The following is a 228,232-nucleotide window of genomic DNA, read 5'->3' as shown; positions in this document are numbered from 1 at the left end:
ATCCTGGATCTGTTCGGCATCGAGCATGATGAAATCGCGCGCCGCTGGAGCGGTCTCGCCGATGAATTCGGCGGCCGGCGCGAGCAGGGAGTGACGCCATGAACCAGCGCGATACAGGATTCGCCGATATCAACGCGCGCGTGGCCGGGAACCGCCTCGACGGGGCCGCCGCCGCGCCGGAGCGCCACGTCGGACGTCCGATGCTGCGCGTCGAGGATCCCGCGATTCTGACGGGCCGCGGCCGTTACGGCGACGACCTCGCCGTGAAGCCCGGCACGCTGCAGGCCGCGATCCTGCGCTCGCCGCATGCGCACGCGGATATCGTTTCGATCGACATCGAAGCCGCGTCGAAGCTGCATGGCGTGCGCGCGATTCTCACGCGCGACGATTTGCGCCCGTGGTCGCGGCCATTCGTCGTCGGCGTGAAATCGCCGATGGAGCAGTGGGCGCTTGCGATGGACCGCGTGCGCTATGTCGGCGAACCGGTGGCGGTCGTGATGGCCGAGTCCCGCGCGCTCGCCGAGGACGCGCTCGATCTCATCAGGGTCGAATACGCGCTGCGCGATCCGGTTACGTCCATCGAGCAGGCGGTGAAAGACGACGCGCCGGTGCTGCACGAGCGCGTCGGCACGAACGTCATCAGCGACCGGCACTTCAGCTATGGCGATCCGCAAGCGGCGTTCGAGCGCGCGCCGCATCGCGTGAAAGTCGTCGCGCATTATCCGCGCAATACGTGCGCGCCGATCGAATGCGGCGTGGTGATCGCCGAGTATCTGTCCGGCGACGAAGGCTACGACGTGACCTCGAACTTCATGGGTCCGTTCTCGCTGCACGCCGTCATGGCGATGGCGCTCAACGTGCCAGCGAACCGTCTGCGCCACAAGGCGCCACGCGATTCGGGCGGCAGTTTCGGCGTCAAGCAGGCGGTGTTTCCGTATGTCGTGCTGATGTGCCTTGCATCGCGCAAGGCCGGCGCGCCGGTGAAATGGGTCGAGGACCGACTCGAACACCTGAGCGCGGCGACCTCCGCGACCGCGCGCCTTTCCACCGTCGAAGCCGCGGTAGAAAGCGATGGCCGCATCGTCGCGCTTTCATACGACCAACTCGAAGATGTCGGCGGCTACGTGCGCGCGCCCGAACCCGCGACCTTCTACCGGATGCACGGCTGCCTGACAGGCGCGTACGCGATCCCGAATCTCGCCGTGCGCAACCGCGTGGTGCTCACCAGCAAGACGCCGACCGGCCTCGTGCGCGGCTTCGGCGGACCGCAGGTGTATTTCGCGCTGGAGCGGCTGATTCAGCGCATCGCCATCGAACTCAAGCTCGATGTGCTCGACGTGTACCACCGCAACTTCGTTCCCGCCGATGCCTTTCCGTATCGTGCGGCGGCCGGCGCGCTGCTCGATTCGGGCAACTATCACGAGGCGCTGCGTCTTTCGAACGCGCAGGGCGGCTACGAGGAACTCGTTGCCCGGCGCGACGCGGCACGCAAGGAAGGGCGCCTCTATGGCATCGGCTTTGCGGCGATCGTCGAGCCGTCCGTATCGAACATGGGCTATATCACGACCGTGATGCCGGCCGACGCGCGCAAAAAGGCCGGTCCGAAGAACGGCGCGATCGCGAGCGCGACCGTGAGCGTGGATCTGCTCGGCGGCGTGGTCGTCACGATTGCCTCGACGCCTGCGGGCCAGGGCCACATGACGGTGTGCGCGCAGGTCGTCGCGGATGTGCTCGGGCTGGACCCGAAGGACATCGTCGTGAACGTGGAATTCGACACGCACAAGGACGCGTGGTCGGTCGCGGCGGGCAACTATTCGAGCCGCTTCGCGGGCGCGGTGGCGGGCACGGTGCATCTGGCCGCGATGCGCGTGCGCGAAAAGCTCTCGCGCATTCTCGCGAAGCAGTTCGGCTGCAGAGCGGACGACGTGCGCTTCGAGCGTGCGCGCATCTTCCCGAAAGACGCCGAAGACCGCGCGCTGCCGTTCGCGCGCGCGGCAAGCAACGCGCCGCACTGGGCGCCCGCGCTTCTGCCCGATGGGGAAGAGCCGGGCTTGCGCGAGACCGTATTCTGGTCGCCGGCGCACATGGACGCGCCGGACGAAGAGGACCGCATCAATACATCTGCGGCGTATGGCTTTGCGTTCGACATGTGTGCCGTCGAAGTGGACCGCGCGACCGGGCGCGTGCGCATCGACCGCTACGTGACCGCGCACGACGCCGGCACGATTCTGAATCCCGCGCTCGCGGACGGCCAGATCCGCGGCGCCTTCGCTCAAGGGCTGGGCGCGGCGCTGATGGAAGAGTTCCGCTACGGCGCGGACGGCAGCTTCCAGTCGGGCACGCTCGCCGACTATCTGATGCCGACGACCTGCGAAGTGCCCGATCCGCTGATCGTGCATCTGGAGACGCCATCGCCGTTTACTCCGCTCGGCGCGAAAGGGCTCGGGGAAGGCAACAACATGAGCACGCCGCCGTGCATTGCAAATGCAGTGGCGGACGCGCTCGGCGTCGAGGACATTCGTTTGCCGCTGACGCCGCAGAAAGTCATGGCGCTGATCGGCATCGACGATCCGGAACCCTCGCGTCCCGAATATCGCGAAGCAGCCGCGACGAAGCCCCCGGCGCCGGGCGGCGGCAAGGCGCTGACGGCGCAAGGCGCGGTCGACCTGCCCGCGACGCCTGAGGCCGTATTCGCCGTGCTGCTCGACCCGAAGGCGCTCGCCAACGTCATTCCCGGCTGTCATGCGCTGGAGGAGACCGCGCCGAATCAGTATCGCGCGGACGTGACGGTGGGCGTCGGCATGATCAAGGCTCGCTTCGAGGCGCGCATCGGCTTGTCCGAGATCGACGCGCCGCGACGGCTGCGTCTCGCGGGCGCCGGCATCTCGCCGCTCGGCAGCGCACGCGGCAACGGTCTTGTCGAACTGACGCCGCAAGGCAGCGGCACGCGCCTCACATACGACTACGAAGCGCAGGTCTCGGGCAAGGTCGCGGCGGTCGGCGGACGCATGCTCGAAGGCGCGGCGAAGGTGGTGCTCAGGCAATTGTTCGAATCGCTCGGCCGCCAGGCGGCGGGCAAGCCGGTCGTGCAGCGCAGGTCGTGGCTTGCGCGGCTCCTCGGCCGCTTCCGGAGGCACGCATGAAGCCCGCACCGTTCGATTATCTGCGCGCGATGACGACGCAGGACGCGCTCGACGCGCTCGCGCAACACGGCGAAGACGCCCGCGTGCTTGCGGGTGGCCAGTCGCTGATGGCGGTGCTCAACATGCGGCTCGCACAGCCGCGCATGCTGGTCGATATCTCGCGCACCGCCGAACTGGACGCCGTGCGCGTCGACGACCGTGCGGGACATCTCGTCGTGAGCGCGGCGGCGACGCAAGGCAGCGTGGAATGGCGCCGCTCGTTACGCGACGAAGTGCCCTTGCTCGCGATGGCCTTCCCGCATATCTCGCATTTCCAGATTCGCAATCGCGGGACGGTGTGCGGTTCCATCGCGCATGCCGATCCGAGCGCGGAACTGCCGCTCGTGCTCAGCGCGCTCGGCGGCGACATCATGCTGCGCTCAAAGAAGAAGCGGCGCACGCTCGCCGCGCAGGACTTCTTTCAGGGAATGCTGATGACGGCGCGTGAGCCGGACGAACTGGTGGAAGCCGTGCGCTTTCCGCTGAAAAAGCCCGGCGAGCGGCACGCGTTCGCCGAGTTCTCGGCGCGGCACGGCGATTTCGCGCTGGTCGCGTGCGCGGCGGTCGTGACCGACGACGCAATCCGCATCGCGGTGGGCGGTGTGGCGGACCGGCCGGTTACGGAGATCTGGCCGCGTCTCGCGGGCGACGACCTGCGCGGCGCATTGAACGACCTGAGCTGGAAACTGAACGCGCAGGACGACGCGCACATCAGCGCGAAGTATCGCCGGAATCTGGTCCGGCAATTGGGATGGCGCGTGATCGAGGAGGCGAAGTGAGCAACACGACGAACAACATCATGCGGCACGGCGAACAGCAGCGCATCACGCTGACGCTCAACGGCCGCGAACGCAGCGGCCATTGCGAGCCGCGCGAATTGCTTTCGGATTTCATCCGGCACGGGCTCGGCGCGACCGGCACGCACGTCGGCTGCGAGCACGGCGTCTGCGGCGCCTGCACGGTGCACGTGGATGGCGTCGCGGCGCGCTCGTGTCTGATGCTCGCGGTGCAGGCGGACGGACGGCGCATCGATACCGTCGAAGGTCTCGCGCCAGAGCAGACGCTCGGCGACCTGCAGCAAGCGTTTGCCCGTCATCACGCCTTGCAGTGCGGCTTCTGCACGGCGGGCATTCTGATGTCGTGCGCGGACTATCTTCAACGCGTGCCGGACCCGAGCGAGGAACAGGTGCGCGAAATGCTCTCGGGTCATATATGCCGCTGTACGGGCTATACGCCGATCGTTGCGGCCGTGCTCGACGTAGCCGCGCGCCGTCAGGCCGAGGCAGGCGCGAAGGAGGCCGAACATGCTTGATCTTGGCCGTACATTCCTGCAAAGCGTCGAGCGCAGTCCGAACGCACTCGCGCTCGTCGACGGCGACCTGCAACTGACGTACTCGGCGTGGCATCGCCTCATCCTGAATGTCGCCGATGGCCTGCGCGCGCTCGGCCTGCAGCGCGGCGACCGGCTGCTCGTCGTCCTGCAGAACCGCTGGGAAATGGCGACGCTGCACTGGGCCGCGCAGTTCGCGGGCATCGTGGTCGTGCCGCTCAACTGGCGCGCGAAGCCGGAGGAAGTCGAATACTGCGTGACCGACGCGGGCGCGAAGGCCATCGTCTACGAGCCCGTTTGCGCCGATGCGGTCGTGCAGAGCCCGGCCGCGCAAGACATTCCGCGCATCGCACTCGACGACGCGCCCGGCGGCACGATGCGCTTCGATGGGCTCATCGTCGAAGGAAGGGACGCCGAACCGGCGCCGCACGCCACCGCCGACGACATCTCGCTCATCCTCTACACCTCCGGCACCACCGGCAAGGCGAAGGGCGTGCCGCGCCGTCACCGGCACGAACGCGCGGGCGCCCTTGCGCACGTTGCGCAGAACCTGTACCGGCGCGGCGAACGCACGCTCGGCGTGATGCCGCTCTATCACACGATGGGCGTGCGCTCGCTGCTTTCCATGGCGCTCGTCGATGGTGTCTTCGTGTGCGTGCGCCGCTGGAATGCGAAGCTCGCGCTCGAATCCATCGCGAAACATGGGCTCACTTGCCTGTATCTGGTGCCGACGCTCTATCACGATCTGCTCGCGGACAGCGCCTTTGCGAGCACGGATACGTCGTCGGTCAGAAAGCTCGGCTTCGCGGGCGCGCCGATGAACGACGGCCTGCTCAAGCGACTTTCGGCCGCCTTCGAGCCGGAGCTGTTCGTCAATCACTACGGCTCGTCCGAGGTCTACACGTTCAGCATCGACCAGGACGCGACGAAGAAGCCGGGCAGCGCGGGGCGCGCGGGCATCAACACGCGGCTGCGCGTGGTCAGGCTCGCTGCCGTCTCGCCCGACGAAACCGCCGCCGCCGGCGAGGAAGGCCAGATCATCGCGGACCTGCTCGGCGACGAAGCATTCGAAGGCTACTGGAACCGCCCGGACGCGAACGCGAAGTCTCTGCGCGACGGCTGGTACTTCACCGGCGACACCGGCTACTTCGACCGCGACGGCGATCTCTACGTGACCGGCCGCGTGGACGACATGATCATCAGCGGCGGCGAGAACATTTCGCCGGTGGACATCGAGTCGGTGCTTTCCCTGCATCCGGCCGTCGATGAAGTCGCGGTCGCCGGCGTGAAGGACGAGCGTTGGGGCCAGCGCGTCGTCGCGTTCATCAAGCGGCGCGAATACATCGACGGGGAGGGCCTCGACGCCTGGTGCCGCCAGTCCGACCTCGTCAACTTCAAGCGCCCGCGCGACTACGTGTTCGTCGATGACATTCCGAAGTCGCCGGTCGGCAAAATCCTGCGCCGCAAGCTCTCGGCGGGCGAATATGCGCCCGACAGCCGGACAGCGGCCGCGCAACCTACAGAACCCACGAAGGAGTAATTCGCCATGACCGAGCTTAACCACCGCGGCCAAACGTTGCTGCAAGACCTCGACGGCTTTTCGGTCGCGATCGACGCCGAACGCGAGCGCGCCGACATCGTCCTGCACCGGCCGCCATTCAACGTCATTTCGATGCACGCCCGCGACCAGTTGCGCGCCGTCTTCGAAGCACTCGACGACGACGCGCGCGTGCGCGTGATCGTCGTGCGTGCGAACGGCGAGCACTTTTCGAGCGGCGGCGACATCAAGGGCTTTCTGGAAGCATCGCCGGAACACGTGTCGAAGCTCGCATGGAACATCGCGGCGCCCGCGCGCTGCTCGAAGCCGGTGATCGCGGCCAATCGCGGCTTTTGTTTCGGCGTGGGCTTCGAGTTGTCGCTGGCGTGCGATTTCCGCATCGTCACCGACACGACGTTCTACGCGCTGCCCGAACAGAAGCTCGGCCAGATTCCCGGATCGGGCGGCTCGGCGCGTCTGCAGGCGATGGTCGGCATCGGCAGGACCAAGGACATCGTGATGCGCTCGCGCCGCATTCCCGGCAAGCAGGCGTATGAGTGGGGCATTGCGGTGGACTGCGTGGCTGACGCCGAACTTGAAGCGGCCACGGACGCGCTCGTCAACGAGCTGCGTGCGTTCTCGCCGCTCGCCCAGCGCACCGCGAAGAAGCTCCTGAACGACACGGAGGACACGCCGCTTTCCATCGCGATCGAGCTGGAAGGGCATTGCTACAGCCGCCTGCGCTCGTCGGACGATTTCCGTGAGGGCGTCGAAGCGTTCCACGGCAAGCGCAAGCCCGTGTTCCGCGGCTTCTGACCACGCAAGGGAAGACGACATGGAACGCTTCGATTACGTGATCGTGGGCGGCGGTTCGGCGGGGTGCGTGCTGGCGCACCGGCTGTCGGCGCTGCCGTCGCTGCGCGTCGCGCTGATCGAGGCGGGCGCGGACACGCCGCCGGGCGCGGTGCCCGAGGCCATCCTCGACAGCTACCCCATGCCGGTGTTCTGCGGCGACACTTATATCTGGCCGGAGCTGAAAGCGAGGGCCACGCGGGACGCCGCGCCGCGCGTGTACGAGCAGGGCCGCGTGATGGGCGGCGGGTCGAGCGTCAACGTGCAGTCGGCCAATCGCGGATTGCCGCGCGACTACGACGAATGGGCCGCGTCGGGCGCCCGCGGCTGGGCCTGGCGCGATGTGCTGCCGTACTTTCGCAAGCTCGAGCGCGACCTCGACTTTCCCGGCGGCGAACTGCACGGCGGCGATGGCCCGGTGCCGATCCGCCGCATCATGCCCGAGGACTGGCCGGCGTTCTGCCATGCGTTCGCGAAGGGGTTGCGCGCGCAGGGCGTCGCGGAACTCGAGGATCAGAACGGCGAGTTCGGTGACGGTTTCTTTCCCGGCGCGTTCTCGAACGAGGACGACAAGCGCGTGTCCACGGCCATCGCCTATCTGGATGAGGCCGCGCGCAAGCGTCCCAATCTCACTATCTATTCCCGGCTGCGGGTCGAGCGGATTGTGATGGACGGCGCCGCGGCGCGCGGCGTGATCGCGGTGGCCGAAAACGGCGAGCGCGTGCGTTTCGATGCGGGCGAGGTCGTCATGAGCGCAGGCGCGCTGCAGTCGCCCGCGCTTCTGATGCGCGCCGGTATCGGCGATGCGCGCGAACTTGGGGCGCTCGGCATCGCGTGCGCGGTCGATCTGCCGGGCGTCGGACGCAATCTGCAGGATCATCCGTCGCTCACGTTTTGTCATTTTCTCGAGCCGCGCTTTCGCATGCCGCTCACGCGCCGCCGCGCGAGCATGATGGCCGCGCGCCTGAGTTCAGGGGTCGCGGGCTGCGACGAGTCGGACCTGTATCTGTCGAGCGCAACGCGCGCCGCATGGCATGCACTCGGCAACCGGCTCGGGCTGTTTTTTCTGTGGTGCAACCGGCCCTATTCGCGGGGCCGCGTGCAGCTCGTTTCCGCCGATGCCGCCGCCGCGCCGCGCGTCGATCTCAATCTGCTCGACGACGCGCGCGACCTTGAGCGGCTCGCAGCGGGCGTGCGAATGCTGGCGCGTGTCGTCGAAGCGTCGGGCTTGAGCCGAGATGGCCGCGACTTCTTTCCGGCGGCGTTTTCGCCGCGCGTCAAGGCATTGAGCCGGGTGGGCGAGGGCAACGCGCTCCTGACGTCCGCACTCGGCATGCTGCTCGATATACCCGCGCCCGCGCGCCGCTTCCTGATTGAACGCTTTTTCACGCGCGGTCTGAAGATGGACGCGCTGCTCGCCGACGACCGTGCGCTCGCGGACTTCATCCGGGCGAACGTGTTCGGCGTGTGGCACGCGAGCGGGACGTGCCGCATGGGCGGCGCGCACGACCGCGATGCCGTTACCGACACCGAAGGGCGCGTGCATGGCACACGAGGGCTGCGCGTGGTCGACGCCTCGCTGATGCCGAGGCTGCCATCGGCCAATACGAACATACCGACCATCATGATCGCCGAGAAGATCGCCGACGCGATGATCGCGGCGCGGCGCGCAGGCGTCGATTCGAAGGCGTCGGACCTGCCGCCGCTCGCTGCCGCCCACTGACGATTTCTTAAACCTCGACAAGAGCACGCAAAAACAACGTGCCTTCGACACGGGCGATCGGAAGACCGCCCGGTCACAATCAAGGAGATGCAAATGTCCGTAGCTGCACAAGAAGGAGCCGCCGCGCTTCCGGTGAATCAGCGGCAGATCATGGGCGCAGTGCTCGCCTCTTGCATGGGCTGGGCGCTCGACCTGTTCGACCTGTTCGTGTTGTTGTATGTAGCGCCGGTAGTCGGGCGTCTGTTCTTTCCGTCCGAGCACGCGATGCTGTCGCTGGCGGCGGTGTACGCGTCGTTCGCCGTGACGCTGCTGATGCGTCCGCTCGGCTCGGCGCTCTTCGGCTCCTACGCGGACCGCCACGGCCGCAAGGGCGCGATGATCTTCGCGGTGGTCGGCGTCGGTATTTCGACGGCGGCGTTCGGCCTGCTGCCGACGGTCGCGCAGGCTGGCCTCGTCGCGCCGATCCTCTTCCTGCTGCTGCGTCTCGTGCAGGGCGTGTTCGTCGGCGGCGTGGTCGCGTCGACGCATACGATCGGCACCGAATCCGTCGCGCCGAAGTATCGTGGAGCGGTCTCGGGGCTCATCGGCGGCGGCGGCGCGGGTATTGGCGCGTTGCTCGCGTCGCTCACGTACCTCGCCATGTCGTCGCTCTTTCCCGGCGATCTCTTCGATGTATGGGGCTGGCGCTGCATGTTCTTCACCGGCATCGTGAGTTCCGTGCTCGGTCTGTTCGTGTTCAACAGCCTGGAAGAATCGCCGCTCTGGAAGAAGCTCGCCGCGGAGAAGGCCGCCAAGGCCGCCGCGCAGCTCGACACCGCGCCGCGCGAAGTGGTGCGCTCGCCCATTCGCACGCTTTTTTCACGCGACTATCGCGGCGTGCTGTTCGTGAACCTGCTGCTCACCATCGGCGGCGGCAGCGGCTACTACCTCACGTCGGGCTATCTCCCGACATTCCTCAAGGTCGTGAGCCATGCGCCGAACGGCGCGGCCGCCGCGATCCTGATGATCTGCAGCGTGGCGGTGGTCGTTGCATCGGTCGCGGCCGGGCATCTGAGCACGTTCATCGGGCGCAAGAGCGCGTTCGTGTGGATCGGCCTGATCCGGCTCATCGCGCTGCCGGGCCTGTTCCTGCTGCTGCCTACCGCGCAGAGCATCACGATGATCGGCGTCTATGCGGTCCTGCTGTCCGCGCTCGGCAGCGCCGGTTACGCGCCGATCCTGATCTTCCTGAACGAGCGATTCCCGACTGCGATCCGCGCGACCGGCACCGGCCTTTCGTGGAATATCGGCTTTGCCATCGGCGGGATGATGCCGACCTTCGTTTCGCTGGTCGCCAAGGACTCGAGCCAGTTGCCGTCGACGCTCGCCATCTTCGTCGGCGCGATCAGCGTGATCTTCCTCGTCGGCGCGTTCGTCGTGCCCGAGACGCTCGGCAAGCTGGAGAACAGCGCGGCGCGCAACCCGTCCTGAAGCGCGGTCACCCATCGGGCGCGCGAGAAACGCGCCCGTATCTTTCGACAGAGAAAACAGGAGACGCTCATCATGAAATATGACGAGGACATTCGCACGCGGTCCCACAAGTTCCGCGACGAATATGTCGAGGCGACACCGTGGTGGTATCGCGGAGAGATGCATCTGGGCTTCACGCTCGTGTTCACGGCGGCGGTGATTCTGTATTGCGCCGCGCAGCTTCACGCACCGACGTTCGCGGAATGGCTCGCGGTCGTGCCGCTCTTTTTGTTCGGCAACTGGGCGGAATGGGCCGCGCACCGGTACGTGCTGCATCGGCCAACCCGGTACTTCAGCATGATCTACAAGCGTCACTGCGCCGTGCATCATCGCTTCTTCACGCATGTGACGCTCGAGTACAAGGGACACAAGCATTGGCGCGCGCTGCTGTTTCCGCCGTTTGCGCCGGTCGCTTTCGTGCTTGCCGCAACGCCGCTCGCCTTGCTGATCGGCTTCGTGTTCTCACGCAATGCGGGGCTATATCGCGTTGCTGACCATGGCCGCTTACTATCTGATGTACGAAGGGCTGCACACGCTTTCGCATGTCACGGACAGTCCGTTGCTCGACCGTGTGCCGTTCGTCAACACCGTGCGTCGCCTGCACGTGACGCATCATGATCCCGAGCAGATGGCGACTCAGAACTTCAATCTCACGTTACCGATCTGCGATACGCTTTTCGGCACACGCAGCGATGCGCCGCGCGCCTCGCGCGAGCGGACGACCGCGCGACGCGGCTGATCCGCGCACGCATCGTCATGGCGTGGGCGCTGGTGCGCCCGGCGCTACGCGCCGGATTTCCTCGGTGATGATGGCGATCAACGCCTGTGCCGCCGGTCCAATGGGCCGCTTCGGATGCGTGACCTGGATGATGTGACGCACGATTGGCGGCGAGCCGATCGTGCGCGCGCGCAGCAGCCCTTCGTCCACCTTTGCCTGCACGACGACGCGCGGCAGGATCGTCGCAACATGGCTTTGCTCGACGAATTGCACGATCGTGCTCAGCAGGTCGATCTCGAACTTCGGCTTGACGACGACATCGGCCGCCATCAGCGCGGCGTCGAGCGCGCCGCGCAGCCCGTTTCGCCGCGTGGGCAGCACCAGTTCGATATCGGATTGCGTGACGAGATCGATGCTATCGGGCAGTTCCGGCCCGTGCGCCGCGCTCGTTACGAGCACCATTTCTTCCACGAGCAACGGCTCGACGTCGAGCGAAAGCCGCCCGCGTGGCTTGTTGATGATCGCCGCATCGAGCCTGCCGGACTCGACGGCGTCGATGAGTTGCGCGCTGAAACCGTCTGCCACCGACACTTCGACTTGCGGAAAGAGCGTGTCGAACCGCGCGAGCGATTCGGGGAGCACGCTTTGCGCTTCTGACGACACCATGCCCAGCGACACGCGGCCCGTCACGATGACATCGCGCCGGCGCAGGTTTTCGCGCGCATGGTCGATATCGCGCATGATCGGCGTATATAGCCGGTACATGAGGCGCGCGGCTTCGGTCGGCGCCATGCCGTGCGGCCCGCGCTGGAAGAGCGTCTGCCGCAGTTCGGTCTCGAGCTTCGCAATCTGCATGCTGAGAGCGGGCTGCGCGATGTGGAGCCGCCTGGCCGCCCGCGTGACCGTGCCTTCCTCGAACAGCGCGATGAAATACTGGATCTGCTTGAGTTCCATGTGACAGCCGTGCAGCGAAACGGACATGGTACCGCCACGCGGCCATCCACCGCTGTCCGCGCAATCGGGCAATCGCTCAGGCGATCAGTGCCCGCTGTAGCGAGGCTGCTTCCACGATTGGTTTCGCTGGTCGGGCTGTGCGATGGCCGTCGCTGCGCGAACATCGGAAGATCGACTACGAGGTCATGCAGAGAGCGAAGGACCGAGCAGGCCTCGCACATCGATCCTGTCTGGAACGCGGCTATGCTCCGTTTCCGTCGGTTCCGCGAACGCCGCCGTATCCGGCTCGGCGGCACTGGCAAACAAGACGTCCGCCAGTTCGGCATGCAAACGAATGGATCATCCGATCGTGATGAGCTCATGATCGTCGTCCTGCGCCGCGAACCCCGCATGTCAGAAGCGCACGCGCACGCCGCCGAACGCCGCCACTTGCCGGTTCGTCGACGACGGTGTGCCCGCGTCCGCGATTGCGGCGATCTTCTGATAGCCGTTGCCGACGCGCGTCGAGGCATCGCCCGCCGCGAGCTGGTAGACGCCCGAGAGATAGAGATCGGTGCGCTTCGACAATACATAATCGACGCCGAGCGTGAACTGATGCCAGCGTGGCTTGAGTGTCGCGCCGCCGGTGCCGGGCAGGCTGTTGGCGCGGCCATCGGTGAAGCTGTACACGCCGATCAGCGTCGTCGCCGGCGTGATGTTGTAGCGGCCGTTCAAATCGTAATTGTTGAACTTGCGCGAAGAGCCGTCGTTGTAGTCGAGTTGCGTGTGGCTCCATGCGAAGCCGACCGTCACGACCGATCCGAACGCGTAGTTTCCGCCGGCCACCGCCACTTGCTGCCGCGCGACGCCGCCGTTCAAGCCATAGAAGAATGCGCCGCTGTAGTCGTCGCCGGACGTGGTCGATGCACCGCCGATCGCGCCGCTCGTGTTCGACGCGACATTCGGATGATCGAGCAGCAGATAGCCCGCGCCCACTTGCAGCGGCCCGGCGACATAGCTCGCCGATGCGCCCCACGCGCGGTTGTTGCCGAAGCCCGCGCCCGCGCCGTTGCTGGCCTGATTGCTGAAACCGTAGAGCGCATCGACCGTCACGCCTGCGAACGTATCGCTCCTGAACTTCACGGCATTGTTGATGCGAAAGGTCTGGTTCAGATTGTCGTTATCGCCGACGTGCGTGGCGGGCGACCAGAAGCCCGGCCCCGCGAAGAGCGCGACGAGGTCGGTATTCGGATCGTACTGACGACCGAGCGTCAGGGTGCCGATGCCCGTCTTCGCCACGCCCACATAGGCTTGCCGTCCGAATTCGCGGCCACCCTGAGCGAGCGTTCCGTCGTTGACGCGATAGCCGCCTTCGAGCGTGAACAGCGCCTTGTAGCCGCCGCCTAGATCTTCGACGCCTTTGATCCCCCAGCGGCTGCCGTTGAGCTTGCCGCTCGTCGCCTGCACGTTGGACGCGCCGCGCTGGTTGTTCGTATAGGCGAAGCCGGCGTCGACGAGCCCGTACAAGGTGACGGAACTCTGTGCCTGAACGACGCCGGGAAGGGCGACCAGTAAGCCAGCGGCGCCGGCGAGTGCGACTCGTTTCATTCGCTTCCTTAGGTATTAACCATGAGTTCGAGGAAGCCGGATATTACGGTCGTGCTTACCGAAGTCCAACGAAGGATTTCTCGTTTGTAATGGTCAGAATGCCTAATTTACTTTTCGGTTCAGGAAATAGGCCATCGCAAGAGGTTGCGCATGTCGCGCATAGCGGGAGGCATTCGCACGCTAGCGTAAGAAGGGTAAGCGGAAGACGCGTAACGAACGCGCCGCGCCGCGGGAGCGCGGGTCATATCGATATGAGGCTTCGTTGGTTAGCGCACTGGCCGGCGCTACATAACATGAGCGGCTCCGCGTGATACCACGCATTCACACCGACAGGAGTACCATGAGCGCCGACGAAAGACTCAAACGTCTGATCGACCCCAACCGCACTTCGAGCAACCCGAAGGCGAACTATCGCAATGCCACGCGCTGGGGCGACCTCGTTTTCGTGTCGGGCAAGTCAGCGGGCGCCGCCATCGACGGTAAGCCGTCCAGAGGCAGGCTGGGTGACACGCTCACGCTCGAAGACGGCGTTTCGTTCGCGCGTGAGGCGGCGTTGGAACTGCTGCTGGTGCTGCGCGACGAACTCGGCTCGCTCGAACGCGTGAAGCAGGTGCTCGACGTGCAGGGGTTCGTGAACGCCGACGCCGCTTTCGAAGACCACGCGAAGGTGCTCGACGGCGCATCGGACTTGCTCGTCGAGGTTCTCGGCGATGCCGGCGTGCACGCGCGCTCGGTGTTCGGCGCCGTGTCGTTGCGCGGCGGGCAGCCGGTGATCCTGCGCGCCGTTGTGGGTGTGAGCGACTGATTGCGCCGGAGATTGGCGCAACGCATGCACGCAGGGCGAGGGCGGTTGACCGCCGTCGAGGACGCTGCCCGCGCGCCCCGCCGCGCTACTCGATTCGGGTGTTGCGGCGGGTTCAGCGAGACACCGCGGCGTTTCCCTGAAACCGCTGGAATGCGTCGAACAGCCGGGCGCGTAGCCGCGCTAGCTCGGGATCGCGGCGATCGCGAGGACGCTGCAGTTCGACTGTCAGTTCACCTTCGATGCGTCCGGGATCGGCGGCGAGCATCAGCACGCGATCGCCGAGGTAAAGCGCCTCGTCCAGATCGTGCGTGACGACGACGGCGCTGGCGCCGTGACGCGCCACGATGTCGAGCAGCAGCCCTTGCAGATGCATGCGCGTGATGGCGTCGACGGCGCTGAACGGCTCGTCGAGCAGCAGCACGTCCGGCTCGCCGAACAGGCCGCGCGCGATCGCCGCGCGCTGCGCCATGCCCCCGGACAGCGCCGAGGGCAGCATATCGGCCGCGGCGCTCAGCTGCACTTCGTTCAGCAAACGCGCCACACGCGGATCGCGCCCGCCGCGCCGGCCCGCCGCGAAACCGACATTCTCTGCAACGGTAAGCCACGGTAACAGGCGCGGCTCCTGGAAGATTACGCCGACGCGCGGCGACGGTCCGTCGAGCGGCGTGCCGCCCAGCGTCACCGAGCCGCGATAAGCGCGGTCGATCCCTGCGACGATGCGCAGGAGCGTGCTCTTGCCGCACCCGCTCGGGCCGACGAGGCAGACGATCTCGCCACGCCTCACGGTCAGCGAAACGTCGGCGAGCACGGTGCGTCGCGCATAGCTCTTGCGCACGACGCGGGCTTCGAGCAGCACAGGCGGCGCGAGGTTCATCGCCTCTTCCCGTGCGCAGCGCCATCGAAGGCGTCACGCCAGGCGAGCAGGCGCGTCTCGATGCGCCGCATCGCGCCGTCGGTCAGCTTCCCGAGTAGCGCGAGCAGCAAAATGGCGCCGAACACGAGATCGGGGCGTCCTGTCTCGCGACCGTCGCTTAGCATGTATCCGAGCCCGCGCGTGGCGGCGATCAGTTCGGCCGCGACCATGAACATCCACGCGAGACTGAGGCCGGTGAGCAGTCCGGTGACGATCTGTGGCAGCGCGGCGGGCAGGAGGATGCGCCGGAAAAGCGCAAACGGACCCAGCCGGTACACCGCGCCGAGTTCGACGAGCTTGCGATCCACGCCGCGAATGCCCGCGACCACCGCGAGATGCACCGGAAAGAATGCGCCGATGGCGATCAGCGTGATCTTCGGTGCTTCGTCGATGCCGAGCCATAGAAGCAGCAGCGGCACCCACGCGAGCGACGGAATCGAACGCAACGCCTGGAAAGTCGGTTCGAGCAGCGCCTCGATGCGGTGCGACAACCCCATCGCCGCGCCGACGACGAGCGCCAGTCCTGCGCCCGCGCCGAATCCCGCTAATACGCGCAAGGTGCTCGCGCCGATGTGTCTTGCAACGCGCGCCGCGCCCATCTGCGCGAGCGTACGCAGGATTTCGCTGGGCGCGGGAATCAGGTGATCGGGCAGCCATCGTGCGCGTACCGCAAGCTCGACCGCCGCAAGCGCCGCGAAGGGCAGCGCGATGCCGGCGATGCGCCAGCGCCGCAATGCATCGCGCGGTGCGTGCGATGGCGCATCGAGCACGGACGCGAGCGCATCGCGGCGTGTGGTGGTATCGGTCATCGACGTAAGCATGTCAGCGCGATGCGGCCGCGACCGGCCGCGCGAACGCCGGATCGATCAGTGCATCGACTACCTTCGCCGGGTCGACGCCGCCCTTCACGAGTTGTTCCTCGCTCAGGATTGGCGCGGCCGCCTTCAGCGCCGCACGTTGCGTGTCGCCGGGAAGCGGATCGCTGAAATCGTTGCGCGTCAGTTGCAGTTTCGCGACGGGCAACGAGACCCTGGACTCATCCGCGAGAATCTTCGCCGTATCGTCCGGATGCGCGATGATCCACACGCGCGCGCGTTCGTAGACTTTCAGCACCCGGCCGACAGCCTGCGGATACTGATCGGCGAACGCCTCGCGAACATTCAGGAAGCCGTATGTGTTGAAGCCGACGTTGCGATAGAGCAGACGCGCGCCATCGTCGACCTGAGCGGCGGCCATGTGAGGGTCGAGGCCGGCCCATGCATCGACCTGTCCCTTCGCCAGCGCGGCGCGGCCGTCCGGATGCTGAAGGTTGACGATCTCGACATCGTCGCGCGACAGTCCTGCGGTCTTCAACGCACGCAGGGTGAAGAGGAACGGATCGGTGCCGCGCGTGGCCGCGATCTTCTTGCCTTTCAGGTCGGCGACCGAGTGGATCGGCGAGTCCCGGCCCACGACGAGCGCGGTCCACTCCGGACGCGAGAAGACATAGACCGCGCGAATCGGATTGCCATTGGCGCGCCCGAGCACCGCCGCAAGCCCGGCGGTCGAACCGAAATCGACCGCACCGCTGTTCAGATATTCGAGCGCGCGATTGGAGCCGAGGCTCAGCACCCAGCGGATAGCTGCACCATCCGGTTTGAATTCTTCCTCCAGCCAGCCGAAGTGCTTGATGACGAGACTTTCGGGCGAGTAATACGCATAGTCCACGCGGATTTCGGCGGGCGTGGCGGCCGTCGCCGCGCGGACATGCGCCGACATGACGCTCGCCAGCGAGACGCATAGAAGAACCGCGTAGCGCAGCGCGCGCGAGCAGAACGGCTTCATCGGAAAAACTCCGGAAAAAAGAAGAGGGATGCCGCGTGACGTGGGCCCAACCGTTGAATGTAGTTCGGCGCATGCCCGTAAAGAACTAAGAAATCCTCGTTTGAAAAGTGCGTGAAGTGCTAAAGCGTGAAAGGCGCATTGTCATGCGCGCCGCAGATTTGGTTAGCAGATCCAGTTCGTTCCAATCCGCCTGCGAGATGGCTACGCTGTGGCGCTCTCCATCACGCATAGCACCGACCATGACCCAACGCGATCTGCTGATCCTGCTGGAACCGGGCTTCACCGATCCGGCGCGCCCGGGCGAAGTATTCATCTGCCCGGACGGCGCGCCAATCGAAGGCCTGCTCGCAAGCGATCCGGCGCGTAGCGCGCGGCTCGATATCCGCCGCGTACCGTTCGAGCGTCCGCGCCGGGCAGCGGTCGAGGCACTGAGCGAGGCGCATCAGAGTCTCCCCGTGCTGGTGCTGGGCGACGCGTATCCAGCACCGTCCGATGCGCAAAGCCTGGGCGAGAAACGCTTCGTCACCGATCCGCGCCGCATTCTCGCGTTGCTCGCGCAGCGGCACGGTTTCCCCAAAGTGCATGACTGATCCGGCAAACGGACTATCCGCTCATGGCCCGACCCATACATCTGAATCTCTTCGTTCACGGACGCGGTCATCATGAAGCAGGCTGGCGTCATCCCCGCGCGACGCGCGAGGCGCTGACCGATATCGGCTATTTCCGCGATCTCGCAGTCAGGGCCGAGCAGAGCCTGTTCGATTCCGTGTTTCTCGCCGACGCGCTCGCCCTTGGCGATGGCGCGCAATTCGTCGCGTCCGGCGCCCTGGAACCGATCACCACGCTCGCGGCGCTCTCGCAGGCGACTTCGCGCATCGGCCTGATCGCGACGGCATCGACCACCTACACGGAGCCGTTCAATCTCGCGCGCCAGTTCGCGTCGCTCGATCACATTTCGCGCGGGCGCATCGGCTGGAACATCGTGACCTCGTGGGTGGGCGGCGCCGGTCCGAACTTCGGCTACGAGCAGCAGATCGAGCATGCCGAACGCTACGCACGCGCGCACGAGTTCCTCGAAGTCGTCAAACAACTGTGGGATAGCTGGGCCGATGACGCCATCGTCGACGACGTGCCGAGCGGCCGCTTCCTCGACCCGGCGCGCGTACGCAAGATCGGCTATCGCGGACAGTTTCATCGCGTGGCGGGGCCGCTGAATCTGCCGCGCCCGCCGCAGGGGCATCCGGTGCTGGTGCAGGCGGGATCGTCGGCGACGGGCAAGGCGTTCGCCGCGCGCCACGCCGAAGCGGTCTTCACCGCGCATCTGACGAAGCAATCCGCGATCGACTTCTACGCCGAACTCAAGGCGGGCGCGAGGGCCGCGGGCCGCTCGGACCAGGACATCGTCATTCTGCCGGGCATCAGCGCGGCGATCGGTTCGACGGAAGCCGAAGCCAGCGCCCTGCTCGACGAACTCGACGCGATCACCGATATCAGCGTGGGGCTCGGCCGCCTTTCGAGCCGCTTCGGCGGCCACGATTTCTCCACCTTGCCGCTCGATCAACCGCTGTCCGTGGATGACTTTCCCGACCCATCCACGGTGCAGGCCGCGCAAAGCCGCGCGGCAGTCATCACGCAACTGGTGGCGCGCGAGCGTCCGACCTTGCGCAGCCTGTTGAGGACGCTTGCGGCGGCTCGCGGGCATTTCACGCTCTCCGGTACGCCGGAGCGGATCGCGGACGTGATCGCCGACTGGACCGAAAGCCGTGCCGCCGATGGCTTCAACGTCATGCCGCCCGTGCTGCCCGCGCAATTCGAGCACTTCACCGAACACGTCGTGCCGATCCTGCAAAGGCGCGGCCTGTTCCGCCGCGAGTACCAAGCCGACACGCTGCGCGGTCACTACGGTCTCGCGCGTCCCGCCAATCCCTACTTCCCGTCCTGATGCCGATCCGATCCCTGAAGCACCTCATCGCCGCCGGGTGCCTCGCCGCCGCGTGCGCGGCGCACGCCGACGAGGGCTATCCCGCGCGGATCAACATCGGTATCCAGAAGGGCGACGGCCTCGTTGCGCTGCGCGCATCGGGCAAGCTGGAGCAGGCGTTCGCGTCGCATCACGTGAAGGTTTCGTGGCATGAGTTCGTGTATGGCGCGCCGCTCGTCGAAGCCATCAATGCGGGCGACGTGGACGTAGGCACGGTCGGCTCGACGCCGCCGATCATGGCGCAGGCGGGCGCGGCGCCATCGGTCGTGTATGTGGCTTATGCGCCGAGACTCGTCAAGAGCTATGCGATTGTCGTGCCGAAGGATTCGCCCGTGAAGGACCTGCGTGATCTCAAGGGCAGGAAAATCGCCTTCGCCAAGGGTTCGCAAGGGCACCTGTTCGTGCTGAAGGCGATGCAGGACGCGCACATGGACCCGTCCTCGGCGCAGTTCACCTATCTGTCCTACGGCGATGCGCGCTCGGCGTTCGAACGCGGCTTCATCGACGCTTGGGCTGTGCCCGATCCGCGTTACGCCGACACGGAACTCACCACCGGCGCGCGGACCATTCTCACCATCGGCGATCTGTCGGTGCCGCAATACGGCTTCTATATCGCGACGCGCGACTTCGCGCTGAAGTATCCCGCCGCGCTTCGTCTGCTGTTCGATCAGCTTGCACGTCAGACGAGCGACAGCCTCGCGCATCCGCAAGAGACCGCGCGCTTTTTGTCCGCCAATACCGGCGTGCCGCTCGATGTCTGGAGCCGGGCCATCTCGCGTCTCGAGTGGGGCGCGAGCTACCCGATTCCCGACGACGTCGTCCGCGCGCAACAGGACTCGGCGAATCTGGCTTTCGACACGAAGGTCATCCCGCGCCGCATCGATGTGCGTCAGGCGGTGGTGCAGATCAGGTGAGGATGGACTCGCGCGCTGCACGAGCCTCATCGGTTTAGCGCCGCCGTTCATATGCTTTGTCGAAATCGTTCTTGGCGTCGTGGGTGTCTCTCGCATCAGAATCGAAAGTTACCTTTTTCTCCGGAGCTTTCCATGAGCGGCGATGCCCCGCGCCAGTTGCATCTGAACATCAACGCGCTTCACTCGGGATTCGTGCCGTCGGCATGGCGTCTGCCGGGCGCGGACCCGAACGTGTTCCTCGATGTAAATCACTACGTGCGACTGGCGAGAGTAGCCGAACGCGCGTGTCTCGATGCAATCTTTCTCGCCGATAGCGCCGCGATCTCCGATCAACTCGACATGCGCCCCATCACGGCGCTCGAACCGACGATGCTCCTCACGAGCGTTGCCGCTGCAACGACGCATCTGGGACTGATCGCCACGGCATCGACGAGTTATAACGAGCCGTACAACATCGCACGCCGCTTCGCGACGCTCGATCTGATCAGCGGCGGACGCGCGGGCTGGAACATCGTCACGACGGCCGACCTGCCGTCCGCGCGCAACTTCGGCCACGACACGGTGCCCGACCATTCAACACGCTATGCACGCGCCGACGAGTTCGCGGCGCTCGTCAAGACGCTCTGGAATAGCTGGGACGACGACGCCTTTCTCGCCGACAAATCGAGCGGCCGTTTCGTCGATCTCGACAAGGTGCATCCGGCCGATCATCGCGGGCGATTCTTCAACGTGCGCGGCGCGCTGAATCTCCCGCGCTCCGCACAAGGTCATCCAGTCCTGGTGCAGGCGGGCGCATCGGGCGACGGACGCGAGCTTGCCGCGCGGCATGCAGAAGCGGTGTTCTCGGCATCGCAATCGTTCGACGAAGCGCGTGCTTACCGCGAAGATCTCAACGCGCGGGCGGCGCGTTACGGGCGCGGTCCGAACGCCGTGAAAGTGCTCGCGGGGCTGACCACGATCATCGGTTCGACAGAGAGCGACGCGCTGCGGCGCCGCGACGAACTCGTCGACCTGATTCCGGTGCAGTACAGCCTCAACCGCATCGCCGGCACGCTCGGCGTTCCCGTCGATTCGCTTTCGCTCGACAAGCGCTTGCCCGACGACTTGCCGCTGCCCAACGGCGGCAACGGCAATCACACGTTCTTCAACGCGACGCTCGCGCAGGCTCGCACGCACGGCTATACGGTGCGCGAACTCATTCGTGCGCTGGCGGGCGGCGGCGGACATCGCGTGATCGTCGGCACGCCGGAGCAGATTGCGGACGACATCGAGCACTGGTTCAGGAACGGCGCCGCCGACGGCTTCAATCTGATGCCCGACGTACTCCCCGATGGTCTCGAAGCCTTCACTGAAGGTGTCGTTCCGATACTTCAGCAGCGGGGCATCTTCCGTCGCGCATACGAAGGCAAGACCCTGAGAAGCCATCTGGGGTTGTCGGTGCCCGAGGGCGCGGCGCTCGACACGCATTAGCCTGGCGGCACCGTCGACGCTCCGGCGACGCGGACCGGACACTGCTCGGCCGGGCGCATGGAGTGCGCCCGTGATTCCGTCAGAATGCCGGAATGATCGCGCCTTGATAGCGCGACAGGATGAACTGCCGGACTTCGGGGGACTGATATGCGGCCACGATCTGCCGCACCCAGGGCTTAGCCGCGTCCTGCTCGCGCACGGCGATCAGACACGCGTACACGCCGGAGCCGTCCTCGCGCAAGATGGTGTCCTTCGCCGGATTGAGCCCCGCCTTTATCGCATAGTCCGCATTGACGGTCGTGGCGTCGAAATCGTCGAGCGTTCGCGGAAGCTGCGCCGCATCGACTTCCTTGAAGCGGAAGTGCTTCGGGTTGTCGGTGATGTCGAGCGGCGTCGCGTTCACGCCCGTCACAGGATCGATTCCCTGACGCAGCCGGATGCTGCCGTTCTTCTGCAGGAGCAGAAGAATCCGGCTCTCGTTGGCGGGATCGTTCGGGATGCCGATGGTCGCGCCGTCCGGCAGATCGGCGAACTTGCGGTAACGCTTCGAATAGAGTCCGATCGGTCCGATCCACGTGCGGCCGATGCCGACCAGCTTGTAGCCGCGCGCGCGAATCTGCGAGGCGAGAAACGGCCGGTGCTGGTAGCTGTTTGCGTCGAGATCGCCTGCGTCGAGGGCCGCGTCCGGCTGGATATAGTCATTGAACGACACGATTCTGATGTGCAGACCGTAGTCGCGCTCCGCGACCTTTTTCACCGCCTCGAAGATTTCCTCGTGAGGTCCGCTCGTCACGCCGATTTTGAGCGCGGGCGCTTCGGCATGCGCAGCGGCGCTCACGACTATAGCGAGGAATGCGCATAGCAGCACGCGCGGGAGGTGGAGGGAGAATCGTTGCACGATGGCAGGGTCCTTGTTTTGAAGTTGGCGATCCGGGTCGTTTCATGGAGCCGGTGCTGTTCATGTAACCAATCGGTTGGCGTGACCTAATCCTGGCCTGCCCTCGGTTTGGCTTCGGCGCCGATCACGGCAGGATGTAAAGGTCCGCGAAATTGCCTCTCAAGCCTTCGCCTGTCGATGCATAGTCCTTCACTTTGGTCGACGCGATCGTGACGTTCGGATTGGCTCCGAATTCGATCGACGGAATATCGTCATGCACGATCCGCTGGAACTGCCGGAATAGCTGACGGCGCTCGTTTTCGTCGGTTTCGACCGAGGCCGCTTCGAGCAGCCGGTCCACTTCCGGATTCGAATAGTGCGCGGCGTTGGAGAAGGGCAGGCCGATCTTGAAGTTCTTCGACCAGAAGACCCGCTGGACGCCCACGGTCGGATCGAATACGTTGGCAAGCGCCTCGAGCGTGATGTCGAACGCGCGATCGGTATACGCCTTGACCACATATGTACCGAAGTCGTAGCTCTGCACCTGCGCGTCGATGCCGATGCGCGCGAGCGACTGGCGCACAAATTCGGCGGCGCGCGGGTCCTGGAACGGGTTGTAGAGGAGCCGCAGCGCGAAGCGCTTGCCATCGGGGCCGCGCTTCAGGCCCAGACTGTCGAGCGTCGCGTTGGCCTGAGCGGAATCGTAGGGAAAGTAGTGAATGTCCGGGTCGTGATAGCGCGAGTTCGCCACGCCGATTGCGGCGGCGGAGACCGTGCCATAGCCGTACCAGACCACGCGGTTGAGGGCGTTGACGTCGACGGCCTGTGAGATGGCCCGGCGCACGGCCTTGTCCTTCAGCACGGGCGTGTCGAGATTGAAGATCAACTGCTGGTGATTGCTGGCATAAGGCCAGTTGGTCGTGTCGACTTGAAAACCGGGCAGCGTGGAGAAGCGTTTGACGTCGGCGAGCGGAATCGCCTGATCCCCGAGATTCGCCGCGCCCGTTTCCAGCGCGGCTGCGCGCGCGGCCGCATCGGGAAGAAAGCGCACGATGATCCGGTCGACGTAGGGCTTTGGCTTGTCCCAGTAGTCCGGATTGCGCTCCAGCAGAATGTGGTCGCCCCGCACGAACTCCTTGAAGACGAATGGGCCGGTGCCGATCGGCGCGCTGTTGTGCGGATTCGATACGATGTCCGTGCCCTGATAGACGTGCTTCGGGACGATCGGCGACTCCGAGCCCGACAAGGCGGTCAACAGGAAAGGCGCCGGCTTCGACAACTCGATGACGACGGTGTAGGGGTCGGGCGTCCTGACATCGGTCACGTTCGCGAAGGTGCTCCGGCCGCGCGGATGCGCCTGCTTGAGCGTCAGAATGGAATAGGCGACGTCGTCGGACGTGAAGCTCGTGCCGTCATGCCACTTTACGCCGCGACGCAGGGTGAAGCGGTATTGGAGCCCATCCTTGCTGACCGACCACGCGGTCGCGAGAAGCGGCTTCGGATTGAGCTTCTGATCGTAGGTGAGCAAGCCTTCCACGACTTTCGGGCCGATCTCCGCGTTGCCCCCTGCAGTGGTGGTGAGGGGAACGATCGACGAGGGTTCGGGTGTCACGAGCCACGTCAATGTGCCGCCCCTGACCGGCGCGGTGCTGGCTTCGGTTGCGACAGCCGGGTGCAGGCCGATGAAACCCGCTATCAGGAGACCGCCGAAGAATCGCTTGCCAACGCTTGTCATCATGTTCAGTACGCCGATTTTTTTGTAAGTCTCCCGGATGTTATCGGGCGCGGTGTCGATGGGAAAACGAAAAATACAGCTTAGCTTGTGCGGCTCACGAATCGGCTCACGAATCGGCTCACGAATCGGTTCACGAATCGGCGCGCGTTTCGGCGCGCGGCAGAATACCCAGCGCGGCACGCCCGGCGTTGGCGCGAATCAGACCGTTGACCGGCGCATGAATGCGCCCGCACTGCACGTCCCGATAATGCCGTTCGAGCGGATTGCGCCGCGCGAGGCCGTGATTGCCCGCCAGGTCGAGCGCGATGTCCACGCTTTGAATCGCGTTGTCGATGACCGCGTGCTTCACGATCGCCGCGAGCGCATCGGGCGCTTCATTCGTATCGACGGCGCGGGCGTGGGAGTCGAGCAGCCAGTCGCTCGTCGCGAGCAGCGTCTCGATTCTGCCGATGCCCTCCTGCACCGCCGAGACCGTCGCGAGCGGCGCGCCGCCGAGGGCGCTCGGCTTACGCTCCTTGACGAACGACACGATCCAGTCCCGCGCCGCACGGGCGACACCGTCGTAGACGGAGCCGACGAGACTCAGATACCACGCGATGCTGTGCGGGTCGCGCTGCAAGCCGAGGTGCGCGGGCTGCAGCGCGACGGCGTCGTCGCGTGCGAGGGCTACGTCGTCGAACAGCACGTCGTGGCTCGCGCTCGCGCGCATGCCGATCGGGTCCCACGTTTCGACGATGCGCACGCCCGGTGCGTCGCGCGGCACGAGAAAATGCCCGAGGCGCGGCTCGTTTTCGTCGGTGCGCGCGAGCACGTTGATCCATGAGAGCAGCGGCGCGCCGGTCACGTAGACCTTATGGCCCGAGATGCGCCAGCCGTCGCGCGTGCGCTGCGCGATCGTATCGGGCAATCCGCCGAACGATGGCGAGCCGAGCGCCGGTTCCACCTGCGCCGCGTTGAGCAGCGCGCGGCCTTCGACGGAAGCCCGCCGCAAGCGTCGCGCGAGCGCGGGCGGCCAGTCGTCCGAACCCGTGCGTTCGGCGCGCGTGATGATCGCGTGCTGGCAATAGTGCATCGACAGAATCAGCGCGACGGACGGATCGCCGCGCGCGATTTCGCTCACGATCGCGCGCGACACGGCCAGTCCGGCGCCGTGTCCGCCTTGGCTGGCCGGTATGTTGGCGCGCAACAGGCCTGCCCGTTCGAGCGCTTCGAACTGCGCGACGGGCGCCGCGCCAGTGCGGTCGTGCTCGGCCGCTTGCGCGGCGAAGGCCCGCCCGAGTTCGGCTGCGGCATCGATCAGTGTCCGGGCTGCGTTCATCGCGTCACCGCATCGTCGTGCGTGCCATGCCGCGGGACGCGTCCAAAGAAGGGATGGCCCGGATCGTTGAACCCCGGCGTCGACGGATGACCGGTCGCGACGAGCGCATCGACGAAAGCCTCGTCCCGCGCATCGAGCCTGAAGTCGAGCGCGGGCAGATAGTCCTGCCACTGCGCTTCGGTACGCGGCCCGGCGATGGTCGATGTCACGTAACGGCTGTTGAGCACCCACGCGAGCGCGAACTGGCCGGCCGTGACGCCGCGCGACGCGGCATGCTCGTGCACGCGGCGCGCGAGTTCGATCGACTCGGGACGCCATTCGGTCTGTTGCAGGCGGCGGTCGTTGCGTCCCGCGCGGGTGTCGGCGGCGGGCGTCGCGCCCGGCTGGTACTTGCCTGTCAGCACGCCGCGCGCGAGCGGGCTGTACGAAATCACGCCGAGACCGTAGCGGTGCGCGGCCGTGAGCTGCTCGGCCTCGACCTGACGATTGGCGATGTTGTAGAGCGGCTGGCTCGCGACGGGACGCGGCACGCCGAGTGCATCGGCGATATGCGCGAACTCCGCGATGCGCCACGCGCGATGATTCGACAGTCCGTAATAGCGAATCTTGCCGGCCGCGATCAGATCGCCGAGCGCGCGCACGGTCTCCTCGACGGGCGTCGCGTGATCCTCGCGATGCAGATAGACGAGATCGATGTAATCGGTGTCCAGACGCGCGAGGCTCGCGTCGACCGCGCGCAGCACGTGCTTGCGCGATGCGCCCGCGGCGTTCACGTCCGCATCCGCGTGGCCCGATGCGTCGCGCAGCGGATTGCCGAGTTTGGTCGCGAGCACCCAGCGATCGCGCTGTCTCGCGATATGGCGCCCGACGACGCGCTCGGATTCGCCGCCGTTGTAGACGTCTGCAGTGTCGATCGAGTTGACGCCATGTTCCGCCGCCTGATCGATGATGCGCGCTGACGTCGCATCGTCGGTGGCGCCGCCGAACATCATCGTACCGAGCGTGAGCGTCGAGAGTTTCAGGCCGCTTTGGCCGAGCTGGCGATATTCCATGTCGTTCGTGTCGTTGAGGGTTGAGGTGTCAGCGTTGCAGCCAGACATCGGCGAAACTCGCGGCCGTACCGTCGGGCGATGTCGTGTGATTGCGCACGTCGCGTGAATAGACGGTCACGTATTGAGGCGAGACAAGGTTGAGGTCGGGCAGGTCTTTCACGAGAATGCGCTGGATCTGCGCGAAATACTGCTTGCGATTCGTTTCGTCGGATTCCTGCGCGGCGTCGGCGAACAGCCGGTCGATCATCGGATTGCTGTAGTGCGAGCCGTTCGTGAATGGCACGCCGGGCCGGAAGTTGTCGGTGGTGTAGAGACGGGCCACGCCGACCACCGGATCGAACAGGTTGCTCATGCCGTTGATGCTGAAATCGAAATCGCGATCCGTATAGATGCGCTTGAGATAAGCGGGCAGGTCCTGCGTGCGGATCGTCACGGTGATGCCCACACGGTTCAGCGCTGACTTCACGTACTCGGCCGTGCGCGACGGCAGATCGCCGATGGGTAGCGGATCGACCGTCAGCGCGAAGCGCGTGCCGTCCGCGCGGCGCGGATACCCGGCTTCGTCGAGCAGCGCGTTGGCGCGCGCGAGATCGAACGGATAGGGCGTCGGCGCGGGGTCGTAGTAGGGATTGCCCGGCATCAGCGGACTCGCGCTCGCGGTCGCATAACCGTAGTAGACGACCTTGCGGATCACCTCGCGATCGATCGCGGAGGCGATCGCCTGACGCACCTTCAGGTTTTTCAGCACCGGCTGGTCGAGATTGAATTCCATGCGCGCAACGCCCGCCTGGAACTCGTAGCCGCGCGTCTCGATGCCGAGCTTCGGGTCGGCTTTCAGACGCGCGAGATCGGCGAGCGGCACGGGCGTGTCCGCACCGAGATCGACGGAGCCGTTTTCCAGTGCGACGGCGCGCGCGGCCGGGTCGGCAATCACCTTCACGATGAGCTTGTCCAGATAGGGCTTGCCTTTGTCCCAGTAATCGTCGTTGCGCACATATTCGATATAGCTGCCGCGTACCCATTTGACGAACCGGAACGGCCCGGTGCCGACGGGCGCGTTGTTCGCGGGGTTGCTCAGCACGTCGCGGCCTTCGTACAGATGCTTCGGCAGGATCGGCGTTTCGGAGGCCGAAAACGCGCGGATCAGATACGGCGCCGGCTTCGCCAACGTGATGACGACGGTGCTCGCATCGGGTGTGTCGATGGCGCTCACGTTCGCGAACGTCGTCTTCGCGCGCGGATGCACGGTGCGTAAAGTCTGGAGCGACCACGCAACATCCGCCGATGTGAACGGCTTGCCGTCCTGCCACTTCACGCCCTGGCGAAGATGGAACACGTAGCGCTCGCCGTTGTCCGCGACTTCCCACGAGGTGGCGAGCGAGGGCCGGGGCTTGAACTGATAGTCGTAGTCGAGCAGTCCTTCAACGACTTTCGGGCTGACCTTCAGCACGTTGACCGCCGTCGTCGCGAGATCGACGAGCGCGGTGGGTTCGGGCGTCACGACGAAATTGAGCGTGCCGCCGCGCGTCTGTGCGAGTGCGCCGTGTGTCATGCAGGCGAGGCTCGTCGCGACGACAAGGAGCGCGCGACGTATCGGGAGTCGATTCATGGGCAATCGGTGGAGTGGGAAATCCATCAGGCAAACTGCTTCTGCCTCTTGCGCCCGCCGGCGTGCGATGACGGCTTCGAGCGGCGCGGCATCGACCCAGCCGTCGAAGTCGAAATCGGCGGGCAGGAAGGCGTGATGCAGCAGGAAGTCCTTGAAATGGGCGAGGGCGTCGAGCGCGTCCGGGTCGAGTGCCAGTTCGAGTTGACGATGCAGACCGCAAGCGTACGCGCGCGATATCCAGTGCTCGGCGCAGCGCACCTCGCGCGCGACGTACGCGGCGATCTCAGCGGGATGCCCGCGCGCCCAGGCCGCTGCGTCGAGAGTTCGCTCCAGCACGCGCTCGACGAGATCGGGACGTTCTCGCAGCAGTTGCGCGTCGACGGTCAGCGGACGTGGCGTGCCATTGTTCGCATGCGCCCGGCGATCGCGATGCGCGGATATGTCGATCAGCACGCGCGCGCCGAGAACGTTCGCGATGTCGAGACCCGTCGCGCCCTTTACGAACACGACGTCCGCCTCCGCCCGCAGCAGCGCCTCTGCCTCGCGCGCGAACTCGTGCGCACGCTGCGCGTCGAGCCATGCGCCGACGGGAAGATGGTCGGCGGGTTTCGCGTCCGCGAGCCCGCGCGGCGCGTGAGGCAGATCGACGAGCTGCACGTCGTCGAGTGTCGTATCGGCCGCATGCAGCAGCGACGAGAAGCCGCGCAAAGCCGTCGCGCGATGGAAATCCACCGCCTGCGCACGCGTATTCAGCGGCAGGCCGAAGCGACGGCCCGCGAGGCTTGCGCGCGTCGGCTGCAAGCGCGTGTCGAGCGTGATGAGCGCCTGAAACTCATCGACCCATGTGAGGCCGATGAGCCGTGTGTCGCTGCCTTGCGCGCGCGCCCACAGCGCCGGAATGTTGCCGCCCTGGCGGAACGACCACGGCTGCGCATGCGTGAAATGCGAGCGGCGCACGAGCGGATCGTCGGCGTCCTGCAGCGCTTTCACGTCGATGCCCTCGGCGGCGAACTCGGCCTGTAGCGTGCCTCGTTGAGCGGCGATGCCGAACGGCGTGGGCGCGGGGCAACGGGTGTACCAGATTCGGCTCATGGGAATGTGCAGGCGTGAAGTCAATGCCGCAGGCCCGCGTCGCGCAGCAGCGGCAGGACACGGTCGCCGAAGAAGTCCAGGTCGGGTTTGAAATCGAAGAAGCTCAACTGCACGCCGTCGATGCCGGCGCGATGCAGGCGCACGATGGTGTCGGCGACTTCCTCCGGCGATCCGGTGATCGAGACGTTGCCGCCCACCGCGCGCGCCGCAGCTTGCGTGCGCTGATCGATGCCGCCGCGCCACGCGTGCGCGTCGCTGTCGAAGCGCTGGAAGCTGCCTTCGTCGGCATGGGCGACGATCGCATCGCGATATGCGCGTGCTTCGGCCGCCGTCTCGCGGCACACGATGAGCGGGTTGAGCAGTGTGCGGACGGTGCGGCCATATTTCGCGGCGGCGGCTTTCACGCAGCGGCATGAGCGGGCAGCGCCTCCAGCGCGCGATCGATGTCCGGCCCCGCCGGGCTCGTGATGAACACGACGTCCGAATAGCGCGCGGCGAATTCGATGCCTGCGTCCGAGCCAGTCGCATTGATGAGCAGAGGCCTTCCATAGCGAGGCTTGGGCGTCACGAACGCGCCATTGAGCTTCCAGCTCGACAGCTCCGGCTCGAAAGTGAAGTTATCGCGCTGCGCCCAAAGCTGCTGCACGGCATCGACGAACTCTGCGGCCATCTCATAGCGACGATCGTGCTCGATGCGGTTCCAGCCGAACATCTCGTGCTCCACCGCGCGATGTCCCGTCACGATGTTGATTCCCCAGCGCCCGCGCGAGATGTGATCGAGCGTCGCCGTGAACTTCGCGAAGTGCAGCGGGTGCCACGGGCCGTACAGCACGTGGCTGGTCGCCGCGAGAATGATGCGCTCGGTGCGTGCGGTGAGCGCGGCGAGCGTCATGAAGGAATCGAGCGCCTCGCCGTTGAAGACGCCGCCGTAGCCGCCTTTCGGAAGCCATTGAGACAGCGCGAACACGAGATCGAAGCCGAGCGATTCGGCCTTCAGCACGAGATCGGCGTTGTAGTCGAAGGACCAGTCGGTCGTGCGCGGCAGCGTGGATGCGCTCCAGCCGCCTGCCTGGATCGGCAGGAAGAGTCCCAGCATGAGCGGCTGCGCGAAGACGCGCGACACCGGACTGTCGGGGAACTGCGCGGGCGAAGCGACCTCGACGAATGCGCTCGCACGCGACTGCGAGGCCTGTACTTCAGCGTAAGCGGGGTGCGTGGTTTCGCTCATGTTGCGTGTCCATATGGTTGGCCTCTCGCCGTCATGCATCAGGGCACGAAAGTTAAGCACGCGCTCATGCCAGCCGACAACGAATCATTTATGGTTTGTTTTCGACGTGCCGCATTGCCGCCGACGTCATATGCTTTTCGAGCCGCCGTGCTTTCCATATGCATAACCGTTCGTTCACGCGCGTGCGATGCCGTTCTATCGTGATCGCCGCGGCGCGTCACATTCGGCCGCCGAACAACGAACGGAAAGGAACGGCATCACATGGCAGGCTTCAAACGACGCGATTTTCTGGTTTCATCAGGTGCGGCCCTCGCGTCCGCCGGCCTGTCCTCACTCCCCTTCGCGCAGGAAGCGGCACCCAGGCGTGGCGGCACGCTCAACATGCTGATCAATCCCGAGCCGCCCGTGCTCGTATCGATCTTCCAGACGACGGGCCCCGCGCTCGTCGCAAGCTCGAAGGTGCTCGAAGGCCTGCTCGCCTATGACTTCGATCTGAAGCCGAAGGCGCAGCTCGCTACCGCGTGGACCGTGAGCCCCGACGGTCTCAAGTACACGTTCACGCTGCGCCAGAATGTGAAGTGGCACGACGGCGAACCGTTCACATCGGCGGATGTGGCGTTTTCCATCGACTTGCTGAAGTCCATTCATCCTCGCGGGCGCAGCACTTTCGCCAACGTGACGCGCGTATCGACGCCCGATGCGCGCACCGCGATCATCGAACTGTCGAAGCGTGCGCCGTATCTGCTGAAGGCGCTGTCGGCGGGCGAATCGCCGATCGTGCCGAAGCATCTCTATGCGAACGGCGATCCGCTCACGAACCCGCACAACAATGCGCCCATCGGCACCGGGCCGTTCCGCTTCAAGTCGTGGACGCGCGGGGCGAGCATCGTCTATGAGCGCAATCCGGACTACTGGGACGCGGGCAAGCCGTATATCGATTCGCTCGTGTTCAAGGTGATTCCCGATGCCGCCGCACGCTCCGCCGCGTTCGAAACCGGCGCGCTCGATTTAGGCGGCGAGAATCCCGTACCGCTCTCGGATCTCCCGCGTCTCACGCAATTGCCGCAACTCGCCGTGGAAACGCGCGGTTATCGCTTTCTGGAGCCGCTGGCGGAGATCGACTTCAATCTCGATCATCCCATCTTGAAGGACGTGCGCGTGCGTCAGGCGATTGCCCACGCGATCAATCCGCAGATCGTGCAGAAGACGATCGCCTATGGTTACGCCGACCTATCCCCGACGCCGATCACGCCCGCCTCGCCGTATCACGACGCGAAGCTCGCGCCTTACGCATTCGATATCGCCAACGCGGAAAAGCTGCTCGACGCCGCGGGTTATCCGCGCAGGAACGGCGGCCCGCGCTTTCAGTTGACGCACGATTTTCTGCCTTACGGCGACATGTACCGCCGTCAGGCCGATTACGTGAAGTCGGCGCTCGCACGCGTGGGTATCGAGGTGACGGTGCGTTCGCAGGATCTGCCTTCGTTTCTCAAGCGCGTGTATGCGGACCGGCAATTCGACTTCACGAGCATCGGCGTGAATACGCTGTTCGATCCGAGCGTGGGCGTGCAGCGTCTCTACTGGTCGAAGAACATCCGGCCCGGCGTGCCGTTCTCGAACGCGCCGCACTACAGCAATGCGGAAGTCGATACGCTGCTCGAATCGGCATCGATCGAAACGGACGAGAAGAAGCGCGTGGCGCTCTATCAGCAGTTTCAGCAGATCGTGTATCGCGACCTGCCGATACTGAATCTCGTCGCGCCGCGCATGGTCACGCTCGCGAACCGGCGCGTGCGCAATCACACGGTGTCGGCGCAGGGGCTGGAAGGCAATCTCGCCGATGTGTGGCTGAGCGCCTGAGGATCGGCACCGATGAACCGACGCACGCGCTTCGCCGCCATCGCGCGACGCACCGCATGGCAAGCCCTGCCGACGATGCTCGCCATCGTCGTCCTGAACTTCTTCCTGCTCAAGCTGATGCCCGGCGACGCCGCCGATGTGCTCGCGGGCGAAGCGGGCTCCGCGACCGCCGAAACGCTGCAGGCATTGCGCGCGAAGTTCGGCCTCGATCAGCCGGTGCTGCATCAGCTCGGCGCGTATCTGTCGCATCTCGCGCACGGCAGTCTCGGCTATTCGCCGCGATACGACGCGCCCGTCATGCAGCTTATTCTCTCGCGTCTGCCGAACACTTTGCTGCTGATGGGCACCGCACTCGCCCTTGCGATCGTCGCGGGCATCGTGCTCGGCGCGGTCATGGCGCATTGGGCGGGCAAGTGGCCGGATCGCGTGTTGTCCGTGCTCGCGCTTCTGCTGTATTCGACGCCCGGCTTCTGGATCGGCCTGCTCGCCATCGTGCTGTTTTCGGTGCATCTCGGCTGGCTGCCGAGCGGCGGCGATATCACCGTCGGCGCGTCCCTGCACGGCTTCGCGTATGTTGCGGATGTCGCGAAGCATGTGCTGCTGCCGGCCGTGACGCTCGCGACTTTCTTCGTCGCCATCTATGCGCGTCTGACGCGCGCCGCGATGCTCGAAGTGAAGCGCCAGGATTTCGTGCGTACCGCGCATGCGAAGGGACTGCATCCGCTGCGCGTCACGGTGCGTCATGTGCTGCGCAACGCGCTGATGCCGCTCACGACGATGGTCGGCATTCACTTCGGCACGCTGCTCGGCGGCGCGGCGGTAACTGAGACGGTGTTTAGCTGGCCGGGCCTCGGGCGTCTCGCGCTCGACGCCGTCATGGCGCGCGATTTCAGCGTGCTGCTCGGCGTGCTGCTGCTTTCGTCGCTGCTCGTGATCGTCGCCAACGTGGCGGTCGATCTGCTGCAGGCGTGGCTCGATCCACGCATCGTCTGACTCATCGAACCCGAGAACGCATGGCTTCCGATTCCACCGAACTCGCTTCATCCGGCCACGGCTCGGCCTGGCGGCGTCAGCTCGCCGGCGCGCTGTTCGGCGCGCGGCGCGCTCAACCAGCGCCCGACGCCTACGCTCACGCATCGCGCGGCGTGTGGCGCGCGCTGCTGCGCAATCCGTCCGCGCTCGCGGGCATCGTCCTGCTGACCGCGTTCATCGCGCTTGCGCTGAGTGCGCCGCATTTCTTTCCCGGCGATCCGCTCGATATGGTCGCCGCGCCGTTCGAATGGCCCGGCAGCGATCCGCTATACCGGCTCGGCACCGATTCGCTCGGCCGCGATGTCGCGGCAGGCATAGCGCACGGCACGCGCGTATCGCTGCTGATCGGCGCATCCGCGGCGGGCATCGGGCTCGTCATCGGCACGCTCGTCGGCGCGATCGGCGGCTTCTTCGGCGGCGTCATCGACGATCTTCTGGTCCGTGTCACCGAGCTCTTTCAGACCGTGCCGTCGTTTCTGCTCGTGATCGTGATCGTCGCGATCGGGCGGCCGAGCGTGACGGTGATCGCGCTGGCCATCGGCATCGCTTCGTGGCCGACGGTCGCGCGTATCGTGCGCGCCGAGTTCCGCACGCTGCGTTCGTCCGATTTCGTGCTCGCCGCGTGCAGTCAGGGCTTTTCCGATGCGCGCATCATCTTCGGCGAGATTTTGCCGAACGCGCTGCCGCCGGTGATCGTGACCGCGTCGGTGATGGTCGCAAGCGCGATCCTGATCGAGTCTTCGCTGTCGTTTCTCGGCATGGGCGACCCGAACGTCGTCACCTGGGGCGGCATGATCGGCGCGGGGCGCGATGCGCTGCGTACGGCGTGGTATCTGACCGCCGTGCCGGGCGCGGCGATCGTGCTCGCGGTGCTCGCGCTGAACCTGCTCGGCGATGGCCTCAACGACGCACTCAACCCGCGCATGCGCGAACGTTCCTGAACCCGAGACCTGTCCCGTGGCGAATCTTCTCGAAGTGCGCGATCTGCGCGTGAATTTTGGCGCGCTTCGCGCGGTGCGCGGCATCGATCTCGACATCGCCGAAGGCGAGACGCTCGCGCTCGTCGGCGAGTCCGGCTGCGGCAAATCAGCGACGGCGCTCTCGCTCATGCGGCTCGTGCCGGGGCCGGGCCGTGTGACAGGCAGCGTCCGTTTCGACGGGCGGGACGTGCTCGCGCTGAGCGCGCGCGAAATGCGCGATCTGCGTGGCAGCGAGATTTCGATGATCTTTCAGGAGCCGATGACATCGCTCAATCCGGTGCTCACGGTCGGCGCGCAGATCGTCGAGACCTTGCGGCGGCATGAAGCGTTGTCGAAGGAAGCGGCGATGAAGCGCGCCGTCGAACTGCTCGATCTCGTGCATATTCCTGAGCCGCACCGGCGCGTCTTCCACTATCCGCACGAGTTGTCCGGCGGCCAGCGCCAGCGCGTGATGATCGCGATGGCCGTTGCATGCCGCCCGCGTCTGCTGATCGCCGATGAACCAACCACCGCGCTCGATGTCACCATTCAGGCGCGCATTCTCGAATTGCTCGCGGAGTTACGGCGCGATCTTTCGATGTCGCTGCTGCTCATCACGCACGATCTCGGCGTCGTCGCGGAGCACGCGGATCGCGTCGCCGTAATGCTTGCGGGCGAGAAGGTCGAGGAAGCGCCGGTGCGCGAACTCTTCGAGCGGCCGCAACATGCGTACACGCGCGGGCTGCTGGGCGCATCGCTGAACGTGGCGACGGAGTTGCATTACCGCGACTGGAAGCTGCCGGAGATTCGTCATGTGCAAGGCGCCGATGGCAAGCCCGCGTTCAACGTGACGCCGCTTGCGCCTGTCAGCGCGCCGGAAACGCCATTCGACGACGACGCGCCGCTGCTCTCGGTGCAGCATCTGACGGTCGAGTATGCGCATCGGCATGGCAAGGGCGCGCTGCGCGCCGTCGACGACGTGTCGTTCGATATCGCGCGTGGCGAAACCGTGGGCCTCGTCGGCGAATCCGGCTGCGGCAAGTCGACGCTTTCGAAAGCGATCCTGCGTCTCGTGCCTGCGTCGAGTGGCGCGATTCGCCTGCGCGGCGTCGATCTCGCGCCGCTGAGCGAACGCGCGTTGCGTCCGCTTCGCGCGCAGGTGCAGATGGTGTTCCAGGACCCGTATGCGTCGCTGAATCCGCGCCGCAGCGTCGGCGATATTCTCGATACGGTGATGACCGTGAACGGCATCGCCGATCCGCGCGAACGGCGCAGACGCGCAAGCGCCATGCTCGATCGCGTCGGCCTGCCGAGCGTCGCTCTGAATCGCTATCCGCACGAGTTTTCGGGCGGCCAGCGGCAGCGCATCGGCATTGCGCGCGCGCTCGTGCTGGAACCTGCGCTCCTGATCTGCGACGAACCCGTGTCCGCGCTCGATGTGTCCATCCAGGCGCAGATACTCAATCTGCTCGTCGAGTTGAAGCGCGACCTCGGGCTCGCCTATCTCTTCATCTCGCACGATCTTTCGGTCGTGCGCTATATCGCCGACCGCGTCCATGTGATGCATGGGGGGCGCATCGTCGAGAGCGGAGATCATCGCGAGATATGGCGCGCGCCGAAGCATGCGTACACGCGCACGCTGCTCGATGCGATCCCCGGCAAACGATTCGACGCGCAGGCCGCGTAGAGCTTGCATCAAGACCATAGGAACTTCACGTCACATGTCGGATAGAAACCAGAAACTCGAAGCGGCGCTCGCCGCGTTGCCTGAACTGGCGAAAGCCATCGGCGAAGATGCGGCCGCTCGCGAGGCGCGCCGCGAACTGCCGTTCGAGGCCTTTGCGCTGTTTCGCCAGTCGGGACTCGGCACGTTGCGCTTTCCGCTCGAATGGGGCGGACTCGGCGGCTCGCTGGAAGACGTCTTCGAGGTGATCGCCACGCTCGCCGCGCACGAAAGCAACGTCGCGCACGCGTTGCGCATTCATTTCGACCAGACCGAGGCGCTGCTGCTTTCGCCGTCCACGCCGTTCAACGCATTGCAGATCAGGCGTGTAGCCGAAGGCGCGATCTTCGGCGGCGCATCGACGGAAGCGGGCACGTCGCGTCCTGGTGAAATCACGACGCAACTTCGGCGCGAAGGCGATCACTTCCGTCTGAGCGGCCGCAAGTACTACGCGACGGGTACCGCCTTCTCGGACTACGCGCGACTCAACGTGCAGGACGAACACGGCGAAGCCGCGATAGCGGTCGTGCCGGTTCGGCGCGAAGGGCTGCGCGTGCTCGACGACTGGGACGGCATGGGACAGCGCATGACCGCGAGCGGCAGTCTCGAGTTCGACGATCTCATCGTGTACGCCGACGAAGTCGCGCCGCGCGTGCAGACGACGCTCGCGGGCCGTCACGGCGGCGCGCTGCGTCAGTTGCATCTGGTGGCGGTGGCGGCGGGCATCGTACGCAACGTCGTCGCAGATGCCGGGCGCTATGTGCTGAAACATGGGCGGCCCGTGCTGCATAGCGCGGCGCCATCGGCGCGCGAGGATGCGTTCATTCAGCAGGTCGTCGGCGAACTGAGCGCCAACAGTCACGCAATCGATGTGCTCGTGCGCGACAACGCGCGCGTGCTCGAACGTTCGTCGCAGGCGATCCGCAACGGCGATGCCAACGCCGGCGCGCTCGTGCTCGAAGGCGCGCTCGCGACGGCGCGCACGCAGATCGTTGTCAGCAAGCTTGCATTGAGTGCCGCGGAGCGCATGTTCGAGGCGGGCGGCGCATCGGCGACGGCGCGCGCGCATAACTTCGATCGTCACTGGCGCAATCTGCGTACGATCTTCAGCCACAATCCGCTGCTGCACAAGGCGCGGGTGATCGGCGATTACACGCTCAACGGCGTGACGACGCATCTGACGGAAGGGCGCGTGTTTTGACGATCTGCGCGGATCGCGTCATGCAAGGCTGCATTCGATAGTCAGCTCGTCATGCGCTGCGCGATTCGCCGATTGGCGCGCATGACGAGTCTCGGCGCCGTATCGAGCGCAAGCCGCTTCTCGAAAGCGGCCGAACGAGTGCAATGAACGCTGTGTCAGCGCTGTGCGAGAACGACATCGCGCCCGACGTCATGCCACGCATCGGCCCGCTGCGCGCCGAACGCCAGCGCGAAGTCGGATGCCTGCTGGCCTACGGTGCGAAGCTGATCCACGACCTTCGGGTCCGAGCAGGTCTGTGCCGTTTCGAAGCGCGTTTCCAGCGTATTGACGGCAGCGCCGAAGGGCGTCGGCCAGCCGCGCAACGCATGCACGATGGAACGCAGCGATGTCAGCACCGTGCCCGCCGCCTGCCATCCATACGCGGTGACGATGCTGCCCACGGCGCGGCCGTCGAGGTAAGGACGTTCGTCGTCGCGCAGTTCCTCGAGCGTGTCGAGCGCGTTCTTGACCAGCCCGGAGATGCCGCCGTGATAGCCGGGCGTCGCGATGACGAGGGCATCGGCGGCGCGCACGGCTTCGATCAGCTCGCGTTGTGCGGCGGTGAGTTCACGCGTTTCGGGCGCGTAGTGGGGCAGGCTGTACAGGAACGCGCCGCCGAAGAGACGCGTGCGAGCGCCGGATTCTTCCGCGCCTCTGAGCGCAAAGCCGAGCGCGCGCTCGGTGGACGATGCGGGGCGCGTAGTGCCGCCGATGCCGACGACGAGCGGCCGGCGAACAGGTTCGATACGGGACAAGATGACAACTCCGGACGGGGCGGGTGCCGCGCGGTGTTTATTCAGCGGGCGGCTAAGAATGACCATCATAGCCAGCCGATCCCGGAATCGGAACGCATGAATCGAGCTAAGGTTATGCGATGTTGCCGCGCTGCCGGGGGCGTTGGCCCGACTCGAGCAATGGGCCGACATCGCGCGGATCGGGCCCGTGCAAAAACGCAGATGCACCGGGGCGAGCGGGTGCGCGCCGCGCCATGCCGGACAGGCATCGTCTTACGAATAGAACGACGGCTTCGGAATTCGTCCGTTGAGTGCCCAGTCTCCCAGCTCGCGCACCTTGTAGTCGAGCGGATCGTGCAGTGTGTGCACGCGCACGTTGCGCCAGAAGCGGTCGAGCCGCAACGCCGCCGTGGTCGAGCGCGCGCCCGTCACTTCGAACATGCGATGCGCGACGTCCAGCCCCGCGCGCGCCGCCGCCACCTTCGCCGAGGCGACTGCCACGGCCACTTCGCCGCGTTCGCTTTCGGTGAGTGCAAGGCCGCGCTCCCACGCGCGATCGAAGGCCTGCATCGAACGTTCGACGAGCAGACGGGCACCTTCGAGCGCGACGAAGAAGTCGCCGAAGTGCACGATCACGTATGGGTCCTCCGCAGGACGTTCGGCCTGCGAGGCAATCCACGGCCGCGTCTGCGAGAGCGTCGCGTCGCGCGCCGCCTGCAATGCGCCTTCGCCGATGCCGAGATAGATATGGCACAGGATCGACTGCGCGAGCAGCGGCCGCAGCGTCGCGAACGGGCTGGAAAGCGGTCCGGGATTGAGCAGCAATTCGTCCGCCGCGATGGGCACGCGCTCGAAGATCACCGTGCCGCTGTCGGTCTGGCGCTGCCCCATGTTGTCCCAGTCGTCGAGCACGGCGATGCCCGCGCGATTCGTCGGCGTGACGCCGATCAAGAGACGCCCGTCGCCATCGAATGCGGACGCGAGCAGCTGGTCCGAATCGCGGGCGCCGGAACAGAAGCTCTTGCGGCCATCGAAGAGATAGCCGCCGGCGTCTTCGGCGTTGCTTGGCAGGGCGCGCGTGCTCTTGTCGAGCGGGTTGAGCGCGTTGCCCCAGAACCAGCCTTGCGCGACGGTCTCACTCGACCAGTGATCGATCTGTGCGTCGCTACCGAACAGGCGGATCGTTGCGAGTTGCAGATGATGGAACGCGAACAGATGCGCGAGCGAGCTGTCCACCTGAGCCATGCGTCTGACGACATCGAGCGTCGTTGACCATGGGGCGCCATCACCGCCGTACTCCACCGGCAAGGACAGCCGCAGCAGGCCGCTCTCGCGCAACAGGCGGCGCTCGTGAAAGGCGGTGCCGCCGGCCTTGTCGCGCGCGGCGGCGGTTTTCGCCCATTCGCGCAGGACCGCTTCCAAAGGCTCGGACCACGGGGCGTCTTGAGTGCGGGTCATTGCAGTGTCTCCTGTCGATAAAGGGTGCGCCGCGATCGACGGCGTGCTTTTGCGTCGATTCGGAAGACCATAGATAAATACATTGGTTTGGCCCGGACGTGCCGATTTGTAAGCTTGTCGCGCACCATGACGATAACCGCTTCGCGGCTCCAGGGCGCGAAGCAAGAGGAGAATCCAATGAACAAGTTTCATGCATTGCGGGCCGGCGTGCTGGCCCTCGTGTCGAGCGCGATGATCGCATCGCTCGCGCAGGCCGCCGACCCGAACAAGCCCGAGATCCGCTTCGGCGCGACGGCCGGTCCCTACTCGGATCAGATTCGCTACGGTATCAAGCCCCAGTTGGAGAAGGAAGGCTACAAGGTGACGATCGTCGAGTTCAGCGACTACGTGCAACCGAATCTCGCACTCGCCGACGGCGCGCTCGACGCCAACGCCTTCCAGCACGAGGTGTATCTCAAGAAGTTCTCGGCGGATCACAAGCTCGCGCTCTCGGAACTCGTGAAAGTGCCGACCGCGCCCATCGGACTCTATAGCCACAAGCACAAGCGTCTCGACGAACTCAAGGACGGCGCGACGGTGTCGCTGCCCAACGACGTCACCAACCAGGCGCGCGCGATCATCCTGTTGCAGCAACTCGGCTGGGTGACGCTCAAGCCGGGCGTCGATCCGGTGAAATCGTCGGAGCGGGACATCGCGTCGAATCCCCACAGGATAAAGCTCGTGCCGCTCGAAGCCGCGCAACTGCCCCGTTCGCTCGACGACGTCGACTATGCCTTCGTGAACGGCAACTTCGCGCTCGCGGCGGGCCTCAAGCTCAATGACGCGCTTCTGCTCGAGAAGATTCCGCCGTATTACCTGAACCTCGTCGCGGTGCGCACGGCCGATCTGAACAAGCCGTATGTGACCGACATCGCGAACGCGTACCGGTCGGCGGAGTTCGCGCGCGTGATCGAGCAGCGCTTCGCGGGATTCTCCAAGCCGGCGCAGTAAAAAGGGCGCGTCGCGACGGTCGCGGCGCTCATTGCCCCTGTCCGGAAAAATCGCGAAACCCGGCGGCCGTATGACGCGTGCCGAGCCGCGCGCCGCCGCCGAATAGCTTTTCGCGCAGCGTGCCTTCCGCATATGCGGTCTTGTAGATGCCGCGCGACTGCAATTCGGGAATGACGAGATCGATGAAGTCCTCGTAACTTTCCGGCGTCACGGTGCGCGTGAGATTGAAGCCGTCGATGCCGGCTTCGTCGACCCAGGATTGCAGCGCGTCGGCCACCTGAACCGGGTCGCCGACGATCGTCGTGTAGCGGCCGCCCAGTTGCATCTGTTCGAGCAGATGCCGCACCGTGACGCCGCGCTTGCCGTCGGTCACGCGCTGCACCGACGATTCGATGCCGCGTCCCTTGTGGCCGCCTGGCGGCGCGAGTTCGTCATCGGGCGCGTAGGTCGAATAGTCGATGCCGCTGCCCGCCGCGAAGTGTGCGAGACCCGCCTCGGGACTCGCGTAACGCGCGTACTCGGCGAACTTCTCTTCGGCTTCGCGCTGCGTGCGGCCCACCACGACGGTGATGCCCATGATGATCTTCAGGTCGCGCGCATCGCGTCCGGCTTCGACGGCCTGCGCGCGCAGCGCGTTCACGAGCTTGCGCGTGCCTTCCTTGCTCTGGCTCGACACGAACACGCATTCGGCATGGCGCACCGCGAACGCCTGGCCGCGCCCCGACGATCCCGCCTGGAACAACACCGGCGTGCGTTGCGGCGACGGCTCGCACAGGTGATATCCCTCGACGTCGTAATAGCGGCCGCGATGCCGCACCTTGCGCACTTTCGCTGGATCGGCGAACACGCGCGCCTCGCGGTCGCGCGGCACCGCGTCGTCCTGCCAGCTTCCTTCCCACAGCTTGTAGAGCACGTCGAGATACTCGTCGGCGCGATCGTAGCGCTCGTCGTGCGCGATCATCTCCGTTGCGCCCATCGCGCGGGCGGCGCTGTCGAGATAACCGGTCACGATGTTCCAGCCGATGCGCCCCTCGGTCAGATGATCGAGCGTCGAGAAGCGCCGCGCGAGCAGATAGGGCGCTTCATACGTGAGATTCACGGTGATCCCGAAACCGAGGTTCTGGGTCGCGGCGGCCATCGCGGAGACGAGCAGCATCGGGTCGTTGACGGGCAACTGCACCGACTCCTTTAGCGTGACATCGACCGATTGCCCGTAAACGTCATACACGCCGACAATATCCGCGATGAACAGCCCGTCGAACAGGCCGCGCTCCAGCAGCCTTGCGAGATCGGTCCAGTAGGAAAGTTTGCGATAGTCCGTCGAGCGGTCGCGCGGATGGGTCCAGAGGCCATGATTGATATGGCCGACGCAGTTCATGTTGAACGCGTTGAGAATGATGTGCTTCTTGCTCATGAAGGGGCGTGGGGCGAACGAAGGAAAAGTCAGGCCACGCCGATGCGCCATTGTCCCGGCGGCAGCGTGCCGTTCACGGCGAAATCGCCGACGATCCGGTCCACGTAAATGCGCGGATTGTGCGACGCGATGGTGCGCGCGTTGCGCCAGTAGCGGTCGAGTCCGGCGGTGCGCAGCGTCGCGGACGCGCCGAGCGCGTCGAATACGCTCGCGCTGGCGTCGAGAACGAGTTGCGACGCGACCGTCTGCGCCTGCCAGATCTCGATCTCCGTTTCCGCGATGACGGCGAGGGCATCCGGACTGTCGAAGGATGCCACCGCGCGTTCGAGCGCGCGCGCTGCCTGCGCGACGATCGCGCCGGCGGTCCAGGCGTGTGCGCGGGCGCGGCCGACCACTTGCAGCAATTGCGGATCGTCGGCGGCGCGCGTGCTCACCGCGTGGCTGTAACTGCGCTTGCGCGCGGCGATGGCGGCTGCCGCATCGCTCGCGACGGCGCGGCCGATGCCCGCGAGCGTCGCCAGATGCACGAGCTGATAGAACGCTTCGGAGTACGGAAACGGCGCGCGGCCCGCGACGATCTCGCGTTTGTCGACCGTCACGTTGTCGAAGCGGCTGGTGCCGCTCGCGGTGAGGCGCTGGCCCATGCCGTCCCAGTCGTCGATCACGTCGACGCCCGCCGCGCGACGGTCGACCGTGACGGATACCGCGTCGCCGTTTGCATCGGTTGCGCCGACGTGGATCCAGTCGGCGAAAAGCGAGCCGGTCGTATAGAACTTCGTGCCGTTCAGGTGCCATCCGTTCGCGTCGCGCGTGAGACGCGTCGCGAACTGGCTGCGCGGCGCTTCGCCCGTCTCGGACCACGCCGCGCCGACGATGGCGCCCTTCGCGAGCCGGCCGAGCCAACGCTCGCGCCGTTCGACAGGGCTGTCGAGCGCGTGCTCGATAAAACCGAAGTGCGCGCGCAGCGCCTGCGTGATGTTGGAATCGGCTTCCGATAACTCAATCAACAATTCGAACAATTCGACGAGACGTACGCCCGGACCGCCATGATCGGCCGGCACGCGCAAGGACGTGAAACCGGCGTCGCGCAGCCAGGCGATTTCGTCTGCGGGAAGACGGCGTTCGAGTTCGCGCGTGACGCTCTGTGCGCGGATGCGCGCGAAGACGGGCCGAAAGCGCGCGGCGAGCGCGGCGTAATGCGCGGTCGGACCGAGGCCCCACGCAGCGCCGACGGCGACGCCGGAAGGCAAGGGCGCGTTGCGATCGAAAGGCATGGCGCTCCGATGTGATTCGTGAAACCGTCGATTATCTGCAACGGGCGCGCCAGAGCTAAACGATGAATCGTCAGAAGCTAAGCGCGCTCGTCGCTAATCGACGCCGCGCAGCCGCGGGCTTGATCGATCGCTATATTCAAAGACAAAAAAGTCATTTCCGCCGCGCGGTGGACGATTTCATACTGAACCGCTACACCAGACACAAAGGGGAAATACGATGAGCGAGAGATCGATTGCCCGCGAAAGCGCCGGCGGACACGCGGTGACGGCGAGCGAGGCGCGCCGGCCGTTCGGCACGGAGGACTGGTGGGCGGTCGCAATCGGCTTGCTGGCGATCGTGGTCGCGTATGCGCTCTTCGCGTCGGGCGGCAGCATCAAGTGGCTCGCCGTCGCGCCTGCGAAGTGGTCGGACATCGGGCAGCTCGCGGGCGATCTCGGCAAGCATGCGGGCGGCTACGTTGCGCTCTTCATCGCGTTCGCGGCGGTGTTCTCGGTGGCCATCGCCGCGCTGGGCCTGCCGATCGGACAATTTCTCGCGGGCTTTCTCGTTGTCTTCATCGTGTCGACGGCCATCTTCGCGGCGGGGGCGTGGGCTAAGGCGAGCAGCTATAACCTCGAGCCGCCGCTCATCGCGCTCGCGCTCGGGCTGATCGTCTCGAACGTGTTCCGCTTGCCCGCCTGGCTCGCGCCCGCGTTGCGCGTCGAGTTCTATATCAAGGTCGGGATCGTGCTGCTCGGCGCGACGCTGCCGCTGACGCTGATCGTGTGGGCGGGACCGGTCGCCATCGGGCAGGCGACCATCGTCTCGCTCGTGACGTTCTTCGTGATCTACGGCGTCGCGCGCGCGCTCGACATCGACAAGCGTTTCGCGGCGGTGCTGGGCGTGGGCGGCGCGGTGTGCGGCGTATCGGCGGCCATCGCGATTGCCGGCGCGGTGCGCGCGCGTCGCGAGCAGGCGTCGGTGGCAATCACGCTCGTGGTCATCTGGGCGATCGTGATGGTCTTCGCGCTGCCGGCCATCGCGCGCGCGCTCGGGCTGCCGACGGGTATCGCGGGCGCGTGGATCGGCACGTCCGAATTCGCCGATGCCGCCGGGATCGCCGCCGCACAAGCCTATGGCGATTTCGCGCGCCATGCGCCCGGCGTCGTGGCCGGCGCGCCCGATGCGTCGCTGCAAGCGTTCGTGCTGATGAAGGTCGTCGGCCGCGACATCTGGATCGGCATCTGGGCCTTCGTGCTCGCGATCGTCGCGACGACGCGCTGGGAGCGCGATACGGCCGACGGCGTGCAGGCGAATCCGCGCGCGCGAGAGATCTGGACGCGCTTTCCGAAGTTCGTCATCGGCTTCGTCGTCGCGTCGGCGATCGTCACGTGGATCGCATCGCATTACACGCTCGCCGACTATCGCAGCGTGGTGACACCCGCGTTCGTCGCGCCGATCGTCGCGCTGCGCACGTGGGCGTTCACCTTCTGCTTCCTGAGCATCGGCCTCACGACGCGCTTCTCGACGCTCGCGGGAACCGGCGCAAGACCGCTGGCGGCGTTCACGGCGGGCGTCGCGGTGAACGTCGTGATCGGCTATCTCCTGTCGGTGCATCTGTTCGCGCCGTACTGGTCGGCGCTCGGGCAATGAACGCCCCGGCATGCGAACACTGCCGGCACTGGGCCGACGACCGGGCGCTGCTGGAGAAGCGCATACCCGGCCTCGCGTCGTTCGGTTCGGCGTATGGCGCGAGCGTCGGGGAGAGCCGCCTGTGCCTGCATCACGACCGCCTGACGATGCCGCGCGATCGCTGCACCGCGTTCGCCGCGTGCAATGCATTGCAGAAAAGCTTCGTTGTGGAACCGTTCCCGCGAGCCTAGATTCGATGTGTCGAATTGAGCGAGCGGGGCGTGCAATCATGAGCGATGTCGTCATCGAGCAGCCGGTCGAAGTCGAGGCCGGGCTGAACTATCTCGTGCCCACGGGCGTGAAGCCCGCGTCCTACGCTTACGATCCGCCGCCCGGCGTGCCGCGCAGGACCGGCGAATATCGCACGCATGCGGTGAGGATCTCGAATGCGCGGCTGCGGCCGCCGCCGGGCGGACTGTCGCTCGACCAGAACGGTTTCGAGTTGCATCGCGAAGCGAGCGCGCTCGGCGATTTCTCCGACGATGCCGCGATTCGTTCGATCTACTATCCGCAATCCGAGCGCCTGCTGAAGCAATGGACAGGTGCGAAGCGCGTCGTCATCTTCGATCACACGCTGCGGGACGGTGCGGCCGCGCGCGCGAACGGCGTGAAGGAGCCGGTGCATCTGATCCATAACGATCAGACCTTCGTTTCCGGGCCGCGCCGCGTGCGCGACCATCTTCCCGCCGATGAAGCCGACCGGCTGCTGCAAGGGCGCTTCGCGATCGTCAATCTGTGGCGGCCTGTGGGTGAAGTGGTGGAATCGTCACCGCTCGCATTGTGCGATTCGCGCAGCATCGACGAACGCGATGCCATCGCGCAGGACTTCATCTATCCGACGATGACGGGCGAAACCTATGCGTTCGTGTTCAACCCGCGGCATCGCTGGTACTACTTTCCGCTGATGTCGCCCGACGAGGCGCTGCTCATCAAGATCTACGACTCGGCGGGCGACGGCGTCGCGCGCTTTACCGCGCACACGGCCTTCGACGATCCGGCATCGCCGCCCGATGCGAGGCCGCGCCGCAGCATCGAGTTGCGCAGCCTGCTGTTCTTTTGAGCGGATCGTGCGAGGGGCGTATCGACAGCGTCAACGTGGGCGTTCTTCGATTGATCCGAACGCTCGTGCATGACGGCCGCGCGACGCCATGCGTCGCGATAGATCACCCCCCTCGCACCCGCCGCGCCGCGAACAAACACAACATCTCATACATCAAGGTCGCGGCAACGAGCGCCGTGTTACCGCCAGGATCATAAGGCGGCGATACTTCCACCACATCGCCGCCGACCCAGTTCAATCCATCGAGTCCCCGCAACAACGCAAGCGTTTCGCGCGTCGTCAACCCGCCGATTTCCGGCGTCCCCGTGCCAGGCGTAAATACCGGATCGAGCCCATCGACATCGAGCGAAAGATAGACGGGCGCATCGCCGACCACGCGCCGCGCTTCTTCGACGATCGCCGCCGGCCCGCGCGCTTCGAACTCTTCGATGAACACCACGCGCATGCCGTGATCCAGCGAATAACGCCAGCCTTCGTCGGTATTCTGCGCGCCGCGTATGCCGATCTGAATCGTGCGCGTGGGGTCGAGCAGACCCGCTTCGACCGTGCGTCTGAACGGTGCGCCGTGCGTGAACTTGGAGCCCTTGAACGCGTCCCACGTGTCGGTGTGCGCGTCGATATGCACGAGCGCGAGCGGCTGCTTCGGCGCGATCGCCTGAAAGACCGGATAGGTGATCGAGTGATCGCCGCCCGCGATCAGCGCCATCTTTCCGGCGCGGAATACCGGCTCGAAAAAGCGGCGGATATCGCCGTGTGCGGCTTCGAGATCGTAGAGATGCTCGAAGGGCACATCGCCGATATCGGCGACGCGGCACGCTTCGAACGGGTTGAAACGCGTGACGTGATGGATGGCGCGCATCATCGTCGACATGTTGCGGATCTCGCGCGGCCCGAAGCGTGCGCCAGGACGCGCGGTGACGCCGCCATCGAAGGGCACGCCCGCCAGCGCGATATCGAGCGCCGCGAGGTCGCGCTCGAACGGCACGCGCATGAAAGTGGGAATGCCGACGAAGCGCGGCAACTGCATCTGCGAAAGATCGGTGCTGGCCATGATGAGTTCCCGCTAGTCAGAACGTGGGCGGCGTGTTGACCCAGAGAATGCGCGTGACCGCATCGCCCGGATTGCGATAGCTGTGCGGCTCGGTGCTCGGGAAATAGAATGAATCGCCCGCCTTGAGCGAATAGCTCTGATCGCCCAGCGTGAGTTCGAGTTCGCCTTCGAGCACGTAACCCAGCTCTTCGCCGATGTGATGAATCTGCTCGTCGCTGCGCGCAAGCGGCTCGAGGACGTGAATATCGCCCTGAAGCAACTGGCCCGGACTCGGCACGACGAGCCGTTCGAGCGTGATGGAACCTTCGGCGCGCCTGCTCTTTGCCGAAGGCGTCGCGGCGCGCGCGGCGGGAAAGCGCACCGACGGCCGCTCGCTCGCGCGTTGCACGGGCGAAGACGTCACGGCCGGCGCGGACAGCAGCGCGGCGATGTTGGTATCGAGCGCGATGGCGAGCTTGTGCAGCATCGCGAGCGATGGCGTCGCGTGGCCGCCCTCGACCTTCGACAGAAGACTCTCCGAGCAGCCCGCCGCTTCGGCGAGCGCCTTGAGCGTCATGTGCCGCACCATGCGCGCGTGACGCAGACGCGTGCCGAGGCCATCGGCGGCGGACGGCGGCGCCACTTCGGCTTTACGTGAAGTACGCGCTGCAGGTGAAGAAGGTCGTTTGCTGGCCACGAATGAACACCATCGAAAGGATGAAAGGCGCGCTTATGCGAGCACCGTGAACTCGACTTCGAGCGGGTTCAGCGCGTTGATCGGAATGATATCTTGCGGACACGCCGACATCACCACGACGCAATCCATCGCGGCCTTGATATCCACGTAATCGCCGGATTTCGACACGGGCGGCAGCCAGTCGATCGAATAATCCGGCTTGACGGGAATGTTCATCCACAGATTGAACGGCTGCGGCACTTCCTTCGGGCGCAGGCCGATAGCCTTCAGCGCAAGCCGCAGATTGTCCGCGCAGTTGTCGTGATAGTGCTCGACGCCGAGATTGCGATAGCGGTACAGATCGCACGCGGCGATGAGCGTATCGTGCACGCCCGGCGACGTATCCGCGACGAGGTCGGCAATCGGGCGGCGCTGGTTGGTTACGAGAGGATCGCCCGCCTGCGGAATGATCTTGTCGATGAACGCGCGCGTATGTTCGAACGACAGGAACTCGTTCAGATGCTGGGCGTTGAAGATCCACGTATCGCACACTTGCGTGCCGTGCGGATTGGCGATGCGGATGGTCTGCCCGGCCTTCACGCGCACCGCGCGGCCGCAGCGCGCGGGCACCGTGTACGTCTTGCCGATTTCAGGCGTGCCGTCCGGCGAGATGGGTTCGTTCAGCGTGGCGTTGACGCCGGTTTCCTGGCCGTTGTCTTCAGTGCTTGCGAGAGTCGTGGCGGGTGCGTTCATGGTGGCTCCTTCAGTCGTTGCAGAGTGTGGTGAGGCAATGGGCGAGCGCGCGTGCGCCGAGCACGAGATGTCCGGCGTCCGTCGCTTCGGCGGGGTTGTGGCTGATGCCGTCGATGCTGGGCACGAAAATCATGCCGCTCGGACAATGTTTCGCGAGATACATGGCGTCGTGGAAGGCGCCCGAGGTCAGATGCAGCGCGCGGGCATCGAGCGCGCGGCAGGCTTCGTCGATGCGCGACAGCACGCGCGGATCGAACGCGACGGGCGCATGGGCGAACAGCGCTTCGATGCGCGCGCCATGACGTCGCGCGATGGCCTGCGCGTGTTCATCGAACGCGCCGAGCACGTGCGCGTCCGGGTGGCGGAAGTCGACGGTGAAGCACACCGCCGACGGAATCGTGTTGATCGAATTCGGCGCGATGTTCCAGCGGCCGAACGTGACGCGCGTATCGCCGCGGCCGAGTTCATGGGCGATGGCATCGAGTTCCCGATGCAGCGCGATGGCGAGCGTCATCGCGTCGCGGCGCAGCGGCATCGGCGTGGTGCCCGCGTGGGCGGCAGTGCCTTGCACATGGAACGCGTACCAGCGCACGCCCTGAATGCCGCCGACGACAGCGAGCGGCACATCGGCGTTTTCGAGCTGCGGACCTTGTTCGATATGCAGTTCGACGAAGGCATGCGCGGCGTCCTGCTGCGCGCGCGGCGGCAGTTCAGGGAACGCGCTTACGTGCCGTTTCAGCGCCGCGCTCAGGGTGATGCCTTCAGCGTCCCGCACGTCCACGTAACGCGCCATCCGCGACGGCTCCACGAATGCGCTCGATCCCATCGCGCCCGGCGAGAAGCGCGTGCCTTCCTCGTTCGTCCAGATCGCGACTTCCAGCGGGCGGCGCGTGCGCACGTTCGCATCGTTCAACGCGGCGAGCACTTCGAAGCCCGCGAGCACGCCGTAACATCCGTCGAGCTTGCCGCCGGTCGGTTGCGTATCGATGTGGCTGCCGGTCATCACCGGCGCGAGTGCCGCGTCGCCTTCGCGGCGGAAGAACAGATTCGCGCATGCATCGACATGCACGCTGCAGCCGAGCGCGCGTGCGCGGTCGATCAGAAAGCGCCGTGCTTCGATATCGCGTTCGCCGAGCGCGGGGCGGTCCACGCCGCCGTCATCGCGCGCGCCGAACGCAGCGAGGGCTTCGATCGATTCGAGCAGGCGGGCCGCGTTCACGGCATCCGCGACGTGTCTTGCGCTCACGATGTCACTCCTTCGCTCACGAAATTGAGGCTGCGTTCGAGCCACGGTTTGAGGAATTGCTGCAAGCGCGGCGTGCGCGTATTGCCGAACAATTGCGCGGGCGGTCCGGCTTCGACGATTTTCCCGGCTTCCATGAACACGACCTTGTCGGAGATCTTCGCGGCGAAGCTCATCTCATGCGTGACCATCACCATCGTCATGCCTTCCTGCGCGAGCGAACGGATCACGTTGAGCACTTCCTCGACGAGTTCGGGATCGAGCGCGGACGTGGGTTCGTCGAGCAGAATCACTTCCGGTTCGATGGCCAGCGCCCGCGCGATGCCCACGCGCTGCTGCTGTCCGCCGCTCAGCCGCGCCGGATACGCGTCTGCCTTGTGTTCGAGACCGACGCGCGTGAGCGCGGCCAGCGCCTTCGCGCGCGCGTCGCGTTTGTTCATCTTCTTGGCGAGCACGAGCGGCGTCGCGACGTTGTCCAGCGCATTCATGTGCGGCCAGAGATTGAATTGCTGAAAGACCATCGAGATAGGGCGGCGCACCTCGGCGATGCTGGCTTCGCTGTCGCGGTCCTTCGCCGTGCGTCCCGCCGATCGATAGCCGAGCAACTGGCCCTTGATCCACACTTCGCCTTCATCGTAGGCTTCGAGAAAATTCATGCAGCGCAGCGCGGTGGTCTTGCCCGAACCGGACGGCCCGATCAGCGTGACGATCTCGCCGCGCATCACATCCAGGTCGATGCCCTTGAGCACGCGGTTCTCGCCGTACGACTTGCCGACGGCGATCAGCTTGAGTATCGGAAGGTCGCTCATGATGTCTTCTTCAGAAACGGAATGCGTGAAGTGGCGGCCTGCGCGATCATCGACACGGCTTGCGTGAGCAGCCAGTAACACGCGATCAGAAGCGCATACGGGCCGACATACGTGTAGCTCGACGCGACGATATCGCTGGCCGTCATCGTCAGTTCGGGCACGGTGATGATCGACGCGACCGCGCTCTCCTTGATGACGAGAATGGTTTGATTCGCGATGAGCGGCGCGGCGAACGCAAGCGCCTGCGGCAACTCGATTGAGCGGAACGCGTCACGCCGGCTCACGCCGAAAGCGGCGGCGGCTTCGAGCTGACCGCGCGGAACGCTCGCCCATGCGGCGCGAAAAAGCTCCGCGAAATACGCGCTCGAATAGAACGCGAGCGAAAGGATCGTGGCCTGCACGGCCGACAACGTCACGCCTAAAACCGGCAGCCCGAAGTAGACGATCACGAGCTGGGACAAGTAAGGCGTGCCGCGCACCAGCCACACGAACGCGCCATAGACGAGCGCGAACGGACGGCCGAACGCGAGACGCATCGCGTTGATCGCGAAGCCCGCGACGATGCCGATGAACGCCGCCAGCACGCTCACTTCGAGCGTGATGCCCATCGCTTCGATGAAGCGCGGAACAAGTGCGATGAAGTTATTCATGCCGATGCCTCACGGACGCCGTGCCACACGCAGCGCGTACACATGACCCGCGCCCGCGAGCAGCGACGTGATCGCCAGATAGAACACCGCCGCCAGCGCGTAGACTTCGAGCGGCCGGTATGTCGATGACGAAAGCTGCTGTCCCACGCGCATCAGATCCGTCACGGATATCACCGACACCACCGCCGACGCCTTGACGATATCGATCATTTCGGAGACGAGCGCGGGCAGCGTCGCGCGCACGACCTGCGGCACTTCGATATGCCACAAGGTCTGGGCCCGCGTGAGATTGAAGGTCGATGCCGCCTCGATCTGCCCCGGCGCGATGGAGCGAAACCCCGCGCCCAGAATCTGCGACTGATACGCGCCCGTGTTGAGCGACAGCCCGATCACGGCGGCCGCGAGCCCCGGCAATTCCAGCCCGAGCGCGGACGGCACGTAGTAGAACACCAGCAGTTGCGCAAGCACGGGCGTGCCGCGCAGCACACTGACATACACGCGCGCCGTGCCGCGCATCAGCCGGCTGTCGCTGACCGACATCGTGTAGACGAACACGCCGACGAAGAAGCCGCAGCACACGGCGACGGCCGAGAGCAGGAATGTCGTCAGTGCGCCGTCGAGCAACTGCGGCGAGTAGCCGATGCAGCGCGTGAGCAGATCCGGACCGTTCATCGCGATGTCAGATGGACGGTGCCGGAAGCGTGGCCGGAACGTCCATCGTCGAGCCGAACCATTTCTCCTGCAGCTTCTTCATGGTGCCGTCGCTGTTTGCTTTGGCGATGCCATCGCTAAAGAGCTTGAGCAGCGCGGCGCTGTCGGCGTCCTTGCGCGCGACCCAGGCGAAGTAGCTCTTCGGACCGATAGTCTGCGGCAGCACCGCGAACACGCCCGGACGCGATTTCAGCAACGGCCCGAGATTGGCGACGGACTGCGCGACGGCATCGAGCCGGCCAACGGCGAGGTCGGCATAGGCTTCGTCGAACGCGACGTATTGCTTGATCTGCTTGATGCCGGGACCGCCGGCTTCCTTCAGCTTCTTGTCGAGCGCCATCAGCGCCTGCAATTGCGCGGAGCCGGTCTGCGAACCGACCACCTTGCCGTTCAGATCGTTTGGCCCTTTGATGGAGGTATCGGCGGAGCGGGTGAGCACGCCGGTGGTCGCGTCGGCGACGGGAACGGTGAACGCGAAATGATCGGCGCGGTCCTTGTTGACGGTCACGGCCGTCACGACGATGTCGAAGCGCTTTGCATCGAGACCGGGCAGCAGGCCCTGAAACGGCAGGTCGAGTTGCTTGACCTTCACATCGGGCAGGGACTTGAGGACGTAGGCCATCAGATCGGCGTCATAGCCGACGATCTTGCCGTTATCGACGTATTCGAAGGGCGCGTAACGCGCTTCCGTGGCGATCGTGATTTCCTTGTTCGACTTGACGCGGCCGAGCAGATCGTCCGCGTGCGCGAGAGACGGCGCAGCGGCGTTAAGCGCGAGCGCGCCCGTCAGGATGGTCAGCAAATGGCGAAGACGTTGGTTCATGATGCTCCCCTTGCGTGTGAGCTATTGTGAAAACAACCGGAATAAAATTCAAGTGACTTGAATAAAATTCAATATGCATGATGTGTGCCAGCGCGAGGCGCCTTGACGGGCGGACCTGCGAGTTTTCGCATGCACTGAAAGAGGGGCGAAGGGATCGGGCAAATGCACCGCCGCGCACGGTGATGCACCAGATCGGAGAGGAAGATGACAACGCGAAGGGCGATGGCGCGCGCGTTCGATGCCTGCGTCCGTTCAACGCGGACGCATCGAATCGAAGCGCGGAATGGACGTTTCCAGGCCATTCGCTCGGCTAAACTGGGCGCTTCATCGATCACCGACGCACCGAGCCGACATGGACCGAATCGACGCGATGAAAGTCTTCATCGCCACGCTCGACGAAGGCAGCCTGGCGGGCGCGGGGCGGCGCCTCGGCCGCTCCCCCGCCGCCGTCAGCCGGGCGATCGCCTTTCTCGAGGAACATACGGGGACGGCGCTGCTGCATCGCACGACGCGCACCATCAAGCTGTCCGAAGCCGGCGAACGCTATGCCGTTGCGTGCCGCCGCATCCTTACCGATCTCGAAGAAGCCGATCTGCTGATCGCGCACGAACGCGCCGCTCCGCGCGGGCTGCTGACGATCACCGCGCCGGTCGCGGCGGGCGAAGATCTGCTGCGTCCGCTGCTGGACGATTTCATCGCGCGCTTTCCCGCGGTTTCCGTGCGCCTGCAACTGCTCGACCGGCCCGTCAGCCTGATCGATGAAGGCATCGATGTCGCGTTGCGCATCGCACATCTTTCGGACTCGACGCTCGTCGCGATTCCCGTCGGCGAAGTGCGACGCGTCGTGGCCGCGTCGCCGGGCTATCTCGCGAAGCATCCGCGCATCGGCAAACCGGCCGATCTCGCGCAGCATCAAATCATTTCAATGACGCACTTCGGCCTCGATTCATGGAGCTTCCCGACCTCGAACGGCTCGACGATTCCCCAGGTCGTGCAGTTCGCGCCGCGTTTCATCGTAAACACGGTGCGCGCGGCAGTTGCGTCCGCCGTCGATGGACATGGCCTCACGCGGCTCTTTTCCTATCACGTCGCGAGAGAAGTGAAGGAGCGGACGCTGCAGATCGTGCTGCCGGACAGCGAGCATGCGCCTTCGCCGGTGCATCTGCTGACGCCGCACGGACGTCTTTCGGTGCCGAAGGTGCGCGCGTTCGTCGACTTCGCCACGCCGCGCCTGCGACGCCGCTTCAGGCAACTGCAAATCGATTCGATCGAATAGCGGAAGATTGTCTTCCGATCCGCGTCGATTCTGTCCAGGTTCGATCGAATATAGACTGGCCTTCATCGGGGGCGCGCATGTTGCGTCCTGCGCGATGATGGAGGGCCTATTCATGAAGCAACTGGCATACGAGCGGTTCCAGGTCTCGCGGCCTGCGCTCGCCGCCGTTCCGTTCGCTGCGTCGAGGTCGACATGAGCGAGATCGTGCAATCCCCGATGCACCTCGGCTATGCGGAACGCAACGGCCAGTACTGGCGGCGCAATCTCGCCGTCTGCGTGTTCGGTTCGTTCACGACGCTCGTGAGTCTGAGCATGCTGCTGCCGTTTCTGCCGCTCTACGTGCGGCAGCTCGGCGTGAATTCGCAGGCGTCGGTGATCGAATGGTCGGGCGTCGCGTTCAGCGCGACGTTTCTCGGCACCGCCGTCACCGCGCCGCTCTGGGGACGTCTCGCCGATCGCTACGGCCGCAAGCCGATGCTCGTGCGCGCGGCGCTCGGCATGGCCATCGTGATGTCGCTGATAGGCGTCGCGCAGTCGGTGCATCAACTGGTGGCCTTGCGTCTGCTCGCGGGGCTGATCGGTGGCTACGCGTCGGCTTCGACGGTGATGATCGGCACGCAGGCGCCGCGCGAGCGGGCAGGGTGGGCGCTCGGGATATTGTCGACGGGCGCGCTCGCGGGCAATCTCGCCGGGCCGCTCATCGGCGGGATGCTGCCGGGACTGATCGGCATTCGCGGAACGTTTTTCGCGGGCGCGGGCATGATCGCGGTGGCCGCGCTGTTCACCATCGTCCTCGTGAAGGAAGACTTCCATCCCGCCGATGCGAAAAAGCGCGCGACGCATACGGCATCGACCCACGCACATCGTGCGAACGGTCTCGTCGTGGCGGCGCTCCTTGCGACCGCGATGATGGTGCTGCTCGCGAACATGTCGATCGAGCCGATCATCACCGTCTATATCGGCGGGCTCGGCGTGACGGGCGATCGCGTGGCGCGCATCGCGGGCGTCGTCATGGCGTGCTCCGCGCTCGGCAGCGTGCTCACGGCGGCGCGGCTCGGCGCGCTGGCGGACCGCATCGGAAGCTGGAACGTGATCATCGGATGTCTCGTGCTGACCGGTATCGCGATGATTCCGCAAGCGTTCGTGCATCAGTGGTGGCAACTCGCCGCGCTGCGGGTCCTCATGGGGATGACGCTCGCGGGCTTGCTGCCGTCGATCTCGAAGCTCGCGCGCAGTGCCGTCGATGAAAGCCGCAGCGGGCAGATGCTCGGCTATCTGCAATCCGCGCAATTCAGCGGGCAGGTCGCCGGGCCGCTGATCGGCGGGCAGATCGGCGTGTGGCTCGGGCTGCACTCGGTGTTCTTCGTCACCGGAAGCCTGCTGCTCGCCTGCGCGGCTCTGGTGTACTGGGCGCGCACGCGCTGAACCCGCAACCTACGGCAGCGGGCATGTCGGCCCGCTGCCGCGCCGTTCAGCGGATCACGCGAACAAAGCGCGTCGCTGACGAAGCCGACACCACTTACTTCTCGATCTGCTGATTCCAGCGCTGATCCCACTGCGCGCGATTCGCGTTGATGGAATCCCAGTCCACGACGGTTACCTTCTTCACGAGCGCGTTGAGGTCGCCGAGATTCTTCTCCATGTCGGGCGTCATCTTCGCCTGCGTGTTGGTGGGAATCTGCTTGCCGGCCTCCGCCGCCTTGGTCTGCGCGGGCGCGGACAACAGATATTGCGCGAGCTTCTGCGCGAGCGCCGGGTCCGCATTGTTCTTCACGACGCACACATCCACGAGCAGCAGCACCGCGCCTTCCTTCGGCGCCACGTAAGCCACCGGCAGGCCCTTGTCCTTGAGATCGCCGATGGCGGTCGGCGTGAGCGGGAAAAGGCCGGCTTCGCCCGTCGTGATCATCTCCGAGAGCTTCGCCGAGTTCGGAATATATTCGACGACATTCGGGCCGACCGTCGTCGCCCATTTGCTGAAGCCCGGCTCGACGTTCTTCTCGCTGCCGCCCCATAGGCGATTGAGCGCGAGAAAACCATGCAGGCCGAAAGTGCTGCTCGACGCCGACTGGAACACGACCTTGCCCTTGTACTTCGGATCGGCGAAATCGAGCCACGAGGTCGGCGGCGCCCAGCCCTTGTCCTTGAAGAGCTTCGTGTTGTAGCCGATGCCGGTCATGCCGAGCTGCACGCCCGCGCCCATGTCGTCCTTCAGGCGCGCGAACGGATACAGCTCCTTGAGCACCGGCGCGTCGTCGAGCTTCTGGCACACACCCATGCTGACGGCGCGGGCCATCACGCCGTCATCGAGAAACGCGACGTGAATCTGCGGGCTGTTGCGGTTCGCGAGCAGCTTCGCCAGCACGTCGGACGAAGTGCCCGGCACCACGACCACCTTTACGTTGTTGGCCTTCTCGAAGTCGGGCAGCACCTGGCTCGTGTAGGCCTTTTCCATCGGCCCGCCATTCATGCCGATGTAGAGGGTCTTGCTCTGCGACCAGGCGGAAGTCGACGCGCCGAGCGCAACGAGCGCGGCGAGCGAAACGAGTGTGCGGGGCAGCTTCATCGAAATTTTCCTTGTTATGACTGGGGAATGGCGGAAAGAGGCATCGAACTGAACCGTCCGATCGAGAAGGCGCCGATCGGCGTGCTGGTTTCGCCCTGCGTGACGAGCTCGGCGAGCACTTCGCCGACGCCGGGCGCAAGCAGGAAGCCGCCGCCCGAGAATCCGAATGCATGAAGCAGGCGCGGCGTGGTGAGGCTCGGTCCGATGACCGGATTGTTGTCGGGTGTCTCGCCCTCGACGCCGCTCCATGTGCGAATCAGAAGCGCATCGCGCAATGCGGGCAGGAGCGCACAGGCGTCGCGCATCACGGCACGCGTGGTCGCCGTCGATGGCTGCGCGTATTCGCCGTCGCCATGACCGCGCCCGCCGCCGATCACGCAGTTGCCGCGCTCGACCTGCCGCGCATAGATGCCGCCGCCCACCACGCCGAGACTGTGACCGATGAAAATTGGCAGCGGCTCGGTCACCCACATGTTCGGATAGATGGGCTTCATTGGCGCGCTCTCGCCGAAGCTGCCCGCGATGCGATTCGCCCACGCGCCCGCGCTGTTGACGAGCCAGTCGGCGCTGATGCGTTCGTTGCCCGCGCGCATCTGAAAGCGCGTGCCGTCGAAGACGATGTCGGCAAGCTCGGTCTGCTCTCGCACGTCCGCGCCGGCGCGGCGGGCCGCATGTGCGAAGCCGGGCGCTACGAGGCGCGGATTCGCGTGACCATCGGACGGACAAAGCGAACCGCCGATCGCCGCCGCGCCAAGCCACGGATAGCGCGCGCGAAACGCCGCGCCGCGCATTACCTGCGATTCGACGCCGTGTTCGCGCGCCATCGCCGACCATCGATCGAGCACGTCGAGATCGGCTTCGCGCCGCGCGAGCCTTAGATGACCCGACACCACGAGTTCGCCGTCGATGCCGATGAGTTCCGGCAGCCGCGCATAGACGCGGCGCGCGCGCACCGCGAGCGGCAGTTGCTCTTCGGTGCGCCCCTGCGTGCGCACGCCGCCGTAGTTCACGCCGCTCGCCTGGGCGCCGCAAAAGCGCCGTTCGACGAGCGCGACGCGCATCCCCTGCTTCGCGAGCGCGAGCGCCGTCGAGGAACCGACGAGCCCGCCGCCCGCGATGACGACATCGAAATGACGCGTGTCATTCATCGTGCGCTTCCTCCGGCTGCACGCTGACGCCGTCGTCGTAGAGCATCGGCGTGATCGGAATCGGTTTGATGGGCGCCTGACTGCGCAGACGGCCGACGTCGGCGAGCGGCTTGCCGGTTTCGGCAGCAAGCAGCGCGGTGGCAGACTCGCCGCACATGCGCCCCTGACAGCGCCCCATGCCGATGCGCGTGAGCGCCTTCAGGCGATTGATTTCCGTCGCGAGGCCGCCGCGGATGCACGCGCGCAGCGCGCCCGCGGTTATTTCCTCGCAACGGCAGATCACGAGATCGTCGGGCCAGTGCTGCGCGGCGTTCGACGGCGGCGCGAATGCCTGCTCGATGCCCGCGCGAAAAGCGGCGATGCGCGATAGTTTGCGTTCGAGCGCCGCCGCATCGGGCGGGGCGCTTTCGTGGGCCACGATGCCGATATCCTCCAGCAGCGCGAGCGCGGCGCGGCGTCCTGCGAGTTCGGCGGCGTCCGCGCCCGCGATGCCCGCGCCGTCGCCGGCGAGATAGACGTGGCGCACGGAACTGCGGCCCGCCGTATCGCGTTCGGGAATCCAGCAGCGATTGAGCGCATCGAAGCGAAAGCGGCAACCGGCGAGATCAGCGAGTTGCGTTTCGGGACGCAGGCCGAAGCCCATGCCGACGGCATCGCAATCGAGCGTGCGCGATTCGCCGCGACGCGTGCGCCAGCGGATGCCGTGGACGGCTGCGTCGCCATCGATGCCATCGAGCGTCACGCCGCGCTCGATGCGCACGCCGCGCGCGTGCAACCAGCCGACGTAGAACATGCCCTTGGCGAAGGTCGCGGGCTGATTCAGCATGCGCGGGGCGGCGGCGACCTGTCGCGAAAGCGGGTTCGTGTCGAGCACGGCTGCGACCTTCGCGCCCGCCTTCGCGTACTGATACGCGACGAGATAGAGCAGCGGCCCGGTGCCTGCCAGCACGACGCGCGAGCCGATCGCGCAGCCCTGCGCCTTCAACGCGACCTGTGCGGCGCCGAGCGTGAAGACGCCCGCGAGCGTCCAGCCGGGAACCGGCACGATGCGATCCGTCGCGCCGCTCGCGATGATCAGATGCGTGAACGGCACGCTCGCCTCGCGGCCCGCGCGGAGCGTGTCGAGCCGGTTCTGCTCGCAGGACCAGACGAGCGTGTCGGGGCGGTAGTCGATTTTCGGAAGCAGCCGGGCCATCGTGTCGTGCAGGGCTTCGGCTTTGGGGGCCTCGAAGCCGTAGAGCGTCGACTTGCGGCGCACGAAGCCCGCATCTTCCGGCGGCTGTCGATAGATCTGCCCGCCCCAGCGCGCGTTTTCGTCGATGACGACGGGACGAACGCCTGCCGCCACGAGTGTCTGCGCCGCGCGGATTCCGGCAGGCCCCGCGCCGACGATCACAACGCGCGGATTTGCACTCATCGCGTCTCTCCGGCGTTCGTGACCACGGACATGCCCGCTTCGATGCGCGTCGAGCATGCGCGCAAGCGCCGGCCGTTTTCATCGCGCACCCAGCAGTCCTGACACGCGCCGATCAGGCAGAACCCCGCGCGCGGTTTGCCGCTGAACTCGCTTTGCCGCACGTGACGCTGCTGCATGAGGATGGCCGTCAGAAGGGTGTCGCCTGCGAGCGCTTCTGCCGGCGCGCCATCGAGAACGAAGGCAATGCGCGCACGGTCTTTCTCGGCGAGGCGAACGAACTGCGGCGCGTGATGAGGCGTTGCGTGGCTCATGGGATGAATTCAGTGCTGGCCGATCAGAATGCGGTTGAGCCCGTACACGCGGTCCAGAACGAGCATCGCGCCGGCGGTGATGAAAATCACCAGCGCCGAGACGGACGCCATCATCGGATCGATCGACTCGGTCGCGTACATGTACATGCGCACCGGCAACGTGACGGTCTGCGGCGACGTCACGAAGACCGACATCGTCAGCTCGTCGAAGCTGTTGATGAACGCGAGCAGCCAGCCGCCCGTGATGCCGGGGAGAATCATCGGCATGGTGACGCGGCGGAACGTGGTCCACGCGCTCGCGCCGAGCGAGGCCGCGGCGTGCTCGATGCTGCGGTCGAGGCCGCTCACCGAGGCCAGCACGAGCCGCATCACGAACGGCGCGATGACGACCACGTGTGCGAGGATCAGCCATGCGAACGAACCGGTTGCGCCGATCATCGCGAAGAAGCGCAGCATCGCGATGCCGAGCACGAGGCCGGGGATCACGAGCGGCGAGAGCAGCAGCGCGTTGAGAAAGTTGCGCCCCGGAAAGCGCGCGCGGCCGATCGCGAGTCCTGCCGGCAGCGCGATGACGAGCGCGAGCGTCGCCGAGGCGAACGCGAGCTTCACGCTGTTGAAGAACGCCGATATGAAGTCGGGATAGTCGAGAATCGCGCGGAACCAGCGCAGCGAGAGCCCGCGCGTGGGCAGCGTGAGCGTTTCCTCGGGCGTGAACGCGACGAGCACGACGATGACGAGCGGCGCCAGCACGAACAGGATCACGATCGTGTGGAACGCCAATGCGACGGGACCGTTTTTGCGCATGATGATTCGATTCTCTCGTCGGCGGTCAGCCCATGCTGCGCGCGTAGCGCCGCTCGAGCACGCGGTAGTAGGTGAGCATCACCACGAGATTGGCGATGAGCAGCAGCAAGGCGATGGTCGCGCCGAGCGGCCAGTTCATCGAACTGAGGAACTGGTCGTAGACGGTCGTGGCCGCGACCTTGAGACGCCGTCCGCCGAGCAGGCCCGGAATCGCGAAGGCGCTCGCGGAGAGGCCGAACACCATCAGACTGCCCGAGAGAATGCCGGGCACGAGTTGCGGCAGCACGATGCGCCGCAGCGTGACGGCGGGCGAGGCCATCAGCGAGAGCGCGGCGTTTTCCGTCTGCGGATCGATGCGTTGCAGCGCGGTCCACACGGGAATCACCATGAACGGAAGCATCACGTGAACGAGCGCGATGACGATCGCGAACGTCGTGTAAAGCAGCTTGTACGGTCCCATGCCGAACACGCCGAACAACTGGTTCACCAGTCCGTTCACGTTGAGCAGCATGCTCCAGCCGAACGCGCGCACGACGACCGAGACCAGCAGCGGCGCGATGATCACCAGCAGAAAAATCGAGCGCCACGGATCGCCCATGCGCGAGAGGATGTACGCCTCGGGCGTGCCGATCACGACGCACAGCAGCGTCACCAGCGCGGCGATGCCGAAGGTGCGCAGGAATATCGTGTGGTAGTAGGTCGAGCCGAGCACTTCGGCGTAGTTGTGCAGGTCGAACGCGGCGACGGGGCCGAGCGACGGATCGAAGCGATAGAAGGTCAGCGCGAGCGTCATCGCGAGCGGCACGATCACGAGCACCGAGAACAGCAGCAGCGCGGGCGCGCTCATCATCCACAAGGGCAGATAGGCGTGCCACGGCGCGCGGCGTGCGCTTTCGGACCCGGCCGGTGCGGCGGATTCCGCCGATCGCAACGTGCTATCCACGGGCCGTCTCCTGAATGAAGCGGATCGAGTCCGCGTTCCAGTCGATGCCCACCTGCGCGCCTTCTTCCAGCGGCTCGTCGCCGTGATTCTGGCAGCACACGAGCATTTCGCCTGCGCGGCTGTCGAGCCTGTACAACCACTGACTGCCGAGGAAGAAGCGGCTCGCCACGCGGCCCGGCAGGCGTCCGCTGCCCGCTGCGCCGAGCCTGAGCTTCTCCGGACGGATGCATACGGTGATCGCGTCGCCGACGCCAATCGCCCGCTCGCGCTCCGGTAGCTGCAAGGTCGAGCCGGTCTCCGCGAGATCGTGGCCGAGATCGATGCGAATGGCATCGCCGTCGCGCGCGACGATCGTCCCGCGCAGCATGTTCGCCTTGCCGATGAACTGCGACACGAAGCTCGTCTCGGGACGCTCGTACGCGCGGTAAGGCGTATCGACCTGCGTGATGCGGCCCGCTTCCATGACGACGACGCGATCGCTGATCGACAGCGCCTCGGACTGATCGTGCGTGACCATGATCGTCGTGGTGCCGATCTTGCGCTGAATGCCGCGCAGTTCGAACTGCATGTCCTCGCGCAGCTTGGCATCGAGGTTGGACATGGGCTCGTCGAGCAGCAGCACCGGCGGCGCAATGACGATCGCGCGGGCGAGCGCCACGCGCTGACGCTGGCCGCCCGAGAGTTCGCGCGGAAAGCGATGCGCGAACTTGTCGAGCCGCACGAGCGACAGCGCTTCCTGCACCCGCTCGCGCCGCTCGCGTTTGTCGATGCCGCGCATCTCCAGGCCGAAGCTCACGTTCTGCTCGACGCTCATGTGCGGAAAGAGCGCATAGCTCTGAAACACGATACCGAGGCCGCGCTTGTTCGGCCGCAGGTGCGTGATGTCGCGGCCGTCGAGCACGATTCGTCCGCGCGTCGCTTCGATGAAGCCGGCGATCATCTGAAGCGTGGTGGTCTTGCCGCAGCCGGACGGGCCGAGCAGCGAAACGAATTCGCCTTTTTCGACGGTGAGATTGACGTCGGCGACGGCGTGCAGATCGCCGAACGACTTCGATAGATCCGTCAGAGTGAGGAACGACATTGTCTTTCCCTTCGGCGTCACGCGCGCCGCTGCAGGTGTGAGTTCGATGAACCGGCTTTCGATGAGCCAACTTTAGCCAGCCAAATTCCGCCCAGTCAATGCGAAATTCCGGCTTGCGAGAAAGACTTGAATCCGGATTTCATTCGACGGAATATCTTGGTGAAATGAACGCCGAACGTTTCACTCAGCGTGATTTGGGTAATCCCTGACTCCGATAGAGATTGTGCGATGCGGCCGAATCGGGTCGAATGAAAAGCATGAATGCGCGGCATCAATCGCATTCCGCTCAATGGAATGAACGAGGTCCGGGTGAAGGCATCGAACGAAGAAAACGGAACAGACGCGCCCGGCACGGGCACGCTCCAGCGCGCATTTGCGGTCATTCGCGCGCTCGGCGCGGATCAGTCGGAAGGCAGCCGCGTCACCGCGCTTGCGAAGGCCGTCGGTCTCACACAGGCTACCGTGCATCGGATGCTTCAGGCGCTGATGGCCGAAGGCGTGGTGGAGCAGGACGAAACGAGCAAGCGCTATCGGCTGAGCGTGGACTTCTTTTCGCTGGCCGCGCAGGCGGGCCATCCGAGCCGGATGCGCGCGCTGTGCCGGCCTGCGCTGCTGCGTCTGTGCGCAAGTCTCGGCGAAACCATCTTCCTGCTCGTGAAGAGCAGTTTCGATGCGGTGTGTCTCGACATGTGCGAGGGCCCGTATCCGATCCGCTCTTTCACCGGCGATGTCGGCGGGCGCGTCGCGCTGGGCGTGGGACAAGGGAGCCTCGCTATTCTCGCGTTCCAGCCGGAAGCGGAGCGCGAGGAAATCATCCGCTACAACGTGCCGCGGCTGCACAACTATGGCGTGTTCGACGAGGTGTATCTGCGCACGGAGATCGAGCGCGTCCGCGTGCAGGGCTACGCGGGCCGCAACAGCGGCCTGATCGACGGAATGGCGGGCGTGGCCGTGCCGATTCTCGATCGCTCGGGGAATGCGCTCGGCGCATTGAGCGTCGGCACGCTGTCGACGCGCTTAGGTGAGGACCGGCTGCCGATGGTGGTCGAACTGCTGCAGCGCCAGGCGCAGGCGCTCGGTCCGCAAATCAATCCGTTCGATGTGGCCGTGCGCCGTCCGGTTCATGGCCTGACGCGCGCGATGGCGACGAGGCCGCTGTCGGGAGCGGGGGATCAGGCCTGACGACTCGCTTCAACGTGGGCGCATGTCGGGGCCGCTCGATGCCGCTCGAACCATAGCGCCTCGTCGACCGTCGTTTTGAAGCATCGGCCATGACGAAGCCTCGAGGCAGCGAAGCCGCGAAGCCGCATGACCCGCGGGCTTCGCGCCTCTTCGTTGAGCCGCGCTACTTCGCCGTCTCGAGAAGACCGAGCAAGGCCGGTTGCAGCCGCCAGTCCGGGGTGTGCATGAGCGGCCATGCACCCGGCGAGTCTGGCGAGTTGAAGTAGACGATAGCCGTAAGAGCGGGCATATGCGGCAGCACGTCGCGCAAGGTCGTCAACACCGCGCGCTGGCGCTCCGGCGTGCCTTCCACGCCCAGTTCCGCGACCATTACCGGCAAGCCGTATTTCTGGACACGCGCGTACTTCTCGCGAAGAATCGCCGTGGCCGACGGCGCGCCTTCCTTCGCGCCCATCGCGCAAGTCGGGCAGTCGAAGACCGACAGGCCTACTTCGTCGGCATAGTCGCGGCCCGGGAAATACGCTGGCAGCGATGTATCTCCGCGCGGCGACCAGACGAAGCGCAGTGACTTCGAACCCGCGCGGCACCGGTCGACGAAGTGCCGGTACGCGGCGATATAGCCCTCGGGGTTGTTCACGGCCCACGGATAGCGGCCGGTCGCGGTCTCCATCTCCTGAGCCCATCGAACCCTCACGGGCGCTTCGAGCGAACGCAGCGCGCCGCACACGCCGTCGATCTCGGCATCGTAGGCGCCGAGGGTGACGTCGCGCAGCAAAGTATGCGAGTTGCGCGACACCGCCGGCCACGGTTCGACCGTCACCATCAGGCCGCGCTTGCGCTGGCTCGCGTAGCTGCCGGCGTCGCGGATCGCGGCGGGCGCGCCCGGATCGGCCCAGGACACGAAGATATGTTCTACGTCGAGCGTATCGGCGAGGGCGTAAGCGTGATCGGGATCGTAGGCGCCGATCTTCGGCGGCTCCGCGGCTACGGCGAGCGTGATCGCATCGCCGCGCCACATCAGCGCTTCGATCCCCTGGCCGAGCCTCATATAACCGGCTGCGACGAGCACGAGCGCCGCCGTGACGAAGAGGCCGCGCCGCGCGAGCGGGCCCTCGGCGAGCAGCATCCCGAGCGCCGAACGGCGATGTCCGTTCTCACGCGCATGCGCCACGACGATCACGATGGCAATGACGAGATAAACGAGGGCGTTGAGCATCGACATCACGTAAAAGCCGCGGGCGTTGTCGGCATCGTCGACGAGCAGGACGGGCAGCGCGCAGAACAACACGAGCCACAGATAAGGCGCGACCACGCGCATGGGCGCGACCGGATCGGCGGCTGCGCTCTTCGGCGTCACGCGGAACGCGAACTCGCGGCCGCGCACGCAGTCGAGCGCAGCCGACAGCACGCCCAGCAGCGACCACGGCCAGCGCGCGAACAGGAACGCGAGCCCTTCCCACGATACGACGTTCGCGTTGTGCGGGCGCAGACACCCTGTGGTCTTCACCCAGGCCATCAGCAACAGGATACTCGCCGTCACCGGAAGCGCGTGCAGCAGGTAATCCGTATAGGGCACGTCGGCCCAGACGCGATGCGTGAGCAGGGCGAACACCGGCATCGCCACGCTGGCCGCCATCGTCAGCGAGAAGAGCGGATACCAGAGTTGCGCGAAGAGAAACTGCCCCTTCAGGCGCAACGGCAGGCGGCCGAAGTACGTCGACGTATAGCGGAACAAAATCACCGCGAGGCTCTTCGACCACTGGAACTCCTGCGTCACCATGTCCGCGAAGGTGCGGGGGCCGTCGCCGTTCGCGATCGCATCGAGCGCGTGCACGCCGCTCCAGCCGTGGGCGTTCATCATCAGCGTGGTCGAGTGATCCTCCGCGAGTTCGGGACCGAGACCGCCGATGTCCCGCAACGCCCGCGTGCGCACCGCATAGTGCGAGCCGATGCAAAGCGGCGCGAGCCCGCCGTTATGGCCCGCCTGCAGTGCGCCGTGCAACGCCGCCTCCGCATGCAGCCGACCGCGCGCCGCCCAGCTTTCCGACGCGTTGCTGTCGCAGATGCTCGGCGCCGATACGTAGCCGACATGCGGATCGGAGAACGGACGCAGCATCGCTTCGAGATAGCCGGGTTGCGGAACGTGATCCGCGTCGAGCTGCGCGACGAAATCGTAGCCGGCGTAGCCGAAGCGGTCGTAGAAATACGCGAGATTGCCCTCCTTGCAGCGCGTGCGGCGAGGCCACGATGCATTGTGGTAATCGGCCACGTCCTTGCGCGTCGAGAGTTGGACGCCGTGACGCGCGCACCATTCGATCGTCTCTTCGGACGGATCTTCATCGGCGAGCCACGTGTCGTGCGGATAGGACTGCGCGAGCATGGCGAGCAACGTCGTCTGCACGATCTCGAACGGCTCCGACGGCGCTTTCGTCACCACCATCGCCACGCGAAGACCGGCAGGAACTGCCCGCGCGCGATTGGGCACGCGGGCGCGCGAGAACACCAGCACGAAGTAGCCCGGAATGACCGTGGTCCAGAACAGCACCGCGCAGTTCAGCGCATAGCGAAACGTATCGACGTCATGCTGCGGCTCCAGCCACCACGCCCAGAATCCGGCGAGGCTCAGCAGCCAGCACGCCGCAAGCACGGTGAAGGAGACGCGTTGGCTTGCGGACATCAGCGGCACGAGGAAGGGCGCGGCGAGGTTCGGCGTGTCCGCCTCGCTCGCCGGCCCGCCACGCTCCGCCTCCGGTTGCCCGGGACGGGTGACCGGCGTGCTCATACGGCCTCGCTTGCTTCGACAGTGGAGCGAGCTTCGGCACGCGCTTTGTCATGCACGTGCCGGGATGGCACGGCGAGCGGAACACGCGTGCGCGGAGCGCGCCGCTCGTTGCCCGGTGCGCGGCGCTCGCCTACGGTCTTGCGCCCGATGCGCACATACTGGCGAAAGCCGCTTTCGCGCACGGCGTCTTCATCGAACAGATTGCGCAGATCGACCATCACCGGATCGGCCATGTAGTCGGACAGCTCGCCGAGATTGCACTCGGTGAAGTCCTTCCAGTCCGTCAGGATCACGAGTGCGTCCGCGCTGCGCGCCGCGCCGATGGGCGTCGCCGCGATGCCGATATTCGGCAGCATGCGCGCTGCTTCAGCAGGACGGGACGGATCGTATGCACGAACCTTCGCGCCCCGTTGCTCCAGCATCTGTATCAACCCGACGCTCGGGCTTTCGCGCATGTCGTCCGTCTGGCCCTTGAAGGTGAGGCCGAACACCGCGAGCCGCCTGCCCGCGACCGAGCCGCCGCACGCCGCCTCGATCTTGTCGAACATGACCGTCTTGCGGTTCGCATTCGCCTCGATCGCCGCTTCGACGATGCGCATGGGCACGATATGCTCCGATGCCGTCGCCTTCAGTGCGCGCGTGTCTTTGGGAAAGCACGATCCGCCCCAGCCGGGACCGGCCTTCAGGAATGCCGCGCCGATACGCCGGTCCAGGCCGATGCCCGCCGCGACGCGATCGACGTCCGCGCCGACCACTTCGCACAAGTCCGCGATCTCGTTGATATAGCTGATCTTCACGGCGAGGAACGCGTTGGCGGCGTATTTGATGACCTCGGCCGTTTCGATTTCGGTGGCGAGCACTTCGTAGCCGTTCTGCGCGAGCGGGGCGTAGATGCGGCGCATGATGGCGGCGGCGGCTTCGCTGTCGGTGCCGAATACGACGCGATCCGGATGCATGAAATCTTCGATTGCCGAGCCTTCGCGCAGGAACTCGGGGTTCGACGCCACCGCGAACGATTGTCCCGGCGCGAGGCAACGCTCGGCCACGCGCTGCACCTCGCGGTTCGTGCCGACGGGCACCGTCGACTTGGTTACGAGCACCGTGAATGCGTCGATGTTCGGCGCGACCTGCTCCGCGACCGCCATCACATAGCGCAAATCCGCGCGATCCGTGCCCGGATGCGAAGGCGTGCCGACCGCGATGAACACCGCTTCGCGTCCCTTCACGCTCGCCGGGAGGTCGAGGCTGAAGCGCAGCGTGCCGCGCTTGACGTTGCGGCTGACGAGTTCGTCGAGGCCCGGTTCGTAGATCGGCATGCGGCCGTTGTTCAACGCGTCGATCTTGGCCGGATCGTTGTCGATGCAGATGACGTCATGACCCAGCTCGGCCAGGCACGCGCCGCTCACCAGTCCGACATAGCCGGTCCCCACGATAGCAATACGTACGCTCATTTCGTTGCTCCCCGATTTTCGATTGATTCTTTCTGGTCTGTGCTGCTTTTATTGCGCCCGCTGTGCGTGTGCCGTTCAGGCGTCGACCGGGCTGGCTGTTTCGATGAACCACTTCGCGGCCGTGCCGACGATCGGACCGATGTCCGTGTACTGCGGCTTCCAGCCGAGCACACGCTGCGCTTTCTCCGCTTGCGCATAGAGCGCGGGCGGGTCGCCCGCACGGCGCTTCGCAAGGGTTGCGTTCACGCGCTTGCCGGTTGCCGCGTGCACGGCGTCGAGCAACTCGAGCACGGATGTTCCGCGGCCCGTCGCGAGGTTGAACGCGCCGCTATCGCCGCCTTGCAGCAGATGCGTCATCGCGCGCAGATGCGCATCCGCGAGGTCGTTGACATGCACGTAGTCGCGCACGGCGGAGCCATCGGGCGTCGGATAGTCGGTGCCCATCACGTTGAAGGCCGAACCCGTACCGAGCGCGGCGGCGATCGCGAGCGGAATCGCGTGCGTTTCCGGATCGTGACGCTCGCCGAGTTCGCCTTCGGGATCGGTGCCCGCCGCGTTGAAGTAACGCAGCGCGATCCAGCGCAGACCGTAGGCGCGCGCGTAGTCGGCGGCCATGCGTTCGGTGACGAGCTTCGTGAAGCCATACGGATTCACCGGGTGCTGCGGCGTGTCCTCGGTGATGGGCAACACGGCGGGAATGCCGTAAGTCGCGCAACTGGACGACAGCACGATGCGCGATACGTCGTGACGGCGCATCGCATCGAGCAGCGACTGCGTACCGTCGACGTTGACGCGGTAATAGCTCGCCGGGTCTTGCATCGACACACCCACGTAGGCGAGCGCGGCAAAATGAATCACGATGTCGGGACGATGCTCTTCGAATGCGGCGTCGAGCGCGGTGGCATCGAGCAGATCGCCGATGCAAAGCGGGCCCCACTTGACTGCGTCGGCATGACCCGTCGAGAGGTTGTCGAAGACGATGGGCGTATGCCCCGCGCGCGCGAGCATCTTGCACGTGTGGCTGCCGATGTAGCCGGCGCCGCCGGTAACGAGCGCTTTCATGATCAGCATTCCTCCGCGAGCGGCGTGAGCCAGAGTTCGGCGCTGAAGTAGGAAACCGTCGACGACAGTCCTTCGCGCAGCGGAATCTGCGGCTTCCAGCCGAGCAGCGATTGCGCGATGCCGATATCGGGGCGGCGCTGCTTCGGATCGTCGATCGGCAGCGGCTTGTTCGTGATGCTCGACGACGTGCCGGTCATGCCGATCACCAGGTCCGCGAGTTCGCGCATCGTGAATTCGCCGGGATTGCCGAGATTGATCGGACCTTCGGGCGCTTCGGGCGCGCGCATGATGCGGAAGAATCCTTCGACGAGATCGTCGACGAAGCAGAACGAGCGCGTTTGCGAACCGTCGCCGTAGATTTCCAGTGGATCGCCGCGCAGCGCCTGCACGATGAAGTTGGACACGACGCGTCCGTCCTGAGGGTCCATGCGCGGACCGTAGGTGTTGAAGATGCGCGCGACGCGCACATCGGTGCCGTACGTGCGGCGATAGTCGAAGCACAGCGTTTCCGCGGCGCGCTTGCCTTCGTCGTAGCAAGCACGCGGACCGATCGAATTCACCTTGCCGCGATACGACTCCGTCTGCGGATGCACTTCGGGGTCGCCGTACACTTCGCTCGTCGATGCCTGAAAGACGCGTGCGCCGGTGTCGTAGGCAAGATCGAGGCAGTTCTTCATGCCCATGACGTTGGTGAGCATGGTGTGCACCGGATCGATCTGATACGTCGGCGGCGATGCCGGGCAGGCGAGATTCCAGATCTCCGAAGCATCGATCTGCGGAAGCGACACGGAGATGTCGGCTTCGATCAGCGTGAAATAAGGCGAGGCCCTCAGATGCGCGACATTGGCGCGCCGGCCCGTCATGAAGTTGTCGACGCAGACGACGTGTTTGCCTTCCCGCACGAGGCGGTCGCATACGTGACTGCCCAGGAAACCCGCGCCACCTGTCACCATCACAAGTGGCCGATCGTTCGCCTTACTAAATGATTTCGTAGTCATAGTGGTCTTTTTTTAAATTTGATTTCTTGTCCGGGTTTTCGGTCCATCGAGTTGATGGCCATCGACCGCTTGCCCGTCCTGTTCATTCACCCCGCAGACGAATACTCGATCTCCAAATGTCTGGACACTGTTGTGCCCCGCACAATTTTCCACTGGTTGAGTAGCGCTAACGTTCAGCGGAATTAATTACGCGGCTAACGTTTGCGTTTCAGGGGAGCGCGAAGCCATGGTGATGGCGCGCGGCACGATGCCCGGAGGAAGGGGGATCGGTCGAACGCCGAACAATCATCGGCGAACCGGCGCATGCGCGTTGCTGCGCGGCGTGGTTCATCGTTTTCATCGCCGAGAAAAGCAACATCGCGTCGAGGGATACGCAAACGCCGCTGATCCAACCGAAGGAGCGCATGCAACGCGATCGACGCGAGATTGCCTTGCAGAGGGCTGCGGATGCGCGACGGCACAATCGGAAGACGCGCCCTCGCGGCTGGCATTCAGCGCCGCTAGTTGCCCTCGATCTGGCTCGCGCTCAGATCGGTCGGCAGGCAGTGCGGATGCTCGAAGCCCATCGGCGATGCGCCCGTCGAATACAGAATGTTGTCGGTATTGTTCGGGCCCAGCCCTTTCGGCACCGCGCCGAGTCCGGCGAGCTTGCGCATCCGGTAGGCGATCGCGTGATCGGCGCACGCGGAGTCACCGCTCACGCCCAGGCCGCCGATCACTCTCCCGCCCGCATACAGCGCGACGCCACCGCCGAAGGTAATCACGCCGCCGAGCACGCGGCCGATGCCCGTGCCTTGCTCGAGAAAGCGCGGGTCGAATGGATTCGAGTTGTTCAGGCCATAGAGCGAGCCGCCTGGTTGCGTCGATGCGTAAAGGTTGGCAGTCGAAAGAGCGAGAGCATCGTTGCTGAAGCCGTTCGCCGTGAAGGCCTTTGCGATGGCGATCGCGCGGCTTCCCGGCCAGGCATCGCCGGTCTTGATCACGGAGCAGAGATGACCCTGCCTGTCCACGATGGCGGCCCACATGCGGTTCGGCGTAAAGATGCCGCCATTGCCGCTCTGCACGACGGTAGCCAACTGCTTCTCCACGAGCGAAATCGTTCCCTGCGGCAGCATGCAGCGCCCGGCCGGACCGTCGTCGTTGTCGTTGGCATGTGCAGGCGCCGACAGCGCAGCGGCCAGAAGTGCCGGAAGGGCGGGAAGCAATGAACGGCAATCGATGATGCGCATGGCGAATCTCCCAACGAAAGAAGGCCGGACGCGAGCCGCCTACGGAGGGCGGACGATCGTACGGAACCGAGAACTCGCAGGCTCAATAAACTTAGGAAACCGAATCTACGACGACGAAGGCACGTTTGTCGGGACGCCCGTTCAATCGTTTGTGGAGGGAGATAGAACGGTCATCTCAATCGCTTACGGTCGAGAAATCGAATACTGCTTCACTGTTCTCGCCAGCATTACGTCTGCTTGTTGTGTGCAGCCGTGTAGCGATGGGAAGTGTAGGCAATCTTTTCGAAAAAGGGTAAGCCTGAAAATGCGTGCGCGTATGCATCGAAAGAGAGCTCATGCTAAGCCCCGCACGCATGAATCAAGAACTGCTGCACCGCCGTCGACGGCGCGCTCAGCGTAGCGCCCTTGCGCCAGATCATGCCCGCTTCCATGTGAGGAATGGTGTCGTCGACAGGCCGCGCTTCGATGCGCTTGCCTTCCAGCGACCAGGGCCGAAACACCATATCCGATAGCACCGTCACGCCGAAACCATGCGCGACGAGCCCGCGCAACGCCTCCATCGAACTCGTGCGAAACGCGATGTTCGGTTCGAGGCGTTTCTTGTGCCAATAGCGCATCGTCGATTGCTCGCCTTCATCGACAGTAATCAGAATGTAGGGATGCGCGGCGATATCTTTCAGCGAGACCACCTGCTGCTGCGCGAGCGGATGCATTGGCGCGACCCACAACTGCCTGCGCGAGCGCATCAGCACCTGACTGTCGAACTTGTTCGCGCGCTGCAAATTCGATAGCAGCACGACGCCGATATCGACATCGCCATTCGCGACCGCTTCTTCGATCTGCGGCCGCTCCATGTCGCGCAAATCGAAATCGATGAACGGATACGTCGCACGAAAGCGTGCCAGCAGTTCCGGCAAAAAATACCCGAGCACCGTATAAGACGCCGCGATGCGCGCGACGCCACGCATGTCGTGCGCGCGAAACGGCGGCATATGCATTGCGTCGCGCGCCGCGTCGAGCACGCGGCGCGCGTGGTTATGAAAGTCCTGGCCATCGGGCGTGAGCGCGACGCCTTGCGGCAGGCGCTCGAAGAGCTTCGTGCCGAGCGCGCTTTCGAGCGCGAGAACCGCGTTCGTGATCGCCGACTGCGATACGTGCTCGTTCGCCGCCGCCATCGAGAACTGGCCGGTCTGCGCGGCGGCCACGAAGTAACGCAACTGTCTGAGCGTGAGATCGAAAGCCATCTGATTTTCAGATACCAGAGTTGTCTATTCGTGATTTTACGATCGCAAATCGGCTTTCTATACTCGGCGAAAAAACAAATTCCCTATTCTGGAGACGTGCCCACATGAATGCACCCGATCGCGCCGCGCTCGCCGCCATCACACTCGACGATAAATACACGCTTGAGACAGGCCGCGTCTATATCAGCGGCACACAGGCACTCGTGCGGCTGCCGATGTTGCAGAAGGCGCGCGATCGCAAGGCCGGGCTGAACACGGCGGGCTTCGTGTCGGGCTATCGCGGATCGCCGCTCGGCGCGCTCGATCAATCGCTATGGAAAGCGAAGGCGCATCTGAAGGACAACGACATCGTCTTCCAGCCGGGCGTGAACGAGGACCTCGCGGCGACGTCGATCTGGGGCACGCAGCAGGTCAATCTATGGCCGGGCGCAACGCGCGATGGCGTGTTCGGCATGTGGTACGGCAAGGGACCGGGCGTCGATCGCACGGGCGATGTCTTCAAGCACGCGAATTCCGCGGGCACCGACAAGCACGGCGGCGTGCTCGTGCTGGCAGGCGACGATCACGCGGCGAAGTCGTCATCGGTCGCGCATCAGTCGGATCATGCGTTCATCGCAGCGGGCATTCCTGTGCTGTATCCGTCGAACGTACAGGAGTATCTCGACTACGGCTTGCACGGCTGGGCGATGAGCCGTTACTCGGGGCTATGGGTCGCGATGAAATGCGTGACCGACGTGGTCGAATCCACCGCATCGATCGATCTCGATCCGGATCGCGTCGAGATCGTCACGCCCACCGATTACGCGATGCCCGAAGGCGGTCTCAACATCCGCTGGCCCGATTCCCCGCTCGCGCAGGAAGCGCGTCTCCTCGATGAGAAATGGTACGCGGCACTCGCCTATGTGCGCGCGAACAAGCTCAATCGCGTGGTGATCGATTCGGACAAGCCGCGCTTTGGCATCATCACGGCGGGCAAGGCATATCTCGACGTGCGTCAGGCGCTCGTCGATCTCGGTCTCGACGATGAAACCTGCGCGCAGATCGGCTTGCGCGTCTTGAAAGTGGGCTGCGTATGGCCGCTCGATGCGCAGGACGCACGCGCGTTCGCGACCGGTCTCGAAGAAATTCTCGTCGTCGAAGAGAAGCGGCAAATCCTCGAATATGCGCTGAAGGAAGAACTCTATAACTGGCGTGAAGACGTGCGTCCGCGTATCTACGGCAAGTTCGACGAACGCGACAACGAAGGCGGCGAATGGTCCGTGCCGCGTGGCGACTGGCTGCTGCCGGCGCATTATGAGCTGTCGCCCGCGCTGATCGCGAAGGCCATCGCGCGCCGTCTTGCCCGCGCCGATCTTCCCGGCGACGTTCGCGCGCGCATGCTCTCGCGCGTCGAGACGATCGAAGCCAAAGAGCGTGAGGCGATCAAGCCGCGTGTCGATGTCGAGCGCAAGCCGTGGTTCTGCTCGGGTTGTCCGCACAACACGTCGACGCGCGTGCCAGAAGGCTCGCGCGCGCTCGCGGGCATTGGCTGTCATTACATGTCGATGTGGATGGACCGCAAAACCGAGACCTTCAGCCAGATGGGCGGCGAAGGCGTCGCGTGGATCGGCCAGATGCATTTTCACGGCGACAAGCACGTGTTCGTCAATCTCGGCGATGGCACGTACTTCCATTCGGGCTTGCTCGCGGTGCGCGCGGCGATCGCAGCGAACGCGAACATCACGTACAAGATTCTTTATAACGATGCAGTCGCGATGACGGGCGGCCAGCCCGTCGACGGCGTATTGACGGTGCCGCAGATCGCGCATCAGGTTCATGCCGAAGGGGCGAAGCGCATCGTCATCGTGACGGACGAGCCGCAGAAGTACGATGCGAACGTGACATTGCCGCAGAGCGTGAACGTGCATCATCGCGACGAGCTCGATCGCATTCAGCGCGAGTTGCGCGATACGCAAGGCACGACCATCCTCATCTACGATCAGACATGCGCGACGGAAAAGCGCCGTCGTCGCAAGCGCGGCACGTATCCCGATCCGGCGCGTCGCGCGTTCATCAACGATGCGGTTTGCGAAGGCTGCGGCGATTGCTCGGTGCAATCCAATTGCCTGTCCGTCGAACCGATGGATACGCCGCTCGGCACGAAGCGCAAGATCAATCAGTCGTCGTGCAACAAGGATTTCTCGTGCGTGAAGGGCTTTTGCCCGAGCTTCGTCACGGCCGAAGGCGCGCAGGTTCGCAAGCCCAAGGCGGCGAGCGGCGCGAAGCCCGATTTCGATAAGTTGCCGTTGCCATCGCTGCCGGCGTTGTCGAAGCCTTACGGCATTCTCGTGACGGGCGTCGGCGGCACGGGCGTCGTGACGATCGGCGGATTGATCGGCATGGCCGCGCATATCGAACAAAAGGGCGTGACCGTGCTCGATATGGCCGGTCTCGCGCAAAAGGGCGGCGCCGTGCTCAGTCATGTGCAGATCGCGCCGCATCCGCAGGCGCTGCATGCGACGCGTATCGCGACGGGCGAAGCGCGGCTCGTCATCGGCTGCGATGCGATCGTGTCCGCATCGAACGATGTGCTCTCGCGTACGCGTCACGGCATCACGCAGGCCGCGATCAACAGTGGCGCGACCCCGACCGCCGAATTCGTGACGAACGCGCAGTGGGCGTTCCCCGCCGCGCAAACGGAACAGGCGCTATCGGAGAGCATCGGCGCGGGTTGCGCGTTCATCGACGCCAATGCGCTCGCCTTGAAGCTGCTCGGCGACACGATCTATTCGAATCCGCTGCTATTGGGTTTCGCGTGGCAGAAGGGCTGGCTGCCGCTCGAACTCGCGAGCCTCGAACGCGCGATCGAACTGAACGGCGTGGCCGTCGAAAAGAACGTGCTCGCGTTCAACTGGGGACGCTTCGTCGCGCACAACGGCACCGGCGATCTGCTCAAATCGACGCAACACGCGGTCGTCGTGAAGATGCCCGAATCGCTCGAGAACGTGATCGCGACGCGCGAAGCCTTGCTCACCGCGTATCAGAGCGAAGCGTATGCGCGCTCGTATCGCAGCGCGGTCGAGCGCATCCGCGAGAAGGAAAAGCCGCTGAACGCGAAGCTGACACTCACGCGCGCGGTCGCGATGAATCTCGCGAAGCTCATGGCTTATAAGGACGAGTATGAAGTCGCGCGTCTCTATGCCGTTCCCGCGTATCTCGACAAGCTGCGCGATCAATTCGAAGGCGAACCGGGCCGCGATTACAAGCTGATGTTCCATCTCGCGCCGCCGCTCATCGCGAAGCGCGACGAGCACGGTCATCTCGTCAAGCAGCGCTTCGGCGCGTGGATGTTGCCCGCGTTTCGCGTGCTCGCGAAGATGAAGCGTTTGCGCGGCACATCGCTCGATATCTTCGGCAAAACGGAAGAGCGCCGCACGGAGCGCAAGTTGATTGCGGATTACCTTGCGCTCGTCGATGAATTCGTCGCGACGCTCGACGAAGCACGCTACGACACCGCGCTCAAGCTCGCGAAGCTGCCCGACGAAATCCGTGGCTTCGGCCATGTGAAGGAGCGCAACATGGCGGCGGCCGCACAAAAGCGCGAGCGTCTGATCGAACGTTATCGCGCGCCGGTTGCGATGGCGGCGACGGCCTGATCGCCGTACACGTCGCGGGCGGATGCGCGCAAGGCATCGACCATGACTTCGGTCGCGGGCGAAAAGAGCCGGTCCGCCCGCGTGACGATGCCGAAGTCGTCCATGCGGCAATCCATCGGCAAGGGCAGCATCGCGACGACGCCATGCCGCGCGTAATACAGCGCGACGTCTTCGGCGAGCACCGCGATCATGTCGCTCTGTTCCAACAGTTGCGTGACGAAGAGAATGGCCGAAGTCTCGACGACGTTCGCCGGCAGCGCGAGGCTCGCGCGCTGAAACATCAGATCGAAGCGATGCCGCAACGCACTGCCCGAAGGCGGCACGAGCCACGCGGCGTCACGCACATCGTTCAGGGCGAGCGTCTTCGCTTTCAATAACGGATGCCCCGCGCGCACGACCGCGCGCACCGGCTCGCCCGCAAGCGGCTCGTAACGCAGGCGCACTTTGTCGTGCTCGGCGGACAGGCGGCCGATCACGATATCGAGCTTTTCCTGCGCGAGCTTTTCGAGCAGCACGTTGCTCGTATCGATCTCGACGGAGATGCGGATATCCGCGTGCATGCGCTTGACCGCGGCCACCGCGGCGGGCAACAGACGCACGCCCGGCGACGTGATCGCGCCGATCGCCACATGCCCGAGGCGTCCCGAGGCGAGCGCGACGAGTTCTTCCTGGGCCTGATCGAGACTGCCGAGGACGGCGCGCGCATGACGAACGATGGCGTCGCCGTATAACGTGGCGCGCACGCCGCGCGGTTCGCGGTCGAAGAGCGTGACGCCGAGCGTCTCTTCAAGTTCGCGCAGAAGTTTCGACGCGGCGGGCTGCGTCATGTTCAGCACCGCCGCCGCGCGATGCACGTTGCCTTCTTCCGCGAGCGCCACGACCAGCATGAGTTGCCGCGTCTTGAGACGATTGCGTACGTACCAGGGATTGGGATTCAGCATGTCAGGGTTTGTACGAATGCTGGATTCGATATCGATACCGTCCAACTTTTCATTAGTCGATTATCGCGCGGCCTTTTAGACTTCGCCAGATACCGATTATGAAAAGGGATGAACGCGATGTCCGCATCGAAGCCCAAGCTGCGCTCCACGCAATGGTTCGGCACCAACGACAAGAACGGCTTCATGTACCGAAGCTGGATGAAGAATCAAGGCATTCCCGATCACGAGTTCGACGGCAGGCCGATCATCGGCATCTGCAATACGTGGTCGGAACTCACGCCGTGCAACGCGCACTTCCGCAAGATCGCGGAGCACGTGAAGCGCGGCGTCTACGAGGCGGGCGGCTTTCCCGTCGAGTTTCCGGTGTTCTCCAACGGCGAATCCAACCTGCGTCCCACCGCGATGCTCACGCGCAATCTCGCCGCGATGGATGTCGAGGAAGCGATACGCGGCAATCCCATCGATGCGGTCGTGCTGCTCACCGGTTGCGACAAGACCACGCCCGCGCTGTTGATGGGCGCGGCAAGCTGCGATGTCCCCGCGATCGTCGTGACGGGCGGGCCAATGTTGAACGGCAAGCTCGATGGCAAGAACATCGGCTCGGGCACGGCGGTGTGGCAACTGCATGAGTCGCTGAAGGCGGGCGAGATCGATCTGCATCAGTTCCTGTCGGCGGAAGCGGGCATGTCGCGCTCGGCGGGCACGTGCAATACGATGGGCACCGCATCGACGATGGCGTGCATGGCCGAAGCGCTCGGCACGTCGCTGCCGCACAATGCCGCGATCCCCGCCGTCGATGCGCGACGTTACGTGCTCGCGCACATGTCGGGCATCCGCATCGTCGAGATGGCGCTCGAAGGTTTGACGCTCTCGAAGATCCTCACGCGCGAAGCCTTCGAGAACGCGATCCGCACGAACGCGGCGATCGGCGGTTCCACCAATGCGGTGATTCACCTGAAGGCGATCGCGGGGCGCATCGGCGTGCCGCTCGAACTTGAGGACTGGACGCGCATCGGCCGCGATACGCCGACCATCGTCGATCTGATGCCCTCGGGCCGCTTCCTCATGGAAGAGTTCTATTACGCGGGCGGCTTGCCTGCGGTTCTGCGGCGTCTTGGCGAAGCGAACCTGATTCCGCATCCCGATGCACTGACGGTCAACGGCAAATCGCTATGGGAGAACGTGAAAAGCGCGCCCATCACCGACGACGAAGTGATCCGCAAGCTCGATAACGCGCTGATCGACGATGGCGGCATCCGCATCCTGCGCGGCAATCTCTCGCCGCGCGGAGCCGTGCTCAAGCCATCGGCGGCGAGTCCCGAACTGCTTAAGCATCGCGGACGCGCGGTCGTGTTCGAGGACCTGGAGCATTACAAGGAACGCATCGTCGACGAGTCGCTCGATGTCGACAAGGATTCGGTGCTCGTGCTGAAGAATTGCGGTCCGAAGGGTTATCCCGGCATGGCCGAAGTGGGCAACATGGGCTTGCCGCCGAAGCTCCTGCGTCAGGGCGTGAAGGACATGGTGCGCATCTCGGACGCGCGCATGAGCGGCACGGCGTATGGCACGGTCGTGTTGCACGTGGCGCCCGAAGCGGCGGCGGGCGGGCCGCTCGCCGCCGTGCGCGATGGCGACTGGATCGAACTCGATTGCGACGCGGGCACGCTGCATCTCGACATCAGCGACGATGAACTCGCGCGCCGCATGAGCGATCGCGAGCCGCCGCGCAAGCATGGCGAAGGCGGTTATCAACGGCTCTATGTCGATCATGTGCTGCAAGCCGACGAAGGTTGCGATCTCGACTTTCTCGTCGGCACGCGAGGCGCGGCGGTGCCGAGACATTCGCATTGAATATTCCCAAAAGAACCTGAGAGCGTTGCACGGTCCGGCGCGGCGTGGCTGAATAGGGCCTCGCCGCGCGTGCGGCCGTCGATGACGTCACCAAGACATATACAGGAGACCGTATGAAATACGACACCGCGATCGCGCTCGAGGGCGCCGCGCCCGCCCCGGGCGACATCGCACGAGAGGAGAGCGGCACGGAGCGGCGCATCGTCGGCATGCTGATCCGCAAGCTGATGCCGTTTCTTGCGTTGATCTATGTAGTCGCGTACATCGACCGCACCGTGGTCGGCTTCGCGAAGCTGCACATGAATGCCGCGGTCGGTCTGAGCGATGCTGCTTACGGACTCGGCGCGGGGCTCTTCTTCATCGGCTACTTCCTGTGCGAAGTGCCGAGCAATCTTGCGCTGGAACGCTTCGGCGCGCGCGTGTGGTTCGCGCGCATTCTCGCGACATGGGGCGTCATCACGATGGCGATGGCCCTCACGCAAGGCCCGATGAGTTTCTACGCGCTGCGCTTCCTGCTGGGCGCAGCCGAAGCGGGCCTCTATCCCGGCATCCTGTACTTTCTGACGAAGTGGTTTCCGCTGCGTCATCGCGCGCGCATCATCGGATTGCTGGTGCTCGCGCAGCCGCTCTCGGGCATCATCACCGGACCGCTCGCGGGATGGGTCTTGTCGACGCATGGCGTGCTCGGCATGTCGAACTGGCAGACGCTGTTCGTCGTGAGCGGCTTGCCCGCCGTATTGCTTGCGTTGCCGACCTTGCGCGTGCTGCCTGAATCGCCCGCGCAGGCACGCTGGCTCGCACCGGCGGATCGTGCGTGGATCGAACGCGAACTGGAGCAAGATCGCGCAGCGTATGCACTCAAATCGCACGGCAATCCGTTGGCGGCGTTGAAGGACAAGCGCGTGCTGCTGCTCGCGTTGCTGTTCCTGCCGTTTCCTCTCGCGATCTACGGCCTGTCGCTGTGGCTGCCGACGATCATCAAGGGCTTCGGCGTCACCGATTCGACGACGGGCCTGCTGTCCGCCGTGCCGTATCTCTTCGCGGTGATCGGCTTGTGCATCGTGCCGCGTCATTCCGACATCAAGCGCGAACGCTACTGGCATATCGCCGCCGTGACGAGCTTCGGCGCGGTGATGCTCGCCGCGAGCGCGTGGGCGGGCAGCGTGCAGTTGCAGTTCGCGTTCATCTGCTTCGCCGCATTCGCGCTATATTCGATCCAGCCGGTCGTGTGGGCGTTGCCGGGGCAATTCCTGACGGGTGCGAGCGCGGCGGTCGGGATTGCGACGATCAACTCCATCGGCAATCTCGGCGGATACTTCGGGCCGACGGGCGTGGGCGTCATCAAGGATCGCACGGGCAGTCTCGCGGCCGGCCTGTACTTTCTTGCGGCGACGCTGATCGTCGCGGTGGTCGTGACCTTCGTGGTGCGCGCCGTGCTCGACAGACCGCGCGCGCAGTGACGCGCCGAACATCAACCAACTCTCTCCGGACGACAACATGGCCAGTCTCGCCAATCCACGTTATCGCGGCATCTTTCCGGTCGTGCCGACGACCTTCACCGAATCGGGCGAACTCGACCTCGACAGCCAGAAGCGCGCCGTCGATTTCATGATCGACGCAGGATCGGACGGTCTCGCGATTCTCGCGAACTTCTCCGAGCAGTTCTCTTTGGCCGACGATGAACGCGATACGCTCACGCGCACGATTCTCGAACATGTCGCGGGCCGCGTGCCGGTGATCGTGACGACGTCGCATTACGGCACACGCGTATGCGTCGAGCGCAGCCGCCGTGCGCAGGAACTCGGCGCCGCGATGATCATGGCGATGCCGCCGTATCACGGCGCGACCTTTCGCGTGCCGGAGGCGTCGATCTACGAGTTTTACGCGCGCCTTTCCGATGCGCTGACCATTCCCATCATGATTCAGGACGCGCCCGCCGCGGGCACGCCGCTGTCCGCCGCGTTTCTCGCGCGCATGGCTCGCGAGATCGAACAGGTGTCGTACTTCAAGATCGAGACGCCGGGCGCCGCGAACAAGTTGCGCGAGCTGATCCGGCTCGGCGGTGAAGCGATCGAAGGTCCGTGGGATGGCGAAGAAGCGATCACGCTGCTCGCCGATCTCAATGCAGGCGCGACAGGATCGATGACGGGCGGCGGATTTCCCGACGGCATCCGGCCGATCATCGAGGCGCATCGCAATGGGCGCGTGGATGAAGCATTCGATCTGTATCAGCGCTGGCTGCCGCTCATCAATCACGAGAACCGGCAGGCGGGACTGCTTGCGGCCAAGGCGTTGATGAAAGAGGGCGGCGTGATCGCGTGCGAAGCGCCGCGCCATCCGCTGCCGGCGATGGGCCGGGAGACGCGTGAAGAGTTGATCGGGATCGCGCGGCGGCTGGATGCGTTGGTGTTGCGGTGGGGAGGATAGGATATCTTTACGCTCGAAGACACTTGAAGCAAATCGAGCCACAAGGAGACATCGCATGACCCGCACCTACACACTCGCCGTCGTCGGCATCGGCAAGATCGCGCGCGATCAGCACTTGCCCGCGATCGCCGCGCAACCCGGCTTCGAACTCGTCGCGTGCGCGAGCCGCAATGCGAGCGTCGAAGGCGTGCGCAACTATCCGGATATCGCTGCGCTGCTCGCGTCCGAGCCGACGATCGATGCGGTGTCGCTCTGTGCGCCGCCGCAAGTGCGCTACGAGCAAGCGCTCGCCGCGCTCGACGCGGGCAAGCACGTCATGCTCGAAAAGCCGCCCGGTGCCAGCGTGAGCGAAGTCGCGGCCTTGCACGATATCGCGCATGCACGCGGCTGCACGCTTTTCGCCTCGTGGCATTCGCGTACGGCGAGCGCGGTCGTTCCGGCGCGCGCGTGGCTCGCGTCGAAGGAGGCGGGCGCGATCCGCGCGGTCGAAGTGCGATGGAAGGAAGACGTGCGGCGCTGGCATCCGGGACAGCAATGGATCTGGGAACCGGGCGGTCTCGGCGTGTTCGATCCGGGCATCAACGCGCTGTCGATCGTCACGCACATCCTGCCGCATGAAGTCGCATTGCGCGGCGCCACGCTCACGGTGCCGAGCGATACCGCCACGCCCATCGCAGCCGAACTCGATTGCATCGCGACCAACGGCGCGCCGGTGCGCGCGGTGTTCGACTGGCGTCATGGCCCGGTCGAGGAATGGGACATCGACATCGAAACCGACGCGGGCCGCCTGTCGATGCGCGAAGGCGGCAAGCGTCTGTCGATCGCGGGCAAAGAGATCGACGTTGGTGCGGAGCGCGAATATCCCGCGCTGTACGAGCGCTTCCACGAACTCATCGAAACGAAGACGAGCGATGTCGACGTGCGCCCGCTGCGTCTCGTCGCCGATGCGTTCCTCAACGGCCGGCGCATCGAAACAGAAGCGTTCGGCCGCTGACTCCTCAGCGCATCACGAAGCGCGATACGCCGCGCTTCGGATCGCGTTGATCGCGGATACATCGCCCTCGGGCGAAGCACTCACGTTCGTATGCCGCGCGACGAGCGGGATGCGTCGCGTGCTGCCCGGCGCGAGATGAAACCAGTCGATGCGCGCGTAATAGTTCGGATCGACGATATGCACCCAGCGCGCAAGCTGCGCCGTTCCGATAACGAGGCTCCAACCTTCGTCGTCCTTTTCGACGGTGACATTCAGGCCGATATCGCGCCGCTCGCCGATCGACGGATCGGGAAAATGAAACGCTTCCGATAGCACTTCGTTCGTATCGGCATCGCGCAACACGACATGCGTTGCATCGTGCGCGCGCGGGCCGAAGCGATACGCATACGCGATATCGAAGAACGCGCCGATCAGTGCATTCGACGACACACGCTGCACGCTGCGCGGCTGCAACACGACATCGCTCGATCCGCCCGCGACCTTCACCGCGCCTTCACGCAGACAAGCCAGTTCGACGCGCGCGCGAATCTCACGCGCGGTGTCGTTGACGAGATGAATGTCGAGACCGTCGAGACCTTCATCGAGGATGAGCGCCTGCACGGGTTGGAGCACGCGCGCGAGTCCATGCAGCGCGCTCTTCGGTGCGCCGAGCACGTCGATGACGCCCCAGCCCGCGCCTGGCCGGACATCCAGCAGATTCCATACGATGCCGCCCGCGCAACTCGATCCTTCGCGACGCCATTCGGAGAACACCGCGCCGATCACGTCCGCGACGACCGCGCGCGACAACTCCAGATAACGCTCGGGGTTCTCATAGCGCAAACGCGGCACGTCCACGCGATAGAGCGTTTGCATGTAGTGCTCGCGCACGTCGTCGAAGTCCCATGCGGAGCCCGGATCGCGCGGCACGCCCGCTTTCCAGCGCGGTTCGTGCGCGCGCGGATTCGGCAACGCGCGCAGTGCGATATCGTCAGGGACGTTCGCGAACGCGAGGCACTCGGAGGCGAAGCGCACTTGCGCGCGACGAACATCGTCGAACGAACGTTGATATGCCGGCACGCCGTAGTAATGCGTGATACCGCCGCGCGTGCCGAAGGGCATCGATGCCGTGTCGCCGGGCGCGGCGCTCGGCGAGTTCACCACATACGCGACGTCAGGACGTTGTGCGGCGATCGCATTCGGCAACAGCTCGGTGAAGAGGCGTTGCTGATAGGCGTCGAAGGGCAGGCCGAGCATCGCGGCTTGCTGGTGCACTTCGCTTCCGCCGCACAGCACCGCAAGCGATGCGAAGCGGCGCGTGCGTGCAAGGAACTGTTCGGCTTCGCGTTGCACGCTCGCGCGAAAGGCTTCGTCGTCGGGATAATCGAAGTTGGCGAACGCGAAGTCTTGCCACACGAGCACGCCATGTTTGTCGGCGAGTTCGTAGAACGTGTTCGATTCGTAAAGCGTGATGCCGCTCACGCGAATGATGTTGAGGCCGGCGTCGCGCACGAGCGTGAAGATGCGGTCGAGCTTTTCGGGCGACGCATCGAGCGCGACAATATCCGCCGTTGTCCAGCACGCGCCGCGCGCGAACACGGGCGCGCCGTTCACGACGAGCTGAAAGCCCTTGCTATCCGCGCCGCGATCGACTTCGATCGTGCGAAAGCCTACTTCACCGAGATCGATATCGCCGAGCTTCACCGCATAGCGCGACGGCTCGCCATGCGTATGCGGATACCACAGGCGCACGTCCGGCACGCGCACGCGGCCCGTGAGCGTGTGCGCGTCCTGCCATTGCATCGCGGCTTGCGCATCGCCGCATGCGATGCGAAGCGGCGCCTGCTCCTGCGCATGAAAGTAGCGAACGGTCACATCGAGCACGCCATCGTTGCCATCGATGCTCGTGCGCAAGTCCACGTCGTCGATACATGCGCGCGTTTCACCGATCATGTCGATCGCGCGCCACGGTCCCGCCGGTTGAATCGACGGACACCATCCGGACATATGCCCGAGCAGCGTCGTGCGAACGTTGCGCAACGTGGCCGGTTGCGCGAGCTTAGGACGCCAGCGTGCGCGTCCGCGTTTTGCAGCAAGCGCGGGCGCGATCGAGCGGAAGCACAGATGCAGCACGTGCTCGCCATTCAGGTCGACATCGAGATCGTGCGCCACGAACATCGAATCCGATTCGAGCAGCTTGCGATCGTCGAGCCATACTTCCGTGATGGTCGCAAGACCGTTGAAACGCAAGCGCCGCTTGCCGTTCCCCGCGAGCTTCACGCGATACCAGTGGTCCGCATGCGCGAACGGTTGCGCGAGCGCCTCGTCGCTCATGCCTTGCGCACGCAATGCGGAGGCGATGGTGCCGGGCACGGGCGCGTCGATCCACTGTGTGAACGTATCGAGCGATGCGGGCGTCGCGCACGCACCCGCAGGCGTGCTCACGCATTGCCAGCCCTCGGAAAGACGCCGCGGCGCGTGCGCGCACAGGTCGTGCATGTAGCTACCTCGTCGATGGGATGCCGGATAGACACCGAAGCCGCGCGATGTGCGCGGCCCCGGCGTTCAGAGAAAGCGCGCGGCGAGCGGCTCGATGACCTTGTCGTACGAAGTCTGCATCGAGTCGAGGCAGTCTTCGCAAAGATCGACACGCGAGCGCATGCGGGCGCGCGCGAGACGGAACTGCATGACCATCGCTTCGCTTGCGATCGCCTGGGCGCTCGACTGAATCTCGCTCGATACTTCCACACCGTGCCGGTTCAGCCAGCCGAGATACTTCGACAGCAACTCGAAGTTCGAGCCGAGCTGACGCATCAGGTTGAAGGTGTAGAGATGGTAGTAAGCGGGATCGCGTTCGAGCAGCGCGCGCATGTGCTCGGGAAACGCCGCGCGCCATTGCGCGACGGGGTTCGCCGCCGGACGGTCTGCGAGACGCAGCTTGAGCAGATCGACCGAGCGTTGCACCATCGCATCGCCTTCGAGCGGAGCACGCGCGCGCTTCACGAACTCGACGTACGGAAAGAGCGCGTGCACATCGCTTGCGAGACCGGGCATCAGACGGAACACGCCATCGTAGTCCTCATCCGACAACGCGAAATAGCCCGCGTTATGGAAGTAGGTGATGCGCTTCGCGTCGGTGTCGATCTTGTCGATGGCGATGGTCGTCTTCGTATGCGTCTGCCGGTACGCGGTCGCGCGCGTATCGGGCAGATAGTACGAGTCCATCTCCACGATGACCATCTGCCCGCGACGCGTCTGCTCGCGAACGTGCGCTTCCACCGTGTCGTAGATCGCAAGCTCTTGTGCCTGAAGGCCGTAGAGCCGCGAGATATCGTCGAGCGAGAACTTCGGGAACGTGAACTGATCGCCCTCGAATGCCTGCGTCACCGTAAAACCGAGCGCCGCATGCGGATCGCAGCCGTAGTGATGCAGCAGTTCGATCCACAAATCGACGTAGCAGTTCGTCTCCAGCCAGACGCGCTCTTCGCGATGCAGCGCGTGCTGACTGAAAGCGGTGTCCGCGGGCAGTGACGTGACGGTCACGGCTTCTGCCGGCGAGCGCGCGTTCATGCTTGGTTTCCCAGGTTCGCGAGACCTTCTTCGACGAGCGGCGCCTTGTCGCCCCAGAGCAACTGACGCACTTTCTCGGGCCACGCGTTGACATCGAGACCGTGATGACGGAAGAGCGCGAGGGTCGTGCGCTCCATGCCGAAGCCGACACATGCGGTATGCGCGACTTGCTCGTCGGCCTGACGGATATGCCACAGCTCGCCGAAGTGATCCTGGTGATAGTTGAACGACAGGCATGCGGTCGGACGGTCGGGCGTGGCGACGGGCACGAGCAGTTCGAACTTCAGTTGCTGCGCGCGCTGGCTGTCCGCGACGATCATGCCGCCACGACCGAAGAACGGGTCGTTGGCGAGATCGATCTCGAACGGCAGTTGCAGCAGGTTCACGAGCAGCGAGCCACGCTCGATCCACTTCTGGCGGAATGCCATCACTTGCTCGGGGCTGCCCACGCGAATGTATTCGCGCATGCGGAACATCTGCATGCGGCCCGGATCGATGGACGGCTCGTGACGGAAGCAGTACGAGAACGCGTCGAAGGTCGCGCCGTCTTCAGGCAGGTTGCCGCGCTTGGCGACGAGCGGATAGATCGGATAGCAGGCGGCCGGCGTGAGCACGAGGCGCGTGGGCTTTTGCTGATCCATCCATTCGTCGGAGCGCTCTTCTTCTTCGCCGATATGCACGACCTTGTCGAGCGCTTCGAGCAGGCGATGATGCCCGCGGTCGTTGCCCTGGAACGAGTGGATCGTGCCCGCGAGATTCGGGAAGCTCTTCAGATACTCGCTGTCTTCGAAATCGCGGCGGCGCATCGCGGGCGGAAAGCGCAGCACTTCAGCGTGCTGATCCGCGCCGAGCATCGTGATCGCCTGATTGAGGCGCTCGACGATATCCTCGAAAACTTCGCTGCGGCCATAGAGACCGTCTTCGCCCGTATCGAGCAGAATGCCTGCCTCGATCAGACGATCGCGCAAGGTCAGGTCCGATTTGTCGTACGGTGCCTGAGTCTCTTGTGTTTGTGCTTGTGCTTCGGCCTGCATCATGGCGGCCTGTTCCGTCGGCATGTTCATCGTCAAATGGTCCCCGTTGCGGCGCGCTGCGCAAGCAGCAGATTCGCCGTGTTCAATTCGATGCGATCGTTGCTGATCATGAGCGGCGCGGAATGCAGATCGCGCAGATGGCGGCCCACGCTGAACGGCGTGTCGTTCTTGTAGCCGGCCATGCCGCAGATCATCAGCGCTTCCTGCACGACATGCAAAGCCGATTGCGAGATCGCCAGCTTGAGCATGTTCAGATCGGCGTTGATGCCGATCGATGCCGCGAGCGGCGCGTCGTCGTCATTGCTCTGGCTCGCCTTGCGCGCGGCGCGTTCGGCCTGCGACGCTTCGACATTCGCGAGCGATTCGCGCAGCCGCGCCTGCATCATCTTGATGAGCGTGAGCACTTGCGAAAGACGTGCGGCCGAAGGCGGCAGCGCCGGCTTGCCGCGTGCCTGATTGCGGAAGAACTGATGCGCGCGGTTGGCCGCATCGCTCGCGATGCCGCACCACACCGCCGACCACAACGTGTGCGATACGGGCAGCATGCTTTCGTCCGCGATCTTCGAGAACGGTGTCGGCAGAATCTGTTCGGCGATGCCGCTCGCAACCAGACGATGTCCTTCGCTGCACGTTCCGCGCATGCCGAGCGTGTTCCACACGCCGCGCTGCTCGAGCGTGAACGTCTCACGCGGCGCGACGATCAGCACTTGATCCGACGGCGGCGCATCCGGATGACGGCGTGCCGTGACGAGAATGGCGTCAGAATACTTGCCGTACGAAATGGTCGGCGCGAGCTTCTCGATGCGAAACGCGTTGTCGACGAGATCGACCGCGCATGCGCTCGTGCGCATGTTGCCGCCGATGTTCTCTTCCGAGGTCGCCGATGCGAGCAGCAACTGCTCGCTCACCATGCGTGCGAGGAAGTCGCGTTGCCACGCCACGTTCGCGCCATGATCGACGATGCACACGACCTGGCTCTGATGCATCGCATAGATCATCGCGGAGGATGCGCAGCCTTGCGCCATCGCCTCGCACAGGCGCGCGACGCCGGTGAGCGAGAGGCCGTCGCCGCCGAATGCCGTCGGGATCATCGCGGAGAAGAGACGCTCCTGCCGCATCGCCTCGACCGCTTCAGCGGGAAAGCGCGCTTCGCGATCGACCGCATCGGCGTGCCTGGCCGCGACCGCGGCAACACGCTTCGCTGCTTCGATCAGCTCGCTCTCGCCGCGTGCGCCCGCGCTTTGCGCAAGCTCGGCGATTTCGAGTTCCTGGGCGGGCGCGTTCATGCTGCCGCCTGCGAACGACGCAGTTCGTCGACGGCCGATGCGAGCGAATCGACGCTCGAAAAGAGCCGGCGCGTGAGCATGTGGTCCGGAATCTCGATGCCGAATTCGTCTTCGATCGCGAGCATCACGTGAACCGTGGCAAGCGAGGAAAGACCGGCGGCGTAGAGATCGTCGCCATCGGCAAGGGTGTCGATGGGCACGTCGAGACGAGCAGACTCAGCGAGGATGCGGCGCAATTCAGTTTTCATTGTGTGTGTTTTCCCTTGTACCCGGCCATTGGTGCAACTAACCCGGATCGCGACGAAGAGTTCTTATCGAATGTCGCAAGCCCCGGTGCGAATCGGCAGTAGCGTTGTTCGTGTCCCGTGAAGACGATTTCACGAGGACCCTCGCACGCACTGTCTTCTTGTCCGTTTTGTTTGATCGTATTAAACGAATTTGCGGCCCTGTGCGTCCGTGCGATGGCGCACGGAGGGCTTCGATGAGAAACCGGCGCTTTGTGCGATATCAAGCACGTCCTTATGCGAAGCGATAATTCACACTGACGAATCGAAACGCATTGCCTCGAACAGGTAACTACTGCGCGTTCTTCATAAAGCGCCTTGCAAAAACGATACGGAAGTTGAAAGCATTCTGAAACTTTAGATAACCGGGGTGTGTTAATTGGTACTTGGATCGCTATTATTGCTGTTTGTCGTGCTGTTCGTTGTTTGGAAGAAGCAGCGCGGCAAGATTGTGCTGCTGACCGTCGCCGTATTCTGGATGCTCGGAAGCTGGTTGCCTAACCCGCTCATACGGCTCGCGAACGATCGTTATGCGTCGATGGAAGACCCGCATTTCGCTTCACGCATGGCGATCATCGTGCTGGGCGGGGGCACTTGGTACGATCGACAACGACGCCTCGTGCCGAAGGGCGATGCGATGACGCGCATCGATCTCGCGGCGTCGCTCTACAAGCGCTGCGTGGAGATGGAGAAGGCATGCTTTGTGGTCATGACCGGCGGCAACCCGCAGCATCATGAGCAAAGCGAAGCCGATGTTTATGGAAAGCTGCTTCTCGATGCGGGCGTGAAGCGTTCGGATCTCATCCTCGAAAACGAGAGTCTCGACACGTACGAGAACGCGCGCAATACGGAGAAGCTCCTACGGTCGCGCGAATACGACACGTCCGTGCTTATCACCTCGTCGCTGCACATGCGCCGCGCGATGCTCGCGTTCGAAGCGTTCGGTCTGCATCCGCAGCCCGCGGTTGCTTATGTCCGTCCGCAATTGACGTGGTGGCGGCCGCATCGGAAAGGATGGTTCGATTCGAACAGCGCGCTGCATGAACTCGTGGGTATCGCGCGGTTCTATGCATGGCGGTGGATTGGGTTGTATTGAGAGTGACGCGTCGAAGCGGGACGTATACTTGCCCGTATATGTCACCTGGAAATCAGTCAATGAATCAACTCATTCGGGCCATTGCGTTCGCTGCGGACAAGCATCGCGATCAACGCCGCAAAGACGCCAACGCCTCGCCCTATATCAATCATCCGATCGCGCTCGCGAACGTGCTCGCCAATGAAGGCGGCATCGATGACGAGCGCGTGCTGATCGCGGCCATCTTGCATGACACGATCGAAGACACGGACACGACCTACGATGAACTCGAGCAATGCTTCGGCGAAGAGATCGCGCGCATCGTCGTCGAAGTGACGGACGACAAGTCCTTGCCAAAGGAAGAAAGAAAGCGCGCGCAGATCGAACATGCGGCGCATATCAGTCACCGTGCCAAGCTCGTGAAGCTCGCGGACAAGATCTGCAATCTGCGCGATATCCTCGTCACGCCGCCTTCCACCTGGAGCGATGAACGAAAGCGCGAGTACTTCGATTGGGCGAAGCGCGTGGTCGATCAATTGCGCGGCGTGCATGCCCCGCTCGAAGCGGCATTCGCAGTGGTGTATTGCGAGGGGATGCCTTCAGGACGCGCTCTGGCATGAGTTCAACGTGTCGTGCAGATAGCGCGCCGTGCGGCTTGCCGCATGTCGTGCAATATGCGGCGGCGTGCCCGCCACAACGATGCGCCCGCCATCTTCACCCGCGCCCGGCCCGATATCGATGACCCAGTCGGAGAGCGACGCAACGCGCATGTCGTGCTCGACGACGACCACCGTGTTGCCCGCATCGACGAGCCCTTGCAGTTGCACCATCAGGCGGTCCACGTCGGCGGGATGAAGACCGGTCGTGGGTTCGTCGAGGATATAGAGCGTGTCGCCGCGATGCGCGCGCTGCAGTTCCGTCGCGAGCTTGATGCGTTGCGCTTCGCCGCCCGAAAGCTCCGTCGCCGGCTGACCGAGCCGCAGATAACCGAGGCCGATGTCGCGCAGAACGGCGAGCGAGCGCATCACGTTCGGCTCATCGGCGAAGAACTCGCATGCTGTCTCGACGGTCATGTCGAGCACTTGCGCGATGTTCTTTCCTTGCCATTCGATCTCGAGCGTCTGCGGGTTATAGCGCGAGCCGTGGCATGTCGCGCATGAGGTATAGACGCTCGGCAGAAACAGGAGCTCGACGCTGACGAAGCCTTCGCCTTCGCATGTCGGACAGCGTCCCTGCGCGACGTTGAACGAAAAGCGTCCTGCGCCGTAGCGGCGTTTGCGCGCGGTGGGCGTATCGGCGAAGCGTTTGCGCACGTGATCGAAAAGCCCCGTGTACGTTGCGAGATTCGAGCGCGGCGTGCGGCCGATCGGCTTCTGATCGACGCGCACGAGACGCCGTATCGTCTCCATGCCTTCGACGATGCGTCCTCCCGCCGACGTATCCGCTTGCGCGAAGAGCGGGTCTTGCTCTTCGTCTTCGGTATCGTCGAGTGCGCGTCCGAGACGCTCCGCGACGAGTTCGGGCAGCGCCTGACTCACGAGACTCGACTTGCCCGAGCCCGAGATGCCGGTGACGGTCGTGAAGGCGCCGAGCGGGAACGCGGCGTCGATGCCATGCAGGTTGTTGCGCGTGATGCCCGCAAGCCGCAGCCAGCCGCGCGGCTCGCGCACGGCGCGTTCGATGGTACGTTCAGGCGCGAACAGATGCATGCGCGTCTGCGATTCATCGACAGAAGCGAGGCCTTCCGGCGGTCCGCTATACAGCACATGCCCGCCGCGTTCGCCGGCGGCCGGACCGACATCGACGAGCCAGTCGGCGCGCCGCATCGTATTCAGATCGTGCTCGATGACGAAGAGCGAATTGCCGGCTGACTTCAGGCGCTGCAACGCGGCGAAGAGCGCTTCGCTGTCGGCGGGATGCAGGCCGGCCGACGGTTCGTCGAGCACATAGACGACGCCGAAGAGTTGCGACGCGAGCTGCGTCGCGAGGCGCAGTCTTTGTAGTTCACCCGACGAGAGCGTCGGCGTTGCGCGATCGAGCGACAGATAGCCAAGACCGAGGTCGATGAGCGTGCCGAGCCGTTCCAGCAAGTCGGCGGCGATGCGCTCGGCCGCGGCGCGTTTCTCGTCGGAGAGATTGGCCGTGCGGCGCACATCGGGCGCTGCAGTGTGCGCGGAACCGCCTGCCGCCACGCGCTTGGCGGTCGCAGCGAGCCGGTCCTTCTTCGCGAGCACGGAACCCGGAGCGTCGTCATGTGCAAGCCATTCGCCGCGCGCAATGGGCGCGAGCAGATCGGCGAGGCGGCTCAATGGCAGACGCGCGAACTCGGCGATGTCGAGTCCCGCGAACGTCACCGACAGCGCTTCTTTCTTGAGACGCTTGCCGTGACACGCAGGGCAATCGCTGCCGACCATATAGCGCGACACGCGTTTCTTCATCAGCGCGCTTTGCGTATGCGCGAAGGTATGCAGCACATATCGGCGCGCGCCGGTGAAAGTGCCCTGATAGCTCGGCTCCGCGCCGCGCTTCAAGGCGGCCTGCGTTTCCCGGGGCGTGAGGCCGGCATACACCGGCACCGTCGGCTGTTCTTCGGTGAAGAGAATCCAGTCGCGATCTTTCTTCGGCAGGTCGCGCCAGGGTGTATCGACGTCATACCCGAGCGTCACGAGGATGTCGCGCAGATTCTGCCCGTGCCACGCGGGCGGCCAGGCAGCGACGGCGCGTTCGCGGATCGTGAGGGAGTCGTCGGGCACCATCGACTTTTCTGTGACTTCGTACACGCGCCCGAGGCCGTGGCATACCGGACACGCGCCTTGTACCGTGTTCGGCGAAAAGTCTTCCGCGTAGAGCATCGGCTGCCGGGGCGGATAGCTGCCGGTGCGCGAGTACAGCATGCGCACGAGGCTCGATAGCGTCGTGACGCTGCCGACCGACGAGCGCGCGTTCGGCGTGCCGCGCTGCTGCTGGAGCGCGACGGCCGGCGGCAGACCTTCGATCGAATCGACCTCCGGCACGCCTACTTGTTCGATGAGACGACGGGCATACGGCGCGACCGATTCGAAATAGCGACGCTGCGCTTCGGCGTAAAGGGTGCCGAAAGCCAGCGACGATTTGCCCGAACCCGATACGCCGGTGAACACGACGAGCGCGTCACGCGGCACGTCGACATCGACATTTTTCAGGTTGTGCTCGCGCGCGCCGCGAACGCGCACGAAACCTGCTCTCGATGCATTCGCGGCATCGTCGCGTTCGGCCGGCTTGCGGTTGTTTTTGCGGACATCCATGTGAGATCTCGGACCAGACGCGGCAACGGGAGAATCGAGCGAGCATGCGGCATGCCAAATACCAGATGGCATCTTGCGTTATGCATTTTGCATGCGAAATGCATTCACACTGAAGATCAACCTGATTGACGAGGAAAAAATGAGGATAGTCGGAATGAAGAACCTGATCGCGCTGGCGGCCGGCGCGACGATAGCCGTTTCGGGCGCAGCGATGGCGCAGGCGGGCGGCGGAAATGGCAATGGCGGTTCGGGCGGCGGCAATGCCCACGGCGCGGCGACGGCCGGGCCGACCGTTGGCGGCGACAATACGTCCGCGCCCGGCAGCACGCGCCAGGGCGGCTTTCACAAGCACAAGAAGAAGGCGAAACCCGCGACGACGACGCCGCAGTAAAGCGGTGGCGGTAGTGGCGTTCGCGCGGATCAGGCAGCGACGCTTTCCATGTCGATATCGTCAGTGCCGAGCCGGGAGAAGATGTCGCACACCGCGCGCATCTCCGCTTCGTCGCGAATGCTGACGATCACGCGTGTAATGCTGCATGCCATATCCGCGTCGCCGCCGTCCGCGCCGAACGAAGGCAGGATGTCGTCGCTCGACACGTCGAACCCGAACGGGTAGTCGTGCGTATCGACGACGCCCAGGTGTTCCCCGTGTCCCGCGTATTCGGCGGCGATCCACTGCGTCTGCGCATTATTGCTTTGCGTCTGCGACGTATGGAAATCCGCGAATCCGCTCAAGCTCGCCACGCGAACGCGGTCTCCCGCGATACCTTGCGCGCGTAAATCTTCAAGTGCTTCGTCCAGCTTACGGGAGCCGTAGAACGCTCCGCTTACTTCACGCATCATTTGCTCGTCTCCTTGCCTGCCAACCTCGATGCCGCGCTTCCAGTATCGCGATGAAATTTGCGAATGTGAATACGGAGGTCCACCGGGGTCGCCTCTGAGCCCTGAACGCCACGGACAGGCGACGCACCTTGCGTGGCGTAGCGCACAGACTCCTAGGGCGTAAACCAGTGAACCGCTGTGCTCGGGCCCGCGATTGCGCGAGATGAAGGCGAATCCAACGGATGCGGCATGGACTCACGAGCCAGACGATCAAGCGAAAAGGCGCGTGCGTCTGGCTGATGCGGCCTTGGCTGGTGCGATTTCACTTCATGCGGTACTTGAACTTTACGCCGCAACAGACGGTTAATCAACGCTTTGCTTTGTCGCTAATCGGATGATTTGGCTGGGGTTTTCCATCAATAGCCAATAACTTCAGGAGATTCTTCACTACAGCGAATATTGCTTCTAGAGACCGTGCGCGCGCCTCCCGCATAGCGGGCTTGAATCGATAGTCATCGTACAAGCTGTCGACCGCCCTATAATTGCTGATCGAGCACATAAAAAATCGACCTTTCAATGTCCCAAGCCCTCGCGTCCGGCGCGCTTCGCCGCTCCCGCAATCTCACCGAAGAAGTCGTCGCCGAGTTGTCCGAGCGCATTCGCAGCGGGGCGCTGCAACCGGGCGACAAGCTGCCGACGGAGTCGGAGATCATGGCGCAGCTCGGCGTGAGCCGGACGGTTGTGCGCGAATCGATCTCGCGTTTGCAGGCGGCGCGCCTCGTGCAGACGCGGCATGGCATCGGCACTTTTGTCCTCGAAGCGGGAGATCAAGACCGGTTCCAGATCGAAGCCGCAGGCGATCTCACCGTGCGCGACGTGATGGCGATTCTCGAACTGCGCATCAGTCTCGAGGCAGAAGCAGCCGGTCTTGCGGCAATGCGCCGTACTGACGAAAACCTCGCGCAGATGCGGCGCGCGCTCGATGAGTTCGAGCGATTGATCGAAGCAGGCGAAGGCAACGCGGTCGCAGCCGATGTGGCATTCCATCTCGAACTCGCTAAGGCCACCGGCAACCGCTACTTCCATAGCATTCTCAGTCAATTGGGTAATACCATCATCCCGCGCACGCGCGTCAATTCAGCGGCGCTTGCCCACAACGATCCGTCGGGGTATCTGGATCGCGTGAATCGAGAGCACGAAGATATCTACGATGCGATCGAGCGTCGTGATCCCGAGGCTGCGCGTGCGGCCATGCGCATGCATCTCTCCAATAGCCGCGAGCGGTTGAGGCGCGCGCATGAAGGGTCGTCGAAGACGCAGGACGCCCAATAGCATCGATCGGTATTGGCGTCGTTATCGACTTTCGAATTTATTAAGCAGGCGGTAAAGGCGTTTCAGCATTCGCTGAAATGTTTTTTATCAGCTGTCGACGAATCGTCCATCGCAATTTACGCCTAGCGGATGAGCGACAAACGTTTGCGGTCGCAATGCTTTTCTTAGGGTGTCCTTAAGCCCCGCGCATCCCACGGTCTAGCGCCAAGTCCTGTCGATTCCGCGCTAAGATCGCCATCAGGCTAACTGACGAAATTGCCATCTACGCGTCAACCGTACGCGCAAGTCAGCCGTTAGCTCGTCAGGTCATCAGGTCGCTTCGTCGCACCATGTCAATCGACCTTTGAACACAATGTCGATTGGTCATGTGGAGCACCTTCCGCAACGCGCATTCAATACGCTTGCAAGCCCTGCGTCTCTGTCGATAAGCCTCGTTCGAGGCTTAAATCAATTCTTTTCTTTTGCTTACGAATAACGAAGTGCAGAAAGGTAATCGAATTATTACCAAATATTTTTGACGGCAAGGCTGTCGAAGTTGTGGAGACCAAGCGGTTGAAGATTCTACATAGCGAATCCTCGAAAGGATGGGGCGGTCAAGAAGTCCGTACGTTGAAAGAGATGGTCGCGCTACGGGAAGACGGGCATACCGTCGAACTGATTTGTCCGAGCGATGCGCGTCTCGGTCAGCGTTGTATCGAGCTCGGCTTCGCCGTCCATCATGCCCGCATGCGAGGGGGCGGTGACATGCAATCGATGCTGCGCATCAAGACGCTTCTACGCCGCCGCGCCTTCGATGTGCTCAACACGCATAGCGGTCACGACAGTCTCGTCGCAGGCACGGCAGGAAGGCTGGCCGGCACGCCGCTCATCGTGCGTACGCGTCATCTCGCGCTGCCGATTTCATCACTTGCTACTTACAACTGGATTCCTCACCGCGTGATTGCGGTGAGTCATTTCGTGCGTCGCTATCTGATTTCCGCGGGCGTCGCGGAGAAGCGCGTGCAGACCATCTACGACGGCATCGTGAAGCCGCAGCCCGTCGCGCATTCGACGTTGCGCGCGGAACTCGGTATCGGCGACGATGCATTCGTCGCATGCATGGTCGCGATCATGCGCGACAAGAAAGGTCATGAAGATCTGATCGCCGCAGTGCGCCCGCTTGTCGATACGCATCCGAAACTGCACGTCGTGATGGCGGGCGATGGTCCCTGGCTCGAACGCATCAAGGGCATCGTCGATAACCTTGGGCTTGCTCATCGCATACATTTGCTCGGCTTTCGCAGCGATGTGCCCAATATCTTTCGCGGCTCCGATATCTTCGTATTGCCGACGCATCAGGAAGCGCTCGGCCAGGCATTCATCGAGGCGATGGCAGCGGGCTTGCCCGTCATCGGTACGCATGTCGATGGCGTGCCCGAACTCATCGAAGACAACGTGAGCGGCTTGCTCGTGCCGCCTCACGATCCGGTTGCGTTGCGTGCCGCGATCGTGCGCATGATGGACGAGCCGGCGCTGCGTGAGCGCCTGAAAAACGAAAGCCTGCGCATTACCGAACGCGGCTTCACGGTCGGCGACATGGCGCACGAAACGGCTAATTTCTATCGACGTGCATTGCACGAGCGGGGCCATCGACGATGAATGCAAAGCCGGCGCGCGCCGTTCCCGTGTTGATGTATCACCACGTCAGCACGTCGCCCGGCATGATCACGGTGTCGCCCGATAACTTCGCGGCGCAAATGGAATACCTTGCGCGCGCGGGTTATCGCACGATCGGCTCGGCGCAACTCGCCGCCTTTTTGAGCGGCGAAGACGTGCCGGAGAAATCCCTCGTGATAACTTTCGACGATGGTTATCTGGATAACTGGGTACACGCGCATCCGGTGTTGAAGCGCCATGACTTTACGGCATTGTGCTTTCTCGTCAGCGATTGGCCAGGCGAGGGCGATGTGCGTCCGAATGCATCGACTGTATCGAATGCATCGAATGCGCTGGCGGGACTGCCGCGCTTGCTCGATCATCACGCGGGCGAGTACGCAATCGAAAACGGTCGCGCCGACGATGTGATCCTGCGCTGGTCGGAAATCGAAGCAATGCGCGATGCCGGGACTTTCGAATTTCATAGCCACACGCATACGCACGTTCGGTGGGATCAGGCCACGGTATCGACGGACGACAAGCGCAAAGGCTTGAAGGACGACTTGAGTCTTGCGCGTGCCGCGTTACGCACGCGACTCGGTGAAGTATCCGATCATCTGTGCTGGCCGCAAGGCTATTACGACGACGACTATCGCCAAGTAGCGATGCACGCGGGATTCAGGCACTTCTATACGTGCCACACGGGGACCAACGTCGGAGCGAATCCGCTCGATCGCCATGCATCCGGCGATGCCGAGCGCACGATCAAGCGCCTCGAAGTGCGCGACCGCCCGGCGTCGTGGCTGGCATCGCGCTTATGGGTCCATACGCGGCCCGCGATCAGCCGCGCATATCTCAAGATCAAACGCTGACTCAACGCTGATGCGATTGCATGAAAGCGGCGATGGCATCGTTCACTGCATGCGTTGCATCGCGATGCGGCGAGTGTCCGCATTGAGTCAGCTTGAGCAGTCGTGCGTGTTCAACGGCCGCCTGAATCTTATCGAGTTGCAGCATGGATGCGTATTCGTCGTCATAACCTTGAATCACGAGCAATGGCCGTTTGATCGACGAAATCTCTTGAGCGATGTCCCATTGCAGGAATGCCGGGTTCAGCCAAGCATCGTTCCATCCGTAAAAGGCCGAATTCACATCGTCGTGATATGCGCGCAGCTTGTCCTTGAACGATGTCGTTTCGTAAGTGGCACGCACCTTTTCAATGGCTTCCACGGTCATCGGTTCCACGAAGACATGCGGCGCGAGGATAGCGAGTCCGGCGAGCGCTTCCGGGAACGCGCTGGCATAGAGCAGTGCGATCGTGCTGCCATCGCTATGACCGATGAGCCACATGCGTTCGCGTTCACGCGTGTCGATCTGGAGGGCGTCGAGCAACGCGGGCAATACCGATTGCGCTTGCCGATGCAGGAACTCAACCGGCCACTTCTCTTCGGGCCGGCGCGGCGTCGAGCGGCCATAACCCGGCCTCGAGTAAACAAGACCGCGACAGTTCAAACGATCGCATAGCATTTGCGGCCAGTCTTTCCATAGTGCGATGGAGCCGAGCCCTTCATGCAGAAAGAGCGCGATAGGCGCGTCGGTACGGTCCCCATTCAACCACTGATATTCGATATGCACTGGATACGCGCCGCTCGTCAGTTCAACAATGTGCGTCGTGTCGGTGCTTGCTGCCGGATCGTTCATCTGTTCGGGAGTTATTCGTGGGACGCTAAAGGTTATCAGAAGCAATGCTGAAGCCGACGCATCGTTTCCGTGCATGGATTCATAAAAGAATCAAAAACCCGCTCGACTGATTTATTTCTCTAGACATAACTGAACTTTTCCTGCGAAAGTCATTCGTAAGAAACGCTGCACTGCAGCGTGGATGCGTCCCTTTTCGAGGAGAGAATGCATGAATCGACCAAAACGAATGCTGCTGGAAAACATTGCCTGGGCACGGGAGACCGCACACGCCGATGCGCAGTTCTTTCCGCGTCTCGCGCAAGGTCAAAGTCCCAAGGTGCTCTGGATCGGTTGCGCGGATAGCCGCGTGCCGGCCGAGACCGTCACCAATGCCAATCCCGGCGATCTCTTCGTTCATCGCAACATCGCGAATCTTTTTTCTCCCGGCGATGACAACACGATGAGCGTGCTGGAATACGCGGTACGCGTGCTCAAAGTCGATCACGTGATCGTATGCGGCCATTACGGATGCGGCGGCGTGCGCGCCTCGCTTCTGCCGCAGTCGAGCGACTTGCCGCACGTGAATCGCCGGATCGCGCCGCTATGCGCGCTGGGCGAGCAACATCGAAAAGAACTCGATGCATTCTCCGAACTCGACGCGCGCGCGAATCGCCTCGCCGAATTGAACGTGCTCGAACAAGTGCGTCTGTTGCGGCAACACGCGATCGTACGCGATCGCGACGAGCTGCCGCTCGTTCACGGCTGGATCTTCGGGCTGCATGACGGCCTCATCAAAGTGCTTGCTTCCGGTTACGCCGAAGACAGCGAAACACACGACGCCGCGCGCGCTTCGGTCACATCGCTTCGGGCCGCCTGAAGCGGTCATTAGCGGTCATTTCCTGTAGATCGCTTGTCGATGCGAGGTCGCTTTCGCGACGGTCGCAGGCCCCAACTCGTTCGAAGAAAAATCATGACATCAAGTAATCGTCTCGCCAGCTTTCCGCGCGACATGTTCGCGGGCACCGTTGTCTTTCTCGTCGCGATGCCGCTCTGTCTAGGCATCGCCAATGCATCGGGCGTCGAGCCTTTTGCGGGGCTCTTGTCGGGCATCATCGGCGGACTCGTCGTCGCGCTTCTGAGCGGCTCGCAATTGAGCGTGAGCGGTCCGGCAGCGGGCCTTATCGTCATCGTCGTCGATGGCATCGCGGGACTCGGGAGCTTCTCCGCGTTCCTGCTCGCCGTGTTGCTATCGGGCGCGATTCAGTTCGGCTTCGGCATGCTGAAGGCAGGGCGCTTCGCGGCGTATGTGCCTTCGTCGGTCATCAAGGGCATGCTCGCCGCGATCGGCCTTTTGCTCGTCATCAAGCAGATTCCGCTTGCGGCGGGATTCGCCAATGAAGGCGCGCCCGCCGCGACCGGCGCCGGAATGCTCGGCACGCCGTTCGGTCCCATATCGATGGCGGCGTGCCTCGTGGCAATCGTTTCGCTCGCGATGTTGATAGCCTGGGAAACACGCGCGATGCGCCGCTTCGCGCTCGTGCGCGCCGTGCCCGCGCCGCTCGCGGTGGTTGCGTTCGGTATCGGTGCGACGCTGTTGCTCGATCTCTTTGCGCCCGGCTTTGCGCCACCCGCGCAACATCGCGTCGCGTTGCCGTCGCTCGAATCCTTCGCTGCGTTCACGAATGCACTCGAATTGCCTAATTTCTCGCAGTTCGTGAATCCCGATGTATGGCGGCTTGCATTTACGCTTGCTATCGTCGCGAGTCTCGAAACACTGTTGAGTCTCGAAGCGGTCGAGCAACTCGATCCGAAGAAGCGCGCCGCGCATCCCGATCGCGAATTGAAGGCGCAAGGTATCGGCAACATGATGGCCGGTGCGATCGGCGCGCTGCCGATCACGTCGGTGATCGTGCGCAGTTCGGCAAACGTTCACGCGGGCGCGCAAAGCCGATGGTCGTCGTTCGTGCATGGCGCGTTGCTGCTGGTGAGCGTGTTCGCATTGACGAGCGTCATCAACCTGATTCCGCTCGCATGCCTGGCCGCGATCCTCATCTTTACGGGTCTCAAGCTCGCCAAGCCTTCGTTGTTCGCGGCCGTCGCGAAGCAGGGCATCGAACGCTTTGCGCCATTCATCGTGACGATTGCGGGCGTCTTGTTGACGGATCTTTTGATGGGCATTCTGCTTGGCATCGCGTGCAGTCTGCTGCTTGCGATCCGTGCGAATCTCCGACGTCCCATCACGGTCGCGCAGCACGACGATCACTATCTCGTGTCGTTCCGCAAGGACGTTTCATTTCTCGGCAAGGTCACGTTGAAGCATCACTTGCGTGCGATACCCGATGGCGCCACCGTGATCTTCGATGCATCGCGCGCGGACTACATCGACCCCGATGTGCGCGAAGAGATCGAGAAGTTCGTAGCCGCTGCGCCTGCACGCGGCATGCATGTCGAATGCAGGAAACTGCCGCGTCCTGCATCGCAAACGGGCATGCCGACCGTGCGTGGCAAATGGCTTGGCCTGAACCGGCAGGAGATGTCGTCCGAATAGCGAGATCAACCGAACGTCGGTAGCATCCATTGCGCATGGACATCGTGTGCAAGTTACGTTGCGATCGATGCCGCCGGAGATCGGCAGTTATACAAGGGCGAAAGGCGTGAGTGCGCGGTCGATCGTCGAATCGCTAACACTCCGGACGATCGCCTTTTTCCATCGGCCCCTGGATCATCGTCGCAGCGACTCGCGATGCAATTCGTGTCCGAGCTGATCGACCGTCAGGCGTATTGCATCGATCAACGCGCGCGCCGCCGGCGATGGCGTGCCGCCCGCGCGCAGCGTAAGCCCGATATCGCGCCGCGTGGCTTGAAGCGCAATATCCATCACGACGAGCTGACCCGATTCGCGCTCGTAGTGCAATTGTTGCGCGGATACGGCGGCGAGCATATCGGTATGCGTCAGCACGCCGCGAATGACGGCGAGGTCGGCTGTCTCGACGGTCGGCATCGGCGGTTTCAACTTCAGGCGCTTGAATTGCGCTTCGAACATGCCGCGCGCGGGCGCCTGGCTGCGCGGAAGAATCCATTGCGCGGCGGATAGATCCTTCAGCGTCAATCCGTCCTGACTCGCAAGCGGATGCCCGCGACGCGCAATCACGACGATGTCTTCCGACATGAGTCTTTCATTGACGAGCCCGCTCGACGCATCGTTATGACGCAGCGCGCCGAGCACGAAGTCGATATCGCCCGCGCGCAATCCCGCGACGAGCGTCTCATACGAACTTTCATCGGTGACGATGCGCACGCCCGGATATTGCGCGGCCACGCGCGCGATTGCACCGGGCAAGATCAATGTTCTTCCGAGCGGCAGCGCGCCGACCGTCACATAACCTTGAATCGTGCCGCGCAACGCCGCGAGATCGTCGGGAATATGGCGCAGTTCGTTGAGCGCGCGGCGCACGTGCAGCACGAAAGTTTCGCCTTCGCTCGTCAACAGAAGCCCGCGTGGACTGCGATAGAACAACTGCATGCCCGCACCCGTCTCCATGATGCGCACTGCGCTGCTGACCGCGGGCTGACTGAGCCCCAGCGTCTGCGCGGCGCTCGGCATATGACGATGTCGCGCGAGCGCCGAGAACAATTGCAATCGCCGCGTGTTGAGCAGAAAGGCGGGAAGCGTGCCGCCTGTCGCGGTTCGACGGCGCGATTGCCGCGTCGCGCACCATTGCGCGAGTTCTTCGAGTTCGGCAAAGATGCGCTCGCAACGCAGCAGCACCGCGCGTCCGGCGGGCGTGGGCAACATACCCGATGGACGACGTTCCAGCAGCGTTTCGCCGACCGCCGCTTCGAGTTCCTGCAGTGAACGCGTGACTGCCGATTGCGCGCGAAACAGCGCGGCGGCGGCGCGCGTGGCGCTGCCAGTTTGCGCGACGAGTCTGAACGCACGCAAATACGCGAGGTTGAGCAGTTCGCGGTTATCCATATGCAAAGTTATCTTGATGCCATCCGTATGATTTATCGCATCGTAACGTTAAGCGAAGCGCATGCTCACGTTCCGCTAATTGTTCGCGCCGATCATGACCTCATGAACAAACGCGACGACGCCACACACGATGTCGTCCGGCTAATGATCGGAGGGTTGCGCCATGTATCAACATATCCTTGTCGCCGTGGGTCCGAGCTTCAGCGAGGCCGCGTTATCGACGGCCATCATGCGCGCGCGCGAAAGCAATGCGCGATTGACCGTGCTGCATGTGATCGAATCGTCGCCTTGGTGGGCGGGCTGGCAGATGGAAAGCCTGTGCGACATGCCCGCGCTCGTCGAACAACTCGCGCTCGTGATTCGCCGCAGCAGCGAGAAGATGCTGCGGCGCTCGGGCATGAACGCCGATTGGCAGACGCGCACGCTCCCACGAGATGGCCATAGCATCGGGCGCGTGATTGCCGATGAAGCCGATCGACTCGATGCCGATCTCGTCGTGCTCGGCACGAAGAAACGCGGCCTATTCTGCTTCGGCGTGAATCACGTGCGTAATGTCGTGTGCCGTCGTACGAATCGCGAAGTGTTGATCGCCACGGCACGCGTGGAAGAGACAACGCGTGTGATTCGGCTGCAGACGCATCGCGTCGTATAACAAGCGAAGTTATCGACGCGGTGTCACGCCTCGTGTCTGCGTTGCGCGCAGGAAATCGAAATCGACGCCCTTGTCCGCTTGCGTCACCGTGTCGTAAAAGAGCTTGCGATAACCTCGATCCGCGCTCGGTGCGATAACCGGCGATGCCTTTGCGCGCGCGGCGAGTTCTTCATCGCTGACAAGCAGACTTATCTCGCGATTCGACACGCTCAGGCGAATCCGGTCGCCGGTGCGAACATATGCAAGCGGTCCGCCGACCGCTGATTCAGGCGTCACATGCAACACGATGGTCCCGAATGCCGTGCCGCTCATGCGCCCGTCCGAGATACGCACGGTATCCTTCACGCCCTGGACCGCGAGCTTGCGGGGAATCGGGATGTAACCGGCTTCCGGCATGCCCGGTGCACCTTTAGGGCCGATGTTCTTCAGCACGAGGATATCGTCGGGCGTGACATCGAGATCGTCCGCATCGATGCGCGCCGCGAGATCGGCGCCATTTTCGAACACGACCGCGCGTCCCTCATGTTCCATGAGCTTCGCATTCGCCGCGGATTGCTTGATGATTGCGCCGCCCGGCGCGAGATTGCCCTCGAGCACTGCGATGCCGCCTTGCGGATAGATCGGTGCGTCGAAAGGGCGTACGACGTCCTGCTCGAACGCCGGTCCCGCGGCCTCGATCTCTTCGCCGAGCGTGCGGCCCGTCACGGTCAACGCATTCAGGTTCAGAAGCGGCTTCAGCTCGCGCAGAAGCGTGGTCATGCCGCCTGCCTTGTGAAAGTCCTCCATGTAATGCGATCCCGATGGCTTCAGGTCGACGAGAACCGGCGTCTCGCGTCCCATGCGATCGAGCGCCTTCAGATCGACGTCATAACCCATGCGTCCCGCGATCGCCGTGAGATGCACGACGCCGTTCGTCGATCCGCCGATAGCGAGCAGCACGCGCATTGCGTTCTCGAATGCTTCAGCCGTGAGTATCTTGTCGATGGTGAGGTTATCGCGCGCGATTCTCACGGCTTGCGTGCCCGTGAGTTCGGCGATACGCATGCGATCCGACGTCACCGCGGGCGGCGACGCACCGCCGGGCACCGTCATGCCGAGCGCTTCGGCGATGCACGCCATCGTGCTTGCCGTGCCCATCACCGAACATGTGCCGACGCTCGCGACGAGTTGATTGTTCACGGCGGCGATCTCCGCTTCGTCGATTTCTTCCGCGCGAAAACGGCCCCAGTAACGCCGGCAATCGGTGCACGCTCCAACGCGCTCGCCACGATGCGCGCCCGTGAGCATCGATCCAGTAATGAGCTGGATCGCCGGAATGCCCGTAGATGCAGCGCCCATCAATTGCGCGGGCACGGTCTTGTCGCATCCGCCAATAAGCACGACCGCGTCCATCGGCTGCGCGCGAATCATCTCCTCGGTATCGATCGACATCAGATTGCGCAGATACATGCTCGTCGGTTGCGAGAACGATTCGGCGATCGATATCGTCGGAAAGTCCATCGGCAAGCCGCCTGCAAGCATCACGCCGCGCTTCACGGCTTCGATCAGTTGCGGCGCATTGCCGTGACACGGGTTATAAGCGCTGCCCGTATTCACGATGCCGATGACCGGGCGATCGAGCGCGCTATCGGTATAACCCGCGCCCTTGATGAACGCTTTGCGCAGAAAGAGCGAAAAGCCGTTGTCTCCGTAACTCGTCAGCGATTTGCGCAGGCCGCCGGGTTGCGCGGATTCGTCGTCGGGCTTCTTATCGAATGTATCGGTCATGATTCGACTGCCTTTTGTAAGCGTTGAAAAGTCGTCGTGACTCGATTATCGCGGGTTTGCGGCGTGGAGCGATCTCGATGCTATGAAGCCGGATCAGCCATCGATCGTTTCATGCACGGCCTGCTCGCCGCGTTTCCAGTAAGCCGACGCACGAATGCGCTTCTTGTCGATGCCGCGTTCCTCGCATAACAGCTTGCGCACCGCGCGCATGAGCGTGGCTTCGCCTGCTGCCCATACATAGCCTTCGCCCTCCGGCACATAGGTTTCGCGCAACGCGAGCAGCAACGCGCCGCCCGGATGTTCGCTCTCGTTGCGATAACGCCATTGTGCGTACAGATCCGCGCGCGTATCGAATTCGATGCGTGCCGACGAATCGCCCACTTCGATGAGCGTCGCAACGCGTGTGCCCTCGGGCAGCTCTTCCAGACGACGCGCGATGGCCGGGAGCGCGGTTTCATCGCCGATCATCAGATGCCAGTCGAACTGCGCCGGAATCACGAACGATCCACGCGGCCCGCCGATGCCGAGATGTTGACCGGGCGCGGCTTGCGCGGCCCATGCGGTCGCGGGACCGGCTTCGTGCAGCGCGAATTCGATATCGAGCTCGCGTGCCTCGCGGTCGAAACGGCGCGGCGTGAAATCGCGCGCAACGGGACGCGGCTTCGAAGCATCGAACTCGGGACCGTTGGGGCCGGCTTGAGGCAGCGCAGGCATCGTCTCGCCCGGCGCCGGGAAAAACAGCTTCACGTGATCGTCGAACGAGGCGCTCACGAAGTCTTCTAGCGAGTCGCCCGTGAAGGTCACGCGTACGTAGTGCGCATTGAGCTTCGTCACGCGCGTGACTTGCAGCAGACGAAACTTGAGCGGGTGGCGCACGCGCGTCACTTCGAGATCGGGCCGGTCTTGCAGGATGGAATCGGTCATCGTGTGCGGCTCCTTCTTACGCCTGTTTCGGCGCGGGGTTCTGTTCGATTTCGGCCGTCGCGCGCGCAAGGATCCCGGCGATACGGCGTTGCTCTTCTTGCGATGCGTCGGTGCGCAAGAGCAATGCTTTCTTCAGCGCACGGCGCGCGGCGATCAGCTCGGGCGCCCAGCCGTTGTCGGCAGCGGTGTCGTCCGCATCCTCGCCCATGTAGGCGCGGCGCACGAGATCCATTTTGCGGGCGAAATGCGTGAGCTTCGCAAGCATGATGTCGACGCGCTCCTGATTCGATGCAAGGTAGTCGCGCCCTGCATCGGACAGCGCATAGCGCTTGCGATTGCCTTCCAGTTCGACCGTCGTATAGCCGAGTTCTTCCAAATAGGTGAGCGCCGGATAAACCATGCCGGGGCTCGGCGCATAGAAGCCATTCGAGCGGTCTTCCAGCGCCTTGATGAGTTCGTAGCCGTGACGAGGCGCTTCGGCGAGCATCGCGAGCAGCAGCAGTTGCAGATCGTCGGAGGAGAACTTGCGGCCGCGCGGCATGCCGTCTTCGCCGCCGAATCCACCCATGCCACCCATGCCGCCCATTCCACCCGGACCGCCGCCGAAGCGGCCGCCGCCATGCCGATGCCGGCCGATCATGCCCCAGCGCTCGAAGGCGAAACGTTCCACCCATTCGGGCGTGTCAGAAGGAAAACCAGAACCGAAGGCGCGGAGGCTGGCTTCGCGCGCACGTTGAAAGCAACGGGATTTCATGTGAGCCACTCCAGATATGTCGTAAAACATATCTAAAGATATATATCGTAAGAGTGTCTGTCAAGTCGATTTTCGTCGACGCCTGGCACGCGACGACGCGCATTTTGTACGCCGCATACAATTGCGCGAATCGTCTTTTGCATACATAAACCATGAGCCACTTTCGTCCCGTCAAGCTGGAACACGCCAGCCGTCTCATCAATCATGGCCCGACCGTTCTCGTCACGAGCGCGCACGGCGGACGCCGCAACGTGATGGCCGCCGCCTGGTCGATGCCCGTCGAGTTCACGCCGCCGCGCATCGCCGTCGTGATCGACAAGAGCACGTACACACGCGAACTCGCCGCCGCGAGTGGCACGTTTGGCGTCATCGTGCCGGGTGCGGCGATGATCGATCTCACTTACGCGGTCGGCTCGACGAGCGGGCGCGACATCGACAAGTTCGCCACCTTCGGCATCGACACGGTCACCGGACCTGTGCTCGGGCTGCCGCTCATCGAGACGAACTGCGCGGCGTGGCTCGAATGCAGACTCATCGACGAGAAGCACACCGAAGACGCGTACGACACGTGTTTCGCCGAAGTCGTCGCGGCCGCCGCCGATGCGCGCGTGTTCGTCGATGGCCACTGGAGCATCGACGAAACGAATCAGCCGCTGCACACCATTCACCATCTGGGCGCGGGCAAGTTCGTGCGCGCATCGTCGATGGAGCAGGCCAGGCCGCTGCCGCGCTGATGCGTCTGGTGCCTCACCTCTAGCCCGTCATGAAGGGCTAAAGATTCCCCGTTTTCCCGTCGATAAAGAGCCGACGACCGCGAAAGACCGAAAGGCTATTCGCGGCGGCGCTTTTGCGCGCGCGATCCGTCATGCGAATTCGGACGCGGGCGATGGATGGGCAAGAACTGGTTGCATAAGGTTTCGGGCAGTGCGAGACCGTTGTGACGACCGTTCGCACCATCAGGGGAAAGGGGTGCGGTATGAAACAGCGTTTTTCGGTTGTGCGGTTTCTGGTCTATCTCGTCGGCTTCACGAGTCTTCTGTTGTTGCGGCTCGCCGTTTCGCCGGACGGGCAGGCTGGCACCGCGGCTTTCGTCGCGTGCGTGGCGTCGATCGCGGCGGGATACATGGTGTATTACGCGTCGTCGGAAGGATATCTGCGCAATCTCATGAGCGGCGTCGTGGTGTATCTCGCGCTCGTGGCGGTCGTCGCTGCGTGTCCGCCGTTCGTGCTCGTGCTGGCGCTCTGGTCGATCGCGGGCCTTGTCAAGCGGCGGCACGCGCTGCTCGTTCACGCGATGTCGAGCATCGTGCTCTTCGTTCTCGTTTTTCCGATGCCGCTCGCGCAGCGTATCGGCATGCCGGAACTCGCGGGCGCGCCGGCGGGCATCGCGTATCTCGGCTTCGCGCTCGGGTGGTCCGCATGGGCTTCGCGCAGTCCGTTGAAGCTCGGCCTCTTCAAGTTCGCGACGATGCTGCTCGCGGTGCCGCTGATCGCGTCGTTCGTCGCGCTCGTCGGTGGCGGGATGTTGAGCCGCCCGGAGCATCGCGTGCGCAATACGATGACGCGGTCGCGCCGGTCGTTTCCAGCGCCGGTGCCGGTGCCGAAGATGACGCCGCAGCTCGCGAATCCAGGAACCGTCACAGCCGGGACGGCGGCGAATGCGCTGGCCGCGTTGCCCGACTAGCGAAGTCTTCCGCGCGCAAAGGAAAGACATCGAATTATGGTATTAAGCACGTTGCATCCATAATTCAAAGTCGTTCCAGGCATTTCTGCATCGCGGCAGCCGTGTGAGAGTGATCTTTGCGGATCGAACCACGATCCACGGCTGCGCGAGAAAACGGAGACTGCATGACCTTCCCCAGCCGCGACCCGATCGACCACGAACCCCCGCACGAACCTCTCACGTCCTACTACGCCGACGAATCGAAACGGCGCCTCTGGCTGCGCGGCATCTTCGACCGAACCGCCTCCGACTATGACGCGATCGAACGCGCGATGGCGTTCGGCTCCGGCCCGTGGTATCGCAATCGCGCGCTACGTTCGGCGGGATTGTCGCGCGGCATGCGGGTACTCGATGTCGGCATGGGAACGGGGCTCGTCACGAAAGAAGCCGTCGCGATCACGGGCGATCCCGCGCTCGTCACGGGCGTCGATCCGAGTCCGGGCATGGTCGGCGAGGCGCGTCTGCCGGCCGGCGTCGAGACGCGCATCGGCACCGCCGAAAATCTGCCGTGCGACAGCAACGCCTACGATTTCCTGAGCATGGGCTTCGCGCTGCGCCACGTGAGCGATCTCGCGAAGGCCTTCGACGAATACTTCCGTGTGCTCGCGCCCGGCGGGCGTCTTTGCGTGCTGGAGATCACGCGGCCCGCGCACGGCGTCGGCGTCGCCGCGTTGAAGTTCTATATGCGCGGCGTCGTGCCGATGATCGCGCGCATCGTCGGGAAGAAAGGGGAAAGCGTCGAACTGATGCGCTATTACTGGGACACGATCGAGGCCTGCGTGCCGCCCGATGCCGTTATCGCCGCGATCCGGCGCGCGGGTTTCGCGGACGTGCGCCGCGATGTCGAACTCGGCATCTTTTCCGCTTATTGCGCGACGAAACCGGCGATCTAACCGGCTTTCCGAGCCGCGTCGAGAATCACGGCGGCGCGTCCGCTCAAAAGCAACTGGCCGGCGCAGTGAACAGCGAAGCGATACAGCACCGTGCTCGCATCGCCGCCGATGCGCTCGGCTTCGATATCGAGCGGACCGTCGAGCGTATCGAGCCGTTCGACATGCAGCGCCACGCCGCGCAAGCTCGTCAGCATGCCCACACGCGGTTTCGCTTCGTTCGCGCCGACTAGCGCGCCATGCGTCGCCATCGCCTGCGCCGCGTATTCGATGCCGCATACCGACGCGAGCCGGCCCTTCGAGCGCAACGGATTATCGGGGCGAAGATGGCTCGTCGCCGTGCAGCGGATGCGGTGCGCGTCCCACGCGAGAACCGCGTCGAGCAGACACATCCCGCCGTCGTGCGGAATGCGCGCGGCGATCCAGTCGCGATCGAGCATCATGACGGAGCGATATCGACGGCAAGCTGCGTGCCGTCGAGATAATCGAGCACGACATTCGATGCCACGCCGCGCGCCAACGCATCGAGCAAAGGCAGGGCGCGCGCGGCGGGATTCGACAGACGCAGCGCTTCGAGCGCGGCATCGGCGAAAGTGAATGCGTTCGCGTCCGAGAGACGCGCTTCGATACGCGCGAGCGTCCGCTCGTTCTCTTGCGGCGCGAGAACCAGCGCGACGCCGAATGCGTCGGTGATCGGGCGCACGCGGCGCAACGGCTCGGGATAATCCGTGTCGTAGGCGACGAGCAAGGTCGCGGTTCCATCGACGCTCACTTGCGCGAGACTCTCCAGCAGCCCCGCCGCGAAGCTGCCGTCATAGGCGCAGAGCACGTTCGATGCCGCCATCGCGCGCGTCGCGATGCTCCAGTAGCCCGCGGGCGCGTTATGGACGGAGTTGTGAAAGCGCGTCGGCGAGAGTTGCGGATCGTCGCTCGCGAGGGTTTCGCAGATCGCGTGGAAATTGCCGCCATCGCCGCCCGATGCCGCGAACACGGCGGCGAGCGTCGCGGCATCGCGCGCGCTCTGCGCGACCGCTTCGTGCGCCGCCGCGAGCGCCGCACGCACGACCGGTCCGGTGCGCCGCCGCTCGGCGGAAGGCAAGCTTGCGGGCGCGGGCAACACGGTCCTTGCCACGTCGAGCGCGCTGCGTTGCGCGAGCACGTCGGCGGCATGAGACCAGTTAGTCAGTCCCGGCCCCACTACGCCGACGCCTTCAATATACGCACGCAATGAAGTCATGCCGATACCGCTCCCTTGCGCCCGAACACGAGACTGCAGTTCGTTCCGCCGAAGCCGAACGAGTTGGACAACACCGCGCGAAGCGGCGCGGCGCGCGTCGTCAAAACGTAGTCGAGACCGAGCGCGGGGTCCGGCTCGCTCGTGTTGACGCCCGCCGGAATGACCCGATGCCGCAACGCGAGCGCCGCGATCACCGCTTCGAGCGCGCCCGCCGCGCCGAGCGTATGACCGGTCGCGCCCTTCGTGGAGCTGCACGGCACGCGGTCGAACAGGCTCGTCAGCGCGCGGCTTTCGGCGGCGTCGTTGCTGGGCGTGGCGGTGCCGTGGAGATTCACATAGCCGATGTCGGCGGCGGCGAGACCGGCGCTCGCGAGCGCCTGTTCCATCGCGATGCGCGCGCCGAGTCCTTCGGGATGCGGCGACGACATGTGATACGCATCGCTCGATTCGCCGATACCGAGCAGAAGGATCGCGTCGTCTTCAGTGTGAGCGGCGTGAGCGGACGGCTCGCGTTCGAGCAGCGCGAACGCCGCCGCCTCGCCGATGGAAATGCCGTCGCGCTTCACGTCGAACGGCTTGCACGGACCCGGCGCCAGCAGTTCGAGCGAATTGAAGCCGTAGAGCGTCGTGAGACAGAGCGTATCGACGCCGCCGACCACGGCTGCATCGATCAAGCCGGTTTCCAGCATGCGCCGCGCCGAGCCGAACACTTTCGCGCCCGACGAACACGCCGACGACACCGACACCGCCGGCCCGCGCAAGCCGAAATACGCGCGCACGAACGCGGCGAGCGAATAGGGATTGTGCGTGCTGGCGTAATCGAAATCGGCGGGCAGCGCGCCGGTCTGCGCATCGCGGCGCTGGTAGGCGAGTTCGGTTTCGAGAATGCCCGCCGTGCTCGTGCCCATGAACACGCCGACGCGCCCCGCGCCGCAACGTGCGATCGCGTCGCGCACGCGTGCCTCGAAGCCGTCCTCAAGCAGCGCGAGTTGCGCGAGACGATTGTTGCGGCAGTCGAATTCGGCGAGGTCCGCGCGCACCGGCGCATCTTCGACGCCCGCGACGCGGCCCGTGAACGTGTCGAGCGCGGCGCCCTCGAAGTCGCATCGCGCAAGGCCGCTGCGCGCTTCGGTGAGCGCGGCGAGCGTCGCGTCGAGGCCGCGCCCCGCGCAACTCGTCGCGGTGAAATGCGTAAGCAGAAGAGGATTCACTACGGGCTCGTTTCCCTAAGTCCGACGTCGTTCGAATTCGATGAATTGTAACAAACCGAGCCTTTCGGACCGCGCAGACCCAAGCGGACCCAAGCGGACCTAAGCGGACCTAAGCGGACCTAAGCGGACCTAAGCGGACCTCAGCGGGCGGGCCGCGCGATCAGCAGGCGATTGGCGTGGTGCGTGCCGTTGCCCATCGGCCGGATGGTTACGTCGAAACGCAGCTCGCCGAGCAGCTTGAGCCATTGCGCCTCGCTGCGGACCGTGAGGCCGCTCGTGCGTCCCGACCGGGCGATCTGCATGCCGAAATCGACGGCGCGATCGAGGTGCGCGCGCCAGCCGGCGGCGGCGTCGCTGACGCGCAGCAGGAGCATGCCGTCGACGGCGAGGTTCGCCCTCACGCGATGAAGGATCGCGGCCTGCGCGTGGGCATCGACGTAATGGAGCACGTCGCACACGAAGCGCACGCGCGCCTCGTGTGCCCGCAATGCGATGCGCGCGCGGTCCACATCGCGCCGCGTCAGTTCGATGCCGTGAATCGACGACGGCTCGGCTGGCGCGGGCCAGTGCGCGGGCCACGCGCCTCCCTCATGCCGATGCCACGCGTGCGCGCCGAACAGCCACGCGGCGAGCAGACCCTGGCCGCTGCCGAGATCGAGGATGCGCGCGCCGTCGGGAATCAGGCCGTGCGCGAGGACGTGAGCGAAAAACGGATCGTGCCGCAGCTTCGCCGATGCGAAATGCCACGCGAAGCGGCCCGCCGCGCGATACGGACGGCTGACGGTTTCGATGAGCGCGTTCGGCACCATGCGGGCGAAGGTCGATTGAGGGTCCGCGCAGTCTAGCCGACAATCGCCTCGCGCAACGTGACCGTCGCAAGTCCGCGATCCGACGCCGCGCGCAACACCGTGTCGAGCGCGGCGAGTATCACAGGCGCGCCGTGCGCGTCTGTCGCGGCGTGGCCGTCGTGGACGAGCAGAATGTCGCGTGATGCAAGGCCATCGAGCAAGCGGCGCGCGACGAGCGATGCATCGCCCGTGCGCGTATCGAAACCGCGCCGCGTCCAGCTCGCGAGATGCAGGCCCAGCCCGCACAACACGGGCTCGAGAAACGGATTGCGCAATCCCGCCGGAGCGCGGAAGAAGAGCGGCTTTGCGCCCGCGATCTCGCCAAGCGTCGTCTGCGCCGCGTTGATTTCGCTCCGCAACGCGCGCGGTCCCATCAACGAAAAATAATGCCGATGCCGCTCGCTGTGATTCTCGACGGCATGCCCGCGCGCGACGATCGCCTCGACGACTTCCGGATGCGCGCGCGCCCGTTCGCCGATGCAGAAGAACGTCGCCCGCGCGCGATGCGTATCGAGCAGATCGAGCACGCGCGGCGTGACATCGGGATCGGGACCGTCGTCGATGGTGATGGCGATGCTTGCGTTTGCCGATTCGGGCAGCCTCGTCCAGTTGTGGCCGAGCAATGCGCTTCGCGGCCAGAGTCCCGCCGCCGTCAGCGCGAGATGCGACGCGATCACGCCGCCTGCCGCCCACGGCCACGTCGCGGGCGCGGCCAGCCACGACGCGAGCGCGCCGGCGTGCACGGCCGCCGCGCCGCCGATCAGCGGCGTCGGCGTCCAGCGGCGCGGCCTGCCGGGCGCGTTCATCGCGACAAGTCCGAACGCGGCGCGAGGATCGCCGAGAACAGCAGCGCCAGGATCGCGCCGGGGCCGACTGTCAGGCCAAAGGTTTTCAGCATCGGCACATTGGACAGCGCGAGCAGGCCGAAGCCGAGCACCGTCGCGAGATTCGCGATCACGAGCGACACGAGCGTCTGTGGCGAAACCGCATTGTCATCGGCGTGCGCCCGATAGTTGAAGAAAAGGGCGTAGTTCGACCCGACCGCGACGATCAGCAACATGCCGATCAGATGCAGGATCGTGAGCGACATGCCCGCGAGCGCCAGCCCCGCGATCACGACGATCACCGCCGCGACGAGCGGCGCGAGCGTGCGCGCCGCGCGCAACGGCGAGCGCAGCGCGAGCACGAGGAGCACGACGATCGCGGCGAATCCGCCGAGCGACAGGCGAATGTCCTCGTGCACGTAGTTCTGATAGAGGTGATCGGCTTCGGCTTTCATATCGACGAAAAGCGCGTCCGGCACGCGCGATGCGGTGACCGCCGCGCGAATCTTCTGCGCCTGCACGTCCGAGCCTTGCGGCGCGCGCAGCGGCAGCATCGCGGTCCAGCGGCCGTCGCGTTCGGTGAGAAGCGAATCGACGCCGAGCGCCATCGACGTGCCTTGCAGATCGGCGCGTCGCAGAAGCGGCTGCGCGCGGGCCGCTTCGGTATCCGCGATGAAAGGCTCGAAAACCTCGGGCTTCACACGGATCGTCTGATCGTGCAGGGCGAGCGCGAGCCGCGCGCGCAGGACATCGGCGGCGGGCAGGCTCGCAATGCGCGCACGCTGCGCGGCATCGCTCGGCAAATACTGCGCGGGGCTTTCGAAACCGGCAATCACATGCGCGTCGGCAAGCGGCTGCAACTGCCGCGCGAGCGCTTCGGCGCGTTCGAGCGCGGCCTGCTCGCTCGCCGCCGACACCACGACGAGATAGCGCACGTCCGGCGCGCCGACATCCGCGCGCAGGCGTTCGTCGAGATCCTGGCTCGCTTTCGGCACTGGACTGAGCGCGGCCAATTCCTGGCTCCACAAGCCGTGGCGCTGCATCAAAAGCGCCGCCGCCGCCGCGAGAAGCAGCACGGCGAGCGCCACGCGCAGACGCGAGGCGCGCGCGGCGAGTCGCGCGAGCAGATTGCCGAGCCGCGAGACGTCGCGGATCGCGAAGCCTTGCGGCAACAGATGCGGCAGCACGAAACGCGTGACGATGCCCGCCGTCGACAGACCGACGATCGAATACAGCCCGAGTTGCACGAGGCCCGGAAAGCCGGAGAAGAGCATCGACGCGAACCCGCAGATCGACGTCAGCACGCCGAGGCGGATCGTCGGCCAGAAGCTCGCGACCCAGTCTTTCAGCGATTCGCGTCTTCCGTCGAAACGCACGCCCGCCGATTGCACGAAGAGATAGATCGAATAGTCGACGGCTTCGCCGATCAACGTCGTGCCGAAGCCGAGCGTGAGGCCGTGCACGGTGCCGAACGCGAGGCTCACGGCGGCCACCCCCGCCGCGACGCCCGACATGACGGGCATCAGGCCGAGCAGCAGCGTCGGCACCGAGCGATACACCGCGAGCAGCAGCACGACGATCAGCACGATGCTCGCCGCCGACAGCCAGCGCACGTCGCGCATGATGGTGTCGCGCGTTTCGACGGCGATCACGCCCGGCCCCGTCAGTAAAAGGCGATACGGCGTCGCGCCCGGCGCGGCCTGTGCGAACGCGGCGCGGATCGCGGCGATCGCGGCTGCTTGCGCGTCGGTGTCTGAACCGGCGCTTGCGGTCTGCGCGAGCAACACGGCGCGCGTTCCGTCGCGCGATGCCCACACGCCGTCCTGCATCGCCGGTTGCGCGCCGCTGTCGAGCCGGCTGACGAGCGCGGTGACCTCGCCGGTCGGATCGTGCGGCAGCAGGTCTTTCGTTATCATGCCGGCGGACGAGGCGAGCAGATCGAGGCTGTCGGCGAGCGCGTCTTTCAGGCCGGCTTCGGTGAAGCGTTCCGGTGTCACGGCCGAACTCAACTGATAACGGTGTTCGAATACGAAGCGTTCGTCGCGCGCCTGTCCGTTCGCCTCGCCATTGTTGATCGCGGAAAAGCGCTTGTCGCCGCGCAGCGTCGCCGCGATCCTGCGCGATACGTCCGCGCGCCCGTTCGCATCGCCGCCTTCGACGCCGGCAAGAATCAGCCGCGATACGAGTCCATCGCGCAATTGCTCGACGAGCACGCGCTGCTGCTCGCTCGGCGCGCGCGGCAGGAAAGCGGAAAGGTCGGCGGAAAAATGCGCGCGCGCGATGATTGCCGCGCACGCCGCGAGAAAGCACAGCCAGACGATGACCGCCGGCTGCCGCAAGGACCGCGATACCGCGCGCATGATGCGTTCAGTGCGCCGACGCGTCTTGCAGGCGCATCAGCGAGCGGTCGCCGTCGGCCTGCCGGATCTCGACGCGCGAAAGCGCCGCGCCCGTGCCCGCGAGCGTGATCGAGCTGACCTTCTGCTTCATGCGCGAATCGGAGGGCACGAGCGTCATCGTCCAGTCGTCGCCTTTGCCGTCGATGGAAACCCGATATGCGTTTTCCAGCGCGAAGCGATTGCCCGCGAGCGTCGCGCGAATGCTTTCGATGAACGCGCCGAGTTCCGGATAGTTGCGCAACGGAATCGTGACCTTGCGGCCATTGCGCTCGACGGTGAGCATGTCGCCATCGACGACGAGATTTTCCGGCTTCGGACTCGTCGTGTGCTTTTCCAGATGATCGGGCGCGGCGAACACGAGCTCGCCCGACGATTCGAGCGGCTCCTGCGCGATCTTGAGATAACGCGTCTCGGTGAAATGCGCGCGGCCGGATTTCTTCGCGCCGAGCGTGTTCATGAGGCGATCGAGCGTCCAGGGCGCGTCAGCGGCGACGCTGATCGTCGATGCCGACAGCAAGGCAGCCGTCAGAACGGCAACGAAAACTCGCATGAGATCAGGAATCCCTCGTTGCTTCCCGCAGGCGTGCCGCGTTCGCTCGCGCGGGTTCCTGCGCCGCGTTCGCCTGCCAGAAGTCGAAATAGTTGAACCAGTTGTACGGCGCCGCGCGGCAGTATTTTTCGAGCAACGCGACATAACGCGTGAGCGCGGCATCGACGGCGGCGGCGCGTTCGCCGCGCTCGATCTTCGAAAAATCGGCGAGCGTTTCGAAGTGAATGTCGTAGCGGTTGCCGCCGAGATACAGCCCCGTCATGAAGACCACCGGGCGTCGCAGCACCGCGGCCATGTGCAGCGGCCCGAGCGGAAACGCGGCGGGCGCGCCGAGAAAGTCGCGTTGGCCGAGCGCGTCGCCGGCCTGGCGCAGCGTGCGATCCGCGAGAATGCCGACGAGACTGCCCGCATCGAGCCGCTCGCGCACTTTCAGCATCGCATCGACCTTGCCGAGTCCGATCACGTCGTGTTGCGCGGCCGGATTCACGGCGGCGAGAATCGCGTTGATCTTGCGCGCGTTCTCCTCGTACATCGTGATCGCGATGCGGATATGCGGCTGCGCCCGACCGATCGCCCGCACCACTTCGAAGCTGCCGAGATGCGCGCCCATGAGAAAGGCGCCGCGGCCATCGGCGAGCGCGGCTTCGACGTCGTCGGCGCCGTGCGTGCGGATATCGAAAAGATCGAAGCGCTCGTTGAGCAGATAGATGCGGTCGTGAATCGTCGATGCGAACGCAAACACGTGTCGATAACCATCGCGCCAGCCCGCATGCCGCCCGAGCGCGCGATTCAGAAAGCCGCGCGACGCACGTCGCGCGCGCGGCGCGAAAAGGACGAAATACGCGGTGATGATCCGCAGCAGCACGCGCCCGATGCGCCGCCCGAAGCGCAGCGACACCCACGTCATGAAGCGCAGCAGCGCGAGGTTGCTGCGTTCCTGACGCTCGGCCCAGTCGTCGCGGTTGCGCGGCTTGTTCACGATGCGTGCGCGTCCTTGACCGATCGCGCCACGAGCGCGCCGCTCGCCACCGTGCGCGCGCCCGCGTGGATCGTGAAGCGGATTGCGCCGCTCGCCGCCATTTCGTACGCGATGTCGAGCAATTCGCCGGGTTGCGCCGGGCTCAGGAATTTCGCGGATTCGATCCTGCCCGCGTCGAAATTCTTCCCGAGCGCGGCCCCGATCGCATCGAGCGCGTGATCGAGCAGCACGACGCCCGGCACGATCGGATGACCGGGGAAATGGCCGGCGAGCGCGGGATGTTCCGGCGGCACGGTGAACGATAGCGTCGCGCGCCGGTTGCGTTCCTGTTCGATCAGTTGCCTGAGCACGTTGCGCGGCAGCTTGCCGGTCGCGTTGCGCGGCAGCGTATCGACGAACAGCAGCGGACGCGGCATGAACGCGGCGTCGATACGCTCGCGCAACGCGCGCTGCAGATCCGCCGCCGCGATTTCCGGCGCGACGACGAGCGCCATCAGACGGCGCACCGGTTCGCCGTCGGCTGGTGTGTCGTCCGGCATGTAGAACACGCCATCGACCACGCCCGGCACCGCGTTCAACTGATGGTTCAGATACGCGAGCGACGTGCGCTTGCCCGCGATATTGATGAGATCGGCCTTGCGCCCGTGCAGCAGGAAATGCGTGTCGTCGATGCGTTCCAGCGCGTCGCCCATCGGCACCGGCGTTTCGACGTGGCCGCCGGATGCCCACATCGTGGGTTCATCGGCATCGTCGGATTCATCGTCTCGCGGCGTCAGCGTGATGTCTGGAAACAGCTCCCACGCGGCGGTGCGCGCGGTGCGGCGCGTCGCGATCTGGCCGGTTTCGGTGCTGCCGTAGATTTCCATGAGCGGGGCGTCGAGGCGCGCTTCGGCGTCGAGCGCAAGCTTCTCCGAGAGCGGCGCGGTCGCCGACAGCACGAGCGATGCGCGCGGCAGCGCTTCGTCGTTGGCGAAGAGCGCGCGCAGATGGACCGGCGAGCTGACGAGCACGCGCGGCTCGGGCACGGCGCCGAGTTCCGCGCGGATATCGACGGGATAGAACGGCTGGCGGTTGCTGAACGCGAGACCGCCGATGAGCGCGAGCAGCACCGTCGACTCGAAGCCGTACATGTGTTGCGGCGGCACGGTGCCGACGAGCGTCGCGCGGGCGCCGGCGAGCAGGCCTAAGCGGTCCGCGGCGGCGCGCACGTTCTTCACGAGAAAGCCCCACGTCTTGCGATGCGGCACCGGCACGCCCGTCGAACCCGACGTGAACACGTAAGCGACCACGCGCGCGCCGTCGATATGCGGCACCGGCGCTTGATCCGACACGCGAGCGTGCGCGAGATCGGGATAGCGAAAGCAGGGCAGATCGATCGCGCAATCCTCGCTGTCGTGCAGACAGAACGCATCGGGCGCGAACGAGGCGAGGGCGCGCACCATTTCGGGCGTGTGCGTGGAGGGCAACAGGCTCGTCTTGCCTGCGACGAGCGTCGCGCACAGGCTCACCGTGAAGCGGTAGCGGTCCGTGCACACGTTGAACACGTGGCCGCCTTCAGGAAGCGCGGCGGCGAGCGCGTGCACGTCGGCGAGAAACGCGCGCACGCTGACGGGCGCGCCGTCGCGCCAGGCGATCGTCTCGTCCGGCGACGCGTGAAAGACCAGCGGAAAAGTCTGCATGGACGATGAGGTCGACGGCATCACTGCGCTCCGCTGCGACGCATCTGCATCGAATGCGTGTAGGCGCGCACGGCATCCATGATGCTCGACGGCTCCATGTCCGGCAGCGCGACGCGCCGGCACGCGTATTCGCCGACGAACATCAGCCCGACGAGCGGCAGCGCGAGGTAATTGGCAAACGTCGACCACGTGACGATCGATGCGAACGCGAACAGCATCGTCGACACGAACGCGGTCGCGACGAAAAAGCACGTCCACGCGAGCGTCACGCCGCGCGTGTAGCGCACGACGCGCGCTTCGAGCTTGCCGTGGACCATCGTGGCGAACTGCGTGCAGAGCGGCTCGCGGCCCGATGCGAGCGTGCGGCCGAACATCCATGCGAGCACCATATTGAAGCTCGCGTGTTCGAGCCACAGTCCCCAGCCGAAATGTGCGGTGAGCGGCGCGCGCGCGAGCCACAGCGCGATACATCCAAGCGCCCAGAGCGGCAGCAGCCACACGCGCGCGTTCGAGCGCACGGCGGCGTTCAGCGCGATGAGCAGAAGCGGCGCGAGCACGAGCGCGAGGCCGAGCCCATGCGCGCCCGGCGTCGACGCCGCATGATGCGCGCCGACCTGATAAGCGACGAGCGCGGCCACGACGCCCGCTGCGCGCATGAAGCGTGTGGCGTTCATCGGTGCACTCCGGCGGCGCGCAATGCACGCGAAAGGATTACGAAAGACGCTGGTCGAAAGAAAAAGGTACGCAACATGGGACGCGGCTGCGGCGCTCTTTTTTGAACGCTCGGTTGATAAAAAAATTCGGCAGTCGCCCGCCTGACGATCATTTTCCCGCGAGGCCGCGCGGGCGGTCTGTAACCGATTGTTCCATGATCTTACATTCGTCAGACGGGCGGATTTTACCCTACGCACGCAGGGGTCCCGCCCTGCGGCGAAATCCCTGATTTTTCTCAGAATTACCTCGATGCGACACCTGCCGCCGCCGGTTACCTTTCCTACTAGGCGTCCCCAAGGGCATCGTCTAGAATTTCGCCACTGCAATTATCTCGATAACAGGCAGCCGACGACGCGCGGACAACGCGGGGCGCGCGTCTTCCGAGCCGCCTTTGGCGCGTTTTGCGCTGGTCTGTGCACACGATGAATGAACTGGAAAGAGAGCTCGCCGAGCTGATCGTCGCCGAACTGAATCTCGAGGACGTCGATCCCAAGGCCGTCTCGGCCGATACGCGGTTGTATGAGGAAGGCTTCGGGCTCGATTCCATCGACATCCTGGAGATCGCGCTCCTGATCTCGAAGAAGTACGGTTTCGAGTTGCGCTCGGACAATCCGGACAATCAGAAGATTTTCGCGAATCTCGGCGCGCTCGCGGCGCACGTCGCCGCGCATCGCACCAAATAACGCCATGCGCGCCCTCGTGACAGGCGGCAGCGGCGCGATCGGGCAAGCCGTCAGCCGTTCGCTGGCGGCGGCCGGACACGAAGTCTGGATCCACGCGCACGGCGGCATCGAGCGTGCTGAAAGCTGCGTGCAAGCCATTCGCGCGGCGGGCGGCGCGGCCCATGCCGTCGCTTTCGACGTGACCGATCCCGATGCGACCGGCGCCGCGCTCGCGCGCATCCTCGAAGACGGCCCGGTGCAGATTCTCGTGAACAACGCGGGCATCCACGACGACGCGCCGATGGCCGGCATGACGCGCGCGCAATGGAAACGCGTGCTCGACGTGACGCTCGACGGCTTCTTCAACGTCACGCAGCCGCTTCTCATGCCGATGATCCGCACGCGCTGGGGACGCATCGTCAACATGTCATCGCTGTCGGGTCTGATGGGCAATCGCGGGCAGGTGAACTACGCGGCCGCGAAGGCGGGGCTGATCGGCGCGACGCGCGCGCTCGCGCAGGAACTCGCGTCGCGCGGCATCACGGTGAACGCGGTGGCGCCGGGCGTCATCGATTCGCCGATGCTCGGCAGCGCGTTTCCGCCCGAGCGCATCAAGCAGCTCGTGCCGGCGCAGCGCGCGGGCACGGCGGAGGAAATAGCGGGCATGGTCGCGTATCTGGTGTCGGATGCGGCGGCGTATGTCACCGGACAGGTCTTGTCGATCAACGGCGGGATCGCCTGAACAGAGCGGGTTCGAGGGACGCAGATGAGTGAAACGACGCAAACCTGGGACGTCGTCGTGATCGGCGGCGGACCGGCCGGATCGACGGCAGCGACGCTTCTGGCAAAACGCGGTTATCGCGTGCGCGTGCTGGAGAAGGCGCGGCATCCACGCTTTCATATCGGCGAATCGCTGTTGCCGGCCAACTTGCGGCTTTTCGACAAGCTCGGCGTCGCCGATGAAGTGCGCGCCATCGGCATGGTCAAGCTCGCGGCCGAGTTCGTGTCGCCGCAGCACGGCAATCGCACGCAGCGTTTCATGTTCGCCGATGCGTGGGACAAATCCATGCCGAGCGCGTATCAGGTGCGGCGCTCGGAACTCGACGACATCCTTCTGCGCAACGCCGCGAAACAGGGCGCGCATGTGAGCGAAGGTTGCCGCGCGCGCGATGTCGCATTCGCCGCGGACGGCTCGTTCGCGACGATCGACGCCGAGCACGACGATGGCCGCATCGAAAACGTGCGGACGCGTTTCGTCGTCGATGCCTCCGGGCGCGACACGCTGCTCGCGAACCGCTTCAAAACCAAGCGCCGCAACGAGCGGCACAACTCGTCGGCGTTATATGGCCATTTCAGCGGCGCGCGGCGCAACGAGGGCGAGAACGAAGGCAACATCACCGTGTTCTGGTTCGAGCACGGCTGGTTCTGGTTCATTCCGCTCGCGGACGGCGCGACGAGCGTCGGCGCGGTCGTGTGGCCGGCGTATCTGAAACGGCGTCCGAAGGGCACGACGGTCGAAGCGTTTTTCCGCGAGACCATCGCGCTGTGCGGGCCGCTCGCCGAACGCCTGAAGGATGCCGAACTGATCAGCGAAGTCCACGCGACCGGCAACTATTCGTACACCGGCGACATGACGCACGGCCGCAACTTCCTGCTGCTCGGCGACGCCTTCGCATTCATCGATCCGGTGTTTTCGTCCGGCGTGATGCTCGCGATGCAGAGCGCGTTCGCGGGCGCGGAAGCGATCGACGCGGCGCTCACGAATCCCGCGAATGCGCCCGCCGCGCTCGCGAAGTTCGATCGCGACGTGCGGCACGGCCCGCGCGAATTCTCGTGGTTCATCTACCGCATGACATCGCCGACGATGCGCAATCTCTTCATGGGACCGAAAAACCCGCTGCGCATGAAGGAAGCGCTGCTGTCGCTGCTCGCGGGCGATATCTTCGGCAATACGCCGATCTGGCATTCGCTGCGCGCGTTCAAAGGCGTGTATTACGTTGCGGCCGCGCTCGACTGGCGCAACTCGCTGCGCGCGTATCGGCAGCGCCGCCGCAATCTGAGCGATGCGCAACGCGCGGAGCCATCCGTCAATTGATCGCGATTCCGGCCTTGCGCGTCTCGCGCCTCGCGCCCGCGCTGCTCGCCGCCGCGAGCGTATGCGCGCGCGCCGACGAAGCGCCGCCGCCGAGCAAGCCGCTGTGGGAAGCGGGCATCGGCGTGGGCGTGGCAGCGTTTGCGCACTATCCCGGCTCGAATCAGACGCGCGCGTGGGTCTTTCCGTTTCCGTACGTGATCTACCGCGGCAAGTTCTTCCGCGCCGATCGCGACGGCGTGCGCGGCCAGTTGCTCGATACCGACCGCGTCAACTTCAACATCAGCCTGCTCGGTTCGCTGCCGGTTTCGAGCCGCGACGACAACGCGCGCGCCGGCATGCCCGATCTCAAGCCGACGATCGAAATCGGCCCGTCGATGGAAGTGCATCTGTGGCGCACGCCGTCGCGCGACATGCTGCTCGATCTGCGCATGCCGTTGCGTATGGGCATCACGCTGGAATCGTCGCCGAAGACGGTGGGCTGGCAGTTCGAGCCGAACCTGAACCTCGATATCGTCGATGTCGCGGGCGTCTCCGGATTGCGCGCGGGCATGTTCGCCGGGCCGATGTTCGCCGACGGTAAGTACAGCGACCACTACTACACGGTCGCGCCGCAATACGCGACGCCCGGCCGCGCGGCGTTCCAGGCGCACGGCGGCTACGCGGGCGCGCAGGCGCTCATGTCGATGTCGCGGCGCTTCAGCCGCTACTGGGTCGGCGCCTTCGTGCGCTATGCGAACCTGGCCGGCGCAAGTTTCGCCGACAGCCCGCTCGTGCGGCAAAAGAGCGTGCTGTCGGGCGGCATCGCGGTGGCGTGGGTGTTCGGGCAGTCGTCGAAGATGGTGGCGAGCGATGAGTGACGCGCATCGCAAAATCGGCGGCCCGCACGCGAAGCTCTCGCTTGCGGGCGTGCTCGAATCCGCGTGGCAAGGCGTGGCGTTCTACTTCGCGCTCGCCGTGCTCGCGCTCGTGTGCCTCGCGTGGTTTCCGTTCGCGTCGATCTTGCGGCGCGTACTGAGCCCCGACGCGGGACGGCGCATCGGGCGCGCCGTCGTGCAGCGCGTGTGGCACGGCTACTTCGCGCTGTTGCGCGCGCTCGGCGCGTGCCGCTTCGATCTATCAGAACTCGACACGCTCGCCGGCCAGCCGCCGATGATCCTCGCGCCGAATCATCCGTGCCTGCTCGATGCATTGCTGATCGCCTCGCGCGTGCCCGACACTTGTTGCGTCATGAAGGGCGACGTCGCCGGCAACGTGTTTCTCGGGCCGGGCGCGCTGCTCGCGGGTTATATCGTCAACGACACGTCCGTCGGGCTGATTCGCGCGGCGGTCGGCGAACTGCATCGCGGCAGTCCGCTGCTGCTTTTTCCGGAAGGCACGCGCACCGGCAATTCGTCGGTGAATCCGTTGAAGGGCGGCATCGCGCTGATCGCGGCGCGCGCGCAGGTGCCGGTGCAGACTTTGATAATCGAAACGGATTCCGCTTTTCTCGGCAAGGGATGGCAGATTTTCCGGAAGCCCGCGCTGCCCATTACCTATCGCGTGACGCTCGGCCGCCGCTTCGCGCCGCCGGGACGCGATCACGCCGCGCTGCAGGCGTTCATCGCCGAATTGCAGCGCTTCTACGCGGGCGAGCTCGACGCGCATCGCACGCGCGACTGAAAGCATCTCCATAAAGCATCGGCGTCGGCAGACGTTAGAATTCGTCGGAACTCATTCCGCTTTTTTTGCAATGCCCTCGACTCGCGCATCGTCCACGCATCTCGTCCTGATCCCGAGCTACAACCCCGGCGAAAAAGTCGACGAAACCGTGCGCGGCGCGCGCGAGCAGTGGAATCCGGTGTGGGTCGTCGTCGACGGCAGCACGGACGGCAGCGCCGAACGCCTCAAAAAAATGGCGCAGGCCGATGCCGGGCTGCGCGTAATCGTGCTGCCGGAGAATCGCGGCAAGGGCGCGGCGATTCTTGCCGGTCTCGACGAAGCCGCGAAGCTCGGCTTCACGCACGCGTTGACAATGGACTCGGACGGTCAGCATCCCGCCGCGCTGATCCGCGCGTTCATGGAAGCGTCGATGAACACGCCCGGCGCGATGATCCTCGGCCGCCCGAAGTTCGATGCGAGCGCGCCGCAGTTGCGCGTGCAGGGACGGCGCGTCTCCAACGGCTGGGCGAATCTCGAAACGCTGTGGATGGGCATCGGCGATTCGCTGTACGGCTTTCGCGTCTATCCGATCGCGCCGCTCGCCGCGCTCATGCGCAAACAGACCTGGATGCGCCGCTTCGACTTCGATCCCGAAGCGGTGGTGCGTCTGTGCTGGCGCGGCGTGCGCCCGATCAATCTCGACGCGCCCGTCCGGTATTTCACGCCGGATGAGGGCGGCGTCTCGCATTTCCGCTATGTCCGCGACAACGCGCTGCTGACGTGGATGCACACGCGGCTCTTTCTGGGCTTCCTCGTGCGTTTGCCGTTGCTCGCGTATCGGCGTCTGACGCAACGATGATCAGCGCGCGTCGCTGACCGTCTTGTTCATCGCGACGCCCGCGATCAGCGTGTTCGACAGCACGATGTCGTGCACGTTGTACGCGTAGATCGGGCCGGGCGTCGCCGCCGTGGCCGGGCCTGCCGCGACCGGCGTGCCGAAGTCGCAATCCGTGATCGTGACGCCGGTGATCGCCGGAATCGCGGGCGTCGGCGCGGGGCCGTTGTAGTCGAACGCGACCGGGCCTTGCGCGACGATCGCCTGAAAGCACGAGCCCGTCACGCCGTTGAGCGACACGTTGCTTGCCTTCAGGTTCGAGATGTTCACGTTCTGCACCAGCGCGGGCCGCGTGCGGATCGCGTCCTTCGACGGCTGATAGTCGCAGTCGAACGTGACGATGCCGCCCTGCGCCGCCGACGGATTCGCCGCGGTCGCCGTCGCCACGCCGAGCGGTACCGTCGCGTTGATCGGGCTGCCCGCGAGCAGGCTGCTGCCGTAACCCGAAGGCGTGAGGCTCACGCCGTTGGGCAGCGTCACGTTGTCGACGTAGAAGTCCTTCACGAAGCCGCCGCGATTCATGTTCGTCTTGATGCGGATCGCGATGTTCAGCGAGTTCGTCGCCCAGAACTTGTTGAGCATCTGCAGATTGCGCGCGTAGATCTTCTGCACGCCGCCGCCCATTTCGCTGCCGAGCGTGATGCCGCCGTGGCCGCTGTTCATCGTGCAATTCTGGATGACGTGGTTTTGCGCCGGCCCGTATTGCGTGTCGAGATCCTTGCCCGACTTGATCGCGATGCAGTCGTCGCCCGTGTTGAACGTGACGTTCTCGCAGAGGACCGTGTCGCACGCGTCGGGGTCGAAGCCGTCGTTGTTCGGGCCGATGCTGTCCACCGTCACGCCGCGCATCGCCACGTTCTGGCAATCGGTCGGATGATGCTGCCAGAACGGCGTATTGTTCGTCCGATAGCTTTCCATCAGCACGTTCGTACAGCCGATGAATTCGACCATGCAAGGCCGCAGATAGTGGCCGATGCCGAAGATGCGCTTCTCGATCGCGACGCCCGCTTCCGATAGCGCCGGCAGATAGTTCTGGTCCTGCTGCCAGGGCGTGGCGGGGTCGGTGAGTCGGGCGTAGAGCGCATCGGGAATGCCGGGCACGGCGGTCTTCAGATCGACGTTGTTCGCATTGATCGATGCCTGCGACGGCGTCGACGAATTCACGCAGCCATAAACGCCGTTGTTGCCTTTCCACGTCCACCAGCACGTCGCGGTGTTGCCGCTGCCGGCGAACGGCGTCATTGCCTGGCCGTTGAGCACGGACGTGTCGCCTTCGCCCGTCACCGCGATGTTCTTCTGGTTGCGCGCATAGACGGGCGGGCCGTAGTTGAGGCAATCGTTTGCCTGCCAGCGGCTGTAGAAGAGCTTGCCGTTCGCGCCGCAGTCCACCGGGCCGTCCTTCGCGTAGTCGGCGGGATTCGGGCTGAAATAGATCGTGCAGTTCGCGGAAAGATGAAAGTCGACGTTCGACAGCAGCACGATCGGCCCCGCGCAATACCAGGTGCCCGACGGCACGACGACATGTCCGCCGCCCGCCGCATTGCATGCCGCGATGGCCGCGAGAAACGCGGGGCGCGAGTCGAAGGAGCCGGGCGCGTGGGTCTGATCGGCGCCGGTGCTGAGCGGCGACTTCGCCGGATCGGTGTAGGGATTCGCCGCCGCGACGACCGCGCACGGTTTCGCGCCGTAATCGGTGACGATGAACTGGCGGCTCGGAAACATCGACGTCGATACGCTTTGCAGCGCGTTCACGATCTGCGTTGCCGAGCCGGACGGGCCCCAGATCGGGTCCTGCGCTGCGGGCGGGGGCGTCGAACCAGAACCGGAACCGGAATCGTCGTGGCCGCCGCAGCCCGCGAGCGTGCCGAGCGTGCCCATCGCGCCAAGCAGCGGCGCGCTCGCAGAGATGCCCGCGAGCTTTACGAACGTACGGCGTGCGCGATTGTGAGGGAGTTTCATCGATTGTCTCCTGATCCGGTATGTCCCGGCTGTCTATGGGAATATTCGAACGATGTCGTATGACATCGCAGAATCAGGAAAACGTTATCCTAGCGACACGTTAGGCGTCAACTCGGTGCAAACGTGGGGTTCGGTAATATCGGACGTCGTATGTGATGATGCCCGGAAAGATTGCCTCAATCGGGCTTTTTGAGCACGAGGCGCGCTTCCAGCCCGCCGCCTTCACGTTGATGCAGCGTGAGCGACGCGTCCATCGCGAGCGTCAGTTGACGCGCAATGGCAAGACCGAGGCCGGTACCGCCGGTTTGCCGGTTGCGCGAACCTTCGAGCCGCACGAACGGTTCGAACACCGCTTCGAGCGATTCGTCCGGAATGCCCGGCCCGCGATCGAGCACGGCGATGACCGCGCGGCCATCGGCGCGCGTGGCGACTTCGATTTCAGCGGCGCCCGCATACTTGATCGCGTTATCGGCGAGATTGCCCACGATGCGCTTCAACGCTTGCGGCGGCGCCATCAACGCACCGCCGATGCTGCCCGTGAGCGTCACCGATTGCCCTGCATCGAGATAATCGTCGACGATGCTTTCGATGAGCGCGTCGGCATCGATGCGGCGCGGCGCTTCGTTCGTGCCGTGCAGCGTGCGCGCGTACGTCACGCCTTCCTTCACGAGCGATTCCATCTCCTTCAGATCCTGCTGGAGCTTCGTGCCCGTGGATTCGTCGTCCATCACGTCGACGCGCAGCCGCATCCGCGTGATCGGCGTTTGCAGATCGTGCGTGATCGCCGCGAGAATCTGCATGCGCTGGGCCATGTACATCGACACGCGATCCTGCATCGCGTTGAACGCTTTCGCGGCGCGCGCGACTTCTTCCGGGCCGGATTCCGGCAGACGTTCGGCCTTGAGATCGGGGCCGAGTGTGTCCGCGGCGTTCGCGAGGCGCTTGAGCGGGCCGGTTGCGAGACGCACCGCGAGCCAGCAGCACGCGCCGAGCACGATCAGTTGCAGCACGAGCACGAAGGGCAGCCAGCTCGACAGCGGCATGCCGACCATCGGACCCATGTCGATGGTGAGCGGCGAGCCGTCGGACAGTTTCAGATGTACCTGGAAGCGCTCCCTGTCGCCGGGCACGGCATTGACCGTCATCGGATAACGCTTGCCGATGCCATCGCCGATCGAGCGTGCGAAGCGCTCCGACAACGCGGCATCGGGCGCGGCGCCGGTCTGATCGCCCGGTCCGAGAATGAACTCGTAGCTGCGCCGCGCGAGCCGCGGCACCCACTGCGCGCGTTCGTCGGGCGGGAGATGATCGAGCAGCGCGACCGAGCTCGCGACTTCGCGCTCGACGTAACCCATCATCACGTGGGTCATCGATTCGTCGCGTTCGTGCATCGTCAGCAGGAACGAGAAAGTCTGCGCGAGCGCCAGCCCGACGACGAGTATCAACGCGAGCCGCGCGAACAGCGTGCGCGGCCAGTGCAGCAAGAAAGCGGAAGACGCGGTGCTCATCGGGATGACTCGACGGGTGTGACGTCGGCGGAGAACACATAGCCCTCGCTGCGCAGCGTCTTGATGTAGCGCGGCTCGCGCGCGGTGTCACGCAGACGCTGGCGCAGACGCGAGACGAGCAGGTCGATGGAGCGGTCGAAGGCATCGGCCTGGCGGCCTTGCGTCAGATTCAGCAACTGATCGCGCGTGAGCACGCGCTGCGCGTTGTCGAGGAAAACGCGCAAAAGACGGTATTCTGCGCCGGAAAGCGAAACCATCGTGCCTTCGGCATCGAGCAGATGGCGCGCGGTCGTGTCGAGCCGCCAGTCGCCGAAGCCGAGCATCTGCGACGATTCGGTCACTTCCATTCCAGGCGGCAACATGCGCGTGCGACGCAGCACCGACTTGATCCGCGCGAGCAGTTCGCGCACGGCGAAGGGCTTGGGCAGATAGTCGTCGGCGCCCATTTCGAGGCCGAGAATGCGGTCGGCTTCTTCGTTGCGCGCGGTGAGCATCAGCACCGGCACGTCGCGGAACTTGCCCGCGCGCAATTCGCGGCACAGCACGAGGCCGTCTTCGCCGGGCAGCATCAGATCGAGCACGACGAGATCGGGCGCGCCGGTTTGTTCCAGCACGGCGCGCATCTGCCGGCCGTTCGCCGCGAGCGATACGCGCATGCCGTTCTTCTCGAGATACGACGCGAGCAGTTCGCGAATGCCGCGATCGTCGTCGACGATCAATACGTGATCAGTGGTTTCCATCGATGGATCGTTGTCGTTGACGCTTGAGTTGCACCCGGCTCGGGCTGACCAGCAGACACTGAACCGGATGGGCCATTTCCGTCGCGATCCCGCCGATGAGCAAGGCGAGGACCGTCAGCATGCGTTTCATTCGAAGCTCCCGCTCGACGCGATGCAGGCGTTATAGCGCGCTTTGGCGGAGGTTTTGTATCGCAGTGTATCCCGCCTGTCACGCGATACATAACATTGCGCAACGCGCCTCTTCGCGACACAAGCGGGATACGCGCGCGCAGTCCAATGCGGTCATGCCGATGCAAACGTCGGCTCGCCGGAGCGATGCATCGCCAACACGCCGCTCCGAATTCAACCGGATTCAACCGCATTCAAAAAGGACTTCATCATGCTCGCCGCCATCAGAAACGCCGCCGTGTGCGCAGGCATCGCCGCGTGCGCGGCTGTCGCGCCCATCGCGCCCGCAAGCGCTCATGTCAACGACAACGTCGCGCCGGAATTCACCGGCATCGACAAATGGCTCAACAGCGAGCCGCTCACGCTCGCGCAGTTGCGCGGCAAGGTCGTGCTCGTCGACTTCTGGACTTTCGCGTGCGGCAACTGCGTCAACACGCTGCCGGCCGTGAAGTCGTGGAATCAGAAGTACAAGGACAAGGGGCTCGTGGTCGTCGGCGTGCACACGCCCGAGTTTCCGTTCGAGCAGGACACGAACAACGTGAAGCGCGCGATCGAACGTTTCGGCATCACGTATCCGGTCGCGCAGGACAACCGTTACGCGACGTGGGCCGCGTACGGCAATCAGTACTGGCCGGCGTTCTATCTGATCGACAAGCACGGTCGCGTGGCCTATACGCACTTCGGCGAAGGCGATTACGCGCAGACGGAAGCGGCTATCGGCAAGCTGCTCGCCGAGCATTGAGGCGCGCTCTGTATCGCAATGTATCTGACACGCACGCGATACAAAACATTGCACAAGGCCCGCATCGCCGACACAACCCAGATACGTGCGGGCTTTCAAATACACACAACGACGGCTCACGAGTGAATGCAAGACGAACACCGCGAAGCCCGAGTGCCGTAATCGATTCAACTTACTTTTTATCCGCCAAGGAGAAACACCATGAAATCCACGATCGTTGCTTTCGCTCTTGTCGCCGGCGCCATGACGGGCATGACCGGTGTGGCCCACGCCGCAGTGCAGAACGTGCCGATGAACGTGCCAATGAACGTGCAGACCGAACAGGCCGCCGCCAATCACGCGTATGCGGGCAAGACGCGAGCAGAAGTAAAGCGCGAACTGGTCCAGGCACAACGCGACGGCGAGATCGCCGCATTGCGCAGCCTCTATCAAGGTAGCTAATCCTTAACCGACATCACGCAAACGAGGCTCCATCATGATCAAGCAATTCGTCACCGCCGCAGTCATCGCCGTCAGCGCAGCCGCCGCCGGTTCCGCGTTCGCTAGCAGCGGCTACGGCCCCGCGCCGCACTATGACCCGCTCGCGGGCGCGCCCGCATCGCAGCGCGGCGTGAGCACGCAGACCATCGCCACGGAAAGCGCGGCCATGCCGATGCAGGGCTACGGCGGCACGAGCGACACCGTCTCGCACGCCGGCGCGCGCAGCGTGGCGACGAGCGACGTCGCAAGACTGTTCGCGCATCACTAACCCGACCGACTTTCGAACACATACCCGATAGGCATTCATCATGACCCAGATCGACACCGTCCTGTACACCGGCAAAACGCACGTCACCGGAGGCCGCGAAGGCCACGCGAAGAGCACCGATGGCCGTCTCGACGTCAAACTCTCGCCACCCGGATCGACGGGCGCGGGCACCAATCCCGAGCAGATGCTCGCGGCCGGCTGGTCCGCGTGTTTCATCGGCGCGATGGGCAAGGCCGCCGCGAAGCTGAAGACGCGTCTGCCCGCCGATACCGCCGTCGATGCGGAAGTGGACCTCGGCACGAGCGGCGAAGCGTATCTGCTGCGCGCGCGGCTGAACGTGAGCCTGCCGGGCATCGAGCGGGCGCTGGCCGAAGAGATCGCACAACTGGCGCATCAAACCTGCCCGTACTCGAAGGCGCTGAAGAGCAATATCGACGTAACGGTCTCGGTCGTATGACGCGTTTCACCGGCGCGCGGCGCAGAGACGTCGCGCGCGGTTCAAGTTCTGGATTAAGTTTCACTTAAGACTTGGCACTTACGGTAGCGGACTCCATCGCCGTCGCAAGTCCCATGTCGCCACGCTCTTCAAAGACGCGCTTCTGAACGCGTCATGCTCAAGCTCCATCTCCTCTTCATCGTTTTCTTCTTCGCGAGTCTCGTGCCGCTCGTCGCGCACGCTAAGCGCGTCGCCCACAAAGCCGCTTCGAAGCCGGCGATACAGGCGCGCGCCGCGATTGCCGTCGATCTGACGAGCGGACGCACGCTCTACGCCAAAAACGCCGATGCGCGCCTGCCGGTGGCATCGCTCACCAAGCTCCTCACGGCGATGGTCGTGCTCGACTCGAAGCGCTCGCTGCTCAAGCCCGCGCGCATCACCGACGCCGATGTCGACCGGCTCAAGTATTCGCGCTCGCGTCTGCCGGTCGGCTCGCTGCTGCTGCGCAGGACGATGCTGCATATCGCGCTGATGTCGTCGGAGAATCGCGCCGCGTTCGCGCTGAGCCGCGACTATCCCGGTGGACGCGCGGGCTTCGTGCGCGCGATGAACCGCACCGCGAAGCGCTTGCACATGAACCGCAGCCATTTCGTCGATCCGACCGGCCTCTCGCCGCACAACGTATCGAGCGCGCGCGATCTCACGAAACTCGCGCGCGCGGCGTATCGCTATCCGGTGATCCGCGATTACGCGACTTCGCATCACAAGCTCGTGCTCGGCGGCGACGGCCCGCTGATGTATCGCAACACGGACCCGCTCGTGTACGACGCGGCATGGCGCGTCGGCCTGCAGAAGACGGGCTTCACGAACGAGGCAGGGCATTGCCTGATCGTCGTCGCGCAAGTGCATGGAAAGCCGACGCTCTTCGTGATTCTCGGCGCGCTCGCCGCGCACGGGCATGTTCAGGACGCGGCGAATCTGCGTAGCTGGCTGATCGGGCACAGCAAGCGCTAGAGGTAGTACTGACGCAGCGGATCGTCACGCGGCCGCGAGCGAATCGCCGGCGACGGGGCGGTCGTCGATCGGAAAATGCAGCAGCGCCGCGACGAGACCCGCGACGGCCGTCGCGCCCCAGATCAGCGAATACGAACCGGTGGTGTCGAACACATAGCCGCCGAGCCACGCGCCGAGGAACGAGCCGAGCTGGTGACTGAGAAACACCACGCCGAAGAGCGTGCCGAGATGCCGCGTGCCGAACACTTTCGCGATGAGCCCGTTGGTGAGCGGCACCGTGCCGAGCCACGTCAGCCCCATGACGGCGGCGAAGACGACGACGGAAACGCTCGTTGTCGGCAGCAGCACGAAGAGGGCGATGGCGCCGCCGCGAATCAGATAGAGCCATGCGAGCACGCGATGCTGTCGCCAGCGTCCGCCGAGCCAGCCGCATCCCCAACTGCCGATCATGTTGAAGAGGCCGATCAGCGCGAGCGCCGTCGCGCCGAGCCCGACGGGCATGTGGCACAGCATCAGATAGCCCGGCAGATGCGTCGCGATGAACGCGAGCTGGAAACCGCACGTGAAGAAGCCGAGCGTCAGCAGCCGATACCCGCGATGCCGCGACGCATAGGCAAGCGTTTCGCGCAGCGGCATTGCGGGAGCCTGCGCGTTGGTTTCGCGCAAGGCCGTGGCGCGGCTGCGTCGGCTTGCGCGATCGAGCACTATGCCGAGCGGCGCGGCGAGCAGCAGCACGAAGGCGAGAGCGTAAAGCGATGCCGGCACGCCCGCGTGCACGCGCATTTCCTGCGCGAACGGCACCATCAGCACTTGTCCGAGCGAACCGCCCGCGCTGGCGAGACCCATCGCGACACTGCGCGTTTGCGGCGACGCGACCCGCCCGACCGTCGCGAGCACGACACCGAAGCTCGTGCAACTGATGCCGATGCCGACGAACACGCCGAGCCCGAGCACGAGCATCCAGCCGGAAGTCGCGGCGGCGGCGAGCGCGAGTCCGGCGGCGAACGTGGCCGCGCCTGTCGCGACGACGGGCGCCGCACCGTAGCGGTCGGCCGCCGCGCCCGCGAACGGCTGCGCGAAGCCCCACACGAGATTGTGCAGCGCGATCGCGAAGGCGATGAGCGTGACGGGCATCCCGCGATCGAACGAAAACGGCCCGATGAAAAGCCCGAAGGTCTGGCGCACGCCCATCGCGGCGCTCAGGATCAGCGCGGCCGCGCCGATGAGCGCCCAGGCCGCCGCGCGGTTCGTGCTGGATTGACTGAGCGATGACGTCGACATGGTGGCTGCTCCTCCTTGCGGCCATCCTCGCAGGCGAACGCCCGTGCTGACAAACGAAAATATTTCGTGGACGCATGAGCGGGGCTCAATCGCCCGTTCCATCGCTATCGACAAATTCGGCTGCTTGTTCGATGAGCCAGTCGCGAAACGCGACGAGATCGGCGCGCGCGCTCGCCCTCGGCGCCTCGCAGAGCCAGTACGCGGTCTGCGTCTCGACGCGCGTCGCCGATGCCTCGACGAGCGTGCCCGCCGCCAGTTCGCGATCGACGAGCGGACGCCTGCCGATGGCGACGCCCAGCCCGGCGGCGGCGGCATCGAAGCCGAGCTGGACGGTATCGAAGCGAAGCCCGCCGCGCAGATCGAGGCCGTCGACGCCCGCGCCGTCCATCCACGCCTGCCAGTCCTGACTCGCGGTATCGATGTGGATGAGCGCGGCGCGCGTGAGATCGGGCAGGCCGTTCGCATCGCACAGCATCGCCCGGTAAGCCGGGCTGCACACCGGCACGAGACGCTCGCCGAAAAGACGCTGCCACGACGCGCCGTCCACTGGGCCACGCGAAAGACGCAGGCCGAAATCGAAGCCGTCGACCGGAAAACCCGCCTGACGGCGCGAGGTATCCACGCTGACGTCGATGTTGGGCCAGCGCGCGCGGAAACCGCCAAGGCGCGGGACGAGCCAGCGCGCGGCGAGGGTCGGCGCGCAGGTGACGGAGATCGTGCGGCGCTTGCGCCTGTCGGGCAGCGCCTGCGTGCCGACGGCGATGAGCGAGAACGCCTCGGCGATGTACGGCAGATACTGCTCGCCGGCAGCGGAAAGCGACAGCCCGCGCGGCTCGCGCACGAAAAGCTCGACGCCGAGCATGTCTTCTAGCGCGCCGATGCCGTGACTCACCGCGCCCGGCGTCACGTTGAGTTCGGCGGCGGCGAGCTTGAAACTGCGGTGGCGCGCGGCGGCTTCGAAGAGGCGCAGGGCGTTGAGCGGCGGAAGGCGCTGGGGCATGTTCGCGGATCGATCGGCGGCGTGAGCGCTTATATTGCCATCGCCCGATGATGCCGCGGATCATCGGATCATCGGATAAGTGGATCAGCGGGCCGGCTCGCGCCACGTCCTCCACCAGTCGAGCATGCGCCGCGCGATGAGCTTGTACGGCGGATTGGCGAACAGCACCGCCGCGCCCAGCGCAATGCAACCGCACACGAGAAACGTGCCGCGATAACCGAGCGCCGCCACGAGCGCGCCGGACAGCACGCCGGAGAGAATAGAGCCGACGCGCGACGCGTTGAAGAAAAGCGCCGTCGCCGATCCGGGGCTTTCCGGCATCAGATCCTGCATGTAGGTCATGCCGAGACACGACGTCACGGAGACGACGAAGGCGTTGAACGCCTGCATCGGGATCAGGAAATGGACGTTGGGCGATGCCGCGACCGCGATGAAATAGATCAGATGCACGACCGCGCACGATGCGAGCCATCGTTGCTTGTCGAGACGCGAACCGCGCGCGCCGAGCGCGAGCATCATCGGGATTTCGAGAAATGCGCCGAGCCCGAGCATGATCGACACGTCGATGCGCGTGCCGTGCATGCCATGTACGACGAAAAGCGGCAGCACGATCATCGTTGCGCTCGCGGCAAGGCCGATGAGCGTCATCGCGACGGTTGCGCGCCAGATTTCCGCGCGCGAGTGCCGCACGCCGGGGTGCGGCGGCACGATTTCCTCGGTGTCGGGCGCGGTCACTTCGAGCAGCGAGGTCGGATCGCCGGCGTAGTGCGCGGGCGCGCTGTGCGGGTCACCCTTGGGCGAATCGTGCATGCGCCAAACGATTGCGCCGCACGCGATGAAACACGCCGCCGCGAAGAGAAAGAGGCCGTAGAAACCGGCCGCGGCCAGCACCAGCGCGCCGACGGAAGGGCCGAAGACCCACGCCATCGAAAGGACGGTTCGCAACGTGGCGAGCGCGAGGGCGCGTTCGGCGTTGTCGTCGATGGGCAGCGCGGTGCGCGCGAACGAGAACACGAGCGACATCGCCGACCCGCCGGCACCGAGAAACGCGACGCCGATCGCGACCAGCGCGGCGTAGTCGCGCACGAGGCAAAGCAGCAAGAATCCCAGCGCCGACGCGATCAGCGCCGCAAGCAGCAATTCGCGATGATGCCCGTGCTTGTCCGACCACTTTCCGGCGAAAGCGCTGGCTACGACGCCGCTCGCGGCGATCAGCGTCATGAAAAGGCCCAGCTTCCGGGGACTCATGTCCGCCTGTTCGACACTGAACAGCGACAGATACGGCGCGGTGAACGACAGTGCGACGCCGAGCATCAGGGTCGTGCCGGCGAGCGGCAGAAAGAACGGGATGCGGACGAGATTGAGCAGACGTTTGTTCATTGCGAGAGTTTGCCATCGGCGGCGCGATGGCGTCTGTCGCAATCGGTGCATCGTTATCGAAATAGGAATTCGGCACGCGTCGTCGGGCGCGCATTTGCACGGAATGCCTTCGGAAAAAGAAGCAGGCACGCGGGCTGCTTTCCGTCGACGTCCGGGCGCACGAGCGTTCCCGCTTATATCAAGCGCAACAAGACGTGAAACATGAATAATGACCGTGAGTTGCCCGTCGATGCCTATCAGATCGTCTTCCAGCTGCTTCCCAGCCCGTGCCTGCTGCTGAATGCCGACGCCGACTTCACGATACTCGATGCCAACGACGCTTATCTGCGTGAAACAGTAAGCGCGCGCGCCGATCTGATCGGCAGACCGGTATTCGATGCTTTTCCCGACAGTCCCGCCGATCATTCCGCCGACCAGACGACGCCCGCGGCCGGCGCGCTGCGCGCCTCGCTGCAACGCGTGATTCGCCTGCGCCGCACCGATGCAATGGCGCTTCAGCGTTACGACGTGCCCGACCGGGCGAACGGTGATGGAACTTTCATCGAGCGCTACTGGAGTCCGATCAACATTCCGTTCGTCAAGGCGGACGGGTCGGTTTCGTTCATCATCCACCGCGTGGAAAACGTCAGCGACTTCGTGCTGGAAGTGCAGAGCAGCACGCCGGGACCGGACGAACGCGCGGACGCGGCGCGATCCCGGCGTGTCGAAAGCGAATCGGAGCTGATCCGGCGCAGCAGGCAGCTTTCCAACACGAATCAGGAATTGCGCCGCCTGAGCGAAGAGGCGTTTGCGCTCGCGGCCCAGCTCAGGGACGAAAGCATTCGCAAGGACGAGTTCCTCGCGATGCTCGGACATGAGCTGCGCAATCCGCTTGCGGGGCTGGCGTCGGCGTTTCAGGTCATCGACATGAAGGCTGCGACCGAGCGCGCGCCGCCGGGAATCGGAGCGCTCATCAATCGTCAGATCGCTACGCTCACGCGGCTCGTCGATGATCTGCTGGATGCGTCACGCGTGGCGCGCGGCGCGATTCGACTTCATCGCGAGGCCATCGATCTGCGGATCGTCATCGAAGCGGCGGCGTATTCGGTGCGCAGGGAATTCGAAGCCAAGGGTCACGCGCTGGCGATCGATCTCGCGCCGGGCGACTATGCCACGCAAGGCGATGCGACGCGTTTGCAGCAGATTGTGGCGAATCTGCTCTCGAACGCCGTCAAGTTCACGCGCCCCGGCGGCACCATCCGCATGCGACTGGCGGCCAACAAGACCGGCGATGCGCGGCGCGCGGTGCTCGTCGTCGAAGATAATGGGCGCGGCATTCCCGCGCGTTTTCTGGAATCGATCTTCGATCTCTTCACGCAGGTCGACACGACGCTCGACCGCTCCGAAGGCGGGCTGGGCATCGGTTTGAATCTCGCGCGCCGCCTCGTCGAGCTGCACGGCGGTACGCTCGTCGCCCGCTCGGACGGCGAGGGAAAAGGCAGCCAGTTCATCGTCGAATTGCCGCTCTGCGAGGCGTCGGTCGAACCGGCACCGAAGCTGGGCGAGCACGTTGCGGGCTTCGTCGACGAGGCCATCGCGGTTCTGCTGGTCGAAGATAACGAGGACGTCAGGCTGGCGACCTCGGCGATGCTCGACGCGCTCGGGTACGCGGTGTCGAGCGCGGCGGACGGCGGGAGCGGACTCGAAGCGATGACGTCCGGAGCGCCTGCGCTTGCGATCGTCGATATCGGACTGCCCGACATCGATGGTTTCGAAGTCGCGCGGCGCGCCCGCGCCACGCTGGGCGAGCGATGCCCGCGCCTCGTCGCCCTCAGCGGATACAGCGGCCCAGACGTGACGGAACGAGCCCTGGACAGCGGTTTCGACGAAGTCTTCGTGAAGCCCATCGACATACGCAGGCTGCAGCAAGTGGTGCAAACGGCTCGGCTGGCTATGGCGTCGCTATAACCGGGCGTTATCCGGTCTTCGTTCGAAGCCGAGAGAGGGCGCGTCAGGAAACTGAGCGCCGCGTCGAGCGCTTCCAGCCGGCGGCCAGATTCGGGCGCGTGCGTCGTATCGCTGGCAGAATCGGATGCAATGAAAGCTGAATGACCTGTCGATTGGAGCGCGAGAATGGATGCACGGCTGCTGGAAATACATGTCCCTGACAGTCAGATCGACGACCTCAAGCAGCGCCTGCGAAACACTCGCTTCCCTGCAAGTCGCGATGCGCAGCAGTGGGACGATGGCGCGAGCCTCGCCTTCGTTCGACGCCTGACGGACTATTGGCACAGCGAGTTCGACTGGCGCGCGCAGGAAGCACGGCTCAATCGTCTGCCGAATTATCAGGCGACCATCGGCGGATACGACATTCACTTCGTGCATCAGAAAGGCAAGGGACCAGCGCCGATGCCGCTCGTGATGACGCATGGCTGGCCGGGCTCGTTCATCGAAATGGAGCGCGTGCTGCCGCTTCTGACGGACCCCGCATCGCATGGCGGCGATCCTGCCGATGCTTTCCATGTCGTCGTGCCTTCGTTGCCTGGCTTCGGTTTCTCTTCGGCGTTGGGCGCTTCGGGGAGTGGAGCACACGGCGTCGCCGGATTATGGCTCGACCTGATGACCGGGCTTGGCTATGACCGTTTCGGGACGCAGGGCGGCGATATCGGCGCGGCGGTTTCGATGTGGCTCGCGCGCCGCTTCCCCGAACGGATGATCGGCGCGCACGTCAACTACGTGCCCGCAGGCTTTCGGCCAGCGATAAACGACAGCACGCACCCGCTGACCGATGAGGAACGCGCCTATCTCGATGCCGTCGCAGCCTCGGTGAGCACCGAAGGCGCGTATGCGGCGATTCAAGGCACCAAACCGCAAACGCTGTCCTACGCGATGACGGATTCTCCCGTCGGCCTGGCTGCGTGGATCGCGGAAAAATTCCGGACCTGGAGCGATTGCAATGGCGATATCGAAAGCGTCTTCACGATGGATCAACTACTCACCGACATCTCGCTCTATTGGTTCGGCCACACGCTCGACGCGTCGTTTCATATCTACAAGGAGAACCGGCAGCGTCCGCTGACATTCGATCCTTCGGAACGCGTGACAACGCCGTTGGGCGTGGCGGTGTTTCCGCGCGAGTTGCCGATGCCTCCGCGTTCCTGGCTGGAACGCGTCTTCGATGTTCAACGCTGGGCCTCGATGCCGCGTGGCGGACACTTCGCGGCGCTCGAGCAACCGGAACTGCTGGTGGAAGAGATTCGCGCGTTCTTCCGGCCGCTGCGCGATGCCGTCGCGTAGGGCGTAGACGGCTGCGCGAAGCGTTATCCGCATCAATCGACGGGCGGCACCGCACCTTCGAGCAATGTCTTGACGAGCCTCGCGCGACGCTTCTCGAGATCCGCGATCTGCCGATCGATGGCTTCGAGCCGTTCACGCTGGACATCGGTGATTTGATCGCAGGAACGTGCGCCTTCGATCAGCAGCATGCAGTCGGGAAAGCCGCGAATATCGTCGATGGTAAAGCCGGTCGCGATCATGCGTTGAATCTGCTTGACCTGCGTGACGGCTTTCTCGGGAAACATGCGATAGCCATTGCTCGCACGTACCGAAGCGAGCAGACCGTGTTCGTCGTAATGCCGGATGGATCGCACGCTCGCGCCGGTGCGTTGCGAGAGTTGACCGATCGTCAGCGGTTCATCAGCGGGAGCGTTTCTCATGTCAAGCAGGCTAGCACGATATCGCTTGACTCTCACACCAGTGTGAACGTTCAAACTAAGGCTCACCGATACCTCTTTCAGGAAAGGCAATGAGCTTGCGAACGTGTTCTCACTTTTTGATTTCGATGCTTTCGGCGACGATGCTCGTCGCAGCCGCGCCCGATGCCATCGCGGCGCCACACAGTTACACGGTGTCATCGACGGATGGCGTGAAAATCGCGGTACAGGAAAGCGGTGATCCCGACGGACCGCCGATCATTCTCGTGCACGGACTGCTCGGCAGCCGCCTGAACTGGGAGGCGCAGGTGCAGAGTCCGGCATTGCGCTCATATCGGATCATTACTTACGATTTGCGCGGCCACGGTCTGTCGGACAAACCCGCTGGTGCCGCCCCTTATCACGACGGCAGCCGTTGGGCCGACGACCTCGCCGCCGTGATCCAGGGCTCGCATGCGCAGAAGCCCGTCGTAGTGGGCTGGTCGCTCGGTGGCGTGGTGATATCGAACTATCTCGCGCGATATGGCGATGGCGCGATTGCGGGCGCGGTGTATGTCGACGGCGTGGTCGAGCTCGCTGCGGGACAGATCGTCGATCATCCCGGCGTGTATCGCGACATGAATTCGCCCGACCTGAAAACGCATCTCGATGGCGAGCGCACGTTCGTCGGCCTGTGTTTCAATCATCGGCCCGACACGGAGACATTCAATCGACTGCTCGCGAATGCGGCGATGGCATCATGGGACATGCAAAAGGAAGTGCCGACAATGACGGTCTTCGCCGCCGATGGGCTCGGCAAGGCGCGCGTACCGCTGCTCTTCATCTACGGCGCTCAGGACGCGCTGGTCGATACGCACGCGACGCTGGCCCGCGCGGCTGCACTGAATCCGCGCGTGGTCAGCAAGGTGTATGCGGATTCGGGACACGCGCCGTTCATCGAGGAAGCCGAGCGTTTCAATCGCGATCTGGCGGAGTTCGTCACGTCGGTATCGCAGCGATGAAGTCATGGTTTGAGAGGATAGGCTGATGGCGCACGAAGTCGAGCATGACTTTTTTCCGGGCCTCGCGAGGCTCGAAGTCGAAGCGGGCGATGTTGCGTTTCGCGGCCGGATCGGCGGAAGCGGATCGCCGGTTCTGCTGTTGCACGGCTATCCGCAAACACACATCGCGTGGCGGTTCATCGCGCCGGCGCTCGCGCGGTCGCACACCGTCGTCGTGCCGGATTTGCCGGGCTACGGCGACAGTCGAACGCACGACGATCAGCCGCGATGGACCAAGCGTCGCGTAGCGAGCGCGCTCGTCGCGTTGATGCATACGCTCGGACACGAGCGTTTCGCGGTCGTCGGGCACGATCGCGGCGCGCGGGCCGGATACCGGCTTGCGCTCGATCATCCGCAGCGCGTGAGCGCATATGCGTCGCTGACCGTGATTCCGACGCTCGATGCCTTCGCTGCCATCGACAAGACATTCGCCCTGAACGCGTGGCACTGGTTCTTCCTGGCGCAGCCGGGCGATCTGCCGGAGCGCATGCTCGCCGCCGATCCCGATGGTTTTCTCGACCGCGCGCTAGAGAAGATGGCGGGCGGTCTCGATCGCATCGATCCTCTGGCGCTCGACGCATATCGAACCGCGTTCAGGGATCCGCGCGTGCGCCACGCGATGTGCGAGGACTATCGCGCTGCGGCATCGGAAGACATCGAACACGATTCGATCGACGCGGGCGCGGGTAAAAGGCTCGCCTGTCCGGTCCTCGTATTGTGGAGCGAGCGTGAGCAGAAGGGGCGCAACACGTTGCCTCTCGATGCATGGTCACGATGGGCAACGAACGTAACGGGCAAGGGATTGCCCGGCGGTCATCTGCTGCCTGAGGATGCGCCCGATGAAGTGCTGGCGTCGCTTGAGCAATTCCTCGCCGGATAGTTTTGCAAGCGATCATCCGTGCAATTCCCGATATAGAAGCGCGCAGGCGCTGGCTAAGATGCCTGGTTGATCATCGCTTATAGCGCACTGCGTACATGAAGGACGAACGCCTCGTCGAGATGAGGATTTTCAAGGCCGTCGCGGAAACCGGCGGCTTTACCGCCGCGGCGCTCATGCTCAATCTGCAGCAGCCGTATGTGAGCCGCGCGGTTTCGGCGCTCGAAAAGCGCCTTGGCGTCGCGCTGCTCAGGCGTTCGACGCGCAGTCTTCAGGTCACGCAGGAAGGCAACGAATATCTCGCGCTGTGCAAGCGCATTCTCGACGACATCGACACCGGCGAAGCGCAGCTCGCGCGCGCGGGTCAGCACATGACGGGCAGCATCCGCGTGACGGTGGCGACTTCATTCGGCATGGATCAGATCGTGCCGCTCGTTCCGGGTTTTCTCGAGCGCTATCCAGGCTTGCGCGTGCGTCTTTCGTTGTCGGATACGCTCGCCGATGTCATCGGTGAAGGATTCGATGTCGCCATCCGCATGGGAAGCCTGCAAGATTCGAATCTGGTGAGCCGCAAGCTGTGTCATCTGCAACGCGTCGTCACCGCGTCGCCTGCGTATATCGCACGGCACGGCGTGCCCTCGGTGCCGGCCGATCTCGTCGACCACAACTGCCTGATGTGGGAGCCGCCGATGGATCATCTGAACCATTGGCCGTTCGTGGTCGGCGGCGAGCGCACGTCGATGCTCATCAACGGCAACTTCCAGACGAGCAGCGGCGTGAGTTCGGTCTATATGTGTCTCGCCGGCGTCGGCATCACGCGCATGGCCGAGCATATGGTGCTTCCATCGATTCGCAGCAACATGCTCGTGCCGCTTCTGACCGACTTCCAGCCGAACGACGAAACCGCGATCTATGCGCTGTATCCGCGCGATTCGTCGCTGCATCCGCGCGTGCGGGCATTCATCGATCACGTCACGGAAAGGCTCAGGCGGCCGCCTTGGGCCGCCTGAGCGATTGCTTTACTTGTCGTCGAGCGTCTTCGGCAGAAGCATCGTCATGAATGCGCCGAACACGAGAAACGCGGAGATCACGTACATGCCGATTTCCGCGTGACCGACCATCACGTTGAGCAGGCCGACGAGATAGGGCGAGATGAAGCCCGCGATATTGCCGACGGAGTTGATGAACGCGAGTGCCGCCGCCACCGATGCGCCGACAAAGAGGCTCGTCGGCAGCGCCCAGAAGAGCGCGACGCAGGAGTAGATGCCCGCCGCCGCGACCGACAGGCATACCGTCGTCACGATCGGTCCCGCCGAAAGCCACATGCTCGTCGCAAGTCCCACTGCTCCGATCAGCATGAAGAGGGCGAAGTGCACGCGCCGTCCGCCGGTTCGATCGGCGCTGCGATTCGACAGATAAAGCGCGATCGCCGCCACGATGTTCGGCACCGCCGAATACAGGCCGATGGAGAACGGATCGAGCACGCCGCTGCGCTTGATGAGCGAAGGCATCCAGAAGCCGAGCGCATAGAGGCCCATGATGAGGCAGAAGAAGATCGCGCAAAACCACCACAGCTTGCGGTTGGCGAGAAACGCGCGCACGCTCGGATGATCGATCTTGCCCGCGTTCTCCGCGCGGATTTCGGCGAGCACGTTCGCGCGCTCGTCCTCGGTGATCCATCGTGAATGCGCGGGATTGTCGTCGAGAAAGGCAAGCACGACGAACGCGAGCACGACAGCCGGAATCGCTTCGATCAGAAAGAGCCATTGCCACGCGGCCAGATACGTGTTGCCGGAGAACGCGTGCAGGATGTAGCCGGAGATCGGCCCGCCGATGACGAACGCGAGCGGCGCGCCCATCACGTAGATGGACATCGCCCGGCCGCGATAGCGCGCAGGAAACCAGAGCGTGAGCAGATACATGATCGCGGGCGCGAAACCGGCTTCGGCCGCGCCGAGCAGAAAGCGCGCGACGTAGAACTGCATCGGCGTCTGCACGAACATCATCGCGGCGGAGATGATGCCCCACGTCAGCATGATGCGGGCGATCCACTTACGCGCGCCGACACGGCGCATGACGAGGTTGCTCGGCACCTCGAAGAAGAAGTATCCCGCGAAGAAGATGCCCGAGCCAAGGCCGTAGATCGCATCGTCGAAATGCAATGCGTCGAGCATCTGCAGCTTCGCGAAGCCTACGTTCACGCGATCGAGATAGGCAACGAGATAACAGACCAGCAACAGCGGCAGCAGTCGCCAGTAGGCGCGGTAGTAAGTGCGGCTCATGTCCGTCTGTCTGACGGCTTCTTCGCCATATAGCGCTTCCATGCGTGTCTCCAATATAGATATTCTTGAGCGCTCTCTTGAACATGCGCGGATCGATTGCGATACCGCGCATGTCACGGCCGGACCCTGAACTCCGGTATATCAGTCCAGGTAATCGGGCTCCTGTTCGTTGATTTCGTAGAGCATGGTCTGGAAGTGCAGCCAGCTGATGAACGAATTGCCCAGATGCCGGTGCGAATACTCCGCAAATTCCGGATCGATCTCGATCGGACGCGATTCGGTCGCGTCCATCAGCAACTGCATCTTGCAGCAATGATCCAGCGCGATAAAGGTCCACACGGCATCGTCGATACTGTGACGGCTGGCCGTCAGCAGCCCGTGGTTCTGATGGATGATCGCCTTGTGATCGTTGAAGGCGTGCGCGATCGGATTGCCCGAATCGTTCGCGACCGGCACCTTGCCCGCGCCATCGCGCACGACGGTATGGCTGCCGTAGAACATGCACGCGTCCTGCGTCACGTAATCGAGCGGCTTGCCCATCGCGGCCCACGCGTCGCCGTTGACCGTATGCGCGTGGCACGAGCCGATGATGTCGGGATTCTCCGCGTGAATCGCCGAATGCAGCACGTAGCCCGCGCGATTCACCGCGTACTTGCCTTCGATCACCGTGCCCGCATGATCGACGAGTATGAGTTGCGATGTCTTCGTGCGCGACCACGGCACGCACATCGGATTGGTCCAGAAGAGTTCCGGATGCTCGGGATCGCGCACCGTCAGATGGCCTCCGAAGCCGAAGCTGAAGCCATGTCGCGCGAAGATGCGGCACGCGGCGGCGAGATGCTCCTTGCGATAGCGGCGTTCCTCGGCGGAGCTCGAGAACGTCGGTTCTTGCGGGAAGATCAGATCGTCCTGTGTCGGGCTGTATATCGAGTCCTTGGCGTCCATCAACATCGTTGCGTCTCCTCGTGAAAGTATGGAGTGTCAGTATAGAAGCTGACTTTCCGAGGATTCAGGGGCTGTCCGGAATAGGATTTATGCAGGCGGACGCCCCCGCGACGACAGCGACGGTGTGGCCGTCGCTTATTCTTCAGGACGATGGCGTCGCCCCGCGTCTACCGATAGACACACGCAAAACTTGCCGCATCGTTCACATCGCCGCCGACGAATTTCGGCCACGCCGGATAACGGCACAGCGGCCGGGTGCGTCCGAGCGTTGCCGTGTTGAGGTCGCTCATCTGCAAGTTCTCGGGCGCAGTACCCGATTCGACCCAGCGATCGAGCGCGGACAGCGAATCGATTGCCGGATGGAACGGCCCCGTTCCATGCCCGACCCCGGGCATCAGATAGAAGCGCACGAAGTCGTCGACCTTGCGGCGTCCGTATCGCCCGACCAGTCCGTTGTAGTAGTCCGTGCTCGAATCCGTGCTGACGATTTCATCGGCGAGGCCATGTGTGATGATGATCTTGCCGCCCCTCGCCGCGAACGCGCCGAGGTCCGTGTTCGTTGCATCGCTCAGCGCCGAAACGGTCTGCACGCGCGATCGGTATGCGCCCGGATCGTACGGATCGAAGGTCAGCGAATCGAATGTCGGCACGCGTGTGACGAAGAACTTGACCCATTGATCGCCCGTCACCCATTGATTCGCGTCGTTTTTGCTGGCGGGATTCGACGGCGTTTTCGACTCACCGAAATCGCGCGTCGTGAACGGTCCCGCAAACACCGAGCCGGCGAGAATGTTGTAGCCCGCATAGCGATGCACGCCGTTGGCGAGCGGATAAGGCAGCAGCAGCGGAGAAGCGATCGTGACGACGGTCGCGAGTTGCGGATCGGAGAGACAACTATCGCCCGCATCCTTGCCGCCCGGACAACGCACCGACGCGAGCACTTTGAGCGCGTGCAGCTTGCAGGCATCGACGTTGGAGATGATGCCGTCGGCCACGCCGTCGAGCGTATCGCATTCCTTCATCACGGCGTTCTGCAGCAGTTCGGTCTTGGCGACGTCGAGCCAGCCCGCGCCGTTGCGCAAATAGAGCGCGCGTCCCAACACGACGTTCGACAGACGCAAGCCCGTGTAATTGAGCGCGGGCCGATTCACGACGATGCCATCGTAATCGCCGGGCCAGCGCTGAATTTCTGTGAGACCGTCGCGGCCGCCCGTCGAGCTGCCGAAGAAGTAACGCTTCGCGGGCATCTGCGCGTAGCGCTTCTCGATGAGCAGCATCGCAACATCGTGCGTCTTCTTCAGGCTCAGGCCGCCGTAGTTGGCGAGCGCCTCGTCGTTGGCCGCGAAGGAGCCATTCGTGATGCTCGAACTCTGATGCCCCGAATCGTCGCCGAACGTAACGTAGCCGGATGCGAGCGGCGTTGGCGTGCCGGTGGGCGCCATGTCGAGCGCGGCGACGCCCGTGATGAGCGTGCCATCGAAACCGCCGCCGCCATAGTGCAGCGACTTGTGGTTCCAGTTGGTCGGCAGGTTCACCTGGAAGTTGATGACGGGCGCTGCCGGATCGACGGGTGCAATGGCGCCGTTCACCTGGCAATACTCGCCGCTCGTTTCGACGAGCGTCGCGGTCGTGATCTTCGCACCGCTCGTCGGCGCGCCGATGGATGACGCCGGAATCGCCATGCCCGCGAGCGCGGCGCATTGTTGCGATGATGTTTGCGTTTGCGTCTGCACGTTTGCGACTGCTGCAGGCGAGCCGCCGGTATCGCCGCCGCATCCGGCGATCGTCATCGAAAGCGCTGCGCATAGCGCACCGAGGGCGAGCGTGCGCCCCGAGGTTCTGTTCATCATCGTCTCCTGTGACGGCACGGATCGAACGCCCGGGCCGGTTGAAAGTGCTGCTCTTATTCGCTCGCGCCGCCCGCATCGCCGGCGACGGATCGCACGAGGCGCGCATCATCGCCGAAGAGCGCGCGTATGCCTGCATCCGATACGAACATCGCTTCGCCGCTATGACCCGCGTCCGGCACTTCGTGATAGCGATGCATCAACCGAGGATGCCGCGCCCGCAGGTACGCGTAATACGCCCGGCCCCGCGCCAGCCGATGCGGACCCTGTGCATTCGCCGCGCACGTGCGATCCAGCGCCGGATGCAGCGGATCGCAATCGCGTTCGCCCAGCAAATACGTCACGTCGCTGCGCGCGTAATGCGCTTCGAGATCGCGCGTGTGCGCGTCGTCGCGTGCGTAGCGCGGCAAGCGGCCAAGGCCGTATTTCCAGTCGTTGACGTCGTCGCATGGAAGGCTCGCCGGATAGGGCCGCGATGCATCGAAATACACATACGACGATGGATTCGCAATCACATGACGCAGCCTCGCCGCACCGCTCGATGCGCGCCCGACGATTGCATAGCGATGCGCCACCTGCGCGCCGCCCGAATGTCCCGCGATCACGATGTCGCGCATCGCCGGATAGCGCGCGTGATCCGCGTAGTGCGCGATCAATGCGTCGAGCACATCGAACGAACTCAGCGCGCACGGACCGGGCGCATCGAGTCCGCCCATCCATGCGGTCCATTCCCAATGCAGCGTGTCGGCATCGAGCGCGTGATGCTCGACATCGGCGGTCGCGAGAAATTGCGGCGCAACGAGCAGCGTCGTTTCGCGCGCCACGGACGATGCATCCAGCGCGCGTTCGACCGTGCGCAGATACGCATCGGCATCGCGCAAACGACCGTGCAACATGATGACGACGCGCTCGACCAACAACATATCCGATGCGCCGCCGAAGAACACCGGCACGCTGCCGTTGCCTCGCGGCGTCGAGATGCGAAAGCGCGCAGCGCCGACCGCGCGCACCGGCGCTTCGTTGCGCGCTCGCGCTTCGTTCACGGGCATCGTCATGAATGCGCGCCGTCCTTCGGCCACAGATTCGGCTCGCGGCACAACCGCCGTCCCGATGCGCTCAGTCCCACGAGCAGCAGCGACACGATGCCCGCGAACATCAGATACCAAGCAGGCACCATGCGCGATCCAGACACGCCGATCAACGTCGAAACCGTCAGCGGCGCGAGGCCGCCGAACAGGGTCACGGCGATGTTGTACGAGAGCGCGACGCCCATCGAACGCGTCGCGGTCGGGAACAGTTGCGTCAACATGCCGGGGTGCGCGCCCGACATCAGACTCAACACGACGGTGGCGATCATCTGCGCGGCGAACACGCGCTCGGGCGTCGGCGCGGCGAGCACCCAGGAGAACAACGGCCACGCCGCGCAGATCCACACGATGGTGATCGGAAAGAAGAGCCGATACGCGCCGAAGCGATCCGCGAGCCTGCCCGCTAGCGGATAGCCAATGATGCCGATCAAACCTGAAATGGCCGTGCCGAGCAGTGCGTTCTTCAGCGGCAGATGCAACTGCCGTTCGACATACAGCGGCATATACGAATGCCACAGGTAGTTGGTCGCCGTGCCGACGATGATGACGCCCATCGCGCACAGCGCCGCATCGCCGCGTTCACGAAAGAAGGCGCGCAACGACTGACGCGGCGCGTGCCCGAGTTGCTGGCGCAATTGCACGAATTCCGGCGATTCGGAGACCTTGTGGCGGATATAGAAGCCGACCGGGCCGACGAGCGCGCCGAGCAGAAACGGCACGCGCCAGCCCCACGAGGTCAACGCGTCGCTGGAGAGATTCGTCGTCAGCAGATAGCCGCACGACGACGACAGCAGCAGCGCGACCGCTTGCGATGTCATCTGAAAACTGCCGAAGAACATCTTGCGGCCGGGCGGGGCATATTCGGTAAGCATCGCGGCGGCGGTCGCGAATTCACCGCCGACCGACAAGCCTTGCAGCACGCGTGCGAAGAGCACCAGCAAGGGCGCAGCAACGCCGATGCTCGCGTAACCCGGCGTGAGACCCATGAGCAATGTGCTAACGGCCATCAGCAGAATCAGCATCGAGAGCGTCTTGCGCCGTCCGTGCCGATCGGCCCACGCGCCGATCGCGATGCCGCCCAGCGGCCGCACGACGAAGCCGATTGCGAACGTCGCGAGCGTCAGCGTGATCGACAGGAAGTTGTTATCTACCGGGAAGAACACATGCGCGATGGTTTTCGCGAAGTAGCCGTAGATCAGAAAGTCGAACCATTCGAGCCCGTTGCCGATGACCGACGCCAGCACCGCGCGGCGCACCTGCGAGTTCGACAGCGGCGGGGCGGCGGCAAGCGGCGCGCCCGTGTTCAGCACGGATTGCATACGTCTCCTTCGATCTTTCTTCGTGTGAACCCAGCTTAAGAAGCGTCGCGCCAAATGTAAAATACATATCGGATGACGTTGCCATATTCATCGGATATACCAAAAGGAAAACACGATGGAATTGCGCCATTTGCGTTACTTCCTCGCCGTGGCGGAAGAGCGGCAGTTCACGCGCGCGGCCGCGCGATTGCACATGCAGCAACCGCCGCTCTCGCAGCAGATCCAGGAACTGGAGCAGGAATTGGGCTTCGCGCTCTTTCTGCGTCAGCCGCGTGGCGTCGAGCTGACCGCGCCCGGCGAAGCGTTCGCCGAACATGCACGCGCGGCGTTGCGCACGCTGGAGCAGGGCGTCGCACATGCGCGGCGTGTGTCGATGGGCGAAGTCGGGCGCGTGCGCATCGCGCTGACGAGCTCGGCGGCGTTTCATCCGCTCGCGACCACGGCGATCCGCGGGTTTCGTGAGACGCATCCGGGCATCTCTGTCGAACTGAGCGAGATCAACGCGGCGGAGATCATCGAGATGATGTCGAATGGCGAGATCGACGTGGCGATCTTGCGCAAGCCCATCGAAACACCCGTCGAGTTGCGCTTCGAATTGCTGGCGCAGGAACGCATGCGACTGGTGCTGCCGCTCGGCCATGCATTGATCGGCACGCGCGCGGTTGCGCTCGATGCGCTTGCCGGCGAGCCGTTCATCTTCGTGCGCAGGCCGGGTGCGCCGGGCATGTACGCGGACTTCATCCGCGCGTGCGAGGCGCGCGGCTTCACGCCGCGTGTTGTCGACGAAGTACCGCGCATGGTGACGGCCATCAATCTCGTTGCGGCGGGCGGCGGTGTGACGCTGGTGCCGGCGTCGATGCAGCGGTATCGACAGGAAAGCGTGCGCTACTGCCGCGTCGCCGGCGACGATGCGTTTCGTGCGCCCTTGCATCTCGTCACGCGCCCACAGACACAGACGCCCGCAGCGGCGCGCTTCAGAGCGATGGTGCTCAAGTTTGGTCAGGTATCGGCGTAACCACACAATTCGCGCACGACACTTCAGACCATTCGCCTTTGGGTTTGCCCCAATGGTCTCGCGTTCAAGATTGAACGACATTCAATCTACGACGCGACTGCGCTTCCATCGCGCGGCGTCGCTTCCTGTTGAGGAGCGTACTTATGGGTCATGCATCGGCGCGCGCGACGGCTGCGCATCCGCCTTCCCAGATTCTCCGCCGAGCGCGGCGCATCGGATGGCTTTGCCTGCCGCCGTCGACTTTCGTTGCACTCATTGTCCTGTGGGCGGTGGCCATTCCGCTGTTCAAGATTCCGCCCTATCTCGTCCCAAGCCCCGGCGGGGTCTTCGCACGCATCGTCACCGACTGGCGCGACATCTGGGCCAACTCGCTGATCACGCTCGCCGAAATCCTGCTGGGCTTCGGCCTGACCGTCGTGACCGCGATTCCGCTGGGCCTCGCCATTGCGCTCTCGCGCGTCGCGAAGCAGATCATTTATCCGCCGCTCATGTTCATGCAGCTCGTGCCGAAGATCGCCGTCGCGCCGTTGTTCCTCGTGTGGCTCGGATTCGGCATGGAGTCCAAGGTGCTGCTGACCGTGCTGATGACGTTCTTCCCGCTGCTTCTAGCAAGCATCAGCGGATTCCAGATTCTGGATACGCGCCTGCTGTATCTGACGAAGTCGATGGGCGCATCGTCGTGGCAGACGTTCCGCTTTCTTCGGCTTCCCGCCGCGTTGCCCGTCATCTTCTCGGGCATCAAGACGTCGGCGACCATCGCTTCGACGGCGGCGATCGTGGCCGAGTTCGTCGGCTCGAACAAAGGGCTCGGCTACGTGTTGCTGAAAGGCACGAGCACGATGGACGTCGAGTTGACGTTCGCCGTCCTCGCGGTCCTGACGCTGATCGGCATCGCGATCAACTATGTCGTCGAATTCGCCGAATGGGCCATGACGCCCTGGCAGCGCGCGAAATTCAACTAATCCAACTACAAACCGCACACGGAGCGCACACATGCATACGACCATCGGCAAACTCGCTTCGGCCACGCTGGCTCTCGCTCTCGCGGCGGGCGTCTGCGGCAGGGCCGTCGCCGATACCGAGGTTCCGTTTCAATTGAACTGGACGGCCGGTGGTCCGAACGCAGGCTTCGCGGCGGCGGCTGCGGAAGGGTTCTACAAGCAGGCGGGGCTCGACGTGAAGATCACCGAGGGCAACGGTTCCGGCAACACGGCGCAGCTCGTCGCGAACGGCCGCGCCCAGCTCGCCTATGCCGATGCAGTCGCGGTGAGCCAGTTGATCGCAAAGGGCGCGCCGATGCGCATCATCGCTACCGTCTATCAGTCCAACCCGAACGAGGTATCGGCGCTGAAGAAGTCCGGCATCAAGTCGATCAAGGATCTCGCCGGACGCAAGGTGGGCGTGCCGTCCGGTTCGTCGCAAACGACGATGCTGCCTTTGTTCCTCAAGGCAAACGGCCTGAAGGAATCGGATGTCACGCTCATCAACATGCCGGTGCCGAGCATGGTGCCCGCACTGTTGCAAGGTCAGGTCGACGCGATCCTCGGATCGATGGATTCGTATCAGATTCAACTGGAAGCGCAGGGCGCGGAACTCGTGAACTTCCGTTTCGCGGACTACGGCGTGCCGACGGTCAGCACGTCGATCTTCGCGACCAATGACTATCTGAAGAGCAATCCCGATGTCGTCAAGAAGTTCGTCGCGGCGAGCCTGAAGGGATGGAGCTTCGCGATGGACCATCCCGACAAGGCGGTGAAGGATCTCAAGACCGTGTTCCCGAACGTCAACGAAAAGCTGGCCGCCGCCGAACTCGCCGCGATCACGCCGCTGTTTTGCAGCGGCGGCGCGAAGAGCGTCGGCAAGGCCGAAGACGCGTCGTGGACCAGGACGCAGGAACTGCTCTCGGAAGTGAAGCTGCTTCCCGCCGGGCAGGACCCGAAGAAGTACTACACCGACGAGTTCCTGCCACCCGCGAATCAGATGCGCGCGTGCAAGTAAATCGAATCGATACGGATACCTGAATATGACCGATGAGCGACGCATTGGATACCGCTATGCGGATCTTCACGAAGGCATGCGATTCCGCAGTCCCGGCCGCACGATCACCGACGCGGACCTCGTAGGCTTCGCGGGCATGACGGGCGACTTTTCGGAGCTCCACACCAGCGACGTCTACGCGAAGAACAGCCAGTTCGGCCGGCGCGTCGCGCACGGCATGCTCGGGCTCGCCTACGCGCATGGCCTCATGTGGGCGCGCACCGGCGAGCTGCGCGAAACCGCGATTGCCTTTCTCGGCATCAACGACTGGAAGTTCGTCGCGCCGCTTTTCATCGGCGACACGATGTTCGTCGACTATTCGATCAAGGAGCTGCGCGACAGCAAATCGAAGCCGACGCAAGCCATCGCGATCTTCGACGTGAAGATCGTGAATCAGGACGGACAGGTCGTGCAGCAGGGCACCAAGGCGCTTCTGTGCTCGAAGGTGCCGCTTGCCGCCGTCGAGCAATCCGCCTGACCGATCACATCATGACCACCGAAACGATCATGCCGACAACCGCAAGCAATGACGTGACGCCGGCCGGTGTGCCGATTCGCATCGACGGCGTGTCCAAGATTTTTGGCGAGGACACGGACAAGCCGTTCCGTGCGCTCAAGTCGCTCAGCATCAACATCGAGGCGGGCGAGTTCGTGTCCGTCGTCGGGCCGTCGGGCTGCGGCAAGAGCACGCTCATGCTGATGGTCGCGGGCTTGCTGGAACGCTCGGAAGGCACGATTGTCGTCGGCAATCGAGCGGTGGACAAGCCCGTGACCGATGTAGGCATCGCGTTTCAGGATCACTTGCTGCTCGAGTTCCGAACGGCAATGGAGAACGTGCTGTTGCAAGCCGACATTCGCGGACTGCCGCGCGACAAGATCGGAGCGCGTGCCCGTGAGTTGTTCGCGCAGTTGCGTCTGCAACATGCCGTCGACAAGTATCCGAGGCAGCTTTCCGGCGGGATGCGTCAACGCGTGTCGTTGATTCGCACGCTCGTCCACGATCCTTCGCTGATCCTGATGGACGAGCCGTTCGGCGCGCTCGATGCGCTCACGCGCCTTCAAGTGCGCATGGATCTCGAAGCGCTGTGGATGCGGCGCCGTCCCACGGTGCTCTTCATCACGCATAGCGTCGAGGAAGCGGTGGGCCTGTCCGATCGCATCTTCGTGATGAGTCCGACGCCGGGCGAAGTCGTCGACGAGATCGTGGTCGAACTGCCGCGTCCGCGTCCGATCGTGCTCGGCGACGCGCCCGAATTTGCCCGCTACGTCGACACCATCTACGGGCACTTCGCGCGCATGGGCGTGCTGCACGGCATCGAAGTGCCGCGCGCCAGCGCGGAGCAGCCATGACAGACGCATCCGAAGGCGCGGTGAACGTGCACGTCGATGGCCGCATCGCGGAGATCGCGCTCGCGAACGGCCCGCTGAATCTCGTCACGCGCGCGTTGCTGCGCTCGCTGAACAAGATCATCGACGAACTCGAAATGCAGGACGATCTGCGTTGCGTGATCGTGCATGGCGGTTCGGCGCGCGCGTTCTGCGCGGGCAGCGACATCAAGGAATTCGTCGACATCTTTGCGGATGCCAGCGAGAAGAAGATCCTCTTCGAGGACATGGTGCTGCGCCGTCTCGCCCGCCTGTCGATGCCGACGATCGCCGCCATCGATGGCCCCGCGCTCGGCGGCGGTCTCGAACTCGCGCTCGCGTGCGATCTTCGCGTGTGCCGCGCGGGCGTCGCGCTCGGTCTCACCGAAGCGCGCCTCGGCGGACTTGCGGGCAATGGCTCGTTGCGGCTCACGCGTCTCGTCGGTCCCGCGCGCGCGAAGGAACTGTTATTCACCGGCGCGACCATCGACGCGGAACGGGCGTTGTCGTGGGGCCTCGTCAACCGGGTCGCGGCGCAAGGCTCCGCGCTTTCGGCTGCGCGCGAGTTGGCGCACGCGATCTGCGCGCGCGGCCCGCTGTCGAATCGCTTCGCCAAGCAACTCGTCGATGCCGCGCTGGACCAGCCGCTCGATGCCGCGTTGTCGTTTTCAACCGTCGTGCAGCAAAAGATCTTCGACAGCCACGATCTACACGAAGGCGCCGCCGCATTTTTTGCCAAACGCGAACCTGAGTTTCTCGGACGATGAACGCGAAAACGGATCAGCCCGCCGACAACCCGATTGCTGGCCCCGCGCTACTAGGCAGCGGCATCGTTCTCGTGTGGAACGACATCGACGAAGCCGGGCGCGAACAGTTCTACGCATGGCACGACAAGGAGCACATTCCCGAACGCCTGGCGATTCCCGGATTCCGGCGCGGCAGGCGGCTTCGTCGTGCGGGGCATTCGCCCGAGTGGCTGACGATGTACGAAGCCGCCGATCTCGATGTCATGAGCTCGCCCGACTACATGGCGCGCCTGAACGCGCCGACGCCGGCGACGACGAAGACGCTCGCGTATTTCCGCAACACGTCGCGCGCGGTGTGCCGGCCCGTGTTCAGCGTGGGTGAGAGCACGGGCGGCTATGTGCTCGCGATGCGCATCGACCGGGCTGAATCGGCGGACGCGACGCCGGAAGCTTATCTGCGGGATGTCGCGTTTCCGCAAGCGATGGCATCGACCGGCGTGCTCGCGTGTCATCTGTTCGCATCGGATCAGGCGAGCTTTCTCGATACCGAAGAGTCGCGCACCCGCACGTTCGATGTGCCCGCGTGGATTGTGCTCGTCGAGGCATCGACGGAAGAGGCCGCCGAACGCGCGCGCGAATGGATCGATGCCCCGCAACTGCGCGACGCCGGATTGCGGCCGAGAGCCGACGCCGCGGTCTATACGCTCGAGATATGCCGGTTGGGCGCTGCATCGCGTGCGCCCTGAATTCAACCTGGTCAACGGAATCACTATGTCGCACATTCCAGCGGAGCGGTGCCTGGACATCATCGGGCTTCTTGCTGAGGGTGCCAACATGCTGCCCCTCGGAGAGATCGCGGATCGTCTGTCGTTGCCGAAGAGCGGCGCGCATCGGCTGCTCTCGACGCTCGTCGATCTGGGCTGGGTCGCGCAGGAGCCGGACACGAGCTTCTATCGGCTGACGATGCGTCTCGCGGTCATGGGGCAAAGGTTCTACGCGGCCACCGGCATTCCCAACATCTGCCAGCCGGTACTCGACCGGCTCGCGCAGGAAACGCGCGAGTTCGTGCGCCTCGCCGTCGCCGATGGCGATACGCTTGTCTGGCTCGCGCAGGCGCAGGGCGCGACCGCCGGTCTCATCTACCAGCCGCCGAGTTCCGCGACGGGGCGCGTCACCGTGTACTCGACGGCGACCGGCAAAGCGTGGCTATCGACGATGCCTCGCGAACGCGCGATCCAGATCGTCACCGACATGGGCTTCAGCGATGTGGACAGGCAAGGGCCAAACGTCGTGCGATCCATCGACGATCTCTTGAAGGAACTCACGCACACCGAGCAGCGCGGTTACGCGATCGCGGTCAGTGAAGCGGAGCCTGGCGTGTCCGCGCTCGCGGTGCCGATACGCGTGAATGGCACGGGCCCCGCACTCGGCACTGTCAGCGTCGCGGGTCCGAGCGTGCGCATGACGGCCGCGCAGATCGAAGCGATCGCGCCGAGGCTGCAAAACACGGCCGTCGAACTCGCCGGGCTATGGCCGTTGCGACCGAGCGGCACCGGCCTGCCCGACCGGCGGCCCGCACGCGTCGCGTGACCGATGATGCAACCGCCCGCTATCGAATCGTCGCGCGTGGTCGCCGGCATGTGGCGCGTCATGCGCTGGAACATGTCGCGCGAGGCGCTCGCGGCGTTCATCGAAGAATGCGTCGCGATGGGCGTGACGAGTTTCGATCACGCCGATATCTACGGCGGCTACGAAGCCGAAGCGTTGTTCGGCGATGCGCTGGCGTCGCGCCCGGGCTTGCGCGCGCACATCCAGTTAATAACGAAAGCGGGAATCAAGCTCGTGTCGCCAGCGCGCCCCGGGCATCGCGTGAAGCATTACGACAGCAGCGGGGCGCATCTGCGCGAAAGCGTCGAGCGATCGCTGCGCGCGTTGCGAAGCGAGCGCATCGAACTGTTCTTGCTGCATCGGCCCGATGCGTTGATGGACGCGGAAGAACTCGCGCGCGAAGTCGAACGGTTGAATCAGGAAGGCAAGGTCGGCGCGTTCGGCGTATCGAACTTCGAGGCGCGCGATTTCGATGCGCTCCATGCGCGCCTTCCCCTCGCGACCAATCAGATCGAGCTGTCGCCGTTTATGTCGACGCCGCTCGAAGACGGCACGCTCACCGCGCTGCAAGCGGCGCGCGTCACGCCGATGATCTGGTCGCCGCTCGGTGGCGGCAGATTGTTCGACGAACAGGATCCCGTCGCGGCGCGCGTGCGTGAGACGTTGCAGGCGATACAGCGCGAACGTGGCGTGGCGAGTTGGGTATCGATCGCGTATGCGTGGATTTTCAGGCTGCCGTCGCGTCCGATTGCAATTGCGGGCACGCAGCGCATCGACGGCATGCGCGACGCGGTGAATGCGCTCGATATCGAATTGACGCGCGAAGAGTGGTACGCGATCTGGCAGGCCGCGCGCGGGCGCGAAGTGGATTAGGCGCGCACGCGGCGCGGTTCGTTGACTCAGGCAAAGCGATACAAGACAAACCAAGACGAGGCATTTCATGGAACGAATTTCCAGCGACGACGCAGCCGCTCTGGTGCGTTCGGGCGATTCCATCGTGATCAGCGGATCGGGCGGCGGACATGCCGTGCCCGAAGCGTTGCTCGCGGCGGTCGAGCGGCGCTTTCTCGCGGATCAGGAGCCGCGCGGCATCACGTCGATCAGCGTGGTCGGCATCGGCGACCGCGCCGCGCTCGGTGCGAGCCATCTCGCGCACGAAGGTCTGCTCAAGCGCGCGATCACGAGTGCGCTTGTCGATTCGCCGGGCCTCGTCACGATGGCCGCGAACGACAGCATCGAGGCGTACACGCTGCCGCAAGGCGTGCTGTCGCAAATGATGCGCGAAATGGCGGGCGGGCGTCCCGGCCTCATCACGAAGACGGGGCTCGGCACGTTCGTCGATCCGCGTCAGCAGGGCGCGCGGCAGAGTCCGTCGACGGAAGAGATGCTCGTCGAACTGATGCATATCGACGGCGAGGAATGGCTGCGCTTCAAGCCGTTTCCCATCGACATTGCATTCCTGCGCGGCACCACCGCCGACGAAGACGGCAACGTCACGATGGAGCAGGAAGCCGTGCTCGGCGAAATGCTCGCGATGGCGCAGGCGACGCGGCGCGCGGGCGGCATCGTCGTCGTGCAGGTGAAACGCATGGCGCGGCGCGGCACGCTGCCGCCCAAACAGGTGAAAATTCCCGGCATTCTCGTGGATTTCGTCGTCGTCGAACCCGAGCAGCGTCAGACTTACGCGACCGACTACGACCCGAGCTATGCGGGCGAATTGCGCGTGCCGCTTTCGGAGATTCGTCCGTTGCCGTTCGGGCCGCGCAAGGTGATCGTGCGGCGCGCGGCGATGGAACTGTATCCGCATGCCGTATGCAATCTCGGCGCGGGCATCTCGACAGGACTCTCGACGGTCGCCGCCGAAGAAGACCTGCTCGACTCGGTGATCCTCACGAACGAACAAGGCCTGATCGGCGGCGCGCCGATCACGGGCCGCGACTCGGGCGGCGCGCAGAACTTCGCCGCGATGATCGAGCAGCCGTCGCAATTCGATTTCTACGATGGCGGCGGCCTCGATCTCGCGTTCCTTTCGTTCGCCGAAGTCGATGCGCACGGCAACGTGAACATCAGCCGCTTCGGCGACAAGATCATCGGCGTGGGCGGTTTTATCAACATCAGCCAGAACGCGAGGCGCGTGATCTTCAGCGGCACGTTGACCGCAGGCGGGCTCGACGTGCAATGGGAGAACGGCAAGACGCGCATCGTGCAGGAAGGCAAACATCGCAAGTTCGTGCGTTCGCTCGAACAGATCTGTTATAGCGCGCCGCTCGCGCACGCGCGGGGCAACTCCGTGTTGTTCGTCACGGAGCGCGCGGTGTTTCGTGTCGGCGATGAAGGGCTCGAGTTGGTCGAAGTCGCGCCGGGCATCGATATCGAACGCGATATTTTTGTGCACATGGATTTCCGGCCCACCATCGCGACCGATGTGCACGAGATGGACGCGCGCATCTTCGCGCCGGGTCTCATGGGCATCAAGCAGGAAACGGTGGCGCGCGAGCGGCGGCATCGTTCTGCGCGCATAGCAGAGTGGCATCGGAGCCGCGCATGAGTGCCGCATCGATCACGGGGCGCACGCGGCTGTACGGGATTATCGGCGATCCAATCGCGCAGGTGCGCTCGCCCGAAGTCTATACGCGCAAGTTCGCCGAAGCGGGCATCGACGCCGTGCTCGTGCCGATGCACATCGATGCAGGCGAGATCGATGCGGTGCTGCCCACACTCTTGCGTTTGAAGAATCTCGACGGCCTGCTCGTCACGTCGCCATTCAAGACGCATGCGCTCGCCATCGCCGACGAAGTGCATTCGCGCGGCGCGCGCATCGGTGCGGTGAACGCATTACGTCGCGATGACGAAGGTCGCTGGCACGCCGACATGTTCGACGGCGAAGGCTTCGTGCGCGGCCTGCTCGCGAAGGGCCACGACCTGAAGGCGAAGCGCGCGCTCGTGCTCGGATGCGGCGGCGCGGGCGCGGCCATCGCGGTATCGCTCGCGGATGCAGGCGTCGCGCATATCACGCTCTGCGATATCGATCGCGCGAAGGCGGGCGCGCTGGCCGCGCAACTGTCGGCGTCGTGCGAGGGCTGCGAGATCGTCGCCGGCGATGCCGATGCGCCGCGCGCGGACATCGTCGTGAACGCGTCGATCGTCGGGATGAAGGCGGGCGACGGCATGCCCGCGCCGTTCGATGCGTTTCGCCCCGAACAGATCGTCGGCGATGTCGTGTTGCGTCCGCCCGGCGAGCCTACGGCGCTCATCGCGAAGGCCATCGAATGCGGCTGTCCTGTCGTGACCGGCATCGACATGCACAGCGGCCAGATCGACGCGATTCTCGAATTCTTCCACGCTGCCTGAATCCGCTCACTCAAAGGAGCTAACGACATGAAACTTCTGCGTTACGGTAATCCCGGTCAGGAAAAGCCCGGCGTTCTCGACGATGAAGGCCGCATCCGCGATGCCTTCGCGATCACCGACGACTTCGATCCCGCGTTCTTCGCGCAAGGCGGGCTGCAACGCCTTCAAAGTCTCGACATCGCGACGCTGCCGTTGGTCGAAGGCGATCCGCGCATCGGCGCGTGCATCGCGCGGCCGGGCAACTTCATCGCCGTGGGACTGAACTACGTTCAACATGCAATCGAAACGAACGCGCCGATTCCCGAAGAGCCGATTCTCTTCAACAAGGCGCCGTCGTGCATCAGCGGTCCCAACGATCGCGTGCTGTTGCCGCGCACTTCGACCAAGGCGGATTGGGAAGTCGAGATCGCGCTCGTCATCGGCAAGCGCGCGCACTACGTAAGCGAGGACAACGCGCTCGACCATGTCGCGGGCTATTGCGTGTGCAACGACGTTTCCGAGCGTGCGTTCCAGCTCGAACGCGGCGGTCAGTGGGTGAAGGGCAAGATGGCGCCGACGTTCGGGCCGCTCGGTCCGTGGCTCGTCACGCCCGACGAACTCGGCGACGTGCAGAACCTGCCGCTGTGGCTCGAACTGAACGGCGAGCGCATCCAGAATTCTTCGACCTCCGACATGATCTTTCCGATCAGAAAGCTCGTCTCGTACATCAGCCAGTTCGTCGTGCTCGAAGCAGGCGATGTCATCACGACGGGTACGCCGCCGGGCGTCGGCCTCGGCATGAAGCCGGAGCGCTATCTGAACCCGGGCGACGTGATGAAGCTGTCCGTCGAAGGCTTGGGCGTGCAGGAGCAGACCGTCGCCCGCTGGGACGATCAGTGAGGCGGTAGTCGTGCTGGCAAGAGAGCGGCGGGCCTTCGTGCCCGCCGTTTTCATTTGCGATCCACGATTTGACTCGAAGTCATTGCGTCAATCGAAATGTGTACAAATACTAGGTGCATTCCCGAGTAAAGGCGGAAAAGCGCGCACGCTACACAGAAATTGTGTACATTTTCAGCACCCGAGACTCGATCCATCGATGCGGCCCGGGCGGCGAAAACATACATGGCGGAGACAGCGAAATGACGACGCAAAGTGTCATGGCGGGACCGAGACTCGACCGAATGCCGCTCAGCGGCTTCCACACCAAGATGCTATGGCTTGTGGGCGGCGGCCTGTTTCTCGATGGATTCGATGTCTATCTCGCGGGCGGCGTGCTCGGCTCGCTTCTGAAAAGCGGCTGGTCGACGCTCGCCATGAACGCGTTCTTCGTCACGGCGACCTTCGCGGGCATGGTCGTCGGCGCATTCATGTCGGGCGTGCTCGGCGACCGCTACGGCCGGCGCTTCTCGTATCAGGTGAATCTGGCGATCTTCGGGCTGGCGTCGTTCGCGGGCGCGTTCGCTCCGTCGATGGAATGGCTCATCTTTTTCCGCCTGGTCATGGGCATCGGGCTCGGCGCGGAACTCGCAATCGGTTATGCGACGCTCAGCGAGTTCGTCCCGGCGGCCAAGCGCGGCCGGTGGATCGCGCTGCTCGCGCTGATCGCGAATGCATCGCTGTTCGCATCGTCGCTGCTCGCGTGGATCATCATCCCGGCGCTCGGCTGGCGTCCAATGTTCCTCATCGTCGGCGTTGGCGCGGCGGTTATCTGGATGCTGCGCAAGAAGATGCCGGAGTCGCCGCGCTGGCTCGAAGAGCAAGGCCGTTTCGACGAAGCCGAAGCGATCCTGCGCGACATCGAAGAGCAGGGCGAGCGCGCAACGGGCAAACCGCTGCCGCCGCTTGCGCCAATCGCGGCCGCCGCGCCCGCGCAAAAGCGTCAGTCGATCTTCGTGCTGTTCACGCCTGCCGTGATCCGCCGCACTTTTCTCGGCGCGACGTTCAGCGTGGTGCAGGGCCTGTCGGTGTACGGGCTCGTCGGCTGGCTGCCCAGCTTCTTCGTCAAGGAAGGCGTAAGCGTGGCTTCGTCGCTCGGCTATACCACGGTGATGAGCCTGGGCGGCCCGCTCGGCGCGCTGATCGGCTTCCTGCTGTCGGATCGCATCGGGCGGCGGCCGCTGATGGTCGGCGCTTCCGCGTTCACCGCGCTATGCGCCTTCGTTTATCCGCTCACCGTTCACAACACGCCGCTTCTGCTCGTCGTCGGCTTGCTGCTGGTGACGTCGATCTTCGTGTGGCTCACGATCGGCTACACGCTCCAGACCGAACTCTTCGCGACCGAGTACCGGCTGCGCGGCACCGGTTTCTGTCAGACGATGGGCCGGCTCGTGACGGCGTTCGTGCAGTTCATCGTGGTGTCGCTGTTCACGTGGGGCGGCGTGACGGCGGTGATTACGTCGCTCGCGGGCGTGCTGATCGTGCAGGCGCTGATCTTCCTCATCGCCGGTATCGAGACCAAGCGCAAGCCGCTCGAGGCGCTCACGCCGGAGGCCGCGGACGGCGCCGCTTTCCCGGCCGACATGGCGCTCAACGCGGAGGGCAAGACGCGATGAGAGACTATCTCGGCTCGCGCTGCATGTTCGGTATTCCAACGCCCTCGGTGAATACCTGCGTGCAGCCCGAATGCGACGACATGCGCCCGGACGGCGTCACCAACCACATCGCGCGGATGCACGTTCCGGATCTCGCCGTGCGCTCCGACGAAGATTTCGAGCGCGGCATCGACGCGCTGTTCGGGGCGCTCGATAACGCCGTCGATCAGGTGATGACATGCGGCCCCGATCATCTGATTCTCGGCATTTCCGCGCTGGCGATCTGGGGCGGCAGCAGGGCGAAGTCGGACGCGCTGAAGGCGCGCATCGCGCAGCGGGCGAACGCCAGTGACCGCAACATCGGCGTGACGCTCGCATCGGACGCGGTGCTCGAGGCGCTCGCCGCGCACGGCGTGAAGCGGCGCATCGCGATCGTCGAGCCGTATTACCCGGTGATTCAAAAGCATCTCGAAGCGTTCTTCGGCGAGGCCGGGTTCGATGTCGTCAAGTTCAATCATCTGCAAGGCAAGCAGTTCACAGGCTATACGAAGGTCGATGCGCGGTATCTGATCGATGCCCTGCGCGACACCGATACGCCCGACGCCGAAGCCATTGTCCAGTTCGGCGCGAATCTGCCGATGGCATCGCTCGCCGATGAAGCCGAACGCTGGCTCGGCAAGCCGGTGATCGCGGTGAACATCGCGAACTACTGGCACGCGTTGCGTCACAACGGCATCGACGACCGCGTGCGGGGCTGGTCGAAGCTCATGTCGCAGTTCTGATATCAACGACAAGCACGGGACACAACGCATGAAAGCACTCTCGAATATCGTCATGCTCGACTTCACGCACATGCTGTCGGGGCCATACGGAACCATGCTGCTCGCCGATCTCGGCGCGCAGACGATCAAGATCGAGCCGCCGGGCGCGGGCGAAGGCACGCGGCGGCTGCTCGCGAACGATCCCGATCATTCCATTGACGGCATGGGCGCGTACTTTCTCACGCTCAACCGCAACAAGCGCAGCGTGTGCATCGATCTGAAGACGGATCGCGGCCGCGCGCTGCTGCTCGAACTCGTGCGTCAGGTCGATGTCGTCTTCGACAACTTCAGCAGCGGCGTGATGACGCGCCTCGGTCTCGGCCACGAAGAACTCGCGAAGATCAATCCGCGCATCGTGACGTGCTCGGTGACGGGCTTCGGCGAGAGCGGCCCGGCGCAGCATCGTCCGGCGTTCGATCTCGTCGCACAGGGCATGGGCGGCGGCATGTCGATCACGGGCGAGGAAGGCGGACGGCCGATCCGCGCGGGCATTCCCATCGGCGATCTCGGCGGCGGACTCTTCGGCGCGATCGGCGTGCTCGCGGCGCTGATGGCGCGTCACGAAACCGGGCGCGGCCAGCACGTCGACATTTCGATGCTCGACTGCCAGGTCTCGATGCTCAACTACATGGCGACCATGCACGCGATGTCGGGCAAGAATCCCGAGCCGCTCGGCAACCGCCATTTCGTGCACGTGCCTTACGACGCGTTCCGCACGTCGACGCGCCACGTAATCATCGCGGTATTGACGGACAAGTTCTGGGAATCGCTGATCGAACTGCTCGACATCGACGAACTGCACGATCCGGCCTACAAGAGCCAGCCGGGCCGCTATGCCGCGCGCGAACGCATCAACGCGCTGGTGCAGCAGAAGTTCGAGACGAATACATGCGAATACTGGCTCGAGCAGCTTTCCGCGCGGCGCATTCCGTGCGCGCCGGTCAACGACTTCGAACACGTTCTGAGCGACGAGCAGATCCGCAGCCGCAAGATGTTCGTGCCCGTGCGCGCGCCCGATGGCCGCATGGTCGAGATGCCCGGCAATCCGGTGAAGCTGTCGGAGACGCACGAAGACACGTACACGCCGCCGCCGACGATTGGCGAGCACACTGCCGAAGTGCTGTCGCAATTCCTCAAGCTGAGCGAGGCCGATCTCGCCGCGCTCGCCCGCGAAGGCGTCATTCAGTGAGATGAGGCATCCATGCCGGAGAAGATTCGCATCACCGAAGTCGGCCTGCGCGACGGCCTGCAGAATCAGCCCGTCGCCGTGCCGGTCGAGGGCAAGCTCGCGCTGCTCGAACAACTCATCGAAGCGGGCGTGCGTCATGTCGAACTGACGAGCTTCGTGCGTCCCGACGCCGTGCCGCAACTCGCCGATGCCGCGCAACTCGTCGATGCGGCCATGCAGCGCGGCCTCGCGTCGCGGCTCGATGACTGCATGGCGCTCGTGCCGAACATGAAAGGTTACGAGCGCGCCCATGCGGCGGGCGTGAAGTCCGTGGCGCTGGTGCTCGCCGTGTCGGAAACGCTGAATGTGAAGAACATCAACATGACGCTCGATCAGGCGAGCGGCATCTGCGAAACCGTCACGCGGCGTGCAGCCGACGACGGCGTGCGCGTGCGCGTCTATCTGGCGGCGGCGATGGGCTGTCCGTTCGACGGCCCGAGTCCGCCCGCGCGCGTGCAGGCGCTCGCCGCGCGGATGATCGATGCGGGCGCCGATCGCATCGCGGTCGCGGACACCATCGGCGCGGGGCATCCGCAAGACGTGCCCGCGCTCTTCGAACCGCTCATGCGCGCGCACGGTCAGGCGCGCATCGCGGCGCATTTCCACGACACGCGCGGTCTCGGCAGCGCGCTCGCGTGGCAGGCGGCGCTTTGCGGCGTGCGCCAGTTCGATGCGTCGATAGGCGGGCTCGGCGGATGCCCGTTCGCGCCGGGCGCATCGGGCAATGTCGCAACCGAAGACCTCGCGTTCCTCTTCGAACATGCGGGCTTTGCGACGGGCATCGATCTCGACCGTCTGCTCGACGTGCTCGATACCGTCGAAGCACTGCTCGGCCGGCGGCATCAGGGACGCGTCGCGGCATGGCTCGCGAATCAGCGCACGAAGCGCCGCGCGCAGGCCGCGCAGATCAACGCACTTTCCTCGTGAGCCGCCCATGACAAGTCCAAACATGTCCTCACCGCTCGCCGAGCCGTTCGTGCTGCCGGGCGGCACGCGGCTACGCAACCGCGTCGTGCATGCGTCGATGAGCACCTTCATGTCCGACGACTCGCACGTCACCGATCGCCTGATCCGCTACTTCGCGAATCGCGCGCAAGGCGGCGCGGGCGCGGTCGTGACCGAGCCGCTTTCGATGGCGCGGCATCAGCGCGTCTGGGACCGCGTGCGCGTCTGGAACGACGACAATCTCGACGGCCTCACGCGCTGGGCCGAAGCTGTCGAACGTTACGATTCACGTCTCTTCGGGCAGATTCAGGACCCGGGACGCGCGCGCCACGAATCGGGCCGCAGCTTCAACGCGATCGGGCCGTCGCGCCTCGCCGACGATCTGAGCTGGTCGATGCCGCGCGAACTGTCGGCGGGCGAAATCCGCGAACTGATCGACGATTTCGCGGCTTCGTCGGCGCGGCTCCATCGCTGCGGTTTCGCGGGCGTCGAATTTTCGGCGGGACACGGGCATCTGTTCCATCAGTTCCTGTCGCCGCAATCGAACGTGCGCACCGATGAATTCGGCGGCGACCGCGAAGGCCGCACGCGTTTCTTGCGCGAGCTGATCCAGGCGATCCGCGCGTGCTGCCCGCGCCACTTCGCGATCGGCCTAAAGCTGCCCGGCGACGATGGCGTGCCCGGCGGCATCGGCCCGGACGAAGCGGCGCTCGTCACGTCGATGCTGACGAGTTCGGGCGATGTCGATTACGTGTGCTTCGCGCAAGGCTCGCATGCGCGCTCGCTGGAAATGCACGTGCCCGACCGCTTTGGCGAGCGCGTGCCGTACACCGGCCTGATCCGGCGTCTGCGGGAATCCGCCCACGGCGTGCCGGTGATGGCGCTCGGCCGCATCACCGATCCCGCCGAAGCCGAAGCGATCCTGACGAACGGCGACGCCGAACTGATCGGTCTCGGGCGCACGCTCGTCGCCGATCCGGCGTGGCTCGACAAGGCGCTCGCCGGGCGTGCGCACGACATCCGCTATTGCGTGTCGTGCAATACGTGCTGGGACACGATCATCACGTATAACCGGCCGATCGCGTGCATCAACAATCCGCGCGTGGCCGAAGCCGATGAAGTCGATTTCCGGCCGCCGCCCGCGCCCGAAAAAAAGCGCGTCGCGGTGGTCGGCGCGGGCGTCGCCGGTCTGGAGGCGGCGTGGGTAGCGGCGGCGCGCGGCCACGACGTGATCGTGTTCGGCGCGAGCCGCGAGCCGGGCGGCAAGGCGCATCTGCGTTCGCATCTGCCCGGCGGCGAGACCATCACGAGCGTCTACGACTATCAGTTCGTCGCGGCGCAGCGGGCGGGCGCGCGCTTCGAGCTCGGGCGTCGCGCGGGCATCGACGAAATCAGCGAGTACCGGCCCGATGAAGTCATTCTCGCGACGGGCGCGACGCATAGCGTGCCGTCGTGGGTGCCTGCGGACTACGCGGAAAGCGGGCTGATTCCCGACATCAACACGGCGATGGCCGAGCTATTGCGTCATCCGTCGCGACAGCCGGGGAGCGCGGTCATCTTCGACATGGATCAGGGCGAAGGCACCTACGCCGCCGCCGAACTGCTCGCGACGATCTTCGAGCGCGTCGCGATCATCACGCCGCGCGAATCGATTGCCCAGGAAGTCGCGCTCGTCACGCGGCAGGGCTTCTTGCGACGCCTCGCGCTCGCCCGCGTGCAAGTGCTGACGCTCTGCGAACCGGTCATCGGAGAATCGTTCGAGAGCGAAGGGCGGCTCGAATATCGCAATGTGTATAGCGGCGACGCGGGCTTCATCGACGATGTCGCGTTTCTCGCGTATGCGACGCCGCGCGTGCCCGACATCTCGCTGCTCGGCGCGCTGCAGGAGCATGGCATTCCGACACGGCTCGTCGGCGATTGCCGCACCGGACGCGGCATTCTCGCCGCCACGGCCGACGGCCACGACGCCGGCAACGCCGTCTGAACGTTCATCGATAACAAGGAGAATCACGCATGACCTCGATTTCCGTACGCAGCATCGACGCCGTCACCGCCCAATCCGCCATCGCCGCCGCCGCGGAGCATGCACGCTTACAAGGCTTGCCGATGTCGATCGCGGTGTGCGACAACGCCGGCCTGCTGAAGGCGTTCATGCGCATGGACGGCGCCTCGCAGATTTCGCTCGGCATCGCGCAGGACAAGGCGTACACGTCCGCCGCGACCGGCCTGCCGACGCATCGCTGGCACGACTTCATCAAGGACGATGCGCCTCTTCTGCACGGCTTCGTCCATACGCCGCGGCTCGTAGTGTTCGGCGGCGGATTTCCGATCGTCGAAGAAGGCGCGGTGATCGGCGCGATCGGACTGAGCGGCGGCCACTATGCGCAGGACATGGAATGCGCGCGCGCGGCGCTGAAAGCGATCGGCGCGGCGTCGAACGACTAGCGCGGACTAGAATAGCGCTTCGGCAACGCAACCATCATTACTATCCAGCACCATGAAAAGGGCCGTCGACAAGGCTTACGAAGCGATTCGCGAAGCCATTCTCTCGCGCGAGCTGCATATCGGCGCGCAACTGACCGAGACGGATCTCGCGGCGCAGCTCGGCGTGTCGCGAACGCCGGTGCGCGAGGCGCTGCGGCGTCTTTCGAACGACGGGCTCGTGCAGTTCACGTCGAGCCAGCGCGCGTCGGTGGCGTCGTTCGATATCGACGATGCCGTCGAAATCTTCCAGTTGCGCGCGACGCTCGAAGGCATGGTGTGCTCGATCGCGGCCACGCGCATTGCCGATGACGAAGTCGCGCTGCTCGAAGGGCTCGCCGACAGCATGGAACGCGAAGCGCGCGAGCGGGAGGAGGGCTTCATCGAGCGCATTTCGTCCTTGAACAGCGAGTTCCACAAACGCATTCTGGAGGCGGCCGGGACGAAGCGGCTCGCGAACGTGCTGGCGGGCATCATCGAGCTTCCGGTCGTGCTGCGCACGTTCCATAAATACGACGACAAGCAACTTGCGCGCAGTCTCGGGCATCATCGCGAGATCATCGACAGCTTCAAGGCCGGCGATGGCGAATGGGCGCGCAGCGTGATGCAGGCGCATATTCTTGCGGCTCGCGCGAGTTATCTGAAGAGCGGGAGCGATGGCGGCGCGGGGTGACGCAGGCTTCGTGCGCAATGCCCGTCAGCCGAATGCACATGTGGAACACATGCGCTAACATGCATCGACATCAGAAAGGGCAGGCCGTTCTGGGACGTGGCGGGTCGGAAGTCGGGACCGTCGAGTAAGCCGGAGTGCATATACGCTATCACGGGGTGTGACACCGGCTGTTCATTCGAAAGCGAACCGTGCCAGCGCATCCCGATCGAATTCGACGCCCGTGCCCGGCCGATCGGGAATGTGAATCGATCCATCCTCGAGTTCGAATGGCGCCTGCAAAATCGGATTCACCCAGTCCTGCCATTCGAGCCAATGTCCCGTTTCCGTGATGCGCAGAAGATGCGCCGAAGCCTCGGGATACAGATGACTGGACACGTCGATGCCCAGCGCGCCCGCGATCGGCACCGACCGAAGCCAGCCCGACACGCCTCCGATACGCATCATGTCCGGCATCATGAACGTTCCTGCCTTGGCCATGACGGCCCGCGACAGCGCGCGCGGTCCGTAGAAGTTTTCACCGAGGCAGAGCGGCGTCTTGAGACCTGCCGCTAGATCCGCATAGCCGTCGATGTTGTCATAGGCAATGGGCTCTTCGAACCAGTAAAGCCCGAAGTCGTCCAGTTCGTGGCAACGACGCACCGCATCGCCGAATCTCAAGCCCTGATTGAAATCGACCATGATCTTGATATCGCTGCCCACGGCATCGCGGACCGCTTCGATCGCGTCGATATCTTGCTGCAATCGATCGCGCCCGAGCCGCAGCTTGATGGCGTCGAAGCCGCCTTCCGCGACCAGCGCGAGGGCTTCGTCGGCGAGGTTTGCGATATCCGTGAGCCACAGCCCGTTGCTGTTATAAGCGGGCACCGCGCCGATATCGCCGCCGAGCAATCTCGCCAGCGGCAGATTCGCGGCTTTCGCCAGCGCGTCCCATGCCGCCATGTCCAGGCCCGCGACGGCGATCATCGCGAGCCCTTCGTATCCGATCAGACTCAACGACTTGCGATCGGCCTGAAAGTCGGACAAGGGCGTGATGCGCTTGCCCTGTTTCGCGACGGCGAGATCGCTCATGATCGATACGATGTACTTCATCGAATGCGCGAGGTACGGTTCGAGATAGCTGCATCCGCTTACGCCTTCGCTCGTTCTGAGCGTAATGGCTACGACCGGCCAGTCCGCATAGCTGCCGACGCGCGATACGATCGGCCGTTTCAGCGGGATTCGCACGGGCTGCAATTCGAGCGAATGAAAGGTCAACGGCTCGAGTGATCTCATGTCTTCCTCCAGACGCTGCGATGGATTGCTATTGCAGGCTAGTCGGCGGGCGCGTACTGCATTTCGCCATTGCCGAACGACCAGTTTTCGCGCGCGACCTCGACCAGGCTGATCCAGACATCCTCTTTTCGCAAACCTGCCTTTTCGGCGATGCCGCGGGCGACGGCGGCATAGAACGCCTTCTTGACATCGATCGAACGCCCCGTGTTCCATGTGATCTGTATGAACACGATCGATGGCGAGTATGAGATGCCGAGATAGCCATCGGCGGGGTAGACGAGTTCATCGGCATCGTGACGGGTGATGATCTGGAACTTGTCGTTGGCGGGGACGCCGGCGATCGAAGTCATCGCCTCGTAGACGGTGTCGCTGACGGCGTGGGCGACAGCGGGCGACGCAGCTTTCGAAAGATCGATTCGTACGATTGGCATAGGGGACTCAAGGCGAGAGTGCGAAATAACGTCCACTAGGCTAGACTCAAATGATGCTTTCCAAAAGCGAATATTCAGATTGACTTGAATGCCGGACCGGAATAATGATCGATGAACTCAAATCCTTCGTGGCGGTGGTCGAAGAAGCATCGTTGACCCGCGCCGCGCAGAAGTTATGCGTGACGCAATCGGCGGTATCGAAGCGTATTCATCGGCTGGAAGATGTGCTCGGCGCACCGCTGCTCGACCGCCATTCCAAGCCACCGCGTGCGACGGCGCTCGCGCATCGCATCCACGAACACGCCGTGCCGTAGCTCGCTGCCTTCGACCGGCTGATGGATGTCACCCGCGAGGACGGCGATCCTTCGGGAAAACTGCGCTTTGGTTTGCCGCAAGGTATCGCCGATATCGTCTTGTTCGACGCCCTGACCGCGCTCAACGATTCATTCCCCGCGCTGGACGTGGCGTTGAAGTCCGACTGGACTCCGGTACTCCTTCGTCTGCTCGATGCGGGCGAACTGGATGTCGCCGCCATACTGAGTCCGAAGGGCAGACAGCCCGCCGATATCTACGCGCGCCGGCACGTTTCGACGCTCGATCTCGTCGTCGTTCAAAGCAGAAAGCGTCCGGTGGTTTCCAGTCGCGCGACGCTTCCAGCCATCGCGGACGCCGGCTGGATTCTGAACCCGGAAGGATGCGGCTATCGGGCGGCGCTGCAACACGCGATCGAAGCAGCCGGTTATGCATTGCACGTCAAGGCGGACACGCACGGCAGCGAGATGCAACTGCAGCTCATCGCCTCCGGCCTCGGGCTAGGTCTGGTTCCGCGCAGCGTGCTAACGCATAGCGTCTGGAACCGGCGGCTCGAAATCGTGAAAGTCACACGCTTTGCGCCTCAGCTCGACGTATGGCTGTTGCATTCGCCTCATCTCGGGAATCTCAGCCGCGCAGTTTCGCACCTCGGAGAAACGATGCAGGCGTCGTTCAGATCTTGAAGTCTGCCGCTGCAAAATCGTCCAATACTTTTGGAAAGGAAAGCCATAGCATTCTCTCCACGGCCAGTTTCTTTGGAGAGAGGCAGTGTCATTGCGAACCGACGCTCGCACAGAGCGCTGTGTCATCGATGCAAGAATCACATCCAGACTCGATGGCCATATCCGGACCATCGGAATCGATCGCCCCGAGAAGCGCAACGCGCTCGATGCCGCGATGTTCGCAGCATTGGCCGATGCGTTGCTTCACGGGCAGTCCGACGCACAAGCGCATTGCGTCCTGCTGCACGGAACCACCGATAGCTTCTGCTCAGGCCACGACACCGCCGCGTTCCGAACGCTGTGGCCGCAGCCCGCCGACGGCGTGGTCAGACGCTGCATACAAGCGTTCTCGGAACAATCGAAGCCGCTGGTAGCCGCTGTCAATGGCGCAGCCGTGGGATTCGGCGCGACCATGCTGCTGCACGCCGACTGGGTTGTCGCCGGAAAAAGCGCGACTTTCCGCTTTCCCTTTGCCGATCTCGGCATCGTCCCCGAAGCGGGCGCAACGGCATTGCTGGCCCGCCGCGTGGGCGATCTGACGGCGCGCGACTGGCTCTTGAGCGGCCGCACGATGACTGCGAACGAAGCCTTGCGGCATGGGTTCGTTTCGCGCGTCGTATCGGATGCGAACGTGCGCGACGCGGCCAACGAATACGCCAAGTGCCTCGCCGCCAAACCGCCCGGCGCGTTGCAAGTCACGCGACGTCTGTTGCTGGAAGGCGCGAGTTCATCGGCGCAAGCGGCAATCGAGAACGAGTTCGCTCATCTCGACACCTTCATTCCGGCGCTTGCATCGACATCGACCGCTCATGGCTAAAGTTCACGTCGTCCATGCGCACCCGGAACCGCGCTCCTTCTGCACGGCAATGGCCCACGAGGCCCGACGCCTGATGGAGTTGCGCGGCGACGACGTGAGCTTCTCGGACCTGTATGCACTCGACTTCGATCCGGTAGTTCGCGCCAGCGAGTTCGTGCGACGCGCCAACGTCGACTATCTCGTCTATTCACTGGAGCAACGCCACGCGCTTTTGCACGACGCGCTTGCGCCCGACGTGCGGCGCGAGGTCGACGCACTTCTCGCGTGCGATACGCTGATGCTCGTGTTTCCGCTCTACTGGTTTTCGGTGCCCGCGCTCATCAAGGGATGGATCGACCGCTGCTTCCTGTCGGGCGCGCTGTACGGCGGAAAACGCATCTATGGCCGTGGCGGCATGGCCGGCAAGCGCGCGGTCGTCGGCGTGACTTTGGGCGGCCGGGAACATATGTTCGGTGAGCGGGGCATCCACGGCGAACTGGCGCGCGGCATGTTGCGCCATTTGCTGCAAGGCACGTTGGGCTACGTGGGCTTCGAGGTGCTCGAACCGTTCTTCGCGTGGCACATTCCCTACTGCACAGACGAGCAGCGCGCGGATACGATGGCGCGCTGGCGCGGCTTCATCGATCGACTGGACGAACAACCGCGTATTCCGATGCCGCGCCTCGAGGACTATGATGACGTGTTCCGGCCACTTCGCGATTCGTCCGATCATGAAAGCTAAAGCGCCGACGCGTTCGGTCAAGGTCTGGCGCGCGCCAGACGTCATGGACGCCGTCATGCTCAAGGGCCAGTTCATCGGTCACCGGTATCCTCCGCACGCACACGATACGCATTGCCTCGCGGTAATCACCGGCGGCGCCCTGGCGGTCGATGTACGCGACCAGCGACGCATATGCCGCCCCGGCGATGTCATCGTCATCGATGCCGACGTCGTTCATTCCGGCAGCGCGGCAGCAAACGGCCAGTGGAAAATGCGCGTCGAACACGTGCAGCCCGAGGCGCTCGCCGCCTACTGTGACGGGCTCGGCATTGCTCGGCGCGATCGATTCGATCTCGATAGCCCGTTTATCGTCGACGCCCAATTGTCACGCAATCTCTACGGCATCAACTGGTGCTCCGAAGTCGACGACGATCCTTTCAAGCGCAGTGAGGCGCTGGCTTGCGTGGTCATCGGCTTGCATGGGCTGCACGCGAGCCGTTCGGCGCGCTTGCCCGTCGTGCGCAGGGAGCCTGCACTCGTGCGGACGGTGAAGGCGCGTCTGCGCGAGGACTTGCATGCGCGGTTGACCTTGTCGACGCTCGCATCCGAGTTCGACGTCACGCCCTTTGTGCTGCTGCGCGCCTTTGTCCGCGAGACCGGATTGAGTCCTCATGCGTTCCAGCAGCAGACGCGCGTGCGCAATGCAATGCCGATGCTCCGTCAAGGCAAGTCCCTTTCTGAAGTCGGCGCACGCACCGGCTTCGCGGACCAGTCGCACTTTACGCGCGTCTTCAAGCAACAGACCGGCGTGACACCAAAGGTCTATCAGGCTGCGTTCTTCACGATGGCTCGGTGAACGTCGATTCAATAGCAATATCAACCGTTCCTGCCGCGCCCGGTCTTTGCCTGAAGTTCATCGATTCTGCGCGACGCATCGGCCTTGGTCAGCGATCCGTCGAAAGGCTCCTTGGCTTCCTCGCACAAGGTCTTGAGGTAGGACGCCTGCGCGCCGGTCATGGGCTCGTCGCCCGTGGTCCAGTCGTCCGGATCTTTCTCCGCGTTCGATGTCGGATGGGATTTCGGATTGTCGTCGTCGCTAAGGTTGGCGGCGTCATCGGCGGGTCGGTTCGTCATGGCGTTTTCTCCTGAGTGCTTTTCCTCGAAGCGCAAACATCATGCCGCGCGTGCCCTTCTTCGACTTGTGCTGCAATAGCGGCTGCGTTTCGGGCGTGAAAGGTCGCCGAAACGACGCAACGCTTTTGCTGGAAATCGCAATGCCTTCGCTTTGGGGGTTTTCATGCTCGACAAGACAACTGCGCGTCTCACGAAACTTGGACTGGTTCTTCCGAAACCCATCTCGCCGCTCGGTTCCTATCAAACCGTGTCGATCGTTGGCAATCAGGTGCATGTTTCGGGCCTCGGCCCATTTGAAGACGGCGTGCCTGTGACGGGTATCGTCGGCGCGGATATGACGTTGGAACGCGCGCAACACTGCGCAAGATTGACGATGCTGATGATCTTCGCCTGTCTGCACGAAAAGTGCGGGCTGGATCGCATCAGCCGATGTGCGCGGCTGACCGTCTACGTGCGTGCCTCGGAGTCTTTCACGCAGCACCCGATGGTCGCGAATGGCGCGAGCGACATCTTGCGAGACCTTTTCGGGGCGAAGTCGCTGCCCGCTCGAAGCGCCATCGGCGTTCATACGTTGCCGATGGGCATTCCCGTCGAGATCGACAGCATCTTCGAACTCGAAGCGGGTTAAAGGCTCGACGGCGCTCGCCGCCGATCAAGAAAATACTGGAGTTGGACATTTTTGCGTTGCACAATTTGCCGCCGAGAGGCGATGACCGGCCGTGCCTGCAAAAAAGTACATAAAAAGAGGCGAAAAGTTGGTAGAAGCGCGACACTGACCGATTTAAATTGGCGTCAATAGCCGGCGCCCCGAAAGCAAAAGCAGCCGGCAATAAAAGGAACTGGAGACGGCTTCATGAGGCACCCCGATCTAGAGGTGGTCGACGTCCGGCACGGCGAGTCCTTCAAGGCCTGGTCGCACGGCTATCCGTACAAGACGGTGCGCTGGCACTTCCATCCGGAATTCAAGTTGCAGTTGATCGTCGCCACGCACGGCAAGTTCTTCGTCGGCGATCATGTCGGCTCGTTCGGCCCGGGCAATCTCGTTCTGATGGGAGAGAATCTTCCGCATAACTGGGTCAGCGAAGTGCCGGACGGCGAACACGTGGAGCGGCGCAATCTCGTGATCCAGTTCGGCACGGACTTCGTCAAGCGCTGCATGGAAGCGTTTCCCGAGTGCCGCGATGCTCAACCGTTGCTCGATAACGCACGTCGCGGCATCCTGTTCGACTCGCAGACGAGCGCGGTCGTCGCGCCGCTGTTCGAAGAACTGTTGACGGCGCGCGGCATCCGGCGCATTTCGCTGTTCCTTCGTATTCTCGAATGCCTTTGCGATGCGAAGGAACAGACGCTCCTCGCGAGCATCGCTTATGAACAGAATGTCGCCTCGTCCAAACGGTTCGGTCATGTACTTGCGCATATCGGCAAGAATCTGGCGTCGGATCTGCGCGAGTCGGATCTCGCCGGGCTCGCCGGACAAAGCGTCAGCGCATTCTCGCGCGCGTTTCATCGTCATACGGGCGCGACGTTCGTTCAGTACGTGAACCGCCTGCGTATCGAAGCGGCGTGCCACATGCTGCTTGCCGATGAGATCAACATCACGCAGATCTGCTTTCAGGCCGGCTTCAATAACGTGTCCAACTTCAATCGGCAGTTCCGGGCGGCAAAGGGAATGACGCCGTCCGAGTTCCGCGCGCTGCAGCGGATCAATGCGCGCAGCCGGGAAGTCAACCTGAACGCGCCGTCGGAAGGCAGCCCGGAGCATGTATCGCCGGGACGCACAGCCGCCGGCTACGCGTCGTCCGTCGAACGACGAATGCGATCGTCGCCCACGTAACGCGTAGCGCGCGCACGCTCGCGCTCTTTTCGCCGTACAGCAGCCGTCTTGTCGAGATTCGCCCATCGCTCGCGCGAGGGCTTCATTCACCCTGAAGAAGTGCAAACTAATTAGGAGACACAACTATGAACCGCATGCCCGTTTCGTCGCTGCGCCGGGGCGCGTTTATCGGCACACTTGCCTTTGCGGGCGCGCTTTCCAGTGCCGCACACGCGGCGGCACCGCTCACGATCGGCATGACCTTCCAGGAAATGAACAACCCGTATTTCGTCACGATGCAAAAGGCGCTGAACGAAGCGGCAAATTCGATTGGCGCGAAGGTCCTCGTCACCGACGCGCACCATGACGTCAGCAAGCAGGTCAGCGACGTCGAAGACATGCTGCAGAAGAAGATCGACATTCTGCTCGTGAATCCCACCGATTCGACCGGCATTCAATCGGCCGTCACGGCGGCGAAGAAAGCGGGCGCGGTCGTCGTTGCAGTCGATGCGAACGCCAACGGTCCTGTCGACTCGTTCGTCGGCTCGAAAAACTACGATGCCGGCGTGATGTCGTGCGAATACCTGGCGAAGGCGATCGGCGGCAGCGGCGAAGTGGCGATCCTCGACGGCATTCCCGTCGTGCCGATTCTCGAACGCGTGCGCGGCTGCAAGGCGGGGCTCGCGAAGTTCCCGAACGTGAAGCTCGTCGATACGCAGAACGGCAAGCAAGAGCGCGCGACCGCGTTGTCGGTGACGGAGAACATGATCTCCGCGCATCCGAACCTGAAAGGCATCTTCAGCGTGAACGACGGCGGCGCGATGGGTTCGCTCTCGGCGATCACGTCCTCGGGCAAGGACATCAAGCTGACGAGCGTCGATGGCGCGCCCGAAGCGGTCGATGCGATCCAGAAGCCGAACTCGAAGTTCATCGAGACGACGGCGCAGTTCCCGGCGGATCAAGTACGCATCGCGCTCGGCGTCGCACTGGCGAAGAAGTGGGGCGCGACGGTGCCGAAGGCCGTGCCGGTCGATGTGAAGGTGGTCGACAAGGACAACGCCAAGGGCTTCAGCTGGTAAAACGCGATGTCTGCGGACGGCTCGCCGTCCGCCCGAAAGAGGCGCAGATGGACACCATTCTCAGGCTCAAGCACATCACGAAGAGCTTTCCCGGCGTGAAGGCGCTGCAGGACATTCACATCCAGATCGCGCGCGGCGAGATTCACGCGCTGCTCGGCGAGAACGGCGCGGGAAAATCGACGTTGATGAAGATCCTTTGCGGGATCTATCAGCCCGACTCGGGCGAGATCGAGATCGACGGGCAGACGCGTCAGTTCGACAACTATCACGATGCGGTAGCGGCGGGCGTGGGAATCGTGTTTCAGGAATTCAGCCTGATTCCCTATCTGAACGCGGTCGACAACATCTTTCTGGGCCGCGAACGCCGCACGGTATGGCGAACGCGCGACCGCGCCGCGATGCGCCGCGAAGCCGCGGACATCTTTGCGCGCCTCGGCGTCGGTATCGATCTGGATGTGCCGATCCGTGCGCTGTCGGTGGCGCAGCAGCAGTTCGTCGAGATCGGCAAGGCGTTGTCGCTCAACGCGCGCATCCTGATTCTCGACGAGCCGACCGCCACGCTGACGCCCGCCGAGGCCGATCACCTGTTCGCGATCATGCGGCAGTTGAAGCAGCAGGGCGTGGCGATGATTTTTATCTCGCATCATCTGGAAGAGATTTTCGATGTCTGCGACCGCATCACCGTGTTGCGCGACGGCCAGTATGTCGGCATGACGGACGTGGCGAAGACCGATGTCGAACGGCTCGTGGAGATGATGGTCGGGCGGCGTATCGAGAGCAGCTTCCCGCCGAAGCCCGCGTTACGCGACGATGCGAAGACCGTGCTCGACGTGAGCTCGCTGCAGATCACGAAGGATGGTCCTGTCAATGCGTTCACGCTGCGCGAGGGCGAGATTCTCGGCTTCGCGGGGCTCGTGGGCTCGGGCCGCACGGAGACTGCGCTTGCCGTGATCGGCGCGGAGCCGGTTCATGCGAAGGAGATTCGCGTGCACGGCGCGATGGCGAAACTATCCGATCCCGCCGATGCGCTCCGGTCAGGCATCGGCATCCTGCCCGAGAGCCGCAAGACGGAAGGGCTCGTCACTTCGTTCTCGATCCGCGACAACATCTCGCTGAACAACCTCGGCAAGTATCGCTCGCTGCGCTGGTTTCTGAACCATCGCATCGAAGCACGCACGACGGCGGAGATCATGAAACGCGTCGGCGTGAAGGCGCCGTCGATGAACACCGAAGTCGCGACGCTGTCGGGCGGAAACCAGCAGAAAGTCGTGATCGCGCGCTGGCTGAATCATCACACGCGCATCCTCGTCTTCGACGAGCCGACGCGCGGCATCGACGTCGGTGCGAAAGCGGAAATCTACGGGCTGATGCGCGAGCTCACCGCGCGCGGCTACTCGATCATCATGATCTCGTCGGAGCTGCCGGAAATCGTCGGCATGTGCGACCGCGTCTGTGTGTTCCGCCAGGGACGCATCGAGGCGATCCTGAGCGGCGACGAGATCGATTCGAACACGGTCATGACCTATGCAACAGCCGGGGCACGCGGAGCGACACATGAACACGCCTGACACATCTTCTCCGAACTCACGCGACGTGGCCGCCGCCAGCACGCACCACAGCGCACGTTCGCGCATCGCGAGCTTCAGACACTCGACGCTCTTCTATCCGCTCATCGGCCTCATCGTCGTCTGTATCGTGATGATGGTCGCGAGTTCGAGTTTCCTGTCCGCCGCGAACCTCGAAAACGTGCTGCGGCAAGTGTCGATCAACGCGATCATCGCGGTCGGCATGACCTGCGTGATTCTCACGGGCGGCATCGATCTGTCGGTCGGTTCCGTCATGGCGCTGTCGGGCGCGATCGCGGCCGGATTGATGGTCTCGGGTCTGAATGCGGTCGCGGCCTTGGTGACGGGCATCGCGGTCGGACTCGGCTTCGGCGTGGCCAACGGCTTCTTCGTGGCGTTCGCGCGCATGCCGCCGATCATCGTCACGCTCGCGACGATGGGCATCGCGCGCGGCCTCGGTCTCATCTATACCGGCGGCTATCCGATCGACGGCCTGCCCGACTGGGTCAGCTTCTTCGGCAGCGGCAAGGTGCTCGGCATCCAGGCGCCGGTTCTCATCATGCTCGCCGTCTATCTGGTCGCGTGGCTGCTGCTCGACCGCATGCCGTTCGGGCGCTATGTCTATGCGATCGGCGGCAACGAACAGGCCACGCGCTTGTCGGGCGTGCGCGTGGCGCGCGTGAAGCTGATCGTCTACACGCTGTCCGGGCTCACGTCCGCGTTCGCCGCGATCGTGCTGACCGGGCGTCTGATGAGCGGCCAGCCGAACGCGGGCGTCGGCTTCGAACTCGACGCGATCGCGGCGGTGGTGCTCGGCGGCACGTCGATATCCGGCGGACGCGGATCGATCCTCGGCACTCTGGTCGGCGCGCTGCTGCTCGGCGTGCTGAACAACGGCCTCAACATGATCGGCGTGAATCCTTACGTACAGAACGTGATCAAGGGCGGAATCATCCTGCTCGCGATTTATATCAGCCGCGAACGCTCGCGCTGATCTCCTCAAGCCTCCTCAAGCTGCGAACTTCCAACGAGAGACATATGACGACACAGAACACCGAGTCCCGGATGACCGCCATCGTGTGCCATGCGCCCGAGGATTACCGCGTTGAACAGGTGACGAAGCCGCGCGCCGGCCGCAACGAACTCGTGATCCGGATCGCCGCCTGCGGCATCTGTGCGAGCGACTGCAAGTGCTACACCGGCGCGAAAATGTTCTGGGGCGGATCGAGCCCGTGGGTAAAGGCGCCGGTGATCCCGGGCCACGAGTTCTTCGGCTATGTCGAGGAAGCGGGCGAGGGCGCGGCCGAGCATTTCGGCGTGCAGGTCGGCGATCGCGTGATCGCGGAACAGATCGTGCCGTGCGGGAAATGCCGCTATTGCAAGTCGGGCCAGTACTGGATGTGCGAAGTCCACAACATCTTCGGCTTTCAGCGCGAAGTCGCCGATGGCGGCATGGCCGAGTACATGCGTATTCCGCCGACGGCGCTCGTCCACAAGATTCCGCTCGGCGTATCGCTCGAAGATGCGGCGATCATCGAGCCGCTGTCGTGCGCGATCCACACGGTCAATCGCGGCGACGTTCAACTGGACGATGTCGTGGTCATCGCCGGGGCGGGTCCGCTCGGTCTGATGATGACGCAGGTCGCGCATCTGAAGACGCCGAAGAAGCTCGTCGTGATCGATCTCATCGACGAGCGCCTCGAACTCGCAAAACAGTACGGCGCGGACGTGGTCATCAATCCGACGAAGGACAACGCGCTCGACGTGATCAAGTCGCTGACCGATGGCTACGGCTGCGACGTGTATATCGAAACGACCGGCGCGCCGATTGGCGTCACGCAAGGTCTCGATCTCATCCGCAAGCTCGGGCGCTTCGTCGAGTTCAGCGTGTTCGGCGCGGATGCCACGGTGGACTGGTCGATCATCGGCGACCGCAAGGAACTGGACGTGCGCGGCGCGCATCTGGGACCGTACTGCTATCCGATCGCGATCGATCTGCTCGCGCGCGGGCTCGTCACGTCGAAAGGCATCGTCACGCATGGATTCTCGCTCGAGGAATGGGACGAGGCGATCAAGGTCGCCAATTCGACCGATTCCATCAAGGTGCTGCTCAAGCCCGCCGGTGAGCATTGAAGACGCGCGGAGAAGCGATGGAATACGTGATTGGCGTGGACATTGGCACGCAGAGCACCAAGGCGCTGCTCGTCGCGCGCGATGGCGCGATCGTCGCGAAGCATTCGAGCAGCTATCGGCCGGATACGCCGAAGCCGCTTTGGGCCGAGCAATGGCCGTCGGTGTGGTTCGATGCCGTCGGCGAATGCATCGCGCATTGCGTCGCGGAGGCGGTGGCCCAGGGCATCGATGCGGCATCGATTCGCGGCGTGTGCGTGAGCAGTCTGTACGGCGGCTCGGGCATTCCGGTGGATGAAGCGATCGAACCGCTGCATCCCTGTCTCATCTGGATGGACCGGCGCGCGACCGCACAGGCCGATCGCGTGCGCGAGCAGGTCGATCTAGATCGATTGCAGGCGATCACCGGCAACGGCGTCGACAGCTATTACGGCTTCACGAAGATGCTGTGGCTGCGCGAGCATCGTCCGGACGTGTGGGCGAAGACGCGCTATTTCCTGCCGCCGAACGCATACGTCATTCATCGTCTCACCGGGGAGATCGCGGTCGATCACAGTTCGGCGGGAAATATCGGCGGCGTGTATGACGTCGCGCGGCGCGGCTGGTCCGCCGAGATGCTCGACGCGCTCGACATTCCCGCGCGCATGATGCCCGAGCGGCTGGTCGAATCGGCGGATATCGTCGGCGGGCTGCTGCCGGAATGGGCCGCGCGATGGGGCCTGGCGGCGGGCACGCCGGTCGTCGCGGGCGGCGTCGATGCGGCCGTGGCGACCTTCGCCGCCGGCGCGACGCGCGCGGGGCAGCATGTCGCGATGATCGGCACGAGCATGTGCTGGGGCTATATCAACCAGCACGTCGATGCGCGTCATGGACTCGTGTCGATGCCGCACGTTCTCAACGGCACGCGCGATCTGTACGTGTTCGGCGGCGCGATCACGGCGGGCGCGTCGGTGACGTGGTATCGCGAGCAGTTCTGTCAGGCGGAGGTCGCGGCGGCGCTCGCGTTGCCGCACGGCGATCCGCACGTGCTGCTGGAAGAAGCCGCCGCGCGCGTGCCGGCCGGCGCGCAAGGCGCGATGTTCCTGCCGTATCTGATGGGCGAGCGCAGTCCGGTCTGGGATGCGAAGGCGAGCGGCGCGTTCGTCGGCCTGAGTCTCGCGCATACGCGCGCGCATCTCTACCGTGCCGTGCTCGAAGGCGTTGCGTTCGCGCTCAGGCACAACATCGAAGCGGGACGAAAAGGCTCGGAGTCGCTCGACGACAAGCTGATCGTCGTGGGCGGCGCCGCGCATTCGCCGCTGTGGATGCAGATCATCGCGGACGTCACGGGCTTTCCTGTCTGGACCATCGGCGAGGAAGTGGAAGCTGCGTTGGGCGCGGCGCTGCTCGCGGCGGTCGGCACCGGACTGGTGACGTCCGACACCGCGCAAAACGGCTGGTCGACGCTCATCGAGCGTGCGCAGCCGGACGCTGCGCGCGTGGCCCGTTATGCCGATTATTTCGATGTCTACACGGCGCTTTATCCGGCGCTCATGCCATCCATGCACAGGTTGCAATCGATATGAAAACCGAGTTCGACTTCAGCGGCAAGCGCGTTCTGGTGACGGGTGCATCGAGCGGAATCGGGCGTGCCTGCGCGCAGACGCTGGCGCGTTGCGGCGCGCATGTCGTCGCGGCGGGGCGCGATGCCGCCGCGCTCGATACGCTCGCCAGCGAAACGGGCTGCGCGACGCTGCGGCTCGATGTGGGCGCGCATCGTTCGGTCATCGATGCGGCGCTGGAGCCGTTCGATGCGTTCGATGGTCTCGTGAACTGCGCGGGCATTGCATCGCTCGAACCGGCGCTCGAACTCGACGCGGACGCATTCGACCGCGTAATGGCCGTCAATGCGCGTGGCGCCGCGCTGGTCGCCCGCGCCATCGCGCTGAAGATGCTCGGCCGTGGCGGCAGCATCGTGAACGTGTCGAGCCAGGCGTCGCTCGTCGGCTTGCCGGACCATCTCAGCTATTGCGCGTCGAAAGCGGCACTGGATTCGATTACTCGCGTGCTTTGCATCGAGCTCGGACGGCATGGCATTCGCGTCAACAGCGTCAATCCGACGGTTACGCTCACGCCAATGGCACGCTTCGCCTGGAGCGATCCGGTCAAGAGCCAGCCGATGCTTCAAGCGATTCCGCTTGGACGTTTCGCGGAGCCGGAGGAAGTCGTGGCGCCTGTTCTGTTTTTGCTGAGCGATGCGGCATCGATGATTAGCGGAGTTTCGTTGGCTGTCGATGGGGGATATACGGCTCGGTGAGTCTGCGTGAATCGATGTAAATAATATTGCATACCGATCATCCGTAGACCCATGCAATAACTAACATTGCACGTGGACTGCGCGCTGAAATTTTCGCGCGCTTGGCGAATGTCCCGGGCAGCAATGGCAGGGCTCTCAGGCTGGACGCGATGCTGCCGGTTGCTATCGGTGCTGACGAGAGTGCCACACTCGCAGATTAGCAATCGTGGTGGGTGATCGTCGACGTGCTGAACCCAAGAGGCTGCCGAATTGACGAAGGCATTCGTGTCCGGTGCGCCTCACACTCCACCGTGCGTTCGCGCAAGGCGAAACGCGAATCTCTTCGACGATTGCCGCCCCGGCCGCACAATGTTCATGCTGCTCCGCTGTTTTTATTTCCGTCGTTTTCATCAGACAAAAGTGGTCCAACGCACGTTGTCACGGTGAGTCCAGAGTTAAGTTAGCGTTTCCAAAACTCATGCATCCCGGCGCGCGGCGAGTCCGCCACAGCGATGGGGCAACGGACATGGCACTCGTCAAAATCACCGCCCGAGAGCTGGAAATCGGATCGCCCCTTCCGTTTGCCGTCTACTCGGCGAGTGGCAAGCTTCTCCTGGCGCGTGGTTGCCTGGTTCATTCGGAGGGCCAGCGGGACAGAATTCTGTCGGCAGGCGCGTTGCGGAGCGAGAGTGCGTCGACCAGTCCGTCCGGCGAATGCGCACCGCGTCCGGACGAACTGCTCATCTCGACCACGAGACACGACGGGGAGCCGGCCGTTCCAATCGTCGATGCGGCCACCGTCAGTTTCGAAACGCTCCCGAAGACGATCGACAGCATACAGGTGACGGTGATCGGCAATGACCCCGCGCCAGTTCGGACCGACTTCGTCGGCTCCGTTTCCGGAAATGCATTGCTCGTGACGGCCTCGAAGGGGCATGAATTGCTGAGGGCCGGCATCGAAGTCTCCTGCAATGCGCTTCGCGGGCGAAAGATCCATCAGTTCCGCAGTACTGTGCTCGGGCGAAGCGAGACGCCCGTCAGAGTGATCTACCTTGCGTGGCCTGAGTCGGTGCAGACGCAGGTCGTGCGCAGCCACGTGCGAGTGCCGACGGAAATGCCCGGGCGGCTCATCAGGAACGACTGCGTGGCGGCGGGGTTCGACGTAACAGTCACGAACGTGAGTCTCGGCGGCGTCGCCTTCCGGGCGTCAGATGCCCTTGTCAACGTAACAGAGCACTTCCGCCTGGCGCTGCGTCTGCGTGCAGGGGGTAAGCTCCACGCGGTCATGTTCAACTGTATCGCGCGCAACGTGAGGCGTATCGATGGTGGCGTCCAGATGGGTGCCGAGTTCAGCAGTCAGGCAGCGGACGTCATGTCGCTACTCAGGCAGCACATGTTCGAGACCGCGACGGGAAGCGCGGCGCAGTGACACTGACGTTCACTCGATGACCTTTTGATTGGTTCCGTTGCATAGCCGTTAGAGATGCATCCGGCTATCGCTAGAACCCGGCGGCAGAATGCGCTTTCATCGACTCGAGGGTTCGTTACGCCGGCAAAGGCCGCTTGATGTATCGTCCCTAGCGTGGCAACCGCTGATTGCGGACGTGCCCGTGGCGGACCAGAGTGCGTGACCGAGTTCCAGTAGCTGTCGGTCCTTGGTTTTGTCGCCCGTCGCCAAAGCATGGTCTCCCGCGCGGCGGATCCGGCTCGATAGCGGAGCGTTGACATCGACGGATCTTCAGCGGCGGTAAGGCACAAGGTCGTGAGAATAGAAGGCGATGCATCACTTGGCCGACGAACAACGCTGCCACGGATCAGGTTCGATCGTCACTGGCTGGTCACCATAGTCGAGCGCGTACCGACGCGATCATCATTTACCTCGAGCGGATGGCTCAGCGCGCCATGCTTGAGATTCTGCGCACCCGACTGGCAAAACGTGAGTAGAACGATATCGCAAGTTGCGTGAACCAACGCGTTGATCTGCGCGTCGCTTGCGTTTCCTGAGCTTCTTCGCCACGGCAAGCGTTAGTCGCCACCTATCATGCTCGAAGTGCGGCGGGATGGCATCGCAGTGATGCCGCCATTAGCGTTCCCTCTTGATCAGCGCCGGCCTCGTAGGGGCGACATTAGCGTGGTCTTGCGCGAGAGGGCCTAACAGGCTCCCGCTAGCATCCAACATCCGTGACAAAGCAGTTCGTCCATCGTTGGCTTCCCAGGAAGATCTCCACCATCCGCTAACACGGCGCGTGCTATTTCTATTTGATCGAGCCTACGCATGCGAGGGGCGCTCTTCTTTCGAGTTCCTGACCAAAAGTGTCGGTATTCTGCTTACGTTGGTGGCTACTTGATAGCGCCGATTCAAAACTGACCTCCTTGAGTCTTCGGACCGTTCTTGGAGAATGGCGTTGATTGCCTCAGTTGATCAGAATCGATGCTTGTACTTGTCGGGCGTCAAGATATGCCGGCTCAATGCGGCCGGATGGCATTTTAGCGCGCCTCCACGGCTTGATCACGACGTTCCCTTCCGGGCGGGTTCCAAACCACTCAAAGCCAAGACGTTCATCCCGGAACTCGCCGTTAAACCTTTCTTCCGCGCCGTCCTGTCACGGCATGCCGGAATCGCTGAGCGCCATGTTCATGCCGTTGTGCGTAGCCCACTTTAGGATACCCCGCCAGACGAACTCCGGACCGTTGTCGGAGCGTAGGTAGCAAGGAGCACCATGAGCCCTGATCAGTTGGGACAGCACTTCGTTCTCGCGCCCCCGATCGAAGCGATCAGGCCACGTCAATGGCCAGCCATTCACGCGAGTACTCATCGATCACGGTCAGACTCTCCCGTGCTGACCATCGGGCGCACGCATCGAATATGAAGCCGTACGCCCAGTCGCGCTGTGCCCCTGCGCCGGCGATGGGACGCGGCCGATGAACCGACACGCGACGGCGCGGGCGTTCGCGTGGCATTGGATGCGGGCAAGACGCCACAGCCGTCCTGCCAGGTCGGCGCTCATCGGTTACCAGTCCAGTCCGCCATCGTCTCGGTGCGCGTCGCGCACGCGAACGTGTAATTCGACGCGCCGAGCACGGCAACGAACACGTGCGGCTCGATGTCGACGCCGCCATCGCGGGCCAGGATCGGCATGCTGAGCTCCTTCGACGAAGCCATCCGACGCGCGAAGCAACGCGTTGAACAGCAGGGCGCCCTGAAGCGCCGTCTTCGCGAACTCGATGTTCAACTAAAGCGAACGCGTCGGGTCGAGTGGAACCCGCATTCTCAAGACCTCGTCGCCTTCTGGCACGGTAACTTTTTTCATTTCCCTGCAGTTTTTCCTGCCGAGTCGCAACGAACTCTCGTAAACCCGCTTGCAACACAATTTTGACAGTCCTATATTAAATTCCACCATTAACTATCACTATGCGATAAGAAATGAGCGAAGACGTCTTGTTCTCGAACCACGGCCGCGTGGCGGTCATTACGCTGAATCGTCCTGAACGCCTGAATGCGTGGACCACGCCGATGCGCAACCAGATCATCGAGGCGCTGGACCGCTTCAATGCCGACGACGAAGTCGCGGCGATCATCATGACGGGGGCGGGCGATCGTGCGTTCTCGGCGGGACAGGATCTTTCGGAAGCGCATGACTTCGACGGCGAACGCGCGGTCGCATGGGTCAAGGAATGGCAGCTTTATTACGCGGCGCTGCGCAACCTCTCCAAGCCGCTCGTGATGGCGCTCAACGGCACGGCGGCCGGCTCGGCGTTCCAGGTCGCGCTGCTCGGCGACATCCGTGTGGGTCATCCGGGCGTGCGCATGGGTCAGCCGGAAATCAACGCGGGCATCGCCAGCACGACCGGCCCCTGGATCATGAATTCGATGCTCGGCATGTCGCGCACCATCGAGTTGACGCTCACTGGACGTCTGATGGACGCGGACGAGTGCCATCGCATCGGGCTGATTCATCACCTCGTCGATGAGAGCAAGGTCTTCGAAAAGGCGCTGGAGATCGCAACCGAACTCGCCGCGAAGCCGCCCGTCGCCATGCGCCTGGACAAGCAGCGTTTCCGCGAGATGACCGAGCCGGGTTTCGTGGATTGCATCGAGGCGGGCATGCGCATTCAGCGCGAAGCCTACGACTCCGGTGAACCCGCACGCATGATGGAAGAGTTTTTCAAAAAGCGCGCCAAGTAAGCACTCTTCATTCACCTACCCAGTGCGGGAGACCTGAGTCATGACCCAAGCATTCAACCCGGCGCGACGCCGGATTCTTCACGGCGCGGGCGCGCTGGCCGTCGCCGGCGCCATGCCGCTGGCGGCGCGTGCGCAGAGCAAGCAGATCGTCGTCTCGGACCCGGGCGGTCCTTACACGACGGCGTATCGAGAGGCCTTCTACGATCCCTTTGAGAAAGCGACGGGCATCAAGGTGGTGAGCGTCGCGCGCGAATCGCAACCGGTCGCGCAGTTCGCGGCAATGGTGCAGACCAAGAACTACGTGTGGGATGTGACCACGCTGACGCTGTCCGCCGACATTCCCTATCTCGAATCGAAAGGCTTGCTCGAACCCATCGGCCTGAAGGCGAGCGACTATCCCGACGTCATGCCGGAGGCGATCACGCCAAACTGGCTGGGCGTCGACGTGTACTCGACAGTGCTCGCCTATCGCACGGACAAGTTCAAGGACAATGGGCCGAAGTCGTGGGCCGACTTCTGGGACGTGAAGAAGTTTCCGGGCCGCCGCTGCCTGCGCCGCAGCCCGCTCGACACGCTCGAACAGGCGCTGCTCGCTGACGGCGTGCCGCTCGACAAGCTCTATCCGCTCGACGTGGACCGCGCGTTCAAGAGCCTCGACAAGATCAAGCCGCACATCAACATCTGGTGGACCTCGGGCGCACAGGCGATGCAGGCGATCCAGAGCGGCGACGTCGACATGATATCGACCTGGAACGGCCGCGCGCAGGCAGCGAAGGACGGCGGCGCGCCGGTGCAGATCGTGTGGAATCAGGGGTTGTATTCGATCGAAGGCTGGGGCATTCCGAAGGGCACGCCGCGCGCCGATGCCGCGAAGCAGTTCGTCAAGTTCTGCGCCGACGCGAAACGTCAGGCGCTGCTCACGCGCACGCTGGCGTATGGTCCGACCAACAAGAAGTCGTTCGAGAGCATCACGAAGGAGCGCGCGACGCTGCTGCCGACGGCCCCGGACAACATCAAGGACATGAAGCTGCCGAGCCCTCAATGGTGGGAGGAGAATCGGCAGAAGGTCACCGAGCGCTTCAATTCGTGGATCCTCTCCTGAGGACGACATCATGAGCTCGAAACTCGAGGCGATCGGCATCGCCAAGCGCTATGGCGAGGCGGTTGCGCTGGAACCGACGGATCTCGCCGTGCAGGCGGGCGAATTTCTGACGCTGCTCGGTCCCTCGGGTTCGGGCAAGACCACGCTTCTGCAGATGATCTCCGGGCTCGTTGCGCCGAGCGCGGGGCGCATCGAGATCGATGGACGCGACGTCACCCATGTGGAGCCGGGTAAGCGCGGCATCGGCATGGTGTTTCAGAGTTATGCGCTGTTTCCGCACATGAGCGTGTGGGACAACGTCGCCTATGGTCTGCGCATGCGCCGCAAGTCGCGCGAAGAGGTGCGCGCGGCCGTGGACGATGCCCTCGCGATGGTCCGCATGAGCGAATACGCGAAGCGCTTTCCGAAGGAACTGTCGGGCGGGCAGCAGCAGCGCATCGCGCTGGCACGCTGCTTTGCTTACCGGCCCTCGGTGATTCTGCTCGACGAGCCGCTCGGCGCGCTCGACAAGAAACTGCGCGAGCACATGCAGTCCGAGATCCGTCGCCTGCACAAGGAGCTGGGCGCGACCTTTGTCTATGTCACGCACGACCAGGACGAAGCGTTGACCCTGTCCGATCGCATCTGCCTGATGAATCAGGCGCGCATCGAACAGGTGGGTACGCCTGCGGATCTCTACGACCGGCCTGCGACGCGTTTCGCGGCCGGCTTCATCGGCCATTCGAACCTGCTCGAAGGCGAACTCGATAGCACCAGTGGCACCAGCGGCGAACCCATCCTGCTGGCGGCGGGCGGCCGCATTCCGCTGCCGCTGGGCGCGTCGATCGCGCCTGCCGCGCGTCATACGTTGCTGGTGAGGCCCGAGGCACCGCGTCTCGTCGAACCACAGGGTGGCTATGTCGACGGCACGATTTCGGATGTCGTGTTCTTCGGCAGCGACACGCGCGTGCAGCTCGCGATGAGCGACGGCAGCGAACTCACCGTGCGTTGCGAGCGCAGCCTGTCGCCGCGTATCGGCGACAAGGTGGGGCTGACGTGGGACCCGTATCGCACCACCTTGCTGCACGCCTGAGGAATCGTCATGACTCTTGCACTACATGCCCAGCGCGAGCATGAAGGCGCGCGCCACGGCTGGTCCGTCGCGCTGGCGCGCTGCGTCCGCTTCCTGCCGGTCGTGCCTACGCTGCTTTTCCTGCTGGTGTTTTTCATCGTGCCGGTGGGCGAGATCCTGCAAGGCGGTCTTGTCAGCGCCGACGGCCAGTTTGGCTTCGCCCAGTTCGAGCGCATCGCGCGCACGCCGGTCTATGCGAAAGTGTTGTGGATCACCTTCGCCATCTCGTTCCTGACCGCGGCGCTCTCCATCCTGCTCGGCTATCCGGTCGCGTACATGCTGAGCCGCCTGTCCGAGCGCGTGCGCGAACGCTGGCTGCTGTGGATCATGCTGCCGTTCTGGACGAGCTACCTCGTCAAGACCTATGCATGGATGCTGCTGCTCTCGAATACCGGCGTGCTGTCGACCATCGCGCTTTCGCTCGGCCTCGTGCGCGAAACCACGGGCACGATTCCATCGCTGACGGGCGTGCTCATCGGCATGGTGCATTCGATGCTTCCGCTCGCCGTGATGACCATGCTGCCCGTGATGCGCGGCATCGACGACCGCCTTGCACAAGCGGCGGAGACGCTCGGCGCGGAACGCAGCACCAGTTTTTTCACGGTGTTCCTGCCGCTGTCGTCGCCGGGCGTGGCCGCAGCCGGACTGCTGGTGTTCATCTCCAGTCTCGGCTTCTTCATCGTGCCCGCGCTGCTCGGCTCGCCAAAGGAAACGATGATCGCGCAACTCGTGATCTCGTCGGTGCTTGAACTGTTCGACATGCGCTTCGCGGGCGCGCTGTCCACGGTGCTGCTCATCTGCTCGATCTTCATCTTCTTCGTCTATGACCGCATGGTAGGCCTGACCTCGCTGACCGGCGAGATCAGCGAGAAGACGCGCGGTTCCCGCGCGGCGGGGCTCAGGCTGGCGTTACTGATGACGGCGGGCCGCGTGTGCGCGCCCTTCATGATGCGACGCCGTGCGCTTGCCGAGCCGGTGGCGCGCGCAGTCAGTCCGCTCGGACTGTACACGTGCATCATCATGGCGCTGCTGGTCCTGCCGGTGCTCTCGGTGATGCCGTACGCGTTCACGAAGAGCGATTACATCGGCTTTCCGCCGAAGCTCTTCAGCATGAAGTGGTTCGGCACCTTCATGGACTCGCCGGTGTGGCACAGCGCGGTGATCCGGTCCTTCGAAGTGGGCTTCGGCACGGCGGTGCTCTCGCTGCTGCTCGGCTTCGGCGCCACGCTCGCCATGACGCGCATGCCGCGTCGCGCCAGCAAGCCCTTGTTCGCGCTGCTGGTCGCACCGCTGATCGTGCCGCGCATCGTCGTGGCCGTCGGGCTGCTGTATCTGTTCGGGCGCTTCGGCCTGACGGGCACGAACCTGGGCCTCGTCATCGGCCACACGGTGCTGGCGATTCCCTATGTGGTCGTTACGCTCGCTGCGGGCTTCCAGCGTTTCGACTGGCGTCTGGACGATGCCGCACGCGTCATGGGCGCTTCGCCGCTGCGGCGCATCACGTCGATTGTCCTGCCCCTGCTGATGGCGAGCGTGACGGCAGCGTTCCTGTTCGCGTTCCTCGTCTCCTTCGACGATCTGACCATCGCCATCTTCGTGAGCGGCGGCATCAATTCGACCTTGCCGAAACAAATGTGGGACGACATCCAGCTCGCGATCACGCCGACGCTCGCTGCCGTTTCCACCACGCTCATCATCCTGATCGCGCTCGTCGTCGCGGTTTCCTCCTGGCTCAAGCGCCGTGCGCGCTGAACATCGGGCTCTCAAATCGGTTGAACCATGCATCGCTACCCGGAATACTTTGCCCATCGCCACGCGGACGACGAACTCGACTGCGTTCCCCTCCTCGCGGCAGGACTGCGCCGCGACCCCGCGCGCATCGTCGCGGACTTCGACGGTCACGCCATCACCTGCGGCGACGTCATGCGGCGCGTCGCGCAATTGCAGCGCTGGTTCGCACACGAAGGCCTCGTGCCCGGCGACCGCGTCGCCGTCATGCTGGGCAACAGCGCGGAACACGTTCACCTCATCTATGCGCTGATGCTGAGCGGCCTGGTATGGGTGCCGGTGAACACGAAGCTGCGCGCGGCGGGCCTCGAATACCTGTTGCGCCACGCCGAGCCGAAGCGCTTCATCATCGAAGACGAATTCGATGCGGTAACCGCAAACATCGATTGCGGCGAGTCGCAGCGCGTGCGTCTGCCTGCCTTCGATCCGCGCGATGACGCCACCGCGTTCACCACGCCGGCCATTGGCATTCACGATCCGCTGTGCATCATTTATACGTCGGGCACGACGGGCGCGCCGAAGGGCGTCGTCTTTACGCAGCGGATGATGCGCATTGCAAGCGAGGCGGCATTGCGCGTCGCGGACGTGCGCGAGGGCGACCGGCTGTTCCTCTGGGAGCCGCTGTGCCACATCGGCGGTGCGCAGATGCTGCTGCTGCCGTTCCTCGACATGATCACCCTGCATGCGGTGCCGCGCTTCTCGGCCTCGCAGTTCTGGTCGCAGGTGGAACGCGCGGGCGCGACGCAACTGCATTATCTCGGCGGCGTGCTCGACATCCTGATGCAACTGCCGCTCGATGCCCAGCCCAATGCGCACACGTTGCGCGTCGCCTGGGGCGCGGGCGTGAGCGCCGCAGCATGGGAACCCATTCAGGACCGACTCAAGATACGGCTGCGCGAGTGCTACGGCATGACGGAATGTTCGAGCTTCGCCACCGCCAATGCCACGGGCAAGCCAGGGTCAATCGGCCGCGCGTTGCCGTGGATCGATATCGAATTGCTGGATGAACATGCGCAGCCGGTAAAAGAGGGCGAAGCGGGGGAGATCGTGCTGTCGAGCAAGGTGGACGGCACCTTCCTGCCGACCTATCTCAAGAATCCCGAAGCGACAGCTTCCACGCTGCGCAACGGCAAGCTGCATACCGGCGACCGCGCGCGCCGCGACGCCGATGGCGATCTCTACTTCATCGGCCGGCAGACGGACAGCATGCGGGTGCGTGGCGAGAATGTGTCGGCATGGGAGATCGAACGGATCTTCGCCGCGCATCCGGCCGTGCGCCTGAGCGCGGCGATTGGCGTGGCATCACCGATCGGCGAGCAGGACATCCTGCTCAACGTGCAGTTCAAGGATGCGCCAGTGGACTGGGAAAGCATGCACGCGTGGGCGCGCGAGCGCCTGGCAAGCTTTCAGTTGCCGCGCTATTACCGCGCGGTGGAGGGCTTCGAACTGACGGCCAGCGAGCGGATCAAGAAGCATCTCCTGCCGCGCAACACCGACGATGCATGGGACCGGCTCGAGAAGGCGCAGGCATGATGGCGCCATGAATATCGCCTAAAGATAGCGTGTTAGGGCTATGCGATAATTCGTCGACAATCGAAAACGATGAACAACGTGATGATCGAAGAGCCCAAAGTGCCGCGCAAGCGCAAGAGCTCCGCAGCGAAGGCGCGCGGCGAGGCGGCGGACCCGAGCGCGTCTTCGCTGTATGTGCAGTCGGTCGAGAAGGCGATGAAAGTGCTCACCGCCTTCGACGGCAGCAAGCGCCAGCTCTCGCTCTCCGAAATTGCCGCGCTGACGGGCTTCGACATGAGCGCGACGCAGCGCTTTGCCTATACGCTCGCGGCGCTCGGCTATCTCTTCAAGGATCCCGACAGCCGCAAGTACGAACTGTCGCCGCGGCTGCTGGACTTCACGTATCACTATCTGACCTCGAACGACCTGGTTAGCCGCGCCACGCCTTATCTCCAGCAACTCGGTTCGGAGACCGAGGAGGCGACCAATCTCACCGTGCTTGACGATACCGACATCGTCTTCGTCCTGCGTATCGTAAGCCGCAACGTTTTCAACGCGCATGTGATCGTTGGCTCGCGTCTGCCGGCATACTGCACGGCACCCGGACTCGCGATTCTCGCCACGCTGGCCGACGGCGAGATCGACGATATCCTCGCACGCACGAACCTGGTCCCCTATACGGGTTCGACCGTGTATCAGCCGCGCAAGATCAGGGAGCGGATCGCGCAGATCCGCACGCGGGGCTACGCCCATACGGAAGACGAATACTTCGTGTCTGACATTTCTACGGCGGCGGCCATCACGAATGCGCATGGACGCGGCATCGGCGCGGTGAACATCGCGGTGGCGCGTTCGCGCTGGCACGCGGACCGCGATGAGAAGCGCTTCGCCGATCTCGTAATCTCCACCGCGTCAGCCATCTCGACGCGGCGGCGCATCGAATAGCCAATGCCCGCCCGATCATTGCCGCATGGCGCGCCGGTGGAGATCGAACTCATTGTCGGACTGCACAGGGAGGCCTGATCATGGCGGCAACTTACAACGCGACATGATGGCGCTGGATGAGAAGCGGTACGTGTATGTCGGTCACGATATCGGCGCGTGGGCCGCTTATCCCTACGCTCACCACTTCGCAAAAGATTTGCGCGGTCTCGTCCTGCTCGACGGAAACATTCCCGGCGTGACCTTGCGCCCAACCATCACACTCGGTCCGGACAACTGGCACAACTGGCACTTCCTTTTCAATCCGATTCCCGATCTTCCTGAAGCCCTGCTGCAGGACCGCGAGCGAATTCTGATCGAATGGTTCTTTCGGGGCAAGACGGCAAACTATGTCTCGACGTTCTCGAAGGAAGACATCGACGAATACGAACGCGTCTACTCAATGCCGGGCGGCATGCGTGGCATGCTCGGATACTATCGCGCGGTGTTGAAGGACATGGAGCAGAACCGATTGCTGATGGATCGAAAGATCGAAGTGCCTGTGCTGGCCCTGGGCGGCGAGGTGGGCAGTGCGCCGGATCTCTTCGAGCGAATCAAGCCGCTGGGCGTGGATGTGAGAGGTGGGGTCATCGCGAACAGCGGACATTACATTCCGGAAGAGCAGCCGGCGGCATTGGCGGCGGAGATCGTTCAGTTCGTTTCGACGTTGGATGAATGATCGACAGTCGGCAACCGGACAGGGTCTCCGCGACCGGTAATATCAGGTCAGCGACTGCAGGCGGAGGACGAGACTTTCTGGCAGCGGGCGTTCTCAAGGCAATCGCGCCGCGCATCGGCTCTCGACGGACTTCCGAGTTCGGCCAAAAGCGGTCCTCGAAGAATCTTTAGAGCCGACATCCATAGGGCTGGAATAACGTTCAGAGCGACCGTTCGCGCCGTTGGTGCGACCACAGCAGCACCGTTGTCGAAGGTCGTCAAAAGCGTGGTGGTAGAAAGACGAGATCATCTTGTGGATTAGCATGTCACATCCTGGGCTAAACCACACGCGGGAAGATATTGAACTAAGGTGCAGACGCGAAGTTTGGCAGTCAGAAATCTGTTGGCAAGTGAGCCAGCACTCCGTCCGGCCGCCAAACGCGTAGTTGGTCCATCGGCCCGAGTCCAAGCGCATGAATCTGACTCTGGGAGCGAAAAATGGATGTCTTCCGTCCTTTAGGTGGCATCCGAGGAATTTCGTCGAACGTCGAGGCATCTACCATCCTTAACCAACAAACGTCTTGTTAGCAGCGTTGCTCACGGCCTCCTTCCATGTTCGATCGCCGACGAGCGTGGAGCGGAGAATGCGCAGCGAATTGCAGCCTGGAATTGACCTTATAATCTCCATAGTGGTGTTGGTATAGCGTCTAAGTTGCGTGTTTGACACTTGATCCTACCCACGAACTGCCACGGAACGGCATTAGACCGCATCCCCCCGCGACAGCGCGCCTGCAGCGCTTCTATCCCCCCAACACCACCTTCCCTGCCACCAGTTCGTTTCGCAGCAGCCGCGCCCCGGGCGACAGCGGGGCGCCTCGCGTGGTGACGAGTTCGTACGGCTCGCTGCGCGAGGTGAACGACAGCGGCAAAATGCGCGTGGCTTCGTGCCTGACGAAGAACTGAGCCACGTCGATGGACACCAGCGCCACGAACGAAGGATTGTCTTGAAGCAGACTTAGCGTCGCGAAGGCCGACGTCGTCTCCAGCAGGCTCGACGGAAAGCGAATCGCGGCTTGCTGAAATTCGCGCTCCAGCAGCACGCGCATGGGCATGTTCGCGCGATAGACCACCCAACGGTACGCGGCCAGATCCTTGAGCGTCACTTTCTTCGCCTTGCGTAACGGATGCTGCACGTTCGCCACGACCGCAAGCGTTTCATCCTGCAGCTTGACGCTCTCGTACATCTCCGGATGCTGGCTGACCGAGGTCCGGCAGATAGCCAGGTCCAGCCGTCCCGCATCGATGAGACTCAACAGCGTCTCGCTGGCGTCCTCGATGATCTCGACAGACATTTCAGGCTGCCGCGAGATCAGCGCGGACACGGCACGGGTCAGCAAAGGCACGGCGCCCATGATGACGCCGACCGCGACACGTCCGCCATGTCCCCGCAGGATGCCCGCGATCTCTTCCCTCATGTGCGACAGATCGGTGTAGATCAGCCGCGCATACCGGATCGCGCAATGTCCCGCGTCGTTCGCTTCGAGCCCGCGCCGCGTGCGCGTGAACAGCGCTGTTCCAAGGGTGGTTTCGATTTCCTGAAGCGCCTTGCTCGCTCCGGGTTGCGTCAAGCCGACCTGATTGGCCGCTTTCAGGAGCGAACCGTGATCGCCCAGCGCAACGAGCAACCTGAGTTGCCTGACGTGAAGGCGCGAGGCGATGGAATTGACATTGGGTGTCATGAGACTTGAGAGAGAGTTATATCAGCATGAGAACTTCTCAATTTTGCTCCGATGCGCCTCTCTCTATACTTCGGCGAAAGAACGCATAAAAACAGCGCGCCTCGACCATTTGCGGAAGATGGGCAGCGCAAACCGACAGCGCGTCGAGTAACGGAAACTATAACGGAAGGTCATCATCATGTCTCTCATCAACTACGTTACGCAGATCCAGTTCGACTTCGGCGCGGTGAACCTGCTGAAGAGCGAATGCGAACGCCTTTCGATCCGGCGGCCGCTGATCGTGACGGACCGGGGCATTCGTGCCGCGGGCATTCTCGACACTGTGCTGAAGGTGCTGGAGCGCGCCGACGGCGAGATGATCTACGACGCCACCCCGCCGAATCCCAACGAAGCCGCGGTGCGCGAAGCGGTCGCGCTGTACAGGCGAGCGGAATGCGACGGCATCATCGCAGTGGGCGGCGGCTCGTCGATCGATCTTGCAAAGGGCGTGGCCGTCTGCGCGACGCACGAAGGCCCGCTTCAGAGCTTCGCCGTCATCGAGGGCGGCGCGAGCCGGATCACCGCGAAAACGGCGCCGGTGATCGCGGTGCCGACCACGGCGGGCACCGGCAGCGAGGTCGGACGCGGCGCCATCCTGATTCTGGACGACGGCCGCAAGGTCGGTGTGATCTCGCCGCATGTCGTGCCGAAGGTCGCAATCTGCGTCCCGGCCTGACGGTCGGCCTGCCGCCGCAACTCACCGCCGCCACCGGCATGGATGCGATCGCGCACTGCCTGGAAACCTTCATGTCGCCGATGCGCAATCCGCCGGCCGACGGCATCGCGCTGGACGGCTTGCGGCGCGCCTGGGCGCATATCGAACGAGCCACGAAAGAACCGACCGACCAAACCGCGCGGGAAAACATGATGATGGCTTCGATGGAAGGCGCACTCGCTTTCCAGAAGGGACTGGGCTGCGTTCATAGCCTGAGCCATTCGCTCGGCGGAATCGACCCGCGACTGCATCACGGCACGCTCAACGCCATCTTTCTGCCGGCGGTCGTGGAGTTCAACCGAAGCGCTCCGTCCATGCGCGACGAAGAAAAAATGGAGCGCATGGCGAGCGCCATGCGGTTGCGTCAGGACACGGAGATTTCGTCGGGGCTACGCGACATGACGGCACGCCTCGGCTTGCCGACCGGCCTTCGGGCGCTGGGCGTCACGCGCGAGATGTTTCCGCGCATCGTGTCGGGCGCGCTCAAGGATCACAGTCATAAGACCAATCCGCGCGAAGCATCGGAAGCGGATTACCTCGGCTTGCTGGAAGCGTCGTATTGACGAAGAGACGGACGCCCGGCCAAACGAGGCGTCCGCGCATGACACGGACGGAGACACCGCATGAACAAGAGCAAACGGATCGTACGGATCCAGCGCATTTCCATCTTCTTTCTGACCCTCGCCGGCAGCATCAACTATCTGGATCGCAGTGCGCTTTCCATCGCGAATAGCGTGATTCGCGGCGAGATGGGCCTGAGCGCGTCGCAGATGGGCCTGCTGCTGTGCGCCTTCTCGCTCGCCTATGCATTCGCGCAACTGCCGGTCGGCGCGATGCTCGACCGTTTCGGCGCGCGCGTGATGCTGGGCTGGGGCATGATCCTGTGGTCGGTTGCACAGGCCTGCTGCGGGCTCGTCGGCAATATACAGCAGTTCTTCCTGGCGCGCGTGTGTCTCGGCATCGGCGAGGCGCCGCAGTTTCCGGCCGGCGCGAAGGTCATCGGCGAGTGGTTCGCGGTGCGCGACCGCGGCACGCCGACCGGCATCTTCGTCGCGTCGACGACCGTAGGCCCGGCGATAGCGCCGCCGATCCTCACCGCCATGATGCTCGCGCTCGGCTGGCGCAACATGTTCTTCGCGACGGGCGTGTTCGGCGTCATCGTGGCGATCGGCTGGTATGTCGCCTATCGCAATCGCGACGAAGTGAAGCTCGCGGCCGAGGAAACCGCCTATCTGAACCAGGACTCGCACGAAGACGAGAACAGCAAGCCGCTCAGCGGCGCGCAATGGCGCAGCCTGTTCCGGCAGAAGACGACGTGGGGCATCTTCTTCGGCTTCATGGGCGTGATCTATACCGTGTGGCTCTACCTCACATGGCTGCCGGCGTATCTCGAACACGAACGCGGCCTAAGTATCGCGAAGGCGGGCTGGGTCGTCTCGATTCCCTATGTCTTCGGCACGCTCGGCATGCTGAGCAGCGGCTTCACGGCAGACCGCCTGTACCGCGGAGGCTTGCAGGCGATCGCGAGCCGCAAGTGGCCGATCTGCATCGGTCTCGTGGGCGCGGCCGCGTTCACCGTTCCGGCGGCGCTGACGCCGTCCACCACGCTCGCCGTGATCTACATCTCGGGCGCGATGTTCTTCATCAATCTGGCATCGGGCGGTGCGTGGTCGCTGATCTCGATCGCCGCGCCGCGTCAGGCAGTGGCCTCGCTCGGCGGCATCCAGAACTTCGGCGGATTCCTGGCCGGCTCGGCCGCGCCGATCGTCACCGGCATCGTCGTGGACCGGACGCATTCGTTCGTCGCCTCGCTGATCGTGAGCGCGGTCATCGCGCTGCTCTCGGCGGTGGCGTATCTGCTGCTCGTGCATCGGCCTGTCGCGGTGTCGGAAGACGTCGGGGAAACGGCCGTCGGCGCGCTTTCCTGATTCGGATGCCATACCGGCCTGCGTGCCTTTCGAAAAGATCTTTGTCGGAGCTCGAGTTTCAATGCGAACAGTAACGTGTGTCGAAGACCTTCGCGTCATGGCAAAAAAGCGGGTGCCCAAGGCGTTTTACGATTATGTCGATAGTGGTTCGTACACGGAATCGACTTATCGCGAGAACGGTCGCGCGTTCGCGCGACTCACGCTCAAGCAACGCGTGGGCGTGAACGTGGAAGGGCGCAGCACCGCAAGCACGATGCTCGGTCAGCGGGTCGCAATGCCCGTGGCCATCGCACCGACCGGACTGACCGGCATGCAATGGGCCAACGGCGAGATTCTGGGTGCGCGCGCGGCCGAGCGCTTCGGCGTGCCGTTCACGCTCTCGACCGTGAGCATCTGTTCGATCGAGGATGTTGCGGCTCATACGAAAGCGCCGTTCTGGTTTCAGCTCTACGTCATGCGCGACCGGGGCTTCAACCAGTCGCTGATCGAGCGCGCGAAGGCCGCCGGTTGTTCGGCGCTTGTGGTCACGCTCGATCTGCAGATCAACGGGCAGCGTCACAAGGATCTCAAGAACGGCATGACCGTGCCGCCTCGCCTGACGGCGGCGAATCTGCTTGATTTTGTGCGCAAGCCGGGCTGGGTGATGCGCGCGGCGTCGGGCCGACGCAACTTCGGCAATCTCGCCGGCTTCATCAAGGGCGGTGACGATGTGATCGCGATCAGCAAGTGGGTCGCATCGCAATTCGATCCGAGCCTCGACTGGGACGACATCGCGCATATCCGCAGTCTCTGGCCCGGCAAGCTGGTGCTCAAGGGCATCATGTGCGCCGAGGATGCGCGCATGGCGGCTTCGCTGGGCGCCGATGCCATCGTCGTCAGCAATCATGGCGGACGGCAGCTCGACGGCGCGCCGTCGACGGTCGAGGCCTTGCCTGCCGTGGTGGACACCGTGGGCGACGCCACTGAAGTGTGGGTCGATGGCGGCATCCGCACGGGCCAGGATGTGATGAAAGCGCTCGCGTTGGGCGCGAAGGGCACGATGGTCGGCCGAGCCTTCATGTATGCCCTCGGCGCGATGGGCGAACCCGGCGTCGCGCGCATGCTCGAGATTGTGCGGAACGAACTCGACGTGACGATGGCACTGACAGGCGTCCGGTCGATCGGTGAGATCGGGCCGCACAACTTTCACGAGCCGCGTGTTGCAAAGGCTTTCCGCGCGCGCACGGGCGGGGCCATGACTCAACGAGAAGAATCTGTCATTTGACTGGAGGTTGGACGCACAATGGATCTGCAAATCGAGGGTAAGTGGGCGCTCGTTTGCGCCGCGAGCAAGGGGTTGGGGAAGGGCTGCGCCGAAGCGCTGGTCGCTGAAGGCGTCAACGTCGTGGTGACGGCGCGCGGCGCAGACGCGCTCGAATCGACGGCAGCCGGGCTTCGGCAACTGAATCCCCGCGTTCAGGTGATCGCCGTGGCGGGCGACATCACGACGAGCGCCGGTCGGGAGCGGGCACTGAGCGCGGCGCCCCGCTTCGACATCCTGATCAACAATGCGGGCGGGCCGCCGCCCGGCGACTTTCGCGACTGGACCCGAGACGACTGGATCGCGGCGCTGGATGCGAACATGCTGACGGCCGTCGAACTGATACGCGCCACCGTGGATGCGATGGCCGAGCGCGGCTTCGGCCGGATCGTCAACATCACGTCGGGTGCGGTGAAGGCGCCCATCGATGTGCTCGGGCTGTCCAACGGCGCGCGTTCCGGCCTGACCGGCTTCGTCGCGGGTCTGGCCCGGCAGAAACGGATCGCGGAGCATAACGTGACCATCAACAATCTGCTGCCGGGCTTGTTCGATACCGACCGCCTGAAGCAGTCCACCCACGCGGCCGCTACCGCGCAGGGCAAGGCGTATGACGCTGTGCTCGAAGCGAAGCGTCAGGCAATACCGGTAGGCAGATTCGGCACGGCGCAGGAGTTCGGCGCGATGTGCGCTTTCCTGTGCAGCGGACACGCGGGCTACTTGACCGGTCAAAACATCCTGATGGATGGGGGCTCGTTTCCGGGGACGTTCTAACGGATCGTTTCATCGCGGCCATCAGTCATGACGGGCGTTCATCTCTGAGCTCCAGAATCAGGCGGCGCTACCGGCGTGCAACGCGTCGTCTAGTCGCCGCCTCTTTTGGCATTGGTAACGTTTGCACATCAATGCTTCGAAAAATTGCACCTCTGGTTTCAGCCTTCTTGCGCAAGTATCTCGTCTCAAGACGTTCATAAAAGAGAACGCGTCGGAGACAGGCACGAAGCGCAGCACAGCGTTTCCCGGCATACGGTGCACGTCCGTTCAGGGCTGCCGTCAAGAGTCATCGGCGCCTATTGGCTGAAGCAGTCGAATGTGCTGTTCATCATCGGCGGCAAGTCCAACAACACCGACATCTTTGAAACCCTGCGCGATGGCCAATGCGCTGCGCGAGCACTTCAGCGAGCACGGATCGACGCCGCTCCATCTCGTGCTCGGACGCGGCGGCCCAAACCTCGTGCGCGGCATGTCCGCGCTGCGCGACACGTGCGATTCGCTCGGCCTGCCGTATCGCCTTTTTGGCTTCGACTCCGACATCAGCGAGGTGATCCAGTACGCGCGCCGTGCCGATACATGGATGCAATCGGGCGGACGCGCGCAGGTTGCGGCGCGCATCGGCGCGCGCGACGCGCAATCGCATACGGCATCGGCTTGAGGAGATCGAACATGCACAAGCAAGGCAATAGTCCTTTCGAATACTGCGTCGGCATTCAGCCGCTGGCGGATATCGCGGCAGGCGAAGACCGCGTCTGCGTGCTCAACTTCTTGGGCGGCGAATCATCGGACGTGACGCCGGTGTGAACGCGATGCCGCAACGCCGCCATCTTTGTATCGAGGCACGAGCGGGTAGACGAGGGCCATATCTGTAAGGCTCATGCACTTGTCGCGGCGCATCTCGAGAATGAAGCTTAGCCGGACGGCAGGTTCGCGTACCGCAGGGATCTGAACGGCCGCTCGCTTTACGAAGCGTGGCTCGATATCGAAGCTCGAACATCAGGCGTGAGACATCCGAGGCCGATGAGCGTCTTTTCGACGGCCACGTCCAGCGGCGTATGCGGCTCGTGTCCGAGCGTCTGGACGAGCCGCGCGTTATTCAGATGCACAGGCGTCGTCCATAGATAGCGCATTTCCTGAAGCTCCCTGAATGTGACATTGAACGGCGCGGCAAGCGCGAGCAGCCACCACGGAAAGCCGACGACAGCGGGCGCGCGCCCTGTGCGGCGCGCTACTACACGACGGATCGCGTCGGCAAAGCCGGTGCCGTCCCCGTCCCAATGACCGCTCATGTGAAAGCGCGCGAACGCATCGAGCGAATGGTGGTGCGCAAGCAGTTCAACCATCGTGCGAGCTACATCGGGCAGACACGCCCATTGATGCCCGATGCCGCGCGCACCGGGGTTCGTGATCTTCGTGACCGCCTTTCCAGGCTTCGCGAGTCCTTGCGCGAGCCAGTTATTGCCCGCCTTCGGCCCGAAAAAATCGCCTGCGCGCACGATCAGCACACGCGCACCTTCCTTGCTCGCGCGTTGCAGACGCTTTTCCATTTCCACGCGAATCGCGCCTTTGCGCGTGACGGGATGCTGCGGCGCGTCTTCGTCGATAAATGGAAACGCGTCCGGGCCGAAGTTGTAGACCGTCCCCGGCAACACGATGGTAGCGCCCTGCGCCTTCGCCGCCGCGTGGTGTCTCGGAATTGACGCTTCGCCTCACCTGTTCGACGGAGACGGTATCGCGCCAATGTCCCGCTGTCCATGGACAGTCTAATGATGATCCAGAACCGCCTCGGTAATGGTCGGTCAGACGATGACGCCAGTCCGCGAAGTGGGTTTGATGTATCGCGCTGGCCGCGATCGCTCGGTGAAAGACAGGGAGGGAGGCTAGCTCCGCAGATGCGGCACGCCTGGGCCAGACCTGAATATCGGCGGCCGACCGCGGCGAGGGCCTCAATCGCGCCGCCTGAATATCTCCTCGAGGTCGACCTCTTCTTGGACGACATCGAGATTCAGCGAGCTTTCGATGTGGTCGAGGTGATGAAGCATGAGTTCGACCGCCCGTTCGCCTTCGCCCTCCGCGATCGCGTCCACGACGGCGGCATGCTCGTCAGCCCGGCAACTCGCGCTTATCGGTGCGTCGTAGAGCAGGATCACCAGGCACGTAAGCGTCGTCAGCTCACGCATGCTGCGCGTGAAGGCGGAATTGCCTGATAACGTCGCGACCAGGTTGTGGAATTCCCCGGAGAGCCGAATGACCGCGCGCTTGTCGGCGCGCTCGCGGGCATCCATTTCGAGGCCTAAGTGGTTGCGCAGTTGCGCGAGCTTGTCAGGCGTGGCGGCCCGCGTAAGCCGACGTATGACGGCCGGTTCGATGACCCTGCGCGCCTCGAACACGTCTCGCGCCTGATCGACCGACGGCTTCGCGACGAACCAGCCTTTCTTCGGATAGACCTCGACGATCTGCTCATAGGCGAGACGGCTGAGGGCGTCGCGCACGCGCGCGCGATTCACGCCGAAGATGCTTGCAAGCCGCTCTTCGGCGAGTTTCGTGCCGGGCAACAAACGGTGTTCGAGCAGCGCAACGTATATCTGCTCGTAAATCTCTTCGCTGGTATTGTCGCCCTCGCGCATCTTGCGGGGTCTGCCTGTCTGCTTTTCGCCGACTGTTTTTAGCATGTGCTGCACTTCGAGAAATAGCGCATGTCGAGGTCGACATGCCGTTGAATTGACGTCCACGAGCGCTGGTCGGTGTTACGCAATGAGCGGATGCTCCGCAATCCAGTGACGCGCGATGTCGATACGCCGCGTCACCCATACGTCTTCGTGCTTCATCACGTGATCGAGGAATCGCTCGAGCCCGGCGGCGCGCGCCGGATGACCGATCAGACGCATGTGCAGTCCGACCGACATCATCTTCGGCTGCGTCGCGCCTTCCCGATACAGCATGTCGAAAGTATCGCGCATGAATTCGAACCACTGACTGCCGGTTCCGACCGAACTCGCGTACTGTCCGTCGTTCGTGGTGAGCGAGTAGGGTATCACCAAATGCGGACGATTCCCGACGACCCTCCAGAACGGCAGTTCATCGCCGTAGTAGTCGGAATCGTAAAGGAAACCACCTTCCTCGGCGAGCAGCCGGCGGGTGTTCACGGACGGCGAATAACGGCAGTACCAGCCATAAGGGCGTTCGCCTGTGGTGCGAGTCAGCGACTCGATCGCGCGGCGAATATGCTCGCGTTCGGTGGCTTCGTCGAGTTCGTAATGCTTGATCCATCGCCAGCCGTGGCTGCATACGTCGTGGTGTGCCTGGCGGATCGCTTCGGCGGCTTTCGGATTGCGCTCCAGCGCGAGCGCGCAGCCGTAGACGGTAAGCGGCAGGCCGCGCTCTTCGAAAAGCCGCATCAGGCGCCAGAAGCCGACGCGGCTGCCGTATTCAAAGAGACCTTCCGCGGCGAGATCGCGGCCGCGCACGCCCGAATTCAACCCGTGCGATTCGGTGAACCACGTCTCGGTCGCACTTTCGCCATCGCCAATGGAAGGCTCGGAGCCTTCCTCGTAGTTCATCACGAAGTTGATCGCGATGCGGGCCTTGCCCGGCCATCGCGGGTTGGGCGGCGTTGCGCCATAGCCGATAAAGTCGCGCTCCAGTTCCATACGTCGCTCCCGTTGAGTCGAATGAGTCGTCAAAGCATCACGTCGCCGCCGTTGGGCGAGAGCGTCTGGCCGATGAAATACGCGCCGCCCGTCTCGGACGCGAGCAGCAGCGCCGTTGGCGCGATTTCGTCGCTTTCACCGAAACGGCCGGCGGGAAGCTGCGAGAACTTCATTGCGCGCCAGGCGTCCGTGAAGCTTGCCAGCATTGCGGTTTCGACCGGCCCCGGCGCGATGGCGTTGACGGTTACGCCGTGCGGTGCGCCTTCATAAGACAGTGCGCGCGTGAACCCGACGACGCCCGCCTTCGATGCGCAGTAGTGCGCCATGTCGTGCGTGCCCTTGTAGGCGAGCTGCGATGCAATGTTGATGACGCGCCCATACTTGCGCGCGATCATGTCGGCGAAAAACTGCTTGGTCACGAGGAAGGTGCCGCGCAGGTTCACTGCCATCATGCGGTCCCATTCGTCGATGGACAGGTCGACGAAGGATGTCTCGCCACTGATGCCGGCCGCGTTCACGAGAATATCGACGGCGCCGAGTCTTTCGCGTCCCCATGCGCCGAGGCGCGCGACGGACGCCGCATCCGTCACGTCGCATTCGGTCGTCGCAACACGCGTGCCGTTGGCGCCGAGTTCATCGGCGAGCGTTTGAGCGCCGGCTGCATCGCCGATATGCGAAATGCCGATGCTCGCGCCATGTGCCGCGAACAGCCGCACGATTGCACGGCCGATGCCGCTGTTGCCGCCCGTCACGAGCGCGGTACGACCCTCCAGCGAAAACGATTCCATGAACACTCCTGTCAATAAGAAACCGGCGCCGCGTCAGCGGGCGACTGCTTCGGCAAGCCATTGCGCATAAGCCCGAATGCCGGACTCGATGTCGTGGCGCGGGCGAAAACCCAGATCAGTGGCTGCGGCCGAGATGTCGAACTGCTCCTGAAGCTCGTCGAGCGGATCGGGCCCGCGTTCGAGCTCGATATCGGCGTCGGGCATCACACGGCGCACGACGTCGGCGACCTCGCCCAGCGTGAGCCGGATGCCGCCCGTGATGTTGTAGACGCGCCGGCGAAGCACGGGCGCGTCGAGGGCCGCGAGCAGAGCGGCGGCGGCGTCGTCGACATGGATGTACTGGCGATGAAAATCTGCACCGAACGGCACGCGCGTCGGCTGCGCGCGCATTGCGTCGGTCAGCATGCGGCGAATCATGCAGTCGGTGGTGCGATGCGGACCGTAGACCCACGACAGGCGCAGACTCACGCCGTCCACGCCGTATTGTCTCGCGTAGGCGCTGACCAGCTGCTCGCCGCAGACCTTGCTCGCACCATAGAGACTCGCCGGCGTCATCGGCACGTCCTCCTTCACGGGGCCGGGCGGCGTGTCGCCGTAAGCGCTCGTCGACGAGCAATAAACGAAGCGCCGCGCGCCGTGGATGCGTGCGATCTCCAGCATGTTGGCCGTGCCGCCGATGTTGACATCGAACATGGCGATGGGATCGTCGCGGGCAACCATCGGTCCCGAGAATGCGCCGCAATGAATGACCGCGTCGATTCCGTGACGCGCGAGCGCATGGAGCCGATGTACGTCGCGCAAGTCACCTTCCAGTACGGTCATCTCGCCGATGCGCAGTCCGCCCGCGCGATCCACCGGGATTACCGCGTCGCCGCGCGCGTGCAGCAAGCGGGACACAACGCGTCCGACGAGACCGGCCGCGCCGGTCACCATGATTTTCTGCGGCTGGCTCATTGTCGTGCCCCTGCGACGTCGAGATGATGAACGGTTCTGGCTACTTCCTCGATCGGAAGCTCGGCTTGCAACAGCTTGCGCGTGTAATCCTCTACGGGCCGCTCGAACACGGTGTCGGCCGTGCCCGTCTCGATGATCTTTCCGTGCCGCATCACCGCGACGTAGTGCGCGAGCGAGCGCACCGAGTTCAGGTCGTGCGTGATAAAAAGCGCGGACAGGCCCATCTCGCGCTGAAGATTGCGCACGAGGTCGATGATCTGTGCGCGCACGCGGATGTCGAGCGCGGTCGTGCATTCGTCGAAGACGACGAAATCGGGGTTCGCGGCGAGTGCGCGCGCAATGCCCACGCGCTTCTGCTCGCCCGCCGTGAGATCGTGCGGATACGCGCTCGCGCGCCGCCGCGAAAGATTCACGAGATCGAGCAACTGCAGAATGCGCGCTTCCCGATCGGCGCGGCTCATCTTCTCGCCGAGCGCAAACGGCTCTGCAATCAGATCGCGCACCTGCCAGCGCGGATTCAGCGACACATACGGTTCCTGAAACACCATCTGCATCCGTCGCCGCACGCTGCGAAACGCGCCAGGCGTCATGTCGAGCGTGCTCACGCCGTCGAAGCGCACGACACCCGAGTCCGCGTCGAGCAGACGCAGAAGGCATTGCCCGGTCGTCGTCTTGCCCGAACCGCTTTCGCCGACGAGTGCGAGCGTTTCGCCCCGTCCGATGGAAAACGAAACGTCGTCGATCGCGCGCACCACGGCGTGATTGCGATCCGAAACGAAGGTCTTGACCAGATGCTCGACTTCCAGGAGCGGACGCGGCGTCTGGGCCGCCTGCTCTCCGGCGGCTTGCGCGCCGCGTGGCGCGGGACGCACTTTCGCGGCATCGAGCAATTCGCGGCTGTAGGACCGGGAAGGAGATCGAATGAACGGGCCGACGTCCGCGAGTTCGATCAGTTGCCCGTCCTTCATGATCGCAACGCGGTCGCAATAGTTCGCAACGATGCCCAAGTCGTGCGTCACCATCACGACGCTGAGACCCAGTTCGCGCGCCTTGCTCGCGAGCAGGTCGAGCACCTGCAATTGGATGGTCGCGTCGAGCCCGAGCGTCGCGTCGTCGGCGAGGAGAACCCTTGGCTGCGCGATCAGTGCCATCGCAATCACCACGCGCTGCGCCATGCCGCCCGAAAGTTCGTGAGGATACGCGTGGGCTCGCGCTTCAGGATTGACGATGCCCACTTGCCGGAATAGCTCGATGGCTTCGCGCCACGCCGCCTTCCGGCCGATGCGCTTGTGGACGCGCAGCACGCGTACGATCTGCGCACCGACCGTCTCGACTGGATCCAGCAGCATCTTCGCGTTCGTGCCGATCAGCGCGACTTCACCGCCGCGATATCCGCGCTTTTCACGCGCGGACATGTCCAGCACGGACTTGCCATCGAGCACGATCCGGCCGCCAACGACACGGCCGCCTTCCGGCAACAGGTCGATGATGGAACGCGCCAGCACCGATTTGCCCGCGCCGGTTTCGCCGACGATGCCGAGTATTTCGCCCTTGCGCAGCGCGAAGCTCACCCCGTCGAGCACGCGCCGCGACGGCGCGTCGTCAAAGGCGACGCAGAGGTCGTGCACTTCGAGCAATGGAGATGAAGGCGCGCTGCTCATGACTTGCCTCGCGTGACGGGATCGGAGAGACGCTTGACTGCATCGCCGAGAATCGCGAAGGTCAGCACCGAGACGATGATGGCGAGGCCCGGAAAGAGCGCTGCCCACCAGACGCCGAGAATCATCTGCTGCGCGCCGTTGGCGACCATGAGGCCCCACTCGGGCGTCGGCATGCGCACACCCGCGCCGACAAACGAGAGCCCTGCCGTCAGCAGAATGGCCATGCCGATGCTGATGGAAATCTGCACGATGGCGGGCGTGATGGCATTGGGCAGGATGTGGCGGAACATGATGGCCTTATCGGTGGCGCCGCTGCACACCGCCGCGCTGATGAAGGGCCGGTCGCGCAACGACAGCACTTCCGCCCGGATCAGGCGCGCGAACATCGGTATGAAAAGGACGGCCAGCACGATCGCGACGTTCCAGATTTCCTGACCCATGACGGACACGAGCGCCATGCCGATGACGAAAACCGGGAACGACTGGATGAAGTCGAACACGCGCATCACGAGCGTGCTCAGCAGGTTTCGGTAATAGCCGATGAAAAGCCCGATAGGCACGCCGATCGCGAAGGCGATGGCCACCGCCGTGACGCTGATGAGCAGATTGATGCGCGTCGCATAGATGACGCGCGAAAGGATGTCCATGCCCGACACGTCCGTGCCGAACCAGTAGTGCCACGATGGCGGCTTCAGGATGTTGGACGGGTCGGCGTCGATCGGCGAGTGCGGCGCGATGACGGGCGCGAAGACGATCAGCACGATCTGCAGCGCGAGCAGCGCGAGCCCGATGACGAGCGCTGCATTCGCGCGGCCACGCAGGGAAAAGAGCGGTTTCATATCTCGATCCTCGGGTCGGCGAGGCCGTAGAGCACGTCCACGGCGGTATAAACGAGCAGGATGAACGCGGCGGCCACGAGCACGAAGCCCTGCAGCGCGGGATAGTCGCTGTTCATCACCGCCTGGACCGCGTACTGGCCGAGGCCGCCCCACGCGAAGATCGTCTCCACCAGCACCGCCGCGCCCAGCAGGAAGCCGAATAGAAAGCCGATCATCGTGATGATAGGGGGCAGGCTGTTGCGCAATGCACTGAGCACGAGCGTACGCTCGGAAAGACCGGATGCGCGTCCGTGACGGATGAACTCGCTCTTGTAGAGGCCCTCGAACGTGGCGCGCGTCAGCTTCATCAGGCCGCCCATGTTGACGATGGTGAGCGTGAGCACCGGCAGCCACAGATGCGATACCGACGAGCGCCATGCTTCCCAGTCGCCGGCGATCACGCTGTCGATGGTGTAGAAGCCCGTGACCGTCGGCGGCGGCGTGACGAACGAATCGACGCGTCCGAACGGTGCAGGTGCAATGCCGGCGAGATGAAAGAGGGTGTAGATCAGCAGCAGGCCGACCCAGAAATCGGGGATGGCGCCCGCAGCGAGCCCATACACGCGGCTCGCGCGATCGACGACGCCGCCGGGACGCACCGCCGATGTCACCGCGATGCCGACGCCAAGCACCACGGTGAGGATCATCGAGTACACGATGAGTTCGAGCGTCGCGGGCACGCGTTGCAGCAGGTCGACGGTCACGGGATTCGACGTGAACATCGAGGTGCCGAGATCGCCGTGCATCAGCGCCGACACATAGCCGCCGAACTGAGACCAGACGCTGCCGTTCAGATGCAGCCGCTCGCGCAACGAAGCGATGGCTTCGGGCGTCGCCATGTTGCCGAGCATCAGCAGGGCGGGATCGCCGGGGAGTAGTCGAATCAGCAGAAACGTCGCGAACATCACGCCGAACATCTGCGGAACGAGTATGCCGATCCGCGCGATGACGATGCGCAACGGGCGTGGAACGGATCGCCATGCAATGAAAAGAGACATCGCGCTGGTCCTCGAAAAAGGGTGAACCGCGCGCACGCCCGACGACGCCGGTGTGCACGCGCCGGTTCTGCTCAGTTCTTGGAGAAGTCGTACCAGGTGTTGCCGTTGGTCGTGTTCCAGCTATAGCCCTTGACGTTCGCGCGCGTGGCGAGCTGATAGCCTGGGTTGATCAGGAACACCCACGGCGCTTCGTTCATCACGAGTTCCTGAACGCGATGCATCGAAGTCGTGCGCTTCGCTTCGTCGGTGATGGAAAGACTTTCGTTGATAAGCGAATCGACTTCGGCATTCTTGTAATGCGAGTAGTTGATGAGCGATGCGCTATTGAGCCAGAGGTTCGACACGTAGGCGGCGTCCGGGACGATCGCCATGTCGCGGAAGAAGTACATCGGGATCGTGCCCTTTGAATAACGCTCGACGAGCGTCGATGCCGGCAGCTTCTGCAACTCGACATCCACGCCGATCTTCGAGAACGCGGTCTTCAGGATGATGGCGAGCTCTTCCTCGGTCTGGTCGCCGGTCGGGTAGCCGAGCTGCGTCTTGAAGCCCTTTCCGTAACCGGCTTCCTTCAGCAGCGCACGTGCTTTATCGAGGTTTTCGGTGTAGTGATAGTACTGGTCGGTATAGGCCGGATAGATCTCCGACACCGGGCTTTTCGTCGGCCGCGCCGTGCCGTAGAACACCGACTTCAGGATCTGCTCGCGCGGCACCGCGTAGTTGAGCGCCTGACGCACCTTCTCGTTGTTGAACGGCGCGGTGCTGTTGTTCATCTCGACACGCTGGATGTAGTTGCCGTACACCTTCCAGACCTTGACACCGGGCATCTTCTCGAGCGTGGCCTGCTCGCGCGGCGCGAGCCATTCCGCGACATCGACCGCGCCCGCCTGCAGCGCGGCAAGGCGGTTCGCGGACGTCGGCATTTCGCGGAACATGATGCGCGTGAGCTTCGGCGCGCCGCGATAGTAGTTCTTGTTCCCGTCGTAGACGACTTCCTGGCCCGGCGCGTACTTGGTGACCTGATACGGCGCGAAAGATGCCGAATGGCTCGCGAGCCAGCGTGAACCCCACGGATCGTCGGAGGTGACGTGTTTCTTGATCTCGACGGAATCGATGATCCCGAGATCGTTATTCACCCAGATGCGCTCGATCAGCGGCGACGGCTTCGGCAGCGTGACCTTGACCGTTTGATCGTCGATCTTCTGGAACGCGGCCTTGAAGTCGCTGATCTTGAGCACCTGCGTCATGTACCAGCGGAACGTCGCCTTGAGGTTCCAGCCGCGCTCGAAAGTCCACATGACGTCGTCGGCGGTAAGGGTGTTGCCCACATAGCTTTTCACGCCGCGGCGCAGATGGAACGTGATCGAAGTCTTGTCCGGCGCCGTCTCCCAACTCTCTGCGAGCGCGCCGCGGAACTTGCTGAAATCCTCCACCGTGACGCCGTTCTCGCCAGGCTTCGTCTCGTACGAAAGCAGCCGTTCGTAGATGTTGCGGCGCGCTTCGTGGCCTGCCTCAGTTGGCGGGTACTCCTGATCGAGCGATTCCGGCGTGCGCGGACCGGCCACGACGAGGACCGCGTTGTTGCCTTGCGCATGCACAGGCATCGCGCCCGCGGCGATGCCGATTGCGGCGGCGGCCGCGATGAGCCGTCCGAACCCGAGGGAACCCGCTCGCGCCGATGCTGACGCGCGGGCTGCTTCGTACGATTGCGACATGACACGCTCCTTGCGTGAAGAGTGAGACGAATGGCGTTGGAGACTTGAAAATCAGCGCGCCGCGCGTTCCGCGGGCCTGCCTGGGACGATGGTCGGCAGCCCGCGCGCGAGAAAGCGTCCGCGTCCGGGCGTTCCGAGAAAGCGCTCGCCGTCCCACACAATCTCACCGCCGGCCACCGTGTAAGCCGGCCACGCCGCGAGCGAGCGGCCTTCGTACGGCGTGTAATCCACCGCGTGATGCAGCATCGCGTTGGTGAGCGCGACGGGGTCGTCGGGTCGCTCGTTCCAGATCACGAAGTCGGCGTCCGAGCCAATCGCGATCGTGCCTTTGCGAGGATGCAGGCCATAGGTCTTTGCCGGATTCGTCGCGGTCAGCTCGACGAAGCGGTTGACGGAAATGCGCCCCGTCATCACGCCCTCTGAATACAGCAGCGGCAGACGCGTCTCGATACCCGGAATCCCGTTGGGAATGTGCGGGAACGCCACCTCCTCTCCGTCGGGCTTTTTGCCGTGCGGGCCGTCGAAGGAAAACGGCGCGTGGTCCGACGAGAAAATCGTGAAGGTGCCGTCCGCGAGCGCTGCCCAGATGGCCTGCTGACTCGCGGTGTCGCGCGGCGGTGGACTGCATACGCAACGCGCGCCTTCATAGCTGTCGTCGATGCCGAGATCCTCGGCGGTCAGAAAGAGATATTGCGGACAGGTCTCGGACAACACCTTGAGGCCACGGTTGCGCGCCCACTGAATCTGCTCGACGGCTTCCCGCGCGGATACGTGCACGAGCAGCATCGGAACGTTGACGAGTTCGGCCAGGCTGATCGCGCGATGCGTCGCTTCCCGCTCGACGAGCATCGGCCGCGACGCCGCGTGATAGCGCGGCGCGGTGAGTCCCGCGTCGAGCAGGCTTTGCGTGAGCCAGGCGATGCAGTCGCTGTTTTCGGCGTGAATCATCGCCATTGCGCCATGTGCGCGGGCGAGGGCAAGCAGACGCAGGATCTGGCCGTCGTCGAGCTTCAGATCGTCGTACGTCATGTAGATCTTGAACGACGTATAGCCCTCGGCGATGAGTTGCGGCAGTTCATTCGCGATGATGTCCGGCGTCGGGTCCGACACGATCAGATGAAAACCATAGTCGATGCACGCACGCCCGTTCGCCCGCCGGTGATAGTCCTCCACGGCCGCGCGCAGCGTCGCGCCTTTGTGCTGCGCGGCGAACGGGATGATCGTGGTGGTCCCGCCGCATGCCGCGGAGCGTGTGCCCGATTCGAAGTCGTCGGTCATGCGGGCGGGCGGCGCGATCGGCTGGTCGAGGTGGCAATGGGCGTCGATCCCGCCGGGCGTCGTGACGCGGCCCAGCGCGTCGATTTCACGTCTGCCAGAGGCAAGAGCTAGCCCCATCTGAGCGATGCGGCCTTCGCGTACCCCGATGTCGGTCAGAAATGTATCGCTTGCCGTCGCGACTTGTGCGTTGCGCACGACGAGGTCGAACTCTGAGTTCATAGAAGCCCGTTGTCAGATGTGTTGTTGACATTGGAACTCAGGTTAGCGCGTCAAAATAAAAGTCAAAAAGAAATTAGATGTTGACATTCATGTTGACTATATCGGCGCTGAGGGCCGTGCATGTTGAGCCCGCACGAATCCGTCGCTACATCGAGGACTCGCAACCACGACTCGCCGGCGGCAACCAAGGGTAATCCCTCAATTGCCGTTTTTTTTTGGCGTTCGCATCGTAAACGGATGTTGTTGACGAAGTACATCTTCATGGAGCTTCGATTGCCAAGCCAGCCTGCCCAGACCGTGTCCGCCGTCACCCTTGCAAGTGCGTATGCCGCGGGAAGCGCGAACGTCGAAGACGTCGTGCGCCAGTCGATTGCCGCCGCGCACGGCGCAAACAGCAGCTTCGTCTCCATCGACGAAGCCCGCGCACTGAATGAAGCCCGCGCCGCAGCCGCGCGCTGGCGCGACGGACGCCCCGCCAGCGCGCTCGATGGCGTGCCGGTCGCGTGGAAGGACCTGTTCGATACCGCAGGCAGCATCACGACCGCCGGGTCGGCGCTGTTCCGCGCCCGCGCTCCGGCAACTGCCGATGCGTCGCTCGTCGCGGCAAGCGTGCGCGCGGGACTGGTCGGCATCGGCAAGACGAACCTCAGTGAATTCGCGTACTCGGGCCTCGGGTTGAATCCGCACTTCGGCACGCCCTTCAATCCTGCGTTCGATGCAACCGTCGCGGGTGGCGGACATCGCGCGCCGGGCGGCTCGTCGTCGGGCTCGGCGATCGCGGTGGCGATGGGCGTCGTGCCGATCGCCGTCGGCACAGATACCGCCGGCTCCATCCGCGTGCCCGCCGCGCTGAACGGTGTCGTCGGCTACCGCGCGAGCCGGGCGCGCTATCCGCAGCAGGGCGTGACGGGCCTGTCGCGGTCGGCCGACACCATCGGCCCGCTCGCCCGCACAGCCGCCGACTGCGCCGCGTTCGACGCCGTCGTGCGTGGCCGCGAAGCCATCGACGCGCTGTCCGACCTGCGCGGCCAGCGCTTCGTCGTGCCGACCGGATGGCAAGCGCGTTTCGCGGTGACCGACGCGGTAGCGGGCAACTTCATGCGCTTCCTGTCTCGACTGGCGAAAGCCGGCGCGCGCATCGACGCTACGCCGGTCGTCGCCTTCGACGCCGCCTGCGATCTCATCCGTGAGCGCGGCTGGTTCGGATCGCTCGAAGCCTTCCAGACGTATCGCGGCGTGCTGGATTCCGCCGATGCCGAGCGCATCGATCAGCGCGTGCGCACGCGGCTCGCACTGAGCCGCGGTGTGCCTGCATCGCGTCTTGGCGAGTTGCTCGCGGACCGTGAGCGTCTCATCGCCCAGTTCGGCGACGAACTCGCGGGCGCCACGCTGCTGCTCCCGACGGTGCCGCACGTCGCACCGGAATGCGCGCCGCTCGAAGCCGATCCGGACCGTTTCGCCCGCGTGAACCTCGAGACGCTATCGATGACGATGCCCGGCAGCTTGCTCGATACACCCGCCTTCGCGATGCCCACGGGCGTCGACGTGGCGGGCCTTCCCACCAGCGTGCAACTCATGCGCGCACGAAACGACGACGATGCGCTCATCGCGCTCGCGCTGGCCGTCGAGCAGGCGGTCGGTCCGAACTGAAACGCTCAATCGCTCAATCGTTGAAAGGAGAACATCAAGATGGCTAAGGAAATTCTGGTTGCATTCGGCATCGACGTGGATGCGGTGGCGGGCTGGCTCGGCTCATACGGCGGCGAGGATTCGCCCGACGACATCTCGCGCGGCCTGTTCGCGGGCGAAGTCGGGTCGCTGCGCCTTCTGAAGCTTTTCCAACGCGAAAAGATCAGGACGACATGGTTCATCCCCGGACATTCGATCGAAACGTTCCCCGAGCAGATGAAGGCGGTCGCCGACGCGGGCCATGAGATCGGCATCCACGGCTACAGCCACGAAAACCCGATTGCAATGACGCCCGAGCAGGAAGAGGCCGTGCTCGACCGCAGCATCGAACTGGTGACGAGGCTGAGCGGCAAGCGGCCCACGGGCTATGTCGCGCCATGGTGGGAGTTCAGCAATGTGACCAACGAACTGCTGGTGAAGAAGGGCATCAAGTACGACCACAGTCTGATGCACAACGACTATCACCCGTACTACGTGCGCGTCGGCGATTCGTGGACGAAGATCGACTACAGCAAGCATCCCGACACATGGATGAAGCCGCTGCAGCGCGGCCGCGAAACCGGTCTCGTCGAGGTTCCCGCTAATTGGTATCTCGACGACCTGCCGCCGATGATGTTCATCAAGAAAGCGCCCAACAGCCACGGCTTCGTCAATCCGCGGGATATCGAGGAAATGTGGCGCGACCAGTTCGACTGGGTGTATCGCGAACACGATTACGCGGTGTTCCCGATCACGATCCATCCCGATGTCTCCGGCCGTCCGCAGGTGCTGCTGATGCTCGAACGCCTGATCGCGCACTTCCGCAAGCACGAAGGCGTGCGCTTTTGCACCTGCGACGAAATCGCCGACGACTTCCTGCGGCGTCATCCCCGCCAGTCCTGACTTCGCCCCGACAACCGACCGACGCGAGCCCCGACCATGTCCACTCCCGAGCTCCAAAGGAGCAACACGATGAAAGAGAATCCGTTATCTGCTTCGGGCTTCAGGCTCGAGCAGATCCTGCCGTCCGATGTGAAGCGGGCGACGGTCGTCGCGTTCTTCGCCTGGGTGTTCGCCGTCTATGACTTCATTCTGTTCGGCACGCTGTTGCCGGAAATAGGCAAGCACTACAACTGGGACGCGGCGGCGCAGGCGGAGATCGCCACTCTGGTCGCCATCGGCACGGCAGTGATCGCGTTCGCCATCGGACCGTTGCTCGACCGGCTGGGCCGCAAGGCCGGTCTTCTGTGGACGGTGGCGGGTGCAGCAGTGTGCTCGGGCCTGACGGTCGTCGGCGGCGCGATGGGACAGGTGCCGCTGGTGCTGATCCGCTCGCTCTCGGGTCTCGGTTACGCCGAGGAGACCGTCAACGCGACGTATCTCAACGAACTGTATTCGGCTGCCAACGATCCGAAGCTCAATCGCAACAAGGGCTTCATCTACAGCCTCGTGCAGGGCGGCTGGCCGATCGGCGCGCTGATAGCCTCCGGCCTGACGGCGCTGCTGCTGCCGCGTATCGGCTGGCAGGGCTGCTTCATCTTCGCGACGTTTCCGGCCATCGTCATTTTCTTCATGACTCGGCGGCTCAAGGAAAGCCCGCAATTCCTGCTGCACAAGCGCATCAAGCAGTTGCGCGAAGCAGGGCAGGACGGCGAGGCGCGCTCGCTCGCGAGCACCCATTCCGTCGACTACGACGAGCACGCCCGCGCCGGTCTCGCCGAAGCGTTCCGGGGCAGCGCGCTGCGCGCGACGCTCGTACTCGGCGGCGGCATTCTGCTGAACTGGTCGGCCATCCAGGTGTTCAGCGTGCTCGGCACCACGGTGCTGACGCGCGTGCATAACGTGTCCTTCGAGAACTCGCTGCTGATTCTCGTGCTGTCGAACGTGATCGGCTATTGCGGGTATTTGAGCCACGGTTTCATCGGCGACAAGATCGGGAGGCGCAATACGCTCGCCATCGGCTGGATGTGCGGGGGGCTCGCGTTCGCGGGCATGCTGTTCGGGCCGAGCAGCGCGGGCGTCGTGGTCGCGCTGTACAGCCTCGGGCTGTTCTTTCTCATCGGGCCATATTCGGCGGCGCTGTTCTTCATCGGCGAGAGCTACCACACGGCGATTCGCGGCACGGGCAGTTCGATCGTCCATGCGATGGGCCCCATCGGCGCGATTCTCGCGGGCGTCGGCGTCACCTCCATGCTGAACCATGGCGGCGACTGGCTGCACGCGGCGCTCTGGTTCGGCGCCGTGCCGTGCTTCCTGTCCGGCGTGCTGATCCTGTTCGCGCGGCACGTCGATCCCGCCGAAAACAAATAATCCGACCGGAGGAATGCTATGAAAGTAGCTTTGATTACGGGTGCGGCGAGCGGTATCGGGCAGGCTCTGGCGGTGGCGTACGCGCAGGCCGGCGTGGCGGTCGCGTGCGGCTATTTTCCCGGCGATCCGCACGATCCGCAGTCCACCGCGCATGCCGTCGAGCAAGCGGGAGGCGAGTGCCTGATGCATGCGGTGGACGTTACGCGGGCCGAGCAGGTCGAAGCCTTCGCGAACGCCGCGATGGAGCGTTTCGGGCGCATCGACTACGCGGTGGCGAATGCGGGGCTGCTGCGCGCGTCGCCGCTGACGGAAATGAGTGACGCGCAATGGCATCAGATGCTCGATGTGGATCTGTCCGGGGTGATGCGCACGTTCCGCGCGGCGGCGCGTCATATGCCGGACGGCGGCGCGATGGTGGCGGTGTCGTCCATCGCGGGCGGCGTGTACGGATGGGAGAACCACACGCATTATTCGGCGGCAAAAGCCGGCGTGCCCGGGCTGTGCCGCGCCATCGCGATGGAACTCGCGCCCCGCAACATCCGCTGCAACGCGGTGATTCCGGGGCTCATCGAAACGCCGCAATCGCTCGATGCGGTGAACTCGCTGGGCCCGGACGGATTGCGTGAAGCCGCGAAGGGCATTCCGCTCGGGCGCGTGGGCAGACCGCAGGAAATCGCTGCGCTGATTCGCTATCTCACGAGCGAGGACGCGTCGTACATCACCGGTCAGTCGATCATCGCGGACGGCGGGCTGACCGTCCGCTGGCCCGGCTGATTCATCGCATACAGGACGCTCGAGATTATGGCATCGGCATTCTCACTCGATGGGCGCCGCGCGGTCGTCACCGGCGCGGCAAGCGGCATTGGCGCGGCGATCGCGCTGGCTTACGCGCAGGCGGGCGCGCGCCTCGTGCTCGCGGATATCAACGAAGCGCGCCTCGCCACGCACGCGCAGACGTGCCGCGCGGGCGGCGCGCAAGTGGACACCGTCATCGCCGACGTGGGCGATGAAGCGGGCGCGCACGGCATCGTCGACCGATGCATCGCGATATATGGCGGCATCGACATTCTCGTGAACAACGCGGGGATGCTGACGCAGGGGCGCTGCACGGACCTCACCACACAGATGTGGGACGACATGTTGCGCGTCGATCTGCGCAGCGTGTTCCTGTGCTCGCGCCGCGCGTTGCCTTCGATGACGGCTCAGCGATGGGGGCGCATCATCAACGTGGCGTCGCAGCTCGGCATCAAGGGCGGCGCGGAGCTGACGCACTATTCGGCGGCGAAGGCGGGCGTGATCGGCTTCACCAAGTCGCTCGCGCTCGAAGCCGCGCCGGACAATGTGCTCGTGAACGCGATCGCGCCGGGCCCTGTCGAGACGCCGCTCGTGGATGGCATCAGCGCAGCGTGGAAGGAAGCGAAATCGAAGGAATTGCCGTTGCGGCGCTTCGGCCGCGCGGAGGAAGTCGCGCCGACGGCCGTGCTGCTCGCGTCCGATCCCGGCGGCAACCTGTTTGTCGGCCAGACACTCGGCCCCAATTCCGGCGATGTCATGCCCTGAAGCAAAGGAGTCAGCGAAATGTGCGGTATGTGCGGTTTGCTCGGCGGCGGGCGCCACTGGTCGAACACGGTGGCGGCGGGCGAAGGCGCGAGCGCGCGGCAGCAGCGGTACGTGCAGGTCGCCCATGCGAACCGCGTGCTCGAAGGTTTCCGGCTGAAGCTCGTCGATTTTCACGGACAGTCGTTCGTGCTGTCGTCGCCGACGGGCGCGCAGGTCATCGTCGAGGATTTCATGCAGGTGTGGAAGGCGGCCGAAGGCATGCTCGGGCATCCGCTCGATCCTTTGACCTTGTTCGATGAAGACGGCGAGGTACACGTATGAGCCTCGCCTACGACGTGATTCCCGTGACCATCGTGACGGGCTTTCTCGGCAGCGGCAAATCGACGTTGCTCGCCGATGTCCTGAAAGGCGACGCCGCCCGCGACACCGCCGTGCTCGTCAACGAATTCGGCGAGGTCGGGCTCGACCATCTGCTGATTGGCGAAGTGGATGCGCAGACCGTGTTGCTGGACAACGGCTGCGTCTGCTGCGCCATTCGCGGCGAACTGAAGGATGCGCTCGCCGCGCTGTTCTCACGCCGCGCGCGCGGGGAAGTGCCGCCGTTCTCGCGCGTCGTGCTGGAGACGACGGGATTGGCGACGCCCGCGCCGATCGTCGCGACGCTGCTGGGCGATCGTATCGTGTCGAGTCATTATTCGATTGCCGCGATCGTGACGGTCGTCGATGCCGTAAACGCGGAGCAGCAACGCATGCGGCATCCGGAATGGCTCGCGCAGGTGACGGCGGCGGATCGTATTGTCATCAGCAAGGCGGATCTCGCGGGCGATGCATCCGCGCTCGACAAGACGCTTGCGCAACTGAATCCGGCAGCGCGGATCCTGTGGCGAACGAAGAACGACGATGCATCGATCGTCCTCGACGAAGCGGCGAACGCACACGATTTCGCGGATTTCGTGCGCCGCACCGGCATGCGCGTGCACGACGCGCGCAGCGACGCTGACAACCCGCTAGCGCGATTGAACGCGACGCCCGGGCACCGCGAAGGCCTGGACGCGCTGAACGCCTTCTGCATCGAGTTCGATGCGCCGCTCGACTGGCCTGTGTTCACGCTCTGGCTCACGCTGCTGCTGAACCGCCACGGTGATAACATTCTGCGCGTCAAGGGCATGCTCGCGCTGACCGGCGCGGTACAACCAGTCGTCGTGCATGCCGTGCATCATCTCGTGCATCCCGTTTTGCATCTCGATGCGTGGCCCGATGAAGCCGCGCGTCGTTCGCGGCTCGTTTTCATTGCGCAGGGTCTCACGCGCGAGGCCGTGGCCGATTCCTACCGGCGCTTGTGCCGGCATCTCCGAACAGCCGAAACCGTCGATTGAAACCTGTCCGTCCGAGTCCGTCCGCGCCTGCCGTGCATCCGTCCAAAGTGGAGTTGCGCGTGCTCGGCACGACCGTGACGCTGCAGGAGCATATCCGCAAGCGCGCAGAGCAGGATCTCGGCATTAAGCTGCGATTCATCGTGCAGGACGGCGGCGCGGTACAGCGCGACGGCGCGATGCATCCCGACCGCTACGAGCTTTACGACCAGTGGTTCCATAGCCTCGACTGCGTGTGGCCGACGCATGCACTGCAGCCCCTCGAACTGGCGCGCATCCGGCGCTGGAACGAAGTTAATGCGCTGCCGCGCACTGGAATCATCGATCCCGCGCGTCAAGCCACGAACGCTGGCTGCACGCCCGCCGACCGGCTGTATGTGCAACCGGACGGGTCGCTCGGGCGCGAGGCCAGCGGGCGGATCAGCATGCTGCCGCTCACGCACAATGCGGACAGCTTCGTCTATCTCGAAGACGCCATGCCCGCCTCGCTGACCGGCACGGAAGAGAGCTGGGCGTGGCTGCTTGCGCCGGAGTTGTCGGGACGCGTCGCGTTGCAGGCGGATGCCGCCATTGGCGCGATCGATGCCGCGCTGGCCGTCCAGGCGAGCGGGCTCATGCGCTTTGGCGACATCGGCAATCTGAGCATCGAGGAAATCGACGCGCTGATCGCGATTCTCATCGACTATAAGCGGCGAGGGCACTTCGCGGGCTTCTGGTCGAGCTTCGCCGAAGCCGCGCAACTGATGATCGCGAACAAGGTGGCGATACAAAGCATCTGGTCGCCGGCGACCATCGAACTGGAGCGCGCGGGCCTGAAGTTCCGGCTGGCGAAACCGCGCGAGGGGTATCGCGCGTGGTTCGGGGGTATCGGCATATCGCGGCTCGCGCATGGCCGTGTGCTGGATGCGGCCTACGACTATCTGAACTGGTGGCATGAAGGCTGGGCGGGCGCGACGGTGGCGCGGCAGGGTTTCTACATCTCCAATCCGGAACGCTCGCGCGCGCACATGGACGCCGCCGAATGGTCCTACTGGTACGATGGTGCTCGCGCGAGCGCGGACCTTCCCGGCCCCACCAGCAAGCATCTCGTGCCCATGGGCCAGATGCGGGACGGCGGCAGCTACCTCGCGCGCATGAGCCGGATTGCGGTCTGGGATTCGGTGATGGATGAGCACAATTACCTGGTGCGCCGCTGGACCGAGTTCATGCGGTCCTGAAGGCGAAGTTCGTTCGACGATGACAAGACGCGCAGGCGCCCCCCGATCTTCACGACCCGATGCGGAAACCCGACGGCCGCCCGACATCGAATCGACCGATGCTTCGACCGAAGCAGACGGCCGTCTGCGTTATCGCGTGATTCACGATCAACTGAAATCGGCGATTGCGCTCGGCAACATCGCGCCGGGACTCGTGCTGCTGGAAGGGCCGGTGGCACGCATTTTCGGCACGAGCCGGGTGCCGGTGCGCAAGGCGTTCGAGATGCTGCACGCGGGCGGCTTGCTCATTACCTTCGAAGGGCGCGGTTATCTCGTCGCGCGCGCGGACGGCAGCGCGCCCGAACCGCTGCGCGCGCCCATCTCCGAAGAAACGCTGGGCTTCGACCGCCCGCCCGAGCCGCTTGATATTCCGACCAACGCCGAGCGCATCTACAATTCGTTGGAAGCTGCGATTTCGTTGGGCATTGTGTTCGGGCATTTTCGCATCGACGAGAGCCATGCCGCCGAAGCGTTCGGCGTGAGCCGCGGCACCGTACGCGAAGTGCTCAACCGTCTGCGCGACCGTGGACTAGTCGAAAAGTCCGCGTATTCGCACTGGCTTTGCGGGCCGCTCACCGCGCGCGCCGTGCGGCAGGATTACGAATTGCGCACGCTCCTCGAACCTGCCGCGTTGCGGGCCAGCGCCCCGACGCTGCCACGCGAGAAGCTCGAAGCGGCGCTGCGCGATATTGAACGCGCCATCGACGACCCGGACTCTGTTCATGCCGCGGCGCTGCATCACCTCGAAACCACGCTACACGATACGTTTCTCGCGGGGGCATCGAACCGCAAACTGCTCGCGACGATCAGCCATGCGCACATGCCGCTGATCGTCAATCACGCCTTCTATGATGCGTTTCGCTTGCATCCCGAAATGGGCACGCTAACCGAGCACCGAACGGTCATTGAGTTGTTGCTGCAAGGAAAGTTCGACGCAGCGTCCGAAGCGCTTGCGACGCACCTCAGGAACGGCGAAGCACGCACGCGGCAGCGATTGAAAGTCCTTGCGGTGCTGCCCGATCCGAACTTGCCGGCCTACATGCAGCGAATCGCCTAGCGACGGAAGGAGCAATTTCCGACGGTCGGCCGGACTACGGCTAACGTTCGAGGGGCGGCTTGATTTCGAACTTGGCCTAAGGGCCAATGTGGGCTTATCGGCCTTTGCCGTTATTCGAGCATCGGCTTTGGTCCGGCGGCTGACCGCCGCTTTCCGGCCGTTCGCACGTCAGCCTGTCTCGAATGACCGGTCACGTCGTCCGCCAATGCGAACTCCCGACCCTGAGCCGCCGCTCGCACACGTAACTCCAAGGGCCACTTCCCTGAGCACAGTAGACATCGAGTTGCTGACCACAAAAGAGTCCTGGCTATTGCAAACGCTCCGCTTGACGCACGTTAAGCGCGGGAAAGCCGGAAAACGCATGGGCAATAAAGTCCATGAATGCGATGGCCCGCTTCGGGAGCAGGCGGTTCGCCACATAAAGAATCTGGATCGGCACCGGCGCCGGGGCATAGTCGCTCAATACCATCACAAGGTTGCCACTTTTCATTCCGGCGTCGAATAGCCATCGCGGTCCATGCGCGATGCCGATGCCTGAGTCCACGGCCTCCTGGACGGCTTGTGGAGAATTGACGCGAAGCCGCCCGGATACCGACACCTGGCTACCGCGGAAATGCCACGTATTGCCAGAAGCGAGCAACGTATAGACGATGCAATCATGCTCGCTCAGATCGTCGGGCACTTGCGGCGTGCCGCGTCTGGCGAGATAGCCACGGCTTGCGACACAGACGCGCTCGAACAGGCCAACGCGCCGTGCACGCAAGGCGCTATCTTCGAGATGTCCAATGCGGATCGCGAGTTCGGCACCCTCGTCAACCAGATTGACATACCCATCGCCTATTTGCAGATCGAGCGCCAGCTCAGGATAACGCGCGAGAAAATCGGGAATCGCCGGCATGACAAAGGTGTGCGCCAACGCGCTCGGGCAGGCGACCCGCAGCAGACCCGACGGTGCGACCTGATCGCGAAACGAAGAATCGGCTTCTTCGACCGCATCGAGAATGCGCCTGACTTCCGCGTAGTAGCGCTCGCCCTCCGGCGTGAGCGATAGCTTGCGCGTGGACCGATGCAGCAACCGGGCTTGTAGATGTTCTTCCAGCGCGGCAACGTACCGGCTCACATTCGGCTGGCCGAGCCCCAGGTCACGTCCAGCAGCCGAAAAGCTCCCGGTTTCGACCGCGCGGGCAAAGCAGTTCATCAGAAGGAACCGATCCATTTCAACTTCCACTCATACTTACCGAGCATGAAATATATACGAATTAACTGTCTTATCGCCACGGCGGCATGAGTTCATTCTTCGAGACGCAGCAGGCGGGCGGCGTTTGCGTCCGTTTGCACCGCCACCCTTAAAGGAGAATCTCCATGTCACGTTTGCAAGGAAAGCGCACGCTGATCACCGGCGGCACCAGCGGTATCGGTCTTGAGACAGCCAGACAATTTCTCGCCGAAGGCGCGCGCGTAGTGGTGACCGGCAACGATCCCGAGCGCGTCGCCCACGCACAGTTCGAACTCGGCAAAGAGGTACTCGTGTTGCGCGCGGATTCGGCGAGCGTAGACGAACAGCGACACCTCGCTCAGTCCGTCGCCGATCATTACGGAGAGCTCGACGCCGCGTTTCTAAACGCGGGCGTGTCCGTCTGGATGCCGATCGAGCAATGGACGGAACAGATGTTCGACCGTTCGTTCGACATCAACGTCAAAGGACCGTACTTTTTGATCCAGGCATTGCTGCCCGTATTCGCGAATCCGGCGTCGATTGTGCTCAACACGTCGATCAACGCGCACGTGGGCGCAGCGCACTCGTCGGTCTACGCAGCGACCAAGGCGGCTTTCCTGAACCTGTCGAAGACGCTGTCGGGTGAATTACTCGAGAGTGGCATCCGCGTCAACGCGGTTAGCCCGGGGCCGATCGACACGCCGCTTTACGACAAACTCGGTATTCCCGACGCATATCGCGAGCAGGTCAACAAGGACATTGTCGCGACCATTCCGTATGGCCGCTTCGGGACGCCGGAAGAGGTCGCGAAAGCCGTGATGTATCTTGCGTCGGATGAGTCGAAGTGGACTGCCGGCTCTGAAATCATCGTCGACGGCGGCCGGACGCTGAACCGCTGACGGCGCCGATTCGACATCAGGCCGGCTGCCGCTGACGGCTCACATCGATGAACGCGCGCAGCTTGGACTCCAACTGTGCGCGCGATGGAGAGTACCCTCGCGGTTTCCAACCGGCGAAGTACCGAGATCCCAAATCGGGAGCAGAGTGGAGCGGCCGCGGCAAGGCGCCGGGATGGTTGGCATCGGTGAAGGACAGGACCAAGTTTCTGATCTCCACTGCCGATACTAAAACGGCTGGCACTAAGAAGCCGAAGTCAGAAAAGAACGCGACGCCGGCGCGCTCCACTAACGCCGCAAAGACGCCCAACGCGGCAAAGGCCCCCGCGCGAAGCGGACATAGCCGCGCAAGGTTGGGGGCGTATTCTTCCTTTGAAGAAGGCCAAGCAATCAGCCGACCGCTCGCCAACGCCTGCTTACGTGCCGGTCCTGAAGACGGCCATCGTCGCGCGCAGCGTCTCGGCCTGATCTTGAAGCGAACCGGCAGCGGCGGCGGCCTGCTCAACGAGCGCTGCATTCTGCTGGGTGACCTCGTCCATCTGGGCAATCGCCGTATTCACCTGCTCGATGCCGCGACTCTGTTCGTTCGATGCCGAGGCGATCTCGTCCATGATGTCGGTGACCTTCTGAATCGCTGCGCCGATCTTGGTCATCGTCTCCCCGGCTTGCCCGACAAGGGCGGTGCCAGTGTTGACACGCGAACTGGACGCTTCGATCAACTCGCGAATTTCCTTCGCGGCCGTAGACGATCGCTGCGCCAAGCTGCGCACTTCGCCAGCGACCACTGCGAAACCGCGTCCTTGTTCGCCGGCACGCGCGGCCTCGACCGCAGCGTTAAGCGCCAAAATGTTCGTCTGGAACGCGATGCCCTCGATCATGGCGATGATCTCAGCGATCTTGTGCGAGCTTTCCTCGATTTCCGCCATCGTGCCCACGACATTCTCGACGATCGTCGCGCCTTCTCGTGCAACCTCGCGCGCACTCCCGGCTAGACCGCTTGCCTGACGCGCGTTTTCGGAATTGTGCTTAACGGCCGCAGTCAACTCTTCCATGCTCGCGGCTGTTTCTTCGAGCGACGCCGCTTGCTGCTCGGTACGTGACGACAGGTCCGTGTTGCCCACAGCGATTTCACGGCTAGCATTGGCGATCGCATTAGCAGACGTCTTCACACTGTCAACGGCTGACAGCAGTTGCGTGCGCATCCGGGCCATCGAATACATGAGGCTGGAGCGGTCATCCGCGGCGGTGGCCACGTCGACAGCGAGATTGTTGTCTGCGATCTGATTCGCCACTTCCGCTGCGTAGGCCGGCTCCCCGCCCATCGACCGGAGAATCCCACGATTGAGGCGCGACACTACCACGCTCAGCACGACCGCAATCACCACGAGCACGCCGAGACTCCATTCGAGCGACGTGTAGAACGCGGCATTGATGTCGTCGATGTAGACGCCGGTGGTGATGAGCCAGTCCCACGGTTGGTAAAACGACACGTAGGACATTTTCGGCAGGATCTCATTGGTGCCGGGCTTCGCGAACGAGTAGTACGCGTAGCCCGCACCCTGACGCTTGCCCACATCGATAAGGTCCCGATACAGATAGACGCCGTTCGGGTCCTTGAAGTCCATCATCGTCTTGCCAACGAATTCCGGCTTCATCGGATGCACAAGCACCTTCGCCTGCGAGTCGAAGACGCTGAAATAGCCGTTGTCACCGAACCGGATATCGCGGATCGCGTTGAGCGCGCCTTGCTTGGCCTGGTCCTGCGTGATCGCGCCGGTGTTGGCCTGCTGTGCGAACTCGCGAATGATGCTGTTTGCGACTTCGGTGGCGTGCTTGATGTCGAGCTGCGTCTGTTCCGTGCGGATCGAGCGCATCCGAAACGCGTCGGCAACGGAGATTCCTGCGAGGCAGATGAGACTAAGCAGCAGGGGCAGCCAGAGTTTCTTGGAGAAGGTCATGTCGTTGGCGTTTGAGTTCGTTGGTGTGCTCAGGCGGTGGCGCTTTCCATCAGCCCCATTTCTTCGCTCGTTATGAGCCTCTCGATGTCGATCAGGATCAACATGCGGTCGTCGATTGTCCCGATGCCGGTGATGTAGTCGGTGTTCAGCGTCGAGTTGAACTCAGGCGCCGGTAGGATCTGCTCTGGCGTGAGCGTCTGCACGTCGGAAACACCGTCAACGACGATGCCGACTACGCGACCAGCGACGTTAAGCACGACGACAACCGTCTGGTCATCGTAGACGGCGCGCTCCAACTCAAACTTCAGGCGCATATCGGCGATCGGCACGATCACACCGCGCAGGTTGATTACGCCCTTGATAAACGCGGGCGCGTTCGCCACCCGCGTCACCGCGTCATACCCGCGGATCTCCTGGACCTTCAGGATGTCGATTCCGTACTGCTCTTGCCCGAGGTTGAAGATCAGGAATTCTTCTCCGCCCGCCTCGGGCGCGCCATATCTCTGTTCGCTGCTCATGTCCGCAAGTTTTTATCTCGTGTTCGGGTTTGCCGTTGGCCGGCCGGGGTGATGCTGTCTGGGAAAACGGCACGCCAGACGAAAACTGAACAGAAGTTTGTCAGGACTTTCATGCGATGCCATTCGTCACAGGTCATCCTTACCGACTTCTTGCCGAACTTTTGTCGACATCGTTTCCTTGTTACTTAATTTGGGTTTATTTGTTGCCGATAAGCACCGATCGACTTCTACCCGCGAAGCAGCAGGCATGCACGGCTGCGGCGTCCGCATAGTCTCTCCGTGACCGCAATAACTTAGAACATGAAAACCCTCACGATTAAAGCGCGCCTTGCGCTCACCATGGCCTTCCTCGGTTTGCTGCTGGCGCTTTCGGTTGCCTTCGGCCTCTACGGCATCAGCGCGATCCATGCATCGGCGAAAGATATTGGTACGAATTCTCTTCCGGCGGTCAACGCGCTAGGCTTGTCGATCAACTACGTCGCACGCGCGCGGCTTTCGCTCGATCGCTACGCGCTGGATCCTTCGGCTCCGGACGCCGGCGGCCTCGCAGCACGGGCCAACGGGTTCATGCGCCAATCGGACGAGTGGTACAGCAAGTACGACGCTATCCCGCGCGGAGCGGAAGAGAGCGCGCTGGCCAAGGATGTCGCCGATGCTCGTGCGGAAATGCGAAAGAATGTCGAGACCTTCGGTGCGGCAATTCACGCGGGCGACAAGGAAGCCATTTCGCGGCTGGCGTTCAAAGCCTTGCCGGCCTCATATAACCGGTGTGCCGACGCGTTCGACAAGCTAAGGAACTTTCAACTCGCCGATGCTTTGCGCCAAGAGGCCGAGAACGACGCTCGCTCAGCAACGTTGCGAACGCTAGGGATTCTCGCGCTGGTCGCTGGTGTCGCCGCCGCATTTTCGGGCTGGTTGGCTTTGCGCCGCGCCATCATGGCACCACTCGCGGCAGCTCTGACGCATTTCCAGCACATTTCCAGTGGCGACCTAACGCATGAAGTGTCGATCAAGACGCATGACGAGATGGGACAGTTGCTTGCCGGCGTTGCCGCCATGAAAGACAAGCTCGCCGCTACGGTCGGGACCGTCCGGTCAAGCAGCGAAGCAATCGCTAGCGCCAGCAAGCAGATCGCCGCGGGGAATACGGACCTGTCGTCGCGTACAGAGGAGCAGGCCGCTTCGCTTGAAGAAACCGCGGCGAGCATGGAAGAGCTCACGTCAACAGTGAAGCAGACTTCGGAGAACGCGAAGCAGGCGAGCAGTCTCGCGGACAACGCAAGCGCCGTTGCCAACGAGGGAACCGCGATTGTTGGCCGAGTCGTTGAAACGATGGCTGGCATCGAGCAAAGCTCAGGCAAGATTGCCGAGATCATCGGCATGATCGAAGGGATCGCCTTCCAGACCAACATTCTCGCCCTCAATGCTGCCGTGGAAGCGGCGCGCGCCGGCGAACAAGGACGCGGCTTCGCTGTAGTGGCGAGCGAGGTTCGTAGCCTCGCGCAGCGGTCATCGGCTGCAGCGAAAGAAATCAAGGAGTTGATCGACACCTCGGGCGGCCGCGTGCAAGCCGGAACCGAACTGGTCGCGCGCGCAGGCGAGACGATGCAGCGGGTGGGTACCGCGATCCAGCGCGTCACCGACATCATGGGCGAGATCGCATCGGCCTCCCATGAACAAAGCCGCGGCATCGAGCAGGTGAACCAGGCCATTTCGCAGATGGACGAGGTGACGCAGCAAAACGCGGCGCTCGTCGAGGAGGCCGCGGCAGCAGCCGGTTCGATGGAGGATCAAGCGAAGCAGCTAACTGCAGCCGTCGCCGTGTTTCGTACCGCGCAAACCGACACGTCATCGCCCGCGGCCAGCGCCGCTCCCGCCGTGAAGCGTACGCCGTCTGGTGCAGTACCACGCGCCGTGACTCGTCCGGCCAAACCGTCGATCGAGCGCACTCAGCCGGTGCTTGCGTCTGCTGACGGCGACTGGTCGACCTTCTAGCCGCGCCCGTCGTATCAACTAGCAAGCCGCAGCAATGCTGCGGCTTGTCTTCTCCGACCGGGCATTGCGCCTACTTACAAAAAGAACGACGGTGGGTACGCTGCACTCGACGACGCAAGGCCCACCGTTGCGCACCAGAGCCGTACCGTGGTCAACAGTAATTGAAGTTGTTCCTTGACTGACGCAACCCGCGCTTTCCCTCGTGTCGCACAAGCGCAGTTCAAATCGACTGCGGCGAACATGCCGCCTTTCTATGCGTCAGTAGTGGCGACGATGCTCACGGCAATGTGCGTCTTCTACCGGGAAGCGCCTGCATGGTTCGCCATTGGCTTACCGAGCGTGTTCATCGTGATCTGCCAATGGCGCATCCGATGGTGGGCGGTCCATCACGGCGATACGGTAACTGACGCAGAAGCAAGAACACACTCAGACGGGCTACCGCTGTCTTAATGGTTGCCACTATCTGTGTGATGGCTATGGATGTCGCGTTCTTTCCGCATGCGAGCATCCACGCGCGATACTACGTCGCCATGCAGATCCTGTCGTCCACAATGGCGGGGTTCTACTGCTTAATGCACTTTCGGGCAGCGGCATACCTGATTGCCGTTGCAATGATGGTGCCGTTCACCGGATTCATGATCGCAATGGGGGACGTTGGCTCGTTTGCCTCTGCAATCAATTCGCTGATCACCGCCGGATTGATGATGTTGGTGATGTCTCGCTATCAGCGGAAGCTCACAAGTCTAGTGCGGTCTGAGGCCGAGACCGTGGAACTCAGCAAAGAAAACGTCCGCTTGGCAAACCTCGACATGCTCACCGGACTTCCGAACAGGCGATCGTTCTTTGAGACGCTGTCAGAGGCGTTAGCGGCCGCTGCAAAGCAGGGTAGAACCGCCGTGGTCGGTGTTGCAGATCTGGACGGATTCAAACCTGTGAACGATACGCACGGTCATCGCGTTGGCGATGCTGTGCTGGCCGAGGTCGCTAGCCGCCTGCGTAATTCGGCCGGATCGGTGTTTGTCGCCCGTGTTGGAGGGGACGAGTTCGGATTTGTCATTTCCAACTTCACCGATGACGAAGCGCTCACGACGTTTGGCGAGCGGATTATCGGAGCTATTTCTGCGCCAATCGAGGCAGGAAATGTCGTTACCTCGGTGGGATGCTCTCTGGGCTTCGCGCGCTACCCACAGGCCGCCGCACGTTGGCTCTCGCGGCAGGGCTTCAGGTTGCCGCTAAGTAGAGATGTCGGGTTTGGAACGGATGTTTCTGTTCAGGTTGTGGGGTTGGGGCGGCGCAGCCGC

Annotated in this window: 203 protein-coding genes and 7 pseudogenes (1 of these 210 cut by a window edge); 119 read left to right on the top strand and 91 right to left on the bottom strand. The window is 64.1% G+C overall.

The genetic code is table 11. From position 1 onward, the window contains the following. The 9 genes and pseudogenes from AWB77_RS05305 to AWB77_RS05265 form a co-directional block, all read left to right on the top strand. A protein-coding gene (locus tag AWB77_RS05305; RefSeq protein ID WP_061133343.1) for a UbiX family flavin prenyltransferase crosses the window boundary here: on the top strand, window positions 1–102 show its 3' end. Its footprint begins 519 nt before the window's first position; 102 of the gene's 621 nt are visible here — the last part of the coding sequence; its start codon lies beyond the left edge, outside the window; it ends in the stop codon at window positions 100–102. Further along, window positions 99–3,143: a xanthine dehydrogenase family protein molybdopterin-binding subunit gene (locus tag AWB77_RS05300; protein ID WP_061133342.1), complete on the top strand. Its 3,045-nt coding sequence runs from the start codon at window positions 99–101 to the stop codon at window positions 3,141–3,143. Before AWB77_RS05305 ends, AWB77_RS05300 begins: the two co-directional genes overlap by 4 nt. After that, a complete protein-coding gene (locus tag AWB77_RS05295; protein WP_061133341.1) occupies window positions 3,140–3,961 on the top strand; it encodes an FAD binding domain-containing protein in 822 nt (273 codons plus the stop codon). Before AWB77_RS05300 ends, AWB77_RS05295 begins: the two co-directional genes overlap by 4 nt. Continuing rightward, window positions 3,958–4,494 carry a (2Fe-2S)-binding protein gene (locus AWB77_RS05290; RefSeq protein ID WP_061133681.1) on the top strand — a complete coding sequence of 179 codons (537 nt, stop codon included), beginning with the start codon at window positions 3,958–3,960 and terminating at the stop codon, window positions 4,492–4,494. Before AWB77_RS05295 ends, AWB77_RS05290 begins: the two co-directional genes overlap by 4 nt. Next, entirely contained in the window at window positions 4,487–6,052 is a 1,566-nt protein-coding gene (locus tag AWB77_RS05285; protein ID WP_061133340.1) for an AMP-binding protein, read from the top strand. The genes AWB77_RS05290 and AWB77_RS05285 overlap by 8 nt, the downstream gene beginning before the upstream one ends. A gap of 6 nt (window positions 6,053–6,058) precedes the next feature. Continuing rightward, window positions 6,059–6,865, top strand: coding sequence for an enoyl-CoA hydratase/isomerase family protein (locus AWB77_RS05280; protein WP_061133339.1), 807 nt, complete (start codon window positions 6,059–6,061; stop codon window positions 6,863–6,865). A gap of 19 nt (window positions 6,866–6,884) precedes the next feature. After that, entirely contained in the window at window positions 6,885–8,624 is a 1,740-nt protein-coding gene (locus tag AWB77_RS05275) for a GMC family oxidoreductase (protein ID WP_061133338.1), read from the top strand. A gap of 93 nt (window positions 8,625–8,717) precedes the next feature. Beyond that, window positions 8,718–10,094, top strand: a complete 1,377-nt coding sequence (locus AWB77_RS05270) for an MFS transporter (protein ID WP_061133337.1) — start codon at window positions 8,718–8,720, stop codon at window positions 10,092–10,094. A gap of 72 nt (window positions 10,095–10,166) precedes the next feature. After that, window positions 10,167–10,872 (top strand): annotated as a pseudogene (locus tag AWB77_RS05265) (sterol desaturase family protein). Between the two features lie 15 nt (window positions 10,873–10,887). Here AWB77_RS05265 and AWB77_RS05260 read toward each other — a convergent pair. Continuing rightward, on the bottom strand, window positions 10,888–11,805 hold the full coding sequence (locus AWB77_RS05260) for a LysR family transcriptional regulator (protein ID WP_061133336.1): 918 nt from the start codon (window positions 11,803–11,805) through the stop codon (window positions 10,888–10,890). Window positions 11,806–12,198: 393 nt separating this feature from the next. Further along, complete coding sequence (locus AWB77_RS05255; RefSeq protein ID WP_061133335.1) at window positions 12,199–13,392, bottom strand: porin; 1,194 nt, start codon at window positions 13,390–13,392, stop codon at window positions 12,199–12,201. A 340-nt stretch (window positions 13,393–13,732) separates the two neighbouring features. Between AWB77_RS05255 and AWB77_RS05250 the strand changes: the two genes are divergently transcribed. After that, window positions 13,733–14,197 (top strand): RidA family protein, encoded by a 465-nt coding sequence (locus AWB77_RS05250; protein WP_061133334.1) that lies wholly within the window; start codon window positions 13,733–13,735, stop codon window positions 14,195–14,197. Window positions 14,198–14,309: 112 nt separating this feature from the next. Here the strand turns inward: AWB77_RS05250 and AWB77_RS05245 are convergent, their stop codons facing one another. The 3 genes from AWB77_RS05245 to AWB77_RS05235 are packed head-to-tail and all read right to left on the bottom strand — an operon-like array spanning window position 14,310 to window position 16,934. Continuing rightward, window positions 14,310–15,071 (bottom strand): ABC transporter ATP-binding protein, encoded by a 762-nt coding sequence (locus AWB77_RS05245; RefSeq protein WP_061133333.1) that lies wholly within the window; start codon window positions 15,069–15,071, stop codon window positions 14,310–14,312. Beyond that, window positions 15,068–15,919 carry an ABC transporter permease gene (locus tag AWB77_RS05240; RefSeq protein WP_061133680.1) on the bottom strand — a complete coding sequence of 284 codons (852 nt, stop codon included), beginning with the start codon at window positions 15,917–15,919 and terminating at the stop codon, window positions 15,068–15,070. The genes AWB77_RS05245 and AWB77_RS05240 overlap by 4 nt, the downstream gene beginning before the upstream one ends. Before the next feature lie 13 nt (window positions 15,920–15,932). Continuing rightward, window positions 15,933–16,934, bottom strand: coding sequence for an aliphatic sulfonate ABC transporter substrate-binding protein (locus tag AWB77_RS05235; protein ID WP_061133332.1), 1,002 nt, complete (start codon window positions 16,932–16,934; stop codon window positions 15,933–15,935). A gap of 239 nt (window positions 16,935–17,173) precedes the next feature. Between AWB77_RS05235 and AWB77_RS05230 the strand changes: the two genes are divergently transcribed. The 4 genes from AWB77_RS05230 to AWB77_RS05215 all read left to right on the top strand — a co-directional run bounded on the left by AWB77_RS05230 (window position 17,174) and on the right by AWB77_RS05215 (window position 21,299). Continuing rightward, on the top strand, window positions 17,174–17,524 hold the full coding sequence (locus tag AWB77_RS05230; RefSeq protein ID WP_061133331.1) for a DUF3088 domain-containing protein: 351 nt from the start codon (window positions 17,174–17,176) through the stop codon (window positions 17,522–17,524). A 23-nt stretch (window positions 17,525–17,547) separates the two neighbouring features. Beyond that, complete coding sequence (locus tag AWB77_RS05225) at window positions 17,548–18,876, top strand: LLM class flavin-dependent oxidoreductase (RefSeq protein WP_061133330.1); 1,329 nt, start codon at window positions 17,548–17,550, stop codon at window positions 18,874–18,876. After that, the gene (locus AWB77_RS05220) at window positions 18,876–19,829 is read left to right on the top strand and encodes an aliphatic sulfonate ABC transporter substrate-binding protein (protein ID WP_061133329.1); all 954 of its coding nucleotides are present in this window, start codon (window positions 18,876–18,878) and stop codon (window positions 19,827–19,829) included. The genes AWB77_RS05225 and AWB77_RS05220 overlap by 1 nt, the downstream gene beginning before the upstream one ends. Before the next feature lie 132 nt (window positions 19,830–19,961). Beyond that, window positions 19,962–21,299, top strand: a complete 1,338-nt coding sequence (locus tag AWB77_RS05215) for an LLM class flavin-dependent oxidoreductase (protein WP_061133328.1) — start codon at window positions 19,962–19,964, stop codon at window positions 21,297–21,299. A 79-nt stretch (window positions 21,300–21,378) separates the two neighbouring features. Here AWB77_RS05215 and AWB77_RS05210 read toward each other — a convergent pair whose 3' ends face one another. The 6 genes and pseudogenes from AWB77_RS05210 to AWB77_RS05185 form a co-directional block, all read right to left on the bottom strand. Further along, complete coding sequence (locus tag AWB77_RS05210) at window positions 21,379–22,197, bottom strand: MetQ/NlpA family ABC transporter substrate-binding protein (protein WP_061133327.1); 819 nt, start codon at window positions 22,195–22,197, stop codon at window positions 21,379–21,381. A 124-nt stretch (window positions 22,198–22,321) separates the two neighbouring features. Next, complete coding sequence (locus AWB77_RS05205; protein WP_244158438.1) at window positions 22,322–23,914, bottom strand: ABC transporter substrate-binding protein; 1,593 nt, start codon at window positions 23,912–23,914, stop codon at window positions 22,322–22,324. 127 nt (window positions 23,915–24,041) lie between these two features. Next, the gene (locus AWB77_RS05200) at window positions 24,042–25,229 is read right to left on the bottom strand and encodes an acyl-CoA dehydrogenase family protein (RefSeq protein ID WP_061133326.1); all 1,188 of its coding nucleotides are present in this window, start codon (window positions 25,227–25,229) and stop codon (window positions 24,042–24,044) included. Further along, window positions 25,226–26,281: an aldo/keto reductase gene (locus AWB77_RS05195; protein ID WP_061133325.1), complete on the bottom strand. Its 1,056-nt coding sequence runs from the start codon at window positions 26,279–26,281 to the stop codon at window positions 25,226–25,228. Before AWB77_RS05195 ends, AWB77_RS05200 begins: the two co-directional genes overlap by 4 nt. 28 nt (window positions 26,282–26,309) lie before the next feature. Beyond that, window positions 26,310–27,890, bottom strand: a complete 1,581-nt coding sequence (locus AWB77_RS37395) for an ABC transporter substrate-binding protein (protein ID WP_061133678.1) — start codon at window positions 27,888–27,890, stop codon at window positions 26,310–26,312. A gap of 1,112 nt (window positions 27,891–29,002) precedes the next feature. After that, window positions 29,003–30,210: pseudogene (locus AWB77_RS05185) on the bottom strand (LLM class flavin-dependent oxidoreductase). Between the two features lie 261 nt (window positions 30,211–30,471). On the opposite strand from AWB77_RS05185, the gene AWB77_RS05180 reads away from it, so the two are divergent. From AWB77_RS05180 to AWB77_RS05160, 5 genes are read left to right on the top strand one after another with little or no spacing between them, the layout of a single operon-like run. Then, on the top strand, window positions 30,472–32,070 hold the full coding sequence (locus tag AWB77_RS05180) for an ABC transporter substrate-binding protein (RefSeq protein ID WP_061133324.1): 1,599 nt from the start codon (window positions 30,472–30,474) through the stop codon (window positions 32,068–32,070). A 12-nt stretch (window positions 32,071–32,082) separates the two neighbouring features. Further along, the gene (locus tag AWB77_RS05175) at window positions 32,083–33,063 is read left to right on the top strand and encodes an ABC transporter permease (protein WP_061133323.1); all 981 of its coding nucleotides are present in this window, start codon (window positions 32,083–32,085) and stop codon (window positions 33,061–33,063) included. Between the two features lie 20 nt (window positions 33,064–33,083). Continuing rightward, window positions 33,084–34,043 carry an ABC transporter permease gene (locus AWB77_RS05170; RefSeq protein ID WP_061133322.1) on the top strand — a complete coding sequence of 320 codons (960 nt, stop codon included), beginning with the start codon at window positions 33,084–33,086 and terminating at the stop codon, window positions 34,041–34,043. A 16-nt stretch (window positions 34,044–34,059) separates the two neighbouring features. After that, window positions 34,060–35,748 carry an ABC transporter ATP-binding protein gene (locus tag AWB77_RS05165; protein ID WP_061133321.1) on the top strand — a complete coding sequence of 563 codons (1,689 nt, stop codon included), beginning with the start codon at window positions 34,060–34,062 and terminating at the stop codon, window positions 35,746–35,748. A 34-nt stretch (window positions 35,749–35,782) separates the two neighbouring features. Then, window positions 35,783–36,985 (top strand): acyl-CoA dehydrogenase family protein, encoded by a 1,203-nt coding sequence (locus AWB77_RS05160; RefSeq protein WP_061133320.1) that lies wholly within the window; start codon window positions 35,783–35,785, stop codon window positions 36,983–36,985. 155 nt (window positions 36,986–37,140) lie between these two features. Here AWB77_RS05160 and AWB77_RS05155 read toward each other — a convergent pair whose 3' ends face one another. Continuing rightward, on the bottom strand, window positions 37,141–37,779 hold the full coding sequence (locus AWB77_RS05155; protein ID WP_061133319.1) for an NADPH-dependent FMN reductase: 639 nt from the start codon (window positions 37,777–37,779) through the stop codon (window positions 37,141–37,143). Between the two features lie 252 nt (window positions 37,780–38,031). Beyond that, the gene (locus AWB77_RS05150) at window positions 38,032–39,216 is read right to left on the bottom strand and encodes an acyl-CoA dehydrogenase family protein (RefSeq protein WP_061133318.1); all 1,185 of its coding nucleotides are present in this window, start codon (window positions 39,214–39,216) and stop codon (window positions 38,032–38,034) included. 231 nt (window positions 39,217–39,447) lie between these two features. On the opposite strand from AWB77_RS05150, the gene AWB77_RS05145 reads away from it, so the two are divergent. Beyond that, window positions 39,448–40,206: a MetQ/NlpA family ABC transporter substrate-binding protein gene (locus AWB77_RS05145; RefSeq protein WP_244158471.1), complete on the top strand. Its 759-nt coding sequence runs from the start codon at window positions 39,448–39,450 to the stop codon at window positions 40,204–40,206. 28 nt (window positions 40,207–40,234) lie between these two features. Here AWB77_RS05145 and AWB77_RS05140 read toward each other — a convergent pair whose 3' ends face one another. Both AWB77_RS05140 and AWB77_RS05135 read right to left on the bottom strand, forming a co-directional pair. Beyond that, complete coding sequence (locus AWB77_RS05140) at window positions 40,235–41,620, bottom strand: LLM class flavin-dependent oxidoreductase (RefSeq protein WP_061133317.1); 1,386 nt, start codon at window positions 41,618–41,620, stop codon at window positions 40,235–40,237. 29 nt (window positions 41,621–41,649) lie between these two features. Further along, the gene (locus AWB77_RS05135) at window positions 41,650–42,894 is read right to left on the bottom strand and encodes an acyl-CoA dehydrogenase family protein (RefSeq protein WP_061133316.1); all 1,245 of its coding nucleotides are present in this window, start codon (window positions 42,892–42,894) and stop codon (window positions 41,650–41,652) included. A gap of 217 nt (window positions 42,895–43,111) precedes the next feature. On the opposite strand from AWB77_RS05135, the gene AWB77_RS05130 reads away from it, so the two are divergent. From AWB77_RS05130 to AWB77_RS05120, 3 genes are read left to right on the top strand one after another with little or no spacing between them, the layout of a single operon-like run. Then, complete coding sequence (locus AWB77_RS05130; protein WP_082852584.1) at window positions 43,112–44,527, top strand: YeiH family protein; 1,416 nt, start codon at window positions 43,112–43,114, stop codon at window positions 44,525–44,527. Beyond that, window positions 44,524–44,757, top strand: a complete 234-nt coding sequence (locus tag AWB77_RS05125) for a hypothetical protein (RefSeq protein ID WP_061133315.1) — start codon at window positions 44,524–44,526, stop codon at window positions 44,755–44,757. The genes AWB77_RS05130 and AWB77_RS05125 overlap by 4 nt, the downstream gene beginning before the upstream one ends. Window positions 44,758–44,795: 38 nt before the next feature. Beyond that, on the top strand, window positions 44,796–45,626 hold the full coding sequence (locus AWB77_RS05120) for a CmcJ/NvfI family oxidoreductase (RefSeq protein ID WP_061133314.1): 831 nt from the start codon (window positions 44,796–44,798) through the stop codon (window positions 45,624–45,626). A gap of 103 nt (window positions 45,627–45,729) precedes the next feature. Here AWB77_RS05120 and speB read toward each other — a convergent pair whose 3' ends face one another. The 8 genes from speB to AWB77_RS05080 form a co-directional block, all read right to left on the bottom strand. Beyond that, window positions 45,730–46,677, bottom strand: coding sequence for an agmatinase (gene speB, locus AWB77_RS05115; protein WP_061133313.1), 948 nt, complete (start codon window positions 46,675–46,677; stop codon window positions 45,730–45,732). Window positions 46,678–46,693: 16 nt separating this feature from the next. Continuing rightward, the gene (locus AWB77_RS05110; RefSeq protein ID WP_167354127.1) at window positions 46,694–47,299 is read right to left on the bottom strand and encodes a cupin domain-containing protein; all 606 of its coding nucleotides are present in this window, start codon (window positions 47,297–47,299) and stop codon (window positions 46,694–46,696) included. An 87-nt stretch (window positions 47,300–47,386) separates the two neighbouring features. Beyond that, a complete protein-coding gene (locus AWB77_RS05105; protein ID WP_061133312.1) occupies window positions 47,387–48,085 on the bottom strand; it encodes a DUF1989 domain-containing protein in 699 nt (232 codons plus the stop codon). A gap of 10 nt (window positions 48,086–48,095) precedes the next feature. Beyond that, complete coding sequence (locus AWB77_RS05100; protein WP_061133311.1) at window positions 48,096–49,331, bottom strand: M20 family metallo-hydrolase; 1,236 nt, start codon at window positions 49,329–49,331, stop codon at window positions 48,096–48,098. Further along, a complete protein-coding gene (locus AWB77_RS05095; protein WP_061133310.1) occupies window positions 49,328–50,137 on the bottom strand; it encodes an amino acid ABC transporter ATP-binding protein in 810 nt (269 codons plus the stop codon). The genes AWB77_RS05100 and AWB77_RS05095 overlap by 4 nt, the downstream gene beginning before the upstream one ends. Then, window positions 50,134–50,787, bottom strand: a complete 654-nt coding sequence (locus AWB77_RS05090; RefSeq protein WP_061133309.1) for an amino acid ABC transporter permease — start codon at window positions 50,785–50,787, stop codon at window positions 50,134–50,136. Before AWB77_RS05090 ends, AWB77_RS05095 begins: the two co-directional genes overlap by 4 nt. Window positions 50,788–50,796: 9 nt before the next feature. After that, entirely contained in the window at window positions 50,797–51,459 is a 663-nt protein-coding gene (locus tag AWB77_RS05085; RefSeq protein WP_061133308.1) for an amino acid ABC transporter permease, read from the bottom strand. A 7-nt stretch (window positions 51,460–51,466) separates the two neighbouring features. Beyond that, window positions 51,467–52,321: a transporter substrate-binding domain-containing protein gene (locus tag AWB77_RS05080; protein WP_061133307.1), complete on the bottom strand. Its 855-nt coding sequence runs from the start codon at window positions 52,319–52,321 to the stop codon at window positions 51,467–51,469. A 352-nt stretch (window positions 52,322–52,673) separates the two neighbouring features. Here AWB77_RS05080 and AWB77_RS05075 point away from each other — a divergent pair, with 352 nt between their 5' ends. Together AWB77_RS05075 and AWB77_RS05070 are read left to right on the top strand one after the other, a co-directional pair. Next, a complete protein-coding gene (locus tag AWB77_RS05075) occupies window positions 52,674–53,597 on the top strand; it encodes a LysR family transcriptional regulator (protein WP_061133306.1) in 924 nt (307 codons plus the stop codon). Between the two features lie 192 nt (window positions 53,598–53,789). Next, window positions 53,790–55,022 (top strand): MFS transporter, encoded by a 1,233-nt coding sequence (locus tag AWB77_RS05070; RefSeq protein WP_061133305.1) that lies wholly within the window; start codon window positions 53,790–53,792, stop codon window positions 55,020–55,022. A gap of 94 nt (window positions 55,023–55,116) precedes the next feature. On the opposite strand, the gene AWB77_RS05065 is transcribed toward AWB77_RS05070, so the two are convergent. The 7 genes from AWB77_RS05065 to AWB77_RS05035 are packed head-to-tail and all read right to left on the bottom strand — an operon-like array spanning window position 55,117 to window position 61,867. Further along, the gene (locus tag AWB77_RS05065) at window positions 55,117–56,163 is read right to left on the bottom strand and encodes an ABC transporter substrate-binding protein (RefSeq protein WP_061133304.1); all 1,047 of its coding nucleotides are present in this window, start codon (window positions 56,161–56,163) and stop codon (window positions 55,117–55,119) included. A 14-nt stretch (window positions 56,164–56,177) separates the two neighbouring features. Beyond that, window positions 56,178–57,311 carry an NAD(P)/FAD-dependent oxidoreductase gene (locus AWB77_RS05060; RefSeq protein WP_061133303.1) on the bottom strand — a complete coding sequence of 378 codons (1,134 nt, stop codon included), beginning with the start codon at window positions 57,309–57,311 and terminating at the stop codon, window positions 56,178–56,180. Continuing rightward, a complete protein-coding gene (locus tag AWB77_RS05055; RefSeq protein ID WP_061133302.1) occupies window positions 57,304–58,728 on the bottom strand; it encodes an FAD/NAD(P)-dependent oxidoreductase in 1,425 nt (474 codons plus the stop codon). Before AWB77_RS05055 ends, AWB77_RS05060 begins: the two co-directional genes overlap by 8 nt. Beyond that, window positions 58,725–59,039 (bottom strand): (2Fe-2S)-binding protein, encoded by a 315-nt coding sequence (locus AWB77_RS05050; RefSeq protein WP_061133301.1) that lies wholly within the window; start codon window positions 59,037–59,039, stop codon window positions 58,725–58,727. Before AWB77_RS05050 ends, AWB77_RS05055 begins: the two co-directional genes overlap by 4 nt. A gap of 9 nt (window positions 59,040–59,048) precedes the next feature. After that, window positions 59,049–59,843: an ABC transporter permease gene (locus AWB77_RS05045; RefSeq protein ID WP_061133300.1), complete on the bottom strand. Its 795-nt coding sequence runs from the start codon at window positions 59,841–59,843 to the stop codon at window positions 59,049–59,051. Between the two features lie 25 nt (window positions 59,844–59,868). Then, entirely contained in the window at window positions 59,869–60,786 is a 918-nt protein-coding gene (locus tag AWB77_RS05040) for an ABC transporter permease (RefSeq protein WP_061133299.1), read from the bottom strand. Next, entirely contained in the window at window positions 60,779–61,867 is a 1,089-nt protein-coding gene (locus tag AWB77_RS05035; RefSeq protein ID WP_061133674.1) for an ABC transporter ATP-binding protein, read from the bottom strand. Before AWB77_RS05035 ends, AWB77_RS05040 begins: the two co-directional genes overlap by 8 nt. A gap of 294 nt (window positions 61,868–62,161) precedes the next feature. On the opposite strand from AWB77_RS05035, the gene AWB77_RS05030 reads away from it, so the two are divergent. Then, window positions 62,162–63,049, top strand: a complete 888-nt coding sequence (locus AWB77_RS05030) for an IclR family transcriptional regulator (RefSeq protein ID WP_061133673.1) — start codon at window positions 62,162–62,164, stop codon at window positions 63,047–63,049. A gap of 163 nt (window positions 63,050–63,212) precedes the next feature. On the opposite strand, the gene AWB77_RS05025 is transcribed toward AWB77_RS05030, so the two are convergent. The 6 genes from AWB77_RS05025 to AWB77_RS04995 form a co-directional block, all read right to left on the bottom strand. Beyond that, a complete protein-coding gene (locus tag AWB77_RS05025) occupies window positions 63,213–65,831 on the bottom strand; it encodes a glycosyltransferase family 2 protein (RefSeq protein ID WP_061133298.1) in 2,619 nt (872 codons plus the stop codon). Next, on the bottom strand, window positions 65,828–67,282 hold the full coding sequence (locus AWB77_RS05020) for a UDP-glucose dehydrogenase family protein (RefSeq protein ID WP_063936479.1): 1,455 nt from the start codon (window positions 67,280–67,282) through the stop codon (window positions 65,828–65,830). Before AWB77_RS05020 ends, AWB77_RS05025 begins: the two co-directional genes overlap by 4 nt. Window positions 67,283–67,357: 75 nt before the next feature. After that, window positions 67,358–68,344, bottom strand: coding sequence for a UDP-glucose 4-epimerase GalE (galE, locus tag AWB77_RS05015; RefSeq protein WP_061133672.1), 987 nt, complete (start codon window positions 68,342–68,344; stop codon window positions 67,358–67,360). A 2-nt stretch (window positions 68,345–68,346) separates the two neighbouring features. Then, window positions 68,347–69,342, bottom strand: a complete 996-nt coding sequence (locus tag AWB77_RS05010) for a UDP-glucuronic acid decarboxylase family protein (protein ID WP_061133297.1) — start codon at window positions 69,340–69,342, stop codon at window positions 68,347–68,349. Between the two features lie 500 nt (window positions 69,343–69,842). Next, complete coding sequence (locus tag AWB77_RS05000; RefSeq protein WP_061133295.1) at window positions 69,843–70,571, bottom strand: GlcG/HbpS family heme-binding protein; 729 nt, start codon at window positions 70,569–70,571, stop codon at window positions 69,843–69,845. Between the two features lie 338 nt (window positions 70,572–70,909). Continuing rightward, window positions 70,910–71,815: a LysR family transcriptional regulator gene (locus tag AWB77_RS04995; protein ID WP_061133294.1), complete on the bottom strand. Its 906-nt coding sequence runs from the start codon at window positions 71,813–71,815 to the stop codon at window positions 70,910–70,912. A 104-nt stretch (window positions 71,816–71,919) separates the two neighbouring features. On the opposite strand from AWB77_RS04995, the gene AWB77_RS04990 reads away from it, so the two are divergent. Continuing rightward, on the top strand, window positions 71,920–75,450 hold the full coding sequence (locus AWB77_RS04990; RefSeq protein ID WP_061133293.1) for an indolepyruvate ferredoxin oxidoreductase family protein: 3,531 nt from the start codon (window positions 71,920–71,922) through the stop codon (window positions 75,448–75,450). On the opposite strand, the gene AWB77_RS04985 is transcribed toward AWB77_RS04990, so the two are convergent. Then, window positions 75,414–76,391 (bottom strand): LysR substrate-binding domain-containing protein, encoded by a 978-nt coding sequence (locus AWB77_RS04985; protein WP_061133292.1) that lies wholly within the window; start codon window positions 76,389–76,391, stop codon window positions 75,414–75,416. The two genes, AWB77_RS04990 and AWB77_RS04985, sit on opposite strands and share 37 nt — an antisense overlap. Before the next feature lie 117 nt (window positions 76,392–76,508). Between AWB77_RS04985 and AWB77_RS04980 the strand changes: the two genes are divergently transcribed. The 4 genes from AWB77_RS04980 to AWB77_RS04965 all read left to right on the top strand — a co-directional run bounded on the left by AWB77_RS04980 (window position 76,509) and on the right by AWB77_RS04965 (window position 81,663). Then, window positions 76,509–78,242 carry an IlvD/Edd family dehydratase gene (locus tag AWB77_RS04980; RefSeq protein ID WP_061133671.1) on the top strand — a complete coding sequence of 578 codons (1,734 nt, stop codon included), beginning with the start codon at window positions 76,509–76,511 and terminating at the stop codon, window positions 78,240–78,242. Between the two features lie 113 nt (window positions 78,243–78,355). Beyond that, entirely contained in the window at window positions 78,356–79,702 is a 1,347-nt protein-coding gene (locus AWB77_RS04975) for an MFS transporter (protein WP_082852583.1), read from the top strand. A 37-nt stretch (window positions 79,703–79,739) separates the two neighbouring features. Further along, complete coding sequence (locus tag AWB77_RS04970; protein ID WP_061133291.1) at window positions 79,740–80,669, top strand: dihydrodipicolinate synthase family protein; 930 nt, start codon at window positions 79,740–79,742, stop codon at window positions 80,667–80,669. A gap of 55 nt (window positions 80,670–80,724) precedes the next feature. Continuing rightward, a complete protein-coding gene (locus tag AWB77_RS04965) occupies window positions 80,725–81,663 on the top strand; it encodes a Gfo/Idh/MocA family protein (protein ID WP_061133290.1) in 939 nt (312 codons plus the stop codon). A gap of 12 nt (window positions 81,664–81,675) precedes the next feature. Here AWB77_RS04965 and AWB77_RS04960 read toward each other — a convergent pair whose 3' ends face one another. The 5 genes from AWB77_RS04960 to AWB77_RS04940 form a co-directional block, all read right to left on the bottom strand. Beyond that, window positions 81,676–84,141 (bottom strand): glycosyl hydrolase 2 galactose-binding domain-containing protein, encoded by a 2,466-nt coding sequence (locus AWB77_RS04960; RefSeq protein WP_061133289.1) that lies wholly within the window; start codon window positions 84,139–84,141, stop codon window positions 81,676–81,678. A gap of 66 nt (window positions 84,142–84,207) precedes the next feature. Then, window positions 84,208–85,212: a DUF1839 family protein gene (locus AWB77_RS04955; protein WP_061133288.1), complete on the bottom strand. Its 1,005-nt coding sequence runs from the start codon at window positions 85,210–85,212 to the stop codon at window positions 84,208–84,210. After that, window positions 85,209–86,276 (bottom strand): amino acid--[acyl-carrier-protein] ligase, encoded by a 1,068-nt coding sequence (locus AWB77_RS04950; protein WP_061133287.1) that lies wholly within the window; start codon window positions 86,274–86,276, stop codon window positions 85,209–85,211. Before AWB77_RS04950 ends, AWB77_RS04955 begins: the two co-directional genes overlap by 4 nt. Before the next feature lie 2 nt (window positions 86,277–86,278). Continuing rightward, window positions 86,279–87,532: an acyl-CoA dehydrogenase family protein gene (locus AWB77_RS04945; RefSeq protein WP_061133286.1), complete on the bottom strand. Its 1,254-nt coding sequence runs from the start codon at window positions 87,530–87,532 to the stop codon at window positions 86,279–86,281. Beyond that, entirely contained in the window at window positions 87,529–87,780 is a 252-nt protein-coding gene (locus AWB77_RS04940; protein WP_008348335.1) for an acyl carrier protein, read from the bottom strand. Before AWB77_RS04940 ends, AWB77_RS04945 begins: the two co-directional genes overlap by 4 nt. Before the next feature lie 448 nt (window positions 87,781–88,228). Here AWB77_RS04940 and AWB77_RS04935 point away from each other — a divergent pair, with 448 nt between their 5' ends. Both AWB77_RS04935 and AWB77_RS04930 read left to right on the top strand, forming a co-directional pair. Then, window positions 88,229–88,912, top strand: coding sequence for a YdcF family protein (locus tag AWB77_RS04935; protein WP_244158434.1), 684 nt, complete (start codon window positions 88,229–88,231; stop codon window positions 88,910–88,912). A gap of 59 nt (window positions 88,913–88,971) precedes the next feature. Next, complete coding sequence (locus AWB77_RS04930) at window positions 88,972–89,511, top strand: HD domain-containing protein (RefSeq protein ID WP_061133284.1); 540 nt, start codon at window positions 88,972–88,974, stop codon at window positions 89,509–89,511. On the opposite strand, the gene AWB77_RS04925 is transcribed toward AWB77_RS04930, so the two are convergent. After that, a complete protein-coding gene (locus AWB77_RS04925; RefSeq protein WP_061133283.1) occupies window positions 89,491–92,175 on the bottom strand; it encodes an excinuclease ABC subunit UvrA in 2,685 nt (894 codons plus the stop codon). The two genes, AWB77_RS04930 and AWB77_RS04925, sit on opposite strands and share 21 nt — an antisense overlap. Before the next feature lie 154 nt (window positions 92,176–92,329). On the opposite strand from AWB77_RS04925, the gene AWB77_RS04920 reads away from it, so the two are divergent. After that, complete coding sequence (locus tag AWB77_RS04920) at window positions 92,330–92,566, top strand: hypothetical protein (protein WP_208601493.1); 237 nt, start codon at window positions 92,330–92,332, stop codon at window positions 92,564–92,566. 29 nt (window positions 92,567–92,595) lie between these two features. On the opposite strand, the gene AWB77_RS04915 is transcribed toward AWB77_RS04920, so the two are convergent. Next, complete coding sequence (locus tag AWB77_RS04915) at window positions 92,596–93,018, bottom strand: hypothetical protein (RefSeq protein WP_061133282.1); 423 nt, start codon at window positions 93,016–93,018, stop codon at window positions 92,596–92,598. A 555-nt stretch (window positions 93,019–93,573) separates the two neighbouring features. On the opposite strand from AWB77_RS04915, the gene AWB77_RS04910 reads away from it, so the two are divergent. The 3 genes from AWB77_RS04910 to AWB77_RS04900 all read left to right on the top strand — a co-directional run bounded on the left by AWB77_RS04910 (window position 93,574) and on the right by AWB77_RS04900 (window position 96,836). Further along, window positions 93,574–94,329 carry a FadR/GntR family transcriptional regulator gene (locus tag AWB77_RS04910; protein WP_061133281.1) on the top strand — a complete coding sequence of 252 codons (756 nt, stop codon included), beginning with the start codon at window positions 93,574–93,576 and terminating at the stop codon, window positions 94,327–94,329. Between the two features lie 552 nt (window positions 94,330–94,881). After that, entirely contained in the window at window positions 94,882–95,967 is a 1,086-nt protein-coding gene (locus AWB77_RS04905) for a glycosyltransferase (RefSeq protein WP_061133668.1), read from the top strand. Beyond that, a complete protein-coding gene (locus tag AWB77_RS04900; RefSeq protein WP_061133280.1) occupies window positions 95,964–96,836 on the top strand; it encodes a polysaccharide deacetylase family protein in 873 nt (290 codons plus the stop codon). The genes AWB77_RS04905 and AWB77_RS04900 overlap by 4 nt, the downstream gene beginning before the upstream one ends. Before the next feature lies 1 nt (window position 96,837). On the opposite strand, the gene AWB77_RS04895 is transcribed toward AWB77_RS04900, so the two are convergent. Further along, the gene (locus AWB77_RS04895; RefSeq protein WP_061133279.1) at window positions 96,838–97,665 is read right to left on the bottom strand and encodes an alpha/beta fold hydrolase; all 828 of its coding nucleotides are present in this window, start codon (window positions 97,663–97,665) and stop codon (window positions 96,838–96,840) included. Window positions 97,666–97,873: 208 nt separating this feature from the next. On the opposite strand from AWB77_RS04895, the gene AWB77_RS04890 reads away from it, so the two are divergent. Beyond that, window positions 97,874–98,521 (top strand): carbonic anhydrase, encoded by a 648-nt coding sequence (locus AWB77_RS04890; protein ID WP_061133278.1) that lies wholly within the window; start codon window positions 97,874–97,876, stop codon window positions 98,519–98,521. A 93-nt stretch (window positions 98,522–98,614) separates the two neighbouring features. Further along, on the top strand, window positions 98,615–100,192 hold the full coding sequence (locus AWB77_RS04885; RefSeq protein WP_061133277.1) for a SulP family inorganic anion transporter: 1,578 nt from the start codon (window positions 98,615–98,617) through the stop codon (window positions 100,190–100,192). Between the two features lie 174 nt (window positions 100,193–100,366). Here AWB77_RS04885 and AWB77_RS04880 read toward each other — a convergent pair whose 3' ends face one another. Beyond that, window positions 100,367–101,620 carry a LysR family transcriptional regulator gene (locus AWB77_RS04880; RefSeq protein WP_061133276.1) on the bottom strand — a complete coding sequence of 418 codons (1,254 nt, stop codon included), beginning with the start codon at window positions 101,618–101,620 and terminating at the stop codon, window positions 100,367–100,369. 163 nt (window positions 101,621–101,783) lie between these two features. On the opposite strand from AWB77_RS04880, the gene AWB77_RS04875 reads away from it, so the two are divergent. Continuing rightward, the gene (locus AWB77_RS04875) at window positions 101,784–102,272 is read left to right on the top strand and encodes a universal stress protein (protein WP_061133275.1); all 489 of its coding nucleotides are present in this window, start codon (window positions 101,784–101,786) and stop codon (window positions 102,270–102,272) included. 9 nt (window positions 102,273–102,281) lie between these two features. Here AWB77_RS04875 and AWB77_RS04870 read toward each other — a convergent pair whose 3' ends face one another. From AWB77_RS04870 to AWB77_RS04860, 3 genes are all read right to left on the bottom strand, one after another. After that, complete coding sequence (locus AWB77_RS04870; protein ID WP_061133274.1) at window positions 102,282–104,039, bottom strand: IlvD/Edd family dehydratase; 1,758 nt, start codon at window positions 104,037–104,039, stop codon at window positions 102,282–102,284. Window positions 104,040–104,132: 93 nt separating this feature from the next. Continuing rightward, on the bottom strand, window positions 104,133–104,963 hold the full coding sequence (locus AWB77_RS04865) for a siderophore-interacting protein (protein ID WP_061133273.1): 831 nt from the start codon (window positions 104,961–104,963) through the stop codon (window positions 104,133–104,135). 16 nt (window positions 104,964–104,979) lie between these two features. Continuing rightward, window positions 104,980–105,717 (bottom strand): PadR family transcriptional regulator, encoded by a 738-nt coding sequence (locus tag AWB77_RS04860; protein ID WP_374728674.1) that lies wholly within the window; start codon window positions 105,715–105,717, stop codon window positions 104,980–104,982. Between the two features lie 152 nt (window positions 105,718–105,869). On the opposite strand from AWB77_RS04860, the gene AWB77_RS04855 reads away from it, so the two are divergent. The 3 genes from AWB77_RS04855 to AWB77_RS04845 all read left to right on the top strand — a co-directional run bounded on the left by AWB77_RS04855 (window position 105,870) and on the right by AWB77_RS04845 (window position 108,333). Then, window positions 105,870–106,451 (top strand): flavin reductase family protein, encoded by a 582-nt coding sequence (locus AWB77_RS04855; RefSeq protein WP_061133272.1) that lies wholly within the window; start codon window positions 105,870–105,872, stop codon window positions 106,449–106,451. Between the two features lie 242 nt (window positions 106,452–106,693). Further along, window positions 106,694–107,401, top strand: coding sequence for a hypothetical protein (locus tag AWB77_RS04850; protein WP_061133271.1), 708 nt, complete (start codon window positions 106,694–106,696; stop codon window positions 107,399–107,401). Window positions 107,402–107,565: 164 nt separating this feature from the next. After that, window positions 107,566–108,333: a class I SAM-dependent methyltransferase gene (locus AWB77_RS04845; protein WP_061133270.1), complete on the top strand. Its 768-nt coding sequence runs from the start codon at window positions 107,566–107,568 to the stop codon at window positions 108,331–108,333. On the opposite strand, the gene AWB77_RS04840 is transcribed toward AWB77_RS04845, so the two are convergent. From AWB77_RS04840 to AWB77_RS04795, 10 genes are all read right to left on the bottom strand, one after another. Beyond that, entirely contained in the window at window positions 108,330–108,770 is a 441-nt protein-coding gene (locus AWB77_RS04840) for a hotdog family protein (RefSeq protein ID WP_061133666.1), read from the bottom strand. The genes AWB77_RS04845 and AWB77_RS04840 overlap by 4 nt on opposite strands. Beyond that, the gene (locus AWB77_RS04835) at window positions 108,770–109,567 is read right to left on the bottom strand and encodes a beta-ketoacyl synthase chain length factor (protein WP_061133269.1); all 798 of its coding nucleotides are present in this window, start codon (window positions 109,565–109,567) and stop codon (window positions 108,770–108,772) included. Before AWB77_RS04835 ends, AWB77_RS04840 begins: the two co-directional genes overlap by 1 nt. Further along, window positions 109,564–110,778 carry a beta-ketoacyl-[acyl-carrier-protein] synthase family protein gene (locus AWB77_RS04830; RefSeq protein WP_061133268.1) on the bottom strand — a complete coding sequence of 405 codons (1,215 nt, stop codon included), beginning with the start codon at window positions 110,776–110,778 and terminating at the stop codon, window positions 109,564–109,566. The genes AWB77_RS04835 and AWB77_RS04830 overlap by 4 nt, the downstream gene beginning before the upstream one ends. 140 nt (window positions 110,779–110,918) lie before the next feature. After that, window positions 110,919–111,587 (bottom strand): SAM-dependent methyltransferase, encoded by a 669-nt coding sequence (locus AWB77_RS04825; RefSeq protein ID WP_061133267.1) that lies wholly within the window; start codon window positions 111,585–111,587, stop codon window positions 110,919–110,921. 32 nt (window positions 111,588–111,619) lie between these two features. Next, window positions 111,620–112,432, bottom strand: coding sequence for a polysaccharide deacetylase family protein (locus tag AWB77_RS04820; RefSeq protein ID WP_061133266.1), 813 nt, complete (start codon window positions 112,430–112,432; stop codon window positions 111,620–111,622). Next, the gene (locus AWB77_RS04815) at window positions 112,429–114,810 is read right to left on the bottom strand and encodes an MMPL family transporter (RefSeq protein ID WP_061133265.1); all 2,382 of its coding nucleotides are present in this window, start codon (window positions 114,808–114,810) and stop codon (window positions 112,429–112,431) included. Before AWB77_RS04815 ends, AWB77_RS04820 begins: the two co-directional genes overlap by 4 nt. Before the next feature lie 7 nt (window positions 114,811–114,817). Continuing rightward, window positions 114,818–115,399 carry a LolA family protein gene (locus AWB77_RS04810; RefSeq protein ID WP_061133264.1) on the bottom strand — a complete coding sequence of 194 codons (582 nt, stop codon included), beginning with the start codon at window positions 115,397–115,399 and terminating at the stop codon, window positions 114,818–114,820. 4 nt (window positions 115,400–115,403) lie between these two features. Further along, window positions 115,404–116,378: a lysophospholipid acyltransferase family protein gene (locus AWB77_RS04805; protein ID WP_208601492.1), complete on the bottom strand. Its 975-nt coding sequence runs from the start codon at window positions 116,376–116,378 to the stop codon at window positions 115,404–115,406. Then, on the bottom strand, window positions 116,375–118,057 hold the full coding sequence (locus AWB77_RS04800) for an ApeI family dehydratase (protein WP_061133665.1): 1,683 nt from the start codon (window positions 118,055–118,057) through the stop codon (window positions 116,375–116,377). Before AWB77_RS04800 ends, AWB77_RS04805 begins: the two co-directional genes overlap by 4 nt. A 20-nt stretch (window positions 118,058–118,077) precedes the next feature. Beyond that, window positions 118,078–118,731: a COG4648 family protein gene (locus AWB77_RS04795; protein ID WP_061133263.1), complete on the bottom strand. Its 654-nt coding sequence runs from the start codon at window positions 118,729–118,731 to the stop codon at window positions 118,078–118,080. A gap of 462 nt (window positions 118,732–119,193) precedes the next feature. Here AWB77_RS04795 and AWB77_RS04790 point away from each other — a divergent pair, with 462 nt between their 5' ends. The 6 genes from AWB77_RS04790 (at window position 119,194) to AWB77_RS04765 (ending at window position 124,025) form a co-directional block, all read left to right on the top strand. Further along, a complete protein-coding gene (locus tag AWB77_RS04790) occupies window positions 119,194–119,454 on the top strand; it encodes a phosphopantetheine-binding protein (RefSeq protein WP_061133262.1) in 261 nt (86 codons plus the stop codon). Between the two features lie 4 nt (window positions 119,455–119,458). After that, window positions 119,459–120,175, top strand: a complete 717-nt coding sequence (fabG, locus tag AWB77_RS04785; RefSeq protein WP_061133261.1) for a 3-oxoacyl-ACP reductase FabG — start codon at window positions 119,459–119,461, stop codon at window positions 120,173–120,175. Window positions 120,176–120,199: 24 nt separating this feature from the next. Beyond that, the gene (locus AWB77_RS04780; protein ID WP_061133260.1) at window positions 120,200–121,528 is read left to right on the top strand and encodes an NAD(P)/FAD-dependent oxidoreductase; all 1,329 of its coding nucleotides are present in this window, start codon (window positions 120,200–120,202) and stop codon (window positions 121,526–121,528) included. Further along, window positions 121,525–122,385, top strand: a complete 861-nt coding sequence (locus tag AWB77_RS04775) for a MipA/OmpV family protein (RefSeq protein WP_244158431.1) — start codon at window positions 121,525–121,527, stop codon at window positions 122,383–122,385. The genes AWB77_RS04780 and AWB77_RS04775 overlap by 4 nt, the downstream gene beginning before the upstream one ends. Beyond that, on the top strand, window positions 122,378–123,187 hold the full coding sequence (locus AWB77_RS04770; RefSeq protein WP_061133259.1) for a lysophospholipid acyltransferase family protein: 810 nt from the start codon (window positions 122,378–122,380) through the stop codon (window positions 123,185–123,187). The genes AWB77_RS04775 and AWB77_RS04770 overlap by 8 nt, the downstream gene beginning before the upstream one ends. Window positions 123,188–123,257: 70 nt before the next feature. Continuing rightward, window positions 123,258–124,025 (top strand): glycosyltransferase family 2 protein, encoded by a 768-nt coding sequence (locus tag AWB77_RS04765; RefSeq protein ID WP_061133258.1) that lies wholly within the window; start codon window positions 123,258–123,260, stop codon window positions 124,023–124,025. Here AWB77_RS04765 and AWB77_RS04760 read toward each other — a convergent pair whose 3' ends face one another. From AWB77_RS04760 to AWB77_RS36280, 4 genes are all read right to left on the bottom strand, one after another. Beyond that, complete coding sequence (locus AWB77_RS04760) at window positions 124,026–126,020, bottom strand: glycoside hydrolase family 28 protein (protein ID WP_061133257.1); 1,995 nt, start codon at window positions 126,018–126,020, stop codon at window positions 124,026–124,028. A gap of 176 nt (window positions 126,021–126,196) precedes the next feature. Beyond that, on the bottom strand, window positions 126,197–127,528 hold the full coding sequence (locus AWB77_RS04755; RefSeq protein ID WP_061133256.1) for an ATP-binding protein: 1,332 nt from the start codon (window positions 127,526–127,528) through the stop codon (window positions 126,197–126,199). Then, window positions 127,525–128,268: a response regulator gene (locus AWB77_RS04750; protein ID WP_061133255.1), complete on the bottom strand. Its 744-nt coding sequence runs from the start codon at window positions 128,266–128,268 to the stop codon at window positions 127,525–127,527. The genes AWB77_RS04755 and AWB77_RS04750 overlap by 4 nt, the downstream gene beginning before the upstream one ends. Next, window positions 128,255–128,398, bottom strand: coding sequence for a hypothetical protein (locus AWB77_RS36280; protein WP_167354126.1), 144 nt, complete (start codon window positions 128,396–128,398; stop codon window positions 128,255–128,257). Before AWB77_RS36280 ends, AWB77_RS04750 begins: the two co-directional genes overlap by 14 nt. A 249-nt stretch (window positions 128,399–128,647) precedes the next feature. Between AWB77_RS36280 and AWB77_RS04745 the strand changes: the two genes are divergently transcribed. The 5 genes from AWB77_RS04745 to AWB77_RS04725 all read left to right on the top strand — a co-directional run bounded on the left by AWB77_RS04745 (window position 128,648) and on the right by AWB77_RS04725 (window position 131,376). Beyond that, complete coding sequence (locus AWB77_RS04745) at window positions 128,648–129,178, top strand: thioredoxin family protein (RefSeq protein ID WP_061133254.1); 531 nt, start codon at window positions 128,648–128,650, stop codon at window positions 129,176–129,178. A gap of 201 nt (window positions 129,179–129,379) precedes the next feature. Then, entirely contained in the window at window positions 129,380–129,619 is a 240-nt protein-coding gene (locus AWB77_RS04740) for a DUF4148 domain-containing protein (protein WP_061133253.1), read from the top strand. Window positions 129,620–129,653: 34 nt separating this feature from the next. Next, window positions 129,654–129,926 (top strand): hypothetical protein, encoded by a 273-nt coding sequence (locus tag AWB77_RS04735; RefSeq protein WP_061133252.1) that lies wholly within the window; start codon window positions 129,654–129,656, stop codon window positions 129,924–129,926. Window positions 129,927–129,966: 40 nt separating this feature from the next. Then, entirely contained in the window at window positions 129,967–130,383 is a 417-nt protein-coding gene (locus AWB77_RS04730) for an organic hydroperoxide resistance protein (RefSeq protein ID WP_061133251.1), read from the top strand. A gap of 153 nt (window positions 130,384–130,536) precedes the next feature. Continuing rightward, complete coding sequence (locus AWB77_RS04725) at window positions 130,537–131,376, top strand: serine hydrolase (protein ID WP_061133250.1); 840 nt, start codon at window positions 130,537–130,539, stop codon at window positions 131,374–131,376. 24 nt (window positions 131,377–131,400) lie between these two features. Here AWB77_RS04725 and AWB77_RS04720 read toward each other — a convergent pair whose 3' ends face one another. The 3 genes from AWB77_RS04720 to AWB77_RS04710 form a co-directional block, all read right to left on the bottom strand. Continuing rightward, entirely contained in the window at window positions 131,401–132,657 is a 1,257-nt protein-coding gene (locus AWB77_RS04720) for an MFS transporter (protein WP_061133249.1), read from the bottom strand. 85 nt (window positions 132,658–132,742) lie between these two features. Next, window positions 132,743–133,657: a LysR substrate-binding domain-containing protein gene (locus AWB77_RS04715; RefSeq protein ID WP_061133248.1), complete on the bottom strand. Its 915-nt coding sequence runs from the start codon at window positions 133,655–133,657 to the stop codon at window positions 132,743–132,745. Window positions 133,658–133,741: 84 nt separating this feature from the next. After that, window positions 133,742–135,037 (bottom strand): sugar efflux transporter, encoded by a 1,296-nt coding sequence (locus AWB77_RS04710; RefSeq protein ID WP_061133247.1) that lies wholly within the window; start codon window positions 135,035–135,037, stop codon window positions 133,742–133,744. 201 nt (window positions 135,038–135,238) lie between these two features. On the opposite strand from AWB77_RS04710, the gene AWB77_RS04705 reads away from it, so the two are divergent. Continuing rightward, a complete protein-coding gene (locus tag AWB77_RS04705) occupies window positions 135,239–136,984 on the top strand; it encodes a hybrid sensor histidine kinase/response regulator (RefSeq protein ID WP_061133246.1) in 1,746 nt (581 codons plus the stop codon). Between the two features lie 165 nt (window positions 136,985–137,149). Further along, complete coding sequence (locus AWB77_RS04700; RefSeq protein ID WP_061133245.1) at window positions 137,150–138,313, top strand: epoxide hydrolase family protein; 1,164 nt, start codon at window positions 137,150–137,152, stop codon at window positions 138,311–138,313. 32 nt (window positions 138,314–138,345) lie between these two features. Here AWB77_RS04700 and AWB77_RS04695 read toward each other — a convergent pair whose 3' ends face one another. Then, the gene (locus AWB77_RS04695) at window positions 138,346–138,732 is read right to left on the bottom strand and encodes a MerR family transcriptional regulator (RefSeq protein WP_061133244.1); all 387 of its coding nucleotides are present in this window, start codon (window positions 138,730–138,732) and stop codon (window positions 138,346–138,348) included. Window positions 138,733–138,821: 89 nt separating this feature from the next. Here AWB77_RS04695 and AWB77_RS04690 point away from each other — a divergent pair, with 89 nt between their 5' ends. The 3 genes from AWB77_RS04690 to AWB77_RS04680 all read left to right on the top strand — a co-directional run bounded on the left by AWB77_RS04690 (window position 138,822) and on the right by AWB77_RS04680 (window position 141,656). Further along, complete coding sequence (locus AWB77_RS04690; RefSeq protein ID WP_061133243.1) at window positions 138,822–139,730, top strand: alpha/beta fold hydrolase; 909 nt, start codon at window positions 138,822–138,824, stop codon at window positions 139,728–139,730. 25 nt (window positions 139,731–139,755) lie between these two features. Next, window positions 139,756–140,649 carry an alpha/beta fold hydrolase gene (locus AWB77_RS04685; protein ID WP_061133242.1) on the top strand — a complete coding sequence of 298 codons (894 nt, stop codon included), beginning with the start codon at window positions 139,756–139,758 and terminating at the stop codon, window positions 140,647–140,649. 95 nt (window positions 140,650–140,744) lie between these two features. Continuing rightward, entirely contained in the window at window positions 140,745–141,656 is a 912-nt protein-coding gene (locus AWB77_RS04680) for a LysR family transcriptional regulator (RefSeq protein WP_061133241.1), read from the top strand. Window positions 141,657–141,665: 9 nt separating this feature from the next. On the opposite strand, the gene AWB77_RS04675 is transcribed toward AWB77_RS04680, so the two are convergent. The 5 genes from AWB77_RS04675 to AWB77_RS04655 form a co-directional block, all read right to left on the bottom strand. Continuing rightward, window positions 141,666–142,970: an MFS transporter gene (locus AWB77_RS04675; RefSeq protein ID WP_061133240.1), complete on the bottom strand. Its 1,305-nt coding sequence runs from the start codon at window positions 142,968–142,970 to the stop codon at window positions 141,666–141,668. A gap of 99 nt (window positions 142,971–143,069) precedes the next feature. Next, complete coding sequence (locus AWB77_RS04670) at window positions 143,070–143,879, bottom strand: class II aldolase/adducin family protein (RefSeq protein WP_061133239.1); 810 nt, start codon at window positions 143,877–143,879, stop codon at window positions 143,070–143,072. 161 nt (window positions 143,880–144,040) lie between these two features. After that, window positions 144,041–145,723, bottom strand: coding sequence for a tannase/feruloyl esterase family alpha/beta hydrolase (locus tag AWB77_RS04665; RefSeq protein ID WP_061133238.1), 1,683 nt, complete (start codon window positions 145,721–145,723; stop codon window positions 144,041–144,043). A 53-nt stretch (window positions 145,724–145,776) separates the two neighbouring features. Continuing rightward, window positions 145,777–146,775 carry a hypothetical protein gene (locus AWB77_RS04660; RefSeq protein WP_061133662.1) on the bottom strand — a complete coding sequence of 333 codons (999 nt, stop codon included), beginning with the start codon at window positions 146,773–146,775 and terminating at the stop codon, window positions 145,777–145,779. Beyond that, the gene (locus AWB77_RS04655; RefSeq protein ID WP_061133237.1) at window positions 146,772–148,127 is read right to left on the bottom strand and encodes an MFS transporter; all 1,356 of its coding nucleotides are present in this window, start codon (window positions 148,125–148,127) and stop codon (window positions 146,772–146,774) included. The genes AWB77_RS04660 and AWB77_RS04655 overlap by 4 nt, the downstream gene beginning before the upstream one ends. A gap of 115 nt (window positions 148,128–148,242) precedes the next feature. Here AWB77_RS04655 and AWB77_RS04650 point away from each other — a divergent pair, with 115 nt between their 5' ends. From AWB77_RS04650 to AWB77_RS04560, 19 genes are all read left to right on the top strand, one after another. Further along, window positions 148,243–149,142, top strand: coding sequence for a LysR family transcriptional regulator (locus AWB77_RS04650; RefSeq protein WP_061133236.1), 900 nt, complete (start codon window positions 148,243–148,245; stop codon window positions 149,140–149,142). 143 nt (window positions 149,143–149,285) lie between these two features. Then, on the top strand, window positions 149,286–150,104 hold the full coding sequence (locus AWB77_RS04645) for an ABC transporter permease (RefSeq protein ID WP_061133235.1): 819 nt from the start codon (window positions 149,286–149,288) through the stop codon (window positions 150,102–150,104). A 31-nt stretch (window positions 150,105–150,135) separates the two neighbouring features. Beyond that, window positions 150,136–151,140, top strand: coding sequence for an ABC transporter substrate-binding protein (locus AWB77_RS04640; protein ID WP_061133234.1), 1,005 nt, complete (start codon window positions 150,136–150,138; stop codon window positions 151,138–151,140). A 25-nt stretch (window positions 151,141–151,165) separates the two neighbouring features. Further along, window positions 151,166–151,657 (top strand): MaoC/PaaZ C-terminal domain-containing protein, encoded by a 492-nt coding sequence (locus tag AWB77_RS04635; RefSeq protein WP_061133233.1) that lies wholly within the window; start codon window positions 151,166–151,168, stop codon window positions 151,655–151,657. A gap of 11 nt (window positions 151,658–151,668) precedes the next feature. Beyond that, window positions 151,669–152,529, top strand: coding sequence for an ABC transporter ATP-binding protein (locus tag AWB77_RS04630; protein WP_244158430.1), 861 nt, complete (start codon window positions 151,669–151,671; stop codon window positions 152,527–152,529). Further along, window positions 152,526–153,311, top strand: a complete 786-nt coding sequence (locus AWB77_RS04625; protein ID WP_061133232.1) for an enoyl-CoA hydratase/isomerase family protein — start codon at window positions 152,526–152,528, stop codon at window positions 153,309–153,311. Before AWB77_RS04630 ends, AWB77_RS04625 begins: the two co-directional genes overlap by 4 nt. Then, complete coding sequence (locus AWB77_RS04620; protein WP_061133231.1) at window positions 153,308–154,036, top strand: DUF4286 family protein; 729 nt, start codon at window positions 153,308–153,310, stop codon at window positions 154,034–154,036. The genes AWB77_RS04625 and AWB77_RS04620 overlap by 4 nt, the downstream gene beginning before the upstream one ends. Then, a complete protein-coding gene (locus AWB77_RS04615; protein WP_082852582.1) occupies window positions 153,936–154,880 on the top strand; it encodes an IclR family transcriptional regulator domain-containing protein in 945 nt (314 codons plus the stop codon). The genes AWB77_RS04620 and AWB77_RS04615 overlap by 101 nt, the downstream gene beginning before the upstream one ends. Window positions 154,881–154,883: 3 nt before the next feature. Beyond that, the gene (locus AWB77_RS04610) at window positions 154,884–155,771 is read left to right on the top strand and encodes an aldo/keto reductase (RefSeq protein WP_074168845.1); all 888 of its coding nucleotides are present in this window, start codon (window positions 154,884–154,886) and stop codon (window positions 155,769–155,771) included. A 67-nt stretch (window positions 155,772–155,838) separates the two neighbouring features. Next, window positions 155,839–157,446 carry an acyl CoA:acetate/3-ketoacid CoA transferase gene (locus tag AWB77_RS04605; protein ID WP_061133229.1) on the top strand — a complete coding sequence of 536 codons (1,608 nt, stop codon included), beginning with the start codon at window positions 155,839–155,841 and terminating at the stop codon, window positions 157,444–157,446. Beyond that, window positions 157,443–158,249: a shikimate dehydrogenase family protein gene (locus tag AWB77_RS04600; RefSeq protein ID WP_061133659.1), complete on the top strand. Its 807-nt coding sequence runs from the start codon at window positions 157,443–157,445 to the stop codon at window positions 158,247–158,249. Before AWB77_RS04605 ends, AWB77_RS04600 begins: the two co-directional genes overlap by 4 nt. Window positions 158,250–158,276: 27 nt before the next feature. Continuing rightward, window positions 158,277–159,128: a fumarylacetoacetate hydrolase family protein gene (locus AWB77_RS04595; RefSeq protein ID WP_061133228.1), complete on the top strand. Its 852-nt coding sequence runs from the start codon at window positions 158,277–158,279 to the stop codon at window positions 159,126–159,128. A gap of 239 nt (window positions 159,129–159,367) precedes the next feature. Then, window positions 159,368–160,780 (top strand): MFS transporter, encoded by a 1,413-nt coding sequence (locus tag AWB77_RS04590; RefSeq protein WP_061133227.1) that lies wholly within the window; start codon window positions 159,368–159,370, stop codon window positions 160,778–160,780. After that, window positions 160,777–161,541: a maleate cis-trans isomerase family protein gene (locus AWB77_RS04585; RefSeq protein WP_061133226.1), complete on the top strand. Its 765-nt coding sequence runs from the start codon at window positions 160,777–160,779 to the stop codon at window positions 161,539–161,541. Before AWB77_RS04590 ends, AWB77_RS04585 begins: the two co-directional genes overlap by 4 nt. A gap of 28 nt (window positions 161,542–161,569) precedes the next feature. Further along, window positions 161,570–162,769 carry a CaiB/BaiF CoA transferase family protein gene (locus tag AWB77_RS04580; protein WP_061133225.1) on the top strand — a complete coding sequence of 400 codons (1,200 nt, stop codon included), beginning with the start codon at window positions 161,570–161,572 and terminating at the stop codon, window positions 162,767–162,769. Window positions 162,770–162,781: 12 nt separating this feature from the next. Next, a complete protein-coding gene (locus tag AWB77_RS04575) occupies window positions 162,782–163,735 on the top strand; it encodes a hydroxymethylglutaryl-CoA lyase (RefSeq protein WP_061133224.1) in 954 nt (317 codons plus the stop codon). Window positions 163,736–163,757: 22 nt separating this feature from the next. Continuing rightward, the gene (locus AWB77_RS04570) at window positions 163,758–165,737 is read left to right on the top strand and encodes an oxidoreductase (RefSeq protein WP_061133223.1); all 1,980 of its coding nucleotides are present in this window, start codon (window positions 163,758–163,760) and stop codon (window positions 165,735–165,737) included. A 29-nt stretch (window positions 165,738–165,766) separates the two neighbouring features. Next, window positions 165,767–166,198 carry a GlcG/HbpS family heme-binding protein gene (locus AWB77_RS04565; protein ID WP_061133222.1) on the top strand — a complete coding sequence of 144 codons (432 nt, stop codon included), beginning with the start codon at window positions 165,767–165,769 and terminating at the stop codon, window positions 166,196–166,198. A gap of 52 nt (window positions 166,199–166,250) precedes the next feature. Continuing rightward, window positions 166,251–166,907 carry a GntR family transcriptional regulator gene (locus AWB77_RS04560; RefSeq protein WP_061133221.1) on the top strand — a complete coding sequence of 219 codons (657 nt, stop codon included), beginning with the start codon at window positions 166,251–166,253 and terminating at the stop codon, window positions 166,905–166,907. Between the two features lie 171 nt (window positions 166,908–167,078). Here the strand turns inward: AWB77_RS04560 and AWB77_RS04555 are convergent, their stop codons facing one another. Both AWB77_RS04555 and AWB77_RS04550 read right to left on the bottom strand, forming a co-directional pair. Continuing rightward, a complete protein-coding gene (locus tag AWB77_RS04555; protein ID WP_061133220.1) occupies window positions 167,079–168,179 on the bottom strand; it encodes an enolase C-terminal domain-like protein in 1,101 nt (366 codons plus the stop codon). 38 nt (window positions 168,180–168,217) lie between these two features. Next, the gene (locus AWB77_RS04550; RefSeq protein ID WP_061133219.1) at window positions 168,218–168,610 is read right to left on the bottom strand and encodes a tautomerase family protein; all 393 of its coding nucleotides are present in this window, start codon (window positions 168,608–168,610) and stop codon (window positions 168,218–168,220) included. A 104-nt stretch (window positions 168,611–168,714) separates the two neighbouring features. Between AWB77_RS04550 and AWB77_RS36715 the strand changes: the two genes are divergently transcribed. The 5 genes from AWB77_RS36715 to AWB77_RS04530 all read left to right on the top strand — a co-directional run bounded on the left by AWB77_RS36715 (window position 168,715) and on the right by AWB77_RS04530 (window position 172,017). Beyond that, window positions 168,715–168,924, top strand: coding sequence for a LysR family transcriptional regulator (locus AWB77_RS36715; RefSeq protein WP_244158428.1), 210 nt, complete (start codon window positions 168,715–168,717; stop codon window positions 168,922–168,924). Window positions 168,925–168,945: 21 nt separating this feature from the next. Next, on the top strand, window positions 168,946–169,605 hold the full coding sequence (locus tag AWB77_RS04545) for a substrate-binding domain-containing protein (protein WP_244158426.1): 660 nt from the start codon (window positions 168,946–168,948) through the stop codon (window positions 169,603–169,605). Between the two features lie 85 nt (window positions 169,606–169,690). Then, entirely contained in the window at window positions 169,691–170,461 is a 771-nt protein-coding gene (locus AWB77_RS04540) for an enoyl-CoA hydratase/isomerase family protein (RefSeq protein ID WP_244158424.1), read from the top strand. After that, entirely contained in the window at window positions 170,454–171,182 is a 729-nt protein-coding gene (locus AWB77_RS04535; protein WP_061133218.1) for an NAD(P)H-dependent oxidoreductase, read from the top strand. The genes AWB77_RS04540 and AWB77_RS04535 overlap by 8 nt, the downstream gene beginning before the upstream one ends. Next, entirely contained in the window at window positions 171,172–172,017 is an 846-nt protein-coding gene (locus AWB77_RS04530; RefSeq protein ID WP_061133217.1) for a helix-turn-helix transcriptional regulator, read from the top strand. Before AWB77_RS04535 ends, AWB77_RS04530 begins: the two co-directional genes overlap by 11 nt. Window positions 172,018–172,037: 20 nt before the next feature. On the opposite strand, the gene AWB77_RS04525 is transcribed toward AWB77_RS04530, so the two are convergent. Further along, window positions 172,038–172,295 (bottom strand): DUF3072 domain-containing protein, encoded by a 258-nt coding sequence (locus AWB77_RS04525; RefSeq protein WP_061133216.1) that lies wholly within the window; start codon window positions 172,293–172,295, stop codon window positions 172,038–172,040. A 163-nt stretch (window positions 172,296–172,458) separates the two neighbouring features. Here AWB77_RS04525 and AWB77_RS04520 point away from each other — a divergent pair, with 163 nt between their 5' ends. The 9 genes from AWB77_RS04520 to AWB77_RS04480 all read left to right on the top strand — a co-directional run bounded on the left by AWB77_RS04520 (window position 172,459) and on the right by AWB77_RS04480 (window position 182,586). Continuing rightward, window positions 172,459–172,923, top strand: a complete 465-nt coding sequence (locus tag AWB77_RS04520; RefSeq protein WP_061133215.1) for a RidA family protein — start codon at window positions 172,459–172,461, stop codon at window positions 172,921–172,923. A 225-nt stretch (window positions 172,924–173,148) separates the two neighbouring features. After that, a complete protein-coding gene (locus tag AWB77_RS04515) occupies window positions 173,149–174,129 on the top strand; it encodes an AraC family transcriptional regulator (protein ID WP_061133214.1) in 981 nt (326 codons plus the stop codon). 134 nt (window positions 174,130–174,263) lie between these two features. Further along, window positions 174,264–175,187: a substrate-binding domain-containing protein gene (locus tag AWB77_RS04510; protein WP_061133657.1), complete on the top strand. Its 924-nt coding sequence runs from the start codon at window positions 174,264–174,266 to the stop codon at window positions 175,185–175,187. Window positions 175,188–175,234: 47 nt separating this feature from the next. Beyond that, entirely contained in the window at window positions 175,235–176,755 is a 1,521-nt protein-coding gene (locus AWB77_RS04505; RefSeq protein ID WP_061133213.1) for a sugar ABC transporter ATP-binding protein, read from the top strand. Continuing rightward, window positions 176,742–177,746: an ABC transporter permease gene (locus tag AWB77_RS04500; RefSeq protein WP_061133656.1), complete on the top strand. Its 1,005-nt coding sequence runs from the start codon at window positions 176,742–176,744 to the stop codon at window positions 177,744–177,746. Before AWB77_RS04505 ends, AWB77_RS04500 begins: the two co-directional genes overlap by 14 nt. A 44-nt stretch (window positions 177,747–177,790) precedes the next feature. Beyond that, window positions 177,791–178,885, top strand: coding sequence for an alcohol dehydrogenase catalytic domain-containing protein (locus AWB77_RS04495; protein ID WP_061133212.1), 1,095 nt, complete (start codon window positions 177,791–177,793; stop codon window positions 178,883–178,885). A 17-nt stretch (window positions 178,886–178,902) separates the two neighbouring features. Continuing rightward, a complete protein-coding gene (locus AWB77_RS04490) occupies window positions 178,903–180,447 on the top strand; it encodes an FGGY-family carbohydrate kinase (protein ID WP_061133655.1) in 1,545 nt (514 codons plus the stop codon). Beyond that, complete coding sequence (locus AWB77_RS04485; protein WP_061133211.1) at window positions 180,444–181,178, top strand: SDR family oxidoreductase; 735 nt, start codon at window positions 180,444–180,446, stop codon at window positions 181,176–181,178. Before AWB77_RS04490 ends, AWB77_RS04485 begins: the two co-directional genes overlap by 4 nt. Window positions 181,179–181,683: 505 nt before the next feature. Further along, window positions 181,684–182,586 carry a PilZ domain-containing protein gene (locus tag AWB77_RS04480; protein WP_167354125.1) on the top strand — a complete coding sequence of 301 codons (903 nt, stop codon included), beginning with the start codon at window positions 181,684–181,686 and terminating at the stop codon, window positions 182,584–182,586. Window positions 182,587–183,579: 993 nt separating this feature from the next. Here the strand turns inward: AWB77_RS04480 and AWB77_RS36710 are convergent. Continuing rightward, a pseudogene (locus tag AWB77_RS36710) lies at window positions 183,580–184,168 on the bottom strand (DDE-type integrase/transposase/recombinase); the annotation flags it as partial. Further along, window positions 184,162–184,296 (bottom strand): hypothetical protein, encoded by a 135-nt coding sequence (locus AWB77_RS37135; RefSeq protein ID WP_279616172.1) that lies wholly within the window; start codon window positions 184,294–184,296, stop codon window positions 184,162–184,164. The gene AWB77_RS37135 and the pseudogene AWB77_RS36710, both read right to left, overlap by 7 nt. Between AWB77_RS37135 and AWB77_RS35600 the strand changes: the two genes are divergently transcribed. The 8 genes from AWB77_RS35600 to AWB77_RS04445 all read left to right on the top strand — a co-directional run bounded on the left by AWB77_RS35600 (window position 184,295) and on the right by AWB77_RS04445 (window position 192,516). Further along, window positions 184,295–184,534 carry a hypothetical protein gene (locus AWB77_RS35600; protein WP_157694750.1) on the top strand — a complete coding sequence of 80 codons (240 nt, stop codon included), beginning with the start codon at window positions 184,295–184,297 and terminating at the stop codon, window positions 184,532–184,534. The genes AWB77_RS37135 and AWB77_RS35600 overlap by 2 nt on opposite strands. A 47-nt stretch (window positions 184,535–184,581) precedes the next feature. Continuing rightward, on the top strand, window positions 184,582–185,343 hold the full coding sequence (locus tag AWB77_RS04475) for an enoyl-CoA hydratase/isomerase family protein (protein ID WP_061133209.1): 762 nt from the start codon (window positions 184,582–184,584) through the stop codon (window positions 185,341–185,343). A gap of 40 nt (window positions 185,344–185,383) precedes the next feature. Then, complete coding sequence (locus tag AWB77_RS04470; protein WP_061133208.1) at window positions 185,384–186,445, top strand: ABC transporter substrate-binding protein; 1,062 nt, start codon at window positions 185,384–185,386, stop codon at window positions 186,443–186,445. Between the two features lie 10 nt (window positions 186,446–186,455). Continuing rightward, window positions 186,456–187,517 carry an ABC transporter ATP-binding protein gene (locus AWB77_RS04465; protein WP_061133207.1) on the top strand — a complete coding sequence of 354 codons (1,062 nt, stop codon included), beginning with the start codon at window positions 186,456–186,458 and terminating at the stop codon, window positions 187,515–187,517. A gap of 9 nt (window positions 187,518–187,526) precedes the next feature. After that, complete coding sequence (locus AWB77_RS04460; RefSeq protein WP_061133206.1) at window positions 187,527–189,308, top strand: ABC transporter permease subunit; 1,782 nt, start codon at window positions 187,527–187,529, stop codon at window positions 189,306–189,308. A 27-nt stretch (window positions 189,309–189,335) separates the two neighbouring features. Next, on the top strand, window positions 189,336–190,877 hold the full coding sequence (locus AWB77_RS04455; RefSeq protein ID WP_061133205.1) for an AMP-binding protein: 1,542 nt from the start codon (window positions 189,336–189,338) through the stop codon (window positions 190,875–190,877). 81 nt (window positions 190,878–190,958) lie between these two features. After that, the gene (locus tag AWB77_RS04450) at window positions 190,959–191,801 is read left to right on the top strand and encodes an IclR family transcriptional regulator (protein WP_061133654.1); all 843 of its coding nucleotides are present in this window, start codon (window positions 190,959–190,961) and stop codon (window positions 191,799–191,801) included. Window positions 191,802–191,853: 52 nt separating this feature from the next. Then, entirely contained in the window at window positions 191,854–192,516 is a 663-nt protein-coding gene (locus tag AWB77_RS04445; RefSeq protein WP_244158422.1) for an alpha/beta fold hydrolase, read from the top strand. Between the two features lie 778 nt (window positions 192,517–193,294). Here AWB77_RS04445 and AWB77_RS04440 read toward each other — a convergent pair. After that, window positions 193,295–194,233 carry a LysR family transcriptional regulator gene (locus tag AWB77_RS04440; RefSeq protein WP_061133203.1) on the bottom strand — a complete coding sequence of 313 codons (939 nt, stop codon included), beginning with the start codon at window positions 194,231–194,233 and terminating at the stop codon, window positions 193,295–193,297. A 178-nt stretch (window positions 194,234–194,411) separates the two neighbouring features. On the opposite strand from AWB77_RS04440, the pseudogene gbd reads away from it, so the two are divergent. From gbd to AWB77_RS37130, 6 genes and pseudogenes are all read left to right on the top strand, one after another. Continuing rightward, a pseudogene (gene gbd / locus AWB77_RS04435) lies at window positions 194,412–195,550 on the top strand (4-hydroxybutyrate dehydrogenase). 60 nt (window positions 195,551–195,610) lie between these two features. Continuing rightward, window positions 195,611–196,915 (top strand): MFS transporter, encoded by a 1,305-nt coding sequence (locus tag AWB77_RS04430; protein ID WP_061133202.1) that lies wholly within the window; start codon window positions 195,611–195,613, stop codon window positions 196,913–196,915. Window positions 196,916–196,976: 61 nt separating this feature from the next. Next, window positions 196,977–198,179 (top strand): alpha-hydroxy acid oxidase, encoded by a 1,203-nt coding sequence (locus AWB77_RS04425; RefSeq protein WP_074168844.1) that lies wholly within the window; start codon window positions 196,977–196,979, stop codon window positions 198,177–198,179. Between the two features lie 18 nt (window positions 198,180–198,197). Next, window positions 198,198–198,986: an SDR family oxidoreductase gene (locus AWB77_RS04420; protein WP_061133200.1), complete on the top strand. Its 789-nt coding sequence runs from the start codon at window positions 198,198–198,200 to the stop codon at window positions 198,984–198,986. Between the two features lie 297 nt (window positions 198,987–199,283). Continuing rightward, window positions 199,284–199,644: pseudogene (locus AWB77_RS04415) on the top strand (ATP citrate lyase citrate-binding domain-containing protein); the annotation flags it as partial. 11 nt (window positions 199,645–199,655) lie between these two features. Beyond that, window positions 199,656–199,790 carry a hypothetical protein gene (locus tag AWB77_RS37130; protein ID WP_279616165.1) on the top strand — a complete coding sequence of 45 codons (135 nt, stop codon included), beginning with the start codon at window positions 199,656–199,658 and terminating at the stop codon, window positions 199,788–199,790. 158 nt (window positions 199,791–199,948) lie between these two features. Here the strand turns inward: AWB77_RS37130 and AWB77_RS04410 are convergent. The 10 genes and pseudogenes from AWB77_RS04410 to hydA form a co-directional block, all read right to left on the bottom strand. Next, a pseudogene (locus AWB77_RS04410) lies at window positions 199,949–200,668 on the bottom strand (Rossmann-fold NAD(P)-binding domain-containing protein); the annotation flags it as partial. Between the two features lie 264 nt (window positions 200,669–200,932). Continuing rightward, window positions 200,933–201,613, bottom strand: coding sequence for a GntR family transcriptional regulator (locus AWB77_RS04405; RefSeq protein ID WP_061133653.1), 681 nt, complete (start codon window positions 201,611–201,613; stop codon window positions 200,933–200,935). Between the two features lie 120 nt (window positions 201,614–201,733). Then, window positions 201,734–202,636 (bottom strand): polysaccharide deacetylase family protein, encoded by a 903-nt coding sequence (locus AWB77_RS04400; protein ID WP_061133198.1) that lies wholly within the window; start codon window positions 202,634–202,636, stop codon window positions 201,734–201,736. Window positions 202,637–202,665: 29 nt separating this feature from the next. After that, window positions 202,666–203,424 (bottom strand): SDR family NAD(P)-dependent oxidoreductase, encoded by a 759-nt coding sequence (locus tag AWB77_RS04395; RefSeq protein ID WP_061133197.1) that lies wholly within the window; start codon window positions 203,422–203,424, stop codon window positions 202,666–202,668. A gap of 33 nt (window positions 203,425–203,457) precedes the next feature. Next, window positions 203,458–204,378 (bottom strand): NAD-dependent epimerase/dehydratase family protein, encoded by a 921-nt coding sequence (locus AWB77_RS04390; RefSeq protein ID WP_061133196.1) that lies wholly within the window; start codon window positions 204,376–204,378, stop codon window positions 203,458–203,460. Further along, window positions 204,375–206,039: an ATP-binding cassette domain-containing protein gene (locus tag AWB77_RS04385; RefSeq protein ID WP_061133195.1), complete on the bottom strand. Its 1,665-nt coding sequence runs from the start codon at window positions 206,037–206,039 to the stop codon at window positions 204,375–204,377. Before AWB77_RS04385 ends, AWB77_RS04390 begins: the two co-directional genes overlap by 4 nt. Continuing rightward, window positions 206,036–206,878 (bottom strand): ABC transporter permease, encoded by an 843-nt coding sequence (locus AWB77_RS04380; protein ID WP_061133194.1) that lies wholly within the window; start codon window positions 206,876–206,878, stop codon window positions 206,036–206,038. Before AWB77_RS04380 ends, AWB77_RS04385 begins: the two co-directional genes overlap by 4 nt. Then, window positions 206,875–207,915, bottom strand: coding sequence for an ABC transporter permease (locus AWB77_RS04375; protein WP_061133193.1), 1,041 nt, complete (start codon window positions 207,913–207,915; stop codon window positions 206,875–206,877). Before AWB77_RS04375 ends, AWB77_RS04380 begins: the two co-directional genes overlap by 4 nt. A 71-nt stretch (window positions 207,916–207,986) precedes the next feature. Beyond that, entirely contained in the window at window positions 207,987–209,627 is a 1,641-nt protein-coding gene (locus AWB77_RS04370; RefSeq protein WP_061133192.1) for an ABC transporter substrate-binding protein, read from the bottom strand. A 51-nt stretch (window positions 209,628–209,678) separates the two neighbouring features. Next, window positions 209,679–211,124 carry a dihydropyrimidinase gene (hydA, locus tag AWB77_RS04365; protein WP_061133191.1) on the bottom strand — a complete coding sequence of 482 codons (1,446 nt, stop codon included), beginning with the start codon at window positions 211,122–211,124 and terminating at the stop codon, window positions 209,679–209,681. A 273-nt stretch (window positions 211,125–211,397) separates the two neighbouring features. Between hydA and AWB77_RS04360 the strand changes: the two genes are divergently transcribed. From AWB77_RS04360 to AWB77_RS04320, 9 genes are all read left to right on the top strand, one after another. Then, on the top strand, window positions 211,398–212,774 hold the full coding sequence (locus tag AWB77_RS04360; RefSeq protein WP_244158421.1) for an amidase family protein: 1,377 nt from the start codon (window positions 211,398–211,400) through the stop codon (window positions 212,772–212,774). Between the two features lie 39 nt (window positions 212,775–212,813). Continuing rightward, complete coding sequence (locus AWB77_RS04355) at window positions 212,814–213,695, top strand: polysaccharide deacetylase family protein (RefSeq protein WP_061133190.1); 882 nt, start codon at window positions 212,814–212,816, stop codon at window positions 213,693–213,695. Between the two features lie 69 nt (window positions 213,696–213,764). Then, complete coding sequence (locus tag AWB77_RS04350) at window positions 213,765–215,102, top strand: MFS transporter (protein ID WP_061133189.1); 1,338 nt, start codon at window positions 213,765–213,767, stop codon at window positions 215,100–215,102. 18 nt (window positions 215,103–215,120) lie between these two features. After that, window positions 215,121–215,876, top strand: a complete 756-nt coding sequence (locus AWB77_RS04345; RefSeq protein WP_061133188.1) for an SDR family NAD(P)-dependent oxidoreductase — start codon at window positions 215,121–215,123, stop codon at window positions 215,874–215,876. Between the two features lie 27 nt (window positions 215,877–215,903). Then, complete coding sequence (locus AWB77_RS04340; RefSeq protein WP_061133187.1) at window positions 215,904–216,662, top strand: SDR family NAD(P)-dependent oxidoreductase; 759 nt, start codon at window positions 215,904–215,906, stop codon at window positions 216,660–216,662. A gap of 18 nt (window positions 216,663–216,680) precedes the next feature. After that, the gene (locus AWB77_RS04335; protein ID WP_061133186.1) at window positions 216,681–216,983 is read left to right on the top strand and encodes a hypothetical protein; all 303 of its coding nucleotides are present in this window, start codon (window positions 216,681–216,683) and stop codon (window positions 216,981–216,983) included. Next, window positions 216,980–218,038 (top strand): CobW family GTP-binding protein, encoded by a 1,059-nt coding sequence (locus tag AWB77_RS04330; protein ID WP_061133185.1) that lies wholly within the window; start codon window positions 216,980–216,982, stop codon window positions 218,036–218,038. The genes AWB77_RS04335 and AWB77_RS04330 overlap by 4 nt, the downstream gene beginning before the upstream one ends. A gap of 32 nt (window positions 218,039–218,070) precedes the next feature. Beyond that, window positions 218,071–219,252, top strand: coding sequence for an ABC transporter substrate-binding protein (locus AWB77_RS04325; RefSeq protein WP_061133184.1), 1,182 nt, complete (start codon window positions 218,071–218,073; stop codon window positions 219,250–219,252). Window positions 219,253–219,271: 19 nt separating this feature from the next. Beyond that, the gene (locus AWB77_RS04320) at window positions 219,272–220,348 is read left to right on the top strand and encodes a GntR family transcriptional regulator (protein ID WP_082852577.1); all 1,077 of its coding nucleotides are present in this window, start codon (window positions 219,272–219,274) and stop codon (window positions 220,346–220,348) included. Window positions 220,349–220,655: 307 nt separating this feature from the next. Here the strand turns inward: AWB77_RS04320 and AWB77_RS04315 are convergent, their stop codons facing one another. Beyond that, entirely contained in the window at window positions 220,656–221,564 is a 909-nt protein-coding gene (locus tag AWB77_RS04315) for a LysR family transcriptional regulator (RefSeq protein ID WP_061133183.1), read from the bottom strand. Window positions 221,565–221,710: 146 nt separating this feature from the next. Between AWB77_RS04315 and AWB77_RS04310 the strand changes: the two genes are divergently transcribed. Then, a complete protein-coding gene (locus AWB77_RS04310; protein ID WP_061133182.1) occupies window positions 221,711–222,463 on the top strand; it encodes an SDR family oxidoreductase in 753 nt (250 codons plus the stop codon). Between the two features lie 47 nt (window positions 222,464–222,510). Then, window positions 222,511–222,627 (top strand): annotated as a pseudogene (locus AWB77_RS37390) (H-NS family nucleoid-associated regulatory protein); the annotation flags it as partial. Between the two features lie 249 nt (window positions 222,628–222,876). Here AWB77_RS37390 and AWB77_RS04300 read toward each other — a convergent pair. Both AWB77_RS04300 and AWB77_RS04295 read right to left on the bottom strand, forming a co-directional pair. After that, window positions 222,877–224,418 carry a methyl-accepting chemotaxis protein gene (locus AWB77_RS04300; RefSeq protein WP_061133180.1) on the bottom strand — a complete coding sequence of 514 codons (1,542 nt, stop codon included), beginning with the start codon at window positions 224,416–224,418 and terminating at the stop codon, window positions 222,877–222,879. 29 nt (window positions 224,419–224,447) lie between these two features. Then, entirely contained in the window at window positions 224,448–224,936 is a 489-nt protein-coding gene (locus AWB77_RS04295) for a chemotaxis protein CheW (protein ID WP_061133179.1), read from the bottom strand. 300 nt (window positions 224,937–225,236) lie between these two features. On the opposite strand from AWB77_RS04295, the gene AWB77_RS37125 reads away from it, so the two are divergent. Further along, window positions 225,237–226,931, top strand: coding sequence for a methyl-accepting chemotaxis protein (locus AWB77_RS37125; protein WP_061133178.1), 1,695 nt, complete (start codon window positions 225,237–225,239; stop codon window positions 226,929–226,931). A 449-nt stretch (window positions 226,932–227,380) separates the two neighbouring features. Next, window positions 227,381–228,232, top strand: an 852-nt coding sequence (locus AWB77_RS04280) for a diguanylate cyclase domain-containing protein (RefSeq protein ID WP_157694749.1), incomplete at its 3' end; no start/stop codon positions are given.

The sequence above is a fragment of the Caballeronia fortuita genome, from assembly GCF_001544835.2.
GTDB lineage: Bacteria > Pseudomonadota > Gammaproteobacteria > Burkholderiales > Burkholderiaceae > Caballeronia > Caballeronia fortuita.
The sequence above is the reverse complement of the archived record's forward strand: the minus strand, read 5'-3'. Positions and strand labels throughout refer to the sequence as shown.

What these genes read in the sequence shown, in the direction of transcription:
- AWB77_RS05240 (WP_061133680.1), bottom strand. Translation starts at nt 15,919, where the DNA reads ATGACCGATACCACCACACGCCGCGATGCGCTCGCGTCCGTGCTCGAT.
- AWB77_RS04980 (WP_061133671.1), top strand. Translation starts at nt 76,509, where the DNA reads ATGTCCGCATCGAAGCCCAAGCTGCGCTCCACGCAATGGTTCGGCACC.
- AWB77_RS04450 (WP_061133654.1), top strand. Translation starts at nt 190,959, where the DNA reads ATGATCGAAGAGCCCAAAGTGCCGCGCAAGCGCAAGAGCTCCGCAGCG.
- AWB77_RS04460 (WP_061133206.1), top strand. Translation starts at nt 187,527, where the DNA reads ATGACTCTTGCACTACATGCCCAGCGCGAGCATGAAGGCGCGCGCCAC.
- AWB77_RS05300 (WP_061133342.1), top strand. Translation starts at nt 99, where the DNA reads ATGAACCAGCGCGATACAGGATTCGCCGATATCAACGCGCGCGTGGCC.
- AWB77_RS04940 (WP_008348335.1), bottom strand. Translation starts at nt 87,780, where the DNA reads ATGAAAACTGAATTGCGCCGCATCCTCGCTGAGTCTGCTCGTCTCGAC.
- AWB77_RS04865 (WP_061133273.1), bottom strand. Translation starts at nt 104,963, where the DNA reads ATGACCGATTCCATCCTGCAAGACCGGCCCGATCTCGAAGTGACGCGC.
- AWB77_RS05095 (WP_061133310.1), bottom strand. Translation starts at nt 50,137, where the DNA reads ATGAGCGACCTTCCGATACTCAAGCTGATCGCCGTCGGCAAGTCGTAC.
- AWB77_RS04400 (WP_061133198.1), bottom strand. Translation starts at nt 202,636, where the DNA reads ATGGAACTGGAGCGCGACTTTATCGGCTATGGCGCAACGCCGCCCAAC.
- AWB77_RS05120 (WP_061133314.1), top strand. Translation starts at nt 44,796, where the DNA reads ATGAGCGATGTCGTCATCGAGCAGCCGGTCGAAGTCGAGGCCGGGCTG.
- AWB77_RS05035 (WP_061133674.1), bottom strand. Translation starts at nt 61,867, where the DNA reads ATGTCGTTCCTCACTCTGACGGATCTATCGAAGTCGTTCGGCGATCTG.
- AWB77_RS04580 (WP_061133225.1), top strand. Translation starts at nt 161,570, where the DNA reads ATGAAAGCACTCTCGAATATCGTCATGCTCGACTTCACGCACATGCTG.
- AWB77_RS04900 (WP_061133280.1), top strand. Translation starts at nt 95,964, where the DNA reads ATGAATGCAAAGCCGGCGCGCGCCGTTCCCGTGTTGATGTATCACCAC.
- AWB77_RS04350 (WP_061133189.1), top strand. Translation starts at nt 213,765, where the DNA reads ATGAAAGAGAATCCGTTATCTGCTTCGGGCTTCAGGCTCGAGCAGATC.
- AWB77_RS35600 (WP_157694750.1), top strand. Translation starts at nt 184,295, where the DNA reads ATGCTGAGCTCCTTCGACGAAGCCATCCGACGCGCGAAGCAACGCGTT.
- AWB77_RS05180 (WP_061133324.1), top strand. Translation starts at nt 30,472, where the DNA reads ATGGCAGGCTTCAAACGACGCGATTTTCTGGTTTCATCAGGTGCGGCC.
- AWB77_RS04705 (WP_061133246.1), top strand. Translation starts at nt 135,239, where the DNA reads ATGAATAATGACCGTGAGTTGCCCGTCGATGCCTATCAGATCGTCTTC.
- AWB77_RS04640 (WP_061133234.1), top strand. Translation starts at nt 150,136, where the DNA reads ATGCATACGACCATCGGCAAACTCGCTTCGGCCACGCTGGCTCTCGCT.
- AWB77_RS04680 (WP_061133241.1), top strand. Translation starts at nt 140,745, where the DNA reads ATGAAGGACGAACGCCTCGTCGAGATGAGGATTTTCAAGGCCGTCGCG.
- AWB77_RS05085 (WP_061133308.1), bottom strand. Translation starts at nt 51,459, where the DNA reads ATGAACGGTCCGGATCTGCTCACGCGCTGCATCGGCTACTCGCCGCAG.
- AWB77_RS04300 (WP_061133180.1), bottom strand. Translation starts at nt 224,418, where the DNA reads ATGACCTTCTCCAAGAAACTCTGGCTGCCCCTGCTGCTTAGTCTCATC.
- AWB77_RS04320 (WP_082852577.1), top strand. Translation starts at nt 219,272, where the DNA reads ATGACAAGACGCGCAGGCGCCCCCCGATCTTCACGACCCGATGCGGAA.
- AWB77_RS04825 (WP_061133267.1), bottom strand. Translation starts at nt 111,587, where the DNA reads ATGGTGCCGAACGCGCTCATCGAAACCGTCAGCCGTCCGTATCGCGCG.
- AWB77_RS04425 (WP_074168844.1), top strand. Translation starts at nt 196,977, where the DNA reads ATGCGAACAGTAACGTGTGTCGAAGACCTTCGCGTCATGGCAAAAAAG.
- AWB77_RS05170 (WP_061133322.1), top strand. Translation starts at nt 33,084, where the DNA reads ATGGCTTCCGATTCCACCGAACTCGCTTCATCCGGCCACGGCTCGGCC.
- AWB77_RS04895 (WP_061133279.1), bottom strand. Translation starts at nt 97,665, where the DNA reads ATGAACGATCCGGCAGCAAGCACCGACACGACGCACATTGTTGAACTG.
- hydA (WP_061133191.1), bottom strand. Translation starts at nt 211,124, where the DNA reads ATGAACTCAGAGTTCGACCTCGTCGTGCGCAACGCACAAGTCGCGACG.
- AWB77_RS36280 (WP_167354126.1), bottom strand. Translation starts at nt 128,398, where the DNA reads ATGAAACGCATGCTGACGGTCCTCGCCTTGCTCATCGGCGGGATCGCG.
- AWB77_RS05045 (WP_061133300.1), bottom strand. Translation starts at nt 59,843, where the DNA reads ATGCGCAAAAACGGTCCCGTCGCATTGGCGTTCCACACGATCGTGATC.
- AWB77_RS04635 (WP_061133233.1), top strand. Translation starts at nt 151,166, where the DNA reads ATGACCGATGAGCGACGCATTGGATACCGCTATGCGGATCTTCACGAA.
- AWB77_RS05280 (WP_061133339.1), top strand. Translation starts at nt 6,059, where the DNA reads ATGACCGAGCTTAACCACCGCGGCCAAACGTTGCTGCAAGACCTCGAC.
- AWB77_RS04295 (WP_061133179.1), bottom strand. Translation starts at nt 224,936, where the DNA reads ATGAGCAGCGAACAGAGATATGGCGCGCCCGAGGCGGGCGGAGAAGAA.
- AWB77_RS04600 (WP_061133659.1), top strand. Translation starts at nt 157,443, where the DNA reads ATGAGTGCCGCATCGATCACGGGGCGCACGCGGCTGTACGGGATTATC.
- AWB77_RS04565 (WP_061133222.1), top strand. Translation starts at nt 165,767, where the DNA reads ATGACCTCGATTTCCGTACGCAGCATCGACGCCGTCACCGCCCAATCC.
- AWB77_RS05150 (WP_061133318.1), bottom strand. Translation starts at nt 39,216, where the DNA reads ATGACCCGCACTCAAGACGCCCCGTGGTCCGAGCCTTTGGAAGCGGTC.
- AWB77_RS04310 (WP_061133182.1), top strand. Translation starts at nt 221,711, where the DNA reads ATGTCACGTTTGCAAGGAAAGCGCACGCTGATCACCGGCGGCACCAGC.
- speB (WP_061133313.1), bottom strand. Translation starts at nt 46,677, where the DNA reads ATGGCCAGCACCGATCTTTCGCAGATGCAGTTGCCGCGCTTCGTCGGC.
- AWB77_RS04955 (WP_061133288.1), bottom strand. Translation starts at nt 85,212, where the DNA reads ATGAACGCGCGCTCGCCGGCAGAAGCCGTGACCGTCACGTCACTGCCC.
- AWB77_RS04790 (WP_061133262.1), top strand. Translation starts at nt 119,194, where the DNA reads ATGAATGAACTGGAAAGAGAGCTCGCCGAGCTGATCGTCGCCGAACTG.
- AWB77_RS04500 (WP_061133656.1), top strand. Translation starts at nt 176,742, where the DNA reads ATGAACACGCCTGACACATCTTCTCCGAACTCACGCGACGTGGCCGCC.
- AWB77_RS04930 (WP_061133284.1), top strand. Translation starts at nt 88,972, where the DNA reads ATGAATCAACTCATTCGGGCCATTGCGTTCGCTGCGGACAAGCATCGC.
- AWB77_RS37135 (WP_279616172.1), bottom strand. Translation starts at nt 184,296, where the DNA reads ATGCCGATCCTGGCCCGCGATGGCGGCGTCGACATCGAGCCGCACGTG.
- AWB77_RS04595 (WP_061133228.1), top strand. Translation starts at nt 158,277, where the DNA reads ATGAAACTTCTGCGTTACGGTAATCCCGGTCAGGAAAAGCCCGGCGTT.
- AWB77_RS04405 (WP_061133653.1), bottom strand. Translation starts at nt 201,613, where the DNA reads ATGCGCGAGGGCGACAATACCAGCGAAGAGATTTACGAGCAGATATAC.
- AWB77_RS04835 (WP_061133269.1), bottom strand. Translation starts at nt 109,567, where the DNA reads ATGACTTCATTGCGTGCGTATATTGAAGGCGTCGGCGTAGTGGGGCCG.
- AWB77_RS04820 (WP_061133266.1), bottom strand. Translation starts at nt 112,432, where the DNA reads ATGAACGCGCCCGGCAGGCCGCGCCGCTGGACGCCGACGCCGCTGATC.
- AWB77_RS04630 (WP_244158430.1), top strand. Translation starts at nt 151,669, where the DNA reads ATGACCACCGAAACGATCATGCCGACAACCGCAAGCAATGACGTGACG.
- AWB77_RS04920 (WP_208601493.1), top strand. Translation starts at nt 92,330, where the DNA reads ATGAAGAACCTGATCGCGCTGGCGGCCGGCGCGACGATAGCCGTTTCG.
- AWB77_RS04645 (WP_061133235.1), top strand. Translation starts at nt 149,286, where the DNA reads ATGGGTCATGCATCGGCGCGCGCGACGGCTGCGCATCCGCCTTCCCAG.
- AWB77_RS05060 (WP_061133303.1), bottom strand. Translation starts at nt 57,311, where the DNA reads ATGAATGACACGCGTCATTTCGATGTCGTCATCGCGGGCGGCGGGCTC.
- AWB77_RS04915 (WP_061133282.1), bottom strand. Translation starts at nt 93,018, where the DNA reads ATGATGCGTGAAGTAAGCGGAGCGTTCTACGGCTCCCGTAAGCTGGAC.
- AWB77_RS04810 (WP_061133264.1), bottom strand. Translation starts at nt 115,399, where the DNA reads ATGCGAGTTTTCGTTGCCGTTCTGACGGCTGCCTTGCTGTCGGCATCG.
- AWB77_RS05245 (WP_061133333.1), bottom strand. Translation starts at nt 15,071, where the DNA reads ATGAACCTCGCGCCGCCTGTGCTGCTCGAAGCCCGCGTCGTGCGCAAG.
- AWB77_RS04715 (WP_061133248.1), bottom strand. Translation starts at nt 133,657, where the DNA reads ATGCCCCAGCGCCTTCCGCCGCTCAACGCCCTGCGCCTCTTCGAAGCC.
- AWB77_RS04730 (WP_061133251.1), top strand. Translation starts at nt 129,967, where the DNA reads ATGACCCAGATCGACACCGTCCTGTACACCGGCAAAACGCACGTCACC.
- AWB77_RS04655 (WP_061133237.1), bottom strand. Translation starts at nt 148,127, where the DNA reads ATGCAATCCGTGCTGAACACGGGCGCGCCGCTTGCCGCCGCCCCGCCG.
- AWB77_RS04590 (WP_061133227.1), top strand. Translation starts at nt 159,368, where the DNA reads ATGACGACGCAAAGTGTCATGGCGGGACCGAGACTCGACCGAATGCCG.
- AWB77_RS04975 (WP_082852583.1), top strand. Translation starts at nt 78,356, where the DNA reads ATGAAATACGACACCGCGATCGCGCTCGAGGGCGCCGCGCCCGCCCCG.
- AWB77_RS05025 (WP_061133298.1), bottom strand. Translation starts at nt 65,831, where the DNA reads ATGAGCACGCCGGTCACCCGTCCCGGGCAACCGGAGGCGGAGCGTGGC.
- AWB77_RS04925 (WP_061133283.1), bottom strand. Translation starts at nt 92,175, where the DNA reads ATGGATGTCCGCAAAAACAACCGCAAGCCGGCCGAACGCGACGATGCC.
- AWB77_RS04850 (WP_061133271.1), top strand. Translation starts at nt 106,694, where the DNA reads ATGAAACAGCGTTTTTCGGTTGTGCGGTTTCTGGTCTATCTCGTCGGC.
- AWB77_RS04740 (WP_061133253.1), top strand. Translation starts at nt 129,380, where the DNA reads ATGAAATCCACGATCGTTGCTTTCGCTCTTGTCGCCGGCGCCATGACG.
- AWB77_RS04370 (WP_061133192.1), bottom strand. Translation starts at nt 209,627, where the DNA reads ATGTCGCAATCGTACGAAGCAGCCCGCGCGTCAGCATCGGCGCGAGCG.
- AWB77_RS04685 (WP_061133242.1), top strand. Translation starts at nt 139,756, where the DNA reads ATGGCGCACGAAGTCGAGCATGACTTTTTTCCGGGCCTCGCGAGGCTC.
- AWB77_RS05070 (WP_061133305.1), top strand. Translation starts at nt 53,790, where the DNA reads ATGAGCGAGATCGTGCAATCCCCGATGCACCTCGGCTATGCGGAACGC.
- AWB77_RS05250 (WP_061133334.1), top strand. Translation starts at nt 13,733, where the DNA reads ATGAGCGCCGACGAAAGACTCAAACGTCTGATCGACCCCAACCGCACT.
- AWB77_RS04465 (WP_061133207.1), top strand. Translation starts at nt 186,456, where the DNA reads ATGAGCTCGAAACTCGAGGCGATCGGCATCGCCAAGCGCTATGGCGAG.
- AWB77_RS04535 (WP_061133218.1), top strand. Translation starts at nt 170,454, where the DNA reads ATGGCTAAAGTTCACGTCGTCCATGCGCACCCGGAACCGCGCTCCTTC.
- AWB77_RS05225 (WP_061133330.1), top strand. Translation starts at nt 17,548, where the DNA reads ATGGCCCGACCCATACATCTGAATCTCTTCGTTCACGGACGCGGTCAT.
- AWB77_RS04720 (WP_061133249.1), bottom strand. Translation starts at nt 132,657, where the DNA reads ATGTCGACGTCATCGCTCAGTCAATCCAGCACGAACCGCGCGGCGGCC.
- AWB77_RS04395 (WP_061133197.1), bottom strand. Translation starts at nt 203,424, where the DNA reads ATGGAATCGTTTTCGCTGGAGGGTCGTACCGCGCTCGTGACGGGCGGC.
- AWB77_RS05135 (WP_061133316.1), bottom strand. Translation starts at nt 42,894, where the DNA reads ATGCCTTTCGATCGCAACGCGCCCTTGCCTTCCGGCGTCGCCGTCGGC.
- AWB77_RS04650 (WP_061133236.1), top strand. Translation starts at nt 148,243, where the DNA reads ATGGAATTGCGCCATTTGCGTTACTTCCTCGCCGTGGCGGAAGAGCGG.
- AWB77_RS04725 (WP_061133250.1), top strand. Translation starts at nt 130,537, where the DNA reads ATGCTCAAGCTCCATCTCCTCTTCATCGTTTTCTTCTTCGCGAGTCTC.
- AWB77_RS04525 (WP_061133216.1), bottom strand. Translation starts at nt 172,295, where the DNA reads ATGACGAACCGACCCGCCGATGACGCCGCCAACCTTAGCGACGACGAC.
- AWB77_RS05055 (WP_061133302.1), bottom strand. Translation starts at nt 58,728, where the DNA reads ATGAGTGCAAATCCGCGCGTTGTGATCGTCGGCGCGGGGCCTGCCGGA.
- galE (WP_061133672.1), bottom strand. Translation starts at nt 68,344, where the DNA reads ATGAAAGCGCTCGTTACCGGCGGCGCCGGCTACATCGGCAGCCACACG.
- AWB77_RS04745 (WP_061133254.1), top strand. Translation starts at nt 128,648, where the DNA reads ATGCTCGCCGCCATCAGAAACGCCGCCGTGTGCGCAGGCATCGCCGCG.
- AWB77_RS04625 (WP_061133232.1), top strand. Translation starts at nt 152,526, where the DNA reads ATGACAGACGCATCCGAAGGCGCGGTGAACGTGCACGTCGATGGCCGC.
- AWB77_RS04765 (WP_061133258.1), top strand. Translation starts at nt 123,258, where the DNA reads ATGCCCTCGACTCGCGCATCGTCCACGCATCTCGTCCTGATCCCGAGC.
- AWB77_RS04560 (WP_061133221.1), top strand. Translation starts at nt 166,251, where the DNA reads ATGAAAAGGGCCGTCGACAAGGCTTACGAAGCGATTCGCGAAGCCATT.
- AWB77_RS04455 (WP_061133205.1), top strand. Translation starts at nt 189,336, where the DNA reads ATGCATCGCTACCCGGAATACTTTGCCCATCGCCACGCGGACGACGAA.
- AWB77_RS05220 (WP_061133329.1), top strand. Translation starts at nt 18,876, where the DNA reads ATGCCGATCCGATCCCTGAAGCACCTCATCGCCGCCGGGTGCCTCGCC.
- AWB77_RS04610 (WP_074168845.1), top strand. Translation starts at nt 154,884, where the DNA reads ATGATGCAACCGCCCGCTATCGAATCGTCGCGCGTGGTCGCCGGCATG.
- AWB77_RS04575 (WP_061133224.1), top strand. Translation starts at nt 162,782, where the DNA reads ATGCCGGAGAAGATTCGCATCACCGAAGTCGGCCTGCGCGACGGCCTG.
- AWB77_RS04670 (WP_061133239.1), bottom strand. Translation starts at nt 143,879, where the DNA reads ATGTTGATGGACGCCAAGGACTCGATATACAGCCCGACACAGGACGAT.
- AWB77_RS04385 (WP_061133195.1), bottom strand. Translation starts at nt 206,039, where the DNA reads ATGAGCAGCGCGCCTTCATCTCCATTGCTCGAAGTGCACGACCTCTGC.
- AWB77_RS04340 (WP_061133187.1), top strand. Translation starts at nt 215,904, where the DNA reads ATGGCATCGGCATTCTCACTCGATGGGCGCCGCGCGGTCGTCACCGGC.
- AWB77_RS04550 (WP_061133219.1), bottom strand. Translation starts at nt 168,610, where the DNA reads ATGCCAATCGTACGAATCGATCTTTCGAAAGCTGCGTCGCCCGCTGTC.
- AWB77_RS05090 (WP_061133309.1), bottom strand. Translation starts at nt 50,787, where the DNA reads ATGAATAACTTCATCGCACTTGTTCCGCGCTTCATCGAAGCGATGGGC.
- AWB77_RS04570 (WP_061133223.1), top strand. Translation starts at nt 163,758, where the DNA reads ATGTCCTCACCGCTCGCCGAGCCGTTCGTGCTGCCGGGCGGCACGCGG.
- AWB77_RS04950 (WP_061133287.1), bottom strand. Translation starts at nt 86,276, where the DNA reads ATGAACATGCCGACGGAACAGGCCGCCATGATGCAGGCCGAAGCACAA.
- AWB77_RS04495 (WP_061133212.1), top strand. Translation starts at nt 177,791, where the DNA reads ATGACGACACAGAACACCGAGTCCCGGATGACCGCCATCGTGTGCCAT.
- AWB77_RS04735 (WP_061133252.1), top strand. Translation starts at nt 129,654, where the DNA reads ATGATCAAGCAATTCGTCACCGCCGCAGTCATCGCCGTCAGCGCAGCC.
- AWB77_RS04520 (WP_061133215.1), top strand. Translation starts at nt 172,459, where the DNA reads ATGCTCGACAAGACAACTGCGCGTCTCACGAAACTTGGACTGGTTCTT.
- AWB77_RS04770 (WP_061133259.1), top strand. Translation starts at nt 122,378, where the DNA reads ATGAGTGACGCGCATCGCAAAATCGGCGGCCCGCACGCGAAGCTCTCG.
- AWB77_RS04795 (WP_061133263.1), bottom strand. Translation starts at nt 118,731, where the DNA reads ATGAACGCCACACGCTTCATGCGCGCAGCGGGCGTCGTGGCCGCGCTC.
- AWB77_RS04815 (WP_061133265.1), bottom strand. Translation starts at nt 114,810, where the DNA reads ATGCGCGCGGTATCGCGGTCCTTGCGGCAGCCGGCGGTCATCGTCTGG.
- AWB77_RS04880 (WP_061133276.1), bottom strand. Translation starts at nt 101,620, where the DNA reads ATGGATAACCGCGAACTGCTCAACCTCGCGTATTTGCGTGCGTTCAGA.
- AWB77_RS05235 (WP_061133332.1), bottom strand. Translation starts at nt 16,934, where the DNA reads ATGAAGCCGTTCTGCTCGCGCGCGCTGCGCTACGCGGTTCTTCTATGC.
- fabG (WP_061133261.1), top strand. Translation starts at nt 119,459, where the DNA reads ATGCGCGCCCTCGTGACAGGCGGCAGCGGCGCGATCGGGCAAGCCGTC.
- AWB77_RS04490 (WP_061133655.1), top strand. Translation starts at nt 178,903, where the DNA reads ATGGAATACGTGATTGGCGTGGACATTGGCACGCAGAGCACCAAGGCG.
- AWB77_RS05020 (WP_063936479.1), bottom strand. Translation starts at nt 67,282, where the DNA reads ATGAGCGTACGTATTGCTATCGTGGGGACCGGCTATGTCGGACTGGTG.
- AWB77_RS04605 (WP_061133229.1), top strand. Translation starts at nt 155,839, where the DNA reads ATGGAACGAATTTCCAGCGACGACGCAGCCGCTCTGGTGCGTTCGGGC.
- AWB77_RS04380 (WP_061133194.1), bottom strand. Translation starts at nt 206,878, where the DNA reads ATGAAACCGCTCTTTTCCCTGCGTGGCCGCGCGAATGCAGCGCTCGTC.
- AWB77_RS36715 (WP_244158428.1), top strand. Translation starts at nt 168,715, where the DNA reads ATGATCGATGAACTCAAATCCTTCGTGGCGGTGGTCGAAGAAGCATCG.
- AWB77_RS04480 (WP_167354125.1), top strand. Translation starts at nt 181,684, where the DNA reads ATGGCACTCGTCAAAATCACCGCCCGAGAGCTGGAAATCGGATCGCCC.
- AWB77_RS05010 (WP_061133297.1), bottom strand. Translation starts at nt 69,342, where the DNA reads ATGACTACGAAATCATTTAGTAAGGCGAACGATCGGCCACTTGTGATG.
- AWB77_RS05215 (WP_061133328.1), top strand. Translation starts at nt 19,962, where the DNA reads ATGAGCGGCGATGCCCCGCGCCAGTTGCATCTGAACATCAACGCGCTT.
- AWB77_RS04995 (WP_061133294.1), bottom strand. Translation starts at nt 71,815, where the DNA reads ATGGCTTTCGATCTCACGCTCAGACAGTTGCGTTACTTCGTGGCCGCC.
- AWB77_RS04750 (WP_061133255.1), bottom strand. Translation starts at nt 128,268, where the DNA reads ATGGAAACCACTGATCACGTATTGATCGTCGACGACGATCGCGGCATT.
- AWB77_RS05285 (WP_061133340.1), top strand. Translation starts at nt 4,487, where the DNA reads ATGCTTGATCTTGGCCGTACATTCCTGCAAAGCGTCGAGCGCAGTCCG.
- AWB77_RS05200 (WP_061133326.1), bottom strand. Translation starts at nt 25,229, where the DNA reads ATGAACGCAGCCCGGACACTGATCGATGCCGCAGCCGAACTCGGGCGG.
- AWB77_RS04885 (WP_061133277.1), top strand. Translation starts at nt 98,615, where the DNA reads ATGACATCAAGTAATCGTCTCGCCAGCTTTCCGCGCGACATGTTCGCG.
- AWB77_RS04695 (WP_061133244.1), bottom strand. Translation starts at nt 138,732, where the DNA reads ATGAGAAACGCTCCCGCTGATGAACCGCTGACGATCGGTCAACTCTCG.
- AWB77_RS04555 (WP_061133220.1), bottom strand. Translation starts at nt 168,179, where the DNA reads ATGAGATCACTCGAGCCGTTGACCTTTCATTCGCTCGAATTGCAGCCC.
- AWB77_RS04800 (WP_061133665.1), bottom strand. Translation starts at nt 118,057, where the DNA reads ATGCAGACTTTTCCGCTGGTCTTTCACGCGTCGCCGGACGAGACGATC.
- AWB77_RS04860 (WP_374728674.1), bottom strand. Translation starts at nt 105,717, where the DNA reads ATGAAATCCCGTTGCTTTCAACGTGCGCGCGAAGCCAGCCTCCGCGCC.
- AWB77_RS04665 (WP_061133238.1), bottom strand. Translation starts at nt 145,723, where the DNA reads ATGATGAACAGAACCTCGGGGCGCACGCTCGCCCTCGGTGCGCTATGC.
- AWB77_RS04990 (WP_061133293.1), top strand. Translation starts at nt 71,920, where the DNA reads ATGAATGCACCCGATCGCGCCGCGCTCGCCGCCATCACACTCGACGAT.
- AWB77_RS04845 (WP_061133270.1), top strand. Translation starts at nt 107,566, where the DNA reads ATGACCTTCCCCAGCCGCGACCCGATCGACCACGAACCCCCGCACGAA.
- AWB77_RS05145 (WP_244158471.1), top strand. Translation starts at nt 39,448, where the DNA reads ATGATCGCATCGCTCGCGCAGGCCGCCGACCCGAACAAGCCCGAGATC.
- AWB77_RS04970 (WP_061133291.1), top strand. Translation starts at nt 79,740, where the DNA reads ATGGCCAGTCTCGCCAATCCACGTTATCGCGGCATCTTTCCGGTCGTG.
- AWB77_RS04675 (WP_061133240.1), bottom strand. Translation starts at nt 142,970, where the DNA reads ATGGAAGCGCTATATGGCGAAGAAGCCGTCAGACAGACGGACATGAGC.
- AWB77_RS04355 (WP_061133190.1), top strand. Translation starts at nt 212,814, where the DNA reads ATGGCTAAGGAAATTCTGGTTGCATTCGGCATCGACGTGGATGCGGTG.
- AWB77_RS04620 (WP_061133231.1), top strand. Translation starts at nt 153,308, where the DNA reads ATGAACGCGAAAACGGATCAGCCCGCCGACAACCCGATTGCTGGCCCC.
- AWB77_RS05295 (WP_061133341.1), top strand. Translation starts at nt 3,140, where the DNA reads ATGAAGCCCGCACCGTTCGATTATCTGCGCGCGATGACGACGCAGGAC.
- AWB77_RS05050 (WP_061133301.1), bottom strand. Translation starts at nt 59,039, where the DNA reads ATGAGCCACGCAACGCCTCATCACGCGCCGCAGTTCGTTCGCCTCGCC.
- AWB77_RS04710 (WP_061133247.1), bottom strand. Translation starts at nt 135,037, where the DNA reads ATGAACAAACGTCTGCTCAATCTCGTCCGCATCCCGTTCTTTCTGCCG.
- AWB77_RS05260 (WP_061133336.1), bottom strand. Translation starts at nt 11,805, where the DNA reads ATGGAACTCAAGCAGATCCAGTATTTCATCGCGCTGTTCGAGGAAGGC.
- AWB77_RS05160 (WP_061133320.1), top strand. Translation starts at nt 35,783, where the DNA reads ATGTCGGATAGAAACCAGAAACTCGAAGCGGCGCTCGCCGCGTTGCCT.
- AWB77_RS04890 (WP_061133278.1), top strand. Translation starts at nt 97,874, where the DNA reads ATGAATCGACCAAAACGAATGCTGCTGGAAAACATTGCCTGGGCACGG.
- AWB77_RS04485 (WP_061133211.1), top strand. Translation starts at nt 180,444, where the DNA reads ATGAAAACCGAGTTCGACTTCAGCGGCAAGCGCGTTCTGGTGACGGGT.
- AWB77_RS04870 (WP_061133274.1), bottom strand. Translation starts at nt 104,039, where the DNA reads ATGACCGATACATTCGATAAGAAGCCCGACGACGAATCCGCGCAACCC.
- AWB77_RS05255 (WP_061133335.1), bottom strand. Translation starts at nt 13,392, where the DNA reads ATGAAACGAGTCGCACTCGCCGGCGCCGCTGGCTTACTGGTCGCCCTT.
- AWB77_RS05195 (WP_061133325.1), bottom strand. Translation starts at nt 26,281, where the DNA reads ATGGAATATCGCCAGCTCGGCCAAAGCGGCCTGAAACTCTCGACGCTC.
- AWB77_RS04965 (WP_061133290.1), top strand. Translation starts at nt 80,725, where the DNA reads ATGACCCGCACCTACACACTCGCCGTCGTCGGCATCGGCAAGATCGCG.
- AWB77_RS04960 (WP_061133289.1), bottom strand. Translation starts at nt 84,141, where the DNA reads ATGCACGACCTGTGCGCGCACGCGCCGCGGCGTCTTTCCGAGGGCTGG.
- AWB77_RS04315 (WP_061133183.1), bottom strand. Translation starts at nt 221,564, where the DNA reads ATGGATCGGTTCCTTCTGATGAACTGCTTTGCCCGCGCGGTCGAAACC.
- AWB77_RS05205 (WP_244158438.1), bottom strand. Translation starts at nt 23,914, where the DNA reads ATGATGACAAGCGTTGGCAAGCGATTCTTCGGCGGTCTCCTGATAGCG.
- AWB77_RS05030 (WP_061133673.1), top strand. Translation starts at nt 62,162, where the DNA reads ATGAACGAGGTCCGGGTGAAGGCATCGAACGAAGAAAACGGAACAGAC.
- AWB77_RS04840 (WP_061133666.1), bottom strand. Translation starts at nt 108,770, where the DNA reads ATGCTCGATCGCGACTGGATCGCCGCGCGCATTCCGCACGACGGCGGG.
- AWB77_RS04440 (WP_061133203.1), bottom strand. Translation starts at nt 194,233, where the DNA reads ATGACACCCAATGTCAATTCCATCGCCTCGCGCCTTCACGTCAGGCAA.
- AWB77_RS04375 (WP_061133193.1), bottom strand. Translation starts at nt 207,915, where the DNA reads ATGTCTCTTTTCATTGCATGGCGATCCGTTCCACGCCCGTTGCGCATC.
- AWB77_RS04615 (WP_082852582.1), top strand. Translation starts at nt 153,936, where the DNA reads ATGCCCCGCAACTGCGCGACGCCGGATTGCGGCCGAGAGCCGACGCCG.
- AWB77_RS04420 (WP_061133200.1), top strand. Translation starts at nt 198,198, where the DNA reads ATGGATCTGCAAATCGAGGGTAAGTGGGCGCTCGTTTGCGCCGCGAGC.
- AWB77_RS04700 (WP_061133245.1), top strand. Translation starts at nt 137,150, where the DNA reads ATGGATGCACGGCTGCTGGAAATACATGTCCCTGACAGTCAGATCGAC.
- AWB77_RS04660 (WP_061133662.1), bottom strand. Translation starts at nt 146,775, where the DNA reads ATGACGATGCCCGTGAACGAAGCGCGAGCGCGCAACGAAGCGCCGGTG.
- AWB77_RS04430 (WP_061133202.1), top strand. Translation starts at nt 195,611, where the DNA reads ATGAACAAGAGCAAACGGATCGTACGGATCCAGCGCATTTCCATCTTC.
- AWB77_RS04335 (WP_061133186.1), top strand. Translation starts at nt 216,681, where the DNA reads ATGTGCGGTATGTGCGGTTTGCTCGGCGGCGGGCGCCACTGGTCGAAC.
- AWB77_RS37125 (WP_061133178.1), top strand. Translation starts at nt 225,237, where the DNA reads ATGAAAACCCTCACGATTAAAGCGCGCCTTGCGCTCACCATGGCCTTC.
- AWB77_RS04470 (WP_061133208.1), top strand. Translation starts at nt 185,384, where the DNA reads ATGACCCAAGCATTCAACCCGGCGCGACGCCGGATTCTTCACGGCGCG.
- AWB77_RS04985 (WP_061133292.1), bottom strand. Translation starts at nt 76,391, where the DNA reads ATGCTGAATCCCAATCCCTGGTACGTACGCAATCGTCTCAAGACGCGG.
- AWB77_RS37395 (WP_061133678.1), bottom strand. Translation starts at nt 27,890, where the DNA reads ATGAATCGACTCCCGATACGTCGCGCGCTCCTTGTCGTCGCGACGAGC.
- AWB77_RS05230 (WP_061133331.1), top strand. Translation starts at nt 17,174, where the DNA reads ATGACCCAACGCGATCTGCTGATCCTGCTGGAACCGGGCTTCACCGAT.
- AWB77_RS05270 (WP_061133337.1), top strand. Translation starts at nt 8,718, where the DNA reads ATGTCCGTAGCTGCACAAGAAGGAGCCGCCGCGCTTCCGGTGAATCAG.
- AWB77_RS04760 (WP_061133257.1), bottom strand. Translation starts at nt 126,020, where the DNA reads ATGAAACTCCCTCACAATCGCGCACGCCGTACGTTCGTAAAGCTCGCG.
- AWB77_RS04330 (WP_061133185.1), top strand. Translation starts at nt 216,980, where the DNA reads ATGAGCCTCGCCTACGACGTGATTCCCGTGACCATCGTGACGGGCTTT.
- AWB77_RS04345 (WP_061133188.1), top strand. Translation starts at nt 215,121, where the DNA reads ATGAAAGTAGCTTTGATTACGGGTGCGGCGAGCGGTATCGGGCAGGCT.
- AWB77_RS04390 (WP_061133196.1), bottom strand. Translation starts at nt 204,378, where the DNA reads ATGAGCCAGCCGCAGAAAATCATGGTGACCGGCGCGGCCGGTCTCGTC.
- AWB77_RS04510 (WP_061133657.1), top strand. Translation starts at nt 174,264, where the DNA reads ATGCCCGTTTCGTCGCTGCGCCGGGGCGCGTTTATCGGCACACTTGCC.
- AWB77_RS05130 (WP_082852584.1), top strand. Translation starts at nt 43,112, where the DNA reads ATGAGCGAGAGATCGATTGCCCGCGAAAGCGCCGGCGGACACGCGGTG.
- AWB77_RS04690 (WP_061133243.1), top strand. Translation starts at nt 138,822, where the DNA reads ATGAGCTTGCGAACGTGTTCTCACTTTTTGATTTCGATGCTTTCGGCG.
- AWB77_RS37130 (WP_279616165.1), top strand. Translation starts at nt 199,656, where the DNA reads ATGCACAAGCAAGGCAATAGTCCTTTCGAATACTGCGTCGGCATTCAG.
- AWB77_RS04855 (WP_061133272.1), top strand. Translation starts at nt 105,870, where the DNA reads ATGAGCCACTTTCGTCCCGTCAAGCTGGAACACGCCAGCCGTCTCATC.
- AWB77_RS04780 (WP_061133260.1), top strand. Translation starts at nt 120,200, where the DNA reads ATGAGTGAAACGACGCAAACCTGGGACGTCGTCGTGATCGGCGGCGGA.
- AWB77_RS04945 (WP_061133286.1), bottom strand. Translation starts at nt 87,532, where the DNA reads ATGAACGCGCCCGCCCAGGAACTCGAAATCGCCGAGCTTGCGCAAAGC.
- AWB77_RS04585 (WP_061133226.1), top strand. Translation starts at nt 160,777, where the DNA reads ATGAGAGACTATCTCGGCTCGCGCTGCATGTTCGGTATTCCAACGCCC.
- AWB77_RS04505 (WP_061133213.1), top strand. Translation starts at nt 175,235, where the DNA reads ATGGACACCATTCTCAGGCTCAAGCACATCACGAAGAGCTTTCCCGGC.
- AWB77_RS04875 (WP_061133275.1), top strand. Translation starts at nt 101,784, where the DNA reads ATGTATCAACATATCCTTGTCGCCGTGGGTCCGAGCTTCAGCGAGGCC.
- AWB77_RS04515 (WP_061133214.1), top strand. Translation starts at nt 173,149, where the DNA reads ATGAGGCACCCCGATCTAGAGGTGGTCGACGTCCGGCACGGCGAGTCC.
- AWB77_RS05080 (WP_061133307.1), bottom strand. Translation starts at nt 52,321, where the DNA reads ATGAACCAACGTCTTCGCCATTTGCTGACCATCCTGACGGGCGCGCTC.
- AWB77_RS04530 (WP_061133217.1), top strand. Translation starts at nt 171,172, where the DNA reads ATGAAAGCTAAAGCGCCGACGCGTTCGGTCAAGGTCTGGCGCGCGCCA.
- AWB77_RS04545 (WP_244158426.1), top strand. Translation starts at nt 168,946, where the DNA reads ATGGATGTCACCCGCGAGGACGGCGATCCTTCGGGAAAACTGCGCTTT.
- AWB77_RS04475 (WP_061133209.1), top strand. Translation starts at nt 184,582, where the DNA reads ATGAGCGAAGACGTCTTGTTCTCGAACCACGGCCGCGTGGCGGTCATT.
- AWB77_RS05000 (WP_061133295.1), bottom strand. Translation starts at nt 70,571, where the DNA reads ATGCGCATCATCGATTGCCGTTCATTGCTTCCCGCCCTTCCGGCACTT.
- AWB77_RS05175 (WP_061133323.1), top strand. Translation starts at nt 32,083, where the DNA reads ATGAACCGACGCACGCGCTTCGCCGCCATCGCGCGACGCACCGCATGG.
- AWB77_RS05065 (WP_061133304.1), bottom strand. Translation starts at nt 56,163, where the DNA reads ATGAAGCTGCCCCGCACACTCGTTTCGCTCGCCGCGCTCGTTGCGCTC.
- AWB77_RS04910 (WP_061133281.1), top strand. Translation starts at nt 93,574, where the DNA reads ATGTCCCAAGCCCTCGCGTCCGGCGCGCTTCGCCGCTCCCGCAATCTC.
- AWB77_RS05075 (WP_061133306.1), top strand. Translation starts at nt 52,674, where the DNA reads ATGGACCGAATCGACGCGATGAAAGTCTTCATCGCCACGCTCGACGAA.
- AWB77_RS05140 (WP_061133317.1), bottom strand. Translation starts at nt 41,620, where the DNA reads ATGAGCAAGAAGCACATCATTCTCAACGCGTTCAACATGAACTGCGTC.
- AWB77_RS05125 (WP_061133315.1), top strand. Translation starts at nt 44,524, where the DNA reads ATGAACGCCCCGGCATGCGAACACTGCCGGCACTGGGCCGACGACCGG.
- AWB77_RS05275 (WP_061133338.1), top strand. Translation starts at nt 6,885, where the DNA reads ATGGAACGCTTCGATTACGTGATCGTGGGCGGCGGTTCGGCGGGGTGC.
- AWB77_RS04755 (WP_061133256.1), bottom strand. Translation starts at nt 127,528, where the DNA reads ATGAGCACCGCGTCTTCCGCTTTCTTGCTGCACTGGCCGCGCACGCTG.
- AWB77_RS05105 (WP_061133312.1), bottom strand. Translation starts at nt 48,085, where the DNA reads ATGAACGCACCCGCCACGACTCTCGCAAGCACTGAAGACAACGGCCAG.